The sequence below is a fragment of the Bradyrhizobium sp. AZCC 1678 genome (assembly GCF_036924765.1).
Taxonomy (GTDB): Bacteria; Pseudomonadota; Alphaproteobacteria; order Rhizobiales; family Xanthobacteraceae; genus Bradyrhizobium; species Bradyrhizobium algeriense.
Map to the genome: position 1 here is coordinate 5,500,789 of NZ_JAZHSE010000001.1, position 226,452 is coordinate 5,727,240.

The 226,452-nt window shown below is 61.3% G+C and carries 223 protein-coding genes, 4 tRNA genes and 4 pseudogenes (1 of these 231 only partly in view); 93 read left to right on the forward strand and 138 right to left on the reverse strand.

The genetic code is table 11. The features are described from left to right. Window positions 1-75: 75 nt before the first annotated feature. The 6 genes from V1294_RS26420 to V1294_RS26445 all read right to left on the reverse strand — a co-directional run bounded on the left by V1294_RS26420 (window position 76) and on the right by V1294_RS26445 (window position 4,854). Window positions 76-453, reverse strand: a complete 378-nt coding sequence (locus V1294_RS26420) for a YbaN family protein (protein ID WP_334501187.1) — start codon at window positions 451-453, stop codon at window positions 76-78. Between the two features lie 274 nt (window positions 454-727). Continuing rightward, window positions 728-1,348, reverse strand: a complete 621-nt coding sequence (locus tag V1294_RS26425; RefSeq protein ID WP_334501189.1) for a LysE family translocator — start codon at window positions 1,346-1,348, stop codon at window positions 728-730. 23 nt (window positions 1,349-1,371) lie between these two features. Further along, on the reverse strand, window positions 1,372-2,289 hold the full coding sequence (locus V1294_RS26430) for a DMT family transporter (RefSeq protein ID WP_334501192.1): 918 nt from the start codon (window positions 2,287-2,289) through the stop codon (window positions 1,372-1,374). A gap of 18 nt (window positions 2,290-2,307) precedes the next feature. Continuing rightward, on the reverse strand, window positions 2,308-3,192 hold the full coding sequence (locus V1294_RS26435) for a hypothetical protein (RefSeq protein WP_334501194.1): 885 nt from the start codon (window positions 3,190-3,192) through the stop codon (window positions 2,308-2,310). Further along, window positions 3,189-4,070, reverse strand: coding sequence for a hypothetical protein (locus V1294_RS26440; protein ID WP_334501196.1), 882 nt, complete (start codon window positions 4,068-4,070; stop codon window positions 3,189-3,191). Before V1294_RS26440 ends, V1294_RS26435 begins: the two co-directional genes overlap by 4 nt. After that, window positions 4,057-4,854 carry an NAD-dependent epimerase/dehydratase family protein gene (locus V1294_RS26445; protein ID WP_334501199.1) on the reverse strand — a complete coding sequence of 266 codons (798 nt, stop codon included), beginning with the start codon at window positions 4,852-4,854 and terminating at the stop codon, window positions 4,057-4,059. The genes V1294_RS26440 and V1294_RS26445 overlap by 14 nt, the downstream gene beginning before the upstream one ends. A gap of 173 nt (window positions 4,855-5,027) precedes the next feature. Here V1294_RS26445 and V1294_RS26450 point away from each other — a divergent pair, with 173 nt between their 5' ends. After that, a complete protein-coding gene (locus tag V1294_RS26450; RefSeq protein ID WP_334501202.1) occupies window positions 5,028-5,843 on the forward strand; it encodes an IclR family transcriptional regulator domain-containing protein in 816 nt (271 codons plus the stop codon). A gap of 430 nt (window positions 5,844-6,273) precedes the next feature. On the opposite strand, the gene V1294_RS26455 is transcribed toward V1294_RS26450, so the two are convergent. From V1294_RS26455 to V1294_RS26525, 15 genes are all read right to left on the reverse strand, one after another. Further along, window positions 6,274-6,810, reverse strand: a complete 537-nt coding sequence (locus tag V1294_RS26455; RefSeq protein WP_334504828.1) for a TetR family transcriptional regulator — start codon at window positions 6,808-6,810, stop codon at window positions 6,274-6,276. A 765-nt stretch (window positions 6,811-7,575) separates the two neighbouring features. After that, window positions 7,576-8,166: a hypothetical protein gene (locus V1294_RS26460; protein WP_334501205.1), complete on the reverse strand. Its 591-nt coding sequence runs from the start codon at window positions 8,164-8,166 to the stop codon at window positions 7,576-7,578. 76 nt (window positions 8,167-8,242) lie between these two features. Then, window positions 8,243-8,971 carry an enoyl-CoA hydratase/isomerase family protein gene (locus tag V1294_RS26465; protein ID WP_334501207.1) on the reverse strand — a complete coding sequence of 243 codons (729 nt, stop codon included), beginning with the start codon at window positions 8,969-8,971 and terminating at the stop codon, window positions 8,243-8,245. Next, the gene (locus tag V1294_RS26470) at window positions 8,968-10,236 is read right to left on the reverse strand and encodes a CaiB/BaiF CoA transferase family protein (RefSeq protein ID WP_334501209.1); all 1,269 of its coding nucleotides are present in this window, start codon (window positions 10,234-10,236) and stop codon (window positions 8,968-8,970) included. Before V1294_RS26470 ends, V1294_RS26465 begins: the two co-directional genes overlap by 4 nt. A gap of 2 nt (window positions 10,237-10,238) precedes the next feature. Then, on the reverse strand, window positions 10,239-11,036 hold the full coding sequence (locus tag V1294_RS26475; RefSeq protein ID WP_334501211.1) for an IclR family transcriptional regulator: 798 nt from the start codon (window positions 11,034-11,036) through the stop codon (window positions 10,239-10,241). Next, window positions 11,033-13,381 (reverse strand): xanthine dehydrogenase family protein molybdopterin-binding subunit, encoded by a 2,349-nt coding sequence (locus V1294_RS26480; RefSeq protein WP_334501213.1) that lies wholly within the window; start codon window positions 13,379-13,381, stop codon window positions 11,033-11,035. Before V1294_RS26480 ends, V1294_RS26475 begins: the two co-directional genes overlap by 4 nt. A 2-nt stretch (window positions 13,382-13,383) precedes the next feature. Then, a complete protein-coding gene (locus tag V1294_RS26485) occupies window positions 13,384-13,869 on the reverse strand; it encodes a (2Fe-2S)-binding protein (protein WP_334501215.1) in 486 nt (161 codons plus the stop codon). A 1-nt stretch (window position 13,870) separates the two neighbouring features. Further along, entirely contained in the window at window positions 13,871-14,740 is an 870-nt protein-coding gene (locus V1294_RS26490) for an FAD binding domain-containing protein (RefSeq protein ID WP_334501217.1), read from the reverse strand. Next, window positions 14,737-15,891 carry a thiolase family protein gene (locus tag V1294_RS26495; RefSeq protein WP_334501220.1) on the reverse strand — a complete coding sequence of 385 codons (1,155 nt, stop codon included), beginning with the start codon at window positions 15,889-15,891 and terminating at the stop codon, window positions 14,737-14,739. The genes V1294_RS26490 and V1294_RS26495 overlap by 4 nt, the downstream gene beginning before the upstream one ends. A gap of 13 nt (window positions 15,892-15,904) precedes the next feature. Beyond that, entirely contained in the window at window positions 15,905-16,318 is a 414-nt protein-coding gene (locus tag V1294_RS26500) for a Zn-ribbon domain-containing OB-fold protein (RefSeq protein WP_334501223.1), read from the reverse strand. Continuing rightward, entirely contained in the window at window positions 16,315-16,950 is a 636-nt protein-coding gene (locus tag V1294_RS26505; protein ID WP_334501225.1) for an SRPBCC family protein, read from the reverse strand. Before V1294_RS26505 ends, V1294_RS26500 begins: the two co-directional genes overlap by 4 nt. A gap of 41 nt (window positions 16,951-16,991) precedes the next feature. Beyond that, the gene (locus V1294_RS26510; protein WP_334501227.1) at window positions 16,992-18,491 is read right to left on the reverse strand and encodes an aldehyde dehydrogenase; all 1,500 of its coding nucleotides are present in this window, start codon (window positions 18,489-18,491) and stop codon (window positions 16,992-16,994) included. A gap of 37 nt (window positions 18,492-18,528) precedes the next feature. Next, window positions 18,529-19,830, reverse strand: coding sequence for an MFS transporter (locus V1294_RS26515; protein WP_334501230.1), 1,302 nt, complete (start codon window positions 19,828-19,830; stop codon window positions 18,529-18,531). A 304-nt stretch (window positions 19,831-20,134) separates the two neighbouring features. Continuing rightward, on the reverse strand, window positions 20,135-21,115 hold the full coding sequence (locus tag V1294_RS26520) for an alpha/beta fold hydrolase (protein WP_334501233.1): 981 nt from the start codon (window positions 21,113-21,115) through the stop codon (window positions 20,135-20,137). A 99-nt stretch (window positions 21,116-21,214) separates the two neighbouring features. Beyond that, window positions 21,215-22,468: a hypothetical protein gene (locus tag V1294_RS26525; protein ID WP_334501235.1), complete on the reverse strand. Its 1,254-nt coding sequence runs from the start codon at window positions 22,466-22,468 to the stop codon at window positions 21,215-21,217. A 206-nt stretch (window positions 22,469-22,674) separates the two neighbouring features. Between V1294_RS26525 and V1294_RS26530 the strand changes: the two genes are divergently transcribed. Both V1294_RS26530 and V1294_RS26535 read left to right on the forward strand, forming a co-directional pair. Continuing rightward, the gene (locus tag V1294_RS26530; protein ID WP_334501237.1) at window positions 22,675-24,387 is read left to right on the forward strand and encodes a thiamine pyrophosphate-dependent enzyme; all 1,713 of its coding nucleotides are present in this window, start codon (window positions 22,675-22,677) and stop codon (window positions 24,385-24,387) included. Between the two features lie 136 nt (window positions 24,388-24,523). Next, a complete protein-coding gene (locus tag V1294_RS26535; RefSeq protein WP_334501239.1) occupies window positions 24,524-25,369 on the forward strand; it encodes an IclR family transcriptional regulator in 846 nt (281 codons plus the stop codon). A gap of 125 nt (window positions 25,370-25,494) precedes the next feature. On the opposite strand, the gene V1294_RS26540 is transcribed toward V1294_RS26535, so the two are convergent. The 11 genes from V1294_RS26540 to V1294_RS26590 all read right to left on the reverse strand — a co-directional run bounded on the left by V1294_RS26540 (window position 25,495) and on the right by V1294_RS26590 (window position 36,311). After that, complete coding sequence (locus V1294_RS26540; RefSeq protein WP_334501241.1) at window positions 25,495-25,920, reverse strand: VOC family protein; 426 nt, start codon at window positions 25,918-25,920, stop codon at window positions 25,495-25,497. A gap of 80 nt (window positions 25,921-26,000) precedes the next feature. Further along, entirely contained in the window at window positions 26,001-26,894 is an 894-nt protein-coding gene (locus tag V1294_RS26545) for an aldehyde dehydrogenase family protein (protein WP_334501243.1), read from the reverse strand. Then, entirely contained in the window at window positions 26,800-27,483 is a 684-nt protein-coding gene (locus tag V1294_RS26550) for an aldehyde dehydrogenase family protein (protein ID WP_334501245.1), read from the reverse strand. The genes V1294_RS26545 and V1294_RS26550 overlap by 95 nt, the downstream gene beginning before the upstream one ends. A gap of 106 nt (window positions 27,484-27,589) precedes the next feature. Continuing rightward, entirely contained in the window at window positions 27,590-28,573 is a 984-nt protein-coding gene (locus tag V1294_RS26555) for a Bug family tripartite tricarboxylate transporter substrate binding protein (RefSeq protein ID WP_334501248.1), read from the reverse strand. 44 nt (window positions 28,574-28,617) lie between these two features. Then, window positions 28,618-29,889: an amidohydrolase family protein gene (locus V1294_RS26560; protein ID WP_334501250.1), complete on the reverse strand. Its 1,272-nt coding sequence runs from the start codon at window positions 29,887-29,889 to the stop codon at window positions 28,618-28,620. Between the two features lie 10 nt (window positions 29,890-29,899). Beyond that, the gene (locus V1294_RS26565; protein ID WP_334501252.1) at window positions 29,900-30,232 is read right to left on the reverse strand and encodes a hypothetical protein; all 333 of its coding nucleotides are present in this window, start codon (window positions 30,230-30,232) and stop codon (window positions 29,900-29,902) included. Beyond that, complete coding sequence (locus V1294_RS26570) at window positions 30,216-30,584, reverse strand: Rieske (2Fe-2S) protein (RefSeq protein WP_334501254.1); 369 nt, start codon at window positions 30,582-30,584, stop codon at window positions 30,216-30,218. The genes V1294_RS26565 and V1294_RS26570 overlap by 17 nt, the downstream gene beginning before the upstream one ends. 1,003 nt (window positions 30,585-31,587) lie before the next feature. Next, entirely contained in the window at window positions 31,588-32,550 is a 963-nt protein-coding gene (locus tag V1294_RS26575; protein WP_334501256.1) for an NAD(P)H-dependent flavin oxidoreductase, read from the reverse strand. 150 nt (window positions 32,551-32,700) lie between these two features. Next, a complete protein-coding gene (locus V1294_RS26580) occupies window positions 32,701-33,462 on the reverse strand; it encodes an enoyl-CoA hydratase (protein ID WP_334501258.1) in 762 nt (253 codons plus the stop codon). A 32-nt stretch (window positions 33,463-33,494) separates the two neighbouring features. After that, the gene (locus V1294_RS26585) at window positions 33,495-34,742 is read right to left on the reverse strand and encodes a thiolase family protein (RefSeq protein WP_334501259.1); all 1,248 of its coding nucleotides are present in this window, start codon (window positions 34,740-34,742) and stop codon (window positions 33,495-33,497) included. A gap of 15 nt (window positions 34,743-34,757) precedes the next feature. After that, window positions 34,758-36,311, reverse strand: a complete 1,554-nt coding sequence (locus V1294_RS26590) for a class I adenylate-forming enzyme family protein (protein ID WP_334501260.1) — start codon at window positions 36,309-36,311, stop codon at window positions 34,758-34,760. Between the two features lie 201 nt (window positions 36,312-36,512). Here V1294_RS26590 and V1294_RS26595 point away from each other — a divergent pair, with 201 nt between their 5' ends. Beyond that, the gene (locus V1294_RS26595) at window positions 36,513-37,286 is read left to right on the forward strand and encodes a crotonase/enoyl-CoA hydratase family protein (RefSeq protein WP_334501261.1); all 774 of its coding nucleotides are present in this window, start codon (window positions 36,513-36,515) and stop codon (window positions 37,284-37,286) included. Between the two features lie 76 nt (window positions 37,287-37,362). Here V1294_RS26595 and V1294_RS26600 read toward each other — a convergent pair whose 3' ends face one another. Then, a complete protein-coding gene (locus V1294_RS26600) occupies window positions 37,363-38,151 on the reverse strand; it encodes an SDR family NAD(P)-dependent oxidoreductase (protein ID WP_334501262.1) in 789 nt (262 codons plus the stop codon). 412 nt (window positions 38,152-38,563) lie between these two features. Here V1294_RS26600 and V1294_RS26605 point away from each other — a divergent pair, with 412 nt between their 5' ends. Then, complete coding sequence (locus tag V1294_RS26605; RefSeq protein ID WP_334501263.1) at window positions 38,564-39,376, forward strand: TetR/AcrR family transcriptional regulator; 813 nt, start codon at window positions 38,564-38,566, stop codon at window positions 39,374-39,376. A gap of 219 nt (window positions 39,377-39,595) precedes the next feature. After that, complete coding sequence (locus V1294_RS26610; RefSeq protein ID WP_334501264.1) at window positions 39,596-40,729, forward strand: CaiB/BaiF CoA transferase family protein; 1,134 nt, start codon at window positions 39,596-39,598, stop codon at window positions 40,727-40,729. A gap of 165 nt (window positions 40,730-40,894) precedes the next feature. Here V1294_RS26610 and V1294_RS26615 read toward each other — a convergent pair whose 3' ends face one another. Both V1294_RS26615 and V1294_RS26620 read right to left on the reverse strand, forming a co-directional pair. Then, the gene (locus tag V1294_RS26615; protein ID WP_334501266.1) at window positions 40,895-41,914 is read right to left on the reverse strand and encodes an NADP-dependent oxidoreductase; all 1,020 of its coding nucleotides are present in this window, start codon (window positions 41,912-41,914) and stop codon (window positions 40,895-40,897) included. Window positions 41,915-42,010: 96 nt separating this feature from the next. Beyond that, complete coding sequence (locus V1294_RS26620; protein WP_334501267.1) at window positions 42,011-42,766, reverse strand: SDR family NAD(P)-dependent oxidoreductase; 756 nt, start codon at window positions 42,764-42,766, stop codon at window positions 42,011-42,013. A gap of 159 nt (window positions 42,767-42,925) precedes the next feature. On the opposite strand from V1294_RS26620, the gene V1294_RS26625 reads away from it, so the two are divergent. The 4 genes from V1294_RS26625 (at window position 42,926) to V1294_RS26640 (ending at window position 46,678) form a co-directional block, all read left to right on the forward strand. After that, the gene (locus V1294_RS26625; protein ID WP_334501268.1) at window positions 42,926-44,011 is read left to right on the forward strand and encodes an NAD(P)H-dependent flavin oxidoreductase; all 1,086 of its coding nucleotides are present in this window, start codon (window positions 42,926-42,928) and stop codon (window positions 44,009-44,011) included. Window positions 44,012-44,078: 67 nt separating this feature from the next. Then, the gene (locus V1294_RS26630) at window positions 44,079-45,287 is read left to right on the forward strand and encodes an ABC transporter substrate-binding protein (RefSeq protein WP_334501270.1); all 1,209 of its coding nucleotides are present in this window, start codon (window positions 44,079-44,081) and stop codon (window positions 45,285-45,287) included. Between the two features lie 110 nt (window positions 45,288-45,397). Beyond that, window positions 45,398-45,925 (forward strand): nuclear transport factor 2 family protein, encoded by a 528-nt coding sequence (locus V1294_RS26635; RefSeq protein WP_334501271.1) that lies wholly within the window; start codon window positions 45,398-45,400, stop codon window positions 45,923-45,925. A 285-nt stretch (window positions 45,926-46,210) separates the two neighbouring features. Further along, a complete protein-coding gene (locus V1294_RS26640) occupies window positions 46,211-46,678 on the forward strand; it encodes a hypothetical protein (protein ID WP_334501272.1) in 468 nt (155 codons plus the stop codon). Window positions 46,679-46,748: 70 nt separating this feature from the next. Here V1294_RS26640 and phnY read toward each other — a convergent pair whose 3' ends face one another. The 6 genes from phnY to psrA form a co-directional block, all read right to left on the reverse strand. Further along, complete coding sequence (gene phnY / locus V1294_RS26645; RefSeq protein ID WP_334501273.1) at window positions 46,749-48,200, reverse strand: phosphonoacetaldehyde dehydrogenase; 1,452 nt, start codon at window positions 48,198-48,200, stop codon at window positions 46,749-46,751. Between the two features lie 11 nt (window positions 48,201-48,211). After that, the gene (gene phnA, locus V1294_RS26650) at window positions 48,212-49,456 is read right to left on the reverse strand and encodes a phosphonoacetate hydrolase (protein ID WP_334484879.1); all 1,245 of its coding nucleotides are present in this window, start codon (window positions 49,454-49,456) and stop codon (window positions 48,212-48,214) included. 115 nt (window positions 49,457-49,571) lie between these two features. Next, the gene (gene phnE / locus V1294_RS26655; protein WP_334373389.1) at window positions 49,572-50,369 is read right to left on the reverse strand and encodes a phosphonate ABC transporter, permease protein PhnE; all 798 of its coding nucleotides are present in this window, start codon (window positions 50,367-50,369) and stop codon (window positions 49,572-49,574) included. Between the two features lie 13 nt (window positions 50,370-50,382). After that, window positions 50,383-51,204, reverse strand: a complete 822-nt coding sequence (phnC, locus tag V1294_RS26660) for a phosphonate ABC transporter ATP-binding protein (RefSeq protein ID WP_334367535.1) — start codon at window positions 51,202-51,204, stop codon at window positions 50,383-50,385. 51 nt (window positions 51,205-51,255) lie between these two features. Then, entirely contained in the window at window positions 51,256-52,131 is an 876-nt protein-coding gene (gene phnD / locus V1294_RS26665; RefSeq protein ID WP_334484883.1) for a phosphonate ABC transporter substrate-binding protein, read from the reverse strand. An 82-nt stretch (window positions 52,132-52,213) separates the two neighbouring features. After that, entirely contained in the window at window positions 52,214-53,305 is a 1,092-nt protein-coding gene (gene psrA, locus V1294_RS26670; RefSeq protein WP_334501275.1) for an iron-containing alcohol dehydrogenase PsrA, read from the reverse strand. Window positions 53,306-53,441: 136 nt separating this feature from the next. Here psrA and V1294_RS26675 point away from each other — a divergent pair, with 136 nt between their 5' ends. Next, the gene (locus V1294_RS26675) at window positions 53,442-54,320 is read left to right on the forward strand and encodes a LysR substrate-binding domain-containing protein (RefSeq protein ID WP_334367532.1); all 879 of its coding nucleotides are present in this window, start codon (window positions 53,442-53,444) and stop codon (window positions 54,318-54,320) included. A 674-nt stretch (window positions 54,321-54,994) separates the two neighbouring features. On the opposite strand, the gene V1294_RS26680 is transcribed toward V1294_RS26675, so the two are convergent. The 14 genes from V1294_RS26680 to V1294_RS26745 all read right to left on the reverse strand — a co-directional run bounded on the left by V1294_RS26680 (window position 54,995) and on the right by V1294_RS26745 (window position 70,215). Further along, complete coding sequence (locus V1294_RS26680; RefSeq protein ID WP_334501278.1) at window positions 54,995-56,011, reverse strand: zinc-dependent alcohol dehydrogenase; 1,017 nt, start codon at window positions 56,009-56,011, stop codon at window positions 54,995-54,997. Window positions 56,012-56,117: 106 nt separating this feature from the next. Continuing rightward, the gene (gene xylB, locus V1294_RS26685) at window positions 56,118-57,575 is read right to left on the reverse strand and encodes a xylulokinase (protein WP_334501281.1); all 1,458 of its coding nucleotides are present in this window, start codon (window positions 57,573-57,575) and stop codon (window positions 56,118-56,120) included. Then, window positions 57,572-58,519 carry a sugar-binding transcriptional regulator gene (locus V1294_RS26690; protein ID WP_334501284.1) on the reverse strand — a complete coding sequence of 316 codons (948 nt, stop codon included), beginning with the start codon at window positions 58,517-58,519 and terminating at the stop codon, window positions 57,572-57,574. The genes xylB and V1294_RS26690 overlap by 4 nt, the downstream gene beginning before the upstream one ends. Next, complete coding sequence (locus tag V1294_RS26695) at window positions 58,516-59,316, reverse strand: inositol monophosphatase family protein (protein WP_334501287.1); 801 nt, start codon at window positions 59,314-59,316, stop codon at window positions 58,516-58,518. The genes V1294_RS26690 and V1294_RS26695 overlap by 4 nt, the downstream gene beginning before the upstream one ends. A gap of 34 nt (window positions 59,317-59,350) precedes the next feature. Continuing rightward, window positions 59,351-60,895, reverse strand: coding sequence for an alkaline phosphatase D family protein (locus V1294_RS26700; protein WP_334501289.1), 1,545 nt, complete (start codon window positions 60,893-60,895; stop codon window positions 59,351-59,353). Next, window positions 60,892-61,653 (reverse strand): glycerophosphodiester phosphodiesterase family protein, encoded by a 762-nt coding sequence (locus V1294_RS26705; protein ID WP_334484897.1) that lies wholly within the window; start codon window positions 61,651-61,653, stop codon window positions 60,892-60,894. The genes V1294_RS26700 and V1294_RS26705 overlap by 4 nt, the downstream gene beginning before the upstream one ends. Before the next feature lie 9 nt (window positions 61,654-61,662). Next, window positions 61,663-62,583 (reverse strand): ABC transporter permease subunit, encoded by a 921-nt coding sequence (locus V1294_RS26710; RefSeq protein WP_334484899.1) that lies wholly within the window; start codon window positions 62,581-62,583, stop codon window positions 61,663-61,665. Between the two features lie 4 nt (window positions 62,584-62,587). Continuing rightward, window positions 62,588-63,538 carry an ABC transporter permease subunit gene (locus V1294_RS26715; RefSeq protein WP_334501291.1) on the reverse strand — a complete coding sequence of 317 codons (951 nt, stop codon included), beginning with the start codon at window positions 63,536-63,538 and terminating at the stop codon, window positions 62,588-62,590. Between the two features lie 128 nt (window positions 63,539-63,666). After that, window positions 63,667-65,004 (reverse strand): extracellular solute-binding protein, encoded by a 1,338-nt coding sequence (locus tag V1294_RS26720; RefSeq protein WP_334484903.1) that lies wholly within the window; start codon window positions 65,002-65,004, stop codon window positions 63,667-63,669. Between the two features lie 255 nt (window positions 65,005-65,259). Further along, complete coding sequence (locus V1294_RS26725) at window positions 65,260-66,099, reverse strand: endonuclease/exonuclease/phosphatase family protein (RefSeq protein ID WP_334355887.1); 840 nt, start codon at window positions 66,097-66,099, stop codon at window positions 65,260-65,262. Beyond that, window positions 66,099-66,908: a carbohydrate ABC transporter permease gene (locus tag V1294_RS26730; protein ID WP_334501293.1), complete on the reverse strand. Its 810-nt coding sequence runs from the start codon at window positions 66,906-66,908 to the stop codon at window positions 66,099-66,101. The genes V1294_RS26725 and V1294_RS26730 overlap by 1 nt, the downstream gene beginning before the upstream one ends. Further along, window positions 66,905-67,822: a carbohydrate ABC transporter permease gene (locus V1294_RS26735; protein WP_334501295.1), complete on the reverse strand. Its 918-nt coding sequence runs from the start codon at window positions 67,820-67,822 to the stop codon at window positions 66,905-66,907. The genes V1294_RS26730 and V1294_RS26735 overlap by 4 nt, the downstream gene beginning before the upstream one ends. A gap of 48 nt (window positions 67,823-67,870) precedes the next feature. After that, window positions 67,871-69,127, reverse strand: a complete 1,257-nt coding sequence (locus tag V1294_RS26740; protein WP_442895465.1) for an ABC transporter substrate-binding protein — start codon at window positions 69,125-69,127, stop codon at window positions 67,871-67,873. A gap of 71 nt (window positions 69,128-69,198) precedes the next feature. Further along, window positions 69,199-70,215: an ABC transporter ATP-binding protein gene (locus V1294_RS26745; protein ID WP_334484913.1), complete on the reverse strand. Its 1,017-nt coding sequence runs from the start codon at window positions 70,213-70,215 to the stop codon at window positions 69,199-69,201. Here V1294_RS26745 and V1294_RS26750 point away from each other — a divergent pair. From V1294_RS26750 to V1294_RS26760, 3 genes are read left to right on the forward strand one after another with little or no spacing between them, the layout of a single operon-like run. Beyond that, window positions 70,214-70,483, forward strand: a complete 270-nt coding sequence (locus V1294_RS26750) for a hypothetical protein (protein WP_334501299.1) — start codon at window positions 70,214-70,216, stop codon at window positions 70,481-70,483. The two genes, V1294_RS26745 and V1294_RS26750, sit on opposite strands and share 2 nt — an antisense overlap. A gap of 53 nt (window positions 70,484-70,536) precedes the next feature. Next, window positions 70,537-71,325 carry a DeoR/GlpR family DNA-binding transcription regulator gene (locus V1294_RS26755; RefSeq protein ID WP_334501301.1) on the forward strand — a complete coding sequence of 263 codons (789 nt, stop codon included), beginning with the start codon at window positions 70,537-70,539 and terminating at the stop codon, window positions 71,323-71,325. Between the two features lie 45 nt (window positions 71,326-71,370). After that, window positions 71,371-73,020 carry a Na/Pi cotransporter family protein gene (locus V1294_RS26760; protein ID WP_334501303.1) on the forward strand — a complete coding sequence of 550 codons (1,650 nt, stop codon included), beginning with the start codon at window positions 71,371-71,373 and terminating at the stop codon, window positions 73,018-73,020. Between the two features lie 94 nt (window positions 73,021-73,114). On the opposite strand, the gene V1294_RS26765 is transcribed toward V1294_RS26760, so the two are convergent. From V1294_RS26765 to V1294_RS26795, 7 genes are all read right to left on the reverse strand, one after another. Beyond that, window positions 73,115-73,324, reverse strand: a complete 210-nt coding sequence (locus tag V1294_RS26765; protein WP_334501305.1) for a hypothetical protein — start codon at window positions 73,322-73,324, stop codon at window positions 73,115-73,117. A gap of 126 nt (window positions 73,325-73,450) precedes the next feature. Continuing rightward, window positions 73,451-74,503: a HupE/UreJ family protein gene (locus V1294_RS26770; protein WP_334501308.1), complete on the reverse strand. Its 1,053-nt coding sequence runs from the start codon at window positions 74,501-74,503 to the stop codon at window positions 73,451-73,453. Then, window positions 74,500-75,021 carry a hypothetical protein gene (locus V1294_RS26775; protein WP_334501310.1) on the reverse strand — a complete coding sequence of 174 codons (522 nt, stop codon included), beginning with the start codon at window positions 75,019-75,021 and terminating at the stop codon, window positions 74,500-74,502. Before V1294_RS26775 ends, V1294_RS26770 begins: the two co-directional genes overlap by 4 nt. Next, window positions 75,018-76,502: a GldG family protein gene (locus tag V1294_RS26780; protein WP_334501312.1), complete on the reverse strand. Its 1,485-nt coding sequence runs from the start codon at window positions 76,500-76,502 to the stop codon at window positions 75,018-75,020. The genes V1294_RS26775 and V1294_RS26780 overlap by 4 nt, the downstream gene beginning before the upstream one ends. Next, window positions 76,499-77,200: an ABC transporter permease gene (locus V1294_RS26785; protein WP_334501315.1), complete on the reverse strand. Its 702-nt coding sequence runs from the start codon at window positions 77,198-77,200 to the stop codon at window positions 76,499-76,501. The genes V1294_RS26780 and V1294_RS26785 overlap by 4 nt, the downstream gene beginning before the upstream one ends. Continuing rightward, window positions 77,197-77,949: an ABC transporter ATP-binding protein gene (locus V1294_RS26790; RefSeq protein WP_334355899.1), complete on the reverse strand. Its 753-nt coding sequence runs from the start codon at window positions 77,947-77,949 to the stop codon at window positions 77,197-77,199. The genes V1294_RS26785 and V1294_RS26790 overlap by 4 nt, the downstream gene beginning before the upstream one ends. A gap of 66 nt (window positions 77,950-78,015) precedes the next feature. Further along, on the reverse strand, window positions 78,016-78,456 hold the full coding sequence (locus V1294_RS26795) for an MBL fold metallo-hydrolase (protein ID WP_334501317.1): 441 nt from the start codon (window positions 78,454-78,456) through the stop codon (window positions 78,016-78,018). A gap of 16 nt (window positions 78,457-78,472) precedes the next feature. On the opposite strand from V1294_RS26795, the gene V1294_RS26800 reads away from it, so the two are divergent. Further along, a complete protein-coding gene (locus tag V1294_RS26800) occupies window positions 78,473-78,694 on the forward strand; it encodes a hypothetical protein (RefSeq protein WP_334501319.1) in 222 nt (73 codons plus the stop codon). A gap of 72 nt (window positions 78,695-78,766) precedes the next feature. Here the strand turns inward: V1294_RS26800 and V1294_RS26805 are convergent. Next, window positions 78,767-78,840 (reverse strand) — tRNA-Gly (locus V1294_RS26805). 320 nt (window positions 78,841-79,160) lie between these two features. Then, window positions 79,161-79,361 carry a hypothetical protein gene (locus tag V1294_RS26810; protein WP_334501321.1) on the reverse strand — a complete coding sequence of 67 codons (201 nt, stop codon included), beginning with the start codon at window positions 79,359-79,361 and terminating at the stop codon, window positions 79,161-79,163. Between the two features lie 193 nt (window positions 79,362-79,554). Between V1294_RS26810 and V1294_RS26815 the strand changes: the two genes are divergently transcribed. After that, a complete protein-coding gene (locus V1294_RS26815) occupies window positions 79,555-79,941 on the forward strand; it encodes a YciI family protein (protein WP_334501324.1) in 387 nt (128 codons plus the stop codon). Here V1294_RS26815 and V1294_RS26820 read toward each other — a convergent pair. Then, window positions 79,929-80,240 carry a hypothetical protein gene (locus V1294_RS26820; RefSeq protein ID WP_334501326.1) on the reverse strand — a complete coding sequence of 104 codons (312 nt, stop codon included), beginning with the start codon at window positions 80,238-80,240 and terminating at the stop codon, window positions 79,929-79,931. The genes V1294_RS26815 and V1294_RS26820 overlap by 13 nt on opposite strands. Window positions 80,241-80,336: 96 nt before the next feature. On the opposite strand from V1294_RS26820, the gene V1294_RS26825 reads away from it, so the two are divergent. From V1294_RS26825 to V1294_RS26895, 15 genes are all read left to right on the forward strand, one after another. Continuing rightward, a complete protein-coding gene (locus tag V1294_RS26825) occupies window positions 80,337-81,557 on the forward strand; it encodes an ABC transporter substrate-binding protein (protein ID WP_334479393.1) in 1,221 nt (406 codons plus the stop codon). A gap of 404 nt (window positions 81,558-81,961) precedes the next feature. Next, window positions 81,962-83,233 carry a tyrosine-type recombinase/integrase gene (locus V1294_RS26830; protein WP_334501328.1) on the forward strand — a complete coding sequence of 424 codons (1,272 nt, stop codon included), beginning with the start codon at window positions 81,962-81,964 and terminating at the stop codon, window positions 83,231-83,233. A 3-nt stretch (window positions 83,234-83,236) separates the two neighbouring features. Continuing rightward, window positions 83,237-83,800, forward strand: a complete 564-nt coding sequence (locus V1294_RS26835; RefSeq protein ID WP_334501331.1) for a hypothetical protein — start codon at window positions 83,237-83,239, stop codon at window positions 83,798-83,800. A 120-nt stretch (window positions 83,801-83,920) separates the two neighbouring features. Next, window positions 83,921-84,115, forward strand: a complete 195-nt coding sequence (locus V1294_RS26840; protein WP_057839020.1) for a helix-turn-helix transcriptional regulator — start codon at window positions 83,921-83,923, stop codon at window positions 84,113-84,115. A gap of 10 nt (window positions 84,116-84,125) precedes the next feature. Continuing rightward, a complete protein-coding gene (locus tag V1294_RS26845; RefSeq protein ID WP_334501336.1) occupies window positions 84,126-84,290 on the forward strand; it encodes a hypothetical protein in 165 nt (54 codons plus the stop codon). 189 nt (window positions 84,291-84,479) lie between these two features. Beyond that, a complete protein-coding gene (locus tag V1294_RS26850; RefSeq protein WP_057839019.1) occupies window positions 84,480-84,686 on the forward strand; it encodes a hypothetical protein in 207 nt (68 codons plus the stop codon). A 47-nt stretch (window positions 84,687-84,733) separates the two neighbouring features. Beyond that, window positions 84,734-85,039, forward strand: a complete 306-nt coding sequence (locus tag V1294_RS26855) for a hypothetical protein (protein ID WP_334501340.1) — start codon at window positions 84,734-84,736, stop codon at window positions 85,037-85,039. Window positions 85,040-85,042: 3 nt separating this feature from the next. Next, the gene (locus V1294_RS26860; protein ID WP_334501343.1) at window positions 85,043-86,032 is read left to right on the forward strand and encodes a bifunctional DNA primase/polymerase; all 990 of its coding nucleotides are present in this window, start codon (window positions 85,043-85,045) and stop codon (window positions 86,030-86,032) included. 2 nt (window positions 86,033-86,034) lie between these two features. Further along, a complete protein-coding gene (locus V1294_RS26865) occupies window positions 86,035-87,219 on the forward strand; it encodes an AAA family ATPase (RefSeq protein WP_334501345.1) in 1,185 nt (394 codons plus the stop codon). Between the two features lie 877 nt (window positions 87,220-88,096). Beyond that, window positions 88,097-88,702, forward strand: coding sequence for a hypothetical protein (locus V1294_RS26870; protein ID WP_334501347.1), 606 nt, complete (start codon window positions 88,097-88,099; stop codon window positions 88,700-88,702). A 229-nt stretch (window positions 88,703-88,931) separates the two neighbouring features. Further along, window positions 88,932-89,459 carry a MaoC family dehydratase gene (locus V1294_RS26875; RefSeq protein ID WP_442895387.1) on the forward strand — a complete coding sequence of 176 codons (528 nt, stop codon included), beginning with the start codon at window positions 88,932-88,934 and terminating at the stop codon, window positions 89,457-89,459. 378 nt (window positions 89,460-89,837) lie between these two features. Next, window positions 89,838-90,371, forward strand: a complete 534-nt coding sequence (locus tag V1294_RS26880; protein WP_334501349.1) for a hypothetical protein — start codon at window positions 89,838-89,840, stop codon at window positions 90,369-90,371. 110 nt (window positions 90,372-90,481) lie between these two features. Continuing rightward, the gene (locus V1294_RS26885; RefSeq protein WP_334501352.1) at window positions 90,482-91,447 is read left to right on the forward strand and encodes a dienelactone hydrolase family protein; all 966 of its coding nucleotides are present in this window, start codon (window positions 90,482-90,484) and stop codon (window positions 91,445-91,447) included. A 240-nt stretch (window positions 91,448-91,687) separates the two neighbouring features. Next, window positions 91,688-92,539 (forward strand): SDR family NAD(P)-dependent oxidoreductase, encoded by an 852-nt coding sequence (locus V1294_RS26890; protein ID WP_334501354.1) that lies wholly within the window; start codon window positions 91,688-91,690, stop codon window positions 92,537-92,539. Window positions 92,540-92,767: 228 nt separating this feature from the next. After that, a complete protein-coding gene (locus tag V1294_RS26895; protein ID WP_334501356.1) occupies window positions 92,768-93,679 on the forward strand; it encodes an alpha/beta hydrolase in 912 nt (303 codons plus the stop codon). A gap of 295 nt (window positions 93,680-93,974) precedes the next feature. On the opposite strand, the gene V1294_RS26900 is transcribed toward V1294_RS26895, so the two are convergent. After that, window positions 93,975-94,370 carry a DUF1127 domain-containing protein gene (locus V1294_RS26900; RefSeq protein ID WP_334501358.1) on the reverse strand — a complete coding sequence of 132 codons (396 nt, stop codon included), beginning with the start codon at window positions 94,368-94,370 and terminating at the stop codon, window positions 93,975-93,977. A gap of 431 nt (window positions 94,371-94,801) precedes the next feature. Here V1294_RS26900 and V1294_RS26905 point away from each other — a divergent pair, with 431 nt between their 5' ends. Continuing rightward, window positions 94,802-94,987 (forward strand): helix-turn-helix transcriptional regulator, encoded by a 186-nt coding sequence (locus V1294_RS26905; protein WP_334501360.1) that lies wholly within the window; start codon window positions 94,802-94,804, stop codon window positions 94,985-94,987. 230 nt (window positions 94,988-95,217) lie between these two features. Beyond that, the gene (locus tag V1294_RS26910) at window positions 95,218-96,063 is read left to right on the forward strand and encodes a hypothetical protein (protein ID WP_334501363.1); all 846 of its coding nucleotides are present in this window, start codon (window positions 95,218-95,220) and stop codon (window positions 96,061-96,063) included. 176 nt (window positions 96,064-96,239) lie between these two features. On the opposite strand, the gene V1294_RS26915 is transcribed toward V1294_RS26910, so the two are convergent. The 3 genes from V1294_RS26915 to V1294_RS26925 form a co-directional block, all read right to left on the reverse strand. Then, on the reverse strand, window positions 96,240-97,961 hold the full coding sequence (locus V1294_RS26915) for an adenylate/guanylate cyclase domain-containing protein (RefSeq protein ID WP_334501365.1): 1,722 nt from the start codon (window positions 97,959-97,961) through the stop codon (window positions 96,240-96,242). A gap of 318 nt (window positions 97,962-98,279) precedes the next feature. Next, window positions 98,280-98,723 carry an HIRAN domain-containing protein gene (locus V1294_RS26920; protein ID WP_334501367.1) on the reverse strand — a complete coding sequence of 148 codons (444 nt, stop codon included), beginning with the start codon at window positions 98,721-98,723 and terminating at the stop codon, window positions 98,280-98,282. A 3-nt stretch (window positions 98,724-98,726) separates the two neighbouring features. Beyond that, entirely contained in the window at window positions 98,727-99,380 is a 654-nt protein-coding gene (locus tag V1294_RS26925; protein ID WP_334501370.1) for a hypothetical protein, read from the reverse strand. 246 nt (window positions 99,381-99,626) lie between these two features. On the opposite strand from V1294_RS26925, the gene V1294_RS26930 reads away from it, so the two are divergent. Beyond that, a complete protein-coding gene (locus V1294_RS26930; RefSeq protein WP_334501372.1) occupies window positions 99,627-100,055 on the forward strand; it encodes a hypothetical protein in 429 nt (142 codons plus the stop codon). After that, the gene (locus tag V1294_RS26935) at window positions 100,048-100,995 is read left to right on the forward strand and encodes a TIR domain-containing protein (RefSeq protein WP_334501374.1); all 948 of its coding nucleotides are present in this window, start codon (window positions 100,048-100,050) and stop codon (window positions 100,993-100,995) included. The genes V1294_RS26930 and V1294_RS26935 overlap by 8 nt, the downstream gene beginning before the upstream one ends. Window positions 100,996-101,032: 37 nt before the next feature. Here the strand turns inward: V1294_RS26935 and V1294_RS26940 are convergent, their stop codons facing one another. Then, window positions 101,033-101,263: a hypothetical protein gene (locus tag V1294_RS26940; RefSeq protein WP_334501376.1), complete on the reverse strand. Its 231-nt coding sequence runs from the start codon at window positions 101,261-101,263 to the stop codon at window positions 101,033-101,035. Between the two features lie 591 nt (window positions 101,264-101,854). On the opposite strand from V1294_RS26940, the gene V1294_RS26945 reads away from it, so the two are divergent. Continuing rightward, on the forward strand, window positions 101,855-102,358 hold the full coding sequence (locus V1294_RS26945) for a hypothetical protein (protein WP_334501378.1): 504 nt from the start codon (window positions 101,855-101,857) through the stop codon (window positions 102,356-102,358). 45 nt (window positions 102,359-102,403) lie between these two features. Here the strand turns inward: V1294_RS26945 and V1294_RS26950 are convergent, their stop codons facing one another. From V1294_RS26950 to V1294_RS26975, 6 genes are all read right to left on the reverse strand, one after another. Then, complete coding sequence (locus tag V1294_RS26950; protein ID WP_334501380.1) at window positions 102,404-103,036, reverse strand: hypothetical protein; 633 nt, start codon at window positions 103,034-103,036, stop codon at window positions 102,404-102,406. A 150-nt stretch (window positions 103,037-103,186) separates the two neighbouring features. Beyond that, window positions 103,187-103,849, reverse strand: coding sequence for a hypothetical protein (locus tag V1294_RS26955; RefSeq protein ID WP_334501382.1), 663 nt, complete (start codon window positions 103,847-103,849; stop codon window positions 103,187-103,189). A 75-nt stretch (window positions 103,850-103,924) separates the two neighbouring features. Further along, window positions 103,925-105,403, reverse strand: coding sequence for a hypothetical protein (locus V1294_RS26960; RefSeq protein ID WP_334501384.1), 1,479 nt, complete (start codon window positions 105,401-105,403; stop codon window positions 103,925-103,927). 398 nt (window positions 105,404-105,801) lie between these two features. Continuing rightward, window positions 105,802-106,083 carry a DNA -binding domain-containing protein gene (locus tag V1294_RS26965; RefSeq protein WP_334501386.1) on the reverse strand — a complete coding sequence of 94 codons (282 nt, stop codon included), beginning with the start codon at window positions 106,081-106,083 and terminating at the stop codon, window positions 105,802-105,804. A gap of 295 nt (window positions 106,084-106,378) precedes the next feature. Beyond that, window positions 106,379-106,576, reverse strand: a complete 198-nt coding sequence (locus V1294_RS26970; RefSeq protein ID WP_334501388.1) for a hypothetical protein — start codon at window positions 106,574-106,576, stop codon at window positions 106,379-106,381. A gap of 162 nt (window positions 106,577-106,738) precedes the next feature. Beyond that, window positions 106,739-106,824, reverse strand: a tRNA-Tyr gene (locus V1294_RS26975). A gap of 204 nt (window positions 106,825-107,028) precedes the next feature. Here V1294_RS26975 and rlmB point away from each other — a divergent pair. After that, window positions 107,029-107,853, forward strand: a complete 825-nt coding sequence (rlmB, locus tag V1294_RS26980) for a 23S rRNA (guanosine(2251)-2'-O)-methyltransferase RlmB (RefSeq protein ID WP_334501390.1) — start codon at window positions 107,029-107,031, stop codon at window positions 107,851-107,853. Window positions 107,854-107,908: 55 nt separating this feature from the next. Here rlmB and V1294_RS26985 read toward each other — a convergent pair whose 3' ends face one another. Together V1294_RS26985 and V1294_RS26990 are read right to left on the reverse strand one after the other, a co-directional pair. Beyond that, entirely contained in the window at window positions 107,909-108,259 is a 351-nt protein-coding gene (locus V1294_RS26985) for a hypothetical protein (protein ID WP_334501392.1), read from the reverse strand. 38 nt (window positions 108,260-108,297) lie between these two features. After that, the gene (locus tag V1294_RS26990; RefSeq protein ID WP_334501394.1) at window positions 108,298-108,744 is read right to left on the reverse strand and encodes a hypothetical protein; all 447 of its coding nucleotides are present in this window, start codon (window positions 108,742-108,744) and stop codon (window positions 108,298-108,300) included. A gap of 267 nt (window positions 108,745-109,011) precedes the next feature. Between V1294_RS26990 and V1294_RS26995 the strand changes: the two genes are divergently transcribed. After that, complete coding sequence (locus V1294_RS26995) at window positions 109,012-110,652, forward strand: alkaline phosphatase family protein (protein WP_334501396.1); 1,641 nt, start codon at window positions 109,012-109,014, stop codon at window positions 110,650-110,652. Between the two features lie 119 nt (window positions 110,653-110,771). Here the strand turns inward: V1294_RS26995 and V1294_RS27000 are convergent, their stop codons facing one another. Further along, the gene (locus V1294_RS27000) at window positions 110,772-111,965 is read right to left on the reverse strand and encodes an alpha/beta fold hydrolase (RefSeq protein ID WP_334501398.1); all 1,194 of its coding nucleotides are present in this window, start codon (window positions 111,963-111,965) and stop codon (window positions 110,772-110,774) included. A gap of 219 nt (window positions 111,966-112,184) precedes the next feature. Here V1294_RS27000 and V1294_RS27005 point away from each other — a divergent pair, with 219 nt between their 5' ends. Further along, complete coding sequence (locus V1294_RS27005; protein WP_334501399.1) at window positions 112,185-113,165, forward strand: Bug family tripartite tricarboxylate transporter substrate binding protein; 981 nt, start codon at window positions 112,185-112,187, stop codon at window positions 113,163-113,165. A 92-nt stretch (window positions 113,166-113,257) separates the two neighbouring features. Then, the gene (locus V1294_RS27010) at window positions 113,258-113,470 is read left to right on the forward strand and encodes a hypothetical protein (RefSeq protein WP_334501401.1); all 213 of its coding nucleotides are present in this window, start codon (window positions 113,258-113,260) and stop codon (window positions 113,468-113,470) included. A gap of 463 nt (window positions 113,471-113,933) precedes the next feature. On the opposite strand, the gene V1294_RS27015 is transcribed toward V1294_RS27010, so the two are convergent. Further along, the gene (locus V1294_RS27015) at window positions 113,934-114,182 is read right to left on the reverse strand and encodes a hypothetical protein (RefSeq protein ID WP_334501403.1); all 249 of its coding nucleotides are present in this window, start codon (window positions 114,180-114,182) and stop codon (window positions 113,934-113,936) included. A 385-nt stretch (window positions 114,183-114,567) separates the two neighbouring features. Here V1294_RS27015 and V1294_RS27020 point away from each other — a divergent pair, with 385 nt between their 5' ends. Together V1294_RS27020 and V1294_RS27025 are read left to right on the forward strand one after the other, a co-directional pair. Continuing rightward, window positions 114,568-115,236, forward strand: a complete 669-nt coding sequence (locus tag V1294_RS27020; protein ID WP_442895388.1) for a hypothetical protein — start codon at window positions 114,568-114,570, stop codon at window positions 115,234-115,236. A gap of 152 nt (window positions 115,237-115,388) precedes the next feature. Continuing rightward, on the forward strand, window positions 115,389-116,327 hold the full coding sequence (locus V1294_RS27025; RefSeq protein ID WP_334501407.1) for an alpha/beta fold hydrolase: 939 nt from the start codon (window positions 115,389-115,391) through the stop codon (window positions 116,325-116,327). A 21-nt stretch (window positions 116,328-116,348) separates the two neighbouring features. Here V1294_RS27025 and V1294_RS27030 read toward each other — a convergent pair whose 3' ends face one another. The 7 genes from V1294_RS27030 to V1294_RS27060 form a co-directional block, all read right to left on the reverse strand. After that, the gene (locus tag V1294_RS27030; protein ID WP_334501409.1) at window positions 116,349-116,975 is read right to left on the reverse strand and encodes a methyltransferase family protein; all 627 of its coding nucleotides are present in this window, start codon (window positions 116,973-116,975) and stop codon (window positions 116,349-116,351) included. 27 nt (window positions 116,976-117,002) lie between these two features. Beyond that, window positions 117,003-118,052, reverse strand: coding sequence for an NAD-dependent epimerase/dehydratase family protein (locus tag V1294_RS27035; RefSeq protein ID WP_334501411.1), 1,050 nt, complete (start codon window positions 118,050-118,052; stop codon window positions 117,003-117,005). Between the two features lie 33 nt (window positions 118,053-118,085). Next, entirely contained in the window at window positions 118,086-118,598 is a 513-nt protein-coding gene (locus tag V1294_RS27040) for an Mpo1 family 2-hydroxy fatty acid dioxygenase (protein WP_334504831.1), read from the reverse strand. Window positions 118,599-119,014: 416 nt separating this feature from the next. Continuing rightward, window positions 119,015-119,203, reverse strand: a complete 189-nt coding sequence (locus tag V1294_RS27045) for a helix-turn-helix domain-containing protein (RefSeq protein ID WP_334501413.1) — start codon at window positions 119,201-119,203, stop codon at window positions 119,015-119,017. Window positions 119,204-119,503: 300 nt separating this feature from the next. After that, window positions 119,504-120,472: a Bug family tripartite tricarboxylate transporter substrate binding protein gene (locus V1294_RS27050; RefSeq protein WP_334501415.1), complete on the reverse strand. Its 969-nt coding sequence runs from the start codon at window positions 120,470-120,472 to the stop codon at window positions 119,504-119,506. 12 nt (window positions 120,473-120,484) lie between these two features. After that, window positions 120,485-121,180 carry a HoxN/HupN/NixA family nickel/cobalt transporter gene (locus tag V1294_RS27055; RefSeq protein WP_334501418.1) on the reverse strand — a complete coding sequence of 232 codons (696 nt, stop codon included), beginning with the start codon at window positions 121,178-121,180 and terminating at the stop codon, window positions 120,485-120,487. Window positions 121,181-121,344: 164 nt separating this feature from the next. Further along, window positions 121,345-122,064, reverse strand: a complete 720-nt coding sequence (locus V1294_RS27060; RefSeq protein WP_334501421.1) for a dienelactone hydrolase family protein — start codon at window positions 122,062-122,064, stop codon at window positions 121,345-121,347. Window positions 122,065-122,194: 130 nt separating this feature from the next. Here V1294_RS27060 and V1294_RS27065 point away from each other — a divergent pair, with 130 nt between their 5' ends. Together V1294_RS27065 and V1294_RS27070 are read left to right on the forward strand one after the other, a co-directional pair. Continuing rightward, window positions 122,195-122,605: a hypothetical protein gene (locus V1294_RS27065; protein ID WP_334501423.1), complete on the forward strand. Its 411-nt coding sequence runs from the start codon at window positions 122,195-122,197 to the stop codon at window positions 122,603-122,605. A 161-nt stretch (window positions 122,606-122,766) separates the two neighbouring features. Next, a tRNA-Thr gene (locus tag V1294_RS27070) sits at window positions 122,767-122,841 on the forward strand. 518 nt (window positions 122,842-123,359) lie between these two features. On the opposite strand, the gene V1294_RS27075 is transcribed toward V1294_RS27070, so the two are convergent. After that, the gene (locus tag V1294_RS27075; RefSeq protein ID WP_334501425.1) at window positions 123,360-124,955 is read right to left on the reverse strand and encodes a porin; all 1,596 of its coding nucleotides are present in this window, start codon (window positions 124,953-124,955) and stop codon (window positions 123,360-123,362) included. A gap of 404 nt (window positions 124,956-125,359) precedes the next feature. On the opposite strand from V1294_RS27075, the gene V1294_RS27080 reads away from it, so the two are divergent. From V1294_RS27080 to V1294_RS27090, 3 genes are all read left to right on the forward strand, one after another. Beyond that, a complete protein-coding gene (locus tag V1294_RS27080) occupies window positions 125,360-125,875 on the forward strand; it encodes a MarR family winged helix-turn-helix transcriptional regulator (RefSeq protein ID WP_334504833.1) in 516 nt (171 codons plus the stop codon). Between the two features lie 486 nt (window positions 125,876-126,361). Beyond that, complete coding sequence (locus V1294_RS27085; RefSeq protein ID WP_334501428.1) at window positions 126,362-127,480, forward strand: alpha/beta hydrolase family protein; 1,119 nt, start codon at window positions 126,362-126,364, stop codon at window positions 127,478-127,480. Window positions 127,481-127,759: 279 nt separating this feature from the next. After that, window positions 127,760-128,236, forward strand: coding sequence for a hypothetical protein (locus V1294_RS27090; protein ID WP_334501431.1), 477 nt, complete (start codon window positions 127,760-127,762; stop codon window positions 128,234-128,236). A gap of 95 nt (window positions 128,237-128,331) precedes the next feature. Here the strand turns inward: V1294_RS27090 and V1294_RS27095 are convergent, their stop codons facing one another. Further along, entirely contained in the window at window positions 128,332-128,439 is a 108-nt protein-coding gene (locus V1294_RS27095; RefSeq protein ID WP_334479358.1) for a glucose transporter, read from the reverse strand. A 206-nt stretch (window positions 128,440-128,645) separates the two neighbouring features. Between V1294_RS27095 and V1294_RS27100 the strand changes: the two genes are divergently transcribed. Beyond that, the gene (locus V1294_RS27100) at window positions 128,646-128,900 is read left to right on the forward strand and encodes a hypothetical protein (RefSeq protein WP_108516840.1); all 255 of its coding nucleotides are present in this window, start codon (window positions 128,646-128,648) and stop codon (window positions 128,898-128,900) included. 99 nt (window positions 128,901-128,999) lie between these two features. Here the strand turns inward: V1294_RS27100 and V1294_RS38110 are convergent, their stop codons facing one another. The 5 genes from V1294_RS38110 to V1294_RS27125 all read right to left on the reverse strand — a co-directional run bounded on the left by V1294_RS38110 (window position 129,000) and on the right by V1294_RS27125 (window position 132,692). After that, window positions 129,000-129,446, reverse strand: a complete 447-nt coding sequence (locus V1294_RS38110) for a hypothetical protein (RefSeq protein WP_442895389.1) — start codon at window positions 129,444-129,446, stop codon at window positions 129,000-129,002. Further along, complete coding sequence (locus V1294_RS27110) at window positions 129,421-130,134, reverse strand: outer membrane protein (RefSeq protein WP_334501433.1); 714 nt, start codon at window positions 130,132-130,134, stop codon at window positions 129,421-129,423. The genes V1294_RS38110 and V1294_RS27110 overlap by 26 nt, the downstream gene beginning before the upstream one ends. Before the next feature lie 375 nt (window positions 130,135-130,509). Continuing rightward, a complete protein-coding gene (locus V1294_RS27115; RefSeq protein ID WP_334501436.1) occupies window positions 130,510-131,559 on the reverse strand; it encodes an alpha/beta fold hydrolase in 1,050 nt (349 codons plus the stop codon). A 214-nt stretch (window positions 131,560-131,773) separates the two neighbouring features. Beyond that, window positions 131,774-132,199, reverse strand: a complete 426-nt coding sequence (locus tag V1294_RS27120; protein ID WP_334479353.1) for a hypothetical protein — start codon at window positions 132,197-132,199, stop codon at window positions 131,774-131,776. 208 nt (window positions 132,200-132,407) lie between these two features. After that, window positions 132,408-132,692 carry a His-rich protein BRANT gene (locus V1294_RS27125; protein ID WP_334501439.1) on the reverse strand — a complete coding sequence of 95 codons (285 nt, stop codon included), beginning with the start codon at window positions 132,690-132,692 and terminating at the stop codon, window positions 132,408-132,410. 280 nt (window positions 132,693-132,972) lie between these two features. Here V1294_RS27125 and V1294_RS27130 point away from each other — a divergent pair, with 280 nt between their 5' ends. After that, window positions 132,973-133,506, forward strand: a complete 534-nt coding sequence (locus tag V1294_RS27130) for a tetratricopeptide repeat protein (protein WP_108516829.1) — start codon at window positions 132,973-132,975, stop codon at window positions 133,504-133,506. Window positions 133,507-133,573: 67 nt separating this feature from the next. Here V1294_RS27130 and V1294_RS27135 read toward each other — a convergent pair whose 3' ends face one another. Beyond that, window positions 133,574-135,160 carry a S10 family peptidase gene (locus V1294_RS27135; RefSeq protein WP_334501443.1) on the reverse strand — a complete coding sequence of 529 codons (1,587 nt, stop codon included), beginning with the start codon at window positions 135,158-135,160 and terminating at the stop codon, window positions 133,574-133,576. A 286-nt stretch (window positions 135,161-135,446) separates the two neighbouring features. Between V1294_RS27135 and V1294_RS27140 the strand changes: the two genes are divergently transcribed. From V1294_RS27140 to V1294_RS27165, 6 genes are all read left to right on the forward strand, one after another. Continuing rightward, on the forward strand, window positions 135,447-136,112 hold the full coding sequence (locus V1294_RS27140) for a hypothetical protein (RefSeq protein ID WP_334479347.1): 666 nt from the start codon (window positions 135,447-135,449) through the stop codon (window positions 136,110-136,112). Between the two features lie 49 nt (window positions 136,113-136,161). Further along, window positions 136,162-138,291, forward strand: coding sequence for an adenylate/guanylate cyclase domain-containing protein (locus V1294_RS27145; protein WP_334501445.1), 2,130 nt, complete (start codon window positions 136,162-136,164; stop codon window positions 138,289-138,291). 140 nt (window positions 138,292-138,431) lie between these two features. Continuing rightward, the gene (locus tag V1294_RS27150) at window positions 138,432-139,211 is read left to right on the forward strand and encodes an NAD kinase (protein ID WP_108516819.1); all 780 of its coding nucleotides are present in this window, start codon (window positions 138,432-138,434) and stop codon (window positions 139,209-139,211) included. Between the two features lie 167 nt (window positions 139,212-139,378). Further along, window positions 139,379-139,924 (forward strand): response regulator, encoded by a 546-nt coding sequence (locus V1294_RS27155; protein WP_025590237.1) that lies wholly within the window; start codon window positions 139,379-139,381, stop codon window positions 139,922-139,924. Window positions 139,925-139,945: 21 nt separating this feature from the next. Beyond that, window positions 139,946-140,524: an Hpt domain-containing protein gene (locus tag V1294_RS27160; protein ID WP_334501447.1), complete on the forward strand. Its 579-nt coding sequence runs from the start codon at window positions 139,946-139,948 to the stop codon at window positions 140,522-140,524. A 107-nt stretch (window positions 140,525-140,631) separates the two neighbouring features. After that, window positions 140,632-141,795 (forward strand): IS110 family transposase, encoded by a 1,164-nt coding sequence (locus V1294_RS27165; RefSeq protein WP_334495839.1) that lies wholly within the window; start codon window positions 140,632-140,634, stop codon window positions 141,793-141,795. Between the two features lie 455 nt (window positions 141,796-142,250). Here V1294_RS27165 and V1294_RS27170 read toward each other — a convergent pair whose 3' ends face one another. The 4 genes from V1294_RS27170 to folE all read right to left on the reverse strand — a co-directional run bounded on the left by V1294_RS27170 (window position 142,251) and on the right by folE (window position 146,258). Then, on the reverse strand, window positions 142,251-143,426 hold the full coding sequence (locus tag V1294_RS27170) for a DUF2336 domain-containing protein (RefSeq protein ID WP_108516815.1): 1,176 nt from the start codon (window positions 143,424-143,426) through the stop codon (window positions 142,251-142,253). 418 nt (window positions 143,427-143,844) lie between these two features. After that, the gene (locus V1294_RS27175; protein WP_334501449.1) at window positions 143,845-144,909 is read right to left on the reverse strand and encodes a transglycosylase SLT domain-containing protein; all 1,065 of its coding nucleotides are present in this window, start codon (window positions 144,907-144,909) and stop codon (window positions 143,845-143,847) included. A gap of 166 nt (window positions 144,910-145,075) precedes the next feature. Continuing rightward, entirely contained in the window at window positions 145,076-145,507 is a 432-nt protein-coding gene (gene hisI, locus V1294_RS27180; protein WP_334501452.1) for a phosphoribosyl-AMP cyclohydrolase, read from the reverse strand. A 28-nt stretch (window positions 145,508-145,535) separates the two neighbouring features. After that, window positions 145,536-146,258 (reverse strand): GTP cyclohydrolase I FolE, encoded by a 723-nt coding sequence (folE, locus tag V1294_RS27185; RefSeq protein ID WP_108516801.1) that lies wholly within the window; start codon window positions 146,256-146,258, stop codon window positions 145,536-145,538. A 231-nt stretch (window positions 146,259-146,489) separates the two neighbouring features. On the opposite strand from folE, the gene V1294_RS27190 reads away from it, so the two are divergent. Next, on the forward strand, window positions 146,490-146,939 hold the full coding sequence (locus tag V1294_RS27190; protein ID WP_108516799.1) for an iron-sulfur cluster assembly scaffold protein: 450 nt from the start codon (window positions 146,490-146,492) through the stop codon (window positions 146,937-146,939). Between the two features lie 217 nt (window positions 146,940-147,156). Here the strand turns inward: V1294_RS27190 and V1294_RS27195 are convergent, their stop codons facing one another. Further along, window positions 147,157-148,074 (reverse strand): hypothetical protein, encoded by a 918-nt coding sequence (locus V1294_RS27195; protein WP_334501454.1) that lies wholly within the window; start codon window positions 148,072-148,074, stop codon window positions 147,157-147,159. 241 nt (window positions 148,075-148,315) lie between these two features. On the opposite strand from V1294_RS27195, the gene yidD reads away from it, so the two are divergent. Continuing rightward, the gene (gene yidD, locus V1294_RS27200) at window positions 148,316-148,669 is read left to right on the forward strand and encodes a membrane protein insertion efficiency factor YidD (protein ID WP_334501456.1); all 354 of its coding nucleotides are present in this window, start codon (window positions 148,316-148,318) and stop codon (window positions 148,667-148,669) included. 34 nt (window positions 148,670-148,703) lie between these two features. Here yidD and V1294_RS27205 read toward each other — a convergent pair whose 3' ends face one another. Both V1294_RS27205 and V1294_RS27210 read right to left on the reverse strand, forming a co-directional pair. Then, window positions 148,704-149,921, reverse strand: coding sequence for a hypothetical protein (locus tag V1294_RS27205; protein WP_442895466.1), 1,218 nt, complete (start codon window positions 149,919-149,921; stop codon window positions 148,704-148,706). Window positions 149,922-149,923: 2 nt separating this feature from the next. Then, window positions 149,924-151,297 carry an APC family permease gene (locus tag V1294_RS27210; protein WP_334489612.1) on the reverse strand — a complete coding sequence of 458 codons (1,374 nt, stop codon included), beginning with the start codon at window positions 151,295-151,297 and terminating at the stop codon, window positions 149,924-149,926. 297 nt (window positions 151,298-151,594) lie between these two features. Between V1294_RS27210 and V1294_RS27215 the strand changes: the two genes are divergently transcribed. Next, a complete protein-coding gene (locus tag V1294_RS27215; protein WP_442895390.1) occupies window positions 151,595-152,929 on the forward strand; it encodes an alpha/beta hydrolase in 1,335 nt (444 codons plus the stop codon). A gap of 59 nt (window positions 152,930-152,988) precedes the next feature. Here V1294_RS27215 and V1294_RS27220 read toward each other — a convergent pair whose 3' ends face one another. After that, the gene (locus V1294_RS27220) at window positions 152,989-154,149 is read right to left on the reverse strand and encodes an MFS transporter (RefSeq protein ID WP_442895391.1); all 1,161 of its coding nucleotides are present in this window, start codon (window positions 154,147-154,149) and stop codon (window positions 152,989-152,991) included. A gap of 313 nt (window positions 154,150-154,462) precedes the next feature. On the opposite strand from V1294_RS27220, the gene thrS reads away from it, so the two are divergent. Continuing rightward, on the forward strand, window positions 154,463-156,508 hold the full coding sequence (gene thrS, locus V1294_RS27225) for a threonine--tRNA ligase (protein WP_334501461.1): 2,046 nt from the start codon (window positions 154,463-154,465) through the stop codon (window positions 156,506-156,508). An 81-nt stretch (window positions 156,509-156,589) separates the two neighbouring features. Beyond that, window positions 156,590-157,153: a nitroreductase family protein gene (locus V1294_RS27230; protein WP_334501463.1), complete on the forward strand. Its 564-nt coding sequence runs from the start codon at window positions 156,590-156,592 to the stop codon at window positions 157,151-157,153. A gap of 283 nt (window positions 157,154-157,436) precedes the next feature. Here V1294_RS27230 and V1294_RS27235 read toward each other — a convergent pair whose 3' ends face one another. Beyond that, the gene (locus V1294_RS27235) at window positions 157,437-158,516 is read right to left on the reverse strand and encodes a hypothetical protein (RefSeq protein ID WP_334504842.1); all 1,080 of its coding nucleotides are present in this window, start codon (window positions 158,514-158,516) and stop codon (window positions 157,437-157,439) included. 235 nt (window positions 158,517-158,751) lie between these two features. On the opposite strand from V1294_RS27235, the pseudogene V1294_RS27240 reads away from it, so the two are divergent. Then, window positions 158,752-159,823: pseudogene (locus tag V1294_RS27240) on the forward strand (patatin-like phospholipase family protein). 60 nt (window positions 159,824-159,883) lie between these two features. Here V1294_RS27240 and V1294_RS27245 read toward each other — a convergent pair. Then, window positions 159,884-160,312 (reverse strand): CBS domain-containing protein, encoded by a 429-nt coding sequence (locus V1294_RS27245; protein ID WP_334479320.1) that lies wholly within the window; start codon window positions 160,310-160,312, stop codon window positions 159,884-159,886. A gap of 192 nt (window positions 160,313-160,504) precedes the next feature. Next, window positions 160,505-161,302 (reverse strand): rhomboid family intramembrane serine protease, encoded by a 798-nt coding sequence (locus V1294_RS27250; protein WP_334479319.1) that lies wholly within the window; start codon window positions 161,300-161,302, stop codon window positions 160,505-160,507. A 547-nt stretch (window positions 161,303-161,849) separates the two neighbouring features. Here V1294_RS27250 and V1294_RS27255 point away from each other — a divergent pair. From V1294_RS27255 to V1294_RS27275, 5 genes are all read left to right on the forward strand, one after another. Further along, window positions 161,850-162,404, forward strand: a complete 555-nt coding sequence (locus V1294_RS27255; protein WP_334479318.1) for a PAS domain-containing protein — start codon at window positions 161,850-161,852, stop codon at window positions 162,402-162,404. Between the two features lie 226 nt (window positions 162,405-162,630). Then, window positions 162,631-163,410, forward strand: coding sequence for a transporter substrate-binding domain-containing protein (locus V1294_RS27260; protein ID WP_334501466.1), 780 nt, complete (start codon window positions 162,631-162,633; stop codon window positions 163,408-163,410). 22 nt (window positions 163,411-163,432) lie between these two features. Next, the gene (locus V1294_RS27265) at window positions 163,433-164,095 is read left to right on the forward strand and encodes an amino acid ABC transporter permease (protein ID WP_334479317.1); all 663 of its coding nucleotides are present in this window, start codon (window positions 163,433-163,435) and stop codon (window positions 164,093-164,095) included. Window positions 164,096-164,098: 3 nt separating this feature from the next. Then, window positions 164,099-164,749 carry an amino acid ABC transporter permease gene (locus V1294_RS27270; protein ID WP_334501468.1) on the forward strand — a complete coding sequence of 217 codons (651 nt, stop codon included), beginning with the start codon at window positions 164,099-164,101 and terminating at the stop codon, window positions 164,747-164,749. Beyond that, window positions 164,736-165,464 carry an amino acid ABC transporter ATP-binding protein gene (locus tag V1294_RS27275; protein ID WP_108516767.1) on the forward strand — a complete coding sequence of 243 codons (729 nt, stop codon included), beginning with the start codon at window positions 164,736-164,738 and terminating at the stop codon, window positions 165,462-165,464. The genes V1294_RS27270 and V1294_RS27275 overlap by 14 nt, the downstream gene beginning before the upstream one ends. 229 nt (window positions 165,465-165,693) lie before the next feature. Here V1294_RS27275 and V1294_RS27280 read toward each other — a convergent pair whose 3' ends face one another. The 5 genes from V1294_RS27280 to V1294_RS27300 all read right to left on the reverse strand — a co-directional run bounded on the left by V1294_RS27280 (window position 165,694) and on the right by V1294_RS27300 (window position 171,950). Continuing rightward, complete coding sequence (locus tag V1294_RS27280) at window positions 165,694-167,292, reverse strand: FAD-binding oxidoreductase (protein ID WP_334501471.1); 1,599 nt, start codon at window positions 167,290-167,292, stop codon at window positions 165,694-165,696. Between the two features lie 82 nt (window positions 167,293-167,374). Next, window positions 167,375-168,544, reverse strand: a complete 1,170-nt coding sequence (locus tag V1294_RS27285; RefSeq protein ID WP_334504844.1) for a saccharopine dehydrogenase family protein — start codon at window positions 168,542-168,544, stop codon at window positions 167,375-167,377. Window positions 168,545-168,766: 222 nt separating this feature from the next. Continuing rightward, entirely contained in the window at window positions 168,767-169,354 is a 588-nt protein-coding gene (locus V1294_RS27290) for a hypothetical protein (protein WP_334501474.1), read from the reverse strand. A 68-nt stretch (window positions 169,355-169,422) separates the two neighbouring features. After that, on the reverse strand, window positions 169,423-171,159 hold the full coding sequence (gene poxB / locus V1294_RS27295) for a ubiquinone-dependent pyruvate dehydrogenase (RefSeq protein WP_334501477.1): 1,737 nt from the start codon (window positions 171,157-171,159) through the stop codon (window positions 169,423-169,425). 17 nt (window positions 171,160-171,176) lie between these two features. Next, window positions 171,177-171,950, reverse strand: coding sequence for an enoyl-CoA hydratase-related protein (locus V1294_RS27300; RefSeq protein WP_334479307.1), 774 nt, complete (start codon window positions 171,948-171,950; stop codon window positions 171,177-171,179). Window positions 171,951-172,179: 229 nt separating this feature from the next. On the opposite strand from V1294_RS27300, the gene V1294_RS27305 reads away from it, so the two are divergent. From V1294_RS27305 to V1294_RS27315, 3 genes are all read left to right on the forward strand, one after another. Continuing rightward, window positions 172,180-173,130, forward strand: coding sequence for an acyl-CoA desaturase (locus V1294_RS27305; RefSeq protein WP_334501479.1), 951 nt, complete (start codon window positions 172,180-172,182; stop codon window positions 173,128-173,130). A 141-nt stretch (window positions 173,131-173,271) separates the two neighbouring features. Beyond that, window positions 173,272-173,889, forward strand: a complete 618-nt coding sequence (locus tag V1294_RS27310; RefSeq protein WP_108516750.1) for a PilZ domain-containing protein — start codon at window positions 173,272-173,274, stop codon at window positions 173,887-173,889. A gap of 329 nt (window positions 173,890-174,218) precedes the next feature. Beyond that, window positions 174,219-174,848: a transglutaminase-like cysteine peptidase gene (locus V1294_RS27315; RefSeq protein WP_334501481.1), complete on the forward strand. Its 630-nt coding sequence runs from the start codon at window positions 174,219-174,221 to the stop codon at window positions 174,846-174,848. A gap of 128 nt (window positions 174,849-174,976) precedes the next feature. Here the strand turns inward: V1294_RS27315 and V1294_RS27320 are convergent, their stop codons facing one another. Beyond that, window positions 174,977-175,294: a hypothetical protein gene (locus tag V1294_RS27320; protein ID WP_334501483.1), complete on the reverse strand. Its 318-nt coding sequence runs from the start codon at window positions 175,292-175,294 to the stop codon at window positions 174,977-174,979. 87 nt (window positions 175,295-175,381) lie between these two features. Further along, the gene (locus V1294_RS27325; protein ID WP_334501485.1) at window positions 175,382-175,837 is read right to left on the reverse strand and encodes an Hsp20 family protein; all 456 of its coding nucleotides are present in this window, start codon (window positions 175,835-175,837) and stop codon (window positions 175,382-175,384) included. A 245-nt stretch (window positions 175,838-176,082) separates the two neighbouring features. Here V1294_RS27325 and V1294_RS27330 point away from each other — a divergent pair, with 245 nt between their 5' ends. Further along, entirely contained in the window at window positions 176,083-176,970 is an 888-nt protein-coding gene (locus V1294_RS27330; protein ID WP_334501487.1) for an alpha/beta hydrolase, read from the forward strand. 147 nt (window positions 176,971-177,117) lie between these two features. Beyond that, window positions 177,118-177,624, forward strand: coding sequence for a hypothetical protein (locus V1294_RS27335; RefSeq protein WP_334501489.1), 507 nt, complete (start codon window positions 177,118-177,120; stop codon window positions 177,622-177,624). A 526-nt stretch (window positions 177,625-178,150) separates the two neighbouring features. Here V1294_RS27335 and V1294_RS27340 read toward each other — a convergent pair. The 4 genes from V1294_RS27340 to V1294_RS27355 all read right to left on the reverse strand — a co-directional run bounded on the left by V1294_RS27340 (window position 178,151) and on the right by V1294_RS27355 (window position 186,565). Continuing rightward, window positions 178,151-179,917: a ShlB/FhaC/HecB family hemolysin secretion/activation protein gene (locus tag V1294_RS27340; RefSeq protein WP_334501491.1), complete on the reverse strand. Its 1,767-nt coding sequence runs from the start codon at window positions 179,915-179,917 to the stop codon at window positions 178,151-178,153. A 302-nt stretch (window positions 179,918-180,219) separates the two neighbouring features. Beyond that, window positions 180,220-185,241, reverse strand: coding sequence for an MBG domain-containing protein (locus V1294_RS27345; protein ID WP_334501493.1), 5,022 nt, complete (start codon window positions 185,239-185,241; stop codon window positions 180,220-180,222). 201 nt (window positions 185,242-185,442) lie between these two features. Continuing rightward, window positions 185,443-185,793, reverse strand: coding sequence for a hypothetical protein (locus V1294_RS27350; protein ID WP_334501496.1), 351 nt, complete (start codon window positions 185,791-185,793; stop codon window positions 185,443-185,445). 136 nt (window positions 185,794-185,929) lie between these two features. Beyond that, complete coding sequence (locus V1294_RS27355) at window positions 185,930-186,565, reverse strand: hypothetical protein (protein WP_334501498.1); 636 nt, start codon at window positions 186,563-186,565, stop codon at window positions 185,930-185,932. 158 nt (window positions 186,566-186,723) lie between these two features. Here V1294_RS27355 and V1294_RS27360 point away from each other — a divergent pair, with 158 nt between their 5' ends. Genes V1294_RS27360 through V1294_RS27370 form a run of 3 tightly spaced genes read left to right on the forward strand, consistent with a single transcriptional unit; the run spans window position 186,724 to window position 187,657 of the window. Continuing rightward, the gene (locus V1294_RS27360) at window positions 186,724-187,278 is read left to right on the forward strand and encodes a hypothetical protein (RefSeq protein ID WP_334501501.1); all 555 of its coding nucleotides are present in this window, start codon (window positions 186,724-186,726) and stop codon (window positions 187,276-187,278) included. Further along, a complete protein-coding gene (locus tag V1294_RS27365; protein WP_108516731.1) occupies window positions 187,266-187,493 on the forward strand; it encodes a hypothetical protein in 228 nt (75 codons plus the stop codon). The genes V1294_RS27360 and V1294_RS27365 overlap by 13 nt, the downstream gene beginning before the upstream one ends. Continuing rightward, window positions 187,490-187,657 carry a ribosome modulation factor gene (locus V1294_RS27370; RefSeq protein ID WP_334501503.1) on the forward strand — a complete coding sequence of 56 codons (168 nt, stop codon included), beginning with the start codon at window positions 187,490-187,492 and terminating at the stop codon, window positions 187,655-187,657. The genes V1294_RS27365 and V1294_RS27370 overlap by 4 nt, the downstream gene beginning before the upstream one ends. Before the next feature lie 22 nt (window positions 187,658-187,679). Here V1294_RS27370 and V1294_RS27375 read toward each other — a convergent pair whose 3' ends face one another. Continuing rightward, complete coding sequence (locus V1294_RS27375; RefSeq protein WP_108516728.1) at window positions 187,680-188,210, reverse strand: gamma carbonic anhydrase family protein; 531 nt, start codon at window positions 188,208-188,210, stop codon at window positions 187,680-187,682. A 175-nt stretch (window positions 188,211-188,385) separates the two neighbouring features. Further along, the gene (locus V1294_RS27380; protein ID WP_334479287.1) at window positions 188,386-188,715 is read right to left on the reverse strand and encodes a DUF6949 family protein; all 330 of its coding nucleotides are present in this window, start codon (window positions 188,713-188,715) and stop codon (window positions 188,386-188,388) included. Window positions 188,716-188,935: 220 nt separating this feature from the next. Here V1294_RS27380 and V1294_RS27385 point away from each other — a divergent pair. After that, a pseudogene (locus tag V1294_RS27385) lies at window positions 188,936-189,650 on the forward strand (hypothetical protein). Window positions 189,651-189,804: 154 nt separating this feature from the next. On the opposite strand, the gene V1294_RS27390 reads toward V1294_RS27385, so the two are convergent. Both V1294_RS27390 and cysE read right to left on the reverse strand, forming a co-directional pair. Beyond that, window positions 189,805-190,023, reverse strand: a complete 219-nt coding sequence (locus tag V1294_RS27390; protein WP_025590201.1) for a DUF3126 family protein — start codon at window positions 190,021-190,023, stop codon at window positions 189,805-189,807. Between the two features lie 107 nt (window positions 190,024-190,130). Beyond that, on the reverse strand, window positions 190,131-190,958 hold the full coding sequence (gene cysE, locus V1294_RS27395) for a serine O-acetyltransferase (RefSeq protein WP_334501505.1): 828 nt from the start codon (window positions 190,956-190,958) through the stop codon (window positions 190,131-190,133). A 206-nt stretch (window positions 190,959-191,164) separates the two neighbouring features. Between cysE and V1294_RS27400 the strand changes: the two are divergent. Next, window positions 191,165-192,521, forward strand: a pseudogene (locus V1294_RS27400) (hypothetical protein); the annotation flags it as partial. Between the two features lie 12 nt (window positions 192,522-192,533). On the opposite strand, the gene V1294_RS27405 reads toward V1294_RS27400, so the two are convergent. Further along, on the reverse strand, window positions 192,534-193,286 hold the full coding sequence (locus V1294_RS27405; RefSeq protein WP_334501507.1) for an alpha/beta fold hydrolase: 753 nt from the start codon (window positions 193,284-193,286) through the stop codon (window positions 192,534-192,536). A gap of 68 nt (window positions 193,287-193,354) precedes the next feature. Then, window positions 193,355-194,512, reverse strand: coding sequence for a hypothetical protein (locus V1294_RS27410; RefSeq protein ID WP_334501509.1), 1,158 nt, complete (start codon window positions 194,510-194,512; stop codon window positions 193,355-193,357). A gap of 265 nt (window positions 194,513-194,777) precedes the next feature. Between V1294_RS27410 and V1294_RS27415 the strand changes: the two genes are divergently transcribed. Beyond that, window positions 194,778-195,023: a zinc-finger domain-containing protein gene (locus tag V1294_RS27415; protein ID WP_025590194.1), complete on the forward strand. Its 246-nt coding sequence runs from the start codon at window positions 194,778-194,780 to the stop codon at window positions 195,021-195,023. 7 nt (window positions 195,024-195,030) lie between these two features. After that, entirely contained in the window at window positions 195,031-196,233 is a 1,203-nt protein-coding gene (locus tag V1294_RS27420; protein ID WP_334501511.1) for an FAD-dependent monooxygenase, read from the forward strand. 56 nt (window positions 196,234-196,289) lie between these two features. Here V1294_RS27420 and V1294_RS27425 read toward each other — a convergent pair whose 3' ends face one another. Further along, window positions 196,290-196,730, reverse strand: coding sequence for a twin-arginine translocation pathway signal (locus tag V1294_RS27425; protein WP_334501513.1), 441 nt, complete (start codon window positions 196,728-196,730; stop codon window positions 196,290-196,292). 186 nt (window positions 196,731-196,916) lie between these two features. On the opposite strand from V1294_RS27425, the gene V1294_RS27430 reads away from it, so the two are divergent. Together V1294_RS27430 and V1294_RS27435 are read left to right on the forward strand one after the other, a co-directional pair. Then, window positions 196,917-197,003 (forward strand) — tRNA-Leu (locus V1294_RS27430). A gap of 204 nt (window positions 197,004-197,207) precedes the next feature. Beyond that, window positions 197,208-197,789 (forward strand): TMEM175 family protein, encoded by a 582-nt coding sequence (locus V1294_RS27435; protein ID WP_334501515.1) that lies wholly within the window; start codon window positions 197,208-197,210, stop codon window positions 197,787-197,789. Window positions 197,790-197,800: 11 nt separating this feature from the next. On the opposite strand, the gene V1294_RS27440 is transcribed toward V1294_RS27435, so the two are convergent. Next, complete coding sequence (locus V1294_RS27440) at window positions 197,801-198,553, reverse strand: lysophospholipid acyltransferase family protein (protein WP_334501517.1); 753 nt, start codon at window positions 198,551-198,553, stop codon at window positions 197,801-197,803. 126 nt (window positions 198,554-198,679) lie between these two features. Between V1294_RS27440 and V1294_RS27445 the strand changes: the two genes are divergently transcribed. Next, window positions 198,680-199,537: an alpha/beta fold hydrolase gene (locus V1294_RS27445; protein WP_334501518.1), complete on the forward strand. Its 858-nt coding sequence runs from the start codon at window positions 198,680-198,682 to the stop codon at window positions 199,535-199,537. A gap of 329 nt (window positions 199,538-199,866) precedes the next feature. Here the strand turns inward: V1294_RS27445 and V1294_RS27450 are convergent, their stop codons facing one another. The 4 genes from V1294_RS27450 to V1294_RS27465 all read right to left on the reverse strand — a co-directional run bounded on the left by V1294_RS27450 (window position 199,867) and on the right by V1294_RS27465 (window position 204,998). Next, complete coding sequence (locus V1294_RS27450; protein ID WP_334501520.1) at window positions 199,867-201,483, reverse strand: ABC transporter ATP-binding protein; 1,617 nt, start codon at window positions 201,481-201,483, stop codon at window positions 199,867-199,869. 1 nt (window position 201,484) lies between these two features. Continuing rightward, window positions 201,485-202,408 (reverse strand): ABC transporter permease, encoded by a 924-nt coding sequence (locus tag V1294_RS27455; protein ID WP_334501522.1) that lies wholly within the window; start codon window positions 202,406-202,408, stop codon window positions 201,485-201,487. Continuing rightward, entirely contained in the window at window positions 202,408-203,349 is a 942-nt protein-coding gene (locus tag V1294_RS27460) for an ABC transporter permease (RefSeq protein WP_334504847.1), read from the reverse strand. The genes V1294_RS27455 and V1294_RS27460 overlap by 1 nt, the downstream gene beginning before the upstream one ends. A 68-nt stretch (window positions 203,350-203,417) precedes the next feature. Next, entirely contained in the window at window positions 203,418-204,998 is a 1,581-nt protein-coding gene (locus tag V1294_RS27465) for an ABC transporter substrate-binding protein (RefSeq protein WP_334501524.1), read from the reverse strand. Window positions 204,999-205,404: 406 nt separating this feature from the next. Between V1294_RS27465 and V1294_RS27470 the strand changes: the two genes are divergently transcribed. From V1294_RS27470 to V1294_RS27495, 6 genes are all read left to right on the forward strand, one after another. Continuing rightward, complete coding sequence (locus tag V1294_RS27470; RefSeq protein ID WP_334501526.1) at window positions 205,405-206,535, forward strand: M20/M25/M40 family metallo-hydrolase; 1,131 nt, start codon at window positions 205,405-205,407, stop codon at window positions 206,533-206,535. A 228-nt stretch (window positions 206,536-206,763) separates the two neighbouring features. Continuing rightward, window positions 206,764-208,296 (forward strand): M81 family metallopeptidase, encoded by a 1,533-nt coding sequence (locus V1294_RS27475; RefSeq protein ID WP_334501528.1) that lies wholly within the window; start codon window positions 206,764-206,766, stop codon window positions 208,294-208,296. Window positions 208,297-208,301: 5 nt separating this feature from the next. Further along, a complete protein-coding gene (locus V1294_RS27480) occupies window positions 208,302-209,474 on the forward strand; it encodes a M20 aminoacylase family protein (protein ID WP_334501530.1) in 1,173 nt (390 codons plus the stop codon). Then, a complete protein-coding gene (locus V1294_RS27485) occupies window positions 209,467-210,897 on the forward strand; it encodes an amidase (RefSeq protein ID WP_334501532.1) in 1,431 nt (476 codons plus the stop codon). Before V1294_RS27480 ends, V1294_RS27485 begins: the two co-directional genes overlap by 8 nt. A gap of 174 nt (window positions 210,898-211,071) precedes the next feature. Then, the gene (locus tag V1294_RS27490; RefSeq protein ID WP_334479263.1) at window positions 211,072-211,962 is read left to right on the forward strand and encodes a crotonase/enoyl-CoA hydratase family protein; all 891 of its coding nucleotides are present in this window, start codon (window positions 211,072-211,074) and stop codon (window positions 211,960-211,962) included. Further along, window positions 211,959-212,732 carry an esterase/lipase family protein gene (locus V1294_RS27495; RefSeq protein ID WP_334501534.1) on the forward strand — a complete coding sequence of 258 codons (774 nt, stop codon included), beginning with the start codon at window positions 211,959-211,961 and terminating at the stop codon, window positions 212,730-212,732. Before V1294_RS27490 ends, V1294_RS27495 begins: the two co-directional genes overlap by 4 nt. Before the next feature lie 7 nt (window positions 212,733-212,739). Here the strand turns inward: V1294_RS27495 and V1294_RS27500 are convergent, their stop codons facing one another. From V1294_RS27500 to V1294_RS27510, 3 genes are all read right to left on the reverse strand, one after another. Beyond that, a complete protein-coding gene (locus tag V1294_RS27500; protein WP_334501536.1) occupies window positions 212,740-213,714 on the reverse strand; it encodes an NADPH:quinone oxidoreductase family protein in 975 nt (324 codons plus the stop codon). Then, on the reverse strand, window positions 213,714-214,334 hold the full coding sequence (locus V1294_RS27505) for a 2-hydroxychromene-2-carboxylate isomerase (protein ID WP_334501539.1): 621 nt from the start codon (window positions 214,332-214,334) through the stop codon (window positions 213,714-213,716). The genes V1294_RS27500 and V1294_RS27505 overlap by 1 nt, the downstream gene beginning before the upstream one ends. A 140-nt stretch (window positions 214,335-214,474) precedes the next feature. Next, window positions 214,475-215,176 (reverse strand): glutathione S-transferase N-terminal domain-containing protein, encoded by a 702-nt coding sequence (locus tag V1294_RS27510; RefSeq protein ID WP_334501542.1) that lies wholly within the window; start codon window positions 215,174-215,176, stop codon window positions 214,475-214,477. A 116-nt stretch (window positions 215,177-215,292) separates the two neighbouring features. Here V1294_RS27510 and V1294_RS27515 point away from each other — a divergent pair, with 116 nt between their 5' ends. Beyond that, window positions 215,293-216,315: a methionine synthase gene (locus tag V1294_RS27515; protein ID WP_334501545.1), complete on the forward strand. Its 1,023-nt coding sequence runs from the start codon at window positions 215,293-215,295 to the stop codon at window positions 216,313-216,315. A gap of 153 nt (window positions 216,316-216,468) precedes the next feature. Here the strand turns inward: V1294_RS27515 and V1294_RS27520 are convergent, their stop codons facing one another. The 3 genes from V1294_RS27520 to V1294_RS27530 all read right to left on the reverse strand — a co-directional run bounded on the left by V1294_RS27520 (window position 216,469) and on the right by V1294_RS27530 (window position 218,553). Beyond that, a complete protein-coding gene (locus V1294_RS27520; protein ID WP_334501546.1) occupies window positions 216,469-217,086 on the reverse strand; it encodes a hypothetical protein in 618 nt (205 codons plus the stop codon). Window positions 217,087-217,247: 161 nt separating this feature from the next. Then, window positions 217,248-217,739, reverse strand: a complete 492-nt coding sequence (gene gpt, locus V1294_RS27525) for a xanthine phosphoribosyltransferase (RefSeq protein WP_108516673.1) — start codon at window positions 217,737-217,739, stop codon at window positions 217,248-217,250. Window positions 217,740-217,812: 73 nt separating this feature from the next. Beyond that, window positions 217,813-218,553 (reverse strand): competence/damage-inducible protein A, encoded by a 741-nt coding sequence (locus V1294_RS27530; RefSeq protein ID WP_334501550.1) that lies wholly within the window; start codon window positions 218,551-218,553, stop codon window positions 217,813-217,815. A gap of 221 nt (window positions 218,554-218,774) precedes the next feature. Between V1294_RS27530 and V1294_RS27535 the strand changes: the two genes are divergently transcribed. The 3 genes from V1294_RS27535 to V1294_RS27545 all read left to right on the forward strand — a co-directional run bounded on the left by V1294_RS27535 (window position 218,775) and on the right by V1294_RS27545 (window position 222,126). After that, a complete protein-coding gene (locus V1294_RS27535; protein WP_108516666.1) occupies window positions 218,775-220,193 on the forward strand; it encodes a circularly permuted type 2 ATP-grasp protein in 1,419 nt (472 codons plus the stop codon). A 16-nt stretch (window positions 220,194-220,209) separates the two neighbouring features. After that, window positions 220,210-221,154, forward strand: coding sequence for an alpha-E domain-containing protein (locus V1294_RS27540; protein ID WP_108516664.1), 945 nt, complete (start codon window positions 220,210-220,212; stop codon window positions 221,152-221,154). A 132-nt stretch (window positions 221,155-221,286) separates the two neighbouring features. Beyond that, window positions 221,287-222,126, forward strand: a complete 840-nt coding sequence (locus V1294_RS27545; protein WP_334501553.1) for a transglutaminase family protein — start codon at window positions 221,287-221,289, stop codon at window positions 222,124-222,126. A gap of 42 nt (window positions 222,127-222,168) precedes the next feature. On the opposite strand, the gene V1294_RS27550 is transcribed toward V1294_RS27545, so the two are convergent. Then, entirely contained in the window at window positions 222,169-222,783 is a 615-nt protein-coding gene (locus V1294_RS27550; RefSeq protein ID WP_334501555.1) for a LysR family transcriptional regulator substrate-binding protein, read from the reverse strand. A gap of 178 nt (window positions 222,784-222,961) precedes the next feature. Beyond that, window positions 222,962-223,114, reverse strand: a pseudogene (locus V1294_RS27555) (helix-turn-helix domain-containing protein); the annotation flags it as partial. Window positions 223,115-223,346: 232 nt separating this feature from the next. Here V1294_RS27555 and V1294_RS27560 point away from each other — a divergent pair. Together V1294_RS27560 and V1294_RS27565 are read left to right on the forward strand one after the other, a co-directional pair. Continuing rightward, a complete protein-coding gene (locus tag V1294_RS27560; RefSeq protein WP_334501558.1) occupies window positions 223,347-224,222 on the forward strand; it encodes a Bug family tripartite tricarboxylate transporter substrate binding protein in 876 nt (291 codons plus the stop codon). A gap of 62 nt (window positions 224,223-224,284) precedes the next feature. Beyond that, on the forward strand, window positions 224,285-225,121 hold the full coding sequence (locus V1294_RS27565) for an MBL fold metallo-hydrolase (protein ID WP_334501560.1): 837 nt from the start codon (window positions 224,285-224,287) through the stop codon (window positions 225,119-225,121). A 16-nt stretch (window positions 225,122-225,137) separates the two neighbouring features. Here V1294_RS27565 and V1294_RS27570 read toward each other — a convergent pair whose 3' ends face one another. After that, window positions 225,138-226,452: the 3' portion of an ABC transporter substrate-binding protein gene (locus V1294_RS27570; protein WP_334501563.1), read on the reverse strand. It continues 296 nt past the right edge of the window; only the last 1,315 of its 1,611 coding nucleotides appear in the window; its start codon lies off the right edge, out of view; it ends in the stop codon at window positions 225,138-225,140.

The following is a 226,452-nucleotide window of genomic DNA, read 5'->3' on the forward strand; positions in this document are numbered from 1 at the left end:
AGCGGGCCAGCTTTGCCGGCCGGACACGTCGACGGCCGTGCTGATCTGGCGCCGTCCTCCACCGAACCGGGCGTCCTAGATGGATGAGTCCTGATCGACGATCGCCGGACGCGATACGACGTAGGCAGCACAGGCCAGGAACAGCACCGCCACACCCGCAGCAAGCGGCATTGACGGATCGACGCTATACCAGAATACGACGAACCCGATCGTCATCCCCGCGTAAGCCATGGCCTTGGCCGGACGCGGGATGGCCCCGGCGGCGCGCCAATCCCGCAGCGGTTTGCCAAATGTCGGATGATCGAGCAGCCATGCCTCCAGCCGGGGCGAGGAGCGCGCGAAACACGCCGCTGCCGCGATCAGGAAAACCACTCCCGGCATCAGCGGCATCACCAGGCCGATCACGCCGAGCGCGACCATCACCCAACCCAGACAGAAGTAGATGATGCGCATCAGACCTGCCGCCCATCTGTCTCTTCAAGCAAGGATCGCTCGCTCCCGGCTGACGCCTTGGCCGGGCATCAGCTTCTTCACGGCAGGAATGAAATGGAGCGGGTGAAGGGAATCGAACCCTCGTATTCAGCTTGGAAGTCGCAAAATCATGTAGTGTCTTCAGTGGTCATCCTGACATTTTCGGCGTTTTCGGCCAGTTGAGATAGTTACGGAATTTCTCTTTGTCAGAATGGCAACCGTCCCATGGTCACAGAACATTTTGCCGGGAGTGCCATCACAGCTTTTCCGCGATTAGACGTAGACCGAAAACGGCCAAAGCCGTGCCGATGACCCGCTCGACCCAGAAGCCGAAACGGTCATAAACGGCGCGGAACGGTCGGCTGGAAAAGAGAACGGTCACGAGGCTGTACCAGATGGCTTCGAGCAGGAACCCGCCCGCGAGAATTACCAGCTTGGCCCACAGCGCTGTGGCGGGTGGAATGGCGAGGGCGTAGAGACCGATAAAGAAGGCAATTCCCTTCGGGTTGGAAAGATTGACGAGCACTCCCATACGCAGCCCCCGAAGGACGCCGTGCGGAGGCAGGTTGTTTCGCTGTTGCGACGGGCCTTGCGGACAGCCAACCATGATGCCGAGATAGACGAGGTAGCAGCCTCCCGCGAACTGCATAAGGTTCGCGAGCCATCCGACCCGCATGAGCACCAATGCAAGCCCCGTCATAGTCAGGACGGCGTAGACCGTAGCGGCGATCGCCAGGCCGAATGTTGCACCGAAGGCAGCACGTCGAGCACCGGCCGCGGCAAGTCTCGAGATCAACGCAAAATTGGGGCCCGGACTCACGACAACGGCTGCATAGAGCGCAAGGGCCGTTCCGATGGTCAGCAGTTCTTGCCTCATGACTGGCTATCCCGACTAGAAATTTAATTCTGCGGCCGATGGCCCCGTCGGGCCGGGAGCAGGCCTCCACTTGCAATGTAGACACCGCCTGAAATCAGAAGCATTGCGATCCAATCGCCCATTGCTGGCCGTTCGCCGAGGATCGGGATGGCCAGGAGTGTCGTCATGACCGGGGATAGGGCCGCGAATGCCGAGCCGTTCGACGCGCCGAGAATGCTGACCGCGCGTCCGTAAAGCCAAAAAGAAATCACTGGCGTCAGAAAACCTTGAACAAATGACTGCAGGGCGACATCACGCCAGGGCGCATTGAGGAGATTGGTCCCGAAAATGATGGCGTATAGCGGCACGTAGGTGATCAATGACCCGACCGCTGCAATCGCAGCAGCGTGAAGCCCGTCCAATCGTGTCTTCCGCATGGCTACCGTATAGCCGGCCCACAACATGGCCGCACCAATGAACAAAGCGTGGCCGATGTTCTGCCGCGATCCGATCGTGCCGCCCGCGCCCCAAACGATGCCGAGGACACCAGCAACAATCAAGGCAAGCCCGATCCGCTTGGCAACGGTGAAGGCCTCACCCAGCACGACAGCGGCCAGGATCGCAACAAGTACGGGTATGAGTGCAGTATACAGAGATGCGGCGTGGGCTGCCGGCGCGAACAGCAGACCAGCGTAGGAAACCAGCACCATCGGTGCTCCACCGCCCAGCACAATCGCTGCCAGTCCCACCCCACCCAGGCGGTCGACGGCAAGGCCCTTCTTCAGCAGATACGGCAGCAGGATCAATCCGGCGACACCAAAACGAATTGCCGTGATGTCCCACGGTGTGAGGCTTGTCTTGAGCCCACGCCGTGCGGCTATGATCCATGACGCCCAGATGCTCACGGCCGCAAGACCGTAAAGCGAGCCACGCATGTAGTCGGAGGGTGTTGGTTTCGACAAAGGAACGCAACCGCCTATTCAGTCTATCTCCGCCAACGCAAGCGGTAGCGCGTCCACATAATCCGCCGCATTGAGAATCTGGCGTTTCGCTATGAAGTCACGCCGCGGCGGCGCGAAGATGTCGATCAGAATGTGACGGCCTGGCCCCACACCTTCGGTGGTGTGGACCAACGTTGGAGGGATGATTGCGAGACTGTTACGATCTGCCTTGACGTGTTCATCGTCGCGCCATTGGCTTGCGTCGCGGCCCCATGGCGATCGGAAATGGTGGATAAATTGCCCTTCGAGAGCGAGAGAGCCCTGCTCAAAGTTCTGGTGCGCGTGAGGTGAAAGAGAAGTCCGGTCGCGCGGCCCCTGATATTCGACCCAGTTGATGCTCATGGTCGCGGACTGGAACAATTTTGCGCGCGGCATCCCGGGGGAGTTCGGCAGATCATCCAATTTGTAGACCAGCGGTCCGGTCGACCTGCGGGAGAAGCCTGGAAACAGGGGTAACAGATCCGCCGACGTTCGGATTTCAGTGATACTCTCGGTCGTGGCGGCGCCTAGCCCTGCGACCGCCGGCGCAAAAAGGCGGATGAAGCGGCCCGCCCCTTCGAGGCGGACGGTTGTCATGCCTGCCGGCACAATAACCACGGAGCTTGCCGGTGCCAGCACTGAACGCGCAACTGCACCACGGTCTGTGTCTCCGGCTGTCCCATTGATATCCCAGCCAACTTCAGCGGGCACATCCGGCAGCAGCAGGAAGTATTCTTCTTCGCTGGTCACTGAAACCGGACCGCCATCAGGCGCGGCTCTGGTCCAGGCCACCAGAAAGCGACGGGTGCGTGCATAACGATGCACATGATCCGGGCCTAAGGATTCGTCTGCATCCAGGCGGATCAAGTCGGCCGTGACGCTCATCGGAACACGGCCTCGACCGTAGCGGGCTCTGGTGCAAAACCCTCCCAAATGGTGGCGATGTGCAGACCGGGCGTCGGCCTGATGCGCGACATGGCGCCGAGACCGAGGCGGTCACCCGCAAAAAGCCGGACACCGCGTGCGTGCTGGTTGCGCACGATCCACAGCACGGCATTCATCGGATTTCCCATGATGACTTCGGCGCTTTGTCGATCAACGATCGCATTGCTTCCGACATTTCGGGTCGTGACGGTCATGCGCTTGAGTTTCTCGGTCGCAGCCTCCGTGCCATCGAACGGTATCGGCGTTCCCGTTAGAATCGCACGTGCGCCCACATTGTAGACGGTCAGTATCGGCGCCGTGATTTTCTGGTCGACGTTGACCAGAGAATCCCCGAGTTCGATCGACGGGAGCAGGAAGGCGATCGAGCGTGCCGCCTCCGCGACGGTTTGAGCGTCATTGATCGCTTCGTCCTTGACCACGGCAAGAAGTTTCGCCTCGACGATCGGACGCGCGCCGTAGGTCACCGGGATGCTGGCACCGTCGGCCGGCCTGAACATCGCGGCGAGATAGATGCCGCCGAGAGGCTCCTTAAGCCCCAGATCACGCTGCGCGGGGGGCGTAATGGCGGCAGCCTTGTAACCGAGCGGCCGGCCCATCAGCGGCTGGATGTGAGCGAGAAACACATCACGGATGCACACGGCCTGGTCCATCGAGAGGTCCGGATCGAGCAAAGGAAGCGAGGTTCGGGATACCCAATGCTCCGCCACCGCCGCTCCGAGCGCCTTGCAATCCATCGCCTTCTCCTCGCCGAATGCCTGATGAGAGAACGTTGCAACCGCACAAGCCAAGAGACGCATCTTGCGATCAAGTTGCGTCATAGCCGTCTGCCGCCCACGGACCGCCCTGGAACGCGACGGCCGGGCCGTGCGCCTCGCCCCCGAGCTGTTCAGTGATCTCGGTAGCGAACGTGTCGGCGTTGTCCTTTGCAATGAAACCGAGGTGACCGGCCGCGCTGTTATTCCACCAGCCACGGGATCCGGCCGAAACGCCGTAAGCGATGGTCGCCCCCACCCGCGGTGTCACCAGTGAACGCCATACGAGTTCAGCAAGGTCGCGGTAGCTCACCCAGGTGCTGATCTGACGAAGGTTCGTCGGTTTGTCGAGCGCAGACCCGATCCGGATGCAAACCGATTCGACTCCGTGCTTGTCCCAGAAGAGGCGCGCGACGGCTTCTCCGAAAACCTTGCTGGCGCCATAGAGGGTGTCGGGGCGAGGCAAAGCCGATGCATCCACGGATTGCTCAACCGGATAGAACCCGACGACATGGTTGGTGCTGCCAAAGACAATCCTCTTCACGCCCGCCGCATGAGCCGCAGCGAAGACATTGTAGGTTGCGATGAGATTTGCCGAAGCAATCTGTTCGATGGAAGCTTCTCGCGGGATTCCGGCCATGTGGACGATGGCATCGACACCTGCGATTACAGATCGTGCTGCGACTGGATCCGAAAGGTCACAGCACATGGTTTCCTCGCCGTCCTGGGGCGGATCGAGCGAGAGAATGTCGGTGCTGCGCAACCGGATACGCGGGCGTAGATACTGCCGCAGTCGAAGGCCGATTTTTCCGGCTGCTCCGGTCAACAACACGGTCCCGAAAGAGGACATGATGCTCCCTCGCTGCTGCCCTTTGGCCCCCAAGCCGGCAGCCTTTTGTGCGACGAAGGTCGCAGACTTGCAACGCCGTGTCAACTATACGGACATTTGTCTGCTATACGGACATTGTCTTTCGCTCGAAACATCGGCATAACGAAACAAGTTCCATGGGAGAAAGCAGGCACATGGCCCGAGCAGTGGTAAAGGCCGCCTCTGTCAGCAAACCCGCTCAAGACGACGAGCGCCCGGCTCATTTCGTTCAAAGCCTTGAGCGAGGATTTCAAATCCTTCGCGCATTCGATCGCGAGCATCCTTCCATGACGGTCAGCGAAGTGGCTGGCCGCACCGGCCTGACCCGAGGCACCGCACAGCGTTTTCTGCTTACGCTCGTCGACCTTGGCTATGCCGAACACGATGGAAAGCGCTTCGGATTGCGACCGAAAGTTCTCGATCTCGGATTCGCTTATCTGGCGTCGAATGACGTCTGGGATACCGTCGAGCCTTTCGTGGAGGAGGTCGTGAATGAGTTGAATGAATCGTGCACGGTGGGCGTGCTCGATTGGCCGGACATTGTCTATGTTTGTCGCGTTCAGGCGCGCCGGGTAGTCAATACGGCCCTGAGCGTGGGATCGCGTGTGCCGGCAAACGCATCCTCGCTTGGCCGCGTGCTGCTCGCCTATTTGGATCCGCTCGTTCTTGACCGTTATCTCCTCGATACGCCGCTTCCCGCGCGGACCCGAAATACGATTACGAACCCCCGAGAGTTGAGGAAGGCACTGTCCGAGGTAAGAAAAAATGGATGGGCACTCGGTGATCAGGAATATGAAGAGGGCGTTCGTTCGGTGTCCGTGCCGCTTCGGAACCGCCAGGGCGGCGTAATCGCTGCAATGAAGGTGGTTGCGCCGACGAGCCGCGCGACGAAAGAGGAAATGATCAGGCGATTTCTTCCCGTCCTCCGCCAGGCCGCCGAACGGGCGAATGAAGCGTTGCGGGCCCGTTGAGGGTGCGGGTGGTCGGATGACGACACTCTGCTCCAACCGCAGGTGTCACGCGAACAGTCGACCGAAAAGCAAGCATCGGGACGCGCGAAGCTGCCCATTTGTCAGAATGAAATCCGACTCGCTCACCAAGTCTTTGAAATAGCTGTTGGAGCGGGTGAAGGGAATCGAACCCTCGTATTCAGCTTGGAAGTCTTCGAATTTCAGTAGTATTTTCAACACCCATTCCGACATTTACCAGCTTTTTGGGTGATTGAGATCACTATAGAATTTCTCTTTGTCGGAATGAGGGTTACTGCCGACCAAACGGAGGCGCAACTACCCGATTGCCGGCGCTCATTATGACTCTGGTATTCGCATCATAGCCCGGCCCGAATCCCCGAAAGCGGTCGTCCGCTCGGGCGATCTCATCCAGCCGACATTGCCGCGTCGGCTATGTGGCGAGTTTAGCTGCTACGAGATCGGTTGCCCAATCGAGGAAGGCCTGCCGACCACTCGCGTCGCTCGGCAAACTGACAGTACGCAGCAGAGGATTTCCCATCAGGGCGGTCGCGATGTGAATCGCGTTGAGCAGCGCTATGAGCCGGCGTGCCTCATCGGTGCCGCCAGCGCGTTCGACGAGCGATGATAGCATCCCCGTTCGTCGCGGTGCCCAGCCTGCCATCTGCATCCACACTACCATCCGGGCGGCTCCCTCCGTGTCGTAGACCGCCCGCATCGATCGGCTGACGGCCTGGAGGTCCAGTGGCCCTTCATCACCGATCACTGCACCGATCTGTCGCATGAGTTTTGGGGCGCTCCGCGCCATTAGCGCCTCGATAAGGCCCATGCGGCTTTCGAAGTGATAGTGGACGCCGGCGTCGGTAATGCCTACGGCGGCCGCCACCCGTTGCACCACGACAGCGTCGAGCCCCTCAGCCAGGCGCTGGAGCTCGGAAAGGCGGTAGCTGCCGGGGACCCCGGTACCCACCGCCTGACGGGAAGTTGACAAGAATAGGGAGGGTAACGTGCTGTACAAGAATCGAGGCCGAGGCTCTCGAGGATCGTGACCGACAGATCAAGCAGACTGACGGGCGTCTCACATACCCCCGGCGAGACATCCGCGACCCACTACTGGAAAAGCTCCTGACGAAGGCGTTCGACCGGGTTCCGATGAGAAGCGCCATATAAAGCTGAACTCCCTCATCGTTGCGTTGGCGTCAGGCGTTGCCACGTCGTGCGATAGCCGCCTCAAGCGTATTGCTCACCAGACACGAGATCGTCATAGGGCCGACCCACCGGGTACCGGCGAGATGTCTGCGCGGCTCATGCATTCCGACGAGCTTGCATAGTGCCGCTCCCAAGATAAGCTGGAGCGCCCAAGCCATAACCAACGCAGCTCGCCGAGAACGGCATCAACCGCCGGAAGCTAGGATCGGCATAAACCGTCTTCAGGCCCATGCTCTGCCCGCCCCCCACCGGCGGGCCCGGTGCATTGGGAAAACGGAAGGAAAATAGCGAGCGAGCATCGGGCCGCGGCGGTGGCGAGTAGTTCAATCGACCCCCGCTAGCCGATATCCTGGAAAAAATGGCCGCCGCGCAAAGGCGGCGGCCAGTCAGGGAGGAAGCAGGTAACCGACCTGCCGGCGGAAGTGAATTTTCATCGGCCCTCTTCCGACAAACTCCATTCTCGACCTGACAACGACCGCACGACCCACTGATCGATCTCCGAAAGTCCGAACGTTCGACGGAAGGCCTACATGGCTTTCGCCGAGTTCGCGAAGATTGGTCGGCCAGCTTCTTGGCCGAGCCGCTGATCGATTGACAACAAGGCACCCGTTTCAATCGCGGCTGTTGTCATTGCCTTGGCTCCGTTTTCTCCAGTCACGTTCGTCGCGTTGGAGCGTGAGGAAGGCGAACAGAATCCAGGCAATGTGAAAGATGGCGCCGACTCGCACCGGCTCGGCGACATGTCGCCAGATGCCGCTTGGGCCACGCGTGGTACGACGACAGCGCAGCCGAACACCCGGGTGTTGCGCTGCCAAGAATAAGAGCTTCCCGCCAGTGCTGCCACGAACACGAGCCACACGATCCCGACGACCATGTTGAGCAGCTTGGTGCAGAAAATGAAGCCAATGAGTCCCGACAGAACAAGCGCGATATTTTTCGCGTTCAGATGGAGCGATGTCGGGTTCTCCACGAATGATTTAGCGACGATGATAGACGCAAGGAACAGAAGCAGGCAGCTCACCAATTGTGGAAAAAACCCGGCTCCCGAGTGCGAAAGCTCTCCGATCGGCAACCGCAGGGCAGCCAAGCCAAACGCCACGGCGATGACAGCAAGCACAAGCCCACGGCCAAGCTCTGATTACCATAATTCAAATTCTCCGGTGGCGGTGGAATGTCAGGATCCTCGCAAACTTCTAGCGATCTGCCGAGGACAGCACCGTCGCGAGCAAGTTTGCAGCGGAATCTCGCGCAGCCCGTGGCCCAAGTTCCGGAGCCGCACGTTGATATTCTTTAACTGCGACGAGCGCACTTCGAGAGCGAGCCTGCATGGTGGCAAGAAGTCGATCGCTCTCACTCTCCAACGACGCGTCGGGAACGACGGCTCCAACGAGCCCCCAGGACAATGCGGTTGGAGCGTCAATCTCGTTCAAGCTATAGACGAGATGCGCCAGCGCTTTCGGGGGAATCTTCCGCATCGCAGCTGACATTGCTAGGGTCGGCGGAAGATCGCGTTCCATCTCCGGTAGGCTGAAGCGAGCCGTGTCCGAAGCCAGCGTGACGTCGCATGCGATGGCGAGCGCGGCCCCGAACCCGCGGGCAATTCCCCGCACGCTCGCCACGACAGGGACCGGACAGGCCGAGAGCGCGTCATAGAGATCGAGGATGGGCTCGATCAGCGTCTCCCGAAGCTGCGCAGCGTTCTTTACTTGGGGATTCCCCAGGGGATCGCGACCGCGGCAGAAGTCAGGACCGGCACCTCGCAGGTGCACAAGCTTCACCTCGGCCGAAATCGCGCGAAGGTGAGCCGCAAGCATGGAGATGAGCGGCAGCGTCAGCATATTACCACGCTCGGAACGATCGATTAGGATCGAAACCAAGTCACCGCTACCTTCAATCCGGATCGGAAATCGTGCGTCCGTCACTTTGCGACCCCCCGTGATCCGGCGCTCGCGGGCCGCTCAGTTCGATCGCGGCGTGGACCTATGATGCCCGTGCGACGCAAAGTTCCGATTTTTTCAGCGGAAAACCCGAGGAGCGTCGAGAGTACTTCGTCCTCGTCGGTACCAAGACCAGGCGGAAACCGGTGCGCGATCTCCGACTCTCCGACATATTTCACCGGATTACCCGGCACGCGGAGCCGCTGATCCGGACTGGAGAGATCGAGCACCATGTTCCGGTACAAGACCTGATCGTCGGACAGGCTTCGATCGAGCGTGTTGACCACGGCGGCCGGAATCTCGGCGGCGCGCAATGCTTCCACCCATTCTACGGAAGAGCGCGTAAGAAAGATCGGCTCGATAACAGCCCACAGCTCTATCCGATTGCGAAAGCGTATTTCGTTCACCACGAACCGTTCGTCTCCGGCAAGGTCAGAGCGCCGCAAAACGCCGCACAATGATTGCCACATTCGCTCGGTGTTGGCCGTGATGACGACGTCGGCTCCATCGCCGCAAGTGAACGCCCGGTAGGTCGGAATCGAGTCGTGACCTCGTCCCTGCCGGCCCGGAACATGACCCGAGACGAGATGATAAGCGCCTTGGTAGCTCAGCATGGAAATCTGGCAGTCGAGCATCGCAATATCGACGTGGCGGCCATGCCCCGTCCGCCTTGCGTCGAGGAGCGCCGCAAGCAGGCCGATGACGCCGTACATGCCGGCAGCCAGATCGCCGAGCGGAATGCCCGAACGTACGGGATGCCCGTCCGCTTCGCCCGTGAGCGACATGCCGCCGGACATGGCCTGTACGATCATGTCGTACGCGGGCCGGTCGCGGTAAGGACCGCTCTGGCCGAAGCCGCTGATCGAGCACCAGACGAGGGATCGCTTGTTCGCCGCGATATCTGCGTACCGGAGGCCGAGCCGATCCAGAACCCCCGGGCGGAAATTTTCCACGACGACGTCGCTCGCCACCGCCAGGTCCCGGACAAGTGCGCTGCCCTCCTCAGACTTCAAGTCTACGGCCAGGCTGCGCTTGTTGCGGTTGACGCAGTGGTAATAGGCGCTGTCCGCGCCGACGAAGTATGGTGGCAGCTGGCGGGTCATATCGCCTTCCGGCGGCTCGACCTTGACGACTTCCGCTCCGAGATCGCCCAGGATCTGCGTGGCATACGGTCCCGACAGGAACTGCGTCAAATCGAGAACTTTAAGGCCCGCGAGCGGCCCCAAGGAGGATCGGAGTTCTGAACTCATTGCTAGACAACCTTGGATTTGGGGCGGGGGAAGGAGGCGCCGAGTGCGCGCGACAGCGCTTCGGCTTGGTCGGTGACGAGTCTGGAAATCTCGGCTTCGTTTGCCCGCGTGGACCGCTGTTCGGGCATGGTGACGCCCAAGCTGCCGATGACCCGGTCCGATGCGCCGAACACGGGCGCGTTGATGCCGACAGCACCGGCAATCTTTTGTCCCCGGGAGATTGCGTAGCCCCGCTCACGAACGGCGGTGAGCTCGGATAAGAGTTGATGACGTGCTGGACGCTTCTCCCCGGACGCGGGGGCGCAATCACTCATCTTAAGTACCCGGTCGACCTCGGCCGTCGGTAAGAAGGCCAGGATCGCGCGGCCGCTCGCCCCCCACAACACGGGAAGGGGCGTGTTCATGGACAACTGATACCGGAGCAACTGGCTGGAATCGACCTTATCTGCGAAGATCATGCGGCATTCGGCCGGCAGATAGAGGCTGAGAACGCCGGTTTCGCCGCAGCCATCTACGATTTTTTGAAGAAAGGGCCGCGCCAGAATTCGAACATCGTGCTTCAACTCGACCAATGCCGCGAGCCGGAAGAACTCCGGGCCCACGCTATAGGATCGCGCGATCGGATCGCGCTCTACGATCCCATCCCGGCTCAGGAGTTCGAGCATCCGATGACATGTGCTCGGCACGAGCCCGAGCGCCGCCGACACGTCCTTGATTGTCGTCTCGCCCGTCTCGGCGAGATGTCGCAGAACCTGAACCACGCGTTGGACGGTCCCGAGCGTCTCCGGCTTGTCGCTCATTCGACAAGCTCCTCGTAGGCGCCGGCCGCAGCCAGCAATTGAACGATGCGCTCGGGCGTGAGAGGCGTCTCCACAAAATGCACGCCGAAGGGCGAAAGTGCATTTTCTATCGCAGCGATGATTGCGGCCGCGGCCGGGATCGTTCCGCCCTCACCGGCGCCCTTGACGCCGAGCGGATTCAGCGGGCTGGGCGATTCCACGTGAGCAATGCGGCAAGTCGGCACGTCCGTTGCCATCGGAAGAAGGTAGTCGGCGAAGGTCGTCGTGAGTGGTTGGGCGTTGTCGTCGTATTTTACGAATTCGAGCAGCGCGTTTCCGATACCGTGGGCCACCCCTCCCTGAACCTGTCCGTCGACGATCAGCGGGTTGATGATGTTGCCGCTGTCGTGCGCGACGACATAGTCCACGATCTTGACTTGTCCGGTTTGAATATCCACTTCGACCTCCACCGCATGGGTGCCGCTGCAATACGAGGCCTGCGAAGGCGTGAAATATGCAGTGTGCTCCAGTCCGGGCTGGTCGCCCGGTAACATGGCGAAGCCGGGCATTCCTTGAGATAGTCGCGCAAGCTCGCCAAAACCCAACTGCGGCTTGTTTCCGCCCTGGCCGGTCGCGATTCCGTCTTCGACCAGGATGTCGCTCTCCGTCACGCCAAGCGCGCGCGCCGCCAGCTTGATCACTTGCGTCTGCACGGCCTTGGCCGCGATCGCGGCGGACGAGCCAGCGTTCACGGCTTGGCGGCTCGCGAACGCACCCACCCCGTTTGCGATCGCCCCGGTATCTCCGATCGTCATCTCGATGTCCTCAATGCGACATCCCAGATGATCGGCGACAATCTGTGCAAGCGTCGTGCGGGTGCCCTGACCTTGGTTGGTGGCGCCCGTCGCGACCGCTATTTTTCCATTCTGCTGAATGCGGACCGTGACGCCCTCGAACGGACCGAGACCGGTCCCCTCGACATAGTTCGCCAGTCCCATGCCGAGATAGCGTCCTTCCCGTAAAGCGGCCTGCTGGCGAGCCGGAAAGCCCTGGTAATCGCAGAGCTCGAGGGCGGCGGATTGGGCCTTGGGATAGTCACCGCTGTCATAGACGACCGGCTTGCCGTCGCGAAAGACCAGTCCGACGTTATAGGGCATTTGGTCCGGTTGGATGAAGTTGCGCCGCCGGACCTCGGCCGGATCGAGCGACAACTCTCGCGCCACGCGATCCATCAGCCGCTCCATGGCAAATACCGCCTGCGGTCGGCCGGCACCCCTTACAGGTGTCGTCGCAACCTTATTGGTGAGCGCTACGGTCACGTCGAGGCTGTAGGCGGGCAGCACGTACGGTCCGGGCACTGTTGCCGACGCGATGTAGGGCATAATCACGCCCCAAGGAACGAAGGCGCCGGTATCGTGCAACAAGCTGCCCCGAACGCCTCTGATTTTGCCGTCCCTCTCGACTGCGATCTCCACATCCCAATATTGATCCCGTTCCTGGGTTGCACAGATCAAATGCTCTCGCCGGTCCTCGATCCACTTGATCGGCACGCCGAGTTTCAGTGCCGCAGCCGCTACAACAGCCTCTTCCGGATAAAAAATCGCCTTTGGTCCAAAGCCGCCGCCCACATCCGGCGCGATCACCCGCACCTTCTCGACGCTTCGTCCAAGAAGATCGGCGATCATTCTTCGTCCGATATGCGGGGTTTGGGTCGCCGACCAAACATTCAGCATATCTCCGGCGCGATCGTATTGAGCGACGACCCCACGGGTTTCCATCGCCATTCCACCGCCGCGATGCTGAAAAATCTCTTCCCTGAATACGTGAGGTGAATCCGCGAATGCGGCCTCAACGTCGCCGAACGCGTTCCGGAACCGCGACGCTATATTGTCGGGTAGGTCGAGATGGACGGTCGGTGTTCCGGACACTATCGCGTCCCGGCAATCGCCGACGGCGGGAAGCGGCTCCAGATCAGGGAATACTGCGTTCGCCGCATCCTCTGCCAGATATCGGTTATCTGCGATCACCAGCGCGATCGTCTGACCGACATAGCAGACTTCATCCAGAGCCAAGCAATGCTGGGTCTTCAACGCCGCGATGGATGAGTTAGGCACCAGCATCGGCATGCGCTCATGCCGCATCGGTCCGGGTAGGTCGGCGGCAGTTAGGATCGCGCGCACGCCGGGCATACCCAGCGCGGACTCGACATCGACGGAGTGCAGCCGCGCATGCGCGTGCGACGACCGCACGAAGCAACCATGCAGCATCCCCGGCAGCTTAAGGTCGTCCACGTAGCAACCGCGCCCGGTAAGCAGAGCAGGATCCTCCAGACGTTCAACACGAGCGCCGAATTGCTTTGCACCCATCGTCAGATTTCTCCCGCCCGAATCCGGCGCGCTGCATCCAATGCCGCGGACACGATTCCGGCATAACCCGTGCAGCGGCACAGGTTTCCGGTGATGACCTCGCGCACCTCTCCTTCCGTTGGATCTGGATTGTCGATGAGGAGTTCGGTTAGCGTGGCGAGCATACCCGGGGTACAGAAGCCACATTGGAGAGCATGGTGCTCCCGAAAGGCACGCTGGAGCACGCTGAGCCCGTTGGCATCACCGCCAAGCCCCTCGACCGTCGTGACTTTTTTTCCGTCAGCCTGGACCGCAAACATAAGGCAGGAGCGGACCGAACGTCCGTCCAGCAGGACGGTACATGCCCCGCATACGCCGTGTTCGCATCCGAGATGCGTACCCGTGAGATCAAACTCGTGTCGCAAAAGGTCCGCGAGCGTTAACCGGGGATCTACTTCTGCTGCACGAACCTGCCCATTGATCTCGATTGAAAGAGTTTTCCGAGTCATTTCAAACCTCTCCGGCCGCACGTCGCGCCGCATCCGCGAGCGCCCGTTCGGTCAGCACGCGCGCGAGCTGCCGTCGATAGTCTGGGCCGGCATGGATGTCCGTGATGGGCTCGATGTCGGACGCAAGGATCGCAGCCTGGCGGAGAGTCATTGGATCGGGTCGCCGCCCGACGAGATGCTGCTCGATGGCAGGCATGCGAAGCGGCGCGTTTCCAATGCCCGCCAGTGCCACGGAGGCGCGCGCGATGGAGCCGTCCGATCCGAGCTGGATCAACGCGGCAGATGCGACAATCGCAAAATCGCCGTGTCTCCGGGCGAATTCGTGGAAACCGTAACCATGGCCATTGCCCCACAGCGGTAACTCCACCGCGCACAGAATCTCGTCCGGTTCCACTGCGGTGGTCATGAAGGCAGTCCCAAACTCGGAAAACTGCACCCGCCTCCTGCCGCGCACGGAATGAAGTTCTACAATTGCGTCATGTGAGGCACAGACGGTCGGCTGTTCGGCGGACGGGTCGGCATGGCAGAGGCTTCCGCCGATCGTACCGCGATTGCGGGTCTGTCTATGGCCCGTGTAGGCGAGTGCTGCCTTTAGGAGCGGACAATGCTTGGAAACGAGATCGGAGTACTCGAGCTCGCGCTGCCGCGTCATCGCGCCGATGCGCATAACGCCGTTCATCATCGTGATACCGGCCAGATCCCGGATGTTCTCGAGAGCCACGATGTGATCGACGATGACGTATCGAAAGTTCAGCATGGGTACGAGCGACTGGCCGCCTGCCAGTATCTTGGCATTCTGAAGACCGGCCAATAGCGTCGCGGCCTCGTCGAGACTCGTCGGTGCATGATACTCGAACGGAGCCGGCTTCATCGCGAAAACATGTGGATCGAACAGGCGCCGTGATCGAGCCCGGCAATGCCTCCGCCCGTTGCGTGGGTCAGCCCAACTAGCGCGCCTTCGACTTGATGTGCGCCAGCTCGGCTTTGCAATTGCCGGCTGACTTCGACTGCTTGCGCTACGCCTGTCGCGCCGATGGGATGCCCGCGCGACAGCAGGCCGCCAGATGGGTTGACCGGCGTTTTACCGCCGAGCGAGGTAGCACCGCTCGAAAGCAGCCCGTACCCTTCTCCCTTCGCGCAGAATCCGAACGCCTCGTAATACATAAGTTCGGCGATCGTAAACGCGTCGTGAACCTCGGCCACGTCGACATCTTCGGGACCAATACCCGCCATTTCAAAGGCGTGTTTCGCCCCACGAGCGGTCAGCTCCGCCCAAGTCATGTCTCGATAACCGTCAGTGTAGAGACCTGATGTGACTTCCGAAGCGACGATCCGCACCGGCTTTGTGTCATTCCGCCTGGCGACGTCGCCGCTTGTCAGCACAAGCGCGGCCGCGCCGTCGCCGGTAGGGCAGCAATGCCACAGGGTGAAGGGATCAGTCACCGGGCGGGCGTTCATCACTTCATCGAGCGTCACGCGTTTGCGTATCTGAGCGTTAGGATTGAGCGCTCCGTGATCATGGGCCTTGACCGAGACTTCCGCGAGTTGCCGTTCGGTCAGGCCGTATTCGTGCATGTAGCGTCGCGCCCTCATTGCATACAGAGCCGGCATCACCATGCCTTGGTTGACCTCCCAGTCCTCCTTTTCGAGCGGGAGCACACCTCCGCCGAACTTGGTCAGCTTCTCGACTCCGATCACCACGACGACATCGTGCTGACCGCTTGCGACCGAGAGCCAAGCAAGCGATAGCGCCGATGAACTGGATGAGCAGGCGTTCTCGATGTTGATGATCGACATGCCGCTAATCCCAAGCGTCTTCATGACGCGCTGCCCGGCCAGCATGCCGCCCAGCGCGGTGCCGCAGAAGACAGCGTCAATCCGCTTGGGCGAAAGCCCGGATTCGGCGATGGCCTCTTTGACCGCTGGCCAACCGATCTCCGCCAATGTCGTGTCCGGATACTTGCCGAAGGGAATCATGCCGGTCCCGACGACGCATACCTCGCGCAGGCTCTTCATGTTCATGTCGGTATCCTCTTCAGGCCGGAACGAAGGTATAGGTCGAGAGAGGCGCACCAATGGGATCCGTCCCGACGACCCCGAGCGCGAGTTTCATTGCACCGTCAATCCGCAAATTTGCGAAGGAAGCGTCGAGGTGAGCCAACACTCGTAGCCCTTCCGGCAGGTCCACGTATCCGAGTGCATAGGGCACATTCCAACCCTTCGGTGCCTGATGCACGACCGAGAATGAGTAGAGCGTGCCTTCGGATCGGAGCCGAGAGGCCTCGACATCCTCGGACAGGCACTCGGTACACACGTCTGCCCGAGGAAAGCTGCGAGCACCGCAAGCGCGGCACCGGCCGGTTATGAGTTGCGGCGTGCCGTCTTCAGCGACGGCGACGAGCCGGTCTGAAATGAAGTGCGGCGTGAGGCCTTGAGATCCAGAAGTCATGACGCACTCCGTTTCGACGAGAAGAGGCTGCGGATGTAAATGAAAAGCAGAGAGAAGACTGAGATCCCCTTGACTGGCGGGGCGGTGCTTGGCTGAGAGATCTGCGCGGCAACATCGCGCCCGAGGCTGGCCGGGGAGCTGACTCTGGCCGGATCCACAATTTGGCGCTCTCCACGCGCATCGGCAGAGATGCGCGCGCGCAGATTCTTCGCGAACTGATCGATGAGAACCTGCGCGACGCCGGCGATTACACCCTGTGCCCGACCGTACTGGGCGACTGCACCGGCGAGGTTGACATCCGTCTCGACGTTGACGCGAGTCCCGGCACCCTGAGGCGTCAAATGAAACATTACCTCGGCTGAGGCGTTTCCGCGCCCCTTCACCTCGTTGCCGTAAGCCTTCACGCGAACGCTATGGGCGGTCTCGTTGATGTCGACGAATTGCGCTTTGCCTCGGAATTCGACCGCAACGGGGCCAAGCTTTGCCTTGACCCGCCCGACATAGGTACCCCCGCCTTCGTCGGCGAGGAGTTCCGCGCCTGGCATGCACGGCACAATTGCCGGCACGTCGAGCAGCACCCGCCAAGCTTCAGCCGGCGGGAGATCCACGATGAATTGGTTTTCGATCTTCAAGACGATTTTCCTTCAATCCGATGCCTTAGAAGAGCTGCGCACTAGCCGATGGTGAAAGGGTCGCGAGTCGCGCCCGACAGCTCAATCCAGATCGTTTTCGTCTCGAGATATTCATCGAGAGCCTGCATCCCATTCTCGCGGCCCCATCCCGATTGCTTGTACCCTCCGAAGGGAGCGTTGTAGCCCACGACCCGGTACGCATTAATCCACACGGTCCCGGCCCGCACTTGGTTGGCGACGCGGTGCGCGCGCTGAACGTTCTGAGTCCAAATCCCAGCCGCGAGACCAAATTGCGTGTCGTTCGCGATGGCGATCGCCTCCTCCTCTGTGTCGAACGGAAGGACGCAGAGTACCGGTCCGAAGACTTCCTCGCGTACGATGGACATGTCGGGCCTAACATCCACCAGAATAGTCGGTAGAACGAAGAGGCCGCCGGGCCCTCCTTCGAGGCCACCGCAGGCGAGACGCGCGCCGTCCGCCAAGGCACTCCTGATCATTCCGGAAATCTTTTCGTGCTGCTGACGCGTCGCGACCGGGCCCATCTCGGTATCGGCCTGGGTTGGGTCACCGAGCTTGATTGTCTTGGCGCGTTCGACAACGCGCCCGAGCACCTCGTCCATGATTGAACGTTGGATCACGAGGCGCGAACCGGCCATGCAGCTCTGACCGGAGGCTGCGAAGATGCCGGCAATAATTCCGTTCGCGGCCGCTTTTCGCTCGCAGTCGTCGAACACGATATTGGGAGATTTGCCGCCCAGCTCAAGCAGCACACCGGTTAGATTGTCGGCTGCGGCCTTTGCGATGCTCTTGCCGACGTCGGTCGATCCTGTGAACGCGATCTTATCCACCCGTGGATCGCCCACGAGCGCGCGGCCGGCTTCCGGACCGCCCGTTACAACATTGAAGACGCCTGGCGGAAAGCCTGCTTCTTCGAACAGCTTGCCCAATTCAATAGCCGAGATCGGCGTGTGCTCCGAGGGCTTCACTACAAACGTGCAGCCGGCGGCCAGCGCCGGCGCGAGCTTCCAGACCAGAAGCAGACCCGGCGAATTCCATGGCGTTATCGCCGCCACTACGCCGACCGGCTCCTTGCGCGTGAAAATGGTGAAGTTGGATCGATCCGACTGCAGGCTCGCACCCTCTATCTTGTCAGCCGCTCCCGCGAAATAGTTGAACCATTCGGGGATGTAGCGCCATTGCGCCTTCATTTCGCGGACCAGCTTGCCGTTGTCGCGGCTCTCTATCGCAGCCAGCCGGTCGACGTCGCGCGCGATGAGCTCCGCCATTCGGCGCAGCAAAGCCGCCCTGTCCCGGGCCGTCATGCGGCCCCACGGTCCCATGTCGAAGGCCGCGCGCGCGGCTCCAACCGCCGCCGCCACGTCCGGCATTGCCGCATCGGGCACGGTGGCCCAAGTCCGGCCGGTATACGGATCAAGACTGTCCAGTCGGCGACCGGACGCAGCGCCGACCCAACCCCCATTCACGAGCATGTCGTAGGCAACGGGTGATTGATCGCGTGTGTCTGATACGGTGTCCAACACGAATTTCTCCTTTGCTCGAAAATGACTTGGGTGAGCGTCAGTCGTCGAGCGGGACGCCACGCGTCTCCGGTCCGAACCAAATCGCCACGAGACCGATTACGTAGAAGACGGACGTCGATGCCGCGGCCGCCTGAAAAGAGCCGAGCGATGCAACCAGGCCGCCGCCGATGAGAGGTCCAACCGCCGTGACGCAGCGGGCAAAATTCCAGCAGAAGCCCTGCCCCGTTGCCCGGACCCGGGTCGGAAACAGCTCCGGCAGGTATGCCGCGAAGGTGCCGAAACCACCGATTACGAAAAATCCGAAAACGGGCATGAACATCATCAGCTGATCGAGCGTGGCGATCGAGAGGAAGAGATGAAGCGACGCGAGAAGGGCCCCGAGGCCGAACAAGAAGTACGAGGCGCGTCGACCGAGAGCGTCCGACAGGTAGATAAGCGCGATATAGCCGGTCGCTGCGCCGACCATCATCAACATGAAGGCCTGAGAGATCGCTTGAACGCCGACAGCCGCGGGATGTCCCGCCGCGCGTACAAGCTGCTGGATCCAGCTCGGCAACAACGTCAGACCGCCCCAGCTTCCGATCATCATCGCCGCCGAAATCAGGACGCCAACGATCGTGCGCCGCCGAATGCCGGGGGCGAAGACGGCCGAGAAGGTCTCGAACGCCGTGACGTTTGCGGTGCGCTCTTCCTGACGGACGCGTCGCCACCGCTCCGGCTCGGGCACGAAGGCTCTAATCGCGAGTGCGATCAGCGCCGGCGCCGCGCCGGCGGCCAAGACCCATCGCCAGCTGATGGGTCCGAGCAATAAATTATCGAGTGCGGCTACGAAGAAGCCGACCGCGAAGCCCAACTGCATGACCTGCATGGCGCGGGCGCGGCCTTTTTCGGGCCAGCTTTCCGCGACGAGGGCGGCGCCGGCCGCCCATTCGCCGCCTATGCCGATGCCGGCGAGCGCCTGAAAAGCCGCAAGCTGCTCCCAACTCTGGGCCAAACCGCTCAGCCCGGTGAAGGCCGAATAGATGACGATCGTGATGACCATCGTGACTGTGCGGCCAATCCTGTCCGCGACGACCCCGAATACGATGCCCCCGATCCCCCAGCACAGCAGCTTTATCGCCATGATGTAGGCGCCGACTTGGGCAACTTGCGCGGGATCCGTCGAGCCGATGAGATCCGACACGGCCGGGAAAAGCACCAGCGTGAACAGATTGAGATCCATCGAATCGAAGGTCCAACCGAGAAAACCGGAAAGAAGCGCAAGCCATTTGATCCGCGCTGCATCGCAAGCGTTCGTCACGGGGTACGGCGGAACGATCGAATTAGCTTTGAGACCCACGGGCTTCCTCTCGACTTAGTCCGGTCTTCCGGCTCGTGCCGGAGGTCCGTCGCCGCATTTCTCGGCGGCGATCAATCATCGCAGTCCGCAACATTCCAATCAACAAAATAGAATTCCATTGAGTAGAATTTGGGAATTCCGCTCAACCGCAAGGAACGCTGATCTAACGTTTTGATTTTGCTTGATTTTTACGGCGCAGGTCCGCATCTACTCGCAATCCCGCATAGCAGGCGCGAGCCCGGCAATTGTCAGGACTCTGCCGGGTCATCGGCGCGACGCCAAACATGCGCGCCGGCGACCACTGTTATTTGTGCGAGTTCGCCGCGGTTGGAGCGTTCCGTAGGCTCCATAGGAACTCCAGCAATTGGGCGTTAACGATTGCCGGTTTCTCCAACGGCGCCATATGCGAGGCATCGGCAATGACGTGCAGATGTGCGCCGGGAATAAGCCGCTCGAGGATTTCCGCGGACGATGGTGGTGTGCTCGGGTCATGCTCGCCGACCAGAATGAGGGTCGGGCACGCAATGCGATGAAGCATCGGCAGAAGATCAAGTGCCGCAATCATGTCCCATACGGCCGCGTGTACGAGCCTATCGTCGGCAAGCAAGGTCTTTATAACCCGTTCGATCAGGTCGGGACGGCGCGCGATCGTCGTAGCGGTAAACCAACGCTGCACGGTCGATGACAAGACTGCATGCATACCTCCATCGCGTGTGGTCGCGCCTCGGGCACGCAAGGCAGCGCGCGCTTCATCGGAAAATCCTGCGGCAGTCCCGATCAGCGCGAGCGAGCGGACCATCGTTGGCTCGGCGAGCGCCAATGCTTGGGCAATCATTCCACCAAGAGACAGACCGACAAGGTGCGCACTCGCGACGCCGTTGGATCTGATGACCTGCGCAAGAGTCGCCACCGTGTTCTCCAGCGTCCAGTCAGCCGCCGGACCGCCGGACGTCCGGCCATGACCCGGCAAATCGAACGCAATGACATCGTGGTCTTCGCCAAGAGCTTCGATTTGTGCGCTCCAGTAGGTAAGATCCAATCCTGCAGGATGGACGAGTATGACCGCCGGCGCTTCTGGCGGCCCGGTTCGGACCATGTTGATCGCACGTGTGCAAGAGATCCGTTTCTCCGACATCTGAATCGTCCCTTTTTTCTGACGTGCAACGGGATTGTTCGATCGACTTGTGCGCGGCCGCGCGAAGCTCGGCAGCGAAGCACCGTTCCAGACCGGTTTATAAAAGCGACCACACTTCGCGTTCATCAGGAGTTGATCGACGTCTCGCATTCTGCGGGTCAGCGCTGCATGACTTGGCGTCATGCTGGCCGGCACTCGTCAATGATCACTCGCGGGTATAGGAATATCGGATTTCGCACCGCAAGGCTTCTACCGCTTCGCGGGGCGATCCACATGGTCGTCGAGCCACTTCATGACGATCTGCGCAACCTCCACATTATTGAGATCTTGCATGAACATATGGCTGTTTCCCCTTATCCCTAGGTCGGGCAATGAAATGAAGGTCATATCTCCCCCTGCCTTGTTGATCGCGTCGCGCTGCGCGATGCAGTCCGGACTTGGCTGAGGATTCTGGAAATGGTCCCCGACCATGATGAGGATCGGAATTTTCACCAGGATCGAGATCTGCTCCGCATTCAGGTTCGCGAAACATCCCGTCTCGAGCTGAATTATGCCCTTGATTCCGGGACGGCCTTTCAAGGCCGCCTTTGTCGGAAAGGTACTCGACTCGGAATGACCGACCAGTACGGCGCCACCGAGTTTTTCCGCAAGCTCTGCGAGGTTGACGACCGTTGGAAGGTTTGAAACCGGACTAACCACCTCGGCGATGAGGTCAGGGACCTGCGTAAGAATCAGATCGGGGATCATCTGCTTGTAGAGTTCTTCGATCTTGTCCGTAGGAAACTTCGAATCCGGCCAGGGTTCACCAACCTTCGGACCGAGCCGGAAAGTGAGCCAGGCAAATTGATCGGTGGCGGCGAGGATCGGCGGTAAGGCGCCGGGCGACTTCTGACCGAGCCGGACTTCGTTGAAGCCGATCGTGTTGAACCCGGAGCGTCCCCGACCTGCCTGTTCCGCGAGGTAAGTCGGATATCCCGACCGGGTGAAGTATTCGTACCACCCCATCCGCCCGTCCGGTGTCGTCTCCCATTCCTTCGAGCTGAGACAGCAGCCGTGAACGAAGACAACGGGCACCTTCGACGCATTCACACCCTTTTGAAACTGGATGTACATCTGATCGACCACGACGTTGCCGCCTGGTGGCCCGAAGCGCGACGCGACCTCGTTCCAGCCGGAATTAGCATTGACGATCTTCCGACCGCCGACGAAAAAACTGCCCTGTTGCTGCAGTATGAGCGGCTCGCTCGTCGGCTTGAGATCTGTCAGCGCCTGCGCCGAAGCGGGAGGGGATGCCATCGTAACCAGACACAAGGCGAGCAGAGCGCCCGCTCTGCCCGCTGGCAGCCCACCGGAGCTTCCGGTGGTTGACGCAGCACGCACACTGTTACCGCGCGCTGAACGAAAATAGGACGTGTCCCTCACCGGCTCCTCCGTTTCCGTACCCGAACGCAAGCCACCAAGCCGCAAGCGCAAATGGAACAGTTTCTCCTTGACGAAAAACACATACCAAGCTTAATCATTCAGCCAAACAGAATTCCATTCCGGTAATCGGAATATGAGAAGGACCCGAACAGCCGCTAGGAACGTCTCTTTTGGGGCGGACTGGACCAACCGACCTCAGCGACGAGTCGTCCTTCTCGAGACTGGCCTGATTTTGTGGTCGACGCCCCGGCGAGCACCGCCCGGTTGAGGGAGCAAACGAGAACAACATGCAAAACCGAATTGATGGGGGCGAAGCAATCCTCGAGGCATTTCGTCAACTCGACGTCGAATACGTCATCTCGTCCCCGGGTTCGGAATGGCCCTCCCTGTGGGACGCAATGGCTCGCCAAAAACGCGACGGCAAGCCGGGTCCTGTCTGGATTGACTGCGGTCATGAGACGATCGCAGTGACCATGGCCGCCGGTTATACCCACGTTACGGGACGGATGCAGGCAGTCGTCCTTCACGCGGGAGCCGGGCTGCTTCAGGGATCGATGGCACTCTTTGCCGCTGCCGCCCAAGAGACGCCAATGGTCGTAATGTCGGGCGAGGCGCTCGACTATGGAGAAGACGGCTTCGATCCGGGTTCGCAGTGGTATCGCAATCTGAGCGTTACCGGGGGCACGCAGGCGCTTGTTGCGCCGTTCATAAAATTTTCGCAGCAGGTCCCGAGCAGTGCCACGCTTTACCAGTCCATCGTCCGAGCCGGCGAACTGTCTCAGCGCATTCCGAGGGGGCCGACGTACCTATGCGTGGCCATGGAGACAATGATGCAGGAGTGGTCGCCTCCTCGCAACGTGCGAAAGGCGCCGCCGGCGCCAAAGCGCCAGCCCCTGACGCACGATCTCGCCAAGGTCGCAGAACTCATAGCATCCGCCCGGCGCCCGCTCGTAATAACGGAGAACACCGGAAGAGATCCTGCAGCTTATCGGGCACTCGTCGATTTCGTCGATGTGACCGGAGTCGGCGTCGTGGAAGGTTCTGCATCATTTTTTTCGAGCTTTCCCAAGGATCACCAGCAGTTTGCGGGAACGAGCGTCACCCCGCACCTGACGGACGTTGATCTCGTGCTCCTAGTGGATGCAAGAGCTCCCTGGTATCCGCCCAGCAACATCCCGGAAAACGCCAGTGTCGTGTGCATCGGCGAGAATCCCTTAAAGACGTCCATGGCCTACCAAGTGATGGAAGCATCCTTGTACCTGGAGGGCGATACGGCTGTCACGCTCGAGCTCTTGACGGGGATGCTGCGGGAAAACACGACGAACGGCACGCTGCGCAATGACCGACGGACGTTTTGGTCGGCAAAGCACGGTGTCCTCGTGGAACGCCTCGAGGCGGCGCGCGAGAAAGCAAAGGTCAGCGATCAAATCACGATGCCTGCTTTGGCGACTGCTCTGCGCGACAAGTTGCCGACGTCGACAACCTTCGTTGATGAGACCATTGTCTATTCCGTCGAACTCCGAGATCAACTGCGTTGGCAGGATCCATTCGGGTACATTCGCGCACCGAGCGGACTCGGGCAATCGATCGGCTACGCGCTCGGCGTCAAAATGGCGCTGCCGGAACGAACTGTCGTGGTCATGATGGGCGACGGGACCTTCCTATACAACCCTGTTCTTCCCGCGCTGACCTTTGCGGAACAGCATGGCCTTCCCCTGCTGATCCTTGTCCTGGACAACGGAAAGTATGCTTCGATGCAGCATATGCATAACGTTTTCTATCCGCGAAGTGTTTCGAAAGATACAAACGACTATTACGGAACGAACATCAAGCCGGCCAACTACGAACAAGCTGCCGGGCTGGTAGACGGATTCGGGTATCGGGTCGAACGTGCGGCGGACCTTCCCCAGGCTATCGAGAGCGCCATTGCCGCATTGGGAAAGGGCAAACCTGCGATCTTGAATATCGCGGTCGCCAATTACGAAAGCTGGACAAGATGAGGTCGGATAGCGGGCCTTTTCTTCGTCGCGGAAGGAGGTTGGAAGGATGCCGATTGTTGCTTCCGACCCGGGATGCTAGCTTGCCGGTCCGCCCGAGTACCGGGCCGTTCTCAAAGTGGACATGCAAGGTTGGCTAATGACGACAGGCGACGCTTTGATGGGTACTGAAACTTCGGTCCGCGGGGACACGCCGGGAACGGTCCAGCGAGTCCTGCACGTTATCCAGTATTTCGCGCGGCATCGGGAGTCATCTCTGAAGGAAATGTCCGACGCCCTCGAACTCCCGCCAAGCACCTGTCACAGGCTGCTCGAAATCATGCGGCGGGAGGGCTTTATCGACACCGTGCCAGGGCAAAGGAAATACCGGCTCGGGATCGAACTGTTGCGCGTATGTGCTGAAATACAATCCAATCATGACCTTACCGACATCGCGATGCCGTTTCTTGAAAAGATCGCGGATGAGTCAGGTGAGACAGCCGTGTTCAGCTTGTACCTGCCGTCGGCGAAAAAGATCTGCTACGCGCTCAAAGTCGATTCACGGGCGGCGCTGCGCTACGACATCAGACTTAATGTGCCAATCTCCCTCCTCTGGGGAGCGAGTGGCCTTTCGATAGCGGCCTTTCTGCCGCGCCAAGATATTGATCTCGCCTATGCCGATGAGGGACCGTCGCCTGTGAACGGTGTATCGCTCCCGTCTCGCGATGAACTGGAATTGCGGCTCGACCAAATCAGGCAGGCCGGCTATGCGATTACTTTCGGAGAGAAGATGGCGGGCGCGATCGGAATAGCAGCTCCGGTGTTCGGACGGAGCGACATGGTTTTTGGTAGCCTGCTGGTCGTATATCCGAGTCTGCGCGTCAGCGACGAAGAACGAGAACCGCTCGCTCGCTTAGTCCGGGAGGCGGCGGCCGGGATGTCCAACGTGGTAGGAGCGCAAGCTGTTGGCACTGCTTCCCGTACTGAATTGCCCCGTGTTTTCTAGGCAATCTGTGGGTTCAGTTTTGCTGCTGTTCGAAGTTGATTGGTGACATCATTCCGTTTCTAGCGTGCTTGCGTTTGGATTGTAGAACATTCCTTTGAGTAGAACTTGCGTCAGGTGTAGCCGAATCAGAAATGGCTTGATCTGACCTCGTTGATTTCGATGCAGTTCATCGATGGGTCATAGACGTATATCTGTCGGACTTCAGGCATTGAGAAATTGCCGGCATCCGCATAAAAGATGCCTGCGGCATGGAGGCGTCTCTTCACAGCATCAAGATCACGGACCGTTATGGCCAAATGGCCAGAGATGACAGGGTTCACGCTGAACCCATTGTCGCTCGCGAAGTTAGGCATAGGCTTCATGATGTGGAGACCGCGATCTCCATCGCCTATGCAAACAAAAGCTCTCTCGGTGCGCTGAAACTTGCCTGACCCCTTCCCCACCGTCTTCGGTGTTGGACCATCCGTCAGTCCAATCAGGTCGCGATAGAAACGAGTGCTTTCCCTGACATCGTGCGCGGGCAGGTTGATATGGTGTATTGACCAATCCATAATTTCCTCCAGAAGAGTTAAATCGGACGAGTTCCTGCAGTTGCGACAGGGAGCGTATGGTCACACCATGAGTGTCGCAGTCAGCCTATGATGAACGGATCTCGGTCCTTTCCAGCGATCTCGACCCAGATTGATTTCGTCTCAGTGTATTCCTCGAGGCCTACGCGTCCGTTCTCGCGACCGAGCCCGCTCCTCTTATACCCACCGAATGGCACACCAGGCGCAAGAGTCCGATAGGAGTTTATCCAGACTGTCCCAGCCTTCAGTCTGCCAGCAACACGGTGCCCTCGTCCGATGTCGTTGGTCCAAATTGCCCCGGCCAGACCGAATTCGCTGGCGTTCGCGAGCGCTAACGCCTCAGCCTCGCTGTCGAATGACATCACCGCGACGACGGGGCCAAAGATCTCTTCCTCGACGACGCGCATACCGGGTGCGGTATTCGTTATAACAGTCGGCTCGATGAAAAGGCCGCCAAGCGGGGATGCGCGGCCGCCAGCCGCGATCGTCGCCCCTTCCAACTTGGCCGTTTCGAAGAAGCCCAGGATTCTTTCGAACTGCGTGCGGTTGGCGATCGGCCCCAGTTGAGTGTCCGGAGCGCGCGGATCCCCAAGCCGGATTTCGCGCGTGCGCGCCACGAGCTTCTCGACAAAGACATCATGGATCTGGCGGTGAAGAAGGAGCCGCGAGCCCGCCATGCACGTCTGACCCGATGCTGCGAATACGCCCGAAATCACACCATTGACCGCGGCGTCGATGTCCGCATCAGGAAAGACGATCTGAGCCGATTTGCCGCCCAGTTCGAGAAGCACACCCGTGATATTCCGAGCGGCCGCTTGAGCCACCTCCACACCGACCGAGGTGGAGCCCGTAAACGTGATTTTATCCACTCCCTTGTGAGCGACGAGAGCTTTTCCGACTTCGGGCCCGTTGCCCGTCACGACGTTGAACACGCCGGGGAGGAAATCCCGCAGCATGCACCAGTTCCGCGAACTTGAGCGCCGAAACCGGGGTGTAATCCGATGGCTTCAAGACCATGGTACAGCCTGCAGCGAGTGCAGGCGCCACTTTCCAAGTGATCAACCACAGCGGCGAGTTCCACGGAACGATCGCCGCTACGACGCCGACGGGCTCGCGTACCGTGTATACGAAGAAGTTCTGCCGGCCCGACGGCAGAACTTCACCACCGATTTTGTCCGCCAGACCGGCGTAGTAATAGTACCAATCCGGAAGCATATGCATCTGGGTCCGAAGGTCTTTCAGCAGTCTGCCATTATCCCGCGATTCGACGATCGCTAGTTCCTCTGCGCGCTCGGCGAACAAATCTCCCAAACGGCGCAGAAGCTTCGATCGTTCGACGCCGGTCATCGCGCCCCACGGACCCGTCAGCGCATTCTTTGCCGCCATGACGGCGCGGTCGACGTCAACCTGACCAGCGTCCGGCACCTGCGCCCATGCTGTTCCCAAAAACGGATCATCGCTGAGATAGGTTGCGCCGGAGGCAGCCGGGTCCCAAGCGCCGTTGATGTACAGGTCGTGATGCGCCGGAGCGACGTCGTTTGGCATTGTGGATCTCGCTATTTTCTTAAGTTATGTCTGCACTATGCTCCACAATCGTCAGGAGCTGCACAGCGTCGCCGCAGTCGGCGAGTCACGAAAGGAGTTCCGTGTGTCAGTTGAGTTCTAATTGGCGATCGGTCACTAGCTTCCGCCATGACACGATTTCGTCGTGAAGTCGTTTTCCGAAGATCGCCGGCGGTTCGATAGCGATCTTCAAACCTATCTCGTCCATTCTTTTCTGATTCTCCGGGAGCTCGAGAACCTCGGTAATGCCGCGATAGAGCTTGTCGATCACATCGCCGGGGGTGCCGGCAGGCGCAACGAGGCCGTACCAGGTCTCTTGCGTGTAATGGGGGTAGCCCGATTCAACGACGGTCGGCGTCTTCGGCAGCATCGGACTCCGTTCCGAGCCAGTTAACGCAATGGGGGTCACGGAGCCTGAATCGATAAGACCGGCGACCCCTGGTATGCCGATGAACGTCATGTCGATGAAGCCGCCCAAGAGATCCGTAATCACGCCCGCAGCGCCCTTGTAAGGCACGTGCCGCAATGTGATACCGGCGGTCTGGTTGAATAGCTCGATGGCGAGGTGATGCGGAGAGCCGATGCCTACGGAGCCGCAGGTGATCTTGTCCGGATTCTCCTTCGCACGCGCAATCAGCTGTTCAAGCGACGTGATGCCGGACGCCTTGCTGGTAATGATGACGAACGGCAAAGAAGCAATCTTGGCGACGGGGGCGAAACTGCGTTCGACGTCGAACGGCAGCTTTTTGTTCATCGCCGGAAGGATGCTCATGACACTGATGGTCAGCAGGAGCGTATAGCCATCCGGCTTTGCATTTGCGACATGGGCCCCGCCGACGATACCCCCTCCTCCTGATAGTCCGTTCACGATGAATGGTTGGCCCCATTTCTTCTGAAGGCCCTCGCCGATTAGCCGGGCGACCAGGTCGGTCGTTCCGCCCGCCGTGTATTGATGAACCAAAGTCACCAGTCGAGCCGGGTATTTATCCGCTCCTTGCGCGAAGCTTGTCTTGGACAGCGGCGCCAACAGCGAAGATATAGTGAGCGCAAGCGCCGTTCTGCGGTCCAACATCTTTCATCCTCCCGAAATTGGCCCGTTCGCCGGGATTTTGGCGCTTAAGCTTTTTCAAACTTGCGCAAATTGGCTTTGCGGCAGTCGCTGGTTGGAATTCCATCTGGGAAGCGATGCGAGGTATCGAGGTTGAACACCCTTTTGGCATTCTCTCCCAGGATGTTCCGCTTGGCTTGCTCGCTCAAAAAATCAAGGTCCCAGATCGTGCTTGGCAGATCCATGTCCCAGTGCGGATAGTCGGACGAGTACAGGAGCTGTGTTTCCGCATTGATCATCTCGAAGGTGAGCTCCAGCGCCTTGCGATTGTTCACCATCTCCATGGGCTGGGACGAATAGTACATGTCCCGCATGTAGTCGCTCGGCAGCTTCTTCAAAGCGGGCGCTTCCGATGATCTCATCCTGTAATCGTTGTCCAGGCGCTGCATCAGCCAGGGTACCCAGGCAAGGCCGGACTCGATCCAAATCACTTTCAGTTTGGGAAACCGCTCCGGCAGGCCGTTTACGATCCAGTTCGCGCAATGGACTGAATTGAAGAAAGTGAAACCGAGCGCATGAGCGGTCAGAAAGCGATTGCAGTTCGACACCAACTGATCGTTCCAGTGATATGAAGCGTGGAACGAAAGAGGAAGCTCCAATTCCTCCAGCAGCGAGTAGGTCTTCATATACGCGTTGTCATGCACGGGCTTATAGCGCGTGGAGACAACGGTGAATCCTATGACGCCCTTCTTTCCGGCATTCTCCTTGACGACCCGGTACGCCGCTTCCGGATCGTTGAAAGGCAGGTAAAGCATCGAAACCAACCGCGGATTCGACGGAAGGAGGACCTCGGTTATCCAACGGTTGTAGGCGCGGGCAAGCATGACCTCGACGTCCACTTGCGGGTGGAGTCCGAGAAAGAGCATCGGAGTCGGAAACAGGCATGCATAGTCGACGCTCAGCGCATCCATCCATCGGTGGGCCTGAATGGCATCTTTTTCGGCACCCGTCCCGACGATCGACACGTTCTCGCCCTTCCGCGCCATGTAGCGCGTAATCCGGCCGCCGAGGTCCTGATAACCAGGCTGATCATACAGCACACCGTTTGCGCCGCGGTACTTGAATGCATTCAACGCTACTTGGCGGAACGCAGCATCGTCGATGAAGTTCAGAATGGGCTCGAAATTGTCCGTCTCGTAATGGTGACAGTCCACGTCGACAATGAGAACGTCGTCAAGACCGCGCCGGTCGGCCTGACGTCGCGCGTTAGCAAGATGAATACCCGTGTCGTATCCGTCCACCGGAAGGTTGAAATTCGCCTCGCTCGACAGGATTTCCATAGCTCGACCCTTACTTGATGCCGGAGAACGTTTGAAACATTCCGAGTTCGAAAAGCTCCACGCGGGCGCTTTTCAGCAGCATGCTCGCGACGATCAGAACGGCCGTTGCGTTCAATCCGGCATCCGGCGGGACAACCGCGCTTCGATCTCCCTCTTCGAAGCGCTGGACATAGATGTTGAGGGCGGAGCCGATAATTGACTGGAGTGTTTCGTTATCCAGGGCCGCACCGGCCTGCGGCACGAGATCCTTGAGAATTTGGGCAAGAGCAGAAGCGTCTTCCTCAGCCTGAAGGCTTCTTCCGTTATCCGCTCCGGAGATGGTACGCTTAGCCAATGACGACATAGATCTTCCCTTCTTCCTCGCGGACCGCGAATTTGCGGACGCCCTGTTTGCCATCGCCCGCGCAGCGCCCGGTTTCGATGTCGAATTCCCAGCCGTGCCACGGACAAACGAGGTTGATCTTGTCGTCGCTGAATTTCATCCCTTTGAACTTTCGGTCGGAGTCGACGACTTCCTCGACCTTGTGGATCAGCATTCCCTGGCAGACAGGGCCACCTTGATGCGGGCAGACGTTCAGGAAAGCATGCAACCGGCCGGCGATGCGGATGACTCCGATTTCTTGCTCGCCGTAGCTGACGATCCTGCGGGCTGACTCAGGAATCTCTGAGGATGCACCAACCAAAATTTCGCTCATTCATTCTCCTCTCCACGCTACGGACGGTAGCAGGCTCAGTATTCTGGTCAACAAAAATGCATTCCGATCAGTGGAATACTGCAGAACTTATGCGATCGGTCGCGTTAGATGTGGCGAATAGCTGTCGAGATCATCGGCGGCTCTGCATCGAGACCCGCCTGTCACGATGACGAACAATTGCTCCGCCGATTGGGGCGCCGTCGTCGTGGCCCCGGGGTGCAAGTTCTTCTACGACGACGGCACCGACTACACCGACGGTCCCTTGGCCCATGAACGTTGGCACGGGCGGCTCGTACACTTTCGTCAGCGACTAGGCTGCTGGATGCGTTCAGGACATCCTGCTCTCCGCCACCGTGGAACTGCCGAACCAGAACCCGCAAACGGTGACCGCTTCTGAAGCTGCACCGGCGGGCGAATGTCCTGATCCATGTGACCGAGAGCCTCGGCCCGCAGAACAGCGGGGCACGGCATAAGCTCGGCGAACGGAAGGTCCAGTTTGTCACCAAGCCCTAGCCGGCCATCGCCACGAGCGAATCGAAAACGAACGAAGGGCGCCGCCGTGCGGCGCTCTTCGCATTTGAAATCGACACTCGGATCGCCGCGCTCCCGACGGTTCGGGTCCGGCTACAGTCGGTCCGTGCTCGCATCTTTGGCGCCACGATTCACCCGTCGACCGAGCGAGCCAAGGAGCCCGGAGGAAGCTCGATCGCTACATGCGCAGCAAGTACCGCTCGCAGCTCCGCGTTTAACCGCGTCAGCAACGATATCGCTCGAGCGCTGCTCTCCGAAGGCAAAGGTCACACGTTCGAATCGTGTCGGGTGCGGCATTCTTCTTTGTTTTACAACGCGATATGCAGGCTCGTACTGAAGAATCAGCTCTGGCTCATACGAGCGAGTAAGCAGACTCCAAAAACTTCGTAACGGCGAATGCAAATAACTCGGCTACCACCCATGGGTAGCTGAACCCATCCGCGGAATCGCTGTCGACGGATTGTCTCATGGCTTAGTACGCTTCGGCCATTGACTGATTTCTCTTGAAGGCGGCCGCCCTCTCGTGCACCAACCTTTCGACCTCGTCGCGTACACTCACAGATCTTGTTACGCCTCCTACTCCATGGCCGGCGCTCCAGATATCACGCCACATTTTCATGAGGTCCGTATCGCGACTTACGCTGAAACCTTTGTGATTTCCGCCATCGAAAAAGCCCGACTTTTCCAGACTGGCGCGCAGCATGTTTGCCGGGATGCCAGTCAGCTTGTCGGTCGTCACAACGTCGTCAGCGCCGCTTTCGATGAGCATGTCTCGATAGCGTTGATTCGCCTCGCTTTCATGCGTTGCGATGAAAGTAGTGCCCATGAGCACAAAATCCGCTCCCATCATTTCGGCAGCCGCGATCTGCCGTCCTGACGAAAGACCTCCCGCAAGTGCGATCGGACCATCAAAAAATTGGCGAACTTCCGCCAGGAACGAGAATGGATTTAGCCAACCCGTATTGCCACCCGCGCCGGCGCTTAGAAGCACCAATCCGTCGACCCCTGCTGATGCAGCGCGTTTTGCGTGGCGAACCGTCGCGGCATCTGAGAAGACCAGACCACCATAACTATGGATACTGTCTATCAGCCGGTCCGGGCTGCCTACGCTGGATATGGCGATCGGTACCTTATGCTTGATCATCACGTCGACGTCGGCATCGAGTCTCGTATTGCTCGCATGGGCGATAAGATTTACCGCGAATGGAGCCGTCGCTCCTGCAGTTTCCAGCTTCGCGGCAATATCGCTGATCCAGGAGTCGAGGATCTCAGTGGTTCTCGCGTTGAGAGCCGGTATGGACCCAAGAACGCCGTTTGACGACGACGCGACGACAAGGTTTCGACCGGAAACGAGAAACATCGGCGCGACAAAGACTGGCAACTTGAGCTTGGCCTGGAGCCGAGCGGTCACTTGCGGATTGCCATAATTTACCATTTTGATTGCCTTTGCTGAGCAGGTACAATCGAAGGACAAGATTCAGTGCGCGGACTTGACGCGCTTCCTGCGCGCCACGCTTCGGAAAACCAGGCGGTCGACCGTCATGGTCCGGGTTTGTTGCTGCTCTTGAACTGCATTCGCATGCAGTCAGGTAAATCGCGAGAAGTCGGCGCGGCGCTTCTCTTTGAATGCGTTAACCGCTTCTATTGCTTCAGCTCCATGCTGGAGCCGAACCAAATGCTCTATTTCGACCTTTATCGCTTCGCGAACGTCCTCCGCCATTGACCGCTTCATCAGCATTTTCGTCGTTCGCACTGACGTAGGCGGCTGAGCCGCGATTAGCGCCGCCTTCGCTTTGGCAATCTCTTCAACTTGGGCATTGGGAAACACGCCGTTCACGATCCCTAGCTCAAGCGCCGTAGTCGCGCCGAACGCTTCTCCTGTGAGCAGGATTTCGCTCGCGCGATGATGTCCGACCAGCCGGGGCAACAAATAAGACGATGCACACTCCGGACAAACCGCCAACGGCACGAACGGAATTCTGAAGTTTGTATGTGATCCGCAGTAGACGAGATCGCAGTGCAGAAGCATCGTCACGCCGATGCCAACGGCAATGCCGCATGGCACGGCAATGACTGGCTTGCTGCATTCCGCCAAGGCACGCATGAACCGACCATGCGGCCCGTGGGCCCCCTCGACAATGCCGTCGGATAAGTCGTTGCCGGCGGTAAAGCAATCAGCACTCCCCGTCAGGACAACAACCCTGATGGAAGCGTCGGCCTCGGCCCGTTCAAGGGCATCTGCGAGGCATGAATACATCGTGCGAGTGAGCGCGTTTCGCTTTTCCGGTCGGTTCAGTCGGATGGTTAGAGTTCGATCACCGATTTCGGTCAGCACATTGTCCATCATGAGCGGCTCTTTAGTCACAGAAATCCAGCGATTCAGGCAGCGCCGCGTTCGAACACAGCAATGTGGGCGACGGCTTCCTCGAACCCCCAAAGCCCCCCACCATTTTCCTGGACGGCAATCCGGGCATTATTCACCTGGCGCGACCCTGCTTCGCCTCGCAACTGCGCAACGAGTTCGAAGATCTGTCCAATGCCGGTCGCCCCGATCGGATGGCCCTTCGATTCGAGGCCGCCCGATGGGTTGATGGGCACGCGGCCGCCCAACGTTGTGGCCCCACTCTGCGCAAACCTGCCGGCGGCTCCGAGCTCGCACAGCCCGAGATTGGCGCTCTGGATGAGCTCGCCGATCGCGGTGGCGTCATGGACCTCCACCACGTCGACATCCTCGGGCGCTACGCCCGCCTGTTCATAGGCAGCTCTAGCCGTGAGCCGGGTGATATGATTCTCGAGATCATCACCCCCGCGCGCCGTCGCGGAGCGAATGACGCTCGCCCGTACCTTGACCGCGCGAGACGCCTGAACACCCAAACGCTTGAGCGCCGCGCCGGTGCAGATGATGGCGGCCGCAGCGCCGTCAGAAATCGGCGCACACATGGGCAGCGTCAACGGGTAGCAAATGGCGCGCCCCGCCAGGACTTCATCGGCAGTCATTGGCTTACGATACTGTGCTCTTTCGTTGTCGACCGCGTGGGTGTGGTTCTTGGCGGCGACAAAGGCCATTTGCTCCTGGGTGATATCGTGCAAACGCATCAACTGTCGACCAAGAGCGGCGTAGACGTCCATGAAGACACTGTAGGGCCGATCGGACACACTCCCGGGAGGCGGATCGATACCCTGACCGAGAGCAATCAACCGATTCGCATTTTCCTTCGGCGTATGGACATCCCAACCCGAATCGAAGATGGCGAACATCTTCGCCTTGTCCTCGTCGTACATTTTCTCGGCGCCTATTGCGAGGGCGACCTCACCGGCTCCGGCGCGCAGATGGTTCACCGCGAGATTGAACGCGGACGACGCCGTCGCACAGGCGTTTTCCACGTTGAAGACCGGGATTCCATGAAGGCCTTGCGGCAACAGCGCGACCTGCCCGCGGATGCAAGTCTGCCCCTCCATGAACCCTTGGACGGCGTTTCCAAAGAAAGCAGCCTGGATCTCGGATTTGTCGATACCTGCATCGCTCAACGCATCATTCAAAGCCCACGCGACAAGCTGTTTCAGGCTCCTGTCCAAATGTCGACCGAACGGTGTCATCCCGACACCGATGATATAGACGTCTTCCATGTGAATTCCTCTGAATTAGATAGAGCGCCAGTGGCCTTGCCAGAATTGTTCGCGAACCACGCGTCTCAACAGCTTGCCCACGGGACTGCGAGGCAACTCGCTCCAGATCTCCACGCGCTTGGGGGTCTTCATGCCACCGAGGCGTTCGCGACATAGCTCCAATACCTCGTCTTCATTCAAGGCATGGCCCGGCTTGAGCTGGATGACCGCAGTGACGGCCTCTCCCCACTTCTCATGCGGTGCTCCGACAACGATACAGTCCTGAACAGCCGGAATCTCGTAGATGATCTTTTCAATTTCCGACGGGAAGATATTGAACGCGCCGCTAACGATCATGTCCTTCTTGCGATCCACGATCGTGACGAATCCCGCATCGTCCATGATCCCGACATCACCGGTGTGGTGGAAGCCGAACGCACTGACTTCATTCGTAGCTTCCGGATTCTTGTAGTAGCACTGCATGAGGGATGGCATGCTGACCACGATCTCTCCCCGTTGCCCCCTGGGGAGGATATTGCCATCGTCATCCATGATTTCGATGCGGACGTACTCCGCTGCGCGCCCCGCGGAGCGCAAAGCTGACTCGTCGAATGAGCCGTCCTTCAAGATGTAATCTTCGGGCGCCTTGACCGTCACGGGCATATGCGTTTCCGACTGCGCATAGGATTCCCACACGACGGGTCCCAGCAGGGCGACGATCTCCTTGAATTTTTCCGGCGCGATCGGGGCCGCCCCCGTCAGGCACATCTTCACGGATGAGAAATCGGTGCTTTTGACCTTTGGATGCACCAGGAGCACGCCGATCATCGTTGGCGGCATGAACAGGTGCGTGATCCTTTCCTGCTCGATCAGGTGAAGGGCTTTTTCGGCGTCGAAGCCCGACATAATCACATTGGTGCCCGCAGACGGGTAGAACGCCATGGCAAACATTCCGGCGGCGTGCGAAAGCGGAGCTATGGATAGAACGCGCGAGCGCGATTGAATCCTGAATGCCTTTTCCTGGGCAATCAATCCTTGTTCGAGCGTATAATTGGTGTGCACGACGGCTTTCGACGGACCAGTCGTGCCTCCCGTCGGCACAAGACATGCCCGCAGCATCATATCGGGCTTGGAGTACGGAAATTCTTCGAAATTTCCGTCCAGCCAGCTCGCCAAGCTTTCACCCTCGGGGGAATCGGCATCGATGCAGATCCACCTGCGGACCCTGCTGTTGCCGGCCCTCAGTTGTCGCACTTCCTTTTCGTAACGGCTGTTGAAGAAGACCAGCTCGGCGTCCATGAAGTCGAGCACTTCCGCATTGGTTTCGACGGCGTTGCGATCGTGCACGCCAACCCAGGCGAAATCGGCCCGGTTGATCCCCATCTGCAGCATGGAAATGCGGGGGTCGTTCGAGCTGTAGATGCCGATCACTGCACCCGCCGTCAATCCGGGCTCACGGCTCAGAGCCGTCGCAATCGCGTGCGCTGTCCTGCGCGCTTCCGCGTAGGTCACGCGCAGATCCCCGAAGACCGCGAACTCGACGTCGGGATTGGCAAGCGCCGCCTTTTCGAAATGGTCCGATACCCGCACTCTTCCCTCCCAGACGAGGCACTGTTATTGCCCGAACCACCCTTGATCGCGGGGGGCCGCATCGCATGTCCGCTTAGTCTACCGGACCCGTAGCGACGCGAAGCCGGCGAAAACGAGCATCGGACCGCATTTATTACTTGATCGTCTCATTTTCTGACTTAGAAGTCAATCTTGACTGGTTGTTTAGGAACGGAGAACAGCATGGAGCGCCAGACACAGAAGGTGATTTGCGAACGTCGCGGTCACACCCTCATCATAACCATCGACCGCCCTGAAGCCCGCAACGCCGTGGACTATGAGACGTCGCTGCAGATGGAAGCCGCCCTGGATGTGCTTGATGCGGATCGCGAACTTCGCGTGGGCATCATTACAGGGTCGAACAAGACCTTCTCGGCAGGAGCGGACCTCAAAGCGGCCGCCAAAGGGGAGAGCTCGATCACCGATCGTCGCGGCGGCTTCGGTGCTTTTGCCCGCCCCTCGCTCAAGCCCGTGATTGCCGCGGTCGAAGGTTTCGCGGTGGGAGGCGGGTTTGAGCTTTGCTTATCCTGCGATCTCGTCGTCGCGGCGCGAAGCGCAAAATTCGGACTACCGGAGGTGCGCCACAACGTAGTGGCGGTCGGAGGCGCCTTGTTTCGGCTCCCCAAGCGGATCCCCTACAATATTGCCATGGAGATGGCGATCACCGGGCTGTTCAGAAGCGCCGAGGACCTTCACGCTCTCGGCTTCGTCAATCGGCTGGCCGAGGAAGGTCAAGCCTTATCCGTTGCTCTTTCGTTTGCCGAAGAAGTTCTTGCCAATGGTCCGACCGCGGTGTGGGCAAGCCGCGAAATCATGTTTCAGTCCAACAACTGGACCGATTATGCAGCCTGGAACGAGCAGTGGAAGATTGCCCAGGTTGCGCTCGACAGTGAGGATGCAAAGGAAGGCCTGCGAGCGTTCGCCGAAAAGCGCAAACCCCGGTGGAGGGGTCGGTAGATCACGTTTGACGTCAACGCAGCGGCGCTTTGACGTTCGACCGGTTGCGCCGAGGAAGAACCGTGTCCGGCCTCACTCACATGGCGAATGAGAATCCGCCATTGACCGGATAAGTCTGTCCGGTCATCCACGAGCTTGAGTCGCTGGCCAGCAGCGTCACCAGGCCTGAAATGTCTTCGGGACGTCCAAAACGGCGGATGACATAGCGTTCAAGCTGACGTTTCGTCCTCTCGGGAGGCTGCGCCTCGATTACCGGCGCTAGTGTCGGGGTCAGCGTTGCGGCGATCGCAACGCAATTCGCGGTGATATTGTAGCGACCCAAGGTGCGCGCCACAGCCCGCATGAAGCCGGCGGCGCCCGCCTTGCCGCCCGAATAGACCTCGATCCCAGACTCTCCAACTCGTCCCGCGTCGGAGATGATGGTGATTAGCCTGCCGCTCTGCTGCTTGACCATATAGGGCGTCGCAGCGGTCACGCAGGCGATCACACCGAAGAGATTGACACCAAGCCAGCGCTGCCAGTCTTCCGGAGACGTCTCCCAAAATGGCTTCGGCGCAGTACTGGACGGGTTGGCCCCCTCGTTGCCGGCATTGTTCACCAGCACATCCAGCGTGCCGAACTCATCGACGGTGCGGCGCATCATGGCCCTGACCCCGTCGAGGTCGGTCACATCCGCCTGGACAGCGATCGCTTTGCCGCCCGCATCGACGATCTTCTGTGCGACCCGCGTGGCGCGTTCCAGAAAATAATCGTTGACGACGACCTTGGCACCATGAGCCGCGAGCGTCAGCGCAAGTTGACGGCCAACTCCCTGCCCGGCACCGGTAACGACTGCCGCCTTGCCATTCAGATCGAGAATGCTCATCGATGTCTCCCTCCGGAAACTCGCAGCGCCGGCTTGGCGCTCGCTTCCATCGATTTCCAGCACCTGCGATAGATCAAAATTGACTACAAAGTCAATTTTTTAATCTTATACTACATTCCGCGGAAATGGGAAAGGATCGGCTACGGCTGAGGTGGCGCGCGCCTGATCATGTGCGCTTCGGATGAAAGCTCCTGCCTGGGGCGGCAGGCCATCCGGCCTGGTCATCGGGTGCGCAGGGGGTGCGTACCGAGCTGTCAACTTGCTTTACTCAATGATATAAAAGGATTACTTCAAAGTCAGGAGTTTGGGCGATCAGTGACGCGAGCGCTAACGCTGTCGGATTGTCTTCCGATCAAATGGCGGAAGATCCGGCAAGAAGCCGCACTGCCCATAACGAGGAGCTGAGAACGAAGTGCCCCGATGGAAGAACGTCCTTCAAACCAGTGACGAGGTTTATCGCGTCAAGCGGAACGCGGTCCTGCGAGAGGCAACGCGTATCATCGCGAGAAAAGGCTTTCACAACACGTCTCTCGACGACGTCGCCGAAGCCCTTCAGGTCTCGAAAGGCACGCTCTACAACTACGTAACCGACAAGCTCGAGATACTTTTCGAGTGCCACATCATGTCCCTCGACATGGGGTTGCAAGCCGCCGCCTTTGCGGAGAAGCATGGCAGGACGGGTTATGCGAAGCTCCGGCTGAACCTGCGCGCCTATATCCGCTGGCAGAACCAGGCCCTGGGCGCCGGCGGCGTGACGTCGGACGTGACCGCGCTGCGCCCGGCGGATCGACGCAAGGTCATTGCCAGGCGCGACGAGATCGAGGATCGCCTCGTCTCGTTTGTCGAGGAAGGCATGAAAGACGGCTCGATCCGGCGTGTCGATCCAAAACTCGCCGTCTTCACGTTCATGGGAGCGGTGAAGGGAGTTCAGAGTTGGTACTCGCCGAAAGGCCGGCTCGGATTGGGCGAGATCGCGGACGGAATGGTCGATTTGTTGATGCATGGCCTGGGGACGAGCGCAAATCCTGACGATAGCGACCTCGTGGAAATTCCTGCTGATGTCCCCGTTGACGTGTTCGGCGCCGAAACCGCCAGAATGGCGGCCGACGCGTCGATCGCCCTGACAGCCTCCAGAAGCGCCGATATGGGCTCGCCGGAAAAAGCGAGGCGTCGTCAGACCGGCGAACCCCGGTCTGGACTCACCGCAAAGAAAAACCGGCCCTGATTTTGCGGTCGCGTATCCGGCTCGCTATTGCCCGCACGCCGCCTGTTGACTTTTCGTGCATATTAGTGACTCTTGAGTCAGTCCGCGGCGTGATTTCCATTCGCGTCGGTAAAAGACGGATTGCCGGGGACTCCGATCGCTTGGAGGCGAGAAGCAAACGGGGAGCGCACTTCTCAAGCTTCGTCGAGAGCCCGTCAGCTTTTTGCGATGGCTGATGATATGTCGATCCTGCAAGGTTTACGCATCATCGAGATTGCCAGCTTGGGCCCCGCTCCGTTCTGCGGCATGCTTCTTGCGGATTTGGGTGCGGACGTGATTGTCGTCGAGCGCAAGGATGCGGCGACGCCATTGCCGCGCCCGGACTACATTGTGAACCGAGGAAAGCGCTCGATCGCACTGGACTTGAAGCGACCGCAAGCCATCGAAGTGGTATTGCGGCTCGTCGAACGGTCCGATGTGTTGATCGAAGGCATGCGGCCTGGCGTCATGGAGAGGTTGGGCATCGCTCCCGAGGTCTGTCTGGAGCATCGCCCTTCGCTCATCTATGGCCGTATGACGGGGTGGGGACAGTATGGTCCGCTCTCTCACTCGGCGGGGCACGATGGGAACTACACCGCATTGTCGGGCGCTCTCTGGTACGCAAGTCCTCCAGGTGTCGCGCCCGTAGCCCCTCCAACATTGATAGGAGATGTCGGAGGTGGTGCACTCTACCTCGCGATCGGTTTGCTGGCAGGCGTTCTGAAGGCAAGGCAGAGCGGCCGTGGACAGGTCGTCGACGCAGCCATCGTGGACGGCTCTGCGCATATGCTGAACTTGCTACTCAGCGCACTGGCCGCCAGCGACGCGGGCTATGAACGAGGCGTCCATCATTTTGATTGCGGTCCCTCGGTCAATACCTACCGTTGCTCGGACGGTGGTTGGATCATCGTGTCGCCTCTCGAGAGCAAATTCTACGAAGAACTACTCGAACGCATCGGGCTTGCCGGGGACCCCACATTCGAGAACCGGACCGACACCGCGAATTGGCCACTGCAGCGGGCGTTATTGTCGGAGACCTTTGCCAAGCGGACGCGTGCCGAGTGGTGTGCGATACTCGAAGGAACCGACGCTTGCTTCGCCCCGGTAAACGATCCCGCGGAGGCGGCGCGCCACCCGCATATGGCGGCGCGACAGGTATTTGCCGAAGTTGGTGGCGTATTACAGGCCGCTCCGGCCCCGCGCTTTTCTCAAAGCCCTCCAACCGATTGGCGACGAGGCGTGCCGCGTGTTGGCGAGGATACGGAGACGATCCTCCGCGAGACCGGCTATGATGAAGGCAGCATGCGAGAACTGAGATCGTCCGAAGCAATCTAGGCTCGCCTCTTCGCGCGCATGACGGAGTCGGAGGGCCCGCTTCCAGTTGGCCTGCTGCGTCTGCTATCCCCTCGCAAGGTCGCGCCGGTCTCGCCGACATTTGACCGCCTACCGGAGAACACGCACGAACCGCTGCGCGCAGCTCAATGTCCCGCTTGCGAGGCCCTATTGCGGAACAATCTGGACTAACCTTTTGCCGATGGCAGCCCCACGCATCATGCTGATCAGCGCTGAAGGCGCCTGCTCCAGCCCTTGAACGATATCCTCGTGGAAACATATCTCGCCCGCCTGCAACCACGGTGCTACTCGAGTTTGATACGCAGCAAGCTTATGCACGTGGTCGGAAACCATGAATCCGGTCATTGCGATGCGCTTTGCAAACATCGCCTGCATTCCCTTGATACCGCTTTCGTTGACCCCATTATACTCGGATATCATTCCGCATATCGGAAAGCGCGCCCCAACGTTCGCATGGCGCAGTGCAGCCTCGAGCGTACTTCCGCCCACATTATCGAAGTAGACGTCAATGCCCTTCGGACACAGTTCGTGCAGCGCTTTATCCATCGCCCGCGTCCTGTAGTTGAAAGCCGCGTCGAACCGGCATTTCGTCTGGATGAAGGACACCTTGTCGTCGCTGCCAACCGAGCCGACCACACGCGCGCCGGCGCGCTTGGCGAACTGGCCTGCCAACTGACCGACCGCGCCCGCGGCTGAAGAGATGTACACGGTGTCGCCGGGTTGCGGTCGACCCAACTCTATCGCGCCTACCCAAGCGGTGAGGCCCGGCATGCCTAAAGCGGAGATCGCCAGTGTTGGACGGCCGAGTGCCTGGTCAATCAAGTGGAGACCCTCCCCACGCGGTACCACGGTGCGTTCGGCCCACTCCAGGAAGCCCCACACGTAATTGCCTTCGCCGAAGCGCGCGTTTTTCGACTGAAGGACGCGCCCTACAACGCGCGAAGTGAGAGGCTTGCCAACTTCGAAGCTGGGCGCATACGAGGCTTCTTCGTTCATCCGGCCTCGCAAATAGGGGTCCACCGACAACCAGACTGCCTGGACGAGCACGTCTTCCGCTCCACAGGACGGCTCTTCACGAGCTTCGATCCGGAAGCAGGATTCATCGACCCATCCTGTCGGACGCTTGGCAAGCAGAACATGTGCGTTCGTACGACCTGGCTGCGCCATCTTTTCGCTCCTTTTGATGTTTTCGTCGACGATGGTACGTCCCTGCGCATGGCTCTTGCCGATCAGGCCTCAATCGACAGACGTCCATATCGCCCATCAACCTGCGCCCCTCAGGAGATCATGTCCATGCATGACCGCAAGTGTCTGCGCGGTGACGCCGGCGCTTTCATCGGAGAGAAAGAATAGCGCCGCGTTGGCAATGGCTGCTGCGGCGGCTCGGCTGCCAGGCGCCATGCGATCATGGTCGAAGTGAGCGTAAGCGTCGGAGCCAAAGCAGAGCGGCGCGCATTGAGGGCCGGAATAGACGAGATTTGCTCGAATAGAGCGCGAGGCCACTTCCTCAGCGATGCTTCGCATAAGTCCGACGGTGGCCGCTCCGACCGTGTCATACGCCGTCCTCTTCCGGCCCGTCCCAGGGCCGGTCATCGAGGCGGTGAAGACGACCGAACCGCCGTCCCTGAAATTGGGTAGCGCTTCGCGGCAACATAGCATCGGGCCACGTACATTCAGATCGAAAATGCGGGTCCATTCCTGCGCATCGAGTTGTTGATCATGCTCGAGGTTACCTCCGCCCGTGGCATTCAATACCAGCCCGTCAAGGCCGCCTCCCAAGGCTTTGCACGCTTCGCGCATCATCCAGCCTGCGTCGGCCTCAAAGGCGAGATCGGCTCCGATGGCGTACACATCTCCTCCATCACTCTGGATCCGGTCGACCGTCTCCATGGCAACTTGCTCGTCGGCACCGGCAATAGCGACCCGCGCGCCTTCGCGGGCAAACAGAAGACCCATTGCCACTTCTGTGCGAGCCGCGGCAGACTCGACGTCGTGCCGTTCGGTTTTGACGACAAGCACGCGGCGCCCCTCCAGTCGTCCCGGCCTGGGATCAGCGACGTTCGATGGTAGCAAGTTCAACACGCCAACCTCGCTATCGGGAAGCACAGATCGTCAGGCGCAACTCTCCTATCGACGGCCTGGACGAGCGATCGAGGAAAGGGCTGCAACAGCGATGATATGAATAAATTGACTTCCGAGTCAATTTATTATATCTGCGTTACATATTGCCGCGCAACGAGCAACGAGCAGAGAAGGTTCTGGATGCTGCCCCCCGCTTTGAAGGGTCGTTTGCGACTCCCCGCCATAGCTTCGCCGATGTTCCTGGTCTCGGGCGTTGACCTGGTAGTCGCGACCAGCCGCGCCGGATTGGTAGGAAGCTTTCCAAGCCTCAATCAGCGCACCTCCGAGGGATGCGAGGCCTGGCTGAAGGCTATCCGATCGCGCCTTACGGACGCTGATGCGCCTTGGGCGATACAGTTCGCGGTTCATCACACGCATAAGCGCATGGAGGAAGACATCGCGCTGACCGTCAAGTATCAGGTGCCTATTTTGATCAGCGCCATAGGAATAACGAGAGAGGCGACGGACGCCGTGCACTCATATGGAGGTCTTATCTTTCACGATGCAATAAATGTACGGCACGCAAAGAAGGCGCTCGACGCAAATGTGGATGGGATAATCGCCGTGTGCGCTGGTGCCGGCGGCCATTCGGGCACGTATAATCCATTTGCCTTCATCGGCGAATTGAAACCCCTCTTGGGCGACAAGGCGCTTATCCTTTCCGGCTGTATCGGTGACGGTCATTCCCTTGCGGGCGCGATAGCTGCTGGCGCGGACCTCGGATACATGGGCACTCGCTTCGTAAACACCAAGGAGAGCATCGCAACCGAGCGTATGAAGCAGCTGGTGATCGAATCCGACATCCGGGACGTCGTATATTCCTCTGAAATCGATGGCCTCGGAGCCAACTGGCTGAGACAAACGCTTCCGGACAAGCCGGTTGGCAGTGACAAGCCGGGCGCCAGTCTCGCGGAGTTGCTATCTGACCATAAGCGCTGGCGCGATATTCTGAGCGCCGGACAGGGCGTCGGATCGATAAACGACATTCCGACAGTTGCTGAGTTGGTCGAGAGAACCGAGCATGAGTATTTCTCGGCCGCGGAGCGACTTCAGGTAGACCGAGCCTCCCACAGTCACAACGGAAACGTTCGGACCGCAGGGTCAAGTCTTTCCGATACTTGGACAGTTGAATTGTCGCGGTAGTGCGCGAGCCGCACGATCGCACTTGACGTTTGTTGAAAACAATAGGGAATCGAAAGGGAGAAACGCCATGGATCGACGCACTCTACTCTTGCTTGCGGCGGCTACTGCTCTTGGAGTCAATAGACGTGCGTCGGCTTCGGAGACGCCGGGTGTTACTTCGACCGAAATCAAGATCGGCAACACGGCGCCCTACAGCGGGCCCGCATCGGCGTTCGGCGTGATCGGCCAAGCACTGAGCGCATACTTCCGGCAGGTAAACGACAACGGAGGCATTTCAGGACGCAAAATCAACTTCATCTCGCTCGACGATGCCTACAGTCCGCCCAAGACGGTCGAGCAAACGCGGCGCCTCGTCGAGAGCGATGAGGTAGCATTCGTACTCAACGGGATCGGCAGCGCCCCGCAGTTGGCCGTTCAGCGATACATGAACCAGCGGAAAGTGCCGCAGTTGTTTGTCGGCGCCGGTGTCGATAGGTGGAGCCAACCGGACGCGCTTCCGTGGTCGATCGGGTGGCAGCCCACCTTCCGTACCGAGGCATCAATCTACGCGCGGTATATCGATGCCGAGAGACCGAATGGACGGGTCGCCATGCTGCACTCGTCGGAGGATGCCGGCAAGGATTACGTTGCGGGACTGAGGTCGGTATGGGGAGGCAACTTCGATAAGAAGGTAGCCCGATTGGCAACGTACGAAACGCAAGACCCCACAGTCGAGAGTCAGATCGTCTCATTGCACGCCTCTGGAGCCGATGTTCTGGTAATTACGGCAACGCCCAAATACGTGGCCCAGGCGATCAGAAAGATCTATGAACTGAAATGGAAGCCATTGACGTTGATCACCAACACAGGGATTTCCGTTGCGGCTGTGATCAACCCTGTGGGACCCGAGAAGGCAGTAGGCGTCGTTTCTACCGGCTATCTGAAGGACAACGGCGATCCCGCCTGGAAGGATGACCCCGGCATGAACGCATTTCGCAGGTTTATGAAGCAATATATGCCAAATGCGGATTTGGGTGATTCGAACTATGTTTTCGCCTATAGCGTGGCCGAGACCGCGCTGCATGTTCTCAAGCAGTGCGACGGCAATTTTTCGCGTGAGAACATCATGAAGGAGGCAGCGAACATTCGCAATTTGGCGCTCTCGTGCTTGCTTCCTGGCATTATGGTCAACACCGACTCGAAAAATTTCCGTCCGATACGACAAATGCAACTTCAAAGGTGGACCGGCACGCATTGGGAGCGCTTCGGCAATCTAATCGACGGGTCAGCCACGTAATCACTGAGCAACCGCAACTTGGTAAATGCGAGGAGATTTGCCAGCCCATCTGCCAATTCTCCCCCGCGTCGCAAACCTCGTCTTCCCCCCTGTCGGGGAAGTTTCGGTATATGTCCAGAACGAGTCGTCTATTTGAACTGATCAACATGATGCGCGCAAGCAAGGTGCCCGTTAACGCAGCCATCTTGGCGAGTTTGATGGCTTTATCGATCTCGGTTTCTGCACCAGCGGCTCCGGATCCGGCTCAACGAGGAACATCAGTCATGACTAATCACGAAGCTTGGAAAATATACGAGAAATATCTAACCGCATGGAATACAACTTCGATTGAGCGGCGCTTGAAAATCGCCAACGAAGTTTTGAGCGAGAACATAGAGTATCAGACTGCACGACATGATCTGTGCACCGGTCGAGCGCAAGTCATCGAAGATATGGCCACGTTCCATGAGAGGTTCCCAGGAGGCCATTTTGAAATAGGCGGCGTCTCCGCGCACCATAATGTGGCTTTATTGACTTGGATCATCATTCAGGCCGATGGCAAGGAGTTCGCCCGCGGCGGCGACCAAATCACCGTCGATCGCAATGGAAAGATCTCGAAAATTACGACCTTTGCGCCATCTGCAAAAGATCCGAATTAGGCTCCATGAACCTTGCATTTGAGTTTACTCATGTTGCGTTTCAGATTGGAGTAGCAGCAATTGCTGATATTGCGCTGCAACCTCTGAAGCGTATCGACAGTCTGACGTAACGCGGAGTTTGATCGCCACACGATCGAAATAAGCGGTCGCGCGGCACCTGAAATACAGCAGATTTCCCGCAGGTGGTTCGCTTCAAACGCGTTCGGAATTGCGGCCGCAGCAGAATTGCAAGAGGCCGACGCTCTCAAGGCTTGCACCGGGTACTCTTCGTAAGCGATTTTGCAGGTGATCAGCCAGATGCCGAACGCGATCGCCGTCCGGCCAACCGCACCAGTTTCGCACCAGAAACGCCATAAACGAAGCGCAACAAACGCGATCGAGATCAAACGAAATCCAGCAAAATCAACGAAACTGATCGATATTCTGCCGCTCATAACGGTCTGGTTGCAGGTTCGAGTCCTGCCGGGCCCACCAGCCTTCTACGGCTCGGCAAGCCATCCTGCGATCATCAACGGGAAAGACAGCCGCAAGGCCGACGTGGTTCGCGGTCCCAACCAAAATATCGAAAACAACCCCATGCAAAGTAGCAATGGTCGCTGGCATGGATGCTTGCAATCCCGCGAGAACATTTTGACACGTCGGGCAAATCAGGGGCACTATTCAATGATCGCGCAATTTGAAAAACGCCCATGGGCCTGCCCGACAACGGGCTCTTCGGCGCGATTGCAGGCAAAAATCCTTACCCACAACTGAATTGCCCCGACCTCCTTCAATCGGGGTTGAGCCAAGTCTCTCAAAAAAGCATGAGCGGCTCAGCAACAACTTAGCCCTGCCAGGGCAGCGAGTACGTCCGGACGTTGGTGAACCCTTTCATGGCCTCCACAACTCCCTCCTTGTAGCCCTGCCCGGAGTCCTTGATGCCGCCGAACGGCGACATCTCGGTGCGATAGCCCGGCACCTCCCACACGTTCACGGTGCCGACCTCAAGTTCGTTGATGAAGCGCGTAATGTAATCGAGGCGATTTGTGCAAACTCCGGAAGACAGCCCGTAGGCTGTCGAATTGGAAATGCGGATCACCTCTGCGATGTCGTTCGGACAGCGAATCATCGGGATCACTGGTCCAAACGTCTCCTCATGCACGAGTTCGCAATCGTACGGCACGCGGTCGACGACGGTTGGGGCATAGAGGGCGCCCTGGCGATCGTTGCCGTGAAGCAGCTCGGCGCCCTTCGTCACCGCGTCATTGACACGGTTCTCGAACAGCACAGCGGATCGCTCATTGATGACCGTGCCAACATCGGTCTCCGGATCGGCCGGGTCGCCGCATTTCAGCTTCCTGGCCTTTTCGAGCACGCATTTCGAGAATTCATCGGCGATCTTATCGACGACGAGAATGCGCTTCACCGCCGTGCAGCGCTGGCCCGAATTCTTGGTCGCGCCTTGCACGGCGAGTTCGGCTGCCTTGTCGAGGTCGGCGTCCTCCATGACGATCAGCGGATCGTTGCCGCCGAGTTCGAGCACGATACGCTTGTAGCCTGCGGTGCGGGCGATGTGCTTGCCGACCCGAACGGAGCCCGTGAAAGTAACCAGGTCTGCGTCCGGATCCGTGATCATCGCATCACCCATCGTGGACGGATTACCCGTGACCACGGAGAGCATCTCAGGCGGCAGTCCCGCTTCGTAGAGCACGTCCGCGAGTGCAAGTGCGGTCAGCGGAGTCAGCTCAGTCGGTTTGAGAACGACCCGGTTGTTCGTTGCGATCGCAGGCGCGAGCTTGTGGCTCACCATGTTGAGCGGATGATTGAATGGCGTGATCGCCGAGATGACGCCCAGCAACGGGGTCCGCAGCGTGTGGATACGGCGCGCCTTGCCGTTCGGCGAGATGTCGCAGGCATAAGACTCGCCGTCGTCCTTGACCGCGAGTTGTGCGGCGAACGACCAGACGTCGTAGGCGCGCGTCGACTCGTAGATCGCGTCCTTCCAGCAGAGGCCGGACTCCGCGGATATGATACGCGCGAAGGATGCGCGCCGACCGCGCAGCAGTTCAGCAGCCTTCTGCAGAATTTGCTGACGCTCGAAGCGCGACAGTTTTGGCTTGAACGCTTTCGCCTTGCCAAACGCTTCGCGCACGTGTTCGGGGCGCGCTGCCGGCACGGTGCCGACGAGCGACCCGTCGTAGGGATTGCGGACCTCGATCACATCGTCGGTCGTGACGTGTTTGCCGGCAATGCGCAACGCCTCTCGCTTTGCCGCGTAACTGAAAGGCACGTTCATAGCATCGATCCTCAGGCTACGAGATTCAACGCGACGTCGAAGACGTCGAAATTGCGGAGCGTACGGCCGGCAGGAACCACGATCTTTCGATTCGCGATCATCGGCACGGTCTGCTCCGTGAGACCGCCGTGCGAACGCAGCGGCTCAGTTAGTCCCGACAGATCATGCTTGGCGGCGGAGGTGCCGAGCACCTTGTGTTTCGACGACAGCACGACGACGTCGCCAATACGGTCGGCCGGAAGCTCGAACCGCTTGCACGCCTCTTCCGCCGGGATCGCAACCTCGACCCCCGCGATAGTCTTGATGTGATCGAGCACGGCTTGCCGCTTGTCGTTATCGACGTAGACAGTCGCGAATGAGCCGAGCGCACCATGATGCGCGACGTACGGGTCTGTGATCGGCAGAATCACGCGCGTCATCCCGGCACCGAATTTCCCGTCAAGGATCTCCTGCAGGTAGATGACGTCCGGCTCGCCGTTTGCCAGATGTTTGTCGTTCATGCCGTGATCGGCGGTCATCACCAGCACGCAGCCCAGCGCATCGAGCTCTCCGACGTAGCGGTCGAACATCTTGTAGAAGCTGTCGGCGATCGCAGAACCCGGCGCCGCCTTGTGCTGCACGTAGTCCGTGGTCGAAAGATACATCACGTCCGGCCGGAAGGTCTTTAGCAGCTTGACGCCGGCCGCGAAGACGAACTCCGACAGATCGGCCGAATAGACTTCCGGCAATTTCATGCCGACGAATTCGAGCACGTTTTCGATGCCGTTTTCGGCCATGTTGGCCTTGTCGGCCTTCTCCGACGAGAACGCGATGGCGGTCCCCTTTTGGAAGTCGAGGCCCTTCCCCAGCAGCGTGCGCAACTTGTCCTTCGCGGTCACCATGGCGACCTTGCTGCCGGCCTTCTGGAACTCGGCGAGGATCGTGGGTGCGCGCAGGAAGCGGGCGTCGTTCATCATTACTTCCTGCTTTGCCTCGCGGTCATAGAAGAAGTTGCCGGCGATGCCGTGCACGGCCGGCGGTCGGCCGGTGATGATCGACAGGTTGTTCGGGTTTGTGAAACTCGGGATCACCGACAGCGCGAGCGTGTTCGTGCCGGTCTTCAGTATCCGTTCGAGGTTGGGGCAGAGTCCCTTCTCGATAGCGCGCTCGATATAGCCGGGCTCGGAACCGTCGATACAAATGACGACGGTCGGGGTATTGGGGACGCGATAGCTGCGGCCATTCGTCGTCACGGAAGCGGGAGTACGTGTGAGCATGGCTCTTCCTTTCCAGTGTTGCGCCACGCGGTGACGCTCTAAGGGGGACCTTTTTCCCGGCAATACCGAGAGGCGGATAAAGTGGCCGGCAATGTTCGGTGCCGGCCGAGTTGCGTCAGCGGATCATCGAGCGGACGCGGGAGGAAAGGAGGTCGGTGACCAACACCATCGCAAGGATGACCAGGATGCAGGTCGCCGTGTCCTGATATTGGAACAGCTTCATCGAGGACACGAGTTCGAAACCGATGCCGCCCGCGCCGACCATGCCGAGCACGGTGGATTGGCGCACGTTGGTCTCGAGACGGTAGAAGATGGTACCGAGCCAGGCTGGCAGCACTTGCGGCAGCACGCCGAAGAAGAAGGTCTTGAACGGGCCGGCGGCCGCCGAGCGGAACGCTTCGAGCGGACCTTCGTCGATGTCTTCCATGGCTTCGGCAAAGAACTTGCCCAGCATACCCGCGCCGTGGATGGCGAGAGCGAGCACGCCGGCGAACGGGCCGAGGCCGATGGCGGCGACGAAGATCAGCGCCAGGATAATCTCGTTGATGCCGCGCATGCAGTTCAGCACTTGGCGGGTGAAGTGATAAATCGCCGGATGCGGTGAAAGGTTGCGAGCCGCAAAAAAGCTGATCGGCAGCGAGATCGCCACGCCGAGCAACGTTCCCCAGATCGCGACCTGCAGGCTTTCCAGCGCGGGCCGCCAGAGCTTCTCAATGAACTCAGGATTCGGCGGCATCATGCGGACCAGAAAGTCCCACATATAAGGGATGCCGTTCCAGAGATTGGCCGCGTTGATCTGCGATCCGACTGCAGCCCAATAGAGGAAGCCCACGATCACCAGACCGAGGACGCCGGTGCCCCACCAGCCGAAGCGGCCCTGAGGCGGACGAAGAACGAGTTGGTAGCTGGACATGGTCGTCTCCTGCTCAGGCGGATGCCGCAAGGGCGATGGGATCGAGCGAATTCGACACAAGGCGTGGGCCGGCATTCGGCCGCAACACGCGGGCGACGCCCGGATCTTCTAATCCCGGATAGATCTGGTGCACGACGTCGACAGTGAGGTGGTCCGGCGTATCGTCGAACACCACTTTGCCGCCCGAGAGACCAACGATGCGCTCGCCAAATTCGACTGCGTAGTCGACCTGATGCAGATTGCAGATGACGGCGATGCCTTCTTCCTTGCAGATCGCCTTGAGATAGCCGAGCACGACACGCGAGGTTTTCGGGTCGAGGCTGGCCACCGGCTCGTCGCACAAGATGACCGCCGGGCGTTGGGCCAGCGCACGGGCAATGCCGATGCGCTGCTGCTCGCCGCCAGAGAGCTGGTCGGCGCGCGCCATTGCCTTGTGTGTCAGCTCGACGCGCTGAAGACATTCCATTGCGATCTCGACGTCCTTCGTCGGGAAGATTTGAAGCGCCGAGAGGATCGACGACATCCCGGCCATGCGACCGACCAGGATGTTCTTGAGTACGGTGAGCCGCTTTACCAGGTTGTGGTGCTGGAAGATCATCGCGACCGGGCGCAAGCGTCCGCCGGCCGCGCGTTTGGAGTCAAAGATCGTGCCGTCGATGACGATCTGGCCGGCGTCCGGCGGCGTGAGGCCGTTGATGCAACGGAGCATGGTGGATTTTCCGGCGCCGCTCGGCCCCAGCACGACGAGGAATTCGCCTGACTTGACTTCGAGGTCGATGCCCTGGAGCACCGGCTTCCCACCGTAAGATTTCTTCAAACCTGCGATCTTGATCATCTGAGCAGTCCTATGCCGGAGGGTTGGTTACGGCGGGTCAGCGCAGCGGGCTCATTTCATCTTTTTCAGATCGAGATTGAGCGCCTTTGCGGTGTCCCGAATCACATCGTAGGCCGCATCGTTGGTTTCGACGAAGCGGTTGAGCTTGCCCTGGTCGGCCCAGGTGATGTCCTTGATGTTCAAGAACGCGGTCTTGATCTTTGCCTTCAGTTCCGGTGTCAGATTCTTGCGCCACACCGTCGGCGATTCCGGGATCGGGTCAGAACTCCACACGACGTGGATGTCCTCGCGCTTGACGAGATTCTTCTGCACTGCGGCGTCGAAGATGCGGTCAGCGATGGTGGCCGCGTCGACACGCTTGTTGGCGACCGCCAGTGCGTTGGCATCGTGCGAGCCGGTGAAAAGAACGCGGCCGAAGAACTTCTCCGGGTCGATTCCGAGCTTGAGCAGGCCGGCCTTGGGGAAGAGATGGCCGGAAGTCGAAGACGGATCGACGAACGCGAAGGTCCTGCCCTTCAGATCGTTGATGTCCTTGATGCCACTGTCTTTCCGTGTGATGATCTGGCTGTGATAGAAAGTACGTCCGGACTTTTGTGTCTCGGCGGTAGCAAACGCCTCGATGTTGGCCACGGAGGCGCCGAGCACATAGGAGAACGGGCCGAGATAGGCCACCTCGATATGACCGGCGCGCATCGCCTCGATGACGCCGTTGTAGTCGGCGGCAACGAACCCCTGCACCTTCATGCCGAGATTCTTTTCGAGCGCATCGAGCAGCTGCTGGCTCGACGCCAGCATCGCGCGAGAATCTTCTGATGGAATGAGACCGACGCGGATCACACCCTCTGCACGCAACACATTCGGCATGGCGACCAAGGCGCCGGCCGCAGCAACGGACCCGACGAGCATTTTCCGACGCGTGATGTTCATGTTTTCCTCCTGTGATTCCGTTGGTCTTTTTGACCATTGCCGGTGGTTTGTGATGGGCGCGTTCGCCTTTAGGTCTGTTTCACTACGCTGCCTTGACCGTCTGCCTTCCAATGAAATTCCTGCCGCGCTCGCCTTCCAGCGCCTTCTCGACCAGGCGTGTCCATTCCGCCGGCGAAACGCCGTAGGTGGCAGGATCAGTCTTGACACCGATCCCCTCGAGGAAAGACCGCAGCTTGCGGACACCTTCGCTGAGGTCCGGGCCAAAGATGCGGCGCAGTGCGGCGTCGCAGTCGGGGCTGTTGCCTATTGCCCACCCCATCACGATCGGCAGCGAGAACGAACAGGCGATGCCGTGGATCAGTCCGATCTTCAGCGTAATGTCGTAGGAGATGTTGTGGGCCAAAGCCGTCTTGGTCTGCGAGAAAGCGAAGCCGGCGAGCAGGCTGCCGCGCGCCTGACGGGTGCGCAGATCGACATCGCCGAGATTGTCGAGCAGGCGCGGCAACGTTTCGATGATCTCGCGTGCGGCCTCGACCGCGAAGCCGGCCGAGACCGAGTTGGCGTTGACGTTCCAGATGCTCTCGAGCGCATGTGACAGGGAGTCGAGACCGGTCGCCAGGGTCAGCCCTCGCGGCGCCCCAAGCATAAGCTGCGGATCGAGCACGGCGGCTTCGGGATAGAGCAACGGATGCGCCAGCGAATACTTGCTGCCGTTGGCCGAATCCCACACGGTTGCCCAATGGGTGACTTCGCTGCCTGTTCCGGAAGTAGTCGGCACCGCAATGATCGGCACGATCGCCGACGTGTCCAGCGGGGCCTTCTCGGTAAGATGGCGGCGGACATTCTCGAAGTCGCCCTTGCTTGCAGCCAGCACCTTGGCGGCATCCATCATCGAGCCGCCACCGAGGGCAACGATGACTTCAGGCGCTTGCGTTGCAGCGCCGAAGACACGGCAGGAATTCACCAGATCGGCGCAATCCGGGTTGGTCTCGATATTGTCGATGACGGCAACCGGCTCGCCCGCGACCTTTGTAAGGCGCGCCGCCAGATCGTTGAAAATCGATTGATTATAGGTCACGAGGGCATAGCGGCGCTTGCCGATCAGACCTCCGACTTCATCGAATGTCCCTGCGCCGAAGCGAACTTTTACGGGATTCCAGTAGGCCCACCGCATAACGTTCCACCCTTGATCGCGCCTGAAGCGCTGCTACTTCCGCGCTTCTCGTGAGCGCTCGTTGTGGTCCGGACCATTGCTGAACGCTGTTACATCGACAAATTGATTTTTTCAGATAAATAGATAGATTTGTTCTATGCGATACACCCAGATTCGCTCCTTCCATGCTGTGGCGACTGCAGGCGGCTTCAATGCCGCGTCGGATGCAGTTCACATCACGCAGCCGACGCTGACAGCCCAGGTCGGCGCGCTGGAGGAGGAGTACGGCGTCGAGCTCTTCATCAAGAAGGGCCGCCGCCGCGAGTTGACCGACACGGGACGGCAACTACTGGCGATTACGTCGCGCCTGTTTGCCGAGGAAGAAGAAGCGGTCGCATTCCTGGAGCAGTCGCGCGAGCTCAAGACCGGTCGGCTTTCGATTGGCGCGGTCGGCCCCTATCACGTCACCGAGATGCTTGCGGCCTTCAATCGCGCCTATCCGGGGATCGAACTCGCCGTGAAGCTCGGCAACTCGCACGAGGTCCTCGATGATCTTCTTGACTACAAGAGCGACATCGCGGTGCTAGCGCACATTGATGAGGACGATCGTCTTCTCACTCTTCCATATAGACGCCATCCAGTCGGCGTCTTTGTGCGCACCGATCATCCGCTGGCGAAGCAGAAGAGCGTCAAGATCTCCGAACTCGAAGGCGAACCACTAATTATCCGTGAGACCGGCTCTACGACGCGACGCGCGTTCGAGCAAGCGCTCGCTAAGGCAAAGATCAAGCCGCGCATCGTCATGGAGATCGGAAGCCGCGAGGCGATCCGCGAAGCCGTCATTCGCGGGTTGGGCATAAGCTACGTCTCCGAAGCCGAGTTCGTTCCAGACTCTTCTCTGCGCCTCATCCCAATCAGTAATGCGGGAATCTTCACCTATGCGCATGTTGTGATCTTGCGGAAACGCGAAACCAGCCGGATCATCCGCGCGTTTCTCGAAGTCGTGCGTAAGACAAAGGTTTCCAATACAAAGTAGCGTCGTTAGAGGTAATTGGGTTGAGCGGGAGTAATTGCCTGGAGAGCACTATTGGCCGAGCAATGACCGCTTTGGCTCAGAAACAGAAGAGGCTTAGCTTGCGCAGGCGACTTGCGTCTCTCGCGCGATGGCGAAGGCTTCCTGCACCACGCATTGTTCGCCCACTCCAAGATTCACACATCCGAGGCGGGACTGCGGACCGCACCAGTCTCGCACCAGAAACGATTTGAACAAACCGCAGCGAACGCAACCGAACTCGAACGAAAATGTAGAAGAATCAACGAAGCCGACCATTGTCCTCCCGCTCATAACGGTCTGGTTGCAGGTTCGAGTCCTGCCGGGCCCACCAAAAATCAATCACTTGGCAGGTTTCATTTCGCCCCCTCTGAGGCACCGCACCAGAAACGCCTATCTTCATTGCTCCTCGACGTGCTTCAGCAGTCGACAAACTACCGGTACGCGAGTGATCTGGCTACGATGTCTCCACTTGATCGTAGATTTGGTGGCTTCATCGCAAAAAAGGCGAAACACCGCGATGACTACGTTTCGCAAGTGTCCGCCTGCTCGATAGCAGTCTTCGCACCGGTGTCCGGGCCAAACTCTGTGGAAGAGGGAGTTTTGCAGAGAACGGCTCTCCTTTGGGTACTCCCTGGTCGTGAGCGAAACGCCGCCGTCTATGGATAGATGATCGCCTTGATAATCCCATCGCGACGCGCGACCTGTTGCTCAAATGCCAGCGGCGCCTGGTCGAGCGAGAAGCGATGCGTGGCTAAGGGTGCAAGCCTGACCCGGCCGCTCTGCGTTAATGCGATTGCTCGCGGATAGACCTCCGGCATGCGACGCGAAAATTTGATCGACAGGCCTTTGCGACGCGATTCGGCGCCGCTCAGGACGTATTGATTGTTTTCCGGAATGCCGACGATGACGACGCGGCCGCCGATACGGGCACTGCGCGCCGCGTGCTCGAAACCGTGCGAGGAGTCGGTCGCCTCGACCACGAGGTCGGCGCCGCGGCCGTCGGTCGCCCTCGCGACCTCTTCCTGGCTGCGGCAAGCAACGTCGGCGCCGAGATCGCAGGCCAGCGCCGTGCGTTCATCGACCGGGTCGATCGCGACGATCTTGCCGGCACCGGCCAACCGCGCCAGTTGCACCAGCAGCAAACCTACCGGCCCGCAGCCGAGCACCGCAACCGTTTCCATCAGCCGCGGGCGCGCCAGGTCCATGGCGTGGATCGCAACTCCGAGCGTCTCCAGGATAGCGGCAGCGGCCGGATCGATACTGTCGGGCACGATATGCACGGCGGACTTCGGCACGCAGACGAACTCGGCCATCGCGCCGTCGTTCGGCGCGTAGCCCAGGAAGCGCACGTTCGGGCACAGGTTGGTGTGGCCGCGGTGGCACCATTCGCAGCGGCCGCAGGAAATCGCGGGGTCCACCGCCATCAGCGCATCCGCCGGCAACCCTGCCCGTCGCGCGGTGTCGGGGGTCAACGTGCCCGAGAATTCATGGCCGAGCACAAACGGATTGATCCGGGTCGGGCCGGTGGTGCCGCCTTCGAGATAGGAATGCAAGTCGCTGCCGCACACGCCGACGGCCTTGACCCGCACAATCACCTCGTCCGCCGTCGGCGTCGGCGCCGGAATGTCAGTGACGCGGATGTCGCGAATGTCGTGAAGAACCGCTGCGCGCATGTCCAAGCCTTGATCCCTGCATGTCGTTGGCACCACGACGGGCAACCGTTGGCACCATACATATGTCCTTTTACAATTACAAATGTTCTACCCAGCCGCCGAAGGCTCAGGAACCTCGCATTTTTGCATAATGCTGCCGGTAGATCGCCCGCCGTTCCTGCAGGCCGGCGCGGGATGGCGCGTCCGGCTCGAGTGTGATCGTGGCGTTCCTCTCCGCCTCCCCGGTCAACGCGCCACCGCTGGCTTGCCGCGCCAAACGCGCGGCGCCGAGCGCCGGCCCGAGCGGGGCGAGTGGCGGCAACTGCAAGGGGCGATCGATCACCGTGGCGATGATCCGTCCCCAGAAACGGCTGCGCGCTCCGCCGCCGATTAGCGCGATCGTTTCAATGGGCGCGCCGGCTTCCGTGAGCGCGTCGTGGCAGTCGGCCATCGCAAAGGCGACGCCTTCCAATACAGCGCGGCCGATATGAAGCGGGCCTGCCGCGGCGCGCAGGTTCGACAGCGTAGCGCTGGCAAGCGGATCGTCATGCGGGGTTCGTTCGCCGCTGAGATAGGGCGAGAACACCGGGATCTCCGCCGGCGAAAAATTCGCGGCCTCGATCTCGGCGAGGAACCGCTCGATCGACGCGACGCCGAGGATACAAGCGATCCATGTCAGCGCGCTTGCAGCGCTCAACACGCATCCGTGCTGGCCGAACAGACCAGGCACGGCGTGCCGGTGGGTGTGCATGCCTTGGCCTCGGGCCGGCACGAAGCGATCATTGGCGACGAAATAGACGCCTGACGTGCCAAGGCTGATGAAGGCGTTGCCGGTCCGAACCACGCCGGCGCCGACCGCACCCGCCATGTTGTCGCCCGCGCCGCCGGCGACCGGAAGATGCACCCGCAACCCGAAGCGCTGCGCCAGCTCCGGCCGCAGCGTGCCACCAATCATGCCGCTCTCGACTAGCTCTGGCAGGACATCGGTCGCGATCCCGCACGCTTCGGCAAGCCGCGGCGACCACACGCCGGCCCGCGTATCCATCAACAGCGTCGCGGAGGCGTCGGCACGATCGGATACGGCGTCGCCAGTGAGGCAGAGCCGTACATAATCCTTGGGCAGCAGGATCCGGCGCGTGCGGCGGATCGCATCCGGCTCATGGCGCGCCAGCCACAGGATCTTCGGCGCGGAAAAGCCGGGCATCGGCCGGGCACCGGCGAGTTCGGCGAAATCGGGGAGCCTGGAGTCGAGCTCGGCGCATTCGGCCGCCGCCCGCCCGTCATTCCACAACGGCGCTGGCCGGATTGGCCGGCCGGAAGCGTCGACCAGCGCGACACCGAGCATTTGACCCGACAGGCCGATCGCTGCGATACCGGACATCAGCTTCGGATGGTCGGCGGCGAGACGATCGAGAACGGCAGCCGCCGCCGTCCACCACGCGTCGGGATGCTGCTCCGACCATAGCGGTCGCGGACGATCGATCGAGAGCAGCGCCTCGGCGCTCGCCTGCTCTCGGTCCTCGGCGTCTACGATGATCGCCTTGACGGCGGAGGTCCCGATGTCGAGCCCGAGATACAAGCTCACCGCCGCTTGCCGATCAGCTTGAGTGCGCCGGCCGCGGCCTTTTCATCCGTCACCAGCACCTTGCCGATCCGCCCCTGCAGGGCCGCCGCAATGATCGGCGCCTTGTTGGTCCCGCCGGCAATCAACATTACGGTCGGCGCCCGCGCGAGCTTTTCGATCGGCAACGCGATGGCGCGCGCGTTGATGCCGTGGCTGATCTGCCGGCCCGACTGGTCGAGGTACTGTCCGAGCACGTCGCCGACGGCGCCGGCACCGCGCAGATCCTCGATGCCGACGTCGGGAGGAAGTCCGTGGCGCACCAAGAGCGAGCGCGGCGAGAGATCCCCCATGCTGAGCAGCGCGAGATCGATCCGGTCGACGCGGTCCAAGACCTCCGCATAGACTTCCTGGGCCATGAAGGTGTCGCGCGAGCGCCGGCTGCTGGCATAGATCGGTGCCGCCAGGTAACTACATTTGGCATGCAGCCGGCGCGCCAGCTCGCCCGCGATCTCGAAAGTATTGAGTTCGAGCCCGCGCGAGAGCCCGCCCATCATCGAGACGATCCAGAGGTCGGGATACTCCGCAGGTGTGACGTGACGGATGGTTTCGCGCAAGGTCGCGCCCCAGCCGATGCCGATGGTGCGCGGCTTCTTCTCTTCCAGGAATTTCGACAGGTAGGCCCCCGCCGCCATTCCGATCAGGCTCGCCACCAGTTCGGGGTTTTCCGGGCTCGGGATCACCACCGCATCGTCGATCCCGCATTGCTGCCGCAACTGATGCTCAAGCTCAGTACAGCTTGCGAACGTCGAATTGAGCCGGATACTGACGATGCCACTGTGGCGCGCCTCCGAGAGCATGCGGTTGACCCGCGCGCGCGTCAGTCCGAGCCGCTCGCCGATCTCGGCCTGGGTCAGGTTCTCCATGTAGTAGAGCCAGGCGACCCGCAGGATGGTCTGGTCACTCAATGTGTAATCTCCTGCAGCAGCCTCAGAAGCTCGTCATGGATGTGACCATTTGAGGCGATCTTTTCCAAATCGTCAAACTGCGAATCGGCGCCGGCGACCGTGGTCACGCGTCCGCCCGCTGCGCGCACCAGCGGCATCGCGGCGGCATGCGAGACGAGATCGGCCTTGATCGACACAAAGGCATCGAGCCGGCCGGCCGCAATCCATGTCATTTCGAGCGCGCCCGAGACGACGATGCGGACACCGCGCACCGCCGAGCCAAGCCGCTCGATAATGGCCGCGGCCGTCCGGACTTCGTCGGGCTGGTAATGCGAGGTCAGGATCACCGACACCACCGCGTCTGCAAGCGCGCGCGTGTGCGACACCCGCACCGGCTCGCCATTCACCGTCGCCAGCGCGCCCCGCACGTAGCGGCCGCGGATATCGGCCAGCGGCGACTCGATCAGGCCGACCAACGATTCGCCGCCATCATGATAGGCGGCGCTGACCGAGAACCACGGTAGACCGACAGCGTAATTCACGGTACCGTCGAGCGGATCGATGATCCAGCGCGACAGGCTTGCGCCACCGCTAAAACCCCTCTCCTCCGACAGGATCGCCGCCCCCGGTGTCAGTGCTCTTAGCCCATCGATCACGATCCTCTCCGCGGCGAGATCGGCATCCGTAACGATGTCACGCAGTTCCTTGCGCGTTGTCGCAAGCGGCGCGCGCTGCATTGCGACCAGCGTCGCGGCCGCCTCTGCTACCACCGGCTCGGCGCCGCGCATCAGCGCCATTAAATCCTTCTCAGCAGACATCGGCATCAAGCTCTGTTGGTGGAAGCTGTTCAATTCAGGCTGCCTTCACGCCGGGCACGCCATCCTCGACCACGAAGGTTGCGAGCCGACGCACCGCGCTGTGCGCGTCCTTGACGTCGTCGACCGCCTCGAAGCCGACCGTGCAGGATCGCGAATCGAGCTCCATAACCGCGTAACCGCGCTTCTCGCCATTGGCATAGATCAGTTCCGGGTTGCCGGCGAGCGCGCTGCGCACGCCGCTCTCGCCTGGCCCTTGCGAGGTGATCGAGGTGCCGACGAATTCGGCCGCGATGGTCGACCCACGCGGTCGCGAACACTCGCGCTTGAGATCGGCAGCAAAGTAAGCGTGGCGGTCACCGCCGATGACGACCGGATTGCGCACCTTGTGTGTGACGATCGAATCGAGCAGGCGGCGGCGGGCATTGGGATATCCATCCCAGCCATCCATCCAAAAGCGGTCACCGCTCTCGGCGTCCTTTCGCTTGGCTTCAGCCATCAAGGTCTGCTGCGCCACGACGGTCCAGCGCCCGCGCTTGTCTTGGAACCGTGCATCAAGCCATTGCTCCTGCGGACGCCCGAGCATGCTACGCATCTCTTCCGTGCGCTCCGGGCAGTCCTGTACCCATGTCGGACGTCCGCCATTCACGCAGGCTGGCGCGGAGCGATATTGACGGTCATCGAGCAGCAGCATGTCCAGCATGTCGCCGAAACGATAATGCTCGTAGATGGTCGCGTTTGGGCCATGCGGACGCGCCGACGGCGGCAACGGCATGTGCTCGTAATAGGCCTGATAGGCGGCGGCCCGGATTTTCAGGAAATGCTCCGGATCGCGCGTCGTGTAGGAGCGATCATTGGCATAGTCGTCCGCTACCTCGTGGTCGTCCCAGACCGACAGCCACGGAAAGGCGGCGTGCGCGGCCTGCAGGTCGGCGTCGGATTTGTAGAGTGCGTAGCGATTGCGGAATTCAGCAAGCGTTGTCGGAATCCCGACGCCGTGCTGGCGGACGTGGCGCGAGCCCCAGGACTTCTCGTAGATGTAGTCGCCGAGATGCACGACCAGATCGAGGTCGCGCGCGGCCATGTCACGATACGCGGCGTAGTAGCCCTGCTCGTATTGCTGGCAGGAAGCGAAGGCAAAACGGAATCGGCTATTGCCCCCGGCCGGCGCGGTGCGGGTGCGCCCGACCGGGCTCACCGCCGACCCGGCGCGAAACCGGTACCAGTAGACGCGGCCCGGCCGCAGGCCTTTCGCCTCGGCATGCACCGAATGCGCAAGCTCCGCGGTCGCGCGAACGACGCCGTGTGCTGCGATGCGCGCAAATCCTTCATCCTCCGCAACCTGCCACTCGACCTCGACCGGCGAAGCCGGCATCCCGCCCTCCTCGAGCGGTCGCGGCGCGAGGCGTGTCCATAGGATGACGCTGTCCTCGCGCGGGCAGCCGGACGCAACGCCGAGCGTGTATGGATCCGTGCTGAACGTCACCGGCGCACCGCGCACGATCCCGAATGGCGAAGCCACCGCAGCGCTGGCCAGCGAGCCGGTGAGGAATCGCCGGCGTGGAATCATGAGGCTGCTCATGATGGCGCGGCCGCGGATATCATCTCGCGCCGGATATTCACCGCGAGATCGGGCCGGTCTGTTGTGATCTGCCGCACCGGCTGCGCCAGCCAGTGGGCGATCTCCTGCGGCTCGTTCGTCACCCAGGCACCGAGCCGGCCGCGACCCAGAACTTTCAGCGCCAGCGGCTGCGCCAGCGCCAGCAGCGACTTCTCGATCGCCACGATGCAGTCGGGAATGGCGGCCAGACGGTCGAGCGCCGTCGCCATGCCGCCCATCATCTCCGCCGACCGGCGGTCCAGCGAGACCAGCACCCGCGCCTGCGGGTTCAGCCGTCGCACAATCTCGATCGCGCCAGGCACGAAGCAGGTGAGCACGGCGCGTTGCTCGAGTCCGCGCCGCTTCACCGCGTCGACCAGACGCTCTTCGATGCCCGGATAGGGATTGCCGAAGGCGTCGGTCTTGATCTCGATGTGAAGTTCGAGCGGTGAATCGCTGAACAGGTCGAGCACGGCATCAAGCGTCGGAATGCATTCCTCGCCGGCGTCGCGCAGGCGCGTCGCGGTCAATTGCTTCAACGTACGGACCCCGACCAGTCCGGTGTCATGCGTGGTGCGATCGAGCAGCGGATCGTGAATGACAACGAGCCCACCGTCGGCGCTCTGGTGAATATCGAACTCGACCGCTTCGACGCCAAGTCCGCATAGATTGCGGAAGCCGAGCAGACTGTTCTCCGGCCAAAGGTCGCGAGCGCCGCGGTGTCCGGCGATGAAAACCATACTTCGTCCCTATTTGCTGCTGTCGATAAGCCCTTTGAGGAACCAGCGCTGCAACAGCAATATCACCAGCGTCGGCGGCAGCATCGTAAGCAGCGCGCCGCTCATGGCGATGTTCCAGGCCGGCTCGCTGTCGGAGCGCGGGATTAGGTTCTTCAGCGCGATCACGGCGGTCGCCATGTCCTTGTCGGTGGTGAACAGCAACGGCCACAGATACTGGTTCCAGCCGAACAGGAACAGGATGATCGCGAGTGCGATGATGTTCGAGACCGACAGCGGCAGCAGGATGCTCCAAAAGAAACGCAGCGGCGACGCGCCGTCGAGCCTTGCGGCCTCACACAATTCATCCGGCACGGTGAGGAAGAATTGCCGGAACAGGAAGGTTGCTGTGGCCGACGCTATCAGCGGCAGGATCAGCCCCGGATAGGTATTGACCATGTTCCATTCCAGCGTGATCGTAACATCGTGACCGCTGATCCATTTCCAGAGATCGGCAACGTGAAGCATATCGGCGAGCCATTGCAGCGGCAGCGCGGCATTCGCCACCGCTTCGAACGTCGGCACGATCCGAACCTCGATCGGCAGCATCAGCGACATAAAGATCAGCCAGAACGCCAACATCCGGTAACGGAAGCGGAAATAAGTGATGGCGAAGGCGGAGAGTAACGACACCGCGATCTTGCCGGCGGTGATGCCAACCGCCACCACAATGGAATTGAGGAACGTGCGGCTGAAATCGGCCTTGGCCCATGCCGCCTGCAGATTGGCGACAAACTGGCCTCCCGGCAGCCACGGCAGCGGCACCTTCTGCACTTCGGCGATCGTCAGCGACCCCGCGACAAACGCAAAGTAAAGCGGCACGCACACCAATAGCGCGCCGGCGATCAGGATCGCGTGGCAGATCGTGTCGAGGACGGGCGCGCGTTCCACCATGCGGTCAGACCCCGTAGTTGACCTTGTGGTCGAAATAGCGGAATTGCAGCAACGTGCAGATCAGCGCGAACGTCATCAGCAGCACCGACTGCGCCGCCGAGGAGCCCAGGTCGAGATTGATGAAGCCGTCGACATAGACCTTGTACACCAGGATGTTGGTCGCGCCGGCCGGCCCGCCATGGGTGACCGCATCGATGATGGCGAAGGTTTCGAAGAAACCGTAGATGAAGTTCATCACGGCGAGGAAGAAGACGGTTGGTCCAAGCATGGGAAGCGCAATCAGGAAGAAACGCCGTATCGGCCCGGCGCCGTCGACGGCAGCCGCTTCCATCAGCGAGGCCGGCACTGCCAAAAGGCCGACGGCCAGGAAGATGTAGTCGTAGCAGATGTGCTTCCATGACGCCGCCATGATCACAAGCCACAGCGCGTCGTTCGGATTTCGGTTGGGATCCCAGGAAATCCCGAGCGCGTGCAGCATGTGTGCGAGCGGGCCAACGACCGGATTGAACAGGAACGCCCACAGGATGCCGGCGATCGCGGGCGCGATCGCATAGGGCAGCAGGATAAGGGTCCGGTAGACGGAACGTCCGCGCACCACCCGGTCGCTGGCGAATGCCAGTACCACGGCGACCGCAAGCGTAATCACATTCTGCGTCACCGTGAACCAGATCGTCGTGACAATCGACTGGCGATATTCGCCGCTTGCGAACAGCGCCTTGAAATTGTCGAACCACACAAACTGGACGTTGCTGCCGAACGGATCGCTCAGCAGCACGGACTGCATCAGCGCGCGCAGCGACGGGATGAAGAAGAAGCAAACCAGGATCAGCAACTGCGGCAGCAGCAATAGCGTCGGCAAGCCGGCCTCACGGCCGAAATTCGCCCGCTTCAGCCCCGGCTCGCGATCGGGCTGGCCGCGCCTGGGCGTCCGCGCCCTGATGGGCCGGGGCGTCACTGAGCTATGCTCGGCAACGGTTGCGCCGGGCGATGGGTGCTGCGATCTGACCAGGCCGGAAGGCTGCGCTACCTGCACCGCGGGCGATTCCGGCCAGATCGGCGAGCTTGCGATCGGCGAGCTTGCATTCATTTCGGCTCGCGGCCCGCCTCGGCGTCTTTTCCGGCGTTAAGCTTCTCGAACTGCCGTAGGATTTCGTTGCCACGCTTGACGGCGTCATCCATCGCCTGCTGCGGCTGCTTCTGGCCGGTGAACACCGCTTCGACCTCGCTGCGCTGCGCCAGCATCGTCTGCACGAAATTGCCGAAACGGAATCCGCGCGAATTGTCGTTGGGCGTGCCGCGCGAGAGCTGCAGCACCGCGATCTCGCGAGTCGGATGCTCCTTGTAGTAGCCACGCTCGCGCGCCAGCGCATAGGCTTTGCTGGTCGCCGGGACGTAACCGGTCACGCCATGCCACCACACTTGCGTCTCCGGTTGAGCGACGAAATCGAGGAAAGCGGCGACCGCGTCGTAGCGCTCCGGCGTATGGCCTTTCATCACCCAGATCGCGCCGCCGCCGATGGTGCTGTTGAGCGGCGGATTGATATCGTTCTCGTGCGGCAGGAAGGTGGCGCTCCACTCGATCTTGGCGTTGCGCTCGATATTGCCGTGCGACGCGGTCGAGTTGACGAAGGTCGAACAGCGTCCGGAGGTGAACAACTGCTCGGGGCTTAAACCCTGGCCGGCGATCTGCAGGACGCCATCGTCAAGCCATTTCTTCAGGCGCGCGACTTGCGAGACCACCTTGGTCTTGTTGTACACGAATTCGGTGCCGAGCCCACCGAAGCCGTTGGCGAGCGTGCCGTAGGGCTGGTTGTTGATGGCGCTGTAGTTCTCCAGCAGGCTCCAATAGAAATCGCCCGGCAGTACCGTGCCGCACTCGCTGACGCCCTTTGCCTTGATGGCATAAAGCTGCGCCTCCAGCTCCTGCCAGGTGTCAGCCGGCTTGTCGAAGCCCGCTTTGCGGAAATGCTCCTTGTTGTACCAGAAGATCGGGGTCGAGGAGTTGAACGGCATCGCCGACATCCGGCCCTTATAGCTCCAGAAGCTCGCCACCGGCTTGATGAAGTCGGGCCAGTCGATCTTGTAGCCCTTCTGATCCAGGAGATCCTGCACCGGCACGATCGCGCCGGAGAGCAGCATCGTCAGGTAGCCGCGCTCGGCGATCTGCACCATTTCGGGCGGGCGCTTGGCGCGATAGGCCGCGATTACGCCATTGGTCACCTCGTCGTAATTGCCCTTGGCGACCGCGACGACGGTGTATTTGTCCTGCGAGGCGTTGAATTTCTCGACAAGTTCGTTGAGCCGGTCGCCCAGCACGCCGCTCATGGCGTGCCACCATTGCACCTCGACGCGTGCCGCCTGCGCAGGTGCTGCCAATGCCAAAACCCCCAACAAAACCGCCATGAATGCCGTTTTCTTCATGGGTAATCCTCCCTCCCGCGGTCCGGCAAGCCGGCGCCTCAAAAAACCCGTCCGCGATCATTTGTATTTCTACAATGACATATGTGTCGGCATGATGAAAGGGCCCGGGTGCGGTGATTTTTGGGCGACTTCAGCGCCGCTCGCTAAGTCCGGTTGGTCCGTGCGCAAGGTGCCTGGCACGATCGACCGCGAGCACGGCCGGGCATTGGCTCAGGAAGGCCCCCTACTCGATCGCTGGAGTGACGCGCCATCTGCTCAATCAGCGAGTTCGATGAGGATGGGTTGATGATCGGAGGCGTCGGTCTTGCCGTTGACTTCGACGCGGCGGACCAGACCGGTCAAATCTTCTGTCGTGAAAATAAAATCGCGACAGTCGGGGCCATCAACCCACTGCGCATGATCGTAAAGTCCGCAGGTCGGCGATCTCGATTGGCCCGGGTGACAGATGGTCCATGCGTCCCGATAGTTGAGGCCGGAACGCACCGATTGATGAATCAACGCGTGCTGCGAGTCAGACACATCGAAGTTGAAATCACCGCACAGTAGGCTCGACGCTGCCACCGTCTGACCTCCGTAAGGGTCGTTGTGTTGTGAATCGGACACTTTGGGGCTCGTCGAGGCTTCCTGCTGCAGGTCCAGCAGCCGGGTAATCTGGGCTTCGCGCTGGCCTGCAGAGTGATATTCGAGATGCGTGTTGACGATCCGCAGAGCGCCGAACGCGGCCTGAACCGTGACCTCCAGCGCGTGACGGCGCATGCTGCGCATGGCACCTGCTCCCGGCCACGGCAGAAGGTGATTGGCAATCTGCAAGATCGGCAAGCGCGACAGCGTCATGTTCCCGAATTGGTGTAATACGTTCGCGCTGTCCATCGTTTCGATAGCCGGTCTAAACACCGGCAGATAACCGGGTAGCAGTGCAGCAATTTGCGCACTTTGATCCATATCGCCATCGAGTTTGGAAAAACCGGAAGATACCTCCTGGAAACAGAAGACATCGGCGTCGGCCATTTCCTTCGCGACGGCAACGATCCGCGCCAGGTCGGTCACGCCATCGCAACCCTTTCCGCACTGGATATTCCACGTGACCAACCGCATCAGCGGATACCCGCGCGCATGAAGGATTGGACGAACTGCCGCTGGAACAGCAGGAACGCGAACAACAGGGGCGCCATCGTCATTACAGTCGCGGCGGTGATGATCGACCAGTCTACGCCGGTTTCCGGTGCGCCGAACACCGCCAACCCTACCGTCAGAGGTCGCGCCTCGACCGAATTCGTGACGATCAGGGGCCACAGGAAATTGTTCCAGTGATAGCTGACCGAAACGAGACCGAACGCGACATAGGTGGGCCGCGCCAGCGGAACGTAAACCCGCCAGAGGATCTGCAACGGCCCTGCCCCTTCGACCCGGGCCGCTTCCACCAGCTCTAGCGGAACACTCTTGAATGTCTGGCGTAACAGGAAGATGCCGAACGCGCTCGCGAGATACGGCAGCGCGATCGCCGGAATGGTGTCCAGCAATCCGAGCTTTCCGATCATGCGGTAATTCTCGACAATCAGTACGTCGGGCATAATCAGCAATTGGAGCAGGACGAGCGCAAACGCGATGCCGCTGCCTTTGAACTTGAAGCGCGCGAAGGCGTAGGCCGCCAGCGTTGAGAGGACGAGCTGTCCGATCAGGATCAGAACAACCAGGATGACCGTATTCAAGTAGTAACGACCGAACGGCGCCTGATGCCATGCCCGCGCAAAATTCTCCAGCGTCCAGGGCGCAGACAGGCTGAACGACGTTGCATAAGCGGCAGGATGCAGTGCGCTCCAGAACGCGTAGGCCAGCGGCGCAAGCCACAGCAGCGCCAAAAGCCACGCGGCAACTGCCTCAAGAGGATGTGTCCGCCCGTTCATTGATAGTGGATCCTGCGATCAAGATAGCCGAACTTGATCAATGCGACGGTGCTCAGCAAGACCAGCAGCACGACGGTCAGCGTTGCTGCATAGGCCGAATCCTGGAACGTGAATGCAACTTCATAGATGTAATACAGCAGCAACGTACTTGCGTTATTGGGGCCGCCTTTGGTCATGATGACAAGGTGATCCACCAACTTGAATGAATTGATGACCGCGTTGATGGCCACAAATAACGTGGTCGGCATCAGTAACGGGAAGGTGATCCGCCGGAACGTGTACCAGCGGCTCGCTCCTTCCACGGCCGCCGCCTCCTCGAGATCAGGCGAAAGCTGCTGAAGCGCGGCGAGATAGAAAATCATGAAGAAGCCGGCCTCCTTCCAGATCACCATGACGATCAGACAGCCCATCACCGTGCTTGGATCGCCAAGCCAATTCCAGCCCCCGAAACCGAACAATCCGCGCAACTGATCGAGCAATCCATAGTCCGGCGTATAGAAAAACAGCCAGATGTTTGCGACCGCTATCATCGGCAGCACGGTGGGCGTGAAATAAGCGAGCCGCAGGAAGCCGCGTCCTCGCATATTGCGGTTGACCCAGATCGCCATCGCCAGCGCCAGCGCGATCGACGTCGGAATGGTACCGAGCGCGAACCAGAAATTGTTGGCTAATGCTCTCCAGAAAATCGGATCGGCTGCCATCGAGTGATAACTGTCAAGGCCGACGAAGGCCTCGGTGCCATTCCGGCGCGTGATAAAGAAGGAATGCCGGATTGTCGCCAATATCGGGTAGTGCGTGAACGCAAGCAGCAGCACGGCCGCCGGCAACAACAGCAGCCAGGCGTTCACTGCGTTCCACCACGCGTGCGATCTCGCCTGGCGCGCAACTGATGACATGACGAGTTGATCGGACATTGGCTTATTGGGCCGAGTGGCGGCGAATCCCTACCCGGCCCCCTTTTTTTATTTATATGCGCGGAGTACGCGGTCGGCCTGCTGCTGAGCGGCAGCAAGTGCCTCCTGCGGCTTCTGCGCGCCGGTGACCGCCGCCTGCACGGCATCTCCCACAAACTTGTAGATGCGGCCATTTTCGTGAACCGACAATTCCGGCACGGCATGCTCAAGCTGATCACGGGCAACGGTCGCGGCAGGGAAACCCTTTGCATACGCCTCCATCGCCGGCGTCTTGTAGGCCGCCGGAGAAACCGCGACGTAACCGGTTTTCATGCTCCACTCCGCTGCGCGCTCAGGAGCTGTCATCCACTGGATGAATTTGACGGCGGCCTTCTGCTGCTCGGGGGAAGCGCTCTTGAATATGTAGAAATTGCCACCGCCGGTCGGCGAACCGCGCCGCTCCTTGGCAGGCAGCATGGCAACGCCAAAGTTGAACTTGGCAGCGTCCTTGACCGCAGTCAGGTTACCAGTGGTGTGCCACATCATCGCGGTCTTGCCTTCGAGGAAATCGGTGCGCAGCGTCGCCCAGTCGATGGTGCCCGTCGGCATCACATTATGCTTGCGCGACAGGTCGACCCAATAATCCAACGCGCCCACCGTCTTTGGTGCCGTGAGATAAACCTCGTTACCGGGTTCGTTCATCAATTTCTGGCCGTTCTCGATGGCAAGCGCCTGCAGCATCCAGTAGGCGTAGCCGGTTGTCGGAATTTCGACGCCCCAGCGCGTGGTGTTGCCCGATGCATCCTTCTTGACAAGTTTCTTGGCCATTTCGGCCATTTCGTCCCAGGTCGCAGGTGCCTTTTCCGGATCGAGGGCCGCTTCCTTGAAGGCGTCCTTATTCCAGTACAGCACGATCGTCGAGCGCTGGAACGGAATGCTCCAGGTCTTGCCGTCGATCTGTCCGTTCGCCATGAACGCCGGATAGAATTCCTTGAACCACGACTTGTCAGTGACAAGACCATCCATTGGCACAATTGCGTTTTCGTCCATAAGTGTGAAGACGTCGGTCGACAGCAGCACCGACAATTGCGGCGGTTGACCGCCCTTCATTGCCGTCATCGCCTTGGTCATCGTATCGGTGTAGTTGCCGGCGTAGACCGCGGTCACTTTGATGTCCGCATTCTCTTTCTCGAAACGGGAGACCATGTCGTCGATGATCTTCGTCACCGGTCCGCCCACCGCGACCGGATAATACATGGTCAAATCGACAGCCGCAGCGGGACGCGCGCCCAAAAATAGCACCGCGACTGCAGTCGCCGCCAGCATTGTTCGTCGAACCAATATCATGTCGTCCTCCCATGTCACTTTTTTGCCGCGCCGAGACCGTCGTTTCAGTTTCAGCCAGTTGCTATACGCCTTGCCTCATTGAGCATCGGCTCCAGCCGCCGTTCCGATTTCTGGTCAAACTGATGTTCATGGCCGGCGTCCCAGGCAAGCCTGACGTCATCGCCTGGCTGAGCCTTGCTGAAACCGTCCTGCCGCACCGAAACCGGCTGACCCGCGATTTCGCACAGAATGATGCTGTCGGCACCCAGATGCTCGACGGTCTTTACGCGCGCGGCTTGACCGTCCTGCGCCACGATCTGAATATGCTCTGGTCGAATGCCGATGAGGCGGTCGCCCTGCGAGATCAAGTTCATCGGCGGCGTTCCGATAAATCGCGCCGTGAATGCCGTCGCTGGCCTATTGTACAATTCTTCCGGTGAGCCGTTTTGCTCGACACGGCCGTCGCGCATCAGCACGACGCGATCTGCCATAGTCATGGCCTCGGTCTGATCGTGCGTCACATAGACCATCGTCATTCCAAGTCGCTGCTGCAGCGCCCGAATCTCGGTCCGCATCTCGTGACGCAGCTTGGCGTCGAGATTTGAAAGAGGTTCATCCATCAGGCAAACCCGCGCCTCGGCGATGATGGCGCGTCCGAGTGCGACTCGCTGGCGCTGACCGCCGGACAGCTGAGACGGCTTGCGCTCGAGCAAACGTCCGAGGCCGACGATATCCGCAACACGCTTGAGCCGCGCATCGCGCTCGGCGCGGGACACACGCCGCACGCGCAGGCCGAAGACAATATTCTCCGCCACGCTCAGATGCGGAAACAGCGCATAGGACTGGAACACCATGGAGATTTTGCGCTGGGCCGGCGTGAGATTGGTTACGTCCGTGCCGCCGATCGCAATTGTGCCCCCGTCGAGCTGCTCAAGACCTGCAATCAGGCGAAGCGTCGTGGATTTGCCGCAACCCGATGGACCGAGCAGCACCAGTAGCGAGCCTTCCTCCGCCGTGAGACTCACGTCGTCGACGGCCCGCATGGGACCCCAATTCTTGGAAACGTGATCCAGCGTAATCGCCGACATGATCTATCCGGTTCAACGTTGTGCTGCTGCCGCGCACGTTAAGTCGCGCGAAAGCGTCTTGGTCCGTTGCTTCTTTTGTCCTGACATCATTCTCAATCAGTCAGCCAGCGCAGGCGAGCGATCCGGCCGTGACGAGGACCTGTTCTACGGTTGGTCGACCGTTCCCGCGCCCATCGCCCGGGAAGCCTTCCAAGGCTTTTCTCCGCGCCCGCGCATTATCTATTCCTCCGATGTTCATCTGAACACAGAGTGCGAGCGAATGAAATAGAAATTGCGCAATTTATGTTCGAATGATACTTTTTGACGACAAGAAGGATTTTCATGCTCACAACCGTCACCAAGCGACAGGCCCGTATTTTGGAGATCGTGCGCGAGCAGGGCTTCGCCTCGATCGAACATCTTGCCGGGCATTTCGTCGTCACGCAGCAGACCGTTCGCCGCGCGGTGAATCAGCTATGCGACCAAGGCCTGCTGCGACGGATCCACGGCGGCGTCGGCCTTCCAGTTCAGAACCAGAATCTTGCTTATGGAAGCCGGCAGGGATTGAACCCCGACGCCAAGCGACAGATCGCTCATGCGGTATCCAATTTCATTCCCGACGGCGCATCACTCATGATCGGCCTCGGGACCACGCCCGAATATGTCGCGCAGGCGCTGTCCAATCGTCAGGATTTGAGGATCATTACCAACAACCTGAACGTGGCAGCGGCGTTCGCGCGCAATCCAGACGTCGAAATCACGATCGCCGGGGGGACACTGCGTCCCCTCGACCGTGACATCGTCGGCGACGCCGCAGTACGGTTTTTTTCTGGTTTCAAGGCGGATTTCGGAATTTTCGGCGTCGGCGGCATAGATCAAGATGGCGCCCTGCTCGATTTTCACTCGGATGAGTTTCAGGCGCGTCAGGCCATCGTTGCCAATTGTCGGATCGCCCTGCTGGTCGCCGACGTCAGCAAGTTTGGCCGCAACGCTACAGTGCGCGGCGGCCATCTTGGCGAATGCCATCATTTCTTCACCGACAAGCCATTGCCGGCAGGGTTTCGTTCGATCGCCGAACAATACGCGGATCGGATACATACCGCCAGCGATGGCGCCGTAGACGCCGCGTAAGTCAGACGGCTCAGTTCGTCGACTCGTTCCAGGAGAGCATCGATCATGTCCCCGCTGATTTCCCTGATCGATCTCGCCGGCTCGATCGCGCTTCTGCTTTGGGGCACACACATGGTGCAGACCGGCGTGCAGCGCGCGTTCGGCTCGAAATTGCGCTCCATTCTGGGTCGTGCCTTGCGTAACCGCCTTCGCGCCTTCCTCGCCGGCGTGGGCGTTACTGCTCTGCTCCAAAGCAGCACCGCCACCGGACTGATGACGGCCGGCTTCGCAGCAGGAGGTCTGGTGGGGTTGGTCCCGGCTCTCGCGGTCATGTTGGGTGCCAACGTGGGGACGACCCTGATCGTGCAAGTTCTCTCGTTCGATGTCGTGCTGATCTCTCCAGCACTCATTCTGCTCGGCATGGTGATGTTCCGCAGGGATTCGCGAACCCAAGCACACGATCTCGGTCGCGTGTTCATCGGCCTTGGCTTGATGCTGCTTGCGTTGCACCAGCTTCTTAGTCTCATGACTGGCTACGAGGATTCACCCGTCTTGAGCATGGTGTTGGGCGCCGTTTCCGCCTCGTGGCTTCTGGACGTATTTCTGGCGGCTTTGCTGACTTGGGCTGCCCATTCGAGCGTCGCCATCGTCCTGTTCATCATCTCGTTAGCGATGAAGGGCGTGGTTCCTGCTGACGCCGCGTTTGCTCTTGTTCTCGGTGCAAATCTCGGCACGGCCATCAATCCCCTCTTGGAGGGTCCCCGAGGCGACGATCTGGCGGCAAAGCGGCTTCCAATAGGCAATCTGATCGGACGTATCCTGGGCGTTGCCATAACGATAAGTTTTCTCGGCCCGATCAGTCATTTCATGGCCGCGATCGAGCCAACCAGCGCGCGTGCAGTGGCCGATTTTCACACCCTTTTCAATGTTGCGGTGGCTGCCGTATCCCTGCCGCTTCTGGGGCCCTATGCGTCGCTGTTGCGCCGCTGGCTCCCAGAAAACATCAACCCGGCTGACCCGGCACGGCCACTCTATCTCGATTCCGCGGCTAAGGAGACTCCCATCGTCGCGCTCGGCGCAGCATCTCGCGAGGCGCTACGGCTTGCCGACGTGCTTGAGGAAATGCTCCAAGGAGTGAACGCGGGACTAGCGAAGGGAAACCGAAGATTGCTGGTTGAGACCCGCCGGCGTGAAGACGTGCTGGATAAGCTGAATATCGCAATCAAGGCCTACCTTACGTCGCTTGATCCAGAAGAGTTAAATCCCGCGGATCATCGTCGTCTGAATGAGATTTTGACATTCACGATGAATATTGAGCAGGCCGGCGACGTAGTCGACCGAAATTTTTTGCCGCACGCCTCCAAGAGGCTCAAGCGAGGCCTGGTGTTTTCCGAGGAGGAGCAAAAGGAGCTGACCGCCATGATCGAGCGCCTATCCGTCAATCTGAAAACGGCAGCATCGCTACTCGTCACTGAAGATCAGCGGACCGCTCGCCTGCTGGTGGACGAAAAAGTCGCGTTCAGGGACGCCGAAACCAAAGCGACAGCTTCGCACGTCAACCGACTGCGCAATGGCGATCTCCAGGCCGCTCAGGCCAGTTCGATCCATCTCGATCTATTGCGGGATATCAAGCTGATCAATTCCCATATCGTGGCTGCCGCGGCGTATCCGGTGCTGGAGCGCAGCGGCGCGCTTCTGCCAAGCCGCGTGACGTAGTCGCCGCACGACGTGTCGAGCACGGCAATCGCAAATTATGACAAAAAAGCCCTGTCTGAAGGACGGGGCCTCTAGTTTTGCTAGCTGTGAACTTTCAGGAGGTTGTCCATTCGATCTGATTGGTCTTCGCGTTGAAGAGATTGAGCACGTCGAGCTGCAGTCGCACGCCATTATCGAATCGGTAGCCAGCCCGTGCGTTGAAGATCAGCGAATCCTGCGAGCGGACGCTGTCGTCATCGATCAGGGGGCGCGGCCCTTCGCCTTCGGCAGCGCAACTGCGGCGGTTGCAAGCAATAGCCGCCATCCGCCACCTCTCGCATACCACCCCCGCGAAAGATAAATTGCTACACTCGCCTTGCAACCGCGAGACGGTAGCAATCCCGGTATGATGTCACAATCAAAAATGATGCGACTGCGAGGATAGCACGCATCACCATCCAAAAATGCGTTCGCCCAGCCAGTAGCTGCCAACGATGGCGACCGCAACGGACGCGATCCGCGGCGTCAATGATGCGCCGCGTCCGCGCGTCAAAACGGACAGCGTCGGCAGGAACAGCGCGACAAAGATCAATTGCCCGATCTCGACGCCGACATTGAATCCGACGAGCGCCCGCACGATCGCCGCCCCTTTCAGGCCGAGTTCGCCGAGTGCCGATGCGAAGCCGAAGCCGTGCACGAGGCCAAAGACAAAACTCCAGATCCAGCGGCGCCGATCGGGTTCGGTCACAAGCAGATTTTCCAGCGCGACCCAGACGATGCTCGCCGCGATTAGCGGTTCGATGATCCGCTCCGGAATGGTCAGAATATCAAGTGTGGCAATTGAGAGTGTCACGCTATGCGCAAGCGTAAACGCTGTGACAATGCGGACGACGGACCAAAAAACTTGAGCGGTTGCAAGCAGTGCTACCAAGAACAGCAGATGGTCGTAACCGGTGATGATGTGCTCGATGCCCAGCTTGACGAAATCGAACCATCCGGTCGCCACGGGGCGGTCCACGTCGATCGCGACTTTCCGTAATGGTTCCTCAAAGCTAACCTGCCGCTCGCCGTTGGCTGTCCCCAAATTTCCCAACGTTCGATAATGCTCGCCCAGAAGCTCGCTCCAGTCCTCGGCAATCTCGAGGCGGCCGTGCGAGGCATCACAGCCGAACTCGATCTCGATCGTGGCGCGAGCATCGTTGGCGCCGGCACCGCCGATCCGTACGCGGCCCATCCGGCAGCGCGCACTGCCGAGTTCGACCGAAAGTGTCTGGCGGGCGTATTTGGCAATTCGCTCCGCTGCTGGCCGATCGCCGTTGACCGCAGACGCAAGCAGTTCGACGGATCTGTTCGGTATTTCGGGCAGCACGATCGACAGCGCGTAATGCAGCCGATTGTCGATGAGTTCGATTCGCACAAGCGCCGTCGTGGTCGCGTGGGCAAGCGCGAAGGCTGGCCACAGTAAGGCCAGTGCCAACCACGTCCGCAAGACGCGTCCGATCATGGCGCGCCTCCCAACTGCTCCCACGCCTCTGGGACGAAGCCGGGGAGCAATGCGATCTCGCGCTTGTCGTCGAGCCTCGCGTAGCGTGACAGGCCGAGCAGATTGGCTGCGCCAAATGAGATCGCAAAGCTGTCGGCCCCGGATCCCCTGAGGATCACACGGGACCGTGGCGGATCCAGGCCGAACTGCGCAACATCGACGCCGGCAAGTTCGGCATCGGTCAAGATCCGCTCCGGCCCTGAATTGCGCAGGAGCGTGACCGCACCCTCGAGGCGCCCCTCGAACCCTGCCGTTACCGTCCCTCGCTCCGCCCGCCAACCGCTCTCACCGCGCACAAAGTACCACCGCCTATCACCACTGGTCACCTCGACCTCGCGGACCTGCTCGGCCGGAATGGTCAGGAGTCCGGCGGGCGTGAACGGCGCGAGTCCCGGACCACCTCGACCGCCGGTGAAGGCAAGTGCTGCGAGGAACGCCGTCGCGAGTATCGCAGCGGCGATCCAGCCGAAACGGTTCATCGCCGCCGCCACCACATCGCAACCCCGGCAAGGGCGACCAGGCCCGGCATCAGCAGTACCGTGACGATGAAGATGCCGCGCATCTGTGCGCCGGTAAGCGTCACCGTCGGCAAGACCTCGACCGGGGGCTTCATGGTCGGCGCCCTCTCCTGGCGCGTCAGCCAGGCGATCCCCGCGAGCACGACATCGGAATTGCCGAGATAAGGAAAGAAAGAATTGGAAACGAAGTCAGCGTCGCCCGCGACGATCAGGCGAAAGGGCTTGGCTGCTTCGGTGATGCGTCCTTCGGACGCAAGCACGATGATCCGCGCTGCGGGCGGTCCGGTCTCCGGCTCCACCCGCTTTCCGAGACGATCGCTGATGATGTAGCTCTCCGTGCTGCTGGCCGCCAGCGGTACGACCCGCACGTTGGGTGCCACCACCGTTTCAAGCGGCCGCGCACCCGGATAGAATGATAGCGAAAGTCCGCGCGTGACCGGATGGGTACCGTAGCGTGATACGGCGATCATCTGTTCATCCGTAAAATAGTGATCCCTGGGGTCGACGATCACGCCGTCGCCGATCTTGACACCAGCCCGGGCCAGAACTGCTGCGATGCTGTCGTCCAGCACATAGTCTGGCTCGACGAGGACCATCGCCGAGCCGCCGCGCTCCAGATAGCGGCGCAACAGTTCGCTTTCCTTCGGGCTATAGGCAGTTCGGGGATTGGCCTCGACCAGCACAGCGCAATCATCCGGGATCGCCTGTCCGGTCGCGAACGATACTTTTCGCGCGACCAGCCCGAGCTTCTCCAGCGCACGCCGGAGCCGTCCGATGCCATGCTGCTCCATCTGCACGACCGCCAGCCCCGAGGCATCGTGATGGTGACTCTGAGCGCCCTCGAAATGCGTATGGAATTCGAAATTATCGATATCGTACTCACCATGGCCGGCGGCGAAGCAAACCACCATCTCGCGCTGGCGCATCAATCGCAGCAAGCCGAGCGCAATCTCCCGGTCGTCGGTGGTGACCACCTCGATGCGGCGGTCGCCGGCGCGCAGCACGGCGGAATTGTAGGTGCGGACACCGAGGCTGTTCGCCAGTGCCGGGCTCTGGTCGGCATCGATCAGTCGCACGTGAAAGTTGGGGTTTTGCCGCTCGAGCTGGCTGAGCATGGTGGTCAGCGCCCGGGCGCCGGGATTCTGCTTCTGGTAGAAATAGGCGACGTCGATCGGCTCCTTCAGTGCGAGCACCAGGTCACGCGCCTCGGCTGACGGCGTGAACGCCTTCTCTCGCGTGAGGTCGAGATAGGCGTCGTGGCGAAACAACGCGACATTGGCGAGAATCGCGACGGTCAGGGCAGCACCGACAACAAGCACCGCGGTGACGACACGGCTCGTTGACCCAATCCGGACCGGCAGCTTGAGCCCCGCCGCGAACAGGAGTGCAAGCGCGGCGACGACACCGAAAAACCAGCCGATGTTGGCCAGCTCCGCACTCATCGCTGCGCCAGTCCCCACGTTGCGAGGAACAGCGCGAGCATGCTCGCGGTGACGAAATAGCCGACATCCGACAGGAAAACCGAGCCCGAGACCATCGGCTTGAAATGGCCGATCAGCGACAGGTTGATGGCAACGCTGTCGAACGGCGGCGGCAGCAGATAGGAGACCGAATCGGCGAACCAAAGCATTAGAAACGTGCCGATCGACAGTGCTGCGGCGACGACCTGATTTTCCGTCAAGCTCGACATCAGGAGACCGACTGCAACAAGAAGCGAGGCGTGCAGCATCAGCGCCAGATAACCCGCATAGATCGGCCCCCAATCCGGCTCGCCGTAGCGACCCAGGATCAATGCATAGAGCAGGGATGCTGCAAACATGCCGAGCACGAGCGTCAGCGTGGCCGCATACTTCGCAAGTACGATGGACAATTCGCCCACCGGGGCGGTGAGCAACAGCTCGAGCGTTTCCGATCGCCGCTCCTCGGCAAAGCTGCGCATGGTCAATACCGGTACCAGCAGGATCGACAGCACGTACATCTGGTGGAAAATGTACTGCAGATTGGCGACCTTGGTTGTGAACAGCGTGAGGCTGAACGTGTAGCCGAGCACCAGCAGGAACACGGCGGAAACCGTGTAGCCGATCGGCGATGCCAGAATCGCGTTCAATTCCTTGGCAAACAGAATGCGCAGCGTTTTCATGTCAGGGACAAGAACCACTCTTCAAGATCGGGCGTATCGGCAATAGCCCGCACGCCGAGCAGACGGCCATTGAGCAGGACCGCGACCCGATCGGACGTCTTTTGCACTTCGCTCAGGATATGCGAGCTCATCAGCACCGTGTGACGACCGGCAAGCGAGCGGATCAATTGCCGCATCTCGATGATTTGGCGTGGGTCGAGACCATTGGTCGGCTCGTCGAGAATGAGAATATCTGGATCGTGGATCAGCGCCTGCGCAAGCGCGGTCCGCTGGCGATAGCCGCGCGATAGCTTCCCGGTGGGCTTATCGAGCACAGCGGACAGCGCCAGCCGAGCGACCACGCGCGCAACCGCGCTTGCGATTTCTCGCTCGGGTACGCCGCGCAGCCGCGCCATGAAGGTGAGGAATTCACCGACGCGCATGTGGTGATAGAGCGGCGCCGATTCAGGCACGTAACCGATACGCCGGCGCACCGCGAGCGAATCGTTGAGGACGTCCAGCCCGGCCACGGTCAGGCGGCCGGCAGATGGTAGAAGATAGCCCGCAAGCAGCCGCATGAAAGTGGTCTTGCCGGAGCCATTTGGCCCGAGCAATCCGAATATTTCCCCGGCTCGGACGTCGAGCGTCAATCGGTCAAGCGCCGAGACCGAGCCGTAGGTTTTGCTCACATCGATCGCGGAGATGGCCGGCGCATCCGCCCTCGCGGTCGATATACCGCCAGGCACTGCATCGCTCGGCATGATGGTCATGCAAGGTCCCAAAAACGCAACGCCGGTCGGCCGGGCCGACCCGAAGGAGCCCAGCCGAATGAGTCCTCAATCGTAGAATTCGGGCGCCTTCTTCGTCGCCTTGAAGATCTCGGGGTCATGCCCGTAGAAGATCTGAGCGTTGTTGGCGTCGCGGATGAGACGAATGCGCTGATAGCTGTTGTACGCATCGCCTGGCGATTGCGTACCCGGGATCGGCGGAATCAGATTCTTGTCGAGATTTTCCTTCAGGTAGACAACGTCACTCGTGAGGATGACGGACCCCGTCTTCGGAAGTTTCACTACCACGAACTGACTGCCGGGCGTATGGCCGGGCGCGCGCATGACGCGCACGGAACCATCATCGAACAGGTCGAGATCGCCATTGAGGCGGACGATGTTCATCTTCTTGGTGTCGGCGAAGTCGCCTGGGATGTAGTAAATCGAAAACCCGACATCCGGCCACCAGGCAGCCTTCAAGGGCGAGATGCTGACGCAAGTTGAGCGCATTTCGAAGAAGATCATCGTGGCGGCGGGCTTGCGGCCTGAGCTGACGTTTACGTCGTTCGGCCGACATGGCGGGACCACGGAAGCGAGCACGTCCGGCCTAACGGAAACGCAGTTGATGAAGAAAGGCCAATGGTCATCGACCAAAGCGATGGCGCATTACCTGCGTCATGACGACGAGGCCAAGCAGGACGCGCAAATAAAGCGCATCAAACGGCGCAAGCAGACGGTCAAAAAGTGAACATTTGTCGGAATGGATTCAGCCGGCTTGTCGGAATGGAGATTAACGAATCCAATAAGTGCCTGAAAACATTGGAGCGGGTGAAGGGAATCGAACCCTCGTATTCAGCTTGGAAGGCTGCTGCTCTACCATTGAGCTACACCCGCGCTGGCGTTGACCTAACACGCCGTGCAGGCGGCCTCAACCCGCCCCGCCGCCCTGGTCCGAACATCCTGGGGAGCGGTCCATCTGCCGGTCCGGGCCCTTAACAGGGGCCGATTCGCCGCCTATATTGATGTTTCCATCAACAAAGAAAGGAGGTGATCCAGTGTCTTATACCAAGCGCTGTCACCTCGCTGGGATCGCCCGCTAGGCTGACGTTTTGGCCTGGCTCCGGGCGCTCTCAGGCCTGGACCAGCGAGCACAACAAATGGGGCGCGACGGGAGCCATCCCGCCGCGCCTTTTTGTTGCCCCGAAGCTCAAAGATCAAAAGCCGCAGAGATTGACGGAGCGCGGGCACGGGCCGCGGCGGTCTTCGACGATGCGCTCGCCGCCATTGATGGCCGAACTGCCGTAGTAGCGGTGATGGCCGGTGACGTCGTGCCAATCGCCCGCTTGCGATGACGCCGGCTGCGATGCACGCAATCTGGCGGCATCGCAAATGATCGTGGCAGGCTGGCGTCGCATGACCGTCTCCTTCAATGGTGTGCGTTGGCTCGCGTTCTGCCCATCAGTCGAGAGCCCGCCACCTCTCGTTCAAGGGCAATCCGATATATCGTGTTTCCGGAATGTTTCGTGGGCCGCCGGAATGTCGGGACCGGGCGCGGCAAAACGTCCTCGGGAAGCAGCCAATCCCGGCCCCCGCATAAAGGAGAAAGCGATGCTCTACGCCATGCTGGCCTACCACGTCGAAGCCGAGGTCACGTCCTGGACGGCGGAGGAGGACGCGGCCCTGATGACCGAACTGCTGGCCGTGCATGACCGGCTGAACGCGAAGAAGCTGCTCGGGCCGGCGGCCCGGCTGGGCGCGACGGCAGAAGCCCGCACCTTGCGAGGTCCCGGCGCCGGAATGGTCATCGACGGGCCGTTTGCCGAAACGAAAGAGCAGTTGCTGGGTCTATATGTGCTGAATTGCGCCGACGAGGAGGAAGCGATCGGCATTGCGCGCGACCTGCACCGGGTCAATCCGTCCGCCGTCTACGAAATCCGCCCGATCAGGCTTTATCTCCCCGGAGAATCCTTGCCGAAGACCGCTCAAGAAGGCTGAGGCTTCGAGACGACGACGAGCTTTCGGAACAGGAAGACGGCGCGTTTTGCCACCCCGGTGATCACGGCGCCGATGAGGTTCTCCTCGCCGCTTGGTCGCGGCGGGCGGAAGAGTTCACGGGAGTAGCTTGCCCCCAAGGGAACAAAAGCGAATTCGTTGACACAACCGATCGACGGCGTACGCTTGTTGGATCGCGTTGTGCGGGAACTTGCTCTGGCCTGCCGCCAGCTATCGCCCTTTCGGTATGAGCCGATCGGAACACAGGCACATCCATTCCGGTCGAAGAAAATGACGATCACGCTGCCGTCAATTTCTCGGCGTTCGATCCAGATCAGGCAACTCGCCTCTCATAGGTCTCGAAATCTGGCTGCATTCTTTGTAACGGAGTTTGTCCGATGCAAACCAGGGTCCGAACGCTGATTGCTCTTGTCCTGGCGCTTACGTCATTGGGCGCGATCACCGAGCGGGTGCGCGATCCAGGCGTGACCGACACTGAAATTCGCATCGGCAACGTTATGCCCTATAGCGGGAGTCTGGAGGTCTTCGGCGCGATTGGAAAAGCCGAAGCGGCGTATTTTGAGATGATCAACGAGCGTGGCGGGATCAACGGCCGCAAGGTGCGCTTCATCTCATATGACGACAAATCCGATCCATCGACCGCTCTAAGCCTCACGCGCGACCTGATCGAGAAAGACGACGTGCTCTTGATGTTCGGTTCGTTCGGAACGCCGGGGAATTTTGCCGTTCGCGCATACCTGAATGAAAGGCAAATTCCCCAACTCTTTGTCGCCTCCGGAGACGATCATCTGAGCGATCCGTCGCTGTTTCCGTGGACAATGGGCTGGCAGCCCTCCATTCGCGAAGAGGGACGCATCTACGCCAACTACATCCACGCGTTCTACCCCGGAAAAAGGATCGTAGCCCTTTGGCAGAACGATCATTTCGGTCGAGAACTGTTCAAGGGGCTGGAAGACGGGCTCGGTGACATCGCCCGGATGATCAGGGTCGACATCGCCTACGATATCGCAGACGAGCATTTGGACACGCACGTATCGATCTTGAAGCGATCAGGCGCCGAAATTTTCGTATTCGCAGGGGTGCCGGAAAACGCAGCGAAAGTCGCCCGAATAGCGGCGGATCTCAATTGGCACCCGGTGTTCATCTTGAACCATATGGCGTCATCGATCGCGACGGCGCCAAAGCCCGCCGGCCAGGAAAAATCCTTGGGCGTCATTACAGCCACTTTCTTGAAGGATGCGAATGATCCGGCCTGGAAGGACGAGCAAGCCGCCAGGGACTGGCAGACATTTGTTGAGAAATATAATCGGGCCGGCGGCAGAGACGACAGTAACGCCGTGTTCGGCTACGCCGCCGCCGAGACATTGGCCCAGGTGCTCAAGCAATGCGGCAACGACCTGTCCCGCGAGAACGTCATGAAGCAGGCCGCGGCCCTGAAAGACTATCAAGGCTCCATGCTGCTGCCCGGGATCAAGATCAGCACGGGACCCTGGAATTTTCGGCCGATCAAACACCTGCGGCTCATTCAATTCGACGGCCGCACCTGGCAGCCGATCGGCGACGTGCTCGAAACGGCTTTCTCCAATGCGCAGAAGTAGGCGGTGTGTGTTTGAGCGGGCGGGCTGGCGCAGAAGTTCAAGGAGATGGCTTGCCGAGCCTTGGCTTGCGTATGGGCGGCACCAGTCCGTCTACGCTTTCGCTGCGCTCAAGCTACGCCGGACACGCTCCGACCAGACGGTCTCCGCGCGGCTGCGCCACGCGTAGCCCGTCAGGGCGAAGGATGGTGGGGAAGGAAGGACTCGAACCTTCGAAGCCATGAGGCGGCTGATTTACAGTCAGCCATCTTGTGGTTTCAACGATTACCACGAAGCCCCACATGAGACAAAAAATTCTCTTCCAATCAAGTATATAGCTCCCTATTGATAGCTGATGACATCTCCCGAAATACCACTACAGCTAGGTATTTTGTGGGGCTTAGAGTGGGGCTTGGAAGGGGGAGCTAATGAAAAGACCGCTTACTGCGTTGGCGATCGAGCACGCAAAACCGCGAGCGAAGCGCTACGCCCTGCCCGATATTGGTCATCCGGGCCTGCGGGTGCTTGTGTATCCGTCGGGAGTGCGGACGTTCGTCTACAGGTTCCGACGGGGTGACAAGCAAGACGTGACTGTAGTGCTTGGCCCTGCCAGCGGTCCCGGCGCGCTAACGCTTATACAGGCCCGTGAGGCGGCTGGTGATGCACGCCGACAACGCGCAATGGGCGCGGACCCGGCCGACCAGAAGCGCGCTACGCGCAAGGCGGAAGCGGCTAGGATTGCTGCGGAGGAGAAGGAAGCCCGGCGCCGGGAGGACACGGTCGCGAACGTGCTCGTGCGCTACTACGGCGACCACGCCGATGGATTGAAGTCCGGCCGGGAGGTGCGGCGGGTTCTCGACAAGGAATTAAAGGGTTGGGCCAAGAGGCGCGTGGACGACATCCAGCGCAGCGATGCAATCCGGGTTCTCGACACGGTCAAGGCGCGTGCGCCGATCCAGTCGAAGCGGCTCCGCGCGTATGGGCGGCACTTCTTTCAATGGTGCATCACCAAAGAACTGGTCGAAAAGAACCCGTTTGATGGAACCGCTGTCGTCAAAGAAGTTTCGCGTAAACGAATCCTGACCAACGGTGAATTACGGCTCTTGCTGCGGGCAATCGAACGGCTCGAATGGCCCCGGCGTCAATTCGCCCATCTGCTCTTGCTGACGGCGCAGCGGTTTAGCGAGGTCGCCAACATGGAATGGTTGAAACTCGACCTGACCAGCGACGCGCCATTGTGGACCCTCCCTGACTCGAAGAACGGCAACCCTCATATCGTCCCCCTTGCCCCGGTCGCTGTCGAGATTCTGACCAGCATGGACCAGATCAAGGACTCGCCCCGTGTGTTCCCCTCGTTCTCTGCCACCCACGCCAAGGCGCGCATTGACGAAGTGATGCTGGAGATCGCGCGAGAAGACGCGGCGGCGGTTGGTGACGATCCAGACGAAGTCAGAATCGAGCCCTGGCGACTTCACGATTTGCGACGCACGGCCGCCACCACCATGCCCAATCTGGGGGTAGAGGTTGGAGTGGTTGAACGGGTGCTGAACCATCAAATGCGCGGCGTGATGGCGGTCTATCAGCTTCACACCTTTGCTGCCGAGAAGCGGCACGCGCTTAACTTATGGGCGGACTTCCTCGCCAATCTGATGGTGGCGCGCGAGTCGAATGTTGTGCAGTTCAAGGCGTTAGAGGGCTGACCGATGGCGCCATTCCCCGATTTGGTCGGCAATGAGATTGCCGAAATGACTGATTTTTTCGAGCGGACCAAGAATCCAGCGGCGGCTTGGCGGGCATACAGTCTTGCTCAAATATACACCCGGCCCGTGCCGCGCGTGATTCAGGCTGAGGTTGATCGTTTTGCCGCATGCGTGAGCGAGGCTGCTGGAAAGGTAATTCAGAATGAGCTTGACTTGCTTGCGGCTACATCGCGGACGCCGAAAGAAAATCTGGAGGACCAGAAGAAGAAGAGGACGGCCAACCATAAAGACCGCATTGTCAATTTCCGTGCGAAAGAACTTTACGCTGCGTGGCGCGGCAAGGCCCACGAAAACCCCGTTGGGCAACTGCAAATCGAATGGCGCGACATTCGGATATTCGGAGCACTTCAGTCGTTGACCGCAAGAGGTGTGAGACCTGGACGCGCTCGGCAGATCGTCAAGGACAGCGGATATGCGGGTCTTGAACTCGACCAAATCGAGAAAATCTGGAAACGCCTGAAGACGAAGTTGCAAAAAAGTCAATCCATCACCCACGGCGACGGATGATCCCTTGATGTGAAGGATGATCCTTTGATTTTGGGTGGTATCCGTTAGCGACTTTCTACCCAGATTTTCTCGTTCCTATTCGGTACTTCTTGAGATGTCACCAACCCCAAGAGGACCAACATGAAGCAACTGATTAAGTCGGAAACCGTGCGAGGAAAGCTCGACATGCCGCGCTCAACGTTTGAGCGGCACGTGAAGCTGCGCACGAATAGCCTGCCCTCCCCGATCTATATTGGACGCTCGCGTTTTTTTGATGCGGCAGAAATCGACGCTTGGATGGCCGGGTTCACCAGCCATCCCGCGAACGATGCGTAAGTGCATGACAATGACTGACATCACCGATGAACCCGCCTATTTGATCGAACTCGCGGAAGTTCTTGAAGCTTCCGAAGAAACCACGCTCGGACCGACTGACGCCCATCTGGCGGCGGTCGCCCTCCTGCACTATGCCGCGTTTTTGGACGCCAACACGCCCTTGTTGGCCTCCTAAGTCAGCGCTTTCACGGGCATTAACTTCTCTCGACAAAACCTCAACATCGCCATCACGCGGTATCCGCCGCGTGAATGCTGAACTGCGCCCGATTCGGTGCAAAAATCGCTTGAAAGGAGATTCAACCGATCCCTAGCGAGTGGTGAAATCTGCTCAAATCCAAACACTCGAACAAATGAGGAAGAATAAATGAGCAATGATGATTTCTCGTTCTCGGAAGCTGAGTTCGCCGCGTTCGTCGGCAAGTCGCATGCGTGGGCGCGCCGCGAACGGCGGTTTGGGCGTTCCCCCGCTTATACCTTGATCGGTCGGACGCCGAAATATTCTCGTCAGGACATCGCAGCGTGGATGCACGCAAATCGTGTCGCGCCGGGTGGCAAGCCCGCTTCAGCATAAAAAAGCCCGCCGAGCGTTGCTGCGCTGGCGGGCTAAGTAGAAGGACTATGGAAGTGCAAGTACGATACCCCACCCTCACCGAAAAGCTGGCCCGTTCCAGTATCCCTTGTCCGACGATCACCGCTGATCACATGCTGGCGGCGGCGCGCCGTCATGCAAAATATCTGCGCACCGTCTCGCCCCGCGAATATCAGATGCGGGTGTTTGAGGATGGAAGCGTGTTCTTTCGCAACACCGAAATCCCGAGGCTGGAAAAGCTGTTCTCTCTCGCGGACATCCAAGCGGCGTCTCGCGACTTCTGGATGAGTCCGAGTCGCGCGCTTTGGCAGCACATCGCGGCGCTCTGGGTCTGAGCAATGTCCGATTCCTCCGCTTTCGAGCGCGCCGCGCTGGCGATGTACGGCAACGGGTACTCGCTGTTGCCTATCGTGCCGCACAATGCCCCGTTTGAGGGGCGGGGTAAGGCACCCGGCACCGATTACCCTATGACGGGATGGCAGGATTACTGCACTGAACGCGCGTCGATTCACAAGACCGCCGCTTGGGGGCGGCGAGCCGATAGATGTGGCGGCGGGCTCGGCCTTGCTTGCGGATTTGGTGGCGTCGTTGTGATCGACATCGACTTCGAACCGGCCATGGATGCCCTGCTCACCATGTTGCCGCAGTCGAATGTGCAAAAGAAGGGCCGCAAGGGCATCTCGCTCTTCTATCGCGGCAACACCGACGCGATCCGCTCGCGCAACTTCCGCACGCCCGAGCGCATCGGCCTTGTCGATCTACTCTCCGAAGGCAAGCAAACCGTCTTGCCGCCCTCGATCCATCCTGACACCGGCGAGCCTTACTATTGGTGGACGGACGACACGCTTCTTGACGTGTCTCTCGATCAACTGACCGAGTTGCCGGACGACATCGCCGAGCGCATCGGTGAAGCGCTGAAGGCGTATGGCTATGATCCCAACTTCGAGCGTCGCTATGAGCCGGTGCTAGGTGAACCGTGCAGATCAAGTGCATCGCAGACCGCACTCAACATCTACCGTCAAGCCAATGAAGACGCGATGGCGAATTTCGACTGCTGGGTGCCGAAGCTCTACCTCTACAAACTTCGTCGCAAGGCCGGCGGTTTTGAAGCGGTCGCGACGTGGCGGCAGTCAGGCTCTGGTCGCTCCCGCGAACTCCGCAAGCGAAACCTCTCAGTTGATCGACGCGGTATAAAGGATTTCGGCACCGATGAGACTTACACGCCCGTAGACCTCGTTATGAAGGCGCGCGAACTCGACAAGTCCGCCGCTTTGAATTGGCTGCTGGAACAACTCCCGCAAGAACCGCTAATCATTCTCCGAAAGTAGCCATGGCCCTGCTCCCCAAGCCCATTGATCCGCCTTTCGCCAACGACAACCGGCCGCAACAGGCTGGCGGTGGTGCTCCCGACCCGCCTTTTCGTCGTTTTGTTGACGGGCAGTTTGAGAAGGCCAGTTACTTGATCAAAGGCATTCTCCCGTTGCATGGCGTTGCCCTGCTTGCCGGTCAGTATTCGTCGGGCAAGACCTTCGTTGCACTCGACATCGCGCTATCATTGATCTGCGGCGTGCAGTTTTTGGGGCGAAAGACGAAGCCCGGCGCCGTGCTGTGGTTTGCGGCTGAGGGCGCCGGCATCCTCGAACAGCGGTTGGTCGCCGCCAGGCGGGCGAAGTTCAAGGCAGAGGTTGACGCGCCCCACTTCCCGTTTCTATGGGAAGACGCCGTCCCGAAGGGGGACACCAACGCTATTCTTTCTGATCTGAAGCTCAAGATTCGTTCAGCGCAAGGCGAGTGCGCCGAGCACCATTCCAACCTCCCCCTGCGCGCTGTCTTCATCGATACGTTGGCGGCATATTTTGCGCTTGATGACGAGAACGATAATGCCAAGGTCGCAACCTTCATGGCGAAGCTGGGTGAGATCGCGCGGGAAATGGATGTGCTGATCATTCCGATCTGTCACATGGGCAAGAATGCAGACGGCGGCATTCGAGGCGCGAGCGCGTTCGGTGCGGGGGCCGATGGGGCTCTTGCCGTTCTGGCAAATATCAATCAGGCAAGCGGCGAGGTTGACGGCGCGCGCACCATTTCACTAGCGAAGACGCGAGTTGGTGTTCCCGGCCCCCTGATATCATTCGCGATTGAGCAGACCGTGATTGGCGTTGACGAGGACGGTGATAACATCACGCCGGGCTACGTGGTTTTTGCGCCAGTGGGGACGAGTGCCAAGGGCAAGGCTCCGACGCGCGCCGTGCGGGATTTGATCGACGCGATCTCCGAGGCGATGATCAGCCACGGCGCGGATGTGCAGGTCTACGAAGACGCCCCACCCCGCAAAGCCGTCCGCGTCGATTACGTGCGCGATGAGTTTATGCGCAGGCACGCCGTAGGCGACTCCGCCGACACTTCGACAAAGCGGCAGGCTTACAAGCGCGCCCTCGATAAGGTGCTGGCAGACCAAATGTACGCCAGCCGTTACGTCGGCGGGGTGGAATACATCTGGCCGATTCAGATGTAGTTTTCACAAGTCGTGACATCTGGCGTGTCACGCGCGGACTGACAACTGTCACGCCATAGGCTATCTCACTGAAATCAAAATAGTTTAGGCGTGACATTGCTTGGTCACCCTTGTTTCCCCGGTATAAATCAGCGCCCTACACACTCCTTTAGGTGTGTAGGGCTGATACCCAATTTTCTTGATAGTGTTCTGTGACAACTCTTGCTGCTTTTGGTGTCCGTGACATCGTTTTCCATTTATATAGGGGGCATTTTCTGTCACGCTAAAAACTATCCAAAATCAGCAACTTGCGAAACTGAAAGAAAAGGCGTGACAACGGCTATGTCACGCTTTGAGTTGATAACTCTCAACGAAGTATTGCTGAAGCTCGCGCCCGCTGTACGCGAAGTGAGACAGAAACAGCCCATGCCCCCAAGGGCAGATTGCCCGCATCGACGGATCGCAGGAGGACACCCGAAGGTTCGCGACCGAAACCCGTAAGAGCAGCCACGATTGGGGCCGCGCCGTAACAGATTGTCATCGTCGGAATGACTGCCGGTGCCGCAGCGTTCGATGCCCGGCATTGCGTTCACGAAGTTGATCGGGAGGGAACCTCAACCGCCCCCGCCCGCCGCTCCGCAAGCCCACCGTTCCGCTTAGCGTGACAGACCGGAAGCAATCATTGGCTCCAGAACGGTGCCTTTGACCCAAGGCGGACATTTTCCAAACATTCGAAACAAATTAACTCAAGTGGTTAAGTTCGCCGAAGCGAGGCCAGTTTATCATTGCGGGAATATGCCTACGTAGACTGAAGCGGCGGTGAACCATGTCTCGCGACCTTCCGATCTCAGGACCGTCTCTGGCTGACAAAGTTGCGCTATGGCTTTCGACAAGCCGCATGACCGATGGCCTTTGGATCGGAAGCTCACATGGTGACCCTGAACCTGCGCTACAACGTGTGGAAGCCGCGCTTAAACTAATGGAGCATTTTGCTCCGCTTCATTACCGACGCGTCAAGAGTAGCTTATCTCGAATTTGGGTGACGCTGGTTCCGCATGGAGCCGGCTGCTATCTGCATTCCTTGAACGCCTGCTTGCTCGACGAGCGCGTCATCGCTTCTGAAACCACAACGCTCGAATGGATCGCATCCGCTATCATACATGAAGCGACTCATGCGAGGCTAGAGAAGCGGGGCATTCGCTACGACGAGTCGGTCCGCTATCGGATCGAACGGAGTTGTGCTCGAAGAGAACTGGATTTTGCTCTGCGTCTGCCAGACGCCGACGCCTTGTTGGAAGAGATCAAATGGAGGCTCGAACGGTGCAATGAGGAGAATGCGTCCTTTACCGATCAAAAAATGTGGGAGGGAATTGAACAGGGCAACGAAGACATGCTCCGTCATCTCGGGACGCCAGAATGGGTCATATCTTCAGTGTTCAAGGCGAGAGATCTAGTGGTATGGCTTCGCCGCTTCACACGACGTATAGCCGGAGCTTCTTTGTAATGATCGCATAGCGTTGGGACGACCGTTTCTGGCCCTAAGCCGAAGGGCGGCTAAGCCATTGTGATGTCGGCTGTCGAGGGGAAACCGGAAGCCGAGCCGCACTTGTCTCGACCGCCGCTTTTGACCCATAGCCGACCTTGTTTCGAGCGGGGAATGCTTTCCTACTGGTGCGATGCGGCAGCGTCGCTTAAACGAGTTAAGGACCAAACCAACGTTGCCGAGGCTGAAGGTGTCAAACGTCAAGCGTGCCGCCGAACTCGAAGCTATCCGCCGAAAGCTCATTCCGCTGACATCGTACCGTCGGCTTCTGAACGGCCCCGAACACGTGTCGGGTTGGTTGGCGGTCGATCAGTCGATGATCGACACTTTCGCTGATGCCACTAATGATCATCAGTTTATTCATACCGACCGTCAACGAGCTGAAAGCGAGACGCCATTTGGAGGAACAATTGCACATGGATTTCTCACGCTATCGCTCCTGTCGGCACTCGCTTTCGATGCGATGCCGGGCGTCGAGGGGACACGAATGGGCGTCAACTACGGGTTCGAGCGGGTTCGTTTCCTCAGCCCGGTGAAATCTGGAGCCCGAGTGCGGGGTAAATTCCGTCTCATTGGATTAACCGAGCGCGCGGTGTCAATCCAATCAGCGTGGGACACGGTGGTAGAGGTTGAAGGTCTGATCAAGCCAGCTATCGAAGCGCACTGGATCACCTTGGCGCTGATTGATCCAGACGGACCGCCAGTCCGAGCGGGCTAAACTCGATTGCCGCTTCTGCCCCTTCTGCGACTTCCTGCGACGTCCGCTATTGCGCCGCTATTGGCTGACAAGCGGACATCGGGTGCGCGGCCCCAATCACCCGATTTATGGTGCACGGCCTAACTCTTTGCGCACCTGAGAACAGTCTGGAATCTTGCATCTCTGCAACCCTTTGGGTCCTAAGAACCACCCCCTAGGTGTGGGTGACGCGCGACCCCCCGCCTTCGGTAGATACAAAATTTCAAAGGCGACTTTCTTTTCTCGGATCGCCTCGTGGCTACGATGTGGAGCCACGTGCAAGGGCGACTGCAATGGGCTGTAGCGCAATAGCTCTTCGTCCGATCCTGAAAGCAATTCAATCGTCTCAGGATTCCGCCGATGCCCGCTCCCCCGCTTTATCCCGCCGACTTCCGCACTGCGCTATTTTCAGCGCCAGCACGGAAGCGCCGCAAGAATCCGCGCACCGTTACGATGCCCGAGCATGTCGGGCCGCATGTGAAGCTCGTCTTTGCAGAAATGGCGCGACAACGAATGACGTATGACTCACTGGAGGAGCGAAGTGGCGTCCGCCGGGCCACCACGAAGGCGTGGCGTCGAAAAAACCGACCCGGCCTCGAAAGCCTTGAAGCTGCGCTAGCAACGCTTGGGTTCGGTTTTTGTCCGGTCCCTGCTCTTGAAGCACTGCCGCCCGAACTCGCCGGTGAACTTGCCGCGCTCGCGCTCAAGCTGAGAATGAACATCCCCCAAACCTGGGCTGCGCTGATCGATATCGGCGTCGAGCAGAAGCTCGTCCGCATGCGCGCCGACGAACGCGCTGCTGTGTTGGCGGAGCATGACACACGTCGATTGCGCCATGACAACGACAACACACCGCAACAGCGAGCCAGCGAAAGCGCGGTCTCAGCGACTTAGGGCGTGGACTCACTAACGGCCCGGTTCGGCGCTTACGAGGCAGAAGCGGACATCGGCCGGTCGAGGCGCCCTCGGCTGAGTCCGTTGAAAATGACCCAAAGCGGAAATCGGTGCACTGGCCTCAGATCATCCTGCGCGCTCGTTTCGACTCCGAGTACCGGGAAAAGACCTTCAACAACCAAACCGATTGGTTATACTGGACTGCACGTTACCCCATACTCTGCTATTCGAAGACATTTGACAAGCTGACGATGGAGGCGTTGATGCGAGTTTGCCTGATCTTGACCACCTTCTTGGCGACATTGATGGGCTTCTCGGCACAAGCTTATGCAGGCAAGTTCGTTGAGTTTGAGAGCGGAGAAGCTGAGTCCAAACGGGTCCGGCTCATTGGATATCTTGCCCGTCCTGAGGGCAGCGGGCCTTTCCCGGCGGTTGTCGTCTTGCACGGCTGTGGGGGCTTTCACCAGGATATGCTTGCGTGGGCGGACAGGCTTCGCCGCTGGGGATACGTTGCGCTCGCGGTTGACAGCTTCGGACCTCGCGACATTGAGACGAACTGCGCTGCCTTTGCTGACCAGCCCGCCGACGCGTTCCGGGCACTCGCATACCTGAAGACAAAGCCGTACGTACGCGCGGATCATGTTGCGGTCTTGGGGTTCTCCATGGGAGGGATTTCGGTACTGGCTGCCCTGGAACAAGAATCTATCTCCGGCCTGTACCCAGACAAATTCAGCGCCGGTGTCGCGCTTTATCCCAAATGCAGCAGTTCCACCGGTCTCATGACAGCACCGACACTGGTGCTCATTGGTGCATTGGACGACTGGACTCCCGCGTCGGACTGCGAGGCGATGGCCGCAGGGCGCAGCGAACTAGGTATCTCACGGTCGCCCGGCGACCGTTCGTTGGTGCAGTTGATTATTTACCCGGACGCCCACCACGGTTTTGATTTGGCAGGGCTCAGGTTTACGAAGGGGATAAAGTCTTCGGGGCATCATTTGGAATACAACGATGCTGCGACACGGGACTCCATTGAGAAAGTGCGCGCGTTCTTTCGACAAACGCTCAGCAACGAATAGAACCGCACGGATATCCTGTCGCGCAAGTCCGCTGCTGGCCCCAAGCAGAACAGCGCCTTAGCCGTTGTAAGGTCAGCTGGCAAAGGCAGACCGGACGCGAGGCCAAGCTTGCCTCCACCGCCGCTTGTGACCCAAACCGGACTTGGCGCGCGGCGCGCCTCTTGAGCTTGAGTACTATAAACTCAGCGGACCCAAATGGCATCTGCCACGGCCAATTGCAAAAGCAACGGAGACACGCACATGCAAAACCTTGCCGGACGGACAGCCTTCGTCACCGGAGCAGCATCCGGCATCGGATTAGGAATCGCCACGGCGCTGTCGCAAGCGGGCGTGAAGGTCATGTTGTGCGACATCGAGGAAGAGGCGTTGGCAACGGCGGTCGCGAAATTGAAACTTACCAACGCCGACGTTGACGGCGTGAGAGCGGATGTATCACTTAAAGCAGACCTCCAAGCCGCAGCGGATGCCACCGTGTCGCGCTACGGAAAGGTTCATATTCTGGTCAACAATGCGGGGGTCGCCGGCGGCCGGGGTTATGGTCATTGGACAGATGCGGGTTGGAATTGGGTTCTCGACGTCAACCTGATGTCGGTGATTTGGGGCATCGAGATTTTCGGTCCGCTAATCGAGGCGCACGGCGAAGGAGGGCAAGTTGTTTCCACGGCGTCCGTCTTCGGGCTGATTGCTGGAGGAAGTCCGCAGTATGATGTGAGCAAATATGGAGTGGTGGCTCTGTCCGAAGGACTGCGTAAGGCGCTCGCGCCGCGGAAAATCGGGGTATCCGTTCTATGTCCGGGCGTTGTCCGCACTCAGATCTTTAATTTTCGTCGCAACGTGCCGCAGCGGATCGTCGAGAAGATCGGCAGTCCGCCGACGGAAGGACCGATCGCCGATACTATCAAGGCACTCCAGGAGCGGACCAACAAATTTGGCATCGATCCGCTCTATGTCGGCGAACTGGTTCGCGAGGCAATCGAAAATGACTGGCCCTACATCTTCACCGACACCGAGCACGAGGCCACGATCGACAGGCGCTTCGCCGCGATCAAGCAGGGCTTCGACCGCATCCGCGGAAGGACGCCGCGGCGCTAGCTATCGCAGCTGCTGACGGCCGCTTCTGGCCCCAAGCAGAACAGCGCCTAAGCCGTTGTCATGTCGGCTGATAGAGGCAGACCGGACGCCGGTCCATGCTCGTCTCGACCGCCGCTTGTGACCCCGTTGCGGACATCCGGCGATTGCCACATTGGTCGCGATCTATCAATACTGTCGCTCAATATCGGGTGCGATCACCTTTCGTGACCACTTGGATGGAGGTTCTTCGTGGACGTCAGATTAAGCGTGTTTGTAGCAACAATACTGGTCTCAGGTCTGTCGGTGGGTCCTGCCTTTAGCCAGGGAGCCTCGTCCGATTCCTCGGCCTATCAATATTCACAGCCGATCGAGCCCACATTTTCCGATATTTCTTATGCCACGCTGTCGCCGTCGCAAAAGCTCGATCTGTATTTGCCGGCGGCCCAGGACAGGCCGGTCCCGGTAGTGATTTGGATTCATGGCGGCGGGTTCCGAGTCGGCGACAAGCACTCCATGCCACGACGCAATTTCGGCCCCCCACCCACACCAGAAGGACCAGATGGGCCTTATCAAATTCAGGTCCCAGATGTCGCCGCGCTGACCCGCAAAGGCTATGCAGTCGTGAGTCTCAATTACCGCCTCCTTCGCCGCCCTGGCGCCGCGTTTGTCGACTTCGCCCTTCCCGCCGTTCAAGACGGCAAGGCCGCCGTGCGCTTTCTTCGTGCCAATGCAACGAAGTATGGTCTTGATCCTGAGAAATTCGCGGTCTGGGGCAATTCAGCCGGAGGCTTCATCGCCGCGATGTTGGCTTTAACCGGCCAGGAACCCACCGCCTTCGACGATCCGACCCTTGGTAACTCTGATATCTCCAGCGCCGTCCAAGCCGCCGTCATCTGGTACGGGGCGATCGAGGTCAAGAACTTGAGTATTGCTCACTACATTACTGCTGCAAAAGTCATCCCCCCAATCTTGATCGCTAACGGCGACGCGGACACCAGCGTCCCCGGAGTCCAAGCGATTCGGCTCAACGACGAACTGCTGAAGAAAGGGGCGAAGTCTACCCTCACCATTTTGCCGGGCGCACATCATGAGGACCCTGCCTTCATGGCCACGCAGATGCTTCCGACTTTCAAGTTTCTCGATGCCGCTTTCGGCCAATGACTGATCACTGAATGTCCGGTTCTGGCCCGAAGTCGATGTGCCCATTTTGGCCGCGCATGTCGGCCTTCATGGGGAGAGCCGACCAAGCGCGGATGGGTCGGCGAGGTCATCTTTTGATCCTTAGCGAACGAAGAGGATGGCACTATCTGCAACTGGTGTTGGTCGCAATTCGCAGCTCGATGGCGGATCGGTGTTAGCGCAATCCGCCATGTCACGACTAAAAGTGGCGGATCACGCTTCACTGATCCGCCAGACTGCCTGCCAGTAAAAGTGCAGAACAGCCGGTGACTTACCATCACACACCACGAGACAGCCATAGATACGTTGTGCCATCTCTGAGCCTCTCAATAGCTCGGCGAGCGACGAGGTGGTCGATGTCACTGGGTGTCAGGCCGATATCCGCCAGCTCTCTGTCACTCAGGTTGTGCAAACTCTCGACTTGGCGCCGTTTTCTGAACGCACGCCAATATCCTTGGAGCAAACTCAAGACGCTCCGCGTCGATGGGACTGGTGGTCCAGCCGCTTCCTTTTCCGAGGAAGCGTCTCGCAGCGCTGCGATGGATGCATCGGGGCGCGCCTCGGCCAAAGCATTGCCCGGGGCGTCTTTCACCAAAGCGATGGCGAGGTCGCGGCGGAGCCCTTCGGCATCGCGTCCGGTTTCGGATGTGAGGTTCGTCTGTTGGGGTGACATCGGATGCTCCTGCTGTTGTGCCGGCAGGGAGCGTGACCAAACAAAAGGCCCCGTCCGATGCCGGCGGGGCCTGGTAAAAAGATCGCGTCGTCAAATTCCTAGCGCACGACTCCTTCCACGGCCCAGCGAGAGCGGGTTACGTTTTTACGGGTCCACGATGCGCACGACGTTTTGATCATGAAGCGTAGTTACCACGGAGATCGCGCAAAATCAAGGGGTGTGCCGGTGCTACTCGCATCCTAGAGGCGAGCTGGCCTGACCCGACGCGAAGTCTGCCTTGTATCGGTAAGGGATACCAAAACGGGCCTGACGACTTTGAGCAGATTGCGCACATTACTCGCGTCACCATCGCTCTGACAAAGCAAGAACAACAAGTGCAGCGGGGCGCTTCGGCGGCCGAACCCCGCTGTGACTTTTGCTAGAGGTCGAAAATGTCTGAAACTTTCCTCTCCCGACGAAAGATCGCATCGCGCGGCGGTTTCTCGCCGAATACGCTCAAGAACTATGCTGAACGCGGGATTGGCCCTGAGTTCGTGAAGGTCGGCGGTTCTTGCCGCTACAGCGTGACCGCATTTGATGCATGGCTTGCGCATCACAAGGTCGGAGCCGCCCAATGAGCCGCGCCAGACTTATCGCAGACCTTAAGGCTGCGACTACCGACCTCGCAGCGGCGCGCCGAGCGCTCACTGATGAACAGTTTCGTGCGCGACATGGCATGGCGCACAACCTCATATTCGCGGCGCACGTTGAGCACACGACTTACCATCGCTGGCTTCGCATCGGCGAAGCTCTCGCCAACTATCGCTGATCACCACCCTGCCCGCACCATTTACGAAGGCTACGTGCAATGAAAATCCTGAATCACCTCTTCGGAAAGAAGACTCCCTCTTCCACCGCCATCGCTGCCGAGATCGAAAAGGCGCGCGCTGAGCACGCCGCCGCCGTCGCTAAGTGCGGGGCCGCACTGGCTGGCCTTTCGACCATGAGTGATGCCGAACACATCAAGGCCGAGGCCGAGTACCAGGCACAACGTCGCGCCGCAGATCGCGCTGAAGCTCGTGTTGCCGACCTGGAAAAAGCGCATGCCGAAGCCCTGGCGGCCGAAGCGGAAGCCGAGAAGCGGGCCGAGGCGGAGCGGCTTCGTGCTCGCGTCGAAGCAGCGCGCAACGCAGTCGAGGTTGAAGCCGCCAATCTTCTTCGCTCCTACGATGAACACGCCGCTGCGATTGCGGATGTGCTCACGCGCCTTGACGCGATGAACGCAGAAGCGGACGCGGTCAACGAAGCTGGCCGGCATACGCCGGGCTTCGAGCCCGTCCGCAACACCGACGCGGCACATCGCAAGCACCCGGATCGGCTCCCGAGTGAACAGCGCGAGAAGCGGCAGTGCTGGGTCTTTAAGTACCCTGCCAGCCCGCCCGACACCGAACGGGTGAAGTATCAAGCGGACGTCGCGCGCGAAGCAGTAGTTGAAGCGACTATCAGTCCCGACACGGGCAAGGCAATCCCGGTCCCGTCTGAGCGATACAACTACTATGGCCGCGAGCTAATTATCAGGCCTCTGCTTGAAACTCGCGAGATCGTTGTCGAGCGGACCAACTTCAGGTCCGGACGCACCGAGAATCCTCTGTCTGCAATCCATTTGCCGCCCGGCTTCGCATCCGGCAAATCACACTGGCCGCGTCAGCAGTGACACACTGCGCTTGAAGTCGACTTGCACTATCTCGCCAAAATTGGCGGGATGGTGTGCGGCAAGTCACGTTGTGCGAGACGGTGGCTGCCGTGCAGAGGAAGCGCAAAGTCTCCAACGGGCCTCTAGCGAAAGTCATTCGAATCTCGTTCGCCACCGGGCGACGCTGACTGTGATGATCATTCGGGCAGCCCGGCTCGTCGCAATCCTTCTTCCAATCGCGAGAGGTCCTCGGCAAGCCGATAAGGACCCCGCACATCTTTTAGAGTGGAAATACGCAGCGTGGGATTGAGTTGCCGCAGCCGAGCCATTGCCTTGTGTGCTTGCTCCGGCCGTTCAGCCATTGCGTTGCTCGCGGCGGCGTTGCGTAATGCAGGTTGAAAGTCCGGATTGTCCTGCAATGCCATCGCCGCCCACGACGCTGCTTCGTCATAGCGACCCAGGAAGAAATGTGCATGCGCGATCCCGTTTCGCATTCCCATCAGCCGCGGATCAACTGGATTCAGGTGCATGGCACGTGCGAAGCGCTCGATCGCCACTTCCGGCTCGCCGAGCCATATTTTCACCCAGCCACCACAATACCATGCCTCAGCCAAATTGGAATTGAGCACAAGGGCGCGATCGATTAAGGCGGCGCCCAGCTCAAGATCGCGAACAATATGCGCTAACGCCCACCCGGCGGCAGCGAGCGCTATCGTGTCATCCTTGCCCAGTTCGACCGCCCGCTGAGCGAGCCTTTTCACTTCGGCAATCTCGTTCGCCGTAACTGAAAGCCAGCCATTGGTCTTGGCAAAGGCATAGCAAAAGGCAGCACGACCATAGGCAGAAGCAAATTCCGGGTCGAGATCGATCGCGCTGTTGAACAGGCGCAAAGCCTCGTCGTTCGCTTGACGGTTAGCAAACTGATAAAGCTTCGCCAAACCGCGTAAATAGATTGTATAGGCGTCGAGACTCTCGGTCGGCTTGCGCTTGGCGCGCTCGATCTCAGCTTGCTCCACAGCCGGCGCGATCGCTCCGACCACCCTTTCAGTGACCCGGTCCTGCAGCTCAAAAATGTCGCCGAGCCCGCCATCAAACCGGTCGGCCCAAAGATATGCTCCGGTGGCGGAATCGACGAGCTGTCCTGTGATGCGCACGCGGTTGGCCGTCTTGCGAACGCTGCCTTCGAGCACATAGCGCACACCGAGTTCACGCCCCACCTGCTTCACATCGACCGCGCGTCCCTTGTAAGTGAAGCTTGAATTGCGGGCGATGACAAACAGGGCCTTGAGATGAGACAGCGCCGTGATGATTTCCTCAACGATTCCATCGGCAAAGTAGTCCTGTTCCGGATCACCGCTCAGGTTCTCGAACGGCAGCACGGCGATGGAGGGCTTGTCCGGGGGTGGCGGGGCCGCACTCAGCCTATTGATCGGCGCGCTATGCGCCCCTGCGCGTACAGCGTAAGCACGGATCGGCTTGGAGATGTTTTTGAGCCGCTGTTCGCTCCGGTCCTCGAAGCCAACCCGCAGCTTGCCTTCGACTTCGCTGTACACCTTCTCCGAAATCAGGATGCCGCCCGGATCAGCGACCCCTTCTAGCCGGACCGCGATGTTGATCCCGTCGCCAAAAAGATCGCCGTCAGCCCCGACGATAACCTCCCCGAGGTTAATCCCAATGCGTAGCTTGAGGGAGCTTTGGCCTGACGCGATGCTTTCCTGTATCTCCAGCGCGCATCGCACCGCAGCCGACGGGCTTGCAAACTCCGCCAACGCACCGTCACCCGTGGTCTTGATCAGCCGCCCGTCGTGGCGGGAGAGGCCAGGCTCGATTACTTCGCGCTTGAGCCGCTCGAACTCGGCGTAGGTGGCTTCCTCGTCGTGTTCCATAAGCGCGGAATAACCGACCACGTCGGCGGACAAGATTGCCGCTAATCGCCTTTGAACCCGGTGCTCCGTCACTGCGCCCTCCGAACGACCAGACCAACCGCGCCGCTGGGGCAAGGAGAAGCCTAGCACTTTGTTGTCGATCTGTGAGCGGTAATCGCCGGAGGGCCCTATTGCCCCAAGCGGCATTTGCTTGATTCCGATAATTCAAAAATGCCTAGCCCGCTAGCCGATTGCCAGCCAGCCACGGCAACTTCAGATAGTTGAAAACTTCAGGTAGTGGCCGACTTCAAATGGTAGCCAATTGGCTAGAGATTGCGGCGAAGTGACATGCCCAAATCAACATCGACCTCGTTACAGCTTTCCCCGCAGACGGGCCTTCGTGCTATGCCCCGGAGGGGCCAAGACGATCACTTTGAAATCGAGGAAGCCATCTTTCCCCTCGTAGATCGAGTATAATTCTGCAGCAACAGCGATCCCGTTCGATACTAAGTCGCTGATTATCTCTGACGCAACGTCTCGATCCAGATAGCCTATATGCCACCGGCCGATGCGGCGACTAAGCCAGCCCTTTTGCTCCGATACTCCAATAACCGCGATGGCGTTGGAGTCGTGCGGATTATCCGGTCGGTGCTCAAGCTCGACACCATACTGTAGACCTTTTGCTTCCGCCTTTCGGGCTGCGCGCGCAAAGGCGATAGCATCTGCTTTCCGATGATGAACACCGACGACGCTTTCGGCGAGCGTGGTTTGTACCCATTTGCCATCAGGCATATGCCGATCTTGCGCGTAGCGCACTGATCATGCCCCCCTTTCATTAGTGAGGCGTGATGGTCGCCTTCGCAGAAACATAATCAGACCAAGCAGCAGCCACCACGCAGCTACTGTTAGCCATACGAAAGGAACGTATTTTGCTTCGACTTCTTGATTGATGTTCTTCCAGACATCAAAGCCGTCAACGAGGGTGAGGCGCAGGGGTTTGTCTTCCACCATCGTGCAATCGGAGCCGGTGTTCGTCTTTTTAGTGCGGGTACCGACCAGCCGTTTGTTGGAACGGTCAACCGTGTAGACGTACTCTACGCAATCAGTGTCAGTGCGGAATAGAATTGTCGTGCTGTCCCATTTAGTGATGTCGTAACTGTATGTCTCCAAGTGTAGCATATTGCCGAAAGATATTTCTGCCTGAGCAGCGGTGCACGACTTCTCTTCCCTGATGCATCGAATTTTGGATGTCTGAATAGGGAAGGCTTGTCGAGCATTTTCCATCGTCCATGTACCGGACGCCATTACATATCCGCGATCCCAAGAGTCTGTGTAAACCGATATGCCGGAACGCAGCATGATAGGATTCTGCGCCGTAATAAGTAAGTTTGCCGCGATGATAATCGCGAGTGTTCCTGCGAGACCAATGAAAAGAAACAGTACGCCCAAGCCAATCGCTTTGAAAAACCGCACCAGTGCCCCCCTGCTTTATCTCAATCCTCTTACGCGACGTTCCTTCTTTTTACGACCTGTGGTTCTTTGGGCATGTGAAAGACGAGTGCCATGGGTCGCGATTCCGCAGCTCGGACTGGGCCACGAGCCTCGGAAGACAGGCCGCCCACACCCAAAGCGTCAGTGCTGCTGACCCAAAGAAATCACTTCAGCACCCTTGATGTCGTACTTGGAACCCCCATGTCCTACCAAATGGGGTAGGTATGGATGACGGTTTCAGCAGAAAAAATTGCAGAGCTGCGCGTAAAGAACCTTGAGATGCTTCAGAGCTTGATCAGCCGGATGGCTGGCTACGGGGCATCGTTCAAGTCCTATTGCATTACCGTCACGACCGGTGTGATCGGCTTCGGCCTCACCCTCCATAGTCCTGCTGTCGCCGCACTAGCGTTGCTCCCAGTGTTGGCGTTCGCGGCAGCCGACGCGCAGTATCTCCGTGTTGAGCGCCGTTTTCGCGCGCTGTTCGATATTGTTCGCAAACAAAAATGGGACGAGATGCCCCCTTTCGACATCAGCCTCGAAACGGCACCGCCTCAATCATTTCTAAGTGCTGCCATCTCCTGGTCGATCGTCTGGTTCTACGCACCGCTGGCGATTGTCGTCCTCCTAGCGGTGCTCGGAGTCAGGGTCTATGGCTAACATCTTCGATCCAAAATATTCGTACTTGGCTGGGCTCGGCGTCGCGTCAAGACGCAACACTCTCCTTGACTTGGTTGAACCACCAACGACGACGCCGGGAATCAGCCCGACAACCCAAACTCTGGCCAGTCTCTTGTCGGCATCGCCTCCAGCGCCGCCGACCAATCCGTTCCTTCCGACCCGGCCTCTCTTTAACACCTTCCTTGGCTCAATCGAGAGCCCCGCTCCCACGCCGCGACCAGCCGCACCGCTCTACGCGCCGCCTAAGCCGAAGCACATTGCACAGGAAACGATAAGGAGAGCGTTCTTCAGCTTCCAGTTCGACGGCGACATCATGCGTGTGAACGCCGTTCGCAACGCATGGAAGATCGATCACCCGGACAGCGCGACTAACCGCAGCTTCCGCGACAGCAGCCTCTGGGAAGCGCGGAAACTCGAGTCCCCTGAAGCAATCAAGAACCTGATCCGCTCTGGCGTGCTCTACACTTCCGCAGTGTGCGTGTTAGCCGGTTCGATGACTTGGGACCGGCGGTGGGTGCGGTACGAGATCGCGAGAGCTATCATCGACGATCGCGGTCTGCTGACGGTGCACCTGAACAACATCAGACATCACAGGACGAAAGCCGTTCATCCGCGCGGCCGCAATCCGCTCGCACACATGGGCATTGCGAAGGTCCAGCGGCACGCGAACATGCCGCCTCAGTACTTCCTCTACGAGATGTCATTCGCCCCCGATGGCATTGGCGGCTTGGTGGAGAATTGGACTCCGTACAGCGACTACACCGCCTCCGTGAAGAAGCCAGCGTGGTTGACCGACCCCGCCGTGGGCTACGTAATGCCTCTGTCGAATAATGCCTCAGAATACGATTACGTGCTCGACCATGGCCACCGCAACATTGGAAGCTGGATCGACAAGGCCGCGAAACAAGCAGGTCGCTGACTCTGGGATTGGCATTCGAAAGGCCGATGAAACGGGCTCAGGGCACGTCGCCAGCTTTGCGTGACCCGCCAACGCCGTAGGGCTTGTTGAGAAAGTAGTCGCGATTGCCCAGCGCCTTTTCTGCATACTGATCAATTGCGACCGTAATTGCCTGGACGTGGTGGTAACACCAACCTTCGCGCATCGCCCGGTGACGCACTTCGGCGAGCGCGTTAATCCACGGCGAGTTGTCAGCTTTCTCGTCGAACCACTTCAGCGGCTCTGCCATCACCAACTCCGGCCGCCAAGCACACGCCCTTTCGTTGGCCCGCCCTGCTCCTTCTTGAGCCGTTCACGCTCAGCACAAAGGTCGTCGATTTTGGCGTGCATCCTTCCAAGGAGGAGTTCAGCCGAGGCGGTAGAAATCCCTGCCCTTTGAAGCTGGAGGATTTCCTTGCGCTGTCTTCCGACCTGGACGCGCATGTGCTCGATTTCGGAACGGACGCGATCTATGCCCATAGCGCTCCTTCATTACCCTCTGGATTGTCCGCACGAGCCCCTCCGCCCTGCGCTCTAGCTGGTCGTAAAGACGAAGGCGCCTGAATAGGATCTCGATTTCACGATCTCTTTTCATGAGGTGAGTATTAGCACAAATCATGAACAAATTAGCAAGCCGCTAGGACTAGGGGTTGGTCGCCTGGATGCCCCCAGCCCTCCCTGCGCAAGGGAGAGTATGGTCGTAAAAACCATCGAAATATCAACGCGGTGGGGTTGAGATGTCCCCCGTGGTGTCACTTCGAGATGGACGGCTCAATAAAGCCCTATAACTCAATAAATCCCTATAAAGTGTCAGTGCCGCAAACGCGGCTTGGGGGAAGAGTTGTTCGGGTGGCAGCGAAAACGCGCAGTCGGGGCCGTCGTTGATGCGCTTCGGCCAACAGTTGGAACGATCCAACACCATGGTGTGCCCGCTCGCTTTTGGTCCCAACCCTACGTCGCCGGCTTTTTTCAGTTCATGATTGGCCATCACGCCAAGATGGCAACGCGAGGGCGTATTACCGGGGCAGATTTGGGGCTTCTGCTGACCGAGGTTTTCACAGAGCTATCGAACATGAACGGTGCTGCAATCGCACGGCGCGCGAACGAATTGCATGCAGCGAATGATCCCGAGTTCAACCGAGGAGCCGACGATGCAGCGGCTGTTTGTTTCTATCAACTGCGTGTCTTAAAGAATGAAGCCAACCACCCGTTGGTTCAGGTCGCCACTCATATTGCTTCCGCTAACAAAGCGAAGGGCGAGAACCGAGAATACATCCTTTCGATGATGTACATGGCCTCGCTGTTCAAGGAAGTAGACAAGTTCCGTCACGACGATTCAAACTGAAAACCGAGTAATCGCTTGTTACCCTCGCCCTTGGGCGCAGGCCCATTACTCCGGCAGATACGGTTCTTCTTGCGTTACGGCACGACAAACAGCGCGATACCACGCAAGACCGTTTGTGCCCTTGCGCACAGGCGCGGTGAAGGCTTTTGATAGATCGTCATCGTCGTGCATAAATGATCCTGACAGACCTCGCTTGCAATCGTATAGCTCTTTCGTCCGAAGCCCGTTAGCGATCAAGTTATGGCTTTCCATGTAAAGCTCACTCTCCGACCGTCCCCATTGTTTGCAATGTAAGTAAGCCGGGTGTGCCAACCTAACGTAAGGATACTTCCACGAAACCATTTTGAAGGGGTAGGTCATGCCACTAGCTTTGGTCTGCCTACTCTTCACCTCAATTTGCTCAATCGGCAGATCAGGCTGCCCAAGTTGAAGAAGGTCCGCCGGAGCAGGATATTTCCCATCGGGCCGGTCGCAGTAGCTCTTCAATATTCCGAGTGACTTTAGTTGCTGCTTCATCACGTCGGGATTGTCGATGCGCGTCGAGATGACCGTAAACCTTCCCGGAGAAATGAACTGCACCGTTTTCAAATCAAACGTCAGGGTGTCGTTTTCTGTAGGAATTTCGAGAAAGCGCTTCTGCTGATCCTCAGCGTGCGTCGGGCGAGAAGCTACGAGCAATATGGCGCAGATCACCGGTAACCAATAAGCAGGTCTTTGACATTGAGCGCATTGCATCCAGACACGCGTTGATCAGGTGGAACGATCTTAACTCACACCAAACTTGCTGCAAGCGCAGGTCGGCAGTGTCCAGCGCCTTCGCAGCCGTCTTTACGGCGTGAAGGCGGAAATCAGTGCCGCGCCAAATGTGTCCAGCGACGCTCTCGACAAGATTATTGCGAGAGCAGCGAAAACGATTGGCACGCCGACTTCTAGGATTTTCCGCGCCCGCCTCAATTCCCGGGGTAGCCGCCTAATCCCAAGTCGCTGTTCTGCTTTCAGCACGGCTGCATCTGCAGCTTTTCTTACCTCAATGTATGGCTCCCACCACGGGTCTGGGTCCGATGGCCCTTCTTCGTGCTCGCGTTGGCCATCTGCGATTTCCTCATCCGTGTCTCGCGCCGCTTGCAACGCCGCTCGCACTCGTTCGGCTTCCACATACTCAACAACTAGTCTTGCGGCCTCTCGATCGCGAAGCACATCTGTAGCTGCGCGCAGTACAAAACTAACCAGAAGGAGCACAACCGTCAAAGATAGAAGCATGGGCAGAACATCCACCCGATTGCCAAAGTCGAGCGGGATCAGACTGGTGGATTGAAAATTCACCTTGAACAGTACGGCCGCTGCACAAACTACTGAAGCAATGATCAGATGGCGACCTGTGCGCGTTGTCTCTGCGCGCAACGGATCACCGTACAGCCCCTCCAAAAACCTGCTCAGTTCTTTAGCGGACCCATCAGGGCTTTCATCTTTCTCAGGGCTTTCGTCGTTCACTTGCCACGTAGTCCTTCTTACACCTTCTTGCCACGCGAGGAACGGCATCAACCAGCTCGTCGGCTTCCAAACCTGTCATGACGACAGCTTATCAATCAGCTTCATCATAATGTCGTCAGTCGCGCCGCCTCTCCAGTCGGAATGGTTGGGGTCGAACTTGAACTTAATCCCGATGATGTCGCTGGGTATCCCTACGAACTTGGTATCGTCGAGAAAAATGGGAATCACGCTTTCATCTTGGATTCGCGGCGTGAAGTGCTCGCGCTCAAAGGTAGGCCAGATTTTCTTTGCATGATATTGGTCAAGGAGAACAAGAACATACTTGCTTCTCTTAGAAAAAATCTCCTTGAACTGCTCGGACCATGCTTTTCCTAGGAAATTTGCCTCAAACATTTCGTCAAAGAAATTAGAAACGTCTAGCGCAGCTAGGCTCTCGGAAATAAATCGCGCAAGTTCGCGATTCTCGCCAGCAAACGAAATTGCCACCTCGTATTCAAAATCCGGGCTCTCCTCGCGAAAACCGCAGTCCTGACGAAGCTGATTCCAGTCTAAATGCTTTATGAAATAAAACAGCGCCGGGTCCTCGATCGCAAAAGTCTTAGTCTCCGAGTTGTAGTAAAAGTGACGGGCAACCAACGGTTTGGAATCCATTAGGACTGCTAACCGCCGTTCCTTTATATTGTTGATGCTGCCCTTAACGTCGGGCTGGGCGTTTGCCATTTCATTTAGGTCCACAATCGACGACTCTTGTGACCCCACTTGCCGAAGCAGCTTGAAATATGGATCATTGCTCGGACGGAATCGCCGACCTCTACAAAACTCCTTAACGGCCGGATAGTACGCCGAGCGCAGTCTTTCGACGACCCTCTGCCGCACATCTCCAATGTTGAACCGTATCCGCGTGTGCTCCGCTGCCGTCTTGGTTACGTTCGCTGCGGCGCAGATGGACTGACATATTTGTTGTGTCAGCCAGTAATCTCCTCGCGTTTCTTCGTACACCTGCTCAGCGTTTTCGATCGTTATGTTGAGTCGCTCCGACCCACGCTGAACGAGTGCAGTGATGTCACTCTTTCGTCCCGGCGCGATCTTGTGAATCCCGGTACGCTTCGCGATGTCAGGAACGAGCTGGATAAGTTCCGAGCCAACTTGATTGATGCCGATGATGATCAGTTTGGGGCCGCTCGCTTGATCTCCCTGTTCTGCGGACAGCTTGGCGGTATCCGCGATCTGCTCCTGCAATTCGGACGACAGCCGATGGAAGTCGTCAATTACAAACCGACCCGAAATCTTCTCTCGAACGACCACTTCTATGCGGGTGACGTCTGGAGCATGTCGAGAGGTGAGATACTCTGTCTTTGCATCGTCGCCGAGTTCTTCGATGATGCGCCGAACAGTTGTTGTTTTGCCGGTTCCAGATTGCCCCTCCAAGATGACAGGTTTTCCCGTTCGCCGGACGTCGAGCAGTATCTCATTGTAATTGGGCGGTTGAACGAACGTAAATTCCGGCACCCCTTCAGTCCGAAAGACTTCCTCTAAGAATAAGACGTTCGCCATATTGGACTTCCTGAAAATTGCGGCGGGCTTTGACAATCAGGTCACACTCTACCGTCTTGCCACAACTTTGGGACCTATCCCGGGCGAGCCTGGCAACCAATAGGTGTGGTTATCCCCGGCGTATTTCAGAGAACCTGCGCGGCGCGCCCCTTGTCGTCGAGCCGAAAGCCGCATAGGGCGGCTATCTAGTCTAGATGCCGCGCCGCCCACGGCAGCTTGTCCGCACTGCCGCCCCCGTACAACCACGGGAGCGCGTCTGGAAAACCGTCGGCCTCCGTCTTGCTCGACCGCCAGAATGCCATCAGCTCCTTGCGATTTGGCCGTCCAGTCGGCGCGCATTTCGTCGCTGATGAAGCCGTCAGGTGCGTGCCGACGCCGTCGCCGTAAACTACCTCTCCTTAGTTGCGTGAGGCGCCGCCCCGTAGCAGATGACGATAGCCTTGCGCAGTCATCCAACTGGCGCGCGATAGGTGGCTTTCGAATGCGAGCCGCGCGCGGTCGGCCTCGATGTCTGGATCGATGCGAAGTACGATTCGAGAGACATCGCGCCAGTCGGCGCCTTGTTGATCAGCATCAAACACGCGCATGTACGTGATCATGTGCTCCTCGTCATACGCAGTGAGGGTTGGTCCGTCTGGCGCTACATCCGCGATTTGCGGATCGAGCGGAGGCGTTTTCATAGGCGTTCTCGCGACGAAAGTGCGACGGTGCATCACACACAACCTCAGCCCCAGTTTGGGACGTTTGTAAGTCAGCGGTCGCGATTTGCGGATCGTGCCGCGCATAGCGTCGCATAGGTTGCAGCAGAGGCTTCGATCCTCATCAGGATGAACCCATTTGTACGGCGTAATCTCCCGCTGCTTTGTCAATTTGATCATGCGGACTGGCGGCTTGTAGCGGCGCGTGCCGCAGGACCGACATCGAAAGGACGGTTCTAGCTTCCAGATCGGCATATCACGCGCCGTGCGGATAGCATCAATCCATGTTCTTGAGCTTGCCGCGCAAGGCCTTCGACGACTTGCCTTTAGCTATCTCATCGAGCTTGCTGAGCTTCCGGGCCTGGTCGACTTTGGTCTTCGCGGCCATGCGCTGCATGTGCCGCGCGATGCTCCCTTGAACATTAGCTCCCCCTCCCGATTCGAACGTCAGCAGCGTATTCTGCTGAATCATCACTCAGGCAGCAGCCAAGCTGGCAATCGGAGCCAGAGGCAACCTCGCCTTTCGTCGGTTGAGCTAGCAGCGGGATCAGTGGGGCTTGGAGTGGGGCTCAAGAGCATTCGAAAATCTGCCGCGCGGGGCGGCACCTGATTTTCTTACCTAAGCCATTGAAAAGATTGGTGGGGAAGGAAGGACTCGAACCTTCGAAGCCATACGGCGGCTGATTTACAGTCAGCTCCCTTTGCCACTCGGGACACTTCCCCGTCCGCCAGCGTCAGGAACCGGCCGCCCGAGTGGCGGAGGACCGGACCATGGATGACGCTGAGGCCGAAAGCCTGTTTCGAACCGGCTTCGACCGGCGCGTTTATGGGCGAAGCGGGATAGCAAAGTCAACCAACGGCGCCTGCCAAAAACGCATCTGATGAGGCCAAATTGCCATATTCGGGCCCCCGTGACACAAGCTCCCCATGAGCGATCGCGACCGAAAACCGCCGTTCCGCCGTGGCGGCGGTAAACCCTTCGAAAAAGGGCGGAAATTCGCCCGTCCACCGGGCCGGGACCGGGATTCGAGCCCTGACGGGCCGGTGATTCTTTATGGCTGGCACACGGTTTCGGCGGCCCTAGCCAACCCGGAACGGCAGATCCGAAAGCTGTTCCTGACCGAAAACGCCGCAAAGCGCCTGGCGGACGAGAATATCGACACCCGGGTTCCCCCCGAAATCGTCCGCCCGAACGCGATCGACCAGCGGCTCGGCCCCGACGCCGTGCATCAGGGGCTATTGGCGGAGGCCGAGCCCCTGCCCTCGCCCGATATCGATACGCTGGCTCAGGAAGGCATCGTGCTGGTGCTCGACCAGATCACCGATCCGCACAATGTCGGCGCAATCATGCGCTCGGCGGCGGCATTTGCGGTGAAAGCGATCGTCACCACGGCCCGGCACAGCCCGGAGGCCACCGGCGTACTGGCGAAATCCGCCTCCGGCGCGCTGGAGCTGGTACCGCTGGTGACCGTGCAGAACCTCGCCCGCGCGCTCAACGAGTTGAACGACCGCGGCTTCATGACGGTTGGGCTGGACAGCGAGGGCAGCGAGGACCTCGGCGCGGTGACGCTACAGCAGCCGCTGGCGCTGGTGCTGGGGGCCGAGGGCAAGGGCCTGCGGCAACTGACCCGCGAGACCTGCCGCGTGGTGGCGCGGCTCGACATGCCCGGCGAGATCAAGAGCCTGAACGTGTCGAACGCCGCGGTGCTCGCGCTCTATATCGGGGCGAGCCGATTGGGCCTGATGAAATGAAGAACGCCCGCTCGCGCGAAGCGAACGGGCGCTGAAGCTTCAGATTTTTACCGGATCAGTAATAGCGGCGCAGCACGCGCCGACCGTGATAATAGCCGTAGCGGTGTGCGCGATAGTACGGACGGTTATAGCCATAGCCGTAGCCGGAGATCGCGCCTTCACGATAGACCGGGCGCGGCGCCCAATTGCCGGGACCGGTGTAGGTCGGGCCCTGGTTGACATAGTAATACTGCTGCTCCGGATCAGGCAGCCGCTCGCGGACCCAGCCGCCGCAGGGGTTGCAGCCATACGCAGCGACGGGCGCGACATACACTTGCGGCGCGCAGCCGGTGTAGCCACAGGCCATCGCGGGCGCAGCGGCCATGACGGCGACTGCGGCGACCAATCCCTTAATCAAATGACGCATTACTCTCTCCTGTTGGTGTTTTCGTTGCTGTAATTTTCTTAGCGTGGAAAATGATGGGGCCTCCGCCTGTCTTCCTGCGGCGCGTAGATGATCTCGGGCGGATTGACGGGGACGTTCGATTGCGCCGGCAGCGGCGCCGATTGCGCCGACCAGGATTGATGATAGCTCTCGGCCGGCTGCGGCAATCTGCGGTTCGCCGGCGGTTCGATTTCGAGCCGCCCGTAACCGGGCATGCGGCCGGCGCTCGGATAATAGCGGCCGACGTGCGGCACCGGATCGACATAGCGACCACCGTAGACGGTCGGCTCGACATGGGTGCCTTTGCCCAGCCCCCAATCGCCCTCGACCACCGCATAGGATGCATCGACGCCATTAATGATGACGGGTACGCCGGGGCGGCCTGGTATCACGATCTCGAAGCCGCCGCCGGCAAAGGCCGTCGACGTCATCGCCGCCAAAATTGCCAGTGTCGAGGCAACGCGCATCGCTTGGGATTCCGTTTTCCTGGAGTCCCAATTTAATCCGACACGCCGTTTCAGGGGTTAAGGCGGCCGGCCAAACTGCCGGTAAGGCTAACGCGCCAGCATGGATCGCCGTTCAATTGCGAGAAAAGTCGCTATCCAAACGTTAACGCCGAGGGGATCGGCAGGCCGACCCCGGGAGTTGGCGCCCGCTGGATTGTTATTTGCGCGGCAATGTCGCACCATCCCGCCTTCTCCCGCTTCCTCCGAACTCCAGCCGAAATGCCTGAAATGACGACCAAAACGCCCGCGAAGAATGTGCTGTGGATCATGTGCGACCAGCTTCGCTACGACTATCTCGGCTGCACCGGGCACCCCGTTCTGAAGACGCCAAACATCGACGCGATGGCCAAGCGCGGCGTTCTGTTCTCGAAGGCCTATGTGCAGTCGCCGATCTGCGGCCCGTCGCGGATGTCGTTCTATACCGGCCGCTACATGCGCTCGCACGGCTCGCACTGGAACGGCTGGCCGCTGCGCATAGGCGAACCGACGCTCGGCGATCACTTGAAGAAGATCGGCGTCCGCAACGTGCTGGTCGGCAAAACGCATATGGCGCCGGATCTGGAGGGCCTGAAGAATCTCGGCATCCCCCAGGACTCGATCATCGGCGTGCATGTGTCGGAATGCGGGTTCGAACCCTATGAGCGCGATGACGGCCTGCACCCGACCGGGCGGCCGCGCCCGGCCTACGACAATTATCTTCGCCAGCACGGCTACGACGCCCCCAATCCGTGGGAGCACTGGGCCAATTCCGGCGCAGCCGAGGACGGGAGCCTGCAGAACGGCTGGCTGCTGGTGCACGCCGACAAGGCGGCACGCGTGCCGGACGAGCATTCCGAAACGCCCTACATGACGCGGCGCGCGATGGAGTTCATTGCGGAAGCCGAGGATGTGGGGCGGCCATGGTGCCTGCATCTGTCCTACATCAAGCCGCACTGGCCCTACATCGCGCCGGAGCCCTACGCCAGCATGTACGGTCCGCAGGATGTGCAGCCGGTGATCCGCTCGCAGGAGGAACGCGCCAACGCCCATCCCGTGTTCGCCGCCTATATGGACATGCGCTACTCCCGCAACATGTCGCGCAACGAGGCGCGCGAAAAAGTCATTCCGACCTATATGGGCCTGATCAAGCAGATCGACGACCAGATGGGCGTATTGATGCGCTTCCTCGAAGCGCGCGGCCTGCTCGACACCACCATGATCGTGTTCACGTCGGACCATGGCGACTATCTCGGCGACCACTGGATGGGCGAAAAGGATCTGTTCCACGAGCAATCGGCCAAGATTCCGCTGATCGTGATCGATCCGTCAAGCGCCGCCGACAGCACGCGCGGCACGGTGAGCGATGCGCTGGTCGAGGCGATCGACCTGGCGCCGACCTTCATCGACTATTTCGGCAGCAATCCGCCGGACCACATTCTGGAAGGACGTTCGCTGCTGCCGCTTTTGCATGGCAAGCGGCCGGCTGACTGGCGCAAGGTCGTGTTCTCCGAATACGACTACGCGATGCAGGACGTCCGCGTGATGCTGGGCCAGCCGATCGAGCGCTGCCGGCTGTTCATGGTGTTCGACGGCCGCTGGAAATTCATTCACGCCTCCGGCTTCCGCCCGATGCTCTACGATCTCGAAAGCGACCCGCAGGAATTGACCGATCGCGGCGCCGACCCCGCCTGCGCTGACGTCGTGGCGCGGCTGCAATCGGAGTTGTTCGACTGGGCGCTGCATCCGAGGATGCACATCACCACGCCGAATGCGAAGATCGCGGCATATGCTGCCCAGCAATTGCAGGTGAAGAACGGCGTGCTGATCGGCATCTGGGATGAAGCGGAACTCGGCGCGATCAAGGAGAAGATCGGGATTATCCGCAGTTGAATTTCAAGAGCGATCATCGGCCGCAGAGCCCAAACGACGAGAAATTTGCAAATAAAACCGACATGGCGAGACGCGGCTTTGACCCAATGCGAACGCGCGGATCGGTCGAAACGCGAGCGTCAGACACCTGTCAAGAACGTCTCAATCTCGCCGATGAACTTTGACCAAGCGGGCTCGCCCGGTATGGGGACGTGGTTTTCTGAGTCCAAGACCGCGAATCTTGCGTTCGGGACGGACGTGGCGATGCGGCGTCCCTCGTTAAACGGCGCTGCATTGTCGTTACGACAGTGAAGGACCAGGGTTGGGGCAGATACCTTCGGCAATAGATCGACGATATCGATCTCGTCAACGGCACATCGGTTCATGATCGCGTTTTCGACTGACGTCGAGAGGCGCAGCAGGTTTGCGTACCACTTGATCTGCTCGGCCGAAGCGCCGGGAAGAAAGACAGAGCTGAATATCCTTAGCAGAGCGGAGTTATCGTCGCCCCATCCCTGTCGCATGATGGCAATCCACGCTTTGGCGATTTCGGCCTCTTTCGGCGAGCCGCGTTTGTTGCGGCCCAACGCAAAGCCGCCGTGAAGGATCAGTTTCGATACACGTTCGGGATAGCGGGCAGCGTGAGCGATGGCGATTGCGGCTCCCTGCGATATGCCCAGGATGGCGTAACGATGCAGATGCAAAGCATCCACAACCGCGTCCAGGTCGCGCTCGAACGTTGTGAACGAAACATCGGTGATGTCTCGATCGGAAAGCCCAAAACCTCGACCATCGTAACGAACAAGCCGGACGCGGTCGACGAGGAAACGCCAAAGCGGTCCGCGGATAGGACTCTGCCAGTCGTACTCCAGGTGGGTGGCCCAGGTGGGAATACACACAAGCGGCATGCCCTGGCCCACACATGCAACGGCAATGTTGACGCCGTCTTGGGTTCGGCAGAATGTGAGCTCCTGATGACGCGAACCGATCATTGGAGGTCGGCTATCCAGTTCCCCATCGGATAATTCGGCCGCGAACAGATAGCCCCGGCGCGGGACGGTTTTGACGATCTCATGGGCATCGTCGGACAGCGCCTCGCGGATGTCCTTGATGGATTGGACGAGACAGCCATCGGATACGAACACGTTGGGCCACGTCGCTCTGATCAGCTCTTCCTTTGAAACGAGCCTGCCAGCGTGCTCAGCGAGATAGCGTAGCACATCGAAGGATTTCGGCCGAAGTTGAAGCTCCCGCCCGCCGCGCATGACCGCGCAGCGCTGCAGGTCAAGGGCATAACCGTTGAAGCAGAGCACCCTGGGAGAGCCGGAATGCATCCTGACCTCCACCGCCTTCAAAATACGATCTTACCACCTTCACCGATATTTCGGCGGAATTTCATCGCGCCCTCACTACGCCAGACGCTCGCCGTGCCAGTGTCGGCCCAGCGTGCGGGCGCGCCCCTTCGGGCTGCTCCGGGCCCGTCGCCAACAGCCACCCAAACGCTTCGCCGAGCCACGATAGCCCCGGAAGGATCATCTGAGGGGGAGGCAGCCATGAACCTTCTGCGTTCATTGATTTTGGTTCTTGCCACTCTGGTCATGTCTGTCACGGCGGGGCCGGTCGCACAGGCGCTAGATTATCCCATCCACACGGTTCGAATTGTCGTCGGTTTCGGACCGGGCACGTCTCCAGATATTGTCGCTCGCTTGCTCGACGATCGGCTTTTCCAGGCATGGGGCAAGCCGGTCATCATCGAGAACACGGTGGGCGCCAACGGCAATATTGCCGGGGAGCGCGTCGCAAGGGCCGAGCCCGACGGCCATACGCTGCTGCTCGCGGCCGCCCCAGTTATTGTCATTAACCCGAGCCTCTATGAGAAGATGCCGTTCGACCCGGTCCGGGAGCTTGTGCCGATCTCTCAGTTATGTGCTTACGCAAACATCCTCATCGTCAGCAACAACGTGCCGGCGAAGAATGTGCAAGAGCTTGTGGCACTCGCACGCGCGCGACCGGGCGCACTCACCTATGGGTCCGCAGGATTTGGCTCGACGCTGCACCTCGCCGGGGAACTGCTGAAGTCCATGGCGAAAGTCGACATCCTGCACGTGCCGTATCGCGGTGCTGTCTTTTCCCAGGAGCTGGTCGCTGGACGACTCAGCATGGCGTTTGCTCCTCCTACCGGCGCGTTGCCCCTCGCGCGCGAAGGGAAAGTCAGGGCGCTCGCGGTGACGTCGTTGGAGCGCTATGCCGGCGCACCCGATCTCCCGACCATGGCAGAGTCTGGCTTCCCTGACTTCGACGTAACGGTATGGTTCGGCCTCTTGGCGCCTGCCAGAACTCCACCGGCCATCGTCGACAAGCTGCACCGCGAAACAGCGAGGATTCTTGCCATCCCCGACATACGCAAGCGCTTCGGTGATCTTGGAATCGAGCCGATTGGGAATTCACCTGCGGAATTCGCCGCCGCTATTGATGATGAGATTCCGAAATGGGCGAAGCTGGTTAGAGAAGCGGGTATAAAGCTGCACGATTAGATTGCGGTCGGCCGCGGAACTTGTCGCCGGCACCGGCGCCGCCCTTCGAGGAGAGCAATGAAGCCATATCGCCGCGACACCAGATTTGACCGGTGGTCATCCTTTCCCGACCGGGCATCGCGGCGCTGCTGCAGTTAGAGCTATTCGATTGGGCGCTGCATCAAAAGATGCACGTCACGACGCCAAACGCAAAGATCGCTGCCTATGCGGCCCAGCAACTGCAGGTAAAGAACGGCGTGCTGATCGGCATCTGGGACGAGGCCGAGCTCGGCGCCATCAGAGAGAAGATCGGGATCAAGCCATAAGACCAGTGATGCGCATTGCACGACGGATTAGCCCAGGCAAAAGACGTCCGGCGTTCTGTCTCGGCATCAAGTGAGCGTGAGGCGTGAGGCAGCTCACATTCGAGAACCGCGAGTTGATCTAAGGCCGTCGCAAACCCGGCTGCGGGAGACGAGCCATGCCATTGTTCAATAGCCAAATCGATTGGCAGGGAATCGGCACCATAGTGGTGGTTGGGCTTTTCACCCTATTCGCCCTTACGTTCGCCGTTGTTAGTTACGTGGAATGGTCATCGAATGCCGACTTGGCCGAGTCTATGAGCACGACCGAGTCATCGGCATCTGATCCGAACCATTCCAACAAATCTGCAGCGCAGAACCCGTCCGCCAAGGGCCGAACGAACTGCCCCCTCGATAAGAAATCGCTCCCAACTCAACTACTGCCCTTGCCGTAGTCTACACTTCAGACCAATTCGATCTCGTGCGCTTACGACGCATCGTGCGCGACGGACGATTCCATCAGCGGCCGGTTGACCGGAGTACGGTAGAGCTCGTTACTGTCTCCGTCGGTGACACGCACAGCACATCCGGTGGAACACAGCTCGGGGCGAACGATGCAAAGCTCGCTCGCGAGGCTTTCGGCCTTATCGATCGCGTTTTCTGTGTTTTCGAGATACATGCCGCCCTGGTTTTTGAACTCCGCGCCTATGACGAGATCAAAGTTGAAGTATGGCATCAGTGCCCCCTGCCAAATTCAAGCTGCACGGAATCTAACTGAGTCTGGTGGGTTCCCCTCATTTCAATTTCTGCATTTGACATCTGATTGTAGCCGTCTGTTGCGCTTCGGTACCGCGACCGGGGCACGATTGCATTCTGCTCCGGGCGGCTAGCGCAAACCAGGGGTCGGAAACGAGTGTTGCGGCGGCGACACGCCGCGTTGGTAAATTGCGGCCGCTCACGCCACGTTTATTGCGGTTCCGGGCGCGCCGGCGCTACGGTCGCCCGGCGAAACACTTGCAGTCCCCTTGAGGAGCGCAATGAAGTCCTATCGCGGCAATATCGGATCTGTCGGCTGGTCATCCTGTTCCCGCCAGGCATCTTGGCGTCGACTGCAAACGATCGTGATCGCGATCTTGCTGCTCCTGCCGATCGGCGCAAGTCCCGTGCTGGCAGCACCGAATTCCGCGTCGGCAGCCTCGACTTCTCACGTCTATCTGCTCCGCGGCGTGCTCAATATTTTTTCTCTGGGTCTCGATGACATCGCGGCACAGCTACGGGCGCAAGGCATTCCGGTCACTGTCGCGAACTTCGCCTCCTGGTCGTCGCTCGCCGACGAAGCCGCCGCCGGATACAAAAGTGGCAGGATCAAGACGATCATTCTGGTCGGGCATTCCTCGGGCGCGACCGCATTGCCCGACATGGTCGCCAGGCTGGACCAGCTTGGCGCTCCCGTTAAGCTGGCAATCGGCCTGGATTCGGTGTTTCGCACCAAGCTCTCGGGGCGCGTGGGACGCTACGTAAATTTCTACATCGCCAACGGCAACGGCGAGCCGGTCGCAAAGACCGCGCAATTCCAAGGCAAGCTTGAGAACATCGATGTGCAGAACGTTCCTGGCGTCGGGCACATGTCCATCGAAAAGAACCAGATCATGCAGCGGAAGGTGATAAGCGAGATCGACGCTGTCGTCTTCGGCCGGTCTGTACCGGCTTCAGGGGTGCAGAAGCCGCGGCAGGCTGGAGCGGCAAGCGCACCGAGACCTGGCACGGCAAGCACCGCAGCGGTACGTTAGTAGCGGCAGTTCGAACGCCGTCGCCAAAGCGACGAGTGCCGCAATTCCGCCAATTCCCCAGCGATAGATCACCCGCAACGCGCTGGGTGGCGTGGCCCGCCGGCATTCATGGTCCGGCGTACCTTTACGTCTAGATCGCGAGCGGAATGTACATGAGAAATCCGACGCAGATTGCGGCCGTGGTGATCCGTACAGCCCTTTCCATTTGCATCTTCTCGACCATTTGCAATCTGGCACTCGCCGGTCCGGTCGCACGCTCGACCAATGCTGCCGCGACGACCGCCCCCGTCGCGCTGCCAGCCGCGACCCAGCCGCAGGCGCGCGTCTACCTGTTCCGCGGCGCGCTCGGGCCGATCTTTTCGCGCGGGATGGACCATCTGACCAAGCGCCTCGAACAAGCCGGCATCCGGGCTGACGTCTACGAATTCACCATTTGCCGGCTGATCGCGGATCAGGCTATCCGCGATTACCGTGACAATGCCGCTCCGGTCGTCCTGATCGGTCATTCGATGGGCGGACTTTGTGCCCTGACGTTCGCCGGGATACTGAAGTCCGAAAACATCCCGGTTAGCCTGGTGGTCACCATTGATCCGGCTCACGCAAGTCCGAAGGTGCCGCTGAACGTCGAGCGTTACATCAACATTTTCCTGTCCGACAGCGTATTGGGCGGCGGAGATGTGGTTGCGGAGCCGGGTTACCGGGGTCACTACGCGAGCTTCGATTTGAAGGAGCACGAGGAAGTCACCCACATCAACATCGACAAGATGGATTCCGTCCACGAGCAATTGGTGACGGCAATTGCGCAACTTGCGACGACGCCTTTGCCAACCGGTGGAGAGGCGGTGCCGCTGCGCTACGTCGTTCCTCCCAATGCCCCAATCGAGCTGTGGGACAGCGGCACGCAGCAATTCGCCCGTTCGGGCGATACCTTGCAGAGGCTTGCAGCACTTAACCATGTGCCGCTGTGGTCACTTACCCAAGTCAATCAGTACTCGGAGAGTGCGCCGCTGTCAGTTGGCCAGCGCGTCTTTGTTCCGCGGCGTCTCGTTGCGCCTGTCACGACATCAGCGGCGACGCCTCCGAAACGGTAACTTACAGGGTATTCTGCGGCGTCAGGAGCGCGGCAGAAACGGAATCAGCATCGGAACGCGACGGCAATACGACCCATAGGCATCCGCACCGAGTTCAGCCGTGAGGAAGCCTTCCTCCATGCGGGCCTTCAACGACATCCCGAGCGAGATCAGCATCGCACCCAGCATCGCGGTCACTGTTCCGACCGCGACACCCGTCACCAACATCCCAAAGATAAGCCCCGTATAGATCGGGTGGCGCACCAGCCCGTAGGGGCCGGTATCAATGACCTGATGGCCTTCCTTGTGTGTGATCGCGTTCGACCAGAAACGTCCGAGATGAATTCTCGCCCACCATGTGAACGAGATCCCCGCAAGGACCAGGCACGCCAGCGCGTAGATGCCAACGCTGCCAAACTGCCAGAGCGGCTTTTCCCCCAGAACCTTGCCGGTCAATGGCAAGAAAAGAATTGCCCCTGCGAAAATGGGGAGCCGGTATTTGAGCGAGTCCCAGGTCATCACGTGTTTCTTGGTTTGACCGGACCAGAACGACGCCAAAACCCAACTGACGACCCACAAAATCCAGATGACGGCGAGCAACTGTGTGGGCCAGGTAGTGGTCCAGCCACTCAAGGCGAAAGCGAACCATTGGCCAGGATCGTGCAGCATGTTGCGGACCTTCAGTGAGCGATTGAATCAACCGCCAAACCGGCGCTCGATGTGAAGCGATCGAGCGCGACTACTCGGCGTTGAGCTCCATTCAGGCTGATGGTGGCCGGCATCGAGCAGATGCGCAATGGTTTCCCGCAACACAGGTTCGACGGCGCCCGGCGCATAGCCCAGCTCTCGTTGTGCTTTCTCGATCGACAAGGCCCCTGCCCGCAATGCGATACGAACGCCTTCGGCCGTACCGGACGGGGGCCGGCGCGTCACGTGATCGGCGATGAACTCCAGCGTTGCAGTGACCATTTCGGCGACCTTGCCGTTCACGTGAATGCACCGGACGCGACGTCCGCTGATCTCAGCCATGAGTTCGAGAACCTGTCTTAGCGGCATGCTTTCGCCGCCGAGAACGTAGCGATGTCCAGCCTGTCCGCGCTCCATGGCAAGGATCAGCCCTTCGGCGGCGTCGCGCACATCGACGAGGTTCACGACAAAATCAAGATGCAATTGAAGGCGTCGCTTGAGAAAATACCGCAGCATTGCCGTCGGCGGCGTAACGTTGTGATCGTAAGGCCCGACCGGCATGGTGGGACAGCCGATCACCACCGGGTATCCGGATGCGGCCGCCTGCATGGCGAATCGGTCGGCGAGCATTTTCGAGCGCGTATATGGACCCGGCATGTCGTCCGGCAAGAGCGCATCGTCAGCGACAGGAACCATCGATGGCGAGGCACGGAACAGAATGGATTCCGTCGAGCAGTGCAGGAAGCGCCTTATGCCGCGCTTTCGCGCCGTCTCAATGACGATTTCGGTGCCACCGCAATTGACGGTGTGAAAATCAGCTTTTCGCGGCAGCCACATCCCCGGTAGGCCGGCCAGGTGATAGACCTCGTCGACCCCGTCCATTGCTCGGTCCACTAGGTCGCGATCAAGTACCGATCCACTGACATACTGAACCTGCGTCAAGGCGCGGGGTGGTGGCTGAAGATCGAGAACCCTCACCCGCCCACCTCGCACGATCAGCGCCGCGACGAGGTGCTTTCCGATGAACCCACTGCCGCCTGTGACGAGTATGCGCGTCATGCTGCGGGTGCACTCAAGCTGAGCTATTTGAGATCACGATGTAGCACCTCGCGGTTGCCCCTGGATGATGATAGCGAGATCGCGCCGAAAGCCCAGCGCGATAAACAGCTTCGCCATGACAAACATTGGTCCGAGCAAAAGGTGGGTCGGATTGTCGACCAGCGCCGGCTGCCGCCGCTCGAACACGCGGTGCCCAACAATCTGCGATGCGACCCCAACGACAATCAGGATGGCCGTAAGTGACCACATGCCAGCAGTCGTCGCATGACTAACGATCACGGCAGCGACTGAGAGCAACATGATTGCGGCCCCAAGGATCGCGGCTCCGAGCGCGAAGTCGAGCAGGAACCAGTAGATGAGCACCGGTACGACAGCGATGGTCGCCGCGCTGGTCTGGAACCCGAATACGGTGATGGACCACAGGCTGAGCGGAAGAACGGCGGCCAGGAACAAGAACGCGATGCCGAAGACATGCATCGCGCAATTCCAGGGGTCACGATGGTATTCAACGTACTCCGCAAGCTGCCGCCGAAAATATGAACTCATGCGGTGCTCTCCCTGCCGTCGGCAGCCGCGGCTAAACTGAATCAAACAAAAAAGCCGACACCCCTGCCTCGATAGCTAGAGTTAAACTTGGGAATCATCGTCAAGTCAAAGCGCGGCCACGGTGGTATTCCCGGCTCATTGAGCGCGAAGACGCCGCAGCGTAGACAAATCATGCGGTAATTCAGGCAACTAACATGGTATATGGGCCCGTGGAACCGGCACATCTTGCGACAATTTTTCCAGCAAATGTTGCCGTTCAGCCAAGCGTCCACTGAGCACTGGCGCGATTGTTCCCACGAGAAGTGGGCGACGGCCCCAGGACCTATCCGGATTGAACCAACTCGTCTGGGACCTCGGCGCGATCAGGGAGAAGATCGGAACGAAGCCTTGGAGGAGCCCACGCCATAGATGGCGACTTACTCCGACACTACATGCGCCTGCCGCCAGGCCGCCGGCGGCGTCCCTACCGTCCTGCGAAACGCACGATTGAAGGCGGCCTCGGAATCGTAGCCCACCGCCTCTGCCACGCGCGCGATCGGATCGCGCCCCGAAGCCAGCAGACCCGCCGCGAGTTGCATCCGGATCGCGGCCGAGACGCCCTTCAACATCGTTCTCGAAGCACGGCGATAAGGGACGGCGAACGTGCAGCAAACATCTTGAGCCGCCGGGAGGACTTGCTCACCGGCGGCAAGGGTACATGGTCATGACGCAGACATTACGAGCAAAACAAAGCAAGCGAGAGCTTGGCCAGGCCGGCTGGATCCTTGATTATTGGGTCGCCTCTTTGATCGCAGCGGTGGAGCGCGCCATACGTCATCGACGCGCGAAGCATCGCGCCAGGATGCGGGCCGCCAACCCGATCTCCGCAGCATCTGCGCGTAACGTTACGGGCGCGAGCGGCGATTCTAATTCGTGATCTTGTAGCCGGTCGCCTTCACGATCGGCTGCCACAAGGCGTGATCAGCCGCGAGCCTTTGCGTCAACTGCTCCGGCGTGGAGCCAACCGGAATCAGCATGACCGCGAGCAGCTTTTCCTTCACCTCGGACTTCGCCAACACCTCGGCGACGGCCGTGCTCAGCTTCTTTGCGAACTCTGGCGAGCTGCCGGCCGGCAGCCACATGCCGTACCAGCCGTCCGCCACCAGATTGACGCCGCTCTCCTTCAGAGTCGGGATGTCCGGCAAGAACGAAGAACGGGTCTCGCTGGCCACGGCGACAATCCGCAAACCTCCGGCGCGGTGCTGTGTGATCGTGTCGGAAACCGTGGTGATGCCAAACGGGAGGTGACCTGCAATCAGATCGTTGACCATCAGCGCCGAACCACGATACGGCACCTTGGTCATCGACAAGCCCAGCGCCTGCTCGAGCTGCCAGCCGGTGAAATGCGGGATGTTGCCGCTGCCCGGAGTGCCATAAGTCGCCTTGCCGGGATTCGCCTTCAACCAGGCTGCCAATTCCTTGAAGTCTTTGACTTCGATCGCGGGGCTCGCGACCACGGCGAATTCGAAGCGGGTAAGCTGCGAGACCGGCACAAAATCCTTGGCGGAGTCGAAGCTCGGTTGGTTCTCCACCATGGGCAGCAGGTACATGGTCGGGCCAGTCGTCATCAGGATCGTGGTGCCGTCGGGATTCGCGCCCTTTACCGCCCGGATGCCGATCAGTCCGTCGCCGCCGGTGCGGTTCTCCACGATGAAATTGCGGTCAAGGAGCGCAGGCAGATATTGCGCCAGCTGGCGGCATAGCAGGTCGCCGCTGCCGCCGGCTGCAAACGGGAAGATGATTTTGGTCAGCGGGCCCGATTGCGCGAACGCCTTGCCCGTCATCGCTGCGAGCGAACATGCGGCGCTTCCGGCCAGAAAATTGCGGCGATCCATTGCTATCGTCCCTTACGCGAAAGCGGTTTCATAGACAGTCATAATTCCGATCGCGACGGTGGCAAGCCCCACCGCCCCCTGCAGGCCGCGATTGACCCAGGTGAGCGAGCGGGCGGAGACCGCGAGCGGCACCGCGATCACCGTCGACAGCGCGCCCATGCCGATCATCGAGCCGACGCCGAACAGTGCGACGTAACCGAGGCCGAGCGCGGGACTGGACGCCTGCGTGACCGCCAGCACCAGAAGCGCAGCCGAGCCCGCCATGCCGTGCATCAGCCCGACCAGTAGTGTGCGCCAGCGGAAGCCATGGTCGTGGGCATGGGCCGCACGGGCATGCGGGCTGGTTTCGCCGGCATGGCTGTGGGCGTGGAAATGCACCGTGCCGTCGCCATGGCCGTGCCGGTGGAAATGCACCCGGTCGCGCCACAGACGCCACAGCACATGCGCCCCGAGGCCGACCAGCATGACACCGACGGCGGTCTCGATCGGCCGGGCAATGGTTTCGGGGATCGCGCGGCCGAGCAGGATGGCACAGCCTGCAAAGACGAACAGCGTCAGCGTATGGCCGAGCCCCCAGGTCAGGCCGTGCTTGACGATATCGGCCACATGGCTGCGGCGCGCGGCGATGCTGGAGACGGCGGCGATATGATCGGCCTCGAGCGCATGCTGCATGCCCAGCAAAAACCCCAGCCCCAGAATTCCGAACATACGCCCCCTGCTACCCGCTGCATCAGTTGAAGTTCAGCTCAAAGCTGAACTTCTAATTTTGATTTCGACGCGTTTTCTTCACGCGAGCCGGTGCCCACCTACGGATCAAGTCTGGGGGCATGCTTCGCTTGAAAACGCCATGAAATACCAGTTGGAAGCCTTTGTCAGGTCAAGACTTCATCGAACAGGCTTTTCATCGACGCCCAGGAGCGGCGGTCGGCCTGTTCGTTATACAAGGCGGTGCGCATCATCGAACCGTCGGCGGCCGGGTTGGTGAAGCCGTGCAGCGTGTTGCCGTAGGCGATGACCTGCCAGTCCTTTACGCCGCCAGTGCGCATTTCATTCTCGAAATCCGCAATCTGATCAGGCGGCGCCAGGGGATCGTCCACCCCGGTGCAGACCAGAACGCTGGCCTTCACCAGCCCCGGTTGCGCCCGCAGCTTTGTCGCCAGCACGCCGTGGAAACTGACCACCGCCTTCAGCTCGGCGCCCTCGCGCGCCAGCTCCAGCACCACCGACCCGCCGAAGCAGAACCCGATCGCCGCCAGTCTTTGGCTATCGACCTGCGGCAACGCGGCGAGTGTTTCGAGCGCGGCGCGACCACGGGCGCGGAGTTTTTCCGGCTCAGCGCGAAGCTCGCCGACCAGGGTCGCGACCTCCTGCAGGTTGGTCGCCTGCCGGCGGTCGCCGAACATGTCGGCGGCGAACGCGACATAGCCGAGACCGGCGAGCCGGCGCGCGCGCTCCATCGCGAATTCGCCAAGCCCGAGCCCTTCGTGAAATACGGCGACGCCCGGCCGCGGCCCGGCAGCGTTCTCGTCAAGCGCGAGATAACCGCGCAAACTGGTTTCGCCGCAGCGGTAATCGACGTCGCGCACCTGCATGAAATTCCATGATCCTTCAAATGATGGGCAGCCGGAACTTCACATCGGTTTTGACGATTGCACAATCCTCGAATCGGAACATCCGATAACGCCTCCGGTTGGGCTCCGACCTGACATCGGAGCAATCACAATGACAAGATCAGCAATTCTCGGCGCCGCCGCGATCCTTGCGTCCGCGCTCGCAAGTCCTGCGATGGCGCAGGAGGTTATCTACAATCCCGGCTATTGCGCGCAGTTCTATCCAAACGCCAACTGCCCGAACAAGGGACCGGGAAATCCCTATACCGACAGCTACCAGCGGCAGGTCTCTCGAGACCAAGTCTATCGGGATCGCACCTGGCGGGACAGCTACAACCGCTGGGACAACAACAGCAGCTTCTGGCCGGGCGATGTCGCGGCCGGCGTCGTCGGCAGCGCGGCCGGCACGGCGGCTGGCATCGCTCCGATCGGCGGCGATGCCTATGCCCACCGCAACGGCTTTGTCTGCATCCCCGGCACCTGGTTCCGCGGCGAGGATGGCCGGAGGCATCCCTGCCAGTAAGGCAAGCAGAATTTGCGATGGGAAGCCGGCCAAATGTCCGGCTTTTTCATGCCGGGACGGATATCGGGGTTCTGGCCCTTTGCGGCCAAGTCTGGTATTCGAGCCGCCGAAGATCGGGGCCAATGCGGGATGTTCTCACCGCTCACCGATCACTCCAATTCGCCGGTTTAGCTCAGCGGTAGAGCAGCGGTTTTGTAAACCGAAGGTCGGGAGTTCAATCCTCTCAACCGGCACCATGTCTTGCTTGAGGCCGCACCCAGCGATCTCTGAGAATGAAGCGAAATACGACACTATCCTCGAGCCGCGATCCGCCAGGCACTGATGGGGCACTGATGGTTTGCAGCATGGTCAGGCCGCCGCAGCCCCCACGAGGCGGCGAACCGGATCAGCATGGTTCGCACGGTCACTTCCCCCGATGATCCTGCGCCGCTCTGGCTGCCATCCGCTCAACAGGTCCCAAAAATTAAAAACCTCCGGCAGGGCATTGCCGGAGGTTTCGGAGGTTTATCATAAAGAAGCTTTGCGTCTCCTTGAGACTAAGAGGCCGTCAAACGATTTTGGCGGCTACCTGGAGATCACAATACATGACTAACTCACATTATCAAATCACATTTTGAAACTAATTCGCTCGCCCACAGATAGAACGTTCTGCTTTCCGAGGATCGTCGTCCAACATCCTGAAGCACGGATAACAGCAAAAACCCCCGGCAGTTTCCTGCCGGGGGCTCTCCTGGACTATCGTTAGATTATGCGATCAGAAGTTGCGCTGAACGCGAACGTTCAAGCTGACCGTATCCTGGTCCGCGTAGTTGTAGACGGCAGTCGGCTTGGGAGCCGTCGGCGTCAGAACCTTGGAACCGGTGAACTTCTGGTCGAGGTGGAAATAGAGCACTTCGGCCGAGAACGTCAGGTTCTTGACGGGAGTCCAGCGGGTGATCAGACCAATCTGCGCGAGATTGAAGTCGGGGTTGCAGCTGAAATCCGCAGACTGGGCGCCGAGGTTGCTCGCAGCGTAGGCCGCACAGTAAAAGTTCTTCGCCGTGCCATCATAGCGAATGGCAGCGTAGCCGCCGAACAGGCTGGTCGACCAGTATGGATCCCAGTTGTGGTTGAACGCACCACGGAAACCAAAACCTTCGGTCAGATGCAGCGTGCCGTCACCGCCGGCGAATGTCGGAAGATAGACGGCGTCGGTTGCGTTGGCGAAGCCGATGCTCTGATACGCGCCGCCACTGCCGCCGCCGAACATATTGAAGGCCCGTACGCCAGCGCTGGTGCCAATGATGTTCTTCATGTCGCCCTTGCCCCAGCTGGCATCCATCTTGATGTCGTCGCCGGCGCCAGTCGGGATGTTCTTGATCTGCAAGGCAGCCATCACCGAACCGCCAAACTTGCTCTCGGGGTGGCCAGAGATTTCAGAGAGACCATTCGCACCGAATGTCGGTCCCCCAAACGGCGTAACAAGGCCGCCGGTCACCACGTGTGTCAGAGCATTGTATGAACCGTTAACCTCATGCAATGCGCCCGAAATCTGGAACAGACCCCAAGCCTGATCGACCCGAATGTTGCCGACGATGTCGGGAACATGCGTGCCAGCGTAGGCGTTGCCGCTAGAGCCCGTGCCGGTAAGCGACGCGAGCGTAACGACGCCGGCGGCGGAGGTGTTCGCAAGGTTGTACACGCTGATGCGGTTGAACGCGAGCGGGTCGTCTAGACCGATCGTGCCCGACACGCCGTTGCCGAACTGAGCAGTGTACTGGATGTTGTTCGTGCCGGTAACGGTGTCATGACCGCCAACCAGGAACGAGGTGTTGTTGCCTGGATAACCATGCCAGGGCGTCGCATAGGCCGAAGCCGAACGACCGAAGGTGAACCCAGCGAACTGGATGAACAACATTTCCGTCGCGATCTGCTGGCCGTTGTTAAGGCCACCGGCTTGGCCGGTAGGTCCCACTTCTCTGAAGCTGCCGCTCGGCGAGGCGAACGACCAATCCAGCTGACCGAAGGTGCGAACCACGCCGTACTCGGTGGCAGTGCGGGTATCGATCGTGAACGCCAGACGGGAACGGGAGGCGAAGTAATCGCGATAGCGATTGCCCTGACCCAGATCGCCGGCCCAGGCCGGCTCATTGTAAGGAGCGCCGTTGAACGTTGTATCAACGCGCAGATAACCACCCAGCTTGATGCAGGTGTCGGTGCCCGGGATATAGAAGAAACCCGCGCCATACAGGGAGCAGATCCTCACGTACTCGACCGCTTTGGCCTTGACGGGAAGATCGGCTGCCTGAGCTCCACTCATGGCGATCAGACCCGCCGCTGAGCCGAGAATAAGGCTCTTAACCATCTTCATGTTAAACCTCCAAGTTGCTCTGTAGGGAAGGTTCCGGATCCGCTGGGTGAAGCACCCTAAGGTTGGTTCCCTTGTCCCCCATAAAAACCCGCCCAGCCGCTTCGCGCCTTCGGACACTCCCGCATCAGCGCGAGGGACTTAAGCGAACCACCTAGAACGGGACGATCTAGGACCCCCCAGTCGTCACGAGGACTATGCCTTCACAACTAAGTTAATCAAAATACTTTATGTACTCATGCATCGTTATGGTCGGCGCCTGTGTCCTTGCAGCAACAGGTCGAAAACAGGACAATTGCTAGGAATCATACCGATGTTTAAGGTGATTTAGTTCAATGATTTCATTATTGAATTTTCCAATGTGCATCGATGCAAGATCGGTGAAAAAAAGGGGCATCGAAAAGCAGATGAATTCACGAGTCGTGGAGAAGAATTCCGATCAACCTCAGCCCTCTGCAAGGAATCAGGACCTGGCAAAGCGATTCGCGTGGGAGGTCGCTTCAATCAATGTGCACCTCCAGCAACTCCGGCATTTTTGGGCGAAGACCCTTGGCGTTAGTGGTCCGCAGTGGATGATTCTGATGGCTCTGGCGGACTTGGACAAAGGCGACGGAGTTCCGGTGAAGGTGGTGTCAAAGATGCTTCACGTCGACTCGTCGTTCGTGACAACCCAGTCGAAAATGCTTGAAAAGAAAGGCTTCATGCGCCGAAAGACCTCGGAGGACGACGGCAGAGTTGTAAAAATGTCACTGACGGACAAGTCATACAAGCACATCGCAAACCTGGCCTCCCAGCAGGAAGCCCTTAACAAATTTATCTTTGCGGAATTCAGCGATAGAGAACTCACCGAGTTCACCGGCAAACTCGCGTCCCTCAAGGATCAATTTGAGAAGGCCTGCTTGAAGGTTGCCATGGACATCTGAGTCTCGGGCGTTGGTGAGTCTTGGGTGTTAGTGAGTCTTGGGCGTCAGTAAGTCTTGGGCGTCAGTGAGTCTCGGGCATGAGCCTGAACTCACAAACGGCCGACCTCGTGCCCTGCTAGAGATCTCACCAGGGTACTATCGAATTCGCTTGCGCTGCGCGGCTCGTTTCGAATCGGTCAGAAAGCGAACACCGAACTCCGGCCTGGACGATGTCCACCGTTGCGCAGGGGCGCATTCCAAAGTTCCACGCGCCGTTTCTGGCTGCAATGCGTATTGATCCATATCAAGCGAGCCATCGATTCTTCTTCTTTGAATGATCCCCGACAGGGAATGGGGAGCTTTCATGGAAGATCTGGTATGCCACATTGATCAGCGGCGGAAGGCCAATCGCAGCACACTCGACCGCACCGCGGAGGCGCGAATTGGCTTGCGAAAACGCACGCCTTGGTTGAGTATTGATCAACCTAAGTAATAAAGTCAGATTTGATGGCCATTCCGGTCGGTCACTTTGACCAAAAAGGGTGGATCCAGTGGCCGGACAGCGAAGATCTGTCTGCCGAATTTCTGCGGCTTTTGGGTGCTGCTCAAGAAGGCGGCTCAACTGTTTCTGAATGCTTCCGCACGGCAAGCCGGATAGATCCGAAGGACCACGAATCCTGGTACCGGGAATGGAACAAGACGGCCGACGCCAACAATGAGCGAGGCAATACAGCTCTCGGTGCTGGACATTTTCTGACGGCCCAAAGCAACTGGCTGCGGGCCCTAAACTATTATAGCGCGGCCGTGTTCGATCTTGAATTCGTGGACAAGAGACTGCAGGCCGGTCTCGCCAAGATGCGGACCTGCGCCCGTCGCTACCTGGAGCATCGAACCCCTGCTGGCGAAATTGTCGAGATTCCCTGGCTGAGCCGCTATCCGTTAGAGGGCTATTTCCTGCCTGCCCCAGCCGCGTCGGCTCAAACGCCTGTCATCATTTGCCTCGGCGAACCGGGACATCGAAAGGAAGAGTACCTCTACAAGACGGCGCGCCACGCCCGCAATCGCGGAATGTCGCTGCTGGCCACTGACCTTCTGGGAATGGATAACGGCGCACAGTTCGAAAATGTGGTCGGCCGTTCTGATCTGGAGACGGCTGTCTCCTATATAATGGACTATCTCACAACGAGGGACGACGTTGATAAACGTCGAATAGCGATTCTCGGCGATGGTTCGGGCTCTTTTGTCGCGCGCGGTGTTGCGCTTGACCATCGATTCGCTGCCGCCGTTTGTGACGGCGGCATTTGGGATTTGCAGGAGCGGGCGTTTTTGGCAAACCACATTGCGCCGCTTGATGCGCGCGCGAATCTCATACCCAACGGGATCGCACGAAATCTAAAGTGTCCGATCTTGATTACCATCGGCGAGCATGGCTGGCTGGAGCCAGAACACGTGAACGTCCTGATCGAGCAACTCAAGACGGATCAGCAGGATATCACGCTGAAAATTTTTACGGGCGCGGAAACGGCTGCCTCCCAAGGGCACGCCGACAACCCAACGCTTGCCAGCGAATTCATTTTTGACTGGATTGCGGACCGCTTGGAAAGCAATGCCGCTTCAAACCCATAGCTTGCGGCTCGGAGGAGCGTTGAGCGGCGACGGAAGCGCTCAGCAAGCGCGAAGATCGCACTGAGGCCGCGGAAGCGATCCGGGGCTTGGTTGAGGGATCATGCTGCGCCCGGTCCTAACCGCAGCGAAATTGACACCACCATGTGCACGTTGCCGGTCACGAACTGTCACCGTTTTGTCACCTCGCGCGCAAAAGCGCGGCAGTTATCCCCGGCCACCTCTCCACCCGCTTGATTCCACAAAAGGCGTTTGATGGAGTGACTTGGGCCGAGGTGTTTCATGAAATGGATGAGGGAACGCGATCTCCTGATCGCGCAAACGATGGCGTTCGTTCAATCGGTGACCGGCAAGACGCCGGAGGCCGAGAATACGGTCACCACGTCGGTTGCCCCGCTCTCCGTCGAGAGATCCGAAACCACACGCGCGGCCGAAACCACCCGCGCGGCCGCGGCCCTTCCTGACATTGAGTTTCTGCTGGCGGCGACCCCGTCCGTTGCCCGGGCGCCAAAAGAAGCATCACAAGACATATCAACAGAAGTACCTCAGGAAATACCGCGGGAGATATCGAGGCCGGCCCCTCCTGCGCGTCCCGATCTGCGGGAAGAATTCCAGTCCGAGATCAGGGCGCGGGTCGCCAGTTTCCGCGCCCATCAGGAGCGGTTCAACCGCGAGCGCGAGGCCTATTGCAGCGCGACCATGGCGAAGGTCCACGCGGCTCTCAAAGAAGGCGAGCAGCCGACGCGGCCGGGCAAGTAAACCCGGGCAGACCCAGCGCGCAAAAACCGCGCTTCCCCGGCATCCGCACGATGTTCAGAGCCAATTCAGAGCCAAGCCTTTCAGAGCCAAGCCTTTCAGAGCCAAGCATAGACCAGCGCCACGTTGGCCGCGCAGGCGGCCAGCAGGCAGACGGTCAGCGTGAGTTGGACACGCTCGCAGGAGGTCTGGAGGCTCGTTCTCATGGCCGGAAACATCCGGCGATTCTGGCGGTCGAGTCTCGGGGATTCTTTTTCCCGGGATTTACGACTCGTTAAAGACTCAGAGACTCCACGAAAATGGGCCGAAGCGAGCCAATTTGCTCCCGAAACGGCCTGTCGAATGGCTGCATGGCAGCCAAGCCTGAAACCCGGACCCCGCTTCCGCGTTGACCGTTTTATCGGAGTCGACAATGCCCTACGCGCTGTTCTCAAACGATGCCAAGCTGAGCAAGGCCTATCCCACCGCGGCCGACGTCTGGAAGATTGCCCAGAAGAGCGGCCTCGTGGTCGATGTCGTCTCCGAGCAAGACAGCACCGCCCCTCGCCCGGTGCTGGACCATGATTACGAGATCAAGCCGTGCCAGCTCGAGCCGCATGAAGACCCCGCCCGAAACAAGGCCGACGCCGAGCGCGACGCGCAGACGGAATTGCAGTTGGCGTCGTAAGGGCGACGGCGGCCAGGTAGGCAACCCGGGCAAACGACGGCTCTCGGCGTATGGGCCCCGCTCGCCGGGGACGACATCCGAGGCGGAAAGAAAATCGATTTACGGCGTCGCCGAGACCAGCGATGCCTGTTCCGCAGCCAGAGTGACACAGGCCTTGCGCCGCTGCAGTCCCCTGATCGCGCCGGTTACCTTGCGCACCTTGCCGGCCCCGCACGCGGGATCCTGCACGAAGGCGACTTCATAGGGAGCAAGCATAAGCGGTTCGGATTTCAGGACAGTTTGGGCAAGGCACGGAAACGCCGCTGCGGAAAAGATCAGCCCTAACGCAAAAGCACGCATGTTCGTTGTCCCACCAGCCGGCCGGAACCATAATATCGGATCGTGACGAAAAGTTGCATGCAGCGCGAAAATTCTTTCGCGCCCGCCAAAAAGCAACCGAGGCACGCTCGCCCCCGACAATTCCCCCAACAAAAAGGCCGGCGTGAAGCCGGCCTTTGTCGTGACGATACGAAGCGCCGTATCAATATCTGGCGGCAGCAGGCCCACCCCAACCAAACCGGTAGTTCACGCCGACCTTGGCGGTGTGTTCGTCGTTGCGGAAGCTGCGACCGGCGATATCGGCAGGACCCGTCGTGAAGGTGGTGTTGCCGAAATTGTAATACTGGTACTCGGCCTTGGCCGACCAGTTCGGGGCGAACATGTATTCGAGGCCGCCGCCGACGGTGTAGCCGTCCTTGTGGCTGCCGTTGGTGGTGAAGCCTTGCGGCACGCCGGCCACCGAAACACCGAGATTGTTGCCGTCGCGCCAGGCGTAACCGCCCTTGGCGTAGAGCAGCGCCGGACCCCAAGTGTAGCCGAGCCGGCCGGTCACCGAGCCGAGCTGGTCGGTGTTTGACGTCACGAGGGTGCCGCCCGGAAACAGCACGCCATTATTATTGTTGTTCGGCAGCCAGCTATACTGGGCTTCGGCACCCATTACCCAGTTCGGCGCGAACTGATAGTCGAAGCCGCCCTGCACGCCGCCAAGGAAGCGGGCGTCGCTGCCCTGCAGGGAGTTGTCACCCGCAAAGGCGCCGCCGACATGGCCGCCGATATAGAACCCGGTCCAGTTATAGACGACCTGAGGCGCGGTATAGGCAGGCGCCTTGGTATAAGGCCGCGGCGGTATGTCGGCCGCAAAAGCTGGAGCCGCCATGGCGGCCAGCGCGGCAGCGCCGAGCAAAATCTTCTTCATACTCATTCCCCGTTACGGACGTTGCGGACCCAATCCAAACAACGTGACTTCATTTAGGTTGCTTTGCGACAAGTGCCCGCGACCCGATGGCGCGCCACTGTGACGGCACAGCAACAAAACGCTTTAGTTCCCTTGCACATAGGGCTTTTCCCTCCATTAAGGAGGTGGTTTCCCGCTTAGTTGATGTCCGGGATGACTAAGGCAAGGTTCAACCCTCGCCGAAAAGTGATCCGAATTCGTTCACGGTTCCGTCCCGGGAAACAGCGCAAATGCGGACGCCCCCGCCGGCAGGCTTCACGGCCACCGGCGGGGCCCCTTGTTCCCTTGGCGGGGCCTAGCTCCCTTGGGGCCTGGCTCCTTGGGGCCTGGCTCCCTTCAAGAGCGAGCCACTTCGATGACGGCGTCGGCAAAGGCCTGCGGCGCCTCTTGCGGCGGGTTATGTCCGATCCCGCCAGTGAGGAGGCGGTGGGCATATTTGCCGGAAAACTTCCTGGCGTAGACCTTGGGGTCCGGATGCGGCGCGCCGTTGGCGTCGCCTTCAAGGGTGATGGTGGGCACGGCGATGGCGGGGAATTCGGCCAGCCGATTTTCCAGCTCGTCGTATTTCGCCTCGCCCGGGGCGAGACCAAGCCGCCAGCGATAGTTGTGGATCACGATGGCGACATGGTCGGGGTTGTCGAAGGACGCCGCGCTGCGCTCGAAGGTGGCGTCATCGAAATTCCACTTCGGCGAGGCGAGCTGCCAGATCAGCTTTGAAAATTCGCGCCGGTATTTTTCGTAGCCCAGCCGGCCGCGTTCGGTCGCGAAGTAATACTGGTACCACCATTGCAGTTCAGCCGATGGCGGCAACGGCTTCTTGTTGGCCTCCTGGCTGCCAATCAGATAGCCGCTGACCGAGACCAGCGCCTTGACCCGCTCCGGCCAGATCGCCGCGACGATGTCGGCGGTCCGCGCGCCCCAGTCGAAGCCGGCGACCACCGCCTTGTCGATCTTCAGCGCATCCATCAGGGCGATGACGTCGGTAGCGAGCGCGCCCTGCTGGCCGTTGCGCGGCGTGTCGCCCGAGAGGAAGCGCGTCGTGCCGTAGCCGCGCAGCCAGGGCGCGATCACCCGGAAGCCGGCCGACGCCAGCACCGGGGCGACGTCGACGAAGGCGTAGATGTCGTAGGGCCAGCCGTGCAGGAGGATGGCGACGGGACCATCGGCGGGCCCGGCTTCGGCATAACCGATCGTGAGTACGCCGGCCTCGACCTGTTTCAGCGCGGCAAACGAGGTGTGGGCGCCCGGCCTGATCGCGCCCGCGCCGGGCTTGGCGTCGCCGGGCTGTGCAAAGAGCGCGCCGCTCATGGCAAACGGCACCGCCGCAAGCGTCACGGCGGCGGTACCGAGGAAGCGGCGCCGGTCTGGATTGGTGTGCTGGGACATGGATTCTCACTCCGGCTATATCTGATGCGATTTGATCGTATGCGATATAAATGATGCATCAACCCCGATGTCGACCCTTCCGATTTAATCGTATGCGATGCAGATGGGTGCAAGGCATCACAGTCTCGTGTGGAGGCCAGCATGGAATCCGCGAAGGAAAGGACTCTGCCAACACCGACCCGGCCAAGCCGCGCTCTCAGCCAGACGCGCGCGATCAGCGCGTCATTTTCTCCAGTTCCGCGAATGGCGCGTACGCCATCCCCGCACAGGGCTCGACGGCGTTTTCGATGATGCGGTCGAGGCGACCGTCGACGAAGAGGATGGCGCGTTCGCGCGGCTCGCGGTAGCTGCCGTCGGACTCGCGCGGACTGAAGCGGAGACAGGCGACATAGCGCAGCCGCCCGCCGATGACGCGCTCGACCGGCTCGGCCATCACGGCGTCGCGCACGCCGACGGGATCGTTGAGATAGGTCTTCAGGAACGACAGTATTTCGGCGCGGAAATTTTTGGGAAACGGCTGGCTGGAGACGCCGCGATCGTCGGTAAAGGTGATCGGCTTGCTGTCATCGACGGCGGCGGCACAGGCCGACAGCATGATCGGCAGCAACATCATCGCCGCGAATTTGGCCGAACGTCTCAAGCGAACTCTTCCCCTGCCCTTCGCCGTCTCTTAGACCGCCCGGCGGCGAAATGGAATTCGCAACTCGGTTATCTCCTCGCTTCGCTCTCGAAAAGTTGAGCGCGCGCGCCAGCCCACGGCCATTAGCGAAGCAAATGGCGCGTGGGCTGGTCTGTCATTCGCAAGGCGCGGGGGCAATGGGGGCGAAACGCGCGCCAGCGAATCAGATTCAGCTGCGTTTTGCGGCCGGCGTCACGTGCTTGACCGCGATATGCTTCGCATGCGTCTTGTGCAAGCCGATGTGCTTGTGGTGGCGATGATGTCGATAATGCTTGTGATGGCGGCCCATCCTTGCATTGGCGTTCAGCGCCTTCGATTTGCCCTCAGCCTTGATGACAGGTGCCTGCGTGGACTTGTTCACCGGAGCCTGCGCGGTCTTGCCAGTCGTGCCGGCAAGTGCAGGCGCGGCGAGAACGGAAACGGCAACGAGCGCTGCGGTAATGGTCTTGAGCATGGTTGTCTCCTTCTCCATGGGACCCGCGGGCATTTCCGGTCGAAAGGCCGGGCTCGCCGATCATGCAGGCGACGCTAGCGGTTGCGCACTGAACCGCTCCTGAATCGGACTTTTCGATTCCGTTCATCTGAATGACATCTTCGTCATGTCCGGTGACGGCGACCGCCGATGAAAATTGGCGAAAATCGAGGGAAGCGGTGCGGGAATGTTCTCGGCCGCCGGGGGTTCAAATCAACGGGCTTCGGTGTAGGATTGCCGAACCGGCCATCAGGAGAGATGCATGAATAGACTTGCGATCAGACTTTTGACCCTTGCCATGTTGTCGCTCACGCTCGCGGCGGCCCCCGTCGTTAGCGTCGTCTACGCCGCACCCGATAACGATCCGCCGCCGCCGCCGAAGAAGAAGAAATCCAGCGAAGCCCGCCCGGGCATCGAGCAGACCGCATTCGCTGACGGTTATCGCGCCGCCTACGCCGCGATCTACGACCGCCACGACTACACCTCGGCGATTACGCAGCTCAAGGCGCTCGGCCGTGACGACCAGGCCGCCGTCGCCAACCTGATCGGCTACTCCTATCGCAAGCTCGGCGACTACAAGGTCTCGCAGATCTGGTACGAGCGCGCGCTCAAGGCCGATCCGAGCCACGTCAAGACCTGGCAGTATTACGGCCTGTGGCAGGTCGAACAGGGCAACCGCGACCAGGCGCAATATCACCTGAACCGGATCGCTCAGCTCACCGGCACGACAAGCGAGGAATATCGCTCGCTCGCCGCCGCGCTGGAAAAGCCGCCGGGCACGGGATTGGTTTATTGATGCACTAACCTCTCCACGTCATTGCGAACAGCCGGCGCAGTCGTAAGGACGCGCCGGTTTTTTGTTGTCACTTCATTACCGCCTCGACCTCCGCGCGGAACGCCTGACGTGCGCCGTCACGCGAATAGAACATGTGGCCGCCGGGATAGACGACGAGCTTCACCCGGTCCGCACTCGCATAGGCCGGCAACTGGTCGAGAAGGACCTTGGACGCGAAATACGGCGTGGCGAGATCGAACAGCCCGTGTCCGACCAGCAGTTTCATTTTCGGATCGAGCGCGAGAATCTCGCGAAGCTGTGAAACCGACTCGGCCGGCCCGCGGCCGAAATCCCACGACCTGTTCACGCTGTTGCTGAGCAATTGGTACGAGCCATCCGGCCGCCAATTGAGCTTGCGCGTTGCGAGGTCGACGGCTGCGCTCGTCAGCGGCGCCATCAGGGGATCGCCGGACGGATCACCGAAATGCGCGGTGTTGGAATCCGGATAGGGGTCGAAGCCTGATACCGAGCCGTCGTAGCGCCCGGTCACCCGGCCGTTGCGCCGGTCGAATTCGCGGCGAAATTCGCCAACCTCGAAACGCCCGGCAAGCCTGCGGCTTACCGCCTGATCGATCCCGGTGAGCGTTGCCACCCTGTCCGTGAGCCGCGCCGTTGCCTCCTTGTCGGCCTGCCCCTTGAGGAGATCGACGATGAATTCGCCTTGCGCGTAACGCTCGACGTCGGCGAGATCGGCGCGCGTCACCCGCCCCCTGGTCTCGCCCCTGGCTTCACGGGCCACCGCCGTCATGCTCGGCAGGCTGTACATATATTTCAGCAGGCTCGAGCCGGAAAAGTCGCGGAAGTCGAGCAACGGCGACACTAGGATCAGCCCGCGCACCCCGACACCCTGCTCGGTCTGCAGATTGCGGACGATTTTCGGCCCGCGAATGCCGCCATAGCTCTCGCCCGCGACGAATTTCGGCGACAGCAAACGGTCGTATTTTTCCAGCCAGCGCCGGATCACGAGCGCGATCGAACTGACGTCGCCATCGACCGAAAAGAACCGCTTGCGCACGTCTTCGCCGGACGCAACGAAGCGGCTGTAGCCGGTGCCGACGGGATCGATGAAGACGAGATCGGTGAAGTCGAGCCAGGTCTCGGCGTTGGGCAGCAGATCAGGCGTCGCTGACGATACGGCGCTCTCACCCGTGATCGAGATGCGCCAAGGGCCGGCATCGCCGAACTGCAGCCAAGCCGAGGACGCGCCGGGGCCGCCGTTAAACAGAAACGTCACCGGCCGGCTTGCGCGATCGGCGCCGTCGAGTTGATAGGAGGTGTAGGCGATATCGGCCTGCGGCTCGCCCTTGTCGTCGAATATTCGGATCGAGCCTGCGGTGGCTGTGAAGTTGAGCGTGCGGCCGGGCAGTGCCAGCGTCTGCGTGGTGGTGGAATCCGGCGGCAGACGGTGTTGTTCGGCGGCAGAGGGCGCTGGCACGGCGGCGCCCCGCCCTGCTCCGCCCTTCTGGCCCGATGGCGACGGTGTGGCCGCGGCCGCGGCCGGCTGCTGCGAGGTTGGCGAACTGGCCTCCTCGGCGCGCGCACTGCTTGCCCAACACACGACCAGAAGGGCAGCGGCAAGACGCGCGGGGCGCGTCGCCGTGAAACGAAAAGCCATGCCGTTTGCTCCCTGCGCGCCCCGCGATCCAGCCGCCCCACGGATTCTGCCGTAACACTGCGACAATGAGGCCCTGATGCACAACAAGCACAAATCTTTTCGAAAATCACAATCCCGACAGCATCGCGTGAGAAAGCGGTCAGTGCGCCCGGTGGTTGTCCTCGCCGGCCGTCAGGTGCTATCGGTCGGTTCCACCGGCGCACCGGCCAGGTATTTTTGATCATCCATGCAACCATTCAGGCGCTGGCGCGACTAATGAACCTGCGCTTTTCAATGGGGACTTAAAATGAAACGTTCGATTGCTGTTTGTCTCGGCCTGTTGGCGCTGGCCTCCCCGGCGATCGCAGATTCGCCGGTCGCGGTGGTCGAGGACGTCCAGGGCAAGGTCACCGGCGCGGAATTCATGGACTATGTGACGCCCAAGGCGGTCATCAAGATCGGCGACGGCGGCTCGGTCATTCTCAGCTACCTGAAGTCATGCCGGCGCGAGACGATCAGCGGTGCCGGCACCGTCGTCGTCGGCACCGAGGAGAGCGCCGTCCACCTCGCCGAGGTCAAGGCCGAGAGGACGAATTGCGATCCCAGCCAGGCCAACGCGACCACGCGCGAGACCAGCGGCGTCGCCGCCACCGTGCTGCGCAGTGTCGACAACACGGCCTCCTTGCCGCAGTCGCAGCTCACGCTTTACGGAGCATCGCCGCTGGTGGAAGCCAAAGGCCGCGGCAAGCTGGTTATCCGGCGCCTCGACGTGCCGGGCGAGCGTCAGGAGATTAGTCTTGGCGGCACCCAGCTCAAGGGACGGTTCCTCGATTTCGCCAGTGAGAACGTCGCGCTGGCTCCAGGCGGCCTCTATGCCGCAACGTTCAAATCATCGCGGATTGTCTTCAGGGTAGACCCGCAGGCCAGGGCCGGCGCGACGCCGATCGTCGGCCGGTTGCTGCGGATGGAATAGGCGTGACGGGCCATCCCGCTTGAGAATCCGGCGCAGCACGCGCAACAGGATGGTGGTTGCCGCCATCGCGCTGGTCTGCGCGGCGGCTTCGATTTCTCCGGTGGCCAGACCGATCCGCGGGCTCTCCCTCGATATCCTCACCGCCCTGCGCTGGGAGATGTTCGGCCGCAGCCATGATCCGGCCGCTTCGCCGGCAGTCGTCGTCGCGATCGACGAGGAAAGCATGCGCACCGCCCCCTTGAAGGGCGCGCCGATGCTGACCTGGACCGGAGAGATCGGCCGCGTGCTGTCAGCGACGCTCGAAGGCGGCGCCAAGGTGGCCGGCTTCGACATGGTGATCCAGAACTCGATCGAGCAGTCGGAGATTCCGTTCGGCGAGGGCATGCTCGGTGAGAAAGTCCGCGGCTTCGACCGCGACTTCCTTCGTGCGCTTGCCGTTGCGGCGGCGAACGGCAAGGTGGTGCTCGGAGAAACCCTGGGCGGCAACCAGTCGGTCAGGCCATCGCCCGGACAGCGCGTCGCGGTACGCCAGCAGCAGAACATCCGCCCGCTCAACGTTTTCGTCGACAGCGACGATATCGTGCGACGGCTGCCGCTGGGCTTCACCGTCAACGGGGCGAAGGTGCCCTCGATGGCGGTCGAGCTGGCGTCGCGGGCGCTGGGCGCGGCACCAGAGTTCGATGAGCGCGGCAGGCTGACGCTTGCCGGCTACCGCGTCCCCGGCCGGGTTCCGAACACGATGACGCTGAACTTCGAGGGCGGTGCCGACGACATTCCGACTTTCTCGTTTGCCGACCTGCGCGCCTGCGCCGTCAAGAACGACAAGGATTACTTTCGGCGCTGGTTCGCCGGAAAGGTTGTCATTTTCGGCAGCGTTCTCGATATCGAGGATCGCCGGCAGACCTCCAAGCGCTTTGCGACCGGCATCGAAGGCGCGCGCGCACCGCGCTGCGCGGCCGAGAGCACGCCGGTCATGGCCAGCTTCAGGATCAGCACGATCGCGGGCGTCTATATCCACGCGACGGCGGTCAACAATCTGATCTCGCGCAACGCGGTGGTCGAACCCGGCCCGCTGGTGCGCTTCCTGATCTCTACCCTGTTTGCGGTGCTGGCGGCGGTTGCCGCGTGGCGGTTTCGGCCGCTCAGCGCAGCATTGGCCTGGATGGCCGTGATCGTGGCCAGCATTGCCGGCGCCACGATCGCCTTCAACCATGCGCTGGCGCTGCCGATCGCCGAGCCGCTCCTGGCGAGCCTGTTCGCGCTTGCCGCCACCATCGGCTTCCGCTTCGTCATCGCCGACAAGGACCGCCGCCTGCTGCAGAAAAGCTTTGCGCTCTACCTCGCCCCGCACGTCATCAACCGCATGCTGTCGTCGAACAAATTGCCGGAACTCGGCGGCGAAACCCGCGACGTGACGGTGTTCTTCTCCGACATCGAGGGATTTTCGCTGATCGCGGAAAAGATGTCGCCCGACAACCTGATGGAGCTGATGAACGAATATCTTTCGGCGATGACCGACGTCATCGAGCGTCACGGCGGATATGTCGACAAATATATCGGCGACTCCGTCGTGGCGGTGTTCGGCGCGCCGGCGGACGACCCCGATCATGCCGCCAATGCGGCGCGCGCCGCGCTGGATTGTTGCGCGCAACTGGCCGAACTCAACGCTTCATCCGCCCTGTTCCAGGAATACAAGCTGGCGCAGCGGATCGGCATCAATTCCGGCGAGGCGCTGGTCGGCAATTTCGGATCGCGGCGGCGCTTCAACTACTCGGTGATGAGCGACGCCGTGAATCTCGCCTCGCGACTGGAGGGCGCCAACAAATTCTACGGCACCACCGTCATCGCTTCCGAGACCACTGTAGCCCTCACCGGCGAAGCCTTCGCCTGGCGCGAACTCGACGCCATCAGGGTCAAGGGGCGAACCCAGGCGCTGAAAATCTACGAATTGCTGGCGCTGTCGGCCGGGCTGACATCCTCGCAAGCGGTATTGATCACCGACTACGCCGACGGGCTTGCGCAGTGGCGGGCCCGCGAATTCGGGCGCGCCGCGCAGTATTTCGGCCGTTCGGCCGACATCGACCGGCCGGCATCGTTGTTTGCGGCGCGGGCCCGGGAATTGGCCCAAAACCCGCCGGGCGAGGATTGGGACCCGATCCGGACGTTGCAGGAAAAATGACGCCCTGATGACCAGCGGTTTACGTTACCGGCGCGAAAGAGCCGCCCGGCTATCTCGACAAGCCTGCCTAAGGTGTATAGACGAGCGCGGCGCAATCCGGCGCCACCCAATCCTGGCGCTACCCGAGAGTTCGTCGTCCGATGGCCACCCCCAAGCGATACGACCGGATCGCCTTTGTCGCAAGCGCGAGCACCGAGGCGCAGGCCGCGCTGGCGCAGCTCGTCAAGCTCTACGGCAATCATGATGCCGACGATTCCGACGTCGTGGTGGCGCTCGGCGGCGACGGATTGATGCTGCAGACGCTGCATCGCCACATGCGCTCGGGCAAGCCGATCTATGGCATGCATCGCGGCACCGTCGGCTTCCTGATGAACGAATACACCACGCACGACCTGCAGACGCGGCTGGCGGCGGCACGGGAATCCCTGATCAATCCGCTCCTGATGCGCGCCACCGACATCCATGGCACGGTGCACCTGCATCACGCCATCAACGAGGTCGCGCTGTTTCGCCAGACCAACCAGGCCGCGCATCTGCGCATCCTGATCGACGAGCACGAGCGGATGGCGGAATTGATCGCCGATGGCATCCTGGTGGCGACGCCGGCCGGCTCCACCGCGTATAATCTCTCGGCCCAAGGGCCGATCCTGCCGATCAACGCCGCGCTGTTGGCGCTGACCCCGATAAGCGCCTTCCGCCCGCGCCGCTGGCGCGGCGCCCTGCTCCCCAACTCCGCTTTCGTTGTCATCGAGGTGCTCGAGGGCGAGAAACGTCCGGTCGCGGCCGCCGCCGACCATGACGACGTGCGCGATGTCTGCCGCGTCGAGGTGCTGTCCGACAAGACGATCTCGATGCGGATGCTGTTCGACCCCGGTCACAGCCTCGAGGAACGCATCCTGCGCGAGCAGTTCGGGTCCTGACGCCCGCCCGGTGACCGCCCGTTGACTTTGAGCCGGGTTCCTATCCGAAAAAAGTAGCGCCACCGGGTATTCGCGCGAGCCTGATAGGCCGGCTTCGCAACCATTCCTTAACGAGCGCCGCGATATGGTTAACACCAGTATACTGTTTTGCTGGGCCGGGCCGGACCATGTATCGCATCGACTTCAACAAGCTGCGGTTTCTGATTTGCGACGACAATCCGCACATGCGCCGCATCTTGCGGACGCTGTTGCATTCGTTCGGCGCGCGCGAGGCCTATGAGGCCGAGGACGGCGCCACCGCGCTGGAAATGTACAGCCACTACGTGCCCGATATCGTCATCACCGACTGGTCGATGCCGATCTTCGACGGCCTCGAACTGGCGCAGATGATCCGGCAGCCAGAATCGAAGGGCAACCCCTACGCGCCGATCATCATGTTGACCGGGCATTCGGAGAAGCGCCGCGTGACCGTCGCACGCGATGCCGGCGTCACCGAGTTTTTGGCGAAGCCGATCTCGGCCAAGGGACTCTATCAGCGCATTCTCAACGTCGTCGCCAACCCGCGCCCCTTCATCAAGACCAAGACCTATTTCGGCCCGGACCGCCGGCGCAACACCAACAATGCCTATATCGGCCCCGAGCGCCGCGTCGGCGGCGAGGTGGAAGTCATGCAACAGCCGTCGCTGCTCGACAAGGCGCGCTCGGCCGTCTAGCGCCGGCCTGGAGAGACCATCATGGCGAAAGAAAAGCCCGGGACGATACAGGTCAAGTCGTTTGGCGATCACCACGTGATCACGCAGCCCAATCCCCTGCGCAAGGTATTGCTGCGCGTTCCCGAATCCGACCTCGACGATCCCGTCGGGCGCGCGGAAAAGGCGCTCGCCGGACTGTCCGGCGAATTCAAGAACTGGATGACGATCGAGGCCGACCGGCTCTCGGCGGCGCATGCGGTCGTTCTCCGCGACGGCTTCACCGTCGACAACCGCGAAGAGCTGTTTCGCGCCGCCCACGACATCAAGGGCGACGCCGCCACGTTCGGCTTCCCTTCCGCGGGTGCTGCCGCCGAAAGCCTCTGCCGCATCATCGAACACGCGCCCGACCTCGACCAGGTCCCGGCGGAGTTGATCACCCACCACATCAACGCCATTCAGGCGATCGTGCGCGAACGCACCAAGCTCGACACCGCCACGATGGCGAGCAAGCTCAGCAAGCAACTGCGCGGGGTCGCGGACGAATTTTTGCTCAAGGTCAACCGCGACCGCCCCGAACATCTCGAAGCGATCCTGGCGCCGAGTATTGTGCCGGCGGAGTGAGAGTCGCCGCTCTCTCGCGTTGTCGCAGCTTCGTAGATTCCATGGGGCGGTGAGCGTGGCCTTTCCGGTAGGTTTGGGTTTCCACACTCGAACCATCGGAGAGTCAGATGCAAGCATCGACCGTAGACACGCCCACCGTCGACCATTGTGGCACAATTTTCGTTGCAATCGAACTGAGTCAGAAGAGCTGGCTGGTGACGCTGCACAGCCCGGACAAAGGCAAGATGTCCCGCCATAAGTTGGAGGGAGGAGATCATGCCGAGTTGCTGGCACTGATCGGTCGGGAGCGCGACCGGGCGGCTCGGGCGCTGGGAGCCATTCCGGCGGTGGTGAGCTGCTACGAGGCCGGCTACGACGGGTTCTGGCTGCACCGGCTTCTGATGGCGGCCGGGATCACGAACTACGTGTTTGACCCTGCGAGCATTGCGGTGGATCAGCGGGCGCGTCGGGTGAAGACCGACCGGATCGACGGCGAGAAGATGCTGCGGACGCTGATGGCGTATCTGCGCGGTGAGCCGCAGGTGGTACGGATCGTGCGGGTACCTGCGCCGGAGCAAGAGGACGCCCGCCGCGCCAGCCGCGAACGCGGCCGGCTGATCAAGGAACAGACCGCGCACACCAGCCGGATCAAGGCGCTGCTGCGGCTGTTGGGCATGGCGGTCGGGAACCCGCGCCGGCGCGACTGGCTGAACTGGCTGGCGACGCAGCGGGATTGGCAGGGCCAGGCGGTGCCGCCACGGATGCTGGCGGAGATCAAGTACGAGCACGCGCGGCTGATGCTGGTACGCGAACAGCTCGAGCGGCTCGCACAGGCACAGGCTCAAGCGGATCCGGCACCTGCGGCGGCGCAGATGGCGGAGCGCAGCGAACTGTTGCTCCGGCTCAAATGCCTCGGCCCGGCGTTCGCGACGACGCTGGCCAGCGAGGTGTTCTACAAGGACTTCCGCAACCGGCGTGAGGTCGCGAGCTATTTCGGGCTGACGCCCAGTCCGTGGCAGAGCGGCGGGATCGACCGCGACCAGGGCATCAGCAAGGCGGGCAACCCGCGCGCCCGCTGCGCCGCGATCGAACTTTCCTGGCTGTGGCTGCGGCATCAGCCGGAGAGTGCGCTCACCCGATGGTTCCGCAGCCGCACCCACAACAACGCCAGCAAGCGCAACAAGCGCATCGCCATCGTGGCCTTGGCGCGCAAGCTGATGGTGGCGCTCTGGCGCTATCTCACAACCGGCCTGGTCCCCGAAGGAGCCCTGCTCAAGGCCACAAAGCCGTAACCGTTTCAAGCAACGCGTCAGCGTCGCGGCACCAGCCGCGGTCAGCGCGGAATGGATGATGACCGTGCCACCCTTGGGCCAAATCAACAGGCCGCTTCGTAGATGGGTCTCATCCTGGTGGCTTCCTCGCCGCAAGCATGCGGAATGTGGGTACCGGGCTGTAACCGCCCGACCGGATATGAGGTGATGCAGTGAGCTGCTGCATAAATCGCCGGAAGCCAGTTCCTGAGCGCACCGACCGCGGCGGCACGCTGCGCTACGCATGGCTCCGCGCGCCGCCGCTCCGCCGAATGCAAAAAATCACATCCAAGCCCCGGTTGGGATGCTTGACTCAAAAGGCCTCATATGAGGGTGGGCAAAGGCGCACTTGCGCCGTGCCCACCATTGATGTTTCCGATCATGCGTTGAAGATGGTGGGCACGCTTCGCTTTGCCCACCCTACGAAATTTTCGAATTTACGCCGCGATCAGATCGCGCTCGGGCGGCACGAACGCTTCGTCGGCAACCAGTTCCTCGCAGAACATGCGGGCTTCTTCGCGCGCGGACTCGGTCGCGAAGCGCCGCAGCAGGATCAATAGCGGCTCGGCGGCCTTGCGGTCGGTCTCGCAATGGGTCAGCACGCGCTCGACCATGCGGCGGCGCAGCCTCGCCGCGCCTCCAATCGTATCGACATAGCCGGTTTCATGGCTGACCTCGAGCGCCACGCGAAACGCCGCGAAGGTCGATTCGGGAAGACCCGCGCGGATCAGGAGCGCCTGCAGGCTGGCGCCGCCGCGGTCGTGCAGCAGCGCCGTCACGCGGGCCAGCGGCAGATCGGCCAGTTCGGCCAGCGCCGCATCGAACAGCTCGATATTGCCCGACAACAGCGCGCGCAGGATCAGGCCTGCCGTCAATTGCCCGGTGGCGCGCAGGTGCTGCACCAAGCCCTGCATGTCCTCACCGCGCGAACGCGCCGCGATATTCATGGTCGAGCGCTCGCGCGCTTCGCTCGCAAGCCGCCCTGCCCGGTCGGCGCTCAGCCAGTTACGCGCGACGACGAATTGCGCCAGTGTGTCGGAGAGTTTGGCGATCAGCGCAACGCGGGTGGCGGCGGGAAGGCCTTCCAGCACCAGCATCGATTCCCGGATCGCGGCGAGATGGCCGTGACGTTCGACGATGCGGTCCCAGGAAAACGGCGCCAGTTCGGCGTAGGCGTTTTCGATCAGTTCGAGCGCTGCGGCCGCCGAGCCGACTTCGGCAATGGCAGCGGAAACCGAGGGCGGCAGGTTGATGCGGCGGGCAATGGCGCATTGCATGTCGCTGTTGCCAGTCGCGACGATGTCGACGAGGTCGGCATCGATCAGAAGCGGTGAATGCTCGAGTACCGGCAGCGCGATCGAGGGCTGGTCGAGCGAGAGCGCCTGCACGATCGCTGCCGGCGCGTCCGGGCTGCGCGAAAATACTTCCGCCATGGCCTGGCGGACCAGCGGCGACGGATCGTCGAGCAGCATCAGCAGCGCGCCTTCGGCGGCGATGCGATCGTCCTCGCTGAGATCTGAAATCAACCAGGCCCGCGCCAAAGCCCGCGTCGCCTCTGCCCGCTCGCCTGCCGGAGCGGTACGAATCCAACTAATGAACTGCCGAACGATCATGGTCCTGGCTTACGCAACCTGTGACGACACCGTGACGCGGTGCCACTATTAGAAAAAATAAACCACGACGCTTAACAAAGGGTTCACCATAAACGGCTGGTTTTATTGACGTTTTGTTAAGGGCGCGACAACGCCTCGTTAGTGTTTGATGGCGTCGTCGGGATAATGGAACCTTTCCTCTCCCGGCTTCCGCGAGCCAACAACGATGAAGATCGCCGAAGCGTTCGAGCGGTTCACCAGATGATGGGCGTTGGCACATCCGGCAGGGAATCCCGCGCAAAGGACCCTGCTCCATCACCATTGTCGTCGATCAGGGTGAGTTGCGTAGGGTGGACAAAGGCGCTTTTGCGCCGTGCCCACCGTCTATCCACGTCGGTGTTCTTGAATGGTGGGCACCTGCGTTTTGCCCCCCTACAAACTAGCTGCTGAACGTGCCGTTGCGGTCGCTAAAGAGATCGAGCCGGCCGGGTGCGCGCACCTCGGGCTTGTGTCCCGACAACACGGTGCTCGCGGAGGCAACCGAGGTTGCTGACGCAACCGGGATTGCTGACGCAACCGAGGTTAGCGACGAATTACTGCCCCACAATTCCTGCACCGCCGGGGAGATCGGCTGCGAGCGTTCGCCAGCCTGGAACAGCGAACGGAAGATCGGCTCGGGTGACGCAGCGGCAGTCTGCGACGTTGCGGCAACCGGCGTCACGCTGCGCTGATCCGGGAAGCTCGACAGATAGGCTGCGTTGTCGATCGCCGTCGTCGCCGGCGCGGCGTTGCTCGCGACCGTGATACGCCTCGGCAGATCGCCGCCGGCGGCCGCCATCGCGGTGCGCGTCACCGGCGAACTGGCGGCAGCCGCGTAGCGCGTGTTCAGCACCGAATAGACCTGGGAGACGCTGCGGGCCTGTCCCGAGCGGTCGTAGAAGATCGACTGGTTGGCCGCGGCCGCGTTCGGAAACATCCGCGCGGCGGAAGCGTTCGGATTGTCTTCGGCGCTCTGGATCAGCTTGCCGGCGCCGCCGACGCCCATGAAATGCGCCATATAGAGTTCGGCGTCGGTCGGGCGGCGGCCGATCTTGCCGGTCAATTTGAAACTGTTGGACTGGGTCAGCACCGCCGCCATCGACGAGGCGGCTTCCGGATCGTCGCGCAGCTTCATGATTGCCGCGCGCGCGTCGGGGTCGCTGACCGAATAGCTGCCGGAAGGATCTTTGGTGATGGCCTCGGCATATTTGCCGTAGCCGAGATGGGCGCCCGCCTCTTTCACCGTGCCGAGCCAGGTCTGGTCGATGAACTGAAACAGCCCCCGCGCCGACGAGGTGGTGGCGGCGGCCTTCGGGTTGAAATTGGATTCCATCTTCGCGGTGGCGAGCAGATATTCGAAGCTGGTGCCGATGGTCGAGGCAGCCTGCCTGATCGAACCCGCGATCTTCACGCGCGTGGGATCGACACCTGCCGCAGCCGTGGCGCTCGTTGTGTCGACCGACATGTTTCTGGTGCCCCGCTCCTCGCGAAACGACCGCGCGGGCTCTCAAGGCCCTGGCAATCAGCGCCTATACGCGGTCGAGACTGCCGCAATTATGGTTAATAGGGGGTTAAAGTCTCTGCGATGTCATTCCGGGGGCATCGAAGATGCGAACCCGGAAATGACGAGATCACTTGCGGTAGACCTTGCTTGGATCGAACTGCCGGTCCGCGTCGACGAATGACAATCGCGCGCCGCCATCGGCAGAAGAATCGACCTTGCGGTAGAAACACGAGCGCCGGCCGGTGTGACAGGCGGCGCCGATCTGCTCTACCCTGATCCAGACCGCGTCCTGATCGCAATCCAGGCGCATCTCGACCACGCGCTGGGTCTGACCCGACGTCTCACCTTTTCGCCACAACGCACTGCGCGAACGGCTGAAGTACCACGCCTCGCCGCTCGCGATCGTCTTGCGCAGCGCCTCGTCATTCATGTGCGCGACCATCAGCACGTCGCCGGTCGCAGCGTCGGTCGCGACAACGGTCACGAGCCCGGACGCGTCGAATTTGGGCTGGAAATCCAGCCCTTCTTCGCGATCGTGATCATGTTTTGAGGTGGACACGGCAGACCTCGCCAAAATTCAAGCGAGGTTACCGGCTCGGTCCTCGCACCAGGGACAGGAAACGCTGCTGTTCCGCCGGATTGTCGCGGAACATGCCGGTGAACCGGCTGGTGAACGTCATCGCGCCATGCTTGGCGACGCCGCGCACCGACATGCAGGTATGCTCCGCCTCGATCAGCACGGCAACGCCGCGGGGCTTCAAGACCTCGTCGATCGCGGCCGCGATCTGGGCGGTCAGGTGCTCCTGGGTCTGCAGGCGGCGAGCAAAAATGTCAGTCAGCCGCGCCAGCTTCGACAGGCCGACCACCCGCTCCACGGGCGTATAGGCGATATGCGCCCTGCCGTAGAACGGCATCATGTGGTGCTCGCATTGCGAGGTGAATTCGATGTCGCGGACCAGCACGAAATCGTCATAGCCGGCGGTTTCGCCAAAGGTGCGGTCGAGCACCTCGGCCGGGCATTGGTGGTAGCCCTGATAGAGTTCGTCGAAGGCTTCGACCACCCGGCGCGGCGTATCCAGCAGGCCCTCGCGGCCGGGATTCTCGCCGATATAGCTGAGCAGGACGTGCACGGCCTGTTCGGCCTCCGCGCGCGACGGGCGCGGCAGGTCGGCGCGAACGGCAGCCGCCAGGAACTCGGCCGGATCGAGCTCGGCCGGGCGTGTTTCCGGGGCCACGTCGGGCGATTTGACCTCAGAAGGCTTCAAGTCAGGCGCCTTGCCGGGGCGGAGGGATTTGATCAATGCGTCCATGTCTTCTCCGTTCGACCGGCCCGAAGGACCGGAGTGTCACCGGGCAGACGGGGGCGGTTTTGCCGCCGGACGCCTGAGTCCCATCACAATACGTTGGCGGGCGAATTGGTTTCCATTTCGGCACGCCTCGGCGAAAGGCCGGGCTGTTTTTCGGCCGTTCCTGTCCATATATAGGACGATGAAACCCAGCCGCCAAGGGCGCTCAGACCGCCGCCCGGGACACCGATTCTCATGCTGAACGACATCTACAACAAGCGGATCATCGAACTGGCGGGCAATATCCCCCGCCTCGGCCGCCTCCCCGACCCCCATGCCAGCGCCACCGCCCACTCCAAACTGTGCGGCTCGACCGTCAAGGTCGACCTGAAGATGGAGGGACCCGTGGTCACCGACTTCGCCCATGACGTGAAGGCCTGCGCGCTGGGACAAGCCTCCTCCTCGATCATGGCAAGCCATGTGGTCGGCTCGACGGCTGGCGAGTTACGTGAACTGCGAGAAACCGTGCGCAAGATGCTGAAGGAAAACGGCGGTCCCCCGCAAGGCAAATGGGCTGACATCGCCTTGCTGGAACCGGTTCGCGACTACAAGGCCCGCCACGCCTCGACCATGCTGACCTTCGACGCCGTGGTAGATGCCATCGGCCAGATCGAAGCCAGAGCGAAGCAGCCGGCGCAGGCTTAAGGGATAAGTCCCGTTAAGGGATCAGTCCTGCCTAATACACCGTCGTCATGCCCGCCAACGGGTCTCGCCTGCGGCGAGCCCGATGACAGGCTCCGGCGGGCATCCAGTACGCCGAGAAATCCCGATCAATTTACAGATGCTGCGGCGTACTGGATCATCCGCCCCAGTGCGCAATTGCGCACAAGGCGGATGACGACACCGCTTGTGTAGATGCGTTTTACTTCTGCTGCGGCGGGGCCGGCGCAGTCGCGGAGCCGCCGGTCGGAGCCGCGGCCTCGGCGGTCTTGGTGGATTTGCCCTGCGGTTGCGCGTCGCTCTCGACGGCGGAACTGACGAAGCGGTCCTGCGGCTTGGCAGGCTTCGCCTCCGCCATCGGCACTGACGCATTGTCCTGCGGGAACACATCGGCGACCGCATCGGTCGTGACGAGATTGGTCAGGCGCAATTCACCGCGCGACATCTCGTGCAGATCTTCCCACGGCGGCACGCTGAGCGCGAGCGAGAGCAGATCGCCGGTGCCGCCCATGTCGAAGGTAAATTTCGCGAGCCGGCCGATGTCGCGCTCCACGATCATCAGGTCTTGCGCGGTGTAGGTCGCGGCCTTGGCGTCGTCGGCGCGATCGCCCATCCAGATCTGGTGCACGCGGACATGGGCGCCCGGCGGCACGTAACGGGTCTTGCCCGAGAGAAGCAGGAACACGCACATTGACTCGCAATGGGCTTCCGGCGTCACGCTCGCGCGTTCGCCTTGCGGGGCCTGCGTGCGCACGGTGGCGCCTACCGTGGTCAGCGCGCCGAGACCGCGGAACCGCCGGCCAAGCGCGATGGAATCGTTTACCGAGCCGCCGCTGGAATCCAGCACGATGGTCGCGCCGGCGAGCTGGCGGCCCTTGGCGAACTCGTCGAACTCTCTCGGACTATCTGATGTCACGATGCCGACCGCTGAGACCCAGCCCCTGCAATCGGGCTGGCAAGCATTCCACTTGAAATGCATCGGCTGCTTGCGTTCTTCGAGGGTGCCGCCGGCGTGCGCCGAGTTGCCCAGCGTCGTGATCGCGCCAGGCAATGCGAGACAAAAGGCGGTGGCGCCGAGAAGCGCCCAGCCGCGAATTTTCAGCGACCTTGCAAACCTCAATTTGGTTCCTTCCCCCAAGCAGCCCCCTTTAGGGAGCGATGGCAACGGCCCCACTTCAACGCGACATGATTCTGTCATCGAAGCGTGGCTGAAACGGTAACTGTCCTGTCCTGTGTCGTCCATAATACCTTGGCGTGCTCCGGTATACTGCGGTGCGATAGTTGCGAACTGTGGCGTAAATATCTGCACGCATTGAGTTCCGCGCTTGGGAACACCCGAAAAACTACGTACATAGTTCAGCATGGCGCCCGCGGATCATTCATCGTCACCTCCAAAACACTGCACGGATTGTGCCAACACTGTCCGTCGTCTGCCGCGCAATGCAGGGCGCGGGCTGATCTGGATCTATCGCCACACACTATCGCTGCTGGTTGGCTACAACTGCCGGCATCTGCCGACATGCTCGGTGTATGGCGACGAAGCAATCGAACGCTTCGGTCTATGGGGCGGCGGATGGATGACGCTGGCGCGGATCCTGCGCTGCCAACCCTGGGGCACATCCGGCATCGACAATGTCCCGCTCACGGCACCGCCTGGCGCGCGATGGTATCTGCCGTGGCGTTATGGTCGATGGCGCGGCGTCAACGGCGGATGAATACGAAGCTTGCGGCACGCCTGCGTTCCGTCGCTCACCGCCAGAAGAAAAATCCGCCTCTCGGCTGCGGTCCGATGTCCGCCGGCGGACGCGGCTTTCGCACGCGCGGCGGCGGCGGCGGTGGGAGTTCGGTCGACGACGTCGCATCGGAACTGGCCGGGCCGTCGTCGGGCAACCTCACCGACAGCAGCAAATTCGTTTCGGGCGTCCGCCAGCGATAGCCGATGCCGAAATCGATCGGCTGCGCGCGCCGGAACAGTGCGGCATATGAATCCTGATAGCGTCCCGGGAATTCGTCGATCGGCCCCAGATAACGGCCGAACGGGAAGAAGCGCCACTTCTTCGTGCTGTAATAGCCAAGCGGAATTCCGGAATCGTCCTGGATGATGGTGGCGCTGTTATTGAGCAGGAAGTCGCGCACCGTGGTGAAGTTACCGGAATGCAGCAGATAGGAGGCGCTCTTGATCAGGCTATTGCCGGGCGCGAGCGTCGCACAGAACTTCAGGAACCCGCTCCCCTTCACGCCGGAGTTGGAAAGATCGGTCGAGAAATAATACAGGGTCTTTTCCTGACCGTCGCTGCCGGCGAACATGATGCGCACGCCGCGCACGGCATTCGGTCCGGCATTCTCGCCTGCGAGATACGCCGCGCCCTGGTCGTCCAGCGAGATCGGACTGACGCTCTTCACGGTCATGCCCGAGCGCGCCAGGAACACGTAGAGGATCGGCAAGGTACCGCTGATCTGGCCCGCCTGCAGATCGGTCTTCATATCCTTGGTGATGAAGAAGCTGAAGCTCAGGATCGAACCCAGCGAGCGCTCGACATTGTAGAGCGCTGACGCGATGCCGCCGCGCGGCAATCTCGAGAGGTCGGGCACCGAGCCGACCGGCTCGAGCGCACTCAGCACGTAGGTCGACGCCTTGGAATGGAACGCGTTCGCGTAGAGAAAGTCCGGGCCTGAGAACATGTAGAACATGGTCGGCTTGGGCGCCGCCAGATTGGTATCCGCCCAGGCGCGGATCCGTGACAGCTGGCGCTGCTCGAGTTGCCCAAACGCGGTGTCGAAGAATTTGGCGTGACGTTGCCAGGCCGGCTCCTTGGTGAGCGGCGCCAGCGGCGAATCCACGGAAGGCATCATGCCGGCCAGAAATTTCGCGGTATCGTCCACCGTTGCGGTTTGGGCATGGACGGTAGCCGCAACCGCCAGCAGCATGACAGCAGCAAGCGTCGCCGTTTTCAGGGAATGCAGCATGTTCATTCGCTACCCGCGGATACGGCCGCGGGGGCTTGATCTGCCCGCTTGCGGAAGACGGCGTAAATCAGGAGACCTGAACACATGATCAGAAGACCCAGCAGCGACTGCAACGGCCGTTCGGTCAAAAGGTAGTACATCATGAACCCTGTCACGAGCAGGAAAACCACAGGGGTTACCGGGTATCCCCAGGCACGGTAGGGCCGCGGCAGATCGGGGTGTGTGATGCGCAGCTTGATCACGCCGAGCACGGTAAAAAACGAGCAGAACAGCAGTGCAAACTGGATGAAGTCGAGCACCGCCTCGAAGCTGCGCGTAAACAGCATCAGGCTCGCGACCGTGAGCTGAAACAGAATGGCGTAAGCCGGCGCGCCGCCGGTCGAGCGGCGAGCGAACGCCCGCAGCACCGGAAGGTCCTCGCCCATCGTCATCATGACGCGCGGCCCGATCCACATCATCGCGCTGATCGAGGAGATCAGCCCGAAGCAGATCATCGCGCCGACGATGCGGCCGCCGAATTCGCCGAAGATGTAGCTGCCGGAGATGCGTGCGACGTCGAGTTGACCCGCGAGCTTGTCGATCGGCGCGGTGTGCAGGAACACCGCGTTGAGCGCCACATACAGCACCAGCACGATCAGCGTTCCGAACAGCATCGCCCGCGGCACGTTGCGCTCGGGCAACCTCACCTCACCGATGATGTAGGTTGCCGCGTTCCACCCCGAGAACGAATACATCACGAACACGAGGCTGATCGCGAACGGCGCGCTGACGATATGGGTGAAGTCGGAAGCCGATGGCGCGAACGATACCGGCTGTGCCGTGCCGATCACAAATCCGCTGACCAGGAAGGCTACGATCAGCAATACCTTCAGAATGGTCGCGATCAGTTGAAAGTTCGAGGAATGCCGCACGCCGGTGAGTTGCACCAGCGACACCAGCCAGACCACGCCGATCGCCAGCGCCAGCGGCGGCGCGTTGGGCACGACCGACTTGCCGTACTCGCCGAATGCCATGGCAGCCAGCGCGACCGGTGCGGCGAAGCCGACGGTTGCCGACACCCAGCCCGCCACAAAACCGAAGGCCGGGTGATAGGCCCGGCCGAGGAAGTTGTACTCGCCGCTCGAGCGCGGAAACATCGCGCCCAGTTCACCGTAGGAAAACACCCCGCACAACGCGACGATGCCGCCTATCGTCCACAGCAACAGGATCGAAAAGCCCGAGGGGATGTCCTTGACCTGAAAGCCGAGGCTGGTGAAGACGCCGACGCCGACCATGTCGGCAACGACGATGGCAACCGCCACCAGTACCGAAACGCTGGAGCCGCTGCCGGAGCGCGAGCCGGGCCACGCCGGGCTTCCCGTTTCTGATGCCGCCATCTCGGACCGTACCTTCAGCGCCGCAGCCAGGAGCTGCCATCGTGCAGGCACACGCGCCTCAATTCAAGCAATGTTAACAATGGTTTAAATTGAGAGACAAAATAGGTTCTATGGTACCGCCAGCTTCCCCGTGGCAGCTACTGGATTGCGAAAACATCGTGACGGTCCCACAATCGCGACACGATTGCATGGTCTCCTCGGGGCTTCCGGACGTGGGGAGTTTTCCGGACGCTTAATGTCGCCTAAACGCGTGCGAGCTTACGCCGGTTGACGGTCGATCTTGGGACATTGGGGTGGATGGTCGGAGCAATTCCGAAATTCCTGACAGTTGATCGCGCCAACCGGGCAGCGTCCCCGGTCATGCCGCGCCGCGCCTCGCCGATCCCCTTGTCGTTTCCCTTGCCGTTCCGATGGCATTGGGTTGCGATGGCTGCGCTGTGCGTGCCGCTGGCGTTTGTCCTGGTTCAATGCGGCAAGGCGCCGAGCGCGGGAATGCTGGCGGCGAACACGGATGGCGCAAAATCCCGGGCCGCAAAGTCCCGGACTTCAATCGATACGTTTGACGACCGTTTCCCCCAGCCGCAATTTGCCGACCGTTTCCCGACCGCCAATGAAAGCCTGCCGCAGGTCCAGCGCCAGGTTGCGCTGGCGCCTCAGCCGCGCGCCGCGCGTACCGAGCCCGTGAGGATCGCGTCGCTGACGCAGACGCTGGCGCTGCCCCGCAGCGAGCGCGAAGAATTGACCACGCTGGTCAGCATGAAGTCCTCGGCCTTCCCCTATTTCGGCACCAATCCGCGCTCCGAGGAACCGTTCCTCAACATCTCCAAGGGCGACCGCAAGGGCCACCGCAGCTATGGCGGCCGGGTCTATTGGCAGGACGAGACCTACAACGACAGCCGCGTGCTGGTGCATGTCCCCGAGACGTTCGATGCCAGGAAGCCGGGCGTGATCGTGGTGTTCTTCCACGGCAATGGCGCGACGCTGGAGCGCGACGTCCGCGACCGGCAACTGGTGCCGCAGCAGATCTCGGATTCCGGCGTCAACGCCGTGCTGCTCGCGCCCCAGCTCGCGGTGAACGCCGCCGATTCCTCGGCCGGCAAGTTCTGGCAGCCGGGCGGCTTCAAGCGCTTCATCGATGAGTCGGCGAGCCACCTCGCCCGCCTCTACGGCGATCCAAAGTCGGCGCAGGCATTCGCGAACCTGCCGATCGTGATCGTCGGCTATAGCGGCGGCTTCCTGCCGACCGCCTGGAGCCTCGAGGTCGGTGGCGTCCCCAACCGGGTCCGCGGCGTGTTCCTGCTCGACGCTGTCTACGGCGAGCTCGACAAGTTCGCGTCCTGGATCGAGAAAAACCGGACCGGCTTCTTCGTCTCTTCGTATACCCGCTACACCAAGCGGCACGACCAGGAGCTGATGCAGATGCTCCGCGACAGGGGCATCACGGTCACCGAGAGCATGGACGGGCCGCTGCGGCCCGGCAGCGTCGTGTTCGTGAAGACGCCCGACGGCGTCACCCACCGCAACTACGTCACGCAGGCCTGGACCGAGCATCCGGTCAAGGACGTGCTGGTCAAGATGGCGGCAACGCCCGCTTTGACGCAAGTCGCCAGCGCGCCGTACTCAAACCGGTAGCCGCCTCTTCGCCGCGCCATCGCGGCGTGTGAGCCGTCACCCGCTTTGATCATGTTCCGCTAAAGACTATTTTTCGGTTTGGTCAGGATCACCGCCACCAGCGCCAGTGCAACGAAGGCCGCGGCGACGTAACCCGCGGCATGGAGCAGATCGCGCGCGTAGAGAAACCCGCCTATCGCCGATCCCACCGCCTGCCCGATGTAGAGCACCGACGTGTTGAGCGACACCGAAGCGGATGAGAGCGCAGGTGCCGCGCCGACCAGCCGCACCTGCTGCATCGAATTGGTGGAGGCAAAACCGAGGCCCCAAATTGCGACCGACGCAGCCATCAGCGGATAGATGCCGGCGCTGAGCGCCCAGCCGGCCACGCCCGCCAGCAACAGCACCGTGAAGAATACCGACGTCTTCCAGGCGCCCCAGGAATCGACGATACGGGTTCCGATCGCCGTGCCGATGACGCCGCACACACCATAGACCGCAAATACCAGCCCGATCGCATCCGGCCCTGCCCCCGTCAGCCTCGCCAGCAGCGGCGCCATGAAGGTGAACACCACGAACTGACCGGACATCTGCAGCGTGGTGATTAACAGCAACAGCACGATCAGCCTGTTGCGGCCGATAGCGGCCCATGTCTTGAGGTCGACCGGCGCGCCCATCAGCCCGCGCGGCAGGCGCCAGGCCAGAAGAAGGAAGCTTACGCAGCCGATCAGGCCAATGCTGCCATAGGCCGCGCGCCAGCCATATCGGCTGGCGATGAAGGTGATCAGCGGCAGGCCGACCGCCGCCGCCAGCGACCAGCCGAGAAAGATGTAAGCGATGGTGCTGCCGCGCTTTTGCTCCGGAACGATCAGCCCGGCAGTCCCGGCCGCCTGCGGCGTATAGAGCGCGCCGACCGCGAGCATCACCAGACGGATGATGAGCAGGCTGGTGTAATCGGGCGCGAAGGCGGAGGCGAAGTTGGTAAACGCAAGCACTGCGAGCGTCGCCGTCAGCAAGGTGCGGCGATCGATCCTGGAAGTCAGCCACGCCGTAACGGGTGAACCGACGCAGAGCATGATCGCACCGAAGGTGATCAGCAGCCCCGCGGTGCGGATGCTGATATCGAGACCAGAGGACAATTCGCCGAGCATGCCTGCCGGCGCCAACACCGAGCAGCCGGTGACAATGTTGCCGAGCATGAGTGCGCTGGGCGCAAAGCGGCGTTCGGCCCGGACAGGCATGGGCACATGTTTCATGCACGTGCATATACGCGGCGAGCCGCGCCAAGAAAAGGCCGCGATGCCGGACTATTTGTCATCGCCGTCATGAGATTATTGATTTGATTCCGCTGATGCCTCGCGGGCTCTGCGTGCGTTGGCTGTGAAGAAGTAATCCGTTTTTCCGGGCAATGAGGCCCCGGTTGCGGCCCCCCGCGGCGGCTTCCATCACGCCCAATTTAGCAAATTGCCCGATTGCAGGCGCCGAATCCCCTGCTATACCGCAGCATTCCGCTTACCTGCGCTCGTTCGCAGGAGTGAGCTTTAGGAGACTGATATGCCTGACCAGAATACGCCTGCATCCGGATTCCAGTTCGGCCTTGCCAATTTAAAGCCGGCCGAGCCCCTGGAAAAAATCACCCTCACTTTCCCGGACGGCGCGAAGCGCGAATATCCCAAGGACATCACCGGGCTCGACATCGCCAAGGGCATCTCGCCCTCGCTGGCCAAGCGCACGGTGGCGATGGCGCTGGACGGCGTGGTCGTCGACCTCAACGATCCGATTTCGGGCGACGCGAAGATCGAGCTCATCAACCGCGACGATGCGCGTGCGCTGGAATTGATCCGCCACGACTGCGCACATGTGCTGGCGGAAGCCGTGCAGTCGCTGTGGCCGGGCACCCAGGTTACCATCGGCCCGGTGATCGAGAACGGCTTCTATTACGATTTCTTCCGCAACGAGCCGTTCACGCCGGAGGATTTTGCGGCGATCGAAAAGCGGATGCGCGAAATCATCGCGCGCGACAAGCCCTTCACCAAGGAGGTGTGGGATCGCGAGAAGACCAAGCAGGTATTCCGCGACAAGGGCGAGGCCTTCAAGGTCGAGCTGGTCGACGCCATTCCCGGCGACGAGCCGATCAAGATCTATTTCCAGGGCGACTGGTTCGATCTCTGCCGCGGCCCGCATATGAGTTCGACCGGCAAGGTCGGCAACGCCTTCAAGCTGATGAAGGTGGCGGGCGCCTATTGGCGTGGCGACTCGAACAACCCGATGCTGACGCGCATCTACGGCACGGCGTTTGCCAAGCAGGAAGAGCTCGACGCTTACCTCAAGCAGATCGAGGAAGCCGAGAAGCGCGACCACCGCAGGCTCGGCCGCGAGCTCGACCTGTTCCACTTCCAGGAGGAAGGCCCCGGCGTGGTGTTCTGGCACCCGAAGGGCTGGACAATTTTCCAGGCGCTGATCGCCTATATGCGCCGCCGCCTGACCGGCGATTACAGCGAGGTCAACGCGCCGCAGATCCTCGACAAGGCGCTGTGGGAAACCTCGGGCCATTGGGACTGGTACCGCGAGAACATGTTCGCGGCGCAGTCCGCCGGCGACGAGGCCGAGGACAAGCGCTGGTTCGCGCTGAAGCCGATGAACTGTCCGGGCCACGTGCAGATCTTCAAGCATGGCTTGAAGAGCTACCGCGACCTGCCCTTGCGCCTTGCCGAATTCGGCGTGGTGCACCGCTACGAGCCGTCGGGCGCCATGCACGGCCTGATGCGCGTGCGCGGCTTTACGCAAGACGACGCGCACGTCTTCTGCACCGAAGCCCAGCTTGCCGACGAGTGTCTCAAGATCAACGAGCTGATCCTGTCGACCTACGCCGATTTCGGCTTCGAGGGCGAGCTCACGATAAAACTCTCGACCAAGCCGGACAAGCGCGTCGGCACCGACGAGATGTGGGACCATGCCGAGCGTGTGATGGCCACTGTGCTGGCGGAAATTCAGGCCAGCGGCAGCAATCGCATCAAGACCGCCATCAACCCCGGCGAAGGCGCGTTCTACGGACCGAAGTTTGAATACGTGCTGCGCGACGCCATCGGCCGCGACTGGCAATGCGGCACCACGCAGGTCGACTTCAACCTGCCGGAACGTTTTGGCGCGTTCTATATCGATGCCGACGGCTCGAAGAAGGCGCCTGTGATGGTGCACCGCGCGATCTGCGGCTCGATGGAACGCTTCATCGGCATCCTGATCGAGCATTTCGCCGGCAACTTCCCGCTCTGGCTTGCACCGATCCAGGCCGTGGTGACGACCATCACCTCCGAGGGAGACGAATACGCCAAGGTGGTCGCGGCCGCAGCGCGACGCGCCGGCCTGCGCGTCGAAATCGACCTGCGCAACGAGAAGATCAACTACAAGGTCCGCGAGCACTCGCTGGCGAAGATCCCGGCCCTTCTCGTCGTCGGCAAGAAGGAAGCCGAGACCCATTCGGTCTCGATCCGCCGGCTCGGCAGCGAAGGCCAGAAGGTGATGCCGACCGACGAGGCGCTGGCCGCGCTGGTGGAGGAAGCGACGCCTCCGGATGTAAAGCGGGCGCGGATGGCGGTCTGATCATAATCGGTCTAAATCCGCTTCCGCTGGAGCGGCTGTGCCACTATCTCTGGCACAGCCACTTCCTACGAAAGAGACCCTGTGCCCGATGCCATTGAACTCCTGAAGATCCGCCGCTCGGTCAAGCCTCGCGAGATGAGCGGGCCTGGCCCCACCGCGAGCGAACTCGAGACCATCCTGACCATCGGCGCGCGGGTGCCGGATCACGGCAAGCTGACGCCGTGGCGCTTCATTGTGTTCGAAGGCGACGCTCGGGCGCGGGCCGGCGATGTCATTGCTCGGGTGTTTGCTAAAAAGAACCCGTCAGCCCCGGCCGCCGACATCGAGATCGAAAAGCGCCGGCTGATGGACGCACCGCTGGTGATCGCCGTGGTGAGCTTTACCCGGCCGCATCCGAAGGTGCCGGCCTGGGAGCAGGAATTGTCTGCGGGCGCCAGCGCGATGAATATCCTCACCGCCGCCACCGCACTCGGCTATGGCGCCAACTGGCTCACCGGCTGGTTCGCTTTCGACCGCGATGTGCTCGACGGACTTGGATTGAAGGCGAACGAAAGGCTGGCCGGCTTCATCCACATCGGCACGCCGGCAAAGCCTGTCGAAGACCGTCCGCGGCCGGCGCTGTCGGATATCGTGACGCGGTTCTAGATTCAGCAAGAGGATGCATGCCCCGGACTACGCCGGGCATGAATGGTGTGCGCGGCATGAATTAGGTTGGGCCGTGACGACGGACCATCTCATGCCCCCGGACGCAGGCGGCCTGAGTGCTTATATCCGGGGCCCATTCTACTTTGCATGGGGTTGTTTTCGGGATTTTGTGTCTAGGCCTGCGGTGTATCGCCGAAGGGTATCTGCACTGCGTCCGGCACACGAGATCGCTAGTGCCTCGCGCTAACGTGGATTCGAGTCCAACCCATCCCGCTCTACCTACCTACCTCGCCACGACCTCGACCTCGGCGTCGACGCCGTTGACGACATTGAAGGGACGCTCGAACACCTTGCCTTCGTTCTTGGCTATCGCCCGGTATTCGCCTTCGGACAACACGACGCGCGGAAATGCGCCGATCGATTCCTTGATGACGTCGCCGCCCGGCGTGATCACCGACCACGCGGTGTTGGCGAGTGCCTCGCCGCCCCGGTCGCTGACGAGTTTTAGCGTAATGACAGCCGCGCGGTGGCTGACGGTCACGTCCGTCAGCTTGCCGGCCTGGACGCGGATGTCGGAGCGCACGACGGAGTTGGCGTCGCCATAGTTGGAAATGATGTAGTAGGTCCCCTCCGGCAGCAGCGCGACATCGCCTGCGGCCACGTTGGGCACCAGCGACTGGCGTTCGGCGCCGGCGCCACCTTCGAACTGGCTGCCCTTGTAGAGCGCAAACGAAATCTGGTTCGGTGGAATCTTGCTAGAGCCGACGCGGCCTTCGATGCGCAGTCCGCCGGCCGGAAGCACGAAGGCCACGCGATCAGTCTCGGCCTTCAGGCTCACCGCCCGCACCGCGCTGACCAGGCCGAGGGCGACGTGGACGACGTAACTGCCGGGCGGCAACACAATGTTCGGGGTCGCACCGCGCTCCTCGCGGATCAGCTTGAACGTGCCGGTGTCGTCGGGCTTGTCGGCGAATACCCGCCATACCAGCCCGCCGTTGATAACCGGCAGATCCTTGCCGTAGCGCGCCGTCAGCGACAGCACCCCCTGATTTGGAGCTGCGGCCCCCGGTGAAGGCGCTGCCGGCGAGATCGTCGCGATCGACGGGGGCACAATGGTGGGCTGGTTCAGCGGCGCCGGAAGCGGCGGGATCGTTCCCGTCCCCGACGGTGGGGCCAGATTCATGGCAGGCGCGGTCTGGACATCCGGAACCGCGGCCGGCGGCACCGGTGGCGGGCGGTCCAAGAACATCTGGGCCGAGGCCGAGGCCGGAAGCAGTGCAGCCAGCGTCAAGGCAAGCGCCAGCGCCGGAAAAGGCCATCCGCCCCGCCCGTTTCCAACGATACCGTTACCGCCCGAAATCATGGCCATGCTTTTCACTGAAAACGCGGCAAATTCAAGCCTCCGTCGCGCAAGTTCGGCCGGCAGCGCTGGCGGAACTGGCTCCGGCACCCAATGTTAATGCTGCGGTCGCGGTCCAGTCACATTCCCCGCCTAAGGCCCGCTCTTGCAGGACATAAACCATGCAGGCGGATCGGAATGGACTGTTCTGGCGCGGCCGCGCCGCGGCGAATATCGTTGAAGCCGCAGGAGAGTTTACGTGTTGGATAGCTGGATGGGCCGCGGCCAAAAGGGCTCCGATGCCCAAGAAAAGGCCCAAGACAAGGTGGGGCTCGGCAGTATCCGCCGGCCGGTAATCGGGCTCGCGCTGGGCGGCGGCGCCGCTCGCGGCTTTGCCCATATCGGCATCGTCCGGACGCTGGTGGCCCACGGAATCATTCCCAACGTCGTGGTGGGTACGTCGATCGGCGCCGTGGTCGGCGGCGCCTATGCCGCCGGACATCTCGACACGCTGGAAGAATGGGCGCGCAGCCTGCAGCCGCGGACTGTCTTCTCCTATCTCGATATCCGCCTGAACGGCTCGGGCCTGATCGGCGGCGCCAAGCTTGCGGCCGAACTGCAGAACGCGCTGGGCCAGAGCCTGATCGAGAATCTGCCGGTGAAATTTGCCACCGTGGCGACCGAAGTGCGCACCGGCCACGAGATCTGGCTGACCCACGGCCCGATGGTGGATGCGATGCGCGCCTCCTATGCGCTGCCGGGAATATTCTCGCCGGTTATTGGTCGGCGACCGCTGGCTGGTCGACGGTGCCCTGGTCAATCCGGTGCCGGTGTCGGCGGCACGCGCGCTCGGCGCGGAGATCGTCATCGCCGCCAATCTTTCCAGCGACGTCTTCACACACTCCACGACGATCTATTCCCACGGCCCGACGGCCGGCGTTTCGGTATCGGTGATGCCGGAAGCGCTGTCCGAACCCGAGCCGCGCAAACGCGGTATCGGAAAATTCTTCTCCGCCGAGCGCACCATGAAGCGTGAGTTCTTCGGCGGCGGCGGGCGGCCGGGCATCTCCTCGGTCATGGTCGATGCCTTCAACATCATGCAGGACCGCATCACCCGCGCACGGCTGGCCGGCGATCCGCCCGATCTCCTGATCTCGCCCCGCGTCGGCAAGATCGGCTGGTTCGATTTTCACCGTGCCGACGACCTGATCGCGCACGGCGTGCGCGCCGCTGAGCGCGCGATCGAATCGATCCAGGAAGCGATCCACATTCTGGCGCCGCCACAGGCAGGCGACGCCGCGCCGGCGGTGGAAAAGGCCGAGAAGGAATAGCGTGGCGTTTTCAAGCGAAGTGGTTACGGGTTCGCGCTAAGAAAACGCGTCAAAACAGGCTCAGGCCGTCTTGATATAGTCGCGTAGCGCTTCCTGCTCGGTCTCGAATTCATGGACCCGGCGCTTGACGATGTCGCCGATCGAAATCAGGCCCACCACCTTGCCGTCCTCGATCACGGGCAAATGGCGGAACTTGCCGAGCGTCATCATTTCCATGATGCCGGCAACGGTGTCGGACTCGCGGCAGCTCACGACCTTGCGCGTCATGACGGCACTGACCGGTTCCTCGAGCACCCTGGCGCCGCGCTCGCCCAGCACCCGGACGATATCGCGCTCCGAAAGGATGCCCTCAAGGTGCCCCTGGTTCATCACCAGCACGGCGCCAATCTTGCGTTCGCCAAGCACCTTGATCGCGGCCGAAAGCTTGACGTCCGGCTCGACGCTCAGGATCTGATGGCCCTTGGTATCCAGAATTGAACGTACCGTCATTGGCGCCTCCCTGAATCCGCTCGCGCCCCCTGGGGGCCCGACTTGTTCGCGAGTCTTCAATCAACAGTTCCGCGCCGGTTTCATTTCGGGGCGCGGTTTACAAGCGCGGCTGTCGTGCACGGCAGCGGCATAGGCTTGCGTTACAACTTTATGTGGATGATGAATGAAATCGTCCTTCGCCGCAAGCGACGATCAGACGCGGCCGGGCTCGTCCGGCGATGAGGCCTCGGCGGCATGATGCATCGCACGCGGCACCGGGTCGAACAGCGAAAACAACATCAAGCCGGCGAGAAATCCGCCGATATGCGCCTGCCAGGCGACACTGGCGCCCTCAGAGCCGATCGAAATCGACCCGAGGCCGAAGATGATGTTGACGCCGAACCACACCGCCAGAAATCCGAGCACGCGCGGGTTGCGCAACGCCCGGGCAAGCGACAGCGCTGGAACCTTCGCCGCGGCATCCGCATCCCCCCGGTGGAACGAAAGAAAACTTCCCCGCACGAAGGCGAAGCGGATGGCGGCGGCCATGGCGCCGGATACCGAGGCCGAGGCGCCGATCATCGGCGCGATCGCGTGCTCATGGGTGACGAGATGCGCCAGTGCGCCCGCCGCGGCCGTCACCGCCATGAAAACGAAGAACCTGGCAGGACCGAACCGGCGGGCCAGCGCGCTGCCGAACGGCAACAGCCAAAGCACGTTGAAGCCGATATGGCTGAGATTGGCATGCAGCAGGGAATAAGTGACGAAGGTCCAGACCTTGGCGCCGGCCCCGCCGGGGAAAGTGATGTTGAGCAGCGTGGAATCGTAGCGCTTCGGAATGAAGCCGAACACGTCGATGGTCCAGTTCTCCAGTTCCACCGGCAGCAGCACGCGCAAATGAATCGCTGCGATCAGCGCGACATAGGCCGTCAGCGCGCCCGGCAGCGTCAGGATCGGCTCGTGCGGGGCGTCCGGCGGCTCGAGCTGGGATGAGTAAGACTGGGAATCCAAAGGCCAGGACCTTGCAAGGCGGCTTCGAGGGGTATTGGTCCAGATAGGCGGCTTTGCCCGCCCTGTGCAAGTGCACAATCGACAATTCGGGGCCAGGGCGAATTCTGCAGGTACATGGACCCCGGCGCTGCGCCGGCGTCCGGGACATGATGTCGCTGCCAAAAGAACGAAAAGAAAAAGGGAGGATGCTGAGAACATCCTCCCTTGTCTTGCTGATCTTCTCGCGCCCCTGGAGCCGGGATTACATCCCCACCCCTCCCCGCGCGATGACCAAACTGTTTGACGCTGCCTGTGTACCAACTGCGCCGAGAACCCAGAGATAAGCCGGCGCCGTCTGATGCGTTCCACACTACGCACGCCGCCCCGCCTTCGCCAACCTCATAGTTAACTTAACGTTAACAACGCAAAGCCGTGACTCGCGCGGCCAAATCGCCTTCCCGGCATGGACGCTGCAAAGCCTGTCCTGCACAACACAGAAGGGAAGGCGTGTTGCGCAAAAGCGGGACAGAAGTGTCTCGCTTAAGGCAACCCGGGGCGAGGATTAGTTATGAAACACCCATCGAGCCGCGAATTCTTCGCCTATTGGGATGCGAAGCGCGGCGATGCGCGGGCGCCGGACCGCAGCGAGATCGAACCCGGTGCGGTGCGCGAACTGCTCGGCGACATCTTCGTGCTGAACTACGACAACGATGCCGGCTACCCGTTTCGCGTCGCCGGAACCCGGGTCTGCGCCCTGCTCGGCCGCGACCTGAAGGACACCAGCTTCTCCGCGCTGTTTACCCCGGACAGCCGCCGCGAGATCGAGGACATCGTCAGCTACGTCGCGGAAGAAATGCTGGCGGCGATTGCCGGCATCACCGCGACTTCGGACGACGGCACGACGGCGCATCTGGAGTTGCTGCTGCTGCCGTTCAACAACCGTGCGCATGCGCCGATCAGCCTGACCGGAGTGCTGGCGCCGTTCGAAGGCGACCTCGGCACGATCAGGGATTTCAAGGTGACGTCGTGGCGCTATCTGCACCGGCCGCAAAAGCTCGTTCCGCGCGCCTTGCGCAAGCTCGCCATCGCGCGCGGCTTCATGGTGTATGAAGGCCTGCGGTAATCACGAACCGACGGGTTCAACGAACGCCGCAGCACAACGCATGGTCGCGTGACCATGCTCGAAAACGACCCACAAAAAGCCTCCAAAAAATGCAACGCGAAGCATTGCCTAAATGCGAGGCGTCAGGCAGGGTCGAATTGCGACGTGGAGCCGGGCCACATCAGCCGAATACGCACCGAGAGGAATCTCGGAGGCGGTGAATTGGCGTAACCTCGGAGATATTAGAATGCCCTTCAAGAAACTGTTGCTTGCCGCTGCACTTGTCACTGCCGCGGTGGCGACGCAGGCCCATGCCGACGCGCTCGATTCCATCATGAAGTCGAAGGTGATCAAGATCGCGGTGCCGCAGGATTTTGCGCCGTTCGGCTCAGCCGGCCTCGATCTCAAGCCGCAGGGCTACGACATCGACATGGCCAATCTGATCGGCAAGGAACTCGGGGTGAAGACCGAGATCATCCCGGTGACCAGCGCCAACCGCATTCCCTATTTGCAGACCAACAAGGCCGACCTCGTGATCTCAAGCCTCGGCAAGAACGAGGAGCGCGAAAAGGTCATCGACTTCTCGATCGCCTATGCGCCGTTCTTCTCCGGCGTGTTCGGCACCAAGGCGATTACGGTTGCGAGCGCAGTCGATCTCAAGGGCAAGACCATCGGCGCCACGCGCGGTGCGATCGAAGAACAGGCGTTGACCGCCTCGGCGCCGCCGGACGCGACCGTCAAGCGTTTCGAGGACAACAACGCCACCATTGCCGCCTTTGTGTCCGGCCAGGTCGACCTGATCGCTACCGGCAACACGGTGGCGGCCGCGATCGCCGAAAAGGTTCCGGCGCGCGCGCCGGCGCTGAAATTCGTGATCAAGGACAGCCCCTGCTATGTCGGACTCAACAAGAACGAGCCCGCGCTGCTCGCCAAGGTCAACGAGATCATCACCAAGGCAAAGGCTTCGGGTGATATCGCAAAACTGTCGGAGAAGTGGCTGAAAGCCCCCTTGCCGCCCGGCTTCTAAACGCCAACGCCGGGGCACCCGCGTGTCTTACAAACTGCAATTCGCCGAACTGCTGCCCTATTGGAGCGTGCTGCTGCAGGGGCTGATCTTCACGATCGTGCTGACGGTCGTGTCGACGGTGGCCGGCATCGCGGTCGGCACCGCCGGCGCCTCGGCGCGCACCTTCGGACCCGTTTGGCTCGGCCGCGTCGTTGCGGTCTACGTCGAACTGATCCGCAACACGCCGTTCATCGTGCAGTTGTTCTTCATCTTCTTCGGCCTGCCGGCGATGGGGCTGAAGCTCAGCGAGACCACGGCCGCCTTCCTCGCCATGGTGATCAATCTCGGCGCCTACTCGACCGAGATCATCCGCGCCGGCATTGAGGCCGTGCCCAAAGGCCATATCGAAGCCGGCCTCAGCCTCGCCATGACCAAATGGGAGGTGCTGCGCCGTATCGTGCTCAACCAGGCATTCCGCAAGATCTATCCGGCGCTGTCGTCGCAGATCATCATCGTGATGCTGGGTTCGGCGGTGGTATCGCAGATCTCCGCGGAAGACCTCACCTATGCCGCGAACTTCGTGGCGTCGAGGAACTTCCGAAACTTCGAAGTCTATTTGCTGGCGGCGCTGGCCTATCTCGTGCTGGCGATGCTGACGCGTTCGCTGCTGCGGGCGCTCGGCCGCGTCATCTTCAAGGCGAGGTGAACCATGCTGCAGTTCAGCTTCTGGGACATCCTCTCCAACCTGCTGATCGCCACGCAATGGACGATCGTGCTGTCGCTGATCGCGTTTGTCTGCGGCGGCATCGTCGGACTGGCGCTCCTGTTCATGCGCACCTCGCAGATCGCGCCGCTGGAATGGTTCACCAAGATCTACATCGAGTTCTTCCAGGGCACGCCGCTCCTGATGCAGCTCTTTCTGTTTTTCTTCGGCATCGCGCTGTTCGGCGTCGAGGTGTCGCCGTGGACGGCGGCGACGCTGGCGCTGACGTTCTGGACCAGCGCGTTCCTGACCGAGATCTGGCGCGGCTGCGTCGAGTCGATACCGAAGGGCCAGTGGGAGGCGTCCTCCAGCCTCGCGCTGAGCTACATCGAGCAGATGCGCTACGTGATCCTGCCGCAGGCCTCGCGCATCGCGGTCGCGCCGACCGTTGGCTTCTCCGTGCAGGTCATCAAGGGCACCGCGCTCGCTTCCATTATCGGCTTCGTCGAGCTGACCAAGGCCGGCACCATGCTCAACAACGCCACCTTCCGGCCGTTCCTGGTCTACTCGCTGGTCGCGCTGATCTATTTCTGCCTGTGTTTCCCGCTGTCCTGGTGGGCAAAAAAAATCGAAGGCCGCCTCAATGTCGCTCGTTAGCATTCGTGACGTCAGGAAGAGCTTTGGTGCGAACGAGGTGCTGAAAGGCGTCTCGCTCGACATCGCCAAGGGCGACGTGGTCGCCATCATCGGCCGCTCCGGCTCGGGCAAGAGCACCCTGCTGCGTTGTATCAACGGCTTGGAGACCTATCAGTCCGGCACCATCACCGCCGACGGCATCGAGGTCGGCGGCCTGGCCACCAATCTGCGCGAGTTGCGCCGCCATGTCGGCATGGTGTTCCAGCAGTTCAACCTGTTTCCGCATCTGACGGCGGCCGAGAACGTCATGCTGGCGCCCACCGTCGTCAACAAGGTGTCGAAGGCGGAAGCGCGCGCCACCGCCGCCGAAGTGCTGGCGAAGGTAGGGCTGTCGGAAAAGATGGATGCTTATCCGAGCGAGCTCTCCGGCGGCCAGCAGCAGCGCGTCGCCATTGCCCGTTCGCTGGCGATGCGGCCGAAGGTATTGCTATGCGACGAAATCACCTCGGCGCTGGACCCGGAACTGGTGAATGAAGTGCTGCGCGTGGTCGAGCAGTTGGCCCGCGAGGGCATGACGCTCATTCTGGTAACGCACGAAATGCGCTTCGCGCGCGACGTCGGCACCAAGCTCGTCTTCATGCACCACGGCAAAGTGCATGAGGAAGGTGTTCCGAAGGAGGTGTTCGCCGCGCCGCGAACGCCGGAATTGCAGCAGTTCGTGGGTCAGGTCGGCTGACCCAGGTCCTGAACCCATAAATCTACCGAGCGGACGGCTTGTCAGGTCCGCTATGCGACGATCCTCGACGAAATTCCGCATCCATCGCCCCGAAACGACGCTATGTGCCAAAGGACTAAACCGCTCGCCCGGTAGGGCACTGCGGCGGGCGGCACAGCCAAGACGATAGCGCAACGGGGCGTCCTGTCTTGAGATCTAGGGGTTTCGACAACCTCACTCAAGATCCGCGTTACGGATCGATGAGCACTCCCGGGTTGAGCATGCCTTGTGGATCGAGTTCTCTTTTTGCCGCCCGAAGCGCGGCCGCGAAAAGATCCGGGCGTTGGCGATCGTACCAAGGCCGATGATCACGGCCAACAGCGTGATGATGCGTGATCGTGCCGCCCGCCTCAATCAGCGCGTCGCTGGCCGAATTCTTGATCGCCTGCCATTGCTCCAGAAGCGCACCGTGGCGACCGAGTGCGTGGAAAGAAAAATAGGGCGCGGGCCCGTCCGGATAAACATGGGTGAAGCGGCATGTGACCTCGCCTTTCAGGCCGGTCGCTTCGAGGATCGCACGCTCCGTCGCCGCCTTCACTTTGTCGTGGAAACTTTCGAACCGATCCCAGGTGATAGCGGTCTCAAACGTGTCGTTGATGAGACCGGCGGGTGTCAAAAACTCGCGCGCATATGGCATGCGAATAAAAGCGTTCCGCCAGATTCCTGCTGCGCCTTCGAGATGTGCATCGCTGCCTTTTGCGGCTTCCGGCGTCCCGCCATGGTCGGCGCAGCATTCGAGCGCTCGTGCCATCCAGGCATCCGGCGAATGGTCGCCGGATTCAAAGCCGAGCACCATGATCGCGACACTGCCGTCGGCCGCACCGGTGTTGAACGCCTCTTGCGCGTCAAGGATGCGACAGTTCGATGGATAGAGGCCGGCCTGTGCGATGGCACGCAATGCGCGTGCCGCACCGAAGAACGAATGAAAACGAACCGATGTGCCGGCGCGGAATTTCGGACGTGGCTGCAATCGCATCCAGGCGCGCGAAATCACGCCGAGCGTGCCTTCCGAGCCTATGAACATGCGGTCGGGGCTCGGTCCAGCACCCGATCCCGGCAATCGACGCGTTTCGAGTATGCCGCGCGGCGTCACGACGCGCAGGCTTTCGACGAAATCATCTATATGCGTGTAGAGACTGGCGAAATGGCCACCCGATCGCGTCGCGATCCAGCCGCCAAGGGTTGAATATTCGAAACTCTGCGGAAAATGCCGCAACGTCACGCTGTGCGGTTTAAGCTGGTTCTCCAGCGATGGACCAAAGGCACCGCCTTCGATCAGTGCGGCGCGCGATATCTGATCTACCTCGACAACCTTGCCGAGATTGCGCAGGTCAAGTGTGACGGCCGCCTTGTAGCGAAGCCCATCTATTCGCGGCTCGACGCCACCGCAGACGCTCGACCCGCCCCCGAACGGCGTCAGCGAGGCGCTGACACCACCGGCCCAGTCCATCACAGCGGAAATTTCTGCTTCGTTTCGCGGATATGCGACCACATCGGGCGCGCTATCGTAGTCGCCGAGCATGGCTCGCACGTAGTCTGGATAGGATTTTCCGTAGGTATGCGCGACCCGGTCGTAGCGTTCGCTCGTACAGAAAGCGGCAAGTGAGCTCGGCAATGCAACGCGCGGCGCGCGCAGTGCCAGGTCCTCGACACGCGGCACGGCTTCTGTCTCAAACGCATCGCGCGCGAATTTCGCGTGGTAACGGCCGAGCACGAAAGCCTGCTCCTCGGCAGTCATGCCTTCGTCTTCGCGGCCCCAGCCGTAATGTTTTAGCCTTGCACCGCCCATGGCATCCTCCCTGCTTTTTTCAGTTTGTGATTTCCGAGATCGCCGCGATATCCAGCGCGCCGCTGCAGTTCTGAGTGTTACCTCAACGCGCGCTGAAGGTGAGGCCGGCGCGCTCCTTCAGACGCTTGCGCAACGCCGGACCCATCAGTGCGCCCGGCGTCCAGATGCCGCCATCGCCCTGCACGTCGCGCACAAGGCAGAGAGCGCTCTCGGCGATCATCTTGCTGGCCGAGCCGTAGCCCGGATCGCGGTCGCCCGTGACTACCGCCTCGACCCGTCCGCCATCCGGCAGCTCGCCCAGGAAGAGGATGTCGTAGAAGCCCTTCTCGCGCTCTTCCCTGGAAGGGCCTGCGCCGCGCTTGAGACCGCCGGTCCCGAGCAAGGAAACCATCGTGGCGAACGTCTCCGTCGCCACACCAGCGATTTCCCCAAATCCCGGCGCGACCATCATCTCGTCGTAAACGAAGTCCGTGCCGTAGGGATGACCCAACAGGAAATTCGTGCGGTGCACATTCTTGGTGTTGATAGGCGCCATTGGGAACGGGACAAGCAACACGTTCAGGCTCGGGTCGTATTCGGGAATAAGGCCCGACGGCTGAGACGGCCCGGTGAACCCCGGAGTCAACGCGAAGGGATCGGTCAGCAGCCGGATCAGGGCCGGGTCGCGCGCGGCGGCGGCCAATGTCGCCTGAGCACTCGCCGCGGTGCCGCCAGACATGCCGCCTTTCACCTTGCGCAGGCGGGCCTTGACCCGTCGCGCCGGGCGTCCGAATTTCTCGCGCCCCTTCTCCTGCAACGTAAGCACGCCGAGATCGAACGGGATGGAATCGAAGCCGCAGGAGAAGACGATGCGCGCGCCGGTCCGTTTCGCCTCTTCGTGATGGGCGTCGATCATGCGCCGCATCCAGGCCGGTTCGCCGCACAGATCGACATAGGCCGTGCCCGTGGCCGCGCAGGCCGCCACAAGCTCGGGGCCGTGGAGCTGATAAGGCCCGACCGCCGTGATGATCACGGCCGCACGCTCGCACATCGAACGCAGGCTGGCCGGTTCGGCGGCATCCGCGATAACCAAAGGCAAATCGTCTGGTGCACCGATGTCGGCACGCACCTTCTGGAGCTTGTCGGTCGAGCGCCCCGCGATCGCCCAGGACGGAGCATCGTCGCCGCGATAGGACGTCGCCAGATACTCGGCGATGAGACGACCAGTGTAACCCGTTGCACCATAGACGATGAGGTCGAAGTCCCGCTTCACGACTTGGTCCTCCTCGATATCCGGGAGAGCTAGCTTCAGATCCGTGTGCAATCGCAGGGCACGAGGACGCTCAGCACGAGCAGCAAGGGCCATTTGAGGGGCCGCCGCTTCACTGAACCGTCCCATCGCGTTTGACGGAGGATACCACAGTTCCTGCCTTGGGCGCGGACTCATTACGCACGCAGCACGGCGGCCCAAGTTTGGTTGAACCAGCGCGTAAACTCAGGACAGCGTCACGTTATCGAGGAACGGCTTCCAGGAGAGCGCCTCATTGTTGGCCCTGTCAAATTGTCCCTCCTCTAAAAGCTTGCCGACACAGCTGAAGTACTCACAAAGGAATGACGCATCCGGCAATCGGTACACGTGCTCATCCGGGACCCACAGATGAAATTTCCTGGCGGAGCCAAATGCAGACATCATTGCAGGTTTGAGATCGCGCACATTGTCCGGCCATCCTGACGACGCGCTCCGAATTTTGATGCTATCTGAAAGACTGCGAAATTTAGAGCCGAGGCTCCGGAGCTCGGAAGCTTTCTTTTCATCCGTCTTCCGGTTCAACCATTCCAATGAGACGCCAAGTACGACCCCGGTCAAAAAGACCAACGCAAATTTAAACCGGCGCTGTTGGCCCAGTGCGAGAAGGTTATCAAAAGCGGGCGTAGCCACAGCGTTACGAAAAACCGTCGTAGCCACATCGTTAGGATCGGAGAAGACGTTTTCCTCCAACCATTTTTTTAGGATAGGCGCGATCAGTGGGATCAGCAGAAGACCCCAAATTCCAAACAGAAACTGTTTAAGCCATTTGGACATGGAGCCTTATTGTCTATCACACTGAACAGCCATCCAGCCGAATCAAAGGTTGCACCCGATCACACCGCCTAACGCGACAGCAAATTGGTCCTGGCCACGTCGATTACCTCGTCGCCGCGGCCGCTTATCACGGCGCGAAGCACCCAGAGGCTGAAACCCTTGATCTGCTCTGCCGTGATCGTCGGCGGCATCGACAATTCCTGCGTCGCGGTGACGACATCGAGGACGGCCGGACCGTCATAGGCCAGCACGTCGCGGATCGCGTTTGAGAGTTCGCCCGGGTCCTCCACCCGCACCGCGTGAATGCCCATGGCGCGGGCCATCGCCGCGAAATCGGGATTCTTGAGATCGACGCCGGTTTCGATGAAGCCGGAGGCCTTCATCTCCATCGCCACGAAACCCAGCACGCCATTGTTGAAGATCACGACCTTCACCGGCAGCTTCATCTGCGTCAGCGTGATCAGGTCGCCCATCAACATGGCAAAGCCGCCATCGCCCGACATCGAGATCACCTGCCGCCCCTTCTGCGAAGCCTGGGCGCCGATGGCGTGCGCCATGGCGTTGGCCATCGAGCCGTGAACCCAGGAACCGATGAGGCGCCGGCGGCCGTTCATGGCGAGATAGCGCGCCGCCCAGATTGTCGGCGTGCCGACATCGGCTGTGAACACCGCGTCCCCTGACGCCTGTTCGCTCAACAGGCGCGCCAGATACTGCGGATGGATCGGCTTCTGGCCGGGCGTCCCCTGCGCGAGTTCGTCGAGCCCGGCGCGTGCCTTCCTGTAGTGGGCCAGGCTGTCGTCGAGATGCTTGCGATCGGTCTTCGCCTTCAGTTTCGGCAAGAGCGTACCGATCGTGGCGCCGACGTCGCCGACAAGGCCGAGGTCGAGTTTGCAGCGGCGGCCGAGATTCTCGGGGCGGATATCGACCTGGGCGATCTTCGCGTCCGTCGGCAGGAACTGCTTGTAGGGGAAATCAGTGCCGAGCATCAGCAGCACGTCGCACGCATGCATCGCCGCATAGCCGGACGAGAAGCCGATGAAGCCGGTCATGCCGACGTCGTAGGGATTATCGTATTCGACATGCTCCTTGCCACCGAGCGCATGCACGATCGGGCTCTTGAGCGTCTCGGCAAGCCGCATCAGAGCGTCGTGCGCCCCGGCACAACCGCGGCCACAGAACAGCGTGACGCGCTTGGCGCCGTTGAGGAGTTTGGCGAGCGCCTCCAGTTCGGGGGCGGCCGGCTGGACCATGGGCAGAGCCGGCAGCAACCCGGCATTCGGCGAGATGCCGCGCTTTGGCGCCGATCGCAACGCGACGTCGCCGGGAATGACGATGACGGCAACGCCGCGTTTCCCCACGGCCGCACGGATGGCGTTTTCCAGGACGTAAGGCAATTGCGCCGGATCGGAAACCAGTTCGCAATAATGGCTGCATTCCCGGAACAGGTCCTGCGGGTGCGTCTCCTGAAAATAGCCACCGCCGATTTCGGCGGACGGAATCTGCGCGGCGATGGCGAGTACCGGCGTGCGGCTGCGGTGCGCATCGAACAGGCCGTTGATGAGATGCAGATTGCCCGGCCCGCACGAGCCGGCGCAGACCGCAAGCTCACCCGTGATCTGCGCTTCGCCCGCGGCGGCAAAGGCTGCGACCTCTTCATGCCGGACGTGAATCCAGTCGATCGCCTTTCGCTTGCGCAACGCGTCGGTGAGGCCGTTCAGGCTGTCGCCGACTACGCCGAAGATACGCTTGACGCCTGCCTGGGCCAGGGTCTCTGCGATGAGGTCGGCAACATTCTCGCTTCCCATGATGGTCTGGTCCTTTCTCAGCGTCCGGTGAACACCGCCGCACGTTTCTCGAGGAACGCGTTGCGCCCTTCCACCGCATCGGCACTCAGGCGGATCTGCGCCTGCGTTTCGATCTCGCGGCGGAACTGATCGGCATAGCTGGCGTGCTCGCTTTCGTCGATCAGACGGCGCGTCGCGACGAGAGCGCGCGTCGGCCCGCTTGCCAGTTTGCGCGCCAGCGAAAGCGCGCCGTCACGAAGCGCGGCATCGTCGAAGACTTCGCGGACCAGTCCCCACTCCCTGGCCTGATCGGCCGAGAGCGGCTCGTTGGTCATCATCAGTTCGAGCGCGCGCTGCCGGCCGACGAGACGCGGCAACAGCCAGGTCGAACCGAGATCGGGGACCAGCGCGATGCGGCTGAACACCTGAATGAAGCGCGCCGAACGCGCGGCAACGATCATGTCGCCCGCCATCGCAAGGCTGAACCCGCCGCCCGCCGCCACGCCGTTGACCGCCACCACGACCGGCACGCGGCATTCGCGCAACGCCTTGAACGCCGGCCAGTAATACTTCATCACGCCAGCGGCGATGTCCTCGCCGAGGATTTGCGCCGCCTTGAGGTTCTGGCCCGAGCAAAAACCGCGGCCGGCGCCGGTCAGCACCAGCGCCCTCACCTGCGGATCGTCGGTCATCTCGGCAATGGCTGCCGCGAGATCGCCCAACAGATCGGGCGTCATCGCGTTGAGGGTCTCAGGCTCGTCCAGTGTCAGCACGCCGACGCTGTCGTCGCGTTCCCGCTTAACTCCCGGCATTCGGTTCCTCCGTCCGCTGGCATTTTCGGCCGGGCCCGGCCGGACGCGAGAGTAACCCTAATGCCACCGCGCGCAACAATCGCCTTGTGACGTCGCACATCCGTTCATTCGGCCGAATGCGGCCCCGCCACGAGTGACCGGCTTTCGCATTACCATCCCCACGATTTGACACACAGGCCAGGTAAGCTCAGCCTGCGACGGCAACTTCGACGGGAACGAATCGAGTCGCATGAAGCTGATGCCCGGCTCGGAGCGCATTTTCGCGGATGACGAAACCGACCCGCTCGACGGGAAGGTGCGCTGGTGCCCATCGAAATCGCTGTGGATCGGCGCGATGACCGCCTTCGCCGTCGCCCTTGGGCCAATGTTTCTGACCTGGAGTGCCCTCCTCCTCTTCGTCACCACCAGCGGCGTGACCCTTTGCTTCGGACACTCTGTCGGCATGCATCGGCGCTTGATCCATTCGAGCTTCGACTGCCCGCTATGGCTCGAACATCTCTGCGTCTATCTCGGCACGCTGGTGGGAATGGCCGGTCCGTACGGGATGGTGCGATTGCACGATTTCAGAGATTGGGCGCAGCGCCAGCCGCAGTGCCACGATTATTCCTGCCACCGCGCCGGCTTTTGGCGCGACGCATGGTGGCAACTGCATTGCAATCTTGTGTTGAAGCACCCGCCGGAATTCCGGCTCGAACCGAGGCTGGCGAACGACCGCTTTTACGCCTTCGTCGAACGAACGTGGATGTGGCAACAATTGCCCTGGGCGATCTTGTTCTTCGTCATCGGCGGCTGGAGCTGGCTGGTCTGGGGCATTTTCGTTCGGATCAGCGTCTGCGTGACCGGCCACTGGCTGATCGGCCATTTCTCCCACCGAAGGGGCGGCCAGACCTGGGTGATCGATGGCGTCGCCGCACAGGGATACAATGTCGGACTCGCGGGGCTGATCAGCATGGGCGAGAGCTGGCACAACAACCACCACGCTTTCCCGCAATCCGCAAAGCTGGGGCTGTTGCCGGGACAAATCGATCTCGGCTGGTGGCTGATCAGGAGCTTCGAGGCTGTTGGCCTCGCAACCAACGTCAAGACGCCGGCCGACCTGCCACGGCGGCCGGGGTTGCGCCGCCTGGGAAGTCCCGGGAGCGCCGAGGCGGTCGGCGGCGCCTCGCGCGCAACGCCGTGAGGCCGGAGAACCTCGGACCCGCCGCAGCCAACCCCGATCCGCGTGAATGCCAACACTTGATGCAACCGCCGCTAACACATCGTTAACCCTGTCGGCCTTAGGGTCTTTCTGACGCCGAAGGACCGGCTGTCGGGTAGCGAAATGTCGTTTGCGCAAAAGAAAACAACCACCGTACCGTCCGCCGAGGAGCGACGGCGCTTTCAGCGCGTCAAAGTCCACCTGCTTGGCCGCTACATGCTGCCGGACCGCCGCGAATTTCCTTGCCAGATTATTAACATGTCGCCGGGCGGACTGGCCCTGCTGGCGCCCGGCATCGGCAATGTCGGCGACCGCGTGATCGCCTATCTGGACCATATCGGCCGGGTCGAGGGCAAAATCACCCGCATCATCGACAACGGCTTTGCCATGACGGTCGGCGCCACCGCGCGCAAGCGCGACAAGCTCGCCGCCCAGCTCACCTGGCTTGCCAACCGCGATATCCTCAATCTGCCGGAAGACCGCCGCCACGACCGTATCATTCCGCGCAACCCGATCGCGCTGCTCACGCTCGAGGACGGCAGCAAGATGACCTGCCGCATCATCGACCTGTCGCTGTCGGGCGCTGCGATCGCCGCGGAGAACCGCCCGCCGCTGAAATCGCTGGTCATGCTGGGCAAGGTGCAGTCCCGCGTGGTGCGAAATCTCGAGGAAGGCTTCGCACTCGAGTTCGTCCACGAGCAAGTCGGCGAGGCGCTCGAAGAAGCGGTTACCGCGCGGTAAAGCGCCGGCCGACAAAAATCCCTGATTTTTCAGTCTCAAAGGCGGTATCCGCGTTACCGGATGCCGCCTTTTCCTGTCCGGGCACCGGCCGAAGTCGGTTAACGGAGGGCGCTTTTGAGGGCGCATCTGCTGCTATCGCAGCGTACAGCCCTTAATGCATCCAATTTGAATCAATTGCAGTTGTTTCAAATTTTATTCGAATTCGATTCAAGTATAGATCGAATTAGCCGCAGCTTTTACTTGTATTCACGTCAAATGTACTTGCCTGACTTAGCAGCGGCGCAAATCCTTTGTGCAAAACATGGTCCCAACAAGAAACGGGGGCCACAATGTTGTTCAGGGGACAGGGGAAGGGACTGGCGGTCATCGCCGTCCTGTTGGGGTTAAACGCTTCAATGGGCGTCTCGGCGAAAGCCGGCGAAGCTCTCTATGCCAGCCTGGGCGAGACCGCGCGTTCGCCGATCGGCTGGGTCGAATTCTGCGCCGAGAATCCCGGCGATTGCCGTGGCGGCCCATCACAGCCGCGCGACATCGTGATGTCGCAGACGGCGTGGCGGGATTTGCTGCGGGTCAACAAGTGGGTCAACGAGACCGTCAAGCCGATCACCGACATGGATCATTGGGGTGTGATCGAGAAATGGTCGTTGCCGACGGACGGTTACGGTGACTGCGAGGACTATGTGCTTCTGAAGCGCAAGATGCTGATCGACGCCGGATGGCCGCGCGAAGCGCTGCTGATCACGGTGGTGCGCGACAAGAAGGGCGAAGGCCACGCGGTGCTGACCGTGAAGACCGACAAGGGCGAGTTCGTTCTCGACAATCAGAACGAAAACGTCCTGGCCTGGACCGAGACCGGCTACCGCTTTGTCAAGCGTCAGTCGCAGAGCGATCCCAATGTGTGGGTCTCGCTCGGTGACAGCCGCCCGGCGGTCGCTACCGCCTCGTCACGCGATCGATAACGAAAGGATTTTACGAACCCGCGACCCGGTCACATCCCCACCCCTCCCCGTCCCAGACCGGTTCGCGCGCGGCCAGCCTTCCCCCAAAGGCTGGCCGCAACTTTTTTGGGACAAGGATAGCTCGAAGCCTACGCCGCCAGCCCAACGCGCGACGTCGATTTTTGCCGCATGGGCTTGCCGCCGGGCGGTCCCGGCGGTTTGTGGTCGAGCAACGAAAGCGCTTCGAGAACCTCGTCGATCGTCACGATGCGTCTCGCGCCCGCCAACTCGCGCAACGCGGGATTCGAAGTCACCGCCGCCGCGTCCGAGGCCCAGGACGCCAGGATCGCGCGCTTTTCGCTCAGTGAAAGTGTCGCGTCGGCAACCACATCGCGCGGGTGATCGAACACGGTCGCCGGATGCAGCACCGCATTAAGATCAAACACATTGTCTGCCTGGTCGATCATCGGTTTATCCTCCCAAAGGTAGAAAACGCTTCCCGCCCGCAATGTTCGGGCGGGAGCCTTTTGGTTCCTTCGCGAGCCGCGACGGGCTTAAGCCGCCTTCGCCTCGATTTGCTGAACGCTACCAGGCGCCATGCCGTTGATCGCGATGCGGCGCGGCTTCATCGCCTCCGGGACTTCCCGGAACAGTTCGATGCGCAGCAGGCCGTCCTCGAACGAGGCGCTCTTCACCTGCACATGGTCGGCAAGGCTGAACTGGCGCTTGAAGGGGCGCGCGGAAATACCCTGATAGAGATATTCGCGCTGTCCCTGCTCGGCCTTGCGGCCTTCGATCGTCACCGTGTTCTGCTCGGCGGTAACGGCAATCTCGTCGGCCGAGAAGCCGGCGACCGCGAGCGAAATCTGATAGCGGTCTTCGCCCAGCCGCTCGATATTGTAGGGTGGGTAGTTATCCTCGCCAGCGCGTTGCGCGGTTTCGACGAGGTCGAAAAGGCGGTCGAAGCCGATGGTCGAACGCCAGAGGGGTGAGAGGTCGTATGTGCGCATAGCCAAATCCTCCATAGAGCAAGTTGGATACGAGCGGCACCGGACACGACCGGTGCCCGTCTCAAGACCGGGCCCATCAGGCGCCCGGACCGCCGAACGGCGGCAGCAAAAAAAATTAGAAAACCGCCATTTGGTTTCAAGGGCCCCATAAAAATTTTTTGGCTTCCTCCCGGTTCGTCTCCGTTACGATTTTTGCGCTGCACGAACGATGTGCCATGATGGACGCCTCATCGGGAGAAGCTGCCGTGGCGCACAGCGAGATCGACGCCATCCGTGCATTGCTGGGTTCGAAGCCGCGGCCGGTCGGCTGGTCGGAGCGGCGGCAACGCATCAATGAGGTCGGATCGACCTGGCCGGTGGCGTCCGATGTGACATGCGAGGCCGTCGATTGCGACGGTGTCGCCGGCGAGTGGTCGATCGTTCCGGGCAGCGAGCCTTCGCGTGTACTGCTGTATTTCCACGGCGGCGGATACTGCTCCGGTTCGATTGTCAGCCACCGCCGCATGGTGACGGAGGCCGGGCGCGCGGCAGGCACACGCACGGTTGCGATCGACTATCGGCTGGCCCCCGAACATCCCTACCCCGCCGCCCATGAGGACGCGCTCACCGCGTGGTACTTTCTGCGCCGGCAAGGCATTGCGGCCAAGAATATCGCCGTCGGCGGCGACAGCGCCGGCGGCAACCTGACGCTCGGGCTGATCAGCCGTTTGCGCGCGGCGGGGGAGCCGCTGCCCGCCTGCGCCTGGCTGGTCTCGCCCTGGACCGACCTCACGATGTCAGGCAGCACGCTCGCGACCAAGGACGCCGTCGATCCGCTGATTCACAAGGTCTATCTCGACGAACTCGCGGATGCTTACGCACCGCCCTCCATCGATCGGAGGGATCCTCTGATCTCGCCGCTGTTCGCCGACCTCAAGGCCTTTCCGCCGATCCTGATTCAGGTCGGATCGGCCGAGACGTTGCTCGCGGACGCGGCGCGGCTTGCCGAGGCTGCCGGCGCAGCCGATGTCGATGTGACGCTGCAAATCTGGCCGCACATGATCCATGCATGGCCGGTCTGGAATGCTGGCCTCCAGGACGGCCGGCGCGCGCTGGCGTACGCCGGTCAGTTCATCCAGGCGCATCTCCGTTAGCCCCAAGGGCCATTCCTGCCGCCCCAAACCCTGATCTTGCGGGGTTTTGCCCGGAATCCCGCGGCCTCACGGCAAATCCCGGGGTTTTAGCGCCGTCTGGCCTGTGCTATTTTGGAACTTTAGAATCACGTCCGGATTTGGAGTCGCATGATCGAACTCGCGCCCCGGAGTGCCAGCCCCATCGCGCGTTTCGGCGGACAGCCGATTGCGATCGCCGCTGCGGCCCTCGTCATTGTTGTGGTTGGCGCAACCTCTATCACCCTCTGGCGTGCCTATACCGGCAGCGCCCCCGAGACCGAACGCGTGGCTGCGACCCGGCAGTTGCAGGCGCGCGCCGCACAGGCGTCCGAACAACTGGTCGAGAAGACCAAGGGTCTGGAAGCGACGCAGCAGGAATCGATCGATCAGTTGCAGGTGGTGCAGGATCAGTTGCTGACCGTGCGCCGCCTGCTCGCCGCGCAGCAGACCGACACCAGGAAGCTTTCCGAGCAGGTCGGAACGCTCACCGAAGCAATCGATGGCCTGCGGCAATCCTTTGCCAGCGCACAAGCCTCCGAACCCGCCGCGGCTGCCTCGCCGCGCACGCGGTCGGCCAAGGCAAAGCCCCGCTCAAACCGGAGCGCGAACCGCAGCCGCGCCAAGGCGCGCGGCTGACCCTATAGCCGCCTCACAACAACCGTCATTGCAGCTACCTTGGGAGGCGGTCCGATTCGGGCCACTGCACCAGACCGCGGACGACGGGATATTTTCCACCGCCACGGCACGCCTTGTCGCAACTTTTTTCCGCCTTTGTGAACTGGTTCACATATCCCCGTGAGAATCCCGGGCATCCTGAAATTCACCGGATGGCGTGAGCCGATTTCAATATCCGGGGCTGGCAAGGTCGTTGACGGTATACTGCGTCGACGGCCTTGTTTTTTTGTGCCCGATTTTTGGGCCGTTGCGCCGTGCGCCTCCCACTAACCGGCTGGTTGAGCTAGGCCAGCGCAGCGCCTCTTCGGCGGCATGCAGAGCCTGGACACAAAATCGCGAAAACAACCCCATGCAAAGTAGAAGGGGCCGGCTCGCCGCACTCGTGCTGCTTGCGTCCGGGCAGGAGAAAGAAAAATGGTCCGTTGTCACGGCCCAACCGAATCTCATCCCGCTTTAGCCCGAAATCTGTGAGCTGAAACAGGGGCGCTCAATAGCTTGCTGACGCCTGCAGCGACACGCGCCAGGAGCCGACCGGGGTGTGCAACCCGTCGGTCATTGCCCTCGCCGCCAGCAGTTTGGAATTGAAGTTCGACCCGGCCGCAAAGTCTAGTCCGCCCCCGACCGACGACAGCGTGGAGCCGCGCCGGAAATACAGGTCCCGCCCCCACCCGACGTCGGCCAACAGGAACGGCGCCAGCGTGCCCGGCATCCAGGCGGGCATGCTGGGCATCGCGACGTAGAGCGAGTTGCGCAAGATCAGGGCCTGGTCGACCGCACCGTCTTCGGTCACATAACCGCGCACGGCGTGGATCCCGCCGAGCCCGATGCGTTCGGTGTCCGGAAGCGGCTTGGAGGATGCCAGCGCGGATACTTCCGATTTCAGCGACAGGCCCTTCGGCAGCGGCGTCACGCGGCCAAACTCGACGGTGACGAGATTGGTCTGCACGTCGGTGACACGTCCGTTGGTGAAGGCGCTCCAGGCACCCGAATTGTTGCCGGACAGGATGCCGCCGGGGTTGGACTTGAAACGGACGTCGAGGGTGTTGGCGCCCAGATTGTCCGACCAGCGCCCGTTCCACCCGACCACCAACTGGGCAACATCGGCGCTACCCTCCGCGACAGGCGTACCATCGAAGATGGTCGTGCGTAGCTGGTGCTTGAGTTCGACGCCGCCAAGGAGATCGCCGGCCGCAGGCGGCAGCAGACCGGACAGCGCGGTCCGAACGATTGCCGATGCCTGGCTGGTTTGCGTCTTGATCCGGAACAGATCGTTGGGCCGCTCATTGGTCAGCACATGATCGCCCACGACTTCAAGACTCGTGCGTAATCCGAGCGGCGTGAGCAGCCGCCCCGCCTGACTGACATATTTGGCGTCGTCGGGCCGGCTGAACAGTCCGTCGTCCATCCAGAAATTGCTGCTGCCGGTGAGTTGATAGGACGCGAAGATATCGGAGGACGGCGCCCCGCTGGCGCCGACATAATAGCGATTGCGGTCGGTCAGGAGCGTGCCGCTGTTGGCATAGCCGGCGTACACCTGCCACGGCTTGCGGTCCGTCACCTGGATGTTGACGTCGGTCAGGCCGAGATCCTTGCCGGGGCCGAACACCGCTTCGACCTGCCGAAACGGATTGCGGTTGGCCCAATCGAGATCGGTCTCGAGTTTGCGGGCATCGATTTCCTGTCCGGGGACCAGGCGGATGCGGCTTTGCGGATAGCTCTCGGCTGCGGCTCCCGTCACCTTGACGCCGGCGACCTTGAAGACGATCACGCGTAACTGGAGCACGCCGGACGATACTTCCTGCGGCGGCAGCGTGACCGATACGAATGGTCGCCCGGCCTCGCGGTAAGCCGCGGCCACCGCCGCCTGCACTTCGGCAATCAGCTTGCGGCTGAGCGGCCGATCGACGAATGGCGTGAGTTGCTCGCGAAGCGCGGCGCCGTCGATTCCGCTGACCTGACTTACATCGACACCCTTCACACCGCTGACCGGCGTCGCGCCGGCGTTTGCTCCAATCAGAACGATGGCTTGAACATTTACGCCAAGCGGCGTTGCGTCATCGCTCTTGAGCAGATCGTTGGTATCGATCTTGATCGCCGACGCGCGACGCGGCGGCTCCGGCGGCAGATTGCGCTCCACCACTTGCGCCTGCGCAATGCCATCAGGCGCGATCGCAACCGTGCAGGTCATGATCAGCGCGCAACAGGTGCCGATTCCGCTTCCATGATGCGCGGATGTTCGCACCCGTTGCGTCATGCGCGATCCGAAATGTCCTGAAAGCGACGCCATCATGACAACCGGAGCCTGCCTGGGCTTCGGGATATCGACGCGTGAGTCTGCATGTGCTGCACGTTTCCGACGTTCTGTCGCACACGGCGAACAATGAATAAATCAACCAATATGGTTTATGGATTAAGAACGGTTTAAGGTTGAGTTCCACCTGTGACAAAATTACAGCGCGAATGGTTGAAGCCTATCCGCTTACGCCAACTTATGCGTGTATCGACAGATTCGAATGTGTGTGGCCGCTTGCGCTGGCCTCACGCACGCACTCAACATCAATTGTCGACAAAGGCTGGCAGCCGATTGCGATCGATCATCGTGTCGACGAATCTGGCGCGTTCGCCAATCCGCCGATTGTGCGGATGAGGAAGCTCAAGGCATTGCCTGGATTTGCAGATGATTGCGGGAGCCGATTGCTCGAGGCTCACGGGCTCGCGCATCTGCTCGGGCGGCTGCGGCGCGGGCAAAGCCATCCGCGACTTCACGTAAGCTCCGAGTTCTGCGGTCGGTACGCGAGGGGCCGCCACAGGCGTAACCGTGAGGTACGCTCCAACGAAGGCGAAGGCGTAGTTCGATGAGGCCGCCAGCGTTCCCTGCGTGATGCCGTAGACGCCGGCAGCGCTGGAAGTCGTCGCCGATGTCGCGAGCGCTCCTGATAGCATGTCGCCATTGACGAGGCCCGAGCCACCGACCTGATAGGTCAGCGCAGGATTGGCTTCGCCATAGGCGCGGCTCTTCACATCGGCAGTCACCGTGATCGCGCGCGGCGTGATCGTCAGGCTGGCACCGGTAAAAGACGATATCGTATAGTTCGGCGAGCCGAGCGTGCCCTGCGTGATGCCGTAGATGCCGACATTGCTGGTTGTCGTCGCTGACGTCGCCAGCGCGCCCGACAGCGTGTCACCATTGAAGAGGCCTGAGCCGCCGACCTGATAGGCGAACGCCGGATTGGTGTCGCCATAGACACGGCTCTGGGCGTCGGCCGTCACGGTGATCGAACGCGGCGTGACGGCCAATGTGCCGGGTGCATCGATGAAGCGATAGGCTTGGCCGGAGGCACTAACGGCACCGGCGGCCGTGGCGGTGATCGCGTAGCTGCCGACATTCGATACCGTCGTTGCCGCCGTAGATACCGAGACGCCAGTGATGATCCCGGCCGTATCGCCGGCATGCAGGCCGTAGATCGAATAGGTGAACGCGGGGTTGGCATCGCCATAGACACGCGATGCATTGTCCGGCGCGACCCGCAGCACGTAATTGACGCCGTAGAGCTGCGGATAGTAGCCGGCGCTCGGCGCGGACCAGACATTGGCGAAATCCCAACCCGCATAGGTCGACGCATAGTTTGCGGGATCCTGCATCTGGCTGGTGGTGAGGCCCGAAATGCCGGTGCTGGCGCCGCTGCCGACGGCATTCGCCCTGCCGGACGTATCGGTGTCCCAGTAGGACGACGTAACGGCCCCCGTGCCGGTGGCCGATCCGATCAGGCCGCCGGCCATTGCGGTGCCGGAAGGCGAGATGGCGCTGACCGCACCCGTCGCATAGGTCTGTGTGACCGTGCCCGTGCTGCTGTGGCTGCCGATCAGTCCGCCCGCCATTGCTGTCCCGGCCGCGGCGGTGGCGGTGGCCGCACCGACCGCGTAGGACTGCATCACGGCGGCTCCGCCGACGTTCCTGCCGATCAATCCACCCGCTGTTGACGTGCCGGAAACCGAGACCACGCTGACCGCGGCGCCGGTTGCGTAGGACTGCGTGACTGTGCCCGTGCTGGAGTTGATGCCGATCAACCCGCCGGCCGCTACCGTTGTAGCCGCGAGAGCGGACGTGGCGTTGACGGCCCCTGTCGCATAGGACTGAGTGACGGCTCCGGAGTTGCTGCCGATCAGTCCCCCGGCTGTCGATGCGGTGGCGGCTGCCGTGGCTGTGACCGCTCCAGTCGCGTAGGACTTGCTGACCGAAGCTCCCACGGTGTTGATGCCGACCAGTCCGCCCGCGAAAGCTGTGGCGGTCACTGCTCCGGTTGCATAGGACTCAACAATGGTTGCCGGCGGCGTACCGCTGTTGAAGCCGACCAGGCCGCCGACTCCCTGGCTGCCACCACTGACTGCCCCAGTGGCATAGCTCCTGAGGATGCTGCCATTGTTGTTACCGGCGAGGCCGCCGGCGCGCGTGCCCGCGGTACCCGCCGTCACGTTGCCGATCGCGTAGCTATCCTGGATGGTGCCGCCCACGTTGTTCCATCCGATGAGGCCGCCCATGGACGAACTGGTGGTGGTTGTGCCGGCGACCGCGACGGCCGCCCAGCTACTGGCGACGCTACCTGAGGATTCGCCTGCCAGCCCTCCGCCATAACCACCGGCCGTGACCGTGCCGGTCGCGGAGGCATTGCTGATGGTCCCCCTCGACATGCCGGCCAGGATGCCGACGCGCGCCGCCCCAGCGACAGTTGCGGCTTGCAAGCTGACATTGCTCAGCGCAGCTCCGGCTCCGGCGTATCCGAAAAGTCCGACATGGTTAGTGTATGGCAGGTCGATCGCAAGATTTGAGATCACACGGCCTTGGCCGTCGAAGCTTCCCGCGAAGTGGTTGGAATAATCGCCGATCGGCGAGAAGCCGCTCGCCGACCACATGCCGGGATACTTGCCTCCCACGGCAAGGCCGCTCGAAAAATCGATGTTGGATGTGAGCGTGTAGCTCGCACCAAGGTCCATCGCCATCAACTGAAGCTGATGCGTGTTGGCGATGTTGGTGGAATACTCCCACTGGCCAAATGGCCGGGTCCGGCCGTCGATCATGAACCAGCCGGTAGGCGCATTGTTCGGCGTAAAATCGAAATTGCCGTAGGCACTCTGCTTGAACGCATAGTTCGCCGCGGCTGATAGCGCCGGGTCGCTGGTCACCGCCGTCACGCTACCCGAACCGACGCCGATGCCGGACGTCTGCCCGCTCGTGTAGCTGTCCCAGTAGGACGCCGTGACGGAGCCGCCGTTGTATCCGACCAGCCCGCCGACATAGCTCGGGCCGCTCACGGCGCCCGTAGTATAGATCTGCGATATCGAGCCGGCGGAGAAGTTACCGCCGCCGAGACTGGCGATATTGTTCAGCCCGATGGCGCCGCCAACGTAGAGCGGTCCGCTCACGGTGCTGCTCGAATAGCCATTCGACACGGTCTGAAAGTTGTAGCCGACGAGACCGCCGGCGCCGGCTTCGGTGGCGGTGACCGATCCGCTCGAGTAGGCATTCGTGACCGCCCCGTAGTTCGAGCCGACGACCGCGCCGACGGCAGTCCTGCCGGTTACGGTCGCACCGATGACGCCGACGTTGCTCACCGTGCCGGCAGTGCCGAGATAGCTGATCAGCCCGACGTTTTGGGTCGGCCGGTTGATGAAGAGGCCGGAGATCGTGTGGCCCAGTCCGTTCAAGTTTCCGTTGAAGCTGGTCCCGGCCCCGATCGGCTCGAAGCCGGCGCCGCTGTTCCAGCCGGACGTGATTGCAGCATCGATGTCGCGGCCGAGCGCATAGGTGCCGGCAAGGTTGTTCTTCATGTTCTGCAGGTCGTAGACATTGTTGACCAGCATGTTCGTCTTGAGCGTCGCACCGCCGGTGACGTTGCCGGTGAAGTTCGTCTGCGTTGGCGCCGTGTATTTGGTGGCATTGACGGTCGAACTGCTGCCGGTCGGGTTGTAGTAGATCGAGACCGTTCCCGCCGTGGATACCTGCCCGCCGCCGAACGTCACGGTGCCTGTCCCCGTGCCGGCATTGTCCGCGGCCAGCACGACACCGCCGCCGCCGGTGCTTGTGATGCTGCTGTTGATCGCGATGTTGCGATAGGCGCTGAGCGTCAGCGTTGCATCGCTCGACCAGTTGATGCCGCTTGCCACCGTGATGTCGCCGTTGCCGCCGCTGCCGGACGCGCTCGTCAGCTGGGTGACATTGCTGCCCGCGTCGAGCGCGGTCGCGATGGTGCCGGCGAGCGTCGGGTCGATCCTCAGATCCACGGGATCGAGCAGCCAGGCGCCGCCCCTGCCGGCATTGACGCTGCCACCGGTGAAGTTGAACACATGCCCTGACGTCTCGATGAAGCCGCCGCGCAGACCCCCGGTGCTGATGGCGCCGGCAAACGACGTCGTGCCATCCGACCACACCACCACATTGCCGCCGGCGCCCGACGTGCCGTCGGCCGTGATCGTCGCACCCGCCTCAACCGTCGTGCTCTGCGCATTGGCGATGGTCTGCGGCAGAAACTTGAGCGCGGCGTCCGATCCACCGGCCCGGTCGCCGCCAATCAGCACGGTGCCGCCCGATGTCCCGCTGGCATCGAGCGCAGCGCCCGACGTCAGGGTGATGTCCGTGCCCGTCACCACGACGGTGCCGCCGGCGCCGCCGTCGCCCTTCGCCTTGATCGTGCCGCCGACCACGACCTTGTTGCCGCTGACGACGACGTCGCCGCCGCTGAACGAGCCCCGCGCCGCGTTAGCTTGCACGCGCCGCGCCACGACTTTCTGCGTCACATTGACCGAACCGCCCTCGGCCGTGAGAAAAATTCGTCCGCCCTTGCTGGCGACGCCTGTTGCCGTGATGGCCCGCCCGGTGTTGCCGGCGAGCGCATAAATGTTGCCGCCATTGGCGCGCAATTCTACTTCGGCGGCGCGGATCGCGCCGCTGTTACGGATCTCGCCGTCCCGCGCCGGACGCCGCACCAGCACCTTGCCGTTGCCGAGCGAGCCGTCGCTCAACATCACCTCGCTGCCGGACGCCATCGCGGCGGTGCCGTTGCGCGCGCTCAGCGAGCCGTCGTTACGAACCTGTCGCGCGATCAGGACGACGTCGCCCTTCGACGCGCCGATCTTGCCGAGATTCACCACCGAGGCGTTGCTGTTGCCGCTGAAGGTCAGCGATCCTCCGGCGCGGAACTCCGCATCCTTCACATCGAGCGTCGAGGCCACGAAGCTGCCGCCGGTATTGATCACGCCGCTCGGCCCGACGACCACCCCCGACGGGTTGACGAGGTAGACCGAGCCGGTCGCCGACAGGACGCCGTTGATCGACGACGGCACATTGCCGGTCACGCGGTTGAGCGTCGCGCCGCTGCCGTTATCGAACTGAACCTGGTGGCCCTGCCCGATCGAAAAGCTCGACCAGTTGACGATGCCGGTGCGGCTCGACTGGGTGACCGTGAGACTGCTCGGCGAAGTCGAACCGATCGCAACGTTCCCGCTCGCCACCGTTCCGCCGGTCGGCAGCGATTGCGCCATCGCCGGCTGCGCGCAACACAAGCCCCACAACAGCGCGATCAAGCTGACGGAAGCTCGAAACTCTCGTGTGCACGATTTGAGGGCCGACGAGAGATCTGACGTGGATGAGACGATCAATCAAGCCACCATCCGCGACAGGTCGCGGCACTACAAGTTTCCCGCCTCCACAAATTCTTTGCCAGACATGCGAAGGTTCCATGTACGCGCGGCAAAGTTCCATGCGACCATCTAAGGATGCATCAACTAATAGTCGCAATTTTTCGGAAAATTGCGAATGATGGCTGGTGACGGCAGACGCCAAAGCATCGCGCGCAGTACACGATAGCGCACGACGCTGTCGAGATCGCCTATCCGACGCGATCGCTCTTGCGGTATGGCTTGGGTATCCGATGCGGCCTGGACGTCCTCTGCTCGATTTCCCAGAACATCCAGACGAAGGCCGCACCCAGACAAATCACGATAATCAGAAATAGCAACGTCAATGCCGGGGCTGTGAGCATGTTCAACATCCCTGATCAGATGCAAACGGCGCATCAGCAAACGGAATAAAAACCACGGCCCCGGTGATGAAAACACCGAGGTCGCGCTATTCATGCCGCTGTGATCTCGCCCTCGAAGTGCTCGACGCTTTCGGCGTCGGATCCTCGCAGATCCCGGGTTAAGTCTAGAACGAGTTCTCGGAGTTGACTTGGCCTATTTTGCTCCTCGTCGTGCGACCGGACGTCCCAGGTCAGCCGCATACCTGAACGGGCCGAATGCGCCAGCCATATGGAGTAAGCACACTCCGGCGAACGATGTAGCAGCCGCTATCGCCGTAATAATAGGAATCGTCATAGCCGTAATCATAGTCATAGTCGTTGTAATAGCCGTAGGGTCCGTAGAGCCCGTAGCCCAGGCCAAGGCCAAGGCCGACCGCTACCACCGGAAATCTGCGATGCCGGAATCCGGGATGGAAGCCGCCGCGGAAGCGGTTGACGGCGAAGGTGCCGCCGCGAAATCCGGCTGCTGGCAAAGCGGCCGAACGGAAACCGCCGCCGATCGCGGCAGCACGGAAGCCAGGTCCTCCGATCGCGGCAGTGCGGAAGCCAGGTCCGCCCACTCCAATCCCGCCACCGCGGAAGCCCGCACCACCTATTCCGATCCCGCTACTGCGGAAGCCGCCGCCACCGATTCCGACCGCGCCGCCGCGGAAACCGCCGCCACCCATTCCCATCCCGCCGCCGCGGAAGCCGCCGCCACCCATTCCCATCCCGCCGCCGCGGAAACCGCCACCGCCACCGCCACCAAAACGGGCCGAAGCTGTATCCGGGGCCAGCATGGCGACTGAGGCGGTCACGAAAAAGGCGACCATCATTTTGCGTAACATGACACATCCTCCGTGATCTTGAGTTCGAAGGCTCGACGCTCTCGGCGTCAGATCCTCACAGATCCCGCACCAACCTTAGGACGGGTTCTCCGAGACGGCTGGGCAATTTTGCTCACATCTGCGCGACCTGCGCTCCGGGAGATCAGCAGCCGCGACAAATGCTCTTCACCTTGCGATCGATCATCTTGTTCTCTTCGGAGATTGCGGTGTCGACGTCCTTTTCCGATCTTCCCGACCCCGTGGTTACGCCGCTGCCAGTGTTGACGCCGCCGCCAGACGACTGCGCCGTGCCGGCGGTGTTGGTCCCAGGCGCAGGTGGAGACGCGCGCCTGGACGCGTTCGCCGCGCCGCTTGGATCTTCGCCGGCATTGTTAAGTCCTCCGGGAGCGGCGGGCCCGGGAGGAACGCCGCTGATGCCTTGCGAACCGGCACCGGCAGAGCCTGCGCTCGGCGAGCCGGCGGCGCTACCGCTGCTGCTGCCGGCAGACGACCCGCCCGCGGATCCGCCTGCGCTCTGGGCAAACGAAGCGACCGGGGATATCAGGATTGTGATTGCCGCAACTGCGGCGGCTGCAGATACCAGCTTCATGGGAAATCTCCTTTTCGGAGCAACGACGGCGGCCCGGCCGTTGTTCCTGCCGGAACGATTCCGCCGCCCGATCATTCATTCACATCCGCTCGATGCCCGGAGTGGTCACGCTTGCGCAAATTGATCGCCTTCGACGACGACACGCTCGACAAGCTCACCCAGCTTGCACGCGATCGAATGGGGACGTTTCAGGAACTGGCCGACGAAGCCTTTGCCGACCTGCTCAAGAAGCACGGCATTCCCATTGATCTGAAGGATGCGCTGCGAAAGAGTGCGAGGCTTTCCAAGGACGCGACGCCGAAGACGACAAGATCGAAAACCGGAAAGGCGCCATCATGAATTCCGACCCGGACCCTTTCGAGCAGGGCCAGCGCGCCGCACGCCAGAACATGCCGGCGGAAGCCAATCCGTATCAGGATGGCAGCGACGAGCATGCGCTCTGGGCCGCCGGCCATGAAAAAGTCGCCGGCGCCCGCGCGGCAAAGGAAGGCGAAGGCACCTGAGCCGGAAAGCAGGCCGGCGTCGTCAGCCGATTTTCTTCAATCCGTTTTTGAAGCGCGGACCGTTGAGCGCGTAGAATTTCGCAGCACTTCCCATCGCCGTCACCTGCTCCGGCGTCAACGTGCGGACCACGCGCGCGGGCGAGCCGATGATCAGGGAATATTCGGGATATTCCTTGCCTTCGGTGATGACCGATCCCGCGCCGACAATGCTGCCGCGACGGATGCGAGCGCCGTTCATCACGATCGAGCCCATCCCGACCAGCGCGTCGTCCTCGAGCGTGCAGCCGTGCAGGATGACATTGTGGCCGACGGTGCAGTTCTTGCCGATCGTCAGCGGAAAGCCGCGGTCGGTGTGGCAGGTGGAATTGTCCTGCACGTTGGAGCCTTCGCCGATCTCGATCCACTCATTGTCGCCGCGCAGCACCGCGCCGAACCACACGCTGGCCGAATTCAGAAGGCGCACCTTGCCGATCACGACGGCGGTATCTGCGATGAAATAGTTTCCGTCTCCAGGGAGTTCAGGTCCCTGTCCGTCGAGTTCGTAGATCGCCATAGCAAAAAGGTCTCCGTCAGAGCGTTTTCGAGCGAAGTGGCTCCCGGTTCGCGGGAAGAAAACGCGTCAAAACAAAAGGCTAGAGCTCCGTCCTGATTCAATCAGAACGGAAATGGCTCTAGCGGAGACCTTGGCACAGCCGCCGGCGCGGGATCAAGCGAGCAGGCCTGAAGCCTCAGGCCAGCACGCCGGTGGCACGCAGCGTCATCAGGAAAAACGTGCCGGACATCAAGCTCCAGAAGCCTGAAAGCACGGTCGCCATCATCACGAATTCGAAGCGGCGGCGCTCGATCTTCGCGCCGCGCAACGTGTTGCGCATGATGATGAAGGGTGCGGCGAAAACCAGAAACGGCACGGCCGCAAACGTCTTCGGCGCCACGCCTTCGCCAAGCAGCCCGAACCCCGCCGGCCGCGCCGCCATCGCCTGATAACCGCTGGTGAGCGCGCCTGCGAGCGCGAAGCCGATGAAAAGGGAGAACAGGGAATTCAACGCATCGGGCGACATGGTGGCAACTTCCCCTACTCGAAAACCGCGCCCTGCTTTCGCAAAATTGGACGGCGGCCGCCACAGCATCCTTAAGGAAAGGTTAACAACGGACCGCAGGGACCTCGTTTGCGCATGGCTGTCGGGGGCCGGACTCCCGCGAAATCATGAGGAAATCACTCGCCCCGTGGCATATTCGCGGGATGATTCGCCTGGCTCTTCCTCGACCGATGCTTCGTTCATGACCTTGCTTTCGACGGCCCAGCACATTGCCCGCGACACCCGCAGGGACCCGCGCTCGCACATGATCCTGATCATGGTCGCGGTAACCATTGCTGCGAGCGCCGTTGCGCTGGTCGCCTATTTGCTGTGGCCGACCTGGGTGGCGCGCCCTGCCAGCGCCCCCGGTCGGTTGCCGGTCAGCGTCGGCGCCACGCTCTTCAACGTGCCGACAGCGGCGATCCGCCGGAAGATCCAGCGCCACTCCGGGCCGCAGGAGCGGGTCGATCTCAATTTCGTCTTCCCGTCGCTGGAACCGCCGGATGCGCCGAAGCACGTCAGCGCCGATACGATCGAAAGAAAAGGTACAGCCGATCGACAGGATCTTCCTGTCGATATCGGCCCACCACGATACGCTGGCGCCGGACGCGCGGGTCCGCACGATCTATCCGCGCTATCTCGAGCAGGCTTCCACGCTGGTGGAAGATGGATTGACGATGCGCACTTTTCGCGACGGCTCGCCTTACGCCAATGAGGACCTGTTCTCCGCCGCTACGCCGAGCCTCAATGCGCGCTGCTCGCGCGACGGCCAGACGCCCGGCATGTGCCTGAGCGAGCGCCGCGTCGACGGCGCCGATCTGACGTTCCGCTTTCCGCGCAGCTGGCTGCCGCAATGGCGCGACGTTGCAAATGCGATGGAGCGGCTGACGGCGCAGATGCAGGGACCGAAGGGCTAGGCCACCCCGTAGAGTGGCCAAAGGCGCGAAAGCGCCGTGCCCACCATCGCAATTCACGATTACGAAAGTAAGCTGGTGGGCACGCTTCCGCCTTCGCTCTTCGAGCTACGGCGGCAAGTCACTTTGCCCGCCCTACGACATCGCGGCACGCGCCTCACCCGACGTCGGCCAGATCTTCCTCGAGGATCGCCATCTGAAACTGGAACGAGCGATCATCGTCCTCGTCATCGACGAACAGCACGCCGATGAACTCCTCGCCGATATAGACTTCGGCAGAGTCGTCCTTTTTCGGCCGCGGCACGACGCGGATCTTGGGATTGCCGAATACGCGCTTGAGATAGGCGTCGAGCTTCCTGACTTCCTGAACGTCCACGGCGGTCTCCAATCGGATTCTTTGAATTTCCGGGAGGTTTTTAGGACGAGACGGCGCAGACTACCAGCCGTAACTTCACAAATACGGCTGCGAGAAAGTGTGGAAAATCAAAGCCCGATCGCGCCGAGCATCTGATCCATGGTGCGCGAAGGCTCTGCACAGCCGGCCTCGCCGACGATCTTGGCGGGGACACCGGCCACCGTGACGTTGTGTGGCACCGGCTTGACCACCACCGAGCCCGCGGCGATGCGCGCGCAATGACCGATCTCGATATTTCCGAGAATCTTCGCGCCCGCCCCGATCAGCACGCCGCGCCTGATCTTCGGATGACGGTCCTCGTTCTCCTTGCCGGTACCGCCGAGCGTGACGCCGTGCAGGATCGAAACGTCGTCGTCGATCACGGCGGTCTCGCCGCAGACGAAGCCGGTCGCGTGATCGAGGAAAATACCGCGGCCGATTCTGGCGGCGGGGTTGATGTCGGTCTGAAACACCGCCGACGAGCGGCTCTGCAGATAGTAGGCGAAATCCTTGCGGCCCTTTTGATAGAGCCAGTGCGCCAGCCTGTGTGTCTGCAGCGCGTGAAAACCCTTGAAGTAGAGCAACGGATCGATGAAGCGCGAGGTTGCGGGATCGCGGTCGTAGACTGCGACCAGGTCGGCGCGGAACGCGTTGCCGAGATCGGGTTCGTCGCGCAGCGCCTCGTCATAGGTCTGGCGGATCAAGTCGCCCGACAGCGCCGAATGATCGAGCCGCTCGGCGAGGCGATGGATCACCGAATCTTCGAGGCGCTCGTGATGCAGCACGGTCGAATAGATGAAGGACGCCAGTTCGGGCTCGCGGCGGACGATGTCCTCCGCCTCGCCCCGGACGCGATCCCAGATCGGATCGAGCGCGGCGAGCTTCGATGCTTGCGGATTGACCTGATGCACTGCCATGATTGCTCTCGCAAATTCACTGGTTTGGTTGCTATTATAGCACGGCGGGCGGACTTCTGTCCCCGGCAGGCTTCGGCAAAGTAAACCCCCGCCGGATGCCCCCTGGGGTCAGTTCAAGGTGGTCAGCGATTTCCGGAAATCAAGCCGGCCGGCGTCCGACTATTGGTGAATTTCGGCGGACCCGTCATTCGGCAGATGCTGCCCTGATGGGGGAAAGCCACACCAGCACGCAGATATTGCGGGCACGGACCGCTGCGGATTCGCGGTCGGCCTGGATCGCGGCCATCGCCATCCCGTTGATGTTGCTGGCCCCCCGCCCTGTGGAATGGCTATCCCCTGCTCCAGTGGGATACCGGCGGCTACCTGGCGCGGTGGTATGAAGGCTATCTGGTGCCCAGCCGCTCCACCACGTTCGGCCTCTATCTCCATTTCGGCGAGGATTCGAGCTTCTGGATCAACCTCGGGTTCAACGCACTGGCGACGTTGTGGATCCTGCAGTTGACGCTGCGCGTGCTCGGCCAGTCCCAGCCGTTGCGGCTCCTGGCCATGAGCGTCGTGCTGGTCCTGACCACCTCGCTGCCGTGGCTCGCCAGCACGCTGCTGACCGACATTTTCGCCGGCCTGTCCGTGCTGGCACTCTTCATCCTGGTCGCGCATGGCGAGCGGACATCGATCCCGGAAAAATGCCTGCTGTTCGGTCTCACCGCTTTCGCCGCCGCGACGCACAGTGCAACGCTCGCGGTGCTGCTGGGCCTGTGCTGCATGGGGTGGATCGCGCGTCCCTTTCTGCGCGGGCGGATTTCCGTTGCCGGACTGACACAAGGTAGCCTCACCATCGTCGCCGGCGCTGCGCTGCTGCTGTCGACCAATTTCGCATTGTCCGGAAAACTGGCATGGACGCCCGGCGGTTATGGCGTCGCCTTCGGGCGGATGCTGCAGGACGGCATCGTCGCGCAGTATTTGGGCGATCAGTGTCCAAAGCAGAGCTTCAAGCTCTGCCCCTATCGCAATCAGCTTCCCGCCACCGCCGACCAGTTCCTGTGGGGCAACAGCATGTTCAACACGCTCGGCCGCTTTCAGGGATTGAGCGACGAGATGGGCTTTATCGTGCTGCATTCGCTGGCCGAATATCCGACCTGGCAAGCCAAGGCGGCGCTGACGGGGACTGCGCAGCAACTGGTTCAGGTCGCCACCGGTGAAGGCATCGGTGTCTGGCTCGGCCATACCTACGGCATCGTCGAGCGCTTTCTTCCCGCGCAGGTGAAGCCGATGCGCGCGGCGCAGCAGCAGCGCTGGCATTTCGATTTCACCGCAATCAACCGGATTCACGTTCCCGTCGCGCTGGCCTCGATGCTGCTGGCCGCGATCCTGTTCGGCCACGGCGTGCTGCGCCGGCCGCTCGACGATCTCACTTTGCTCGCCGGTACGGTTTCGTTCGCCGTGCTCGGCAACGCGTTCATCTGTGCGGTGATATCAGGCCCGCACGATCGTTACGGCGCGCGCATGGCGTGGCTTGCGACTACGGTGTTGCTGATCGCGGCGATCCGGCATTTCACCGGTGACGCGCGCGAGCGCTCATTGCCGCCGCGACAGGAAGTCGGTGACGCCGACCTTGTAGACCTTGTCGCCGACGGCGCGCATGTGATCGCGGTTCGGAATGTCGAGCACCTCGGCGCCCGGAATGATTTTCCCGAGCGCCGCGGCTGAGCCCGCGATCTCGTCTTTGGTGCCGACCGCGATCAGGACCGGCACGCCGATCCCGGCGGCCTCCTCCGATGTCATCAGCCGCCGCGAACCGCGCAGGCAGGCGGCAAGCGCGCGGCGGTCGGAGCGGGTCTGGTCGGCGAAAGCGCGAAACGTCCGACCGACCGGGTCGGTGACGTCCTCCAGCGACGGCGCCTCCAGCGCGATGGCCACGTTCTCGCCGGGGCCGCCGCCCTCGATCAGCCCGATCCCGATGCCGCCGAGGATCGCCGAGCGCAGCCGCCGCGGCTGCTCGCGCGCCAGGATCGCCGTCATTCGCGATCCCAGCGAATAGCCCATGATGTCGGCGCGCTCGATTCCCAGATGATCCAGCAGCGCGATGACGTCGCTTGCCATGATCGCAATCTCGTAATCAGCGGAATCGTACAGCTTTTCGGAATCGCCGTGGCCGCGATTGTCGAGCGCGATCACGCGGCGGCCGTCTTTCCTCAGATCGGAAACCCAGGTCGGATAGACCCAGTTGACGTTCTTGCTGGAGGCGAAGCCGTGCACGAGAACGATCGGATCGCCCTCGCCTTCGTCGAGATAGGCAATTTCGACAGCGCCGTTGTGAAAACTCGGCATCATCAGTTCCATGTTTTGGGGATCGGAATGGGCGAACTTGCAATGACTGCAAGTCTAGCCTTCGAAGTCTAGCCTTGCGCGACAGCGCCCGCCAGAGCAGGGCCGGACGGCAAGCCTGCCGCCGCCTGCCGTCTCAATCGCCGCGCCTTCTTGCGACGCAGCCACGCTTCGGTGGCCCGCTCGGTGGTCGCCTTGATCGACGACAGAAAACCGAACAGCGCCAACAGCGCACCGAACAGCCACATCGTCAGATTGAAGGCGCCGGTCGCCAGCAGCAGCGCGCCGCGGCCGAGCACTTTCAGAATCGCGCGAGTCTGGCCGCCCTTGGATTCGGCAAGCCGTGCGGCGCGCGCGACATCCTTCGGCCCTTGCGCGATGCGCAACGTATCAAGCGCCCCGCGCGTGCCGGCCTTTTCTCCGACGCGTCCGACGTCTTTCGCCAGCCGCACCAGCGCGCCGGCCTTCTCGGCACGGAACGCCGCCTTGATCGCGGTAATGGTCTCGCCCGGCCGCAGCACCGAGCCCTTCGCGACCGCCTGCTGCAGGACGGGCGCATCGACGACCTCGCGCACCGAACGCCCGGCCCATTGCGTCAGCCCCTCGCCCAGCCGTCCGACCTTGCGGGCTCCCTTGACCATGCTGAGGCCGGCGCGCACTGGGCCGACGCCGCCGACAGACACATAGGTCGCGGCGGTCACCGCGAGCCCTACCGTCGCCAGGCCCAGCACCAGCCGGTCCACGTCCTCGCCCGTCGCCAGATGCTTGCCCTCGCGCACGACGTCCCTGATATCGCCGTACACGAAGAGATCGCCGGCGACCGTGCCCGACAGGCTCGCGACGTCGTCGGTCCTACCGGTCACCAGACCGGTGGCAAAGCGCTTGGCAAAATGCGAAGCCGAACCCGCGTCGGTAACGGCATCGCTGACGCGCTTCGACAGTTTGTCGCTGACGAGAATGCCCTTGTCGCGGGCGAGTTCGACGAAGCTGTTGGCGAGATCGGAATCACCCTCCGCGAGCGCCGCCTCGATATGGTCGGCGACCAACGACTGATTGCTCCGCATGGCCGAATTGATGTGGATATCGGACAGCACCGCAGGGTCGTCCTGCGCCGCCAGAATGGCTGTGGCCTCTCGGGCGTGCGGCCACAGCACCGCGCACACCGCCACGCTGAGCGCCATGCACCCTAACGCCCCTGCCAGCGTCGAACCGACCCGCAACCGCCTCATCCCAAAAAGCCCAATGTTTTCGTCTTTCTCAAGATGGTATGCCGTTTTTAAGACACAACTGCCCCGACGAAAGAAGGGCTTTTCTCCCACGACAAGATTGTGTCGAATTTGCATGAGCAGATGTGCGGCGGGACCTCCCGAATCGGCTCCAAGAATCGGCTCTAGGAATCATCGGCACCCGCCATTATGGATGGTGCGCGGCATTTCGAAATTGCCGCGTCGCGTTGATTGCGTGCGCCCGTCGTTGCTATCCAAGGTGAACCTGATGTCCGACCATGTCGTTCCGCATTTCCATAACGACGCCGGAGTCTCGGTGATCGAGATCGGCTCGCAGGAATTCATGTGCGTGGGCGCCAACCCGCCGTTCGACCATCCGCACGTGTTCCTCGACCTCGGCAACGATAACGAGATCATCTGTCCCTATTGCTCGACGCTGTACCGCTTTGCCGCCGACCTCGCCGCGGGTGAGGCCCGCCCGCCGGAATGCGTCCTGAAGGACAAGGTCGCCTGACCTTTCGGTGGCTGCCGCGCGCACCATCATCGTTGCTGGTGCCGGGATCGGGGGACTGACGGCAGCGCTTTCGCTCGCCACGAAAGGCTTTCGCGTCATCATTCTGGAGAAGGCCGAACGGCTGGAGGAAGCCGGCGCCGGTCTGCAGCTTTCGCCCAACGCCAGCCGAATCCTGGTCGACCTCGGCCTGCGGTCGCGGCTTGCGCCGCGTGCCGTGACGCCCGAGGCCATCAACATCCTGAGTGCACGGGCGGGTGGCGAGATCGCCCGCCTGCCGCTCGGCGAAGCCGCCAGCCTTCGCGCCGGCGCGCCCTATTGGGTGATGCACCGCGCCGATCTGCAAGGCGCCCTTCAGGCGGAGGTCAACGACCATCCGGACATCGATCTGCGGCTCGGCTGCCAGTTCGAGGACGTGACCTCGCACGCCAAGGGGCTGACCGTGGTCCAGCGCCGCGGCAATGCACGCCAACAGGAGCTGGCGGTGGCGCTGATCGGCGCCGATGGCATTTGGTCGGCGGTACGGAACCATTTGTTCCCGGCGGTGCAACCGCAGTTTTCTGGCCTAATCGCCTGGCGCGGAACCCTCGATGCGACGACGCTGCCGCGCGAATATACCGCGCCGCGGGTGCAGCTCTGGATGGGGCCGGACGCGCATCTGGTCGCCTACCCGATCTCGGCGGCGCGGCAGATCAATGTGGTGGCGATCGTGCCGGGAACCTGGAACAGGCCGGGCTGGAGCGCACCCGGCGATGCCAACGAACTCAAGAGCGCGTTCGCCTCGCAGCGCTGGCCCGCGACCGCGCGGATGCTGATCGGCGCCGTCGACGGGTGGCGGCGATGGGCGCTGTTCACCCTGCCCGACATCGGCGAATGGACGGACGGTGCGATCGCACTGCTTGGCGACGCCGCGCATGCAATGCTGCCGTTTGCCGCGCAGGGCGCGGGAATGGCGATCGAGGACGCCGCCGTGCTCGCCAAAGCCTTAAGCGAAAGCCCGGGCGGCAATATCGCGGGCATCCCGGCAACCCTGAAGCATTATGCCCGGCTGCGGCGCGGCCGCGTGCTGCGCGTGCAGCGCGCCGCGCGGCAACAGGGGCGCATCTATCATCTCACCGGACCACTGGCGCTGGCGCGCGACGTCGCCATCAAGGCGATGGGCCCGCAGCGCATGCTGGCGCGGCAGGACTGGATCTATGACTGGCGAGTGTGAATCCGCGGGCTCTACGGCCCCCGGATTACGCTTCGCTCCATCCGCGCTACGATACCTTAATTCGCGCTACGGCTAGCCTTCGAACGGCTGCCCTTGGCAGCGGGAGCCGCGATCGATGGCGGGACCGGCGCGGGCCGGGCTTCCGGTTTCGATTCATGGCACCTGTTCTTCTGCCAGGCTTCCTCGGCCAGCTTCGACTGGCCGCGCAGCGCAATGTAATCATTGCGATAGGCCATCTCCGCCACCACGGAGCCGGCGACGCCGGTTTCGGCCTTCGTCATCAGCCCCTGCACCTCCGCGGTGCGGGCGGCAAGGCTCTTGCGCTCGGGCTCGAGCTGCTTGCAATCGTAGAGATCGTACTTGGCGGGGTCGGCGAAGGCCGGGGAAATAGTGTCGCTCATCCCGGCGCAGCCGGACAGGCCGGCCCCGAGCGCAACCAGCGCCAGCGCGGCAAGGCTGTGCGAGAATAACCGGCGATGGGACAGCGAGTTGGACATCGGACCTTCGTTAAGTGGATTATGTTGAGATTGCCTAAAGCTCGCCGCAGGTAAACACCCCAAGTGTCCGCATTGAGGCTTTGCTTTGGCGGCGCGCTCACTTAAAGGTGGGGGGCGTTTTGGCCAGAGACTATCCCAATTCCACTTCTCCGGAAAACGCGCTAAGTACCTGATCTTCTGAGCTAAGCGGACGTGGCGGAACTGGTAGACGCAAGGGACTTAAAATCCCTCGATGGCAACGTCGTGTGGGTTCGAGTCCCACCGCCCGCACCAGCCTTCGCTCGCGAGGCGAGTGAAGGCTGCCGCGCCGAAGCCGACAGGCGAAGGCGGGCTTTGCCTCCGCGAGCTACGGCTTGGCAAGCCACGCCCTGACGGGCTACGCGTGGCGCAGCCACGCGACGACCGTAAGGGCGGAGCGTGTCCGGCATAGCCCGAGTGAAGCGAAGGCGACGACGGACTGGTGACGTACGGGGGCATATGCCGCAAATCGGTCTTTTCGAAATGCGCCGGCTGGAAATGCTGAGCAACACCATCTTTGGCGTTGCCATGACGCTGCTCGCCTATGATTTGCCGAAGGCCTCCAGCTTCAAGCAGGCGCCTGACTGGCACGACCTGATGCGTGTTTATGCGCAACCGATCATCGCACTGATGATCAGCTTTATCGTCGCCGGCATGTTCTGGTTCAGCCATCACCGCCGGCTCACGGTTGCGCCGGAAGGCGGCCGAGGCGTTGTGTTTCTCAATCTGTTTTTTCTGCTCGCGATCATCATCCTGCCGGTGACCAACGGACTCTACGGCGCCTACCGGCTCGATGGTGTGCTGGCTGTCCTCTATGGGTTTCACCTGACCATCATCGCCGTGCTGAACGCGGTGCTATGGGTTCTTGCGCTCAGGGGCCGCAGCGATCCGCATTTAATGGCGACAGCGCTGTTTCCGGTGTTCGTGTTCGTCCTCGGGACGGCCATGGCGTTGGTAGCCCCGCGAATTGCGCAGTTCGTCTGGTGCCTGGCTTTCCTGGCACCGCTGGCGGGCTGGATCGCCGGACGTCGAGCTGGCTAAGCGATGTGGTCTCATCGCGTCGGGGGCCGACGCGAAACCTTCGCCTCGGTCACCGTCAGCAACCGGCCCGCCTCCTCGGCAATCATCCGCTCCATCTTTTCCTGAAATTCCTTGCGCGGCAGGCCGGGCGCGATCGGCGGCAGAAACGACAGTGTGATGATGCCTGAGTGCATCGTTAGCTTCTTCTTGTCCCAGAACAGGCCGGAATTGCACGCCGCCGGCACGACTGACACGTCGAGGTTCGTGTACAGGGCGGAAATGCCGGCCGACTGGAACTTCATAGGCTCGTCGATCGCCTGACGCGTGCCTTGCGGAAACAACAGCACCTTGCGCCCCTCGCCGACCGCGCGCCTTGCTTCATCGACCATCTGGCGCAGCGCCTGGCGGCCTGCCGAGCGATCGACCAGGATCATCGGATAGCGCTCCAGAAACCAACCAACGAGCGGGAGCTTCCTCAACTCCTTCTTGGCGACGATGCTGGCGTCCGGAAAGATCACGCAGAGCGCGGCTGTTTCCCATAGCGATTGATGATTGCAGGCGATGATGCAGGGTCCATCGGGAACGCGCTCCCGCCCCTCGACGCGATAATCCAGCCCCACCACGTACTTCATCAGGAACAGGATGCCGTTCGCCCACACCTGGGAGACCGCGCGCACTGTCGCGCTGCTCGCATTGAACAGCGCCATGAACGGCACCGATAGCGAAACGACGACCGTCAGGATCACTACGGCGGCATCGAATAGAATCGACCTCAGATAATGCAAACGTCCGTCCCTCGGGCCTCTATGCGGCTTCCAATACAGCACTTTTCCCGGGTTGCACAATTCCGGCCACCCCACTGAAATATGTCTCACCACGGATCGGCCCGATTGCCCGTCCAGGATCGCCTCATGCCGGCATCAGAACAAATCGCCATCGCGCCGCATCTCGTCTTCGATGCCGTCACCGCCGGCACATCAGGGGCGCCGCTGGTGCTGCTGCTGCACGGCTTTGCGGAATCGATGCATTGCTGGCGCGCCCAGGTCACGGCGCTCGGCGACATGGGCTATCGCGCCATTGCGCCGAGCCAGCGCGGCTATTCACCGGGCGCCCGGCCGGATCCGCACGAGTTTTCGCACTATTTGATCGACCGCCTGATGGACGACGCGATGGCGATCGTGGCGGCCGCGGGCTATGGCGAGGCCCGCTTCCATCTCGTGGGCCACGACTGGGGCGGCAGCATCGCCTGGGGCATTGCCGACCGCCACCACGCGCGGCTGGCCTCGCTCACCATTCTCTCGCGGCCGCATCCGAACGCATTCAATCGCGCGCTGATGGCTGACAGCGAGCAGGCCCAGCGCTCAAAGCACCACAAGGCGTTTCTGGAACCGGATGCCGCCGATGTCGTGCTGGCCGACGACGCCAAATGGCTGCGCGATCGTCTGACCGCCAATGGCGTCCCTGCCGACGCGATCGAGATGCATCTCGCGGTGCTCGGCAACAAGGATGCGATGGAAGCGGCGCTCGCGTGGTATCGCGCTCGCGGCGCGATCCGCGGGCCTCTCGGCCCGATCCGCGTTCCGACGCTTTATATCTGGGGCGACGCCGACGACACCGTCGGCCGCAACGCCGCCGAAGGCACGGTCGATTTCATCGCCGCCCCCTATCGTTTCGAGGTGCTTCCGGGCGTCGGGCATTTTGCGGCGGATCAGGCGCCGGAACGTGTATGCGAATTAATGCTGGAACATCTCGCCGCGCATCCGGCGTAAGCGGAACGCAACACCCGCAAAAATGTTGTCATGCACAAAAAAGGAGTATGACGACATGGCCAGCGAACAACCCTCGGACAAGCCTGCCGCAACCGGGCGCAAATCGCCCCCGGATCGGCGGCCCTCCCAGCCACAGCAACCGCCAATCCCCCCGCCGCTGGCGAATGATGGCCCGGAACTGGTGCGGGATAGCCACTGCTAGCTTCACCGTCATTGCCTGCGACAAACGCGAAGCGTTTGCGCAAGGGAGCGTTAGCGACGACTGCGTCCGCCGAAGCTCAAAGAGCGAAGGCGGACAAGTCGCTTCACAAAACGGGTCGATGACGCCATCAGGCGCTAGCGGCGAATTCCTGATTCCGGCCCGGAGCGGCGTCGAACAGCGCCTTGGTGTATTCGTGCTGGGGCGCAGCAAAAACGTCTGCCGTGGCGCCCTGCTCGACAATCACCCCGCGCTGCATGACCGCGATCCGGTCACAGACCTGGGCGGCCACGCGTAGATCATGCGTGATGAACAGCACCGCCAGATCGAACTTGCGGCGCACTTCGTCCAGAAGCTTCAGCACCTGATCCTGCACGGAGACGTCGAGCGCCGATACCGGCTCGTCGCCGATCAGCAATTCAGGCTCCATCGCCAAAGCCCGCGCGATGCAGATCCGCTGGCGCTGGCCGCCGGAGAACTGATGCGGGAAGCGATCGATCGCGGCCGGCGGCAGATGCACCACCGCCATCAGGTCTCGTGCCCGCTGCAGCGCCTCCTTGCGGCTGAGGCCAAAATTCATCGGCCCCTCAATGATCGCCTCGCCGACCGTGCGGCGCGGATTGAGCGATCGATACGGGTCCTGGAAGATGAACTGAACACGCCGGCGCATCGGACGGAATTTTGCTTCCCGCATCGCCGCGATATCAACGCCGTCGATCTTGATGCCGCCGGCCGACGTATCGACCAGCCGCGCGACGCAGCGCGCCACCGTCGATTTGCCGGAACCGGACTCGCCGACGATGCCCAGCGTTTCGCCGCGCCGGATCATCAGCGAGACGTCCTTGACTGCGGCGACCACGCGCGCCTTCGGCTGAAACAGCGAGCGCTTGCCATAGGTCTTGAAAAGATTCTCGGTCTCCAGAACCACCGGTCCGGTCACCGGCGATCGCTTTGGCGGCGTCATGCTCGGCACCGCGCCCAATAGCATCCTGGTATAGTCCTCGCGCGGATTCCGCAGCAGCTCCTCGCAGGGGCCCTGCTCCACGATCCGGCCCATCTGCATCACCACGACACGGTCGGCGATCTCGGAGACGACGCCGAAATCATGAGTGATGAACAGCACGCCGGTTTTCTTGCGGCCCTGCATTTCCCGCACGAGCTTGAGGATCTGCGCCTGCGTGGTGACGTCGAGCGCGGTGGTCGGCTCGTCGGCAATCAGCAGCGCGGGGTCGAGCACCAGCGCCGCCGCGATCATGATCCGCTGGCGCTGACCGCCGGAGAGCTGATGCGGATAGGCGTCGATCATCTGTTCGGGATCGGGCAGATGCACCGCGCGCATGATCTCGAGCACACGCGCGCGCTGCTCTTTCTGGTCGAGGCTGGTGTGGATCTCCAGCACTTCGCGGATCTGGTCGCCGACCCGCTCGACCGGATTGAGCGCGGTCATCGGCTCTTGAAATACCATGGCCATGCGGGTGCCGCGGATCGCGCGCAGCTCGGCGTCGGACTTGGTGAGCAGTTGATCGCCCTGCAGCCGGATCGAGCCGCTCTCGACCTGCATCGCGCCTTTCGGCAGCAGGCCCATCACGGCCTGCGCCGTCACCGATTTGCCGGAGCCGGATTCGCCGACCACGCAGACGATCTCGTCGGCACCGACAGTCAGGTTGATGCCCTGCACGGCATGCGTCCTGTCGCCTCCGTTGATGGCGACGGAAAGATTCGAGACTTCGAGGACAGCGTTGCTCACATCACACCCGCTTCGCCATTTTGGGATCGAGCGTATCGCGCAAGCCGTCGCCGAGAACGTTGACGGCAAGGATCGTGAACGCAAGGCACACGCCGGGATAGATGATGTTGTGCGGATACAGGCTGAAGACCTGCCGGCCCTCGGCCATGATGTTGCCCCAGGTCGGCACCTCCGGCGGCACGCCGATGCCGAGGAACGACAGGATGGCCTCGATGAGAATGGCCGAGGCGCAGATGAAGGTGCCCTGCACGATCATGGGCGCGATCGTGTTGGGCAGCACATGCCGCCACAACAATTTCGGAACCGAAGTCCCGAGCGTGACCGCGGCCTCGACATAGGGCTCCTCGCGCACGCTGAGCACGATCGAGCGCACCAGCCGGACCACGCCGGGAATCTGCGGAACGGTGATCGCGATAATCACCGTCCACACACTGGAGCGGAACAGCGACACCATGGCGATCGCCAGCAGGATCGCCGGGATCGCCATCAGGCCGTCCATGATCCGCATGATCACGGCATCCAGAATGCGGAAGAAGCCGGCCAGCAAGCCAATGAACAGGCCGGCGGCGACGCTGATCAGCGCAACGGAAACGCCGACCAGGAGCGAGACGCGCGCGCCATAGACGACGCGGCTGTAGACGTCGCGCCCGAGCCCGTCGGTGCCGAAGGCGGCAATCATGCGAATGCGCTCGCCGGTATCGGTCCGCATCGAAAATTCCGCGCCGGGAACCTTGTTGCGCGCCACCGGATTGATCGCCGTCGGGTCGATGGTGCCGAGCAAGGGCGCCAGCAGCCCCATCAACAGGACAATCGCGATGACTGTGGCGCCGAAAACCACGCTCGGGTTGCGCAGCAATTTGCGAAACGCAGCCGGCTTGGTTTCGCTAGCCGGCAGTACGGGTTCGAGGATCGTCGTGTCCACCATCAGTAGCGAATCCTGGGATCGAGCACGGTATAGATCATATCAACCGTCAGGTTGATCATGACGTAGACGAACGAAAACAAGAGGATCACGGCCTGGATCGTCGGATAGTCGCGCGCCAGCACCGCGTCGACCGTCAGCCGGCCAAGGCCGGGGATCGTGAACACGCTTTCGGTCACGACGACGCCGCCGATCAACAGCGCCACACCGAGGCCGATCACCGTGACGATGGGCACGGCCGCGTTGCGCAGGGCATGACGGAACAATACCTTTCGCTCGGACTGTCCTTTGGCGCGCGCGGTGCGGATGTAATCTTCCGAGAGCACCTCGAGCACGCTGGTGCGGGTCATGCGCGCAATCAGCGCCACATAGATCACCGAGAGCGTCACCGAGGGCAGCAGCAGCCGCAGGGCCCAGCCGCCCACGCCTTCGGAAAGGCGCTGATAGCCCTGCACGGGCAACCAGTTCAGCCAGATCGAAAACACATAGATCAGGAGATAACCGACCACGAACACCGGCACCGAAAATCCGAGCACCGAGAAACCCATCACAATGCGGTCGAGCCAGCTCCCGTGCCAGTGCGCCGCCATCACGCCAAGCGGCACCGCCAGGCACACGGCGATCAGCATCGTGAAGAAGGCCAGTGACAGCGTCGGTTCGATCCGCTCGCCGATCAGCGCGGCGACCGTCTTCTTGAAGAAGAAGCTTTCGCCGAAATCGCCCGTCAGCACCCTGCCCGACCAGATGAAGAACTGCTGCATCATCGGCTTGTCGAGGCCGAGCTGGCTGCGGATCTGCGCCACCTGTTCGGCGTTGGCGTTGTCGCCGGCGATGATCGCGGCCGGGTCCGACGGCGTCAGGCGAAGCATCAGGAAGATAAAGACCGCAACGACCAGCAGCACGGGAATGGTGCCGAGCAGCCGCCGCAGGAGATAGCCATACATGGACATGATCAACTCGACCCTGGAACGGCACGGGCGGAGAACAATGTCCCCCGCCCGTGCCGCTCAACTCACTTGGTGACTTCGATGTTCCAGAACACCGGGACCGGCGCGGTGATGAAGCCCTTGACGTTCTTGCGCATCGCAGCCGGCTGCACATATTCGCCGACCGGGATCTCGGGCGTCACCTCGATGGTGCGCAACTGCACGGCCTCCGCAATCGCCTTCTGCTTGGCGGGGTCCGCCTCGCGCGCAAAATCGTCGCGCAGCTTTTCGAGCTGGGCGTCGCATGGCCAGCCGAACAGCGCCTTCTCGCAGGACGCGTTCAGATAGGCGGTCGAGACCGGGTTCATCACGTCGGCGGCGACCCAGGCGGTCAGGAACGCGTTCCAGCCGCCGGCGTCGGGAGCATCCTTCTTGGCGCGGCGCGCGACGAGCGTCTGCCAATCCATCGATTGCATGTCGACCTTGAAGCCCGCCTTCTCCATCAGCGATTTCGCCACCGGCGCAAGGTTGGTCAGCACCTTCAGATCGGTGGAGTGCATCAGCACGACAGGGGTGCCGTCGTAGCCGGCTTCCTTCAAAAGCTCCTGCGCCTTCTTGGCGTTGGAGGTGAGAAGTCCATCCATTCCCTTGGTCGACGCAAACGGCGTGCCGCAGATGAACAGCGCCTTGCACTCCTTGATGTATTGCTCATCACCGATGGTCGCCATCAGGAAGTCTTCCTGATTGAAGGCGTACCAGAGCGCCTGGCGAATCTTCGGATTGTCGAACGGCTTGTGGATATGGTTGGGACGGAAGACGTATTGCGCCTTCAAGAACGGCGAGATGAAGACCGAGACATTGGGGTCCTTTTTCAGCGTCCCCAGCAAATCATGGCTCGGCTGCTCGACTAAATCGATTTCGCCCTTGGACAGCGCGTTAACGGCCTGCTGCGCGTCGGAGATCGCGCGCCACTCGACGCGGTCGACCTTGACGACCTTGCCGCCGGACAGGGCGGACACCGGTTCACTGCGCGGTTTGTACTTGTCGAACTTGACGTAGACGGTCTTGTCGCCCGGCCTCCATTCGTCCTTCTTGAAGACGAAGGGGCCGGATCCCGTGAAATCCTCGATCTGCTTGTTGGGGTCCGTTTCCGCCACGCGTTTGGGCATCATGAACGGCACGTTCGACGAGGGCTTCGAGAGGCCCAGCAGCACGAGACCTGTCGATTCCTTGAGCTTGATGGTGAAAGTCTTGGCATCGACAGCGGTCATCGAGTCGACGAACGTCATCATCTTCTGGCCGAGGGAGTCCTTCGCGGCCCAGCGTTTGATCGAGGCAATGCAATCTTCCGACGTTACCGGTTGCCCGTCATGCCATAGCAGTCCCTCGCGCAGCGTGAAGGTGTAGCCCTTGCCGTCAGCCGCGGCTTCGTACTTCTCCACCATCTGCGGCTTGATCTCGCCCTTTTCATCCTGCGCGAGCAGCGTGTCGTAGATCATGTAGCCGTGGTTGCGGACGATATAGGCCGTGGTCCAGATCGGATCCAGGATCTTCAAATCCGAGTGCATGACGACGCGCAACGTGGTCTGGGCAAGCGCTGGCGCTGCCGCGACCACGAGGCTGCCGACGCAAGTCACAGCAAGAATTGCTTTTCTGAACGCATTCATTCCTTCGTCTCCGTTGTCGTCTTAACGCCCGAACGCCTATTGTTCAGGCCCCTGCCCAATTTCTCACCGGACTATAGGGTCGATATTCAGCTTCACAACACCCTTTTGACCCCGACGACACTGGGGACGCCGGCGCTCAGGCAGAAATCAGGACAGCCCTCCGGACAGGTTCTTTCGCGGCCGGCTTACGCTTGCCGCCGGATGGATTGCAGTCCCAGTTCAGCTCCGCCAACGCGCCTCCTCAAAAGTCTACAATCAAGAATGATGCCAGAATTACCGTTGCCCCTGCCTCGCGCCGGGAAGGTCCGAAGGTGCCATGTTTTCCCTTTACAAATTCGCCGCCGATCCCTCTCGTAAAGGGCCCACACCGAAACCAAACATTCCGGCCTAACCGGGAGGACCCATCATGAATCCTGCCAACCTTCCCTTCGATTCCGAGACCATGCTGCAGGGTTTGCGGGCCTGGGTGGAATGCGAAAGCCCCACCTGGGATTCGCGTGCGGTCGATCGCATGCTCGATCTTGCGGCGCGCGAAATGGCCATCATGGGTGCGACCATCGAACGCATCGCCGGACGGCAGGGGTTTGCCGGCTGCGTCCGCGCGCGCTTCCCTCACCCGAAGCAGGGCGAGCCCGGTATTCTGATCGCGGGCCATCTCGATACCGTCCATCCCGTCGGCACGCTGGAAAAGCTGGCGTGGCGGCGCGAAGGCAACAAATGCTACGGCCCGGGCATCTTCGACATGAAGGGCGGCAACTACCTCACCCTCGAAGCCATCCGGCAACTGGCCCGCGCCGCGTTCACGACGCCGCTGCCGATCACCGTGCTGTTCACGCCGGACGAAGAGGTCGGCACGCCGTCGACCCGCGACATCATCGAGGCCGAAGCCGCCCGCAACAAATATGTGCTGGTGCCGGAGCCCGGCCGCACGAACAACGGCGTGGTGACCGGGCGATATGCCATTGCCCGCTTCAATCTCGAAGCGGTCGGCAAGCCGAGCCATGCCGGCGCCACGCTCTCCGCCGGCCGTTCCGCGATCCGCGAAATGGCACGCCAGATTATCACGATCGACGGCATGACGACCGAAGATTGCACCTTCTCGGTCGGCATCGTGCACGGCGGCCAATGGGTCAATTGCGTTGCCACCACCTGCACCGGCGAGGCGCTCAGCATGGCCAAGCGACAGGCCGACCTCGATCGCGGCGTCGAACGGATGCTCGCGCTTTCCGGGAGCAGCAATGATGTCACGTTCAAGGTCACCCGCGGTGTGACCCGGCCGGTGTGGGAACCGGATGCCGGCACGATGGCGCTCTACGAGCAGGCCCGCAACGTGGCCCGGCAAATGGGCGTCGAACTCCCGCATGGCAGCGCCGGTGGCGGCTCCGACGGTAATTTTACGGGCGCGATGGGCATCCCCACCCTCGACGGCTTGGGTGTTCGCGGCGCCGACGCTCACACGCTTAACGAACATATCGAGGTCGACAGCCTCGCCGAGCGTGGCCGTTTGATGGCCGGATTGCTGGCGACGCTGAGTTGAGCGGCGTAGCGCCGCCCTCTCCCCGTCATTGCGAGCGAAGCGAAGCAATCCATAGCACGGCATAACCGATAGATGGATTGCTTCGTCGCTTCGCTCCTCGCAATGACGGGAGCCAAGACAATTGCTAACGCCCACGCGGCATGCAAAACGGAATTGCTTCGCAGCTTGCGCTTGCCACGATGTCACGCTTAACGTCCTCCCAACGAAAAGCATTGACCGAGAGACTTAATGACCCGCATCGCCGTTGGCGCCTTTCTGCACGAGACCAACACCTTCGCGCCAACCAAGGCGACCTATGAGGATTTCGTCCATGGCGGGGGCTGGCCGTCGATGGCGCACGGCGCCGACGTGCTCAAGGTCATGCGCAACATCAATGTCGGCCTTGCCGGCTTCGTCGAGGCGGCCGAAGCCAATGGCTGGGAGCTGGTCCCGACGATCTCGGCGGCTGCGGTCCCATCGGCGCATGTCACCAACGATGCCTTCGAACGCATCATGAAGGAGATGGTCGACGGCATCGCTGCGGCAGGATCCATCGATGCCGTCTATCTCGATCTGCACGGCGCCATGGTAACCGAACATTACGACGACGGCGAAGGCGAGACGCTTGCCCGCGTGCGCAAGGTGATCGGCAAGGACCTGCCGCTGGTCGTGAGCCTCGACCTCCATGCCAACGTCTCGCCCGAGATGATGGAACATGCCGATGCACTCATTGCCTACCGCACCTATCCCCACGTCGACATGGCCGACACCGGCCGCGCCTGTGCAAGACACCTGGCGCTGATGCTGAAGACGAATGCACGTTTTGCAAAAGCGTTCCGGCAATTGCCATTCCTGATCCCGATCTCCTGGCAATGCACCAACGACCAGCCGACCAAGGGCATCTATCAGAATCTTGCGGCCCTGGAGAGTGACGCAGTGCCGACACTGTCGTTCGCGCCGGGCTTCCCGGCGGCGGACTTCAGGGATTGCGGGCCGAGCGTGTTTGCCTACGGCCGGACGCAGGCCGATGCGGATGCCGCAGCCGACAAACTGGTGGCGCTGGTCGAGAGCCACGAGGACGATTTCGACGGCCGCATCTATTCGCCCGACGACGGCGTGCGCCTCGCGATGGAACTGGCGAAATCGGCAAGCAAGCCGATCGTCATCGCCGACACCCAGGACAATCCCGGCGCCGGCGGCGATTCCGACACCACGGGCATGCTGCGCGCGCTGGTGCGCAACAAGGCCTCCGGTGCCACCGGCGTGATCAACGATCCGGAGTCGGCTAGCGCTGCGCATGCGGCCGGCGTCGGCGCCACGGTTACGCTTTCGCTTGGCGGCAAGTCGGGCATATCAGGCGACGCGCCATACAGGGAAACTTTCGTCGTCGAAAAACTGTCCGACGGCAAATTCGTGGCGGCCGGCCCCTATTATCGCGGACGCGACATGGATATGGGGCCGTCGGCCTGCCTGCGCATCGGCGACGTCCGCGTGGTCGTCGGCTCCTACAAGGCGCAACTCGCGGACCAGTCGATGTACCGCTATGTCGGCATCGAGCCGACCGAACAGAAAATCCTGGTCAACAAGAGCTCGGTGCATTTCCGCGCCGATTTCGAACCGATCGCTGAAAAGCTTTTAATCTGCGCCGCGCCCGGCGCGATGCCGGCCGATACGGCAACATTACCCTGGACGCGGCTGCGTCCGGGCATCCGCATCAAGCCGAACGGCCCCGCCTTCACCCCATCCGTTCAATCTCGCTCAACATCTCCAGTCACGGGATAACAGACATGCCCACCATCGACCGCATCGACGGCTATGCCGAAGAACTCACCGCCATCAGACGCGATCTGCACGCCCATCCCGAGGTCGGCTTCGAGGAAGTGCGCACGTCCGGCATCGTCGCGGAGAAGCTGAAGGGATGGGGCATCGAGGTGCATCGCGGCCTCGGCGGCACCGGCGTGATCGGCGTGCTCAAGGGCAATGGCAATGGCGGCAAGCGCATCGGCTTGCGCGCCGACATGGACGCACTGCCGATGGAAGAGAACACCAACCTGAAATGGCGCTCGACGATTCCCGGCCGCTTCCACGGCTGCGGCCATGACGGCCACACCACGATGCTGCTCGGCACCGCGCGCTATCTGGCCGAGACCAAGAATTTCGACGGCACCGTGCATTTCATCTTCCAGCCCGCCGAGGAAGGCCTTGGCGGCGCCCGCGCCATGATCAAGGACGGCCTGTTCCAGAAATTTCCCTGCGACGAGGTCTACGGCCTGCACAACGCGCCGGACCTGAACCACGGCGAGATCGCGATCCTGCCGGGACCGGCGATGGCCGGCGCCGATTTCTTCGACATCACCATCCAGGGCTACGGCGCGCATGGCGCGATGCCGGAACGCTCCAAGGACGCGGTGGTGATCGCGACCACGCTGGCTCAGGCGCTGCAGACCATCGTCAGCCGCAACGTCGATCCCTTGAAGGCGGCGGTGCTGTCGATCACCCAGATTCACGCGGGTTCCGCCTATAACGTAATCCCCGGCGACGCCAAGCTGTGCGGCACGGTGCGTGCGTTCGACGACGGCGTGCGCGCGCTGATCCGTGAACGCATGCGCGCGATCAGCGCCGGCATTGCCGCGACCTTCCAGTGCGAAATATCCGTCGATATCCGCGATGGTTTCAGCGTGCTGGTCAACGAGGAGGAACAGTCCAGGGTGGTCGAGGCCGTGGCGAAGACCGTGGTCGATCCGGCCAATGTGTTGACGCGCTCGACGCCGAAGATGGGAAGCGAGGATTTCGCCGACATGATGCAGCTGGTGCCCGGCGCCTATTTCTGGATCGGCCATGACGGCTCGGTGCCGGTGCACAATCCCGGCTACGTCCTCGACGACAAGATTCTGCCGATCGGCGCCAGCATGTTCGCCCGCATCATCGAAACCCGTCTCCCGGTAGGTTCGCATGCATAAAACCATCAATGAAGAACGAGAAGAAGTCACCTCGCTGCATGACCTTTCCGCCACCGACCTGATCGCGGGCTATCGCGCCAAGCAGTTCACGCCATCGGAAGTGCTGGAGGAAGTGATTGAGCACGTCGCGGCGTGGGAGCCGCACATCAAGGCGCTCTATCTGTTCGATCCCGAGGGCGCGCGCGCTGCCGCGAAGGCCTCGACCGACCGCTGGCAGAGGGGCGAGCCCGCGGGCACGCTCGACGGCATTCCGGTCACCATCAAGGACAATATCGCCACCAAGGGCCAGCCGATCCCGCTGGGTGCCGCCAGTGTCAAGCTTATACCGGCAGAGAAAGATGCGCCGCCCGCCGCGCGGTTGCGTGAATCCGGCGCGATCATCTTCTCCAAGACCACGATGCCTGATTACGGCATGCTGTCGTCGGGCCTCTCCAGTTTCCATCCCCTCACCCGCAATCCCTGGGACCTCAGCAAGAATCCCGGCGGCTCCTCCTCCGGCGCGGGCGCGGCGGGCGCGGCCGGTTACGGCCCGCTGCATCTGGGCACCGACATCGGCGGCTCGGTGCGGCTGCCGGCCTGCTGGTGCGGCCTCGTCGCACTGAAGCCGAGTTTTGGGCGCGTTCCGGTCGATCCGCCCTATGTCGGACGTGTCGCCGGGCCGATGACCCGTACCGTCGACGACGCAGCGCTGATGATGTGCGTATTGTCGAAGCCGGACCGCCGCGACGGCATGAGCCTGCCGGCCGACAGCAGCATTCACTGGAAGACACTCGACAAGTCACCGCGCAAGGTTCGCATCGGCCTGATGCTCGATGCCGGCACCGGCCAGGCGCTGGAAAGCGACGTGCGAAGCGTTGCCGTCAAAGCTGCCAAGGCGTTCGAGTCCGCCGGCGCCGTCGTCACCGAAGTCGACGGCATCCTGACGCGCGAGATGCTCGATGGGATCGACAATTTCTTTCGGGCGCGGATGTGGGACGATCTCTCAAAACTTTCGCCCGAGGAACGCGGCAAGGCGCTGCCTTACATCCACACATGGGCGGAAGCCGGCGCAAGACTTTCCGGCGTCGATGTCATCAGGGGATTCAATGCGACGATGGCAATCCGCGCCGCTGCCGCAAAGCTGTTCCACGACCTCGACTATGTGATTTCGCCGGTGTCGCCGGTGGTGAACTTCCCGGCCGAGTTCGCCGCGCCGATCAACGATCCGGACAAGCCGTTCGAGCACATTGCCTATACCGTGCCTTGGAATATGTCTGAAAATCCCGCGATCTCGATCAACGGCGGCTATGACAGCAAGGGCTTCCCGATCGGCGTGCAGATCATCGGCCGCCGCTTCGACGATCTCGGCGTGCTCGGCATGGCCAAGGCGTTCGAAGGCCTGCGCGGCCCGCAGCGGCCGTGGCCGTCGCCGCCGAAGAAATAATTCTTGTCGTCATTCCGGGTCGTCGCGCAGCGACGAACTATGGTGCGCAATTGCGCACCTGAGAATCTCCTGCGACAAACCGATCGAGATTCCGGGTTCGCGCCAAGAGTGGCGCGCCCCGGAATGACGAGATAAAAATAATCAACAAAAGATCACAGGAAGGAAAGCACCCCCATGGCGTATGAGACCATCAAGTACGAGGTCGACGATCAGATTCTCACCATCACGCTGAACCGGCCCGACAAGCTCAACGCCTTCAACGGCACGATGCAGCAGGAACTGATCGACGCCTTCGACGCGGCCGACAAGGACGACAATGTCCGCGCCATCATCGTGACCGGCGCGGGGCGCGGCTTCTGCGCCGGCGCCGACCTCTCGTCCGGCGCCAACACTTTTGACCGCGACGCGCGGCGCGGGCCGGTGAAGCGGCTGGCCAGCGGCGCGGTCGACTACAGCGATCCCATGGTGCGCGACGGCGGCGGCCAGGTGACGCTGCGCATCTTCAAATGCCTGAAGCCGGTGATCGCCGCGGTGAACGGCCCCGCCGTCGGTATCGGCGTCACCATGCAGCTCGCGATGGACATCCGCATCGCCTCGGAAGCCGCCCGCTTCGGCTTCGTGTTTTCCCAGCGCGGCATCGTGCCCGAGGCCGCTTCGAGCTGGTTCCTGCCGCGCATCGTCGGTATCTCGCAGGCGCTGGAATGGTGTTATTCGGGCCGTGTCTTCCCGGCGCAGGAGGCGCTGGCCGGCCGCCTCGTCAGCAAGGTGGTGCCGCCGGACGATCTGCTGCCGACCGCGCGTGCATTGGCAAAAGAATTTGCCGCCAAGACCGCGCCGGTGTCGGTGGCGCTGATCCGGCAGATGATGTGGCGCATGATGGGCGCCGACGATCCGATGGAAGCCCACAAGGTCGACAGCCGCGGCATCTACGCGCGCGGGCGTTCGGACGACGTCAAGGAAGGCGTGGTGTCGTTCCTGGAAAAGCGCCCGGCCGAATTCAAGAACAAGGTTTCGAGCGACATGCCCGACTATTTCCCGTGGTGGCAAGAGCGCGAGTATAAGTGAGCGACCGGCCCGCATCGGCCAACGCGACGCAAGACGGCGTCGTCCTGCTGCATGGCATCAGCAGAACGGCGCGATCGTTTCGAAAGATGCAGACGGCGCTGGAAGGCTGTGGCTTCGCCACCCTCAACCAGGATTACGCGAGCCGCCGCAAGGCGCTCGAAGCGCTGGCGGAGGACATCCATCCCTCCATCCAGCGCTTTGCCGATGGCATCGATGGCTCCCTCCATTTTGTCGGCCATTCCATGGGCGGATTATTGGCGCGGGTCTACATTGCCAGATATCGGCCAAAGCGCCTGGGCCGCGTCGTCATGCTCGGCACGCCGAACAGCGGCAGCGAAATCGCCGACCGCCTGAAGAATGTTGGAGCCTACCGCACCTTCTTCGGACCGGCGGGACAGCAGCTCGGCACGCAGCGCGGTGCCGCGATCGAAGCGCTGTTTCCGCCGGTCGATTATTGCGTCGGCATCATCGCCGGAGACCGGTCGATCTATCCGATCACATCGGCATTCCTGCCGAAGCCGCATGATGGGCGGGTGTCGGTGGAGAACACCAGGCTCGACAGGATGGTGGATCAAGTCGTCGTTCACACATCGCATCCATGGCTGGTGCGGAATAGCGTCGCGATCGAGCAGACGATTGCGTTCTTGAGGGAGGGGCGTTTCAAACCCTCCGCTGCACCCGCGAAAGCGGGTGATCCAGTATTCCAGAGGCATCTGTGCTTGAACCGAAAAGCCGCGGCGTACTGGATGCCCCGCCTTCGCGGGGCATGACGGGAGACTATCCCATCGTCAACGCCACGCGGCCGATCGCCTTTCGATCGATGAGAAGCCGCATCGCCTTGGCGTAATCCTCAAGCGGCAACCGGTGCGAGATATTCGGACGCACCTTTCCCGCTTCGGCCCATTCCGTCAGCGCCTTGATCCTGACCTCGCCGAGCGCGGGATTTCTCCGCACCGCTTCGCCGGCGCGGACGCCGAGCACGCTGGCGCCCTTGATCATCAGCAGATTGGTCTTCGCAAGCCCGATGCCGCCGGTGAATCCGATGACCAGCAGCCGTGCACCCCAGTTGATGCAGCGCATCGAGTTCTCGAACACCTCGCCGCCGACGGGATCGAACACCACGTCCGCGCCCTCCCCGCCGGTGATGCGCTTCACGGCATCGCGGAACGGCTCCTGGTCGTAGCGGATGAGATGATCGGCGCCCCTCGCTTTCGCAATCGCAAGTTTTTCGTCGCTCGAAGCGGTCGCGATCACGGTGGCGCCTAGCATCTTACCGATTTCGACGGCGGCGAGCCCGACACCGCCGCCCGCGCCATGCACCAGCAACACCTCGCCCGGCTGAAGCCGGCCGCGGTCGATCAGCGCGTGATAGGCCGTGCCGTGGCCAGCCAGGAACGTCGCGCCCTCGGCATAGTCGAATGTCGACGGTAACCGCACGAGTTGCGAAGGCGTGGCGATAGCTTGATCGGAATAGGCGCCGTGCCGCATCTTGATGATCACGCGGTCACCAACCGCAACGCCTTCGGCCGCGTTGACCTCGACCACATCGCCAGCGGCTTCGACGCCCGGCGTGAACGGCAGCGGCGGCTTGAGCTGATAATCACCCGCCGCCATCAAAATATCGGGAAAATTAATGCCGGCGGCGCGGATAGCGACACGCACTTGCCCTGGCGCCAGCGGCACAGCGTCAAACGTTTCCAGGCGCAGGCTCTCGGGCGGACCAAGCTCGCGGCAAACGACGGCTTTCGGCATCAGGCGGCCCGCGCTTTCAGGCGCTGCAGCGCTTCGCGGATCAGCGGCATGCGGTCGTTGCCGAAATACATATCCGTCTTGTCGACAAAGATCGTCGGCGAACCAAAACCGCCGCGCGCCATCACCTCGTCGGTATTGGCCTTGAGCTGATCCTTGACCGCCTGCTGGCCGATGCCCTCGAAAAATTTGACATGATCGACGCCGGCCTTCTTGCAGACCTCCGTCAGCACCGAGTCCTGCGAGATGTCCTTGTCGCCACCCCAATAGGTCTCGAACACCGCGGTGGCAAACGGTACCATGCGCTCGCCAGATTCTTGGCCCAGCCAGATGCAGCCGCGCATCGCCTTGACGCTGTTTACGGGAAACACAGTCGGCGGCATCTTGATCGCAAGCCCCGCGGAGCGCGCCCAGTCGGCGAGATCCTTCTTCATGTAGCGCGCCTTCAACGGCACCGGCGTCTCGCGCTGGGCATAGACGCTTGGGTTGACGGTGTTGAAGATGCCGCCGACCAGGATCGGCCGCCAACTGATCTCGACGCCGAGCTCTTTGGCGAGCGGCTGGATGTTGTGGAAGGCGAGATAGGTCCAGGGACTGGAGCAGTCGAAGAAGAATTCGAGCATGGGTGTTTCCTCTTGTTGTTTGTGATCCGTGTTGTTTCCACCGTCATTGCGAGCGAAGCGAAGCAATCCATAGCGCCGCCCGGGGAAAGAATGGATTGCTTCGTCGCTTCGCTCCTCGCAATGACGGCGTGGCGGGCGGCCTACCTTTTGCCCGCCATCTCCTTCGCGCGCGCACCGAACATATTCCGCCGCGCCTCCTCGTCGAACGGCTCTTTCACGAACTTGCCGATCGCCGGCCCCGTCTGCACCTTAGGCCGCGCGCGGACTTCCGCGTACCAGCGCTTGACGTTCGGGTAATCGTCGAGCGTAAAGCCCTGCGCCTTGTGGGTCATGGTCCAGGGAAAGCAGGCGATGTCGGCGATCGAGTAGTCGCCGGCAACATAGGCGCCGGTCTTGCCGAGCTGCCGGTCGAGCACACCATAAAGTCGCGCCGCCTCGTCGCGATAGCGCTCGATCGCGTAGGGAAACTTCTCCGCCGCATAGAGCGCGAAGTGGCCGTGCTGGCCGAGCATGGGCCCCAGCCCACTCATCTGCCACATCAGCCATTGCATCACCTGGGACCGCGCCCGCATCTCCGTGGGCAGAAAACGTCCGGTCTTGTCGGCGAGATAGATCAGGATCGCGCCGGTCTCGAACACCGAAAACGGCCCCTGCCCATCTGCGGGCTCATGGTCCACGATGGCCGGAATGCGGTTATTCGGGCTGATCGCCAGAAATTCCGGCCTGAACTGCTCGCCGGCGCGGATGTTGACCGGAATGACCTGGTAGGGAAGCCCGAGTTCCTCCAGCATGATCGAGACTTTCCAACCATTCGGCGTTGGCGCGTAATGCAGGTCGATCATGGCTCCCCTGGCTGTCGATGCGGAAATATTCCCCGCGATGGCGACTTTTGTTGTTCTGTACCTCGATCTTAAGACATGGCAGACAGGCGCTCAATCAGAACTCACGGGAGGCCCCCATGCTGTTTCCAACCACAATCGCAGGCTCTTTGCCGAAGCCGGAATGGCTGGCCGAGCCCAATACACTATGGGCCCCCTGGCGCTCGAAAGGCGACGAGCTCGCCCGCGCCAAGCGCGACGCCACCATGCTGGCGGTGAAGCTGCAGGAGGATGCCGGCGTCGATATCGTCACCGAGGGCGAGCAGGCCCGCCAGCATTTCGTCCACGGCTTTCTGGAGAAGGTCGAGGGCATCGATTTCGCCCACAAGGTCGAGATGGGCATCCGCAAAGACCGCTACAAGGCGATGGTGCCGCAGGTGATAGCACCCTTGACGCTGAAGGGCCGCGTCCATGCCGATGAAGCCCGCGTCGCCCGCACCCACACCACCCGCAAGCTGAAATTCACCCTGCCCGGCCCGATGACCATCGCCGACACCGTCGCCGACAAATACTACGGCGACAAGGTCAAGATGGCGTTCGCCTTTGCTGAGTTGCTCAACAACGAGGCCAAGGCGTTGCAGGCCGACGGCGTCGACGTCATCCAGTTCGACGAACCTGCCTTCAACGTGTTCATGGACGAAGTCTCCGACTGGGGCATCAAGGCGCTCGAGCGCGCCGCCGAAGGCCTGACCTGCACCACCGCCGTCCACATCTGCTACGGCTACGGCATCAAGGCCAATACCGACTGGAAGGAAACGCTGGGCAGCGAGTGGCGCCAGTACGAGGATATTTTCCCGGCCATCGCGAAAAGCCCGATCCAGCAGGTCGCGATCGAGTGCCGCAACTCGAAAGTGCCGCTGGATCTGCTGGCGCTGCTGCCCGGCAAGGTGGTCCAGGCCGGCGTGATCGACGTCGCCAGCGACACGGTGGAGACCGCCGAGGATGTCGTGAAGGTGATCGAGCAGGTCGCGAAATTCGTGCCGCGCAGCAACATCGTCGCGACAACGAATTGCGGCATGGCGCCGATGCGCCGGGATATCGCGGAAGCAAAGCTGGCGGCGCTGGGTGCTGGCGCGAAGCTGGCGCGGGAGCGATTGGGATAGCTCCGTCATGCCAACGGGTCGCGCGAATGCGCGCCCGATGACAGGCTCCGCGAAGCAATCCATCTCGCCAGGAAGAAAGTATGGATTGCTTCGTCGCTTCGCTCCCTTGCGCAAACGCTTCGCGTTTGTCGCAGGCAATGACGGCGTGAGAGTCTACTCCGTAGCGCTCGGATGCAGCACCGGGCGATATCCCGCCCTCAGCGCGCGCAGCGTTGGAGGCGGCGTCAGCAGCATCGCGTCATCGATCTTGCCATCAGCCTTGCGATAACCACCCATCGACCACTGCAGCGTCTTGCCCTGCAGTATCAGAAAACTCTCCGCCCCCGCCTGCACCATCGCGCCATCAGGCAACTGCGCCACCGGCATCGGTAACGGATGCAGCCGCTTCTTCCCGCGCTCCAGCCGTTCGCGATGCAACACGCTATCCATCTCCCGCGCGCGAATGTCCGCAACGCCATTGCCCGCTTCCCACGCCGCCCGAAACCGCTTGGCGTCGTCGCGGCGACAAAAGAAACAGGGACGATGGCCGGCCGCGAATGCGGTCGCCTCATCGAGGAAGAACAGCTCGGTCCAGCTCCGCCCGCCCATCACCTTGCGCCGCCAGCCCCGGAATTCACAGACGCAGGTGATCCACGCCGGGCTCGACCAGCGCTTTTTCAGCAAGGTTTTTGTCGCGGGATCGTGGATGATGCCGCGATTGCCGGTGAACATCCCGCGATGCGGGGTGGCGATGATGTCGCCCGTGGGTGTGACGCGGTTTTGGAGGGGCATGCGCTTAACCTGCTCCCTCGCCCCGCTCTTGCGGGGGGAGGGTCGGGGTGAGGGGCTGCCGCCACGAACACCGACCGCGCGGAGAGTCCCCCTCACCCGGATTGCTTCGCAATCCGACCTCTCCCCGCAAGCGGGGCGAGGCAAGAAAGATCACCCCGCCGTCACGGACGGATCGGCGGCTGGAACGACAGCGCAGTATCCCAGGGAAAGTGGATCCAGGTGTCCTGCGACACTTCGGTAATGAACGTATCGACCAGCGGCTTGCCCTGCGGCTTGGCATAGACGGCCGCGAAATGCGCGTCCGGCATCATCGAACGCACCAGCCGCCCTGTCTTGCCGGTGTCGACGAGGTCGTCGACAATCAACAGCCCCTTGCCGGTGCCGCCACCGAGTTTTGCCACCTCGGTCGAAACGCCCTTGAGCACGTTCAGGTCACCCTGCCGGGTGTGGTCGTAGCTAGCAATGCAGACGGTATCGATGATGCGAATGCCGAGTTCGCGCGCCACGATGGCCGCCGGCACCAGCCCACCGCGGGTAATCGCGATGATGGCATGAAACGGCCCGACCTCGTTGAGCCGCCAGGTCAACGCCCGGCAATCCCGGTGAAACTGGTCCCAGGAGACCGGAAAGGCTTTCTCCGGCGGCGCTGTCATGAGCCCGCTCCAGAACGATCTGTCACTTTGTTCTCCGTATTGCGAAACTTCGAAGTTGGAGCACCCGCCGCCGCTACCGGGCGGCGATGTTCAGGTTCGCCAGCATCTCCTTCACCGCGGCCATCGCGGCGCTGAGCTTTTCGGGATCGCGGGAGCGGACGACCAGGTTGGTGTTCGGCTTCTTGTCCTCGTCCTGGAACGGATAGCTGCCGATGATGGTGTCGGGATGGGCGTTGGCGATCTCGCGCAGCGGCCCGCCGATGTCGCCTTCCCGGGCATTGGCGCGGACCGAGTCCGAGAGCATCCGCACGCCCGATTTCAGCTTGGGCGCGACGATGTCCATCATCGCCTGCATGATCGAGGGGATGCCGGCCATCACGATGACATTGCCGAGCTTGAAGCCGGGCGCCAGGATGGTCGCGCTCTGGATCAGTTCGGCGCCGTCGGGAACGCGCGCCATGCGCAGCCGCGCCTCGTTCAAATCCTGCTCGCTCCAGCGCTCGCGGAACCGCGCCACCACCTCCGGGTGATGGTCGATGCCGACACCAAATGCCTTGGCGACGCTGTCGGCGGTAATGTCGTCATGGGTCGGCCCGATGCCGCCGGTGGTAAAGACGTAGGTATATCGATTCCGCAGTGCATTAAGGGCATTGACGATGTCCGTCTCCTCGTCGGCGACGACGCGGACCTCCTTGAGGTCGATCCCGATATTGGTCAGGTATTCGGCGATGAAGCCGATGTTCTTGTCCTTGGTCCGGCCGGACAGGATCTCGTCGCCAATGACCAGAATACCCGCCGTGACGATCTCGCTCATGACTTCTCCCCACCTGTCCCCGTACTTTTGCGCAAGCAACGCATTGAAGTCACGGGGGTTTGCTGCCGAAATAAGCACCCGGCAGCCTTTTTTTAGGGCAGCGCGGCTGGGCTACCCATACCAAATGCCGCAAGCCAATGCATATCGCGCTGGCCCGAGCCTTGCTACCATCCCTTCAGGTCATGCACTGTGTCGAATGACTTGGGGGATAGTCAGGATTTATGGCAGTAGCGTTCGATGAAATGAATGGCCCCGGCGGCGACCTCCGCCCGGCCTATCGGGAGCTCTCCCGCTGGCTGAAGGAGACGCCTCCCGACGCCCTCGAATATCGCCGCCAGGAAGCGGAACTGCTGTTCCGCCGGATCGGCATCACCTTCGCCGTCTATGGCGACGCCGAAGCCCAGGAACGGCTGATCCCCTTCGATGTGATCCCGCGGATCATATCGTCCAAGGAATGGACGCTGCTGGAAAAGGGCCTGAAGCAGCGGGTCCGCGCGCTCAACATGTTCCTGCGCGACATCTATCATGGCCGCGACATCCTGCGCGCCAACATCATTCCCGACGACCTGATCTTCCAGAATCCGGTGTTCCGACCCGAGATGAACGGCCAGAGCGTGCCGCACGACGTCTACGTGCACATCGCCGGAATCGACATCGTCCGGGTCGACGCCGACAATTTCATCGTGCTGGAAGACAACGCGCGGACGCCCTCGGGCGTGTCCTACATGCTGGAAAACCGCGAAATCATGATGCGGCTGTTTCCGGACCTGTTCGCCCGCCATCGCGTCGCACCGGTGGAACGATATCCCGACGAACTGCTGTCGGCGCTGCGCTCGGTGGCGCCGCTCTCGGCCTCGGCGGAGCCGACGGTCGCGCTGATGACGCCCGGCGTCTACAATTCCGCCTATTACGAACACTCCTTCCTCGCAGACAAATTGGGGATCGAGCTGGTCGAGGGCCGTGACCTCGTCGTCAAGAACGACGAGGTGTTCATGCGCACCACCGAGGGCCTGAAACGCGTCGACGTGATCTACCGCCGCGTCGACGACGACTTCCTCGACCCCCTCACCTTCCGCCCGGATTCGGCGCTCGGCGTGCCCGGCTTGATGTCGGCCTATGCGGCCGGCAACATCACGCTGGCCAACGCGGTCGGCACCGGCATCGCCGACGACAAGGCGATCTATTCCTACATGCCCGAGGTTGTAAAATTCTATCTCGGCGAAGAGCCGATCCTGAAGAATGTGCAGACCTGGCGCTGCCGCGAGCCGAAGGATCTGGCCTACGTGCTCGACAATCTCGGTGACCTCGTAGTGAAGGAAGTCCACGGCTCCGGCGGCTACGGCATGCTGATCGGCCCCGCCGCGACAAAGGCGACGATCGAGGCGTTCCGTGACAAGCTCAAGCGCGAGCCCGAGGGCTTTATCGCCCAGCCGACGCTGGCGCTGTCGACCTGCCCGACCTGCACAGCGTCGGGCCTCGCGCCGCGCCATGTCGATCTCAGGCCGTTCGTGCTGACGGGGAGCCAGCACGTCACCATCGTGCCGGGCGGCCTGACGCGGGTGGCGCTGAAGGAGGGCTCGCTGGTGGTCAATTCGAGCCAGGGCGGCGGAACCAAGGACACCTGGATACTGGACGAATAGAGAGCGAAATTTTCGTATGCTGTCGCGCACTGCCGAAAACCTGTACTGGCTGGCCCGCTACGTCGAGCGGGCCGAATATATCGCGCGCACCATCGATGCGACCTTGCGCGTCACAGCCCTGCCCGCCGCCTATATCGGCAAAACCAATGAGTGGGAATCGGCGCTCCTGACCGCCGGCGTCAGCGCGAGTTTCTACGAGACCTATCAGGAAGCCACCGAGCAGAACGTCGTCGAATATCTGGCGTTCTCGCCGGCCAATCCCTCCTCGATCAAGAACTGCATCGAGGCGGCGCGGCTGAATTCGCGCTCGGTGCGAACCGCGCTGACGTCGGAGATGTGGGACACCATCAACTCGGCCTGGATCGAATTGCAGGAGGTCTGGGGCAAGGGCACCTCAAGCCGTGAGGAGCTGGCGCGGTTTCTCCGTTTCGTACAAGAGACTTCATTGCGGTTCGATGGTTCGGCCTACCGGACCATGCTGCGCAACGACGCCTACTGGTTCTCGCGCCTCGGCCTGCATCTGGAGCGCGCCGACAACACCGCCCGCATTCTCGATGTGAAATATCACGTGCTGCTGCCGGAGGAGGAACATGTCGGCGGTCCTCTGGATTACTACCAGTGGACCTCGATCCTGCGCTCGGTGTCGGCACTCACCGCCTATCACTGGGTCTACCGCGAGACGCTGAAACCCTGGCTGATCGCCGACCTCCTGATCCTCAACGACACGCTGCCGCGCTCGCTCGCAAGCTGCTACAGCAATCTGGTGCGCAACCTCGACCAGATCGGCGTCGCCTATGGCCGCCAGGGCGCCTCCCAGCGCCACGCCCGCGGCGTCCGCAACCGGCTTGAACATAGCCATATGGACGATATCTTCCAGCACGGCGTCCATGAGTTCATCCAGGAATTCATTTCGGATAATGCGCGGCTCGGTGAAATCATCACCAGGCAGTATTTGATTTAGAGATTTTGGATGCGCGCAGCAAAACACCGTCATGGCCGGGCTTGTCCCGGCCATCCACGTCTTGCTATGCCAACTGAAGGACGTGGATGCCCGGCGCAAGGCCGGGCATGACGATCCGAACCTGGTTCCGCCATGCGCCTGCGAATTGCCCATTCCACCAGCTATCGCTACGAGCCGCCCGCTTCGGGCGTGATCCAGATCTTGCGCATGACGCCCGGCAGCCATGACGGACAGTATGTCGCCGAGTGGCAGATCGACGTTTCCACCGATTCCCGGCTCGACATGCATCAGGACGCGTTCGGCAACGTCACGCATGTATTGACGCACGGGCCGATCGTCGACCTCACCATCCATGTCGGAGGCCTGATCGAAACCCACGACACCGGCGGCGTGCTGCGCGGCACCGATGAGCGCTTTCCTCCTGGCCTGTTCCTGCGCCAGACCGCGCTCACCGAAGTCAATCCGGCGATGGCGACTTTCGCCCGCGAGATGCGCTCGGAGTCCGACGGCGACGTGCTTGGCTTCCTGCATGCGCTGATGGTGCAGATCAACGAGCACATGACGTTCGACGAGGACCCCACTAATTCAGGCACCTCGGCGGCGGAAGCTTTCGCGCTCAAGCGCGGCGTCTGCCAGGACTACGCCCACGTCTTCATCGCCTGCGCGCGCTCCGGCGGCGTTCCGGCACGCTTCGTCTCCGGTCACTTCCTGCGCTCCGACGGCACCATTCATCAGCAGGCCGGCCATGCCTGGGCGGAAGCCTACGTGCCTGACCTCGGCTGGGTCGGCTTCGATGCCGCCAACGGCCTCTGCACCACCGACGCCCATGCCCGTGTCGCGATCGGGCTCGACTACCTCGGCGCCGCACCGGTGCGCGGCACCCGCTATGGCGGCGGCGCGGAAACGCTGACGGTCGCGGTCAAGGTCGAACAGGCCGGGCGGCCGGGCCAGTGGCAGAGCCAGTCGCAGTGACGGACATCGAATCGCCGATCGACCTTCACGGTATCCACACCTTCAATAGCGCTTCGTTTGTTGCTTCGCTGTGCGGTGAACGCAGTCAATAAATCGCTTTCCTACCGGACTGAGCATGCGATTCTTGAGTGTCACAACACCCACGGGGCGTCGCTGCGGGGGAAGCTTGATCGGAAGGACCTTGAGAATCCGATCGTAATCTGCGGTACGTAGCACCGAGATTGGAAGCGTGGTTACGAACTGCGCGGTGGCGGCCAGCCGGCAGCACAGATGAATGGAAAGCGTCGTGATGCAACCGTGCGGCATTTCAATTCCGTCGGCGCGAAACCATTCGGCGGCAAGGACACCGGCCATCGTATCCGCGGGCGGCAGGACCCAGCGTTCCTCAGCGAGGTCGGCGAGCGTAAGTCGGCGTAGCCGTGCCCACTTGCTGCGGCGGCTTGCTACCACGGCGACCCGATCGTCGTACACATTTTCGACGTCGAGATCGTCTTCCGCGAACTGGGTCGGAATGCGCCCCAACAACAGATCGATGTTGCGCTCGCGCAAATCGCGATAGTGCTGCGCATTCATAACCGCTTGTGCAACGTCGAGGCGAACGCGCGGCTGCTCGCGTGAGAAGTTCTCGATGACCGCGGGCAAAAAAACCGGCGGCAAGGCTCTCCGTGCTGCCGATGCGCAAGTCTCCGACCGTGGGATCGGCGAGAAAGGCTAGCTCTTCAACCCCCTTCTTTAGTTCATCGAAGATCGCGCGGCCGCGTGTCGCAAGAGCGCTACCGTAGATCGTCGGCTCGATGCCGTCGCGGCCACGGTCGAGCAGACGAAGCCCTAGCGCGTGCTCCATTTCGGCGATTGCCTTCGAAACGGCAGGCTGCGAGATTGCGAGCTCCACCGCCGCCTTCGCCATACTGCCGTGCTGCACCACGGCGAGCAGAATATGCAAATCACGCAGCTTGAGGCGCCGTCCAACGCGATCAATCCACTGCATGGCAGAGACCTATCGAAATGGTTATGCCACTGCCACATATCAGAATTGGACGCATATGTCTGCTGGGTGCAGGATTTAGCCGAATCCTGACGGACAACCGGAGGCTACGATGATCCGATCAGCTGCGCTGAGAGATTGCTTGGTAACCGCAGCTGTTATCGTCCTGATGGGCGCTGCCACGCTCTGCTCCGCCTCTGCGCAGAATTATCCGTCGAGGCCCGTCAAGATCGTGGTGCCGTTCCCGCCCGGCGGTCCGCTGGATTTCACCGCGCGCATGCTCGCCGACAAGCTAGCCATCAGCCTCAAGCAGGCCTTCATCGTGGAAAACCGACCCGGTGCTTCCGGCAACATAGGGACCGATGCGGTCGCCAAGGCGGAGCCGGACGGGTACACGCTGTTGTTCGTGCTCGACACGCCGCTCACGGTCAATCCGACACTGTACGCCAAGCTGGCCTTTGAGCCAGTCAGGGACCTGGAGCCGATCTCTGCCGTCGCAAGTTTCTCGATGACGCTCGTCGTGCATCCGTCCATCCCGGCAGCCTCCGTCGCAGAGCTCGTCACATATGCGAAGAATCTCAAGGACCGGCCGCTACTCTACGGCAGCGGCGGCGGGCGCGGCGATCCCGGTCACCTGACAATGGAGTATTTCCGGATGCAGGCCGGGTTCGAAGGCGTACACGTCCCTTACAAAGGTAATGCTGAGGTCGTGATGGGCCTGGTTGGCGGACAGATACAAGCTGGCTTCCTCGCGACACCGGGCGTGCTGCAGGTCGCGCGTGAAGGCCAGCTGAAGGCATTGGCTGGATCTAGTCCGCAGCGCGCGCCGCTCGCTCCCGACGTTCCGACGATCGCGGAAAGTGGCTACCCCGGTTTCGAAGTCGCCTTCTTCCAGGTGATGCTAACGCCCAAGCGCGTTCCTGAGGCAATCCGTGAGGTGCTTGAACGCGAAGTACGGCAGGCGCTGCAAGCGCCCGATCTGCAGTCCCGCCTCCGCGCTCAGGCATTGGAGCCGATCGGCAGCACAGGCGCCGAAGCCAAAGCACTGCTCGCATCCGCGTCCGGACGATGGCGCACCGTCATCAAGACCTCCGACATCCGCCTCGATTAACGCGCATGCACGGGACACCTGAAAGATCGCGCCGCCAACGGACGCCAACGACACAAATCGTCATGCTTGGCACCGGAACGCCCCGACCCGATCCTGCACGTTCCGGACCCGCGACCGCCATTGTGGTGAACGGGACGCCATATCTCGTGGACTTCGGCCCTGGCGTCGTTCGTCGTGTGGCAGCAGCCTACAGCAAAGGCGTTACAGCACTCGGACCCGCTGCCGGCGGGATAAAGACGGCTTTCCTGACCCATATGCATGCGGACCACACTGCTGGTTACCCAGACCTAATCCTCACGCCGTGGATCCTGGGTCGGCGGGAACCGATCGAAATCTACGGGCCGAAAGGCCTCCGCGCCATGACAAAGCACGTACTAAGCGCATGGAAAATCGACATCAACAATCGCATCAACGGCATCGACAGACTGCCACGCGCCGGCTGTCAGGTCGTTGTGCATGAGATAAGGCCGGGAGCGATCTACACCGACCGCAATATCCGGGTCACCGCCTTTCCGGTGCGGCACGGGCTGAAACACGCATTCGGCTTTCGATTCGAGACTTCCGACAAGGTCATCGTCATATCGGGGGATACGGCGCCGACGCCGAGCCTGGCTGAACATTGTGTCGGTTGCGATGTCTTAATTCACGAGACTTATTCGCAACAGACTTACGAAAAAGTCTCGCGCAAATGGCAACGGTATCGCCGGACCCACCACACGTCGTCCAGGGAACTCGCTGCACTCGCCTCCCGCGTCAAGCCTGGACTGCTGGTGCTTTATCATCGCGCCAATGCCGGCGGCGCACTGACGCTTGCGGATCCCGAAGAGGCCGTGCTGGATGAGATCAAGCAGCACTACGATGGACGCGTCGTGACTGCCCACGATCTTGATGTCATATGAAGGTGTGGCGAAGCCATCACTTATCCAACCACACATCCTCGAAGCGCAGATTGTTGTACTGGCTGTTGGCGTGCGGCCGGAAATTCTTCACATGCGGCTGCCAGCAATTGGCGGCCGATGAGTGCAGGATGATCGGCCGCGCGGCGTCGTCGACCAACAGCTGCTCGATGTCCCAGACCATCTTCTTCCGCTTTTCCCTGTCGAGCTCGCTCGATTGCGCGGCCAGCAGCCGGTCGACCTCGGCGTTGCAATACTGGGTGTAGTTGCGCTCCGACTTGCAGGAGTAGTTCTCGACGATGTTGCCGTCGGGGTCGTCGACACTGACGCCGGTCAAGTTCAATCCGATCGTGTAATCCTTCTTCGCCAGCCGCGCGTACCAGCGCGGCGTATCGAGAATGTCGAGTTCGCTCGTGATGTAGATCTTCTTGAGTTGATCGGTCAGGATTACCGCGGGATCGCGATAGGTCGGCAGGTTCCGGGTCTGGATCTTGATCTGCAGCGGTTTTGCGTCGCTGTAGCCGAGCTTCTGCATGATCGCCTGCGCCTCGGCGATGTTCTTCTCGGTCTCCGGACCGTAGCCGGTCAGCGAAGTTACCATTTCCGGCGGCATGCCCCACTCGCCTTCGGGCTTGGCCAGCATCGCCCCGCCCATCCGCCCCACCCCCTCCATCAGGATCGTGTTGAAGGGCTTGCGGTCCAGCGCCAGCGACATGGCTTTCCGGATATCCGGATTGTCAAACGGCGGGTTGACGCGGTTGACCATCAGATTGATCTGCACTCCCGTGGCCGTCATCTCGCAGATCGCGTTCGGCGCGCGTGCCTTGATGTCCTTCATCAAGGGAATGCTGACGTCGGAAGGAAAGGTTATGTCGTAGTCGCCGGTGGCGAACGCCAGCATGCGCGTGGCGCGGCTGTCGATCATTCGGAAGGTGATCTCGTCCAGATAAGGCCGATCCTTCTTCCAGTAATCGGGATTACGCACGAGGCGAACCTGTTCGCCGCGTTTGAACTCGACGAATTTGAATGGCCCGGTGCCGACAGGCTTGGTGCGCATCACCTGCTGCGGCACATGGCAGGGATAGACCGGCGAAAACGCGCTCGCGAGCAACACCGGCAGGCTCGGCTGCGGCTCGCTCAGCTCAAAGGTCGCCTCGTAATCGCCGTTGACGCTGACGTCCTGCAGCTTCGTGTACCAGACTTTTCGCGGATTGCGCTTGAAGTCCTGGGTCTCGGTCTTGCCGATCAGCATCCGCCAGGTGCACTGCACGTCCTTCGCCGTGAGCGGCTGGCCGTCGTGCCATTTCACCCCCTGCCGAAGCTTGAAGGTCAAC

Bases quoted from the DNA above. Each gene is read 5' to 3' on its own strand.
- V1294_RS26420 (WP_334501187.1), bottom strand. From the start codon at position 453: ATGCGCATCATCTACTTCTGTCTGGGTTGGGTGATGGTCGCGCTCGGC.
- V1294_RS26425 (WP_334501189.1), bottom strand. From the start codon at position 1,348: ATGAGGCAAGAACTGCTGACCATCGGAACGGCCCTTGCGCTCTATGCA.
- V1294_RS26435 (WP_334501194.1), bottom strand. From the start codon at position 3,192: ATGAGCGTCACGGCCGACTTGATCCGCCTGGATGCAGACGAATCCTTA.
- V1294_RS26440 (WP_334501196.1), bottom strand. From the start codon at position 4,070: ATGACGCAACTTGATCGCAAGATGCGTCTCTTGGCTTGTGCGGTTGCA.
- V1294_RS26445 (WP_334501199.1), bottom strand. From the start codon at position 4,854: ATGTCCTCTTTCGGGACCGTGTTGTTGACCGGAGCAGCCGGAAAAATC.
- V1294_RS26450 (WP_334501202.1), top strand. From the start codon at position 5,028: ATGGCCCGAGCAGTGGTAAAGGCCGCCTCTGTCAGCAAACCCGCTCAA.
- V1294_RS26470 (WP_334501209.1), bottom strand. From the start codon at position 10,236: ATGAGTTCAGAACTCCGATCCTCCTTGGGGCCGCTCGCGGGCCTTAAA.
- V1294_RS26475 (WP_334501211.1), bottom strand. From the start codon at position 11,036: ATGAGCGACAAGCCGGAGACGCTCGGGACCGTCCAACGCGTGGTTCAG.
- V1294_RS26480 (WP_334501213.1), bottom strand. From the start codon at position 13,381: ATGGGTGCAAAGCAATTCGGCGCTCGTGTTGAACGTCTGGAGGATCCT.
- V1294_RS26485 (WP_334501215.1), bottom strand. From the start codon at position 13,869: ATGACTCGGAAAACTCTTTCAATCGAGATCAATGGGCAGGTTCGTGCA.
- V1294_RS26490 (WP_334501217.1), bottom strand. From the start codon at position 14,740: ATGAAGCCGGCTCCGTTCGAGTATCATGCACCGACGAGTCTCGACGAG.
- V1294_RS26495 (WP_334501220.1), bottom strand. From the start codon at position 15,891: ATGAACATGAAGAGCCTGCGCGAGGTATGCGTCGTCGGGACCGGCATG.
- V1294_RS26500 (WP_334501223.1), bottom strand. From the start codon at position 16,318: ATGACTTCTGGATCTCAAGGCCTCACGCCGCACTTCATTTCAGACCGG.
- V1294_RS26520 (WP_334501233.1), bottom strand. From the start codon at position 21,115: ATGCGAGACGTCGATCAACTCCTGATGAACGCGAAGTGTGGTCGCTTT.
- V1294_RS26530 (WP_334501237.1), top strand. From the start codon at position 22,675: ATGCAAAACCGAATTGATGGGGGCGAAGCAATCCTCGAGGCATTTCGT.
- V1294_RS26535 (WP_334501239.1), top strand. From the start codon at position 24,524: ATGACGACAGGCGACGCTTTGATGGGTACTGAAACTTCGGTCCGCGGG.
- V1294_RS26540 (WP_334501241.1), bottom strand. From the start codon at position 25,920: ATGGATTGGTCAATACACCATATCAACCTGCCCGCGCACGATGTCAGG.
- V1294_RS26545 (WP_334501243.1), bottom strand. From the start codon at position 26,894: ATGCTGCGGGATTTCCTCCCCGGCGTGTTCAACGTCGTGACGGGCAAC.
- V1294_RS26550 (WP_334501245.1), bottom strand. From the start codon at position 27,483: ATGCCAAACGACGTCGCTCCGGCGCATCACGACCTGTACATCAACGGC.
- V1294_RS26555 (WP_334501248.1), bottom strand. From the start codon at position 28,573: ATGTTGGACCGCAGAACGGCGCTTGCGCTCACTATATCTTCGCTGTTG.
- V1294_RS26560 (WP_334501250.1), bottom strand. From the start codon at position 29,889: ATGGAAATCCTGTCGAGCGAGGCGAATTTCAACCTTCCGGTGGACGGA.
- V1294_RS26565 (WP_334501252.1), bottom strand. From the start codon at position 30,232: ATGTCGTCATTGGCTAAGCGTACCATCTCCGGAGCGGATAACGGAAGA.
- V1294_RS26570 (WP_334501254.1), bottom strand. From the start codon at position 30,584: ATGAGCGAAATTTTGGTTGGTGCATCCTCAGAGATTCCTGAGTCAGCC.
- V1294_RS26575 (WP_334501256.1), bottom strand. From the start codon at position 32,550: ATGGTAAATTATGGCAATCCGCAAGTGACCGCTCGGCTCCAGGCCAAG.
- V1294_RS26580 (WP_334501258.1), bottom strand. From the start codon at position 33,462: ATGATGGACAATGTGCTGACCGAAATCGGTGATCGAACTCTAACCATC.
- V1294_RS26585 (WP_334501259.1), bottom strand. From the start codon at position 34,742: ATGGAAGACGTCTATATCATCGGTGTCGGGATGACACCGTTCGGTCGA.
- V1294_RS26595 (WP_334501261.1), top strand. From the start codon at position 36,513: ATGGAGCGCCAGACACAGAAGGTGATTTGCGAACGTCGCGGTCACACC.
- V1294_RS26600 (WP_334501262.1), bottom strand. From the start codon at position 38,151: ATGAGCATTCTCGATCTGAATGGCAAGGCGGCAGTCGTTACCGGTGCC.
- V1294_RS26610 (WP_334501264.1), top strand. From the start codon at position 39,596: ATGTCGATCCTGCAAGGTTTACGCATCATCGAGATTGCCAGCTTGGGC.
- V1294_RS26615 (WP_334501266.1), bottom strand. From the start codon at position 41,914: ATGGCGCAGCCAGGTCGTACGAACGCACATGTTCTGCTTGCCAAGCGT.
- V1294_RS26625 (WP_334501268.1), top strand. From the start codon at position 42,926: ATGAATAAATTGACTTCCGAGTCAATTTATTATATCTGCGTTACATAT.
- V1294_RS26630 (WP_334501270.1), top strand. From the start codon at position 44,079: ATGGATCGACGCACTCTACTCTTGCTTGCGGCGGCTACTGCTCTTGGA.
- V1294_RS26635 (WP_334501271.1), top strand. From the start codon at position 45,398: ATGTCCAGAACGAGTCGTCTATTTGAACTGATCAACATGATGCGCGCA.
- phnY (WP_334501273.1), bottom strand. From the start codon at position 48,200: ATGAACGTGCCTTTCAGTTACGCGGCAAAGCGAGAGGCGTTGCGCATT.
- phnA (WP_334484879.1), bottom strand. From the start codon at position 49,456: ATGCTCACACGTACTCCCGCTTCCGTGACGACGAATGGCCGCAGCTAT.
- phnE (WP_334373389.1), bottom strand. From the start codon at position 50,369: ATGTCCAGCTACCAACTCGTTCTTCGTCCGCCTCAGGGCCGCTTCGGC.
- phnC (WP_334367535.1), bottom strand. From the start codon at position 51,204: ATGATCAAGATCGCAGGTTTGAAGAAATCTTACGGTGGGAAGCCGGTG.
- phnD (WP_334484883.1), bottom strand. From the start codon at position 52,131: ATGAACATCACGCGTCGGAAAATGCTCGTCGGGTCCGTTGCTGCGGCC.
- psrA (WP_334501275.1), bottom strand. From the start codon at position 53,305: ATGCGGTGGGCCTACTGGAATCCCGTAAAAGTTCGCTTCGGCGCAGGG.
- V1294_RS26675 (WP_334367532.1), top strand. From the start codon at position 53,442: ATGCGATACACCCAGATTCGCTCCTTCCATGCTGTGGCGACTGCAGGC.
- V1294_RS26680 (WP_334501278.1), bottom strand. From the start codon at position 56,011: ATGCGCGCAGCGGTTCTTCACGACATTCGCGACATCCGCGTCACTGAC.
- V1294_RS26695 (WP_334501287.1), bottom strand. From the start codon at position 59,316: ATGTCTGCTGAGAAGGATTTAATGGCGCTGATGCGCGGCGCCGAGCCG.
- V1294_RS26700 (WP_334501289.1), bottom strand. From the start codon at position 60,895: ATGAGCAGCCTCATGATTCCACGCCGGCGATTCCTCACCGGCTCGCTG.
- V1294_RS26705 (WP_334484897.1), bottom strand. From the start codon at position 61,653: ATGGTTTTCATCGCCGGACACCGCGGCGCTCGCGACCTTTGGCCGGAG.
- V1294_RS26710 (WP_334484899.1), bottom strand. From the start codon at position 62,583: ATGGTGGAACGCGCGCCCGTCCTCGACACGATCTGCCACGCGATCCTG.
- V1294_RS26720 (WP_334484903.1), bottom strand. From the start codon at position 65,004: ATGAAGAAAACGGCATTCATGGCGGTTTTGTTGGGGGTTTTGGCATTG.
- V1294_RS26725 (WP_334355887.1), bottom strand. From the start codon at position 66,099: ATGCGGTTGGTCACGTGGAATATCCAGTGCGGAAAGGGTTGCGATGGC.
- V1294_RS26730 (WP_334501293.1), bottom strand. From the start codon at position 66,908: ATGAACGGGCGGACACATCCTCTTGAGGCAGTTGCCGCGTGGCTTTTG.
- V1294_RS26735 (WP_334501295.1), bottom strand. From the start codon at position 67,822: ATGTCCGATCAACTCGTCATGTCATCAGTTGCGCGCCAGGCGAGATCG.
- V1294_RS26740 (WP_442895465.1), bottom strand. From the start codon at position 69,127: ATGCTGGCGGCGACTGCAGTCGCGGTGCTATTTTTGGGCGCGCGTCCC.
- V1294_RS26750 (WP_334501299.1), top strand. From the start codon at position 70,214: ATGATCTATCCGGTTCAACGTTGTGCTGCTGCCGCGCACGTTAAGTCG.
- V1294_RS26745 (WP_334484913.1), bottom strand. From the start codon at position 70,215: ATGTCGGCGATTACGCTGGATCACGTTTCCAAGAATTGGGGTCCCATG.
- V1294_RS26755 (WP_334501301.1), top strand. From the start codon at position 70,537: ATGCTCACAACCGTCACCAAGCGACAGGCCCGTATTTTGGAGATCGTG.
- V1294_RS26760 (WP_334501303.1), top strand. From the start codon at position 71,371: ATGTCCCCGCTGATTTCCCTGATCGATCTCGCCGGCTCGATCGCGCTT.
- V1294_RS26765 (WP_334501305.1), bottom strand. From the start codon at position 73,324: ATGGCGGCTATTGCTTGCAACCGCCGCAGTTGCGCTGCCGAAGGCGAA.
- V1294_RS26770 (WP_334501308.1), bottom strand. From the start codon at position 74,503: ATGATCGGACGCGTCTTGCGGACGTGGTTGGCACTGGCCTTACTGTGG.
- V1294_RS26775 (WP_334501310.1), bottom strand. From the start codon at position 75,021: ATGAACCGTTTCGGCTGGATCGCCGCTGCGATACTCGCGACGGCGTTC.
- V1294_RS26780 (WP_334501312.1), bottom strand. From the start codon at position 76,502: ATGAGTGCGGAGCTGGCCAACATCGGCTGGTTTTTCGGTGTCGTCGCC.
- V1294_RS26785 (WP_334501315.1), bottom strand. From the start codon at position 77,200: ATGAAAACGCTGCGCATTCTGTTTGCCAAGGAATTGAACGCGATTCTG.
- V1294_RS26790 (WP_334355899.1), bottom strand. From the start codon at position 77,949: ATGACCATCATGCCGAGCGATGCAGTGCCTGGCGGTATATCGACCGCG.
- V1294_RS26795 (WP_334501317.1), bottom strand. From the start codon at position 78,456: ATGCGCTCAACTTGCGTCAGCATCTCGCCCTTGAAGGCTGCCTGGTGG.
- V1294_RS26810 (WP_334501321.1), bottom strand. From the start codon at position 79,361: ATGCGACGCCAGCCTGCCACGATCATTTGCGATGCCGCCAGATTGCGT.
- V1294_RS26815 (WP_334501324.1), top strand. From the start codon at position 79,555: ATGCTCTACGCCATGCTGGCCTACCACGTCGAAGCCGAGGTCACGTCC.
- V1294_RS26825 (WP_334479393.1), top strand. From the start codon at position 80,337: ATGCAAACCAGGGTCCGAACGCTGATTGCTCTTGTCCTGGCGCTTACG.
- V1294_RS26830 (WP_334501328.1), top strand. From the start codon at position 81,962: ATGAAAAGACCGCTTACTGCGTTGGCGATCGAGCACGCAAAACCGCGA.
- V1294_RS26835 (WP_334501331.1), top strand. From the start codon at position 83,237: ATGGCGCCATTCCCCGATTTGGTCGGCAATGAGATTGCCGAAATGACT.
- V1294_RS26840 (WP_057839020.1), top strand. From the start codon at position 83,921: ATGAAGCAACTGATTAAGTCGGAAACCGTGCGAGGAAAGCTCGACATG.
- V1294_RS26845 (WP_334501336.1), top strand. From the start codon at position 84,126: ATGACTGACATCACCGATGAACCCGCCTATTTGATCGAACTCGCGGAA.
- V1294_RS26850 (WP_057839019.1), top strand. From the start codon at position 84,480: ATGAGCAATGATGATTTCTCGTTCTCGGAAGCTGAGTTCGCCGCGTTC.
- V1294_RS26855 (WP_334501340.1), top strand. From the start codon at position 84,734: ATGGAAGTGCAAGTACGATACCCCACCCTCACCGAAAAGCTGGCCCGT.
- V1294_RS26860 (WP_334501343.1), top strand. From the start codon at position 85,043: ATGTCCGATTCCTCCGCTTTCGAGCGCGCCGCGCTGGCGATGTACGGC.
- V1294_RS26865 (WP_334501345.1), top strand. From the start codon at position 86,035: ATGGCCCTGCTCCCCAAGCCCATTGATCCGCCTTTCGCCAACGACAAC.
- V1294_RS26870 (WP_334501347.1), top strand. From the start codon at position 88,097: ATGACCGATGGCCTTTGGATCGGAAGCTCACATGGTGACCCTGAACCT.
- V1294_RS26880 (WP_334501349.1), top strand. From the start codon at position 89,838: ATGCCCGCTCCCCCGCTTTATCCCGCCGACTTCCGCACTGCGCTATTT.
- V1294_RS26890 (WP_334501354.1), top strand. From the start codon at position 91,688: ATGCAAAACCTTGCCGGACGGACAGCCTTCGTCACCGGAGCAGCATCC.
- V1294_RS26900 (WP_334501358.1), bottom strand. From the start codon at position 94,370: ATGTCACCCCAACAGACGAACCTCACATCCGAAACCGGACGCGATGCC.
- V1294_RS26905 (WP_334501360.1), top strand. From the start codon at position 94,802: ATGTCTGAAACTTTCCTCTCCCGACGAAAGATCGCATCGCGCGGCGGT.
- V1294_RS26910 (WP_334501363.1), top strand. From the start codon at position 95,218: ATGAAAATCCTGAATCACCTCTTCGGAAAGAAGACTCCCTCTTCCACC.
- V1294_RS26930 (WP_334501372.1), top strand. From the start codon at position 99,627: ATGACGGTTTCAGCAGAAAAAATTGCAGAGCTGCGCGTAAAGAACCTT.
- V1294_RS26935 (WP_334501374.1), top strand. From the start codon at position 100,048: ATGGCTAACATCTTCGATCCAAAATATTCGTACTTGGCTGGGCTCGGC.
- V1294_RS26940 (WP_334501376.1), bottom strand. From the start codon at position 101,263: ATGGCAGAGCCGCTGAAGTGGTTCGACGAGAAAGCTGACAACTCGCCG.
- V1294_RS26960 (WP_334501384.1), bottom strand. From the start codon at position 105,403: ATGGCGAACGTCTTATTCTTAGAGGAAGTCTTTCGGACTGAAGGGGTG.
- V1294_RS26965 (WP_334501386.1), bottom strand. From the start codon at position 106,083: ATGAAAACGCCTCCGCTCGATCCGCAAATCGCGGATGTAGCGCCAGAC.
- rlmB (WP_334501390.1), top strand. From the start codon at position 107,029: ATGAGCGATCGCGACCGAAAACCGCCGTTCCGCCGTGGCGGCGGTAAA.
- V1294_RS26985 (WP_334501392.1), bottom strand. From the start codon at position 108,259: ATGCGTCATTTGATTAAGGGATTGGTCGCCGCAGTCGCCGTCATGGCC.
- V1294_RS26990 (WP_334501394.1), bottom strand. From the start codon at position 108,744: ATGCGCGTTGCCTCGACACTGGCAATTTTGGCGGCGATGACGTCGACG.
- V1294_RS26995 (WP_334501396.1), top strand. From the start codon at position 109,012: ATGACGACCAAAACGCCCGCGAAGAATGTGCTGTGGATCATGTGCGAC.
- V1294_RS27000 (WP_334501398.1), bottom strand. From the start codon at position 111,965: ATGCATTCCGGCTCTCCCAGGGTGCTCTGCTTCAACGGTTATGCCCTT.
- V1294_RS27005 (WP_334501399.1), top strand. From the start codon at position 112,185: ATGAACCTTCTGCGTTCATTGATTTTGGTTCTTGCCACTCTGGTCATG.
- V1294_RS27015 (WP_334501403.1), bottom strand. From the start codon at position 114,182: ATGCCATACTTCAACTTTGATCTCGTCATAGGCGCGGAGTTCAAAAAC.
- V1294_RS27025 (WP_334501407.1), top strand. From the start codon at position 115,389: ATGAGAAATCCGACGCAGATTGCGGCCGTGGTGATCCGTACAGCCCTT.
- V1294_RS27030 (WP_334501409.1), bottom strand. From the start codon at position 116,975: ATGCTGCACGATCCTGGCCAATGGTTCGCTTTCGCCTTGAGTGGCTGG.
- V1294_RS27035 (WP_334501411.1), bottom strand. From the start codon at position 118,052: ATGACGCGCATACTCGTCACAGGCGGCAGTGGGTTCATCGGAAAGCAC.
- V1294_RS27040 (WP_334504831.1), bottom strand. From the start codon at position 118,598: ATGAGTTCATATTTTCGGCGGCAGCTTGCGGAGTACGTTGAATACCAT.
- V1294_RS27050 (WP_334501415.1), bottom strand. From the start codon at position 120,472: ATGGATCGCCGCAATTTTCTGGCCGGAAGCGCCGCATGTTCGCTCGCA.
- V1294_RS27055 (WP_334501418.1), bottom strand. From the start codon at position 121,180: ATGTTCGGAATTCTGGGGCTGGGGTTTTTGCTGGGCATGCAGCATGCG.
- V1294_RS27060 (WP_334501421.1), bottom strand. From the start codon at position 122,064: ATGCAGGTGCGCGACGTCGATTACCGCTGCGGCGAAACCAGTTTGCGC.
- V1294_RS27065 (WP_334501423.1), top strand. From the start codon at position 122,195: ATGACAAGATCAGCAATTCTCGGCGCCGCCGCGATCCTTGCGTCCGCG.
- V1294_RS27075 (WP_334501425.1), bottom strand. From the start codon at position 124,955: ATGAAGATGGTTAAGAGCCTTATTCTCGGCTCAGCGGCGGGTCTGATC.
- V1294_RS27080 (WP_334504833.1), top strand. From the start codon at position 125,360: ATGAATTCACGAGTCGTGGAGAAGAATTCCGATCAACCTCAGCCCTCT.
- V1294_RS27085 (WP_334501428.1), top strand. From the start codon at position 126,362: ATGGCCATTCCGGTCGGTCACTTTGACCAAAAAGGGTGGATCCAGTGG.
- V1294_RS27090 (WP_334501431.1), top strand. From the start codon at position 127,760: ATGAAATGGATGAGGGAACGCGATCTCCTGATCGCGCAAACGATGGCG.
- V1294_RS27095 (WP_334479358.1), bottom strand. From the start codon at position 128,439: ATGAGAACGAGCCTCCAGACCTCCTGCGAGCGTGTCCAACTCACGCTG.
- V1294_RS27100 (WP_108516840.1), top strand. From the start codon at position 128,646: ATGCCCTACGCGCTGTTCTCAAACGATGCCAAGCTGAGCAAGGCCTAT.
- V1294_RS27110 (WP_334501433.1), bottom strand. From the start codon at position 130,134: ATGAAGAAGATTTTGCTCGGCGCTGCCGCGCTGGCCGCCATGGCGGCT.
- V1294_RS27115 (WP_334501436.1), bottom strand. From the start codon at position 131,559: ATGTCCCAGCACACCAATCCAGACCGGCGCCGCTTCCTCGGTACCGCC.
- V1294_RS27125 (WP_334501439.1), bottom strand. From the start codon at position 132,692: ATGCTCAAGACCATTACCGCAGCGCTCGTTGCCGTTTCCGTTCTCGCC.
- V1294_RS27130 (WP_108516829.1), top strand. From the start codon at position 132,973: ATGAATAGACTTGCGATCAGACTTTTGACCCTTGCCATGTTGTCGCTC.
- V1294_RS27135 (WP_334501443.1), bottom strand. From the start codon at position 135,160: ATGGCTTTTCGTTTCACGGCGACGCGCCCCGCGCGTCTTGCCGCTGCC.
- V1294_RS27140 (WP_334479347.1), top strand. From the start codon at position 135,447: ATGAAACGTTCGATTGCTGTTTGTCTCGGCCTGTTGGCGCTGGCCTCC.
- V1294_RS27145 (WP_334501445.1), top strand. From the start codon at position 136,162: ATGGTGGTTGCCGCCATCGCGCTGGTCTGCGCGGCGGCTTCGATTTCT.
- V1294_RS27150 (WP_108516819.1), top strand. From the start codon at position 138,432: ATGGCCACCCCCAAGCGATACGACCGGATCGCCTTTGTCGCAAGCGCG.
- V1294_RS27155 (WP_025590237.1), top strand. From the start codon at position 139,379: ATGTATCGCATCGACTTCAACAAGCTGCGGTTTCTGATTTGCGACGAC.
- V1294_RS27160 (WP_334501447.1), top strand. From the start codon at position 139,946: ATGGCGAAAGAAAAGCCCGGGACGATACAGGTCAAGTCGTTTGGCGAT.
- V1294_RS27165 (WP_334495839.1), top strand. From the start codon at position 140,632: ATGCAAGCATCGACCGTAGACACGCCCACCGTCGACCATTGTGGCACA.
- V1294_RS27170 (WP_108516815.1), bottom strand. From the start codon at position 143,426: ATGATCGTTCGGCAGTTCATTAGTTGGATTCGTACCGCTCCGGCAGGC.
- V1294_RS27175 (WP_334501449.1), bottom strand. From the start codon at position 144,909: ATGTCGGTCGACACAACGAGCGCCACGGCTGCGGCAGGTGTCGATCCC.
- folE (WP_108516801.1), bottom strand. From the start codon at position 146,258: ATGGACGCATTGATCAAATCCCTCCGCCCCGGCAAGGCGCCTGACTTG.
- V1294_RS27190 (WP_108516799.1), top strand. From the start codon at position 146,490: ATGCTGAACGACATCTACAACAAGCGGATCATCGAACTGGCGGGCAAT.
- yidD (WP_334501456.1), top strand. From the start codon at position 148,316: ATGGCGCCCGCGGATCATTCATCGTCACCTCCAAAACACTGCACGGAT.
- V1294_RS27205 (WP_442895466.1), bottom strand. From the start codon at position 149,921: ATGCTGCATTCCCTGAAAACGGCGACGCTTGCTGCTGTCATGCTGCTG.
- V1294_RS27210 (WP_334489612.1), bottom strand. From the start codon at position 151,297: ATGGCGGCATCAGAAACGGGAAGCCCGGCGTGGCCCGGCTCGCGCTCC.
- V1294_RS27215 (WP_442895390.1), top strand. From the start codon at position 151,595: ATGGTCGGAGCAATTCCGAAATTCCTGACAGTTGATCGCGCCAACCGG.
- V1294_RS27220 (WP_442895391.1), bottom strand. From the start codon at position 154,149: ATGCCTGTCCGGGCCGAACGCCGCTTTGCGCCCAGCGCACTCATGCTC.
- thrS (WP_334501461.1), top strand. From the start codon at position 154,463: ATGCCTGACCAGAATACGCCTGCATCCGGATTCCAGTTCGGCCTTGCC.
- V1294_RS27235 (WP_334504842.1), bottom strand. From the start codon at position 158,516: ATGATTTCGGGCGGTAACGGTATCGTTGGAAACGGGCGGGGCGGATGG.
- V1294_RS27245 (WP_334479320.1), bottom strand. From the start codon at position 160,312: ATGACGGTACGTTCAATTCTGGATACCAAGGGCCATCAGATCCTGAGC.
- V1294_RS27255 (WP_334479318.1), top strand. From the start codon at position 161,850: ATGAAACACCCATCGAGCCGCGAATTCTTCGCCTATTGGGATGCGAAG.
- V1294_RS27260 (WP_334501466.1), top strand. From the start codon at position 162,631: ATGCCCTTCAAGAAACTGTTGCTTGCCGCTGCACTTGTCACTGCCGCG.
- V1294_RS27270 (WP_334501468.1), top strand. From the start codon at position 164,099: ATGCTGCAGTTCAGCTTCTGGGACATCCTCTCCAACCTGCTGATCGCC.
- V1294_RS27275 (WP_108516767.1), top strand. From the start codon at position 164,736: ATGTCGCTCGTTAGCATTCGTGACGTCAGGAAGAGCTTTGGTGCGAAC.
- V1294_RS27280 (WP_334501471.1), bottom strand. From the start codon at position 167,292: ATGGGCGGTGCAAGGCTAAAACATTACGGCTGGGGCCGCGAAGACGAA.
- V1294_RS27290 (WP_334501474.1), bottom strand. From the start codon at position 169,354: ATGTCCAAATGGCTTAAACAGTTTCTGTTTGGAATTTGGGGTCTTCTG.
- poxB (WP_334501477.1), bottom strand. From the start codon at position 171,159: ATGGGAAGCGAGAATGTTGCCGACCTCATCGCAGAGACCCTGGCCCAG.
- V1294_RS27300 (WP_334479307.1), bottom strand. From the start codon at position 171,950: ATGCCGGGAGTTAAGCGGGAACGCGACGACAGCGTCGGCGTGCTGACA.
- V1294_RS27305 (WP_334501479.1), top strand. From the start codon at position 172,180: ATGAAGCTGATGCCCGGCTCGGAGCGCATTTTCGCGGATGACGAAACC.
- V1294_RS27310 (WP_108516750.1), top strand. From the start codon at position 173,272: ATGTCGTTTGCGCAAAAGAAAACAACCACCGTACCGTCCGCCGAGGAG.
- V1294_RS27315 (WP_334501481.1), top strand. From the start codon at position 174,219: ATGTTGTTCAGGGGACAGGGGAAGGGACTGGCGGTCATCGCCGTCCTG.
- V1294_RS27320 (WP_334501483.1), bottom strand. From the start codon at position 175,294: ATGATCGACCAGGCAGACAATGTGTTTGATCTTAATGCGGTGCTGCAT.
- V1294_RS27325 (WP_334501485.1), bottom strand. From the start codon at position 175,837: ATGCGCACATACGACCTCTCACCCCTCTGGCGTTCGACCATCGGCTTC.
- V1294_RS27335 (WP_334501489.1), top strand. From the start codon at position 177,118: ATGATCGAACTCGCGCCCCGGAGTGCCAGCCCCATCGCGCGTTTCGGC.
- V1294_RS27340 (WP_334501491.1), bottom strand. From the start codon at position 179,917: ATGACGCAACGGGTGCGAACATCCGCGCATCATGGAAGCGGAATCGGC.
- V1294_RS27350 (WP_334501496.1), bottom strand. From the start codon at position 185,793: ATGAATAGCGCGACCTCGGTGTTTTCATCACCGGGGCCGTGGTTTTTA.
- V1294_RS27355 (WP_334501498.1), bottom strand. From the start codon at position 186,565: ATGTTACGCAAAATGATGGTCGCCTTTTTCGTGACCGCCTCAGTCGCC.
- V1294_RS27360 (WP_334501501.1), top strand. From the start codon at position 186,724: ATGCTCTTCACCTTGCGATCGATCATCTTGTTCTCTTCGGAGATTGCG.
- V1294_RS27370 (WP_334501503.1), top strand. From the start codon at position 187,490: ATGAATTCCGACCCGGACCCTTTCGAGCAGGGCCAGCGCGCCGCACGC.
- V1294_RS27375 (WP_108516728.1), bottom strand. From the start codon at position 188,210: ATGGCGATCTACGAACTCGACGGACAGGGACCTGAACTCCCTGGAGAC.
- V1294_RS27380 (WP_334479287.1), bottom strand. From the start codon at position 188,715: ATGTCGCCCGATGCGTTGAATTCCCTGTTCTCCCTTTTCATCGGCTTC.
- cysE (WP_334501505.1), bottom strand. From the start codon at position 190,958: ATGGCAGTGCATCAGGTCAATCCGCAAGCATCGAAGCTCGCCGCGCTC.
- V1294_RS27405 (WP_334501507.1), bottom strand. From the start codon at position 193,286: ATGCCGAGTTTTCACAACGGCGCTGTCGAAATTGCCTATCTCGACGAA.
- V1294_RS27410 (WP_334501509.1), bottom strand. From the start codon at position 194,512: ATGAGGCGGTTGCGGGTCGGTTCGACGCTGGCAGGGGCGTTAGGGTGC.
- V1294_RS27415 (WP_025590194.1), top strand. From the start codon at position 194,778: ATGTCCGACCATGTCGTTCCGCATTTCCATAACGACGCCGGAGTCTCG.
- V1294_RS27425 (WP_334501513.1), bottom strand. From the start codon at position 196,730: ATGTCCAACTCGCTGTCCCATCGCCGGTTATTCTCGCACAGCCTTGCC.
- V1294_RS27435 (WP_334501515.1), top strand. From the start codon at position 197,208: ATGCCGCAAATCGGTCTTTTCGAAATGCGCCGGCTGGAAATGCTGAGC.
- V1294_RS27445 (WP_334501518.1), top strand. From the start codon at position 198,680: ATGCCGGCATCAGAACAAATCGCCATCGCGCCGCATCTCGTCTTCGAT.
- V1294_RS27455 (WP_334501522.1), bottom strand. From the start codon at position 202,408: ATGGTGGACACGACGATCCTCGAACCCGTACTGCCGGCTAGCGAAACC.
- V1294_RS27460 (WP_334504847.1), bottom strand. From the start codon at position 203,349: ATGTATGGCTATCTCCTGCGGCGGCTGCTCGGCACCATTCCCGTGCTG.
- V1294_RS27465 (WP_334501524.1), bottom strand. From the start codon at position 204,998: ATGAATGCGTTCAGAAAAGCAATTCTTGCTGTGACTTGCGTCGGCAGC.
- V1294_RS27470 (WP_334501526.1), top strand. From the start codon at position 205,405: ATGAATCCTGCCAACCTTCCCTTCGATTCCGAGACCATGCTGCAGGGT.
- V1294_RS27475 (WP_334501528.1), top strand. From the start codon at position 206,764: ATGACCCGCATCGCCGTTGGCGCCTTTCTGCACGAGACCAACACCTTC.
- V1294_RS27480 (WP_334501530.1), top strand. From the start codon at position 208,302: ATGCCCACCATCGACCGCATCGACGGCTATGCCGAAGAACTCACCGCC.
- V1294_RS27485 (WP_334501532.1), top strand. From the start codon at position 209,467: ATGCATAAAACCATCAATGAAGAACGAGAAGAAGTCACCTCGCTGCAT.
- V1294_RS27490 (WP_334479263.1), top strand. From the start codon at position 211,072: ATGGCGTATGAGACCATCAAGTACGAGGTCGACGATCAGATTCTCACC.
- V1294_RS27500 (WP_334501536.1), bottom strand. From the start codon at position 213,714: ATGCCGAAAGCCGTCGTTTGCCGCGAGCTTGGTCCGCCCGAGAGCCTG.
- V1294_RS27505 (WP_334501539.1), bottom strand. From the start codon at position 214,334: ATGCTCGAATTCTTCTTCGACTGCTCCAGTCCCTGGACCTATCTCGCC.
- V1294_RS27510 (WP_334501542.1), bottom strand. From the start codon at position 215,176: ATGATCGACCTGCATTACGCGCCAACGCCGAATGGTTGGAAAGTCTCG.
- V1294_RS27515 (WP_334501545.1), top strand. From the start codon at position 215,293: ATGCTGTTTCCAACCACAATCGCAGGCTCTTTGCCGAAGCCGGAATGG.
- V1294_RS27520 (WP_334501546.1), bottom strand. From the start codon at position 217,086: ATGCCCCTCCAAAACCGCGTCACACCCACGGGCGACATCATCGCCACC.
- gpt (WP_108516673.1), bottom strand. From the start codon at position 217,739: ATGACAGCGCCGCCGGAGAAAGCCTTTCCGGTCTCCTGGGACCAGTTT.
- V1294_RS27530 (WP_334501550.1), bottom strand. From the start codon at position 218,553: ATGAGCGAGATCGTCACGGCGGGTATTCTGGTCATTGGCGACGAGATC.
- V1294_RS27535 (WP_108516666.1), top strand. From the start codon at position 218,775: ATGGCAGTAGCGTTCGATGAAATGAATGGCCCCGGCGGCGACCTCCGC.
- V1294_RS27540 (WP_108516664.1), top strand. From the start codon at position 220,210: ATGCTGTCGCGCACTGCCGAAAACCTGTACTGGCTGGCCCGCTACGTC.
- V1294_RS27545 (WP_334501553.1), top strand. From the start codon at position 221,287: ATGCGCCTGCGAATTGCCCATTCCACCAGCTATCGCTACGAGCCGCCC.
- V1294_RS27565 (WP_334501560.1), top strand. From the start codon at position 224,285: ATGCTTGGCACCGGAACGCCCCGACCCGATCCTGCACGTTCCGGACCC.